Raw genomic sequence first — 226926 nt, forward strand, 5'->3', positions numbered from 1 at the left:
TGTGTGGGGTGTCTCGCTGTTCGCGCGGCTGCGCGGGTTGGGTGGGTGGTTTTGGGGGGGTGGTCGCTAGCCGGGGGGTGGTGTGGGGTTACTCACCCGCCGCCCGGGGGCGCCCGGCTCCCATCCCACCCACCCGAACCCTCACCACCAGTGTGTTCTTTTCACCCGCCCCCGTAACACCCGTGCCGTGCGCGCCTGTTGGTGTTGTCACGGCGCGCGGCGCTCCTCGCGCTCCGCGCACACCAAGGGTCCGGTACCGCGGCCTTCCCCACCGCGCTCACCGCTCCCCACGCGTGTAACGACGGACCGCGAGCGGCACGCAGAGCGCGAGCAGTACCAGTGCCCAGGCGAGCGAACCCGCCACGGGATGCGCCACCGGCCATGCGGCATCGGCCGGTACGGGCGCGTTGCCGAACAGATCCCGTACCGCCGTGGCGAACGCGCTGATCGGATTCCACTCGGCGACGGTGCGCAGCCAGCCCGGCAGCCCGTCGACGGGCAGGTAGGCGTTCGAGAGCAGCGGCAGCATGAAGGTCGCGCCGCCCAGTTGCCCCGCCGCCTCCTCGCTCTGCGAGACGAGCCCGAGCAGGATGCCGATCCAGGTGCAGGTGAACCGGAAGAGCAGCAGCAGCCCGAACGCGCCGAGCGCTTCGAGCGGGCCGCCCTCGATCCGCCAGCCCATCGCGAGTCCCACGAGCATCAGCGGCACGAGTCCCACGGCGGTCGTCAGCAGATCGGCGAGCGCCTGCCCGACCGGCACGGCGGACCGGCTGATCGGCAGGGTCCGCAGCCGGTCCATCACGCCGCGGTGGGAGTCCTGGGCGGCCGTGAACATCCCGGTCATGATGCCGTTGGCGGCGGTCGCCACGAGCATGCCGGGCACGAGGAACGAGCGGTAGTCGGAGCCGGGCATCGCCAGCGCGCTGCCGAAGACGTAGCCGAAGAAGAGCAGGAAGACGATGGACATCGTCTGGGTCATGACCGGAATCGCGGGCGCGTGCTTGAAGCGCTGCAAGTGCCGGCCGAACATGGCTCCGCTGTCGTGGAGGACGTCACTCACTGGTAAGCCTTTCGGGTGGGAGTGTTGGGCGGGAATGATTCGCCGCGAAGCGGCGCGCTGATCACGAGACGAGCCGCAGAAAAACGTCATCGAGAGTCGGGGCCCGCAGGCTGACGTCGACGAGGGGCACACCCGCCGCGTCCAGTTCCCGGACGAGCCGGGGCAACGTCACCGAGGAGTCGACCGAAAGCACCCCCACAGTCCGCTCCTCCGCACGGAGAACCGGTTCCGCGCCGGTCAGCTGATCCAGCACGACCGCGGCCGCGGGCAGCGCCGAGTCCTCCGCCACGACCACCTCCGCATAGCTCCCGATCTGCGCCTTGAGCTCCGCGGGCGTTCCCCGGTGGGCGGCCCGTCCCTCGTCGATCAGCACGATGTCGTCGGCGAGTTGATCGGCCTCCTCCAGGTACTGCGTGGTGAGCAGCACGGTCGTGCCCTCGCTCGCCAGCTTGCGCACGGCGTCCCAGATGTCGTTCCTGCTGTGCGGGTCGAGGCCGGTGGTCGGCTCGTCGAGGAAGAGCACCCGGGGCCGGACGAGGAGGCTCGCCGCGAGGTCCAGGCGGCGCCGCATGCCGCCCGAGTACGTCCGCGCGGGCCGCCCCGCGGCGTCGCCGAGGCCGAACTCCTCCAGGAGCTCGTCGGCGCGCGTGCGCGGCGCCCGCAGCAGCTTGGCGAAGAGCCGGAGGTTCTCCCGGCCCGTCAGGTCGCCGTCGACCGACGCGTACTGCCCGGTGACGCCGATGTGGCGGCGTACGGCCTCCGGTTCGCGCAGCACGTCGTAGCCCGCGACCCGCGCCGTGCCCGCGTCCGGCGTCTGGAGGGTGGTGAGCATGCGCACGGCGGTCGTCTTGCCCGCGCCGTTGGGCCCGAGGAGCCCGCAGACGGTGCCCTCGGCGATGGCGAGATCCAGGCCGCGCAGGGCCCGTACGGCGGAATCGCCGGAGCCGTAGCGCTTCTCCAGACCTTCACTAAGTACAGCGTACGTAGAAGTCATGGTGGAACCGTACCCCACTACGTACGCTGTACGTAACTAACATGGTGGGCGAGGTGATGATCCATGGCGGGCCGAGCGGCCACTCCCGAAGTGATCTGGGCGCGCCCCGAGCGCGCGGGCCGCGGCCCCAAACCCGCGTACAGCAGGGCGGACATCGCGGCGGCCGCCGTGCGCATCGCCGACGCCGACGGCATCGACGCGGTCTCCATGCGGCGCGTGGCGGGCGATCTTGGCTGCGGCACGATGTCGCTCTACAACTACGTGCCGCGCAAGGAGGATCTGTACGAGCTGATGGTCGACGCGGTGAGCGCCGACTACGAGCTGCCCGCGGGTCCCGGCGCCGCCGACTGGCGGGCGGAGATCCTCGCGCTCGCCCGGCAGACGCGCGATCTGATGCGCCGCCACCCCTGGCTGGCGCGGATCATGTCGACGCTCTACGGATGCAGCCCGAACGCCCTGCGGTTCCTCGAGCACTGCCTGGGCGTGCTCGAAGGGCTCGACGCCCCCTACGGCACCAAGATGGAACTGATCGGCATGGTCAACGGCTCGGTCATGACGTACGTGAGCGGCGAACTCGCCATGGCGGAGCGCGCCAGGTCGCTGCCCTGGTCGGCGGAGCAGGAGCAGGCCGTCCGGGTCGCCTACCTCGCGGACCAGGTCGGCGGTGGGGCGTATCCGCGGCTCGCCGCCGCGTTCGCGCAGGGCCCCGCGCCCGGCAGCGCGGACGAGATCTTCGACCGGATGATGAACCGGCTCCTCGACTCCTTCGCCCCCGCCGGGCCCGCCGCCTGAGCGGCCCGCCCCGCGGGGCTCAGGCCGCGTCCTCCCGCTCGTCGCGGAAGTCCAGCGCGGCCAGCTCGCCGCGCGAGGCCACGCCGAGCTTCGGATAGGCGTTGTACAGGTGGTAGCCGACGGTGCGCGGCGAGAGGAAGAGCCGGGCGCCGATGTCCCGGTTGGTCAGGCCCGTCGCCGCGAGCCGCACCACCTGGCGCTCCTGCGGGGTGAGCTGTTCCAGGGGCGCCCGTTCGCCGCCGCGCCGGGCCCGGCTCTCACCGGTGGCCCGCAGTTCGGCGCGGGTCCGCTCGGCCCACGGCGCGGCCGCCAGGAGCTCGAAGGTGTCCAGGGCGGCACGCAGCGGCGTACGGGCCTCGCTCCTGCGGCCCGCGCGGCGCAGCCACTCCCCGAACAGCAGCTCGGTGCGGGCTCGTTCGAAGGGCCGGCCGTCGTCGGCGTGCAGGGCGAGCGCCTCCTCGTACAGTGCGCCCGCGGCCGGCTCGGGGGCGAGCAGCGCACGGCACCGTGCGGCGAGCGCACGCGCCCAGGCCGCGCCCGTGTGCCCGGCCCACGAGTCGAACCCGGCCGCCGACTCCCGCACGGAGTCGGCTCTTCCGGTCCGCACGGCGGCCTCGACCCGGTCAGGGACGCCGTACAGGACGGCGATCGTGTGGCCCGAAGGGCTCGCCGCGACGTCCTCGTACACGCGCCGCGCCGCCTCGTACCTGCCGTGGCCCAGCTCCAGGAGGCCGACGGCCAGCGCGCCCCACACCTGGCCCGGCAGCACCTGGCGCGGGTCGCTGCCCCGGCCCGCGAGGTCGCGGCAGCGCTCCTCGTCGCCGTCGAGCGCCGCGAGATGGGCGCGCTTCATTCCGTCGGCCGGGCCGCGCGGCCTCACCAGACCCGACCGTTCGCTGGTGGGCGACGGTCTGGTGCTCGGCGGCGCGGTGACCGGGCTGCTGCTGGCCTTCGACCGGATCGAGGCCGATCAGCCGGTGGTTGCCGCGCTGTTCGCCGCGGTGGGCGTCGCGCTCGGGGCGTGGTGGGCGCGGCTGCGCTCGGCGCGCCCGGTGATCGGGCTGCTGCGGCGTGGGGCGATCGGGTTTCCGATGCTCGCGCTCCTGGTGACCGGCACCTTCGTGGGCCTGTCCTACTTCCTGCTGCCGTTCTACGTCGCCGACGTCCTGGACAGGGGCGCCGCCACGACCGGCCTCGCGATGGTCTTCTTCATCGGCGCCGTCGCCGTCTGCTCACCGGTCAGCGGCCGTCTCGCGGACCGGCTGCCCGGCAACCTCCTCGGGGCGGGCGGACTCCTCCTGGTCGTCGCGGGGCTGCTGAGCATGCTGACCCTCGGGCCTGACGCCGGGCTCCTCGACATCGGCTTGCGGCTCGCCGTGACCGGCGTGGGGCAGTCGCTGTTCGGTACGCCGGTGAACGCGTCGATCATGGCCGCGGCACCACCCGACATGCTCGGCACGAGCGGCGGGGTCGGCAACACCGCGCGCACCCTCGGCTTCACGGTCGGCCCCGCGATCGCGGCGCTCGCCCACGGCCTCGGCGGCGGGGGAGCCACGGGCTTCCGCACCGGGGTGGTGGTGCTCGTCGTGCTCCAGGTGACCGGGATCCTCGCGCTCCTGGCGGCGGGTCGCGGCAGGCGCGCGGCCGGGGCCGAAGACGTCAGGTGACGTCAGATGAGGGCGAACTGGCCGCCGGGGCCCTCCTCGTGGTGGTCGAGGACGGACGCGGGGCGGCGTGCCGCCCGGGGCACCGGCAGGATGCCCGCCGCGCTCAGCTCGTCGGCGCCGATCGGCTGTCCTTCGTCGAGGGCGTCCGCCAACTCCGCCCTGGACGGCTCCAGTTCCTCCAGGAGGGCCAGTACGGTGATCAGTTCGAGGAGTTCGGACGTCCAGCTCTGCGGCCAGGACGCGGGGCGGATCGCCTCCAGCGCGCCGTGCTCCTCGGCCCCGGCGGGCGCCGCCCGCCGCTGGAACCAGAGATCGAGCACCCGCACCCCGCTCACCTCGAACTCCCATGCCCCGCGCGGCACCGGCGAGATCCGCCCCGCGTCCAGGCACAAGGCCTCCTCGTCCGCGTCGTAGCCGAGCTCGACGGGCCGCGCGGGCAGCGGCGCCCGTACGTAGGGCCGCCGGCCGCCGGGGAGCTTCGGCCGGTCGCCGTCGCCGCGGGCCTGGAGCCGCAGCAGCCGGTGGCCGAGCTCCGTGCCGCGCGCCCACACCCGCGCGTCGCAGGTCAGCGGAACGCGGCACCCCGAGGCGGACCCCCGCGCGGCGGCCAGCGTCCAGGCGAGCAGGTCCCCGGCGTCGACCCCGTGCCCGAGCACGGTGGAGAGGTGTGCCAGCAACCCCGGTGCCACGTTCGGTTCAAGGCCGCCGGGACGCCGGAACAGGGGCCTGATCCGGCCGGGGCGCCCTGCGGGGGAGCGGCCGTCGGGCAGGACGGCGGAGGCGAGCACGGCGGGTCCCGCCGACCCCGCGACCTGGCCCTGCTCCACGAGGTACAGCTGGCCCTCGCCCGCGACCCGCCACAGCTCGGGCCGTGCCGCGTCGATGAGGCGGTGGTCGGGGATCAGCCACTGTTCGTCGAAGGGGCCGTGCAGCACGCGCACCGGCTCCGGGCAGCGGCCCGACTCGGCGGCCAGCGGGCCCGTGCCGCCGGGGTGGCCGGGCAGCTGGGCCACCGTGGTGTGCAGGGTGCGCGCGCGTGAGGGGGCGAGCAGCCGGGCCCGCTCCGGGGCGTCCGCGCGGACGAAGGCGTCCCAGCGGGCCTTCAGGGATGCGGCGTCGGGGCCCATCGGCCACCCCCGGCCCGGCCGGAGCGGTGCGACGGACCACGGCATGAGGTCACCGAGCAGCGGCGCTTCGTCGTGCGTCACGCCCGGCATCGTACGACGTACCGACGGGCGGGCGTCACGTCGCGTCGAGCGTGACGGTGAAGGAGAAGCGGTCGCCGCGGTAGTGGATGCGGGCCACGTCCAGGGCCCGCCCGTCCTCGTCGTACGTGATGCCGGTGTAGTGCAGGATCGGGCTGAGCAGCGGCACTTGGAGGAGGCGGGCGGTCTCCGGGTCGGCGAGGGTGGCCTCGACGGTGTCGGTGATCCGGCCGATCGTGACGCCCACCACGTCCCGCAGGACCTTCGTCATCGGCCAGCGCACGAGGTCGTCCGGGTCGATGCGGTCGGCCAGTTCGGGGCGGATGTAGTTGCGGGCGTGGTTGGTGGGTTCGCCGGACAGCTCGTCGCCGCGCAGCCGGTGGTACGTCGCCACCTCGGCCGAGTCGGGGAAGTGCTCGGCGAGTTCGGCGGGGACGGGCGCCGTGCCGTGGTCAAGGAGCTTGGTGCTCATGCCCGACTGCTGGGCCACGATCGCGTCGACCGAGCCGAGCAGCCGGACGGGGGAGCCGCGCTGGGCGCTGGGCTCGATGAACGTGCCGCGCCGCCGGTGCCGGGAGATGAGGCCCTCGTCCTCCAGCTCCTTGAGCGCCTGGCGCATGGTCAGCACGCTCACCCCGTAGTGCCCCGCCAGCTGCTCCTCGGTGGGCAGCCGGAGCGGGGCCTCGGGGGTGCGGCCGAGTATCGAGGCGCGCAGCGACTGCGACACCTGGTACCAGAGCGGCAGCTTCCGATTCAGCACGATCGAGTCCGGGGCGAAGGCGGTCACGGTCTCTCCGAATCAGTCGCGTGCGGGGCGCCGCCGTCCGGGCGGACAGCGCCGTCAGCTGCGGAAGTGGCGCTCCAGACCCTGCCACACGTCGTCGTATCCGCGCTGCAGATGGGACGCCTGGGCCGCCTGCCCGGTCGCCGTCACCGGCCAGCGGGTCTCGAACATGAAGGCGAGACCGTCGTCGATCTTCTGCGGCTTCAGCTCGGCGGCCGACGCCTTCTCGAAGGTCTCGCGGTCGGGTCCGTGCGCCGACATCATGTTGTGCAGCGAGCCGCCGCCCGGCACGAAGCCCTCCGCCTTGGCGTCGTAGGCGCCCTCGATCAGGCCCATGTACTCGCTCATCACGTTCCGGTGGAAGTACGGCGGCCGGAAGGTGTCCTCGCCGACCAGCCAGCGCGGCGCGAAGACGACGAAGTCGACGCCCGCGAGGCCCGGGGTGTCCGAGGGCGAGGTGAGGACCGTGAAGATCGACGGGTCCGGGTGGTCGTAGCTGATCGACCCGATCACGTTGAAGCGGTGCAGGTCGTAGACGTACGGAACGTGGTTGCCGTGCCAGGCGACGACGTCGAGCGGGGAGTGGTCGTACGTCGCGTGCCACAGGTTGCCGCAGAACTTGTTGACCACGTCGACCGGGCCCTCGACGTCCTCGTACGCGGCGACGGGCGCTCTGAAGTCCCGCGCGTTGGCCAGGCCGTTGGCGCCGATCGGGCCGAGGTCGGGGAGCTGGAAGGGCGCGCCGTAGTTCTCGCAGACGTAACCGCGCGCGCTCGCGTCGAGCAGCTCCACGCGGAAGCGGACGCCGCGCGGGATCAGCGCGACCTCGCCGGGCTCGGCGTGCAGCAGGCCGAACTCGGTGCGCAGGAGCAGTCCGCCCTGCTCGGGCACGATCAGCAGTTCGCCGTCCGCGTCGCTGAACACCCGGTCCCGCATCGAGGAGTTGGCGTGGTAGAGGTGGATTCCCATGCCGGTGCGCTGTGTCGCGTCGCCGTTGCCGCCGAGCGTCCACAGGCCCGCGAGGAAGTCCGTGCCGGGCGCGGGCTCGGGGAGCGGGTTCCAGCGCAGCCGGTTGGGGTCGGGCACCGATTCGGTGAAGGGCGCCGTGCGCAGGGCCCCGCTGTCCACGCGGGTGAACTTCGGGTGCGCCGCCGAGGGGCGGATGCGGTACAGCCACGAGCGGCGGTTGTGTGCCCGTGGCTCGGTGAACGCGGAGCCGCTCAGCTGCTCCGCGTAGAGCCCGAGGGGGGCGCGCTGGGGGGAGTTGCGGCCGTGCGGCAGTGCGCCGCGCACGGCCTCCGAGCTGTGTTCGTTGCCGAAGCCGGAGAGATAGGACAGCCCTTCGGCGGCCTTCCGGGCGTCGCTTGCGTGGTCCCCGCTCATCGTCGCTCCCTTGTCATGATTCCTATGGAACACCGTAGGATTCAGCTTTTCCTTCCGCAAGAGGGAGCCAGGAACATGAGCGGTGCTCTACTCTCCCGGAATGTCCCACCCGAACCCGCCCGAGGAGCCCCGCCCGCCGGGCACCCTGCGCCGCACCCCCGTGCAGCAGCGCAGCGCCGAACGCCTGGCCCGCATCCTCGACGCCTGCGCCGCCCTTCTCGACGAGGTCGGTTACGAGGGCCTCAGCACCCGCGCCGTGGCGCTGCGCGCCGACGTCCCGATCGGCTCCGTCTACCGCTTCTTCGGCAACAAGCGCGCCATGGCGGACGCCCTCGCCCACCGCAACCTCGACCGCTACGGGGAACGGGTGGGGGCCCGGATGGCCGACGTCACCCCCGGTGACTGGCGCGGTGCCATCGACATCGCCTTCGACGAGTACCTCGCCATGAAGCGCTCGGTCCCCGGCTTCGGCCTCGTCGACTTCGGCATCCCCTCCGCGCCCGACGCGATGCCCGACGCCAACCTGGACGTCGCCGACCGCGTCGGCCGACTCCTCGCCGCCCACCTCGACCGCCCCCTCGACGCCGCCCTGCGCCGCACCGTCGTGGTCGCCGTCGAGGCGGTCGACTCGGTGCTCCAACTCGCCTTCCGTACGGACCCGTCGGGCGATGCCGCGCTGATCGTGGAGGCGCGGGAGCTGGTGCACGCGTATCTGACGCACCGGCTGGGGGAGGCGGGGTAGGGCGGGCGGCCGCGGGGGCTCCCCTCCATACGGGGGCGCTCCTCTCCAAACGGGGGCTCCCCTCCATGCGTACCGGTCGGTATGCTCGGAGCGTTCGCACGTCTCACGTGTCCGCACACCCGACGTGTCCGCACGTCTCATGTGTGCGCACGCCCGACGTGTCCGCACGCCCACGCCCCGGGGAGGGCTCATGCCCCGTACCGCCCTGCGCATCTGCCCGCTCTGCGAAGCCACCTGCGGGCTCACGCTCACCGTCGAAGGCTCCCGGGTGACCGGTGCGCGCGGCGACCGGGACGACGTGTTCAGCCGTGGCTTCATCTGCCCCAAGGGCGCCTCCTTCGGCGAGGCCGACGCCGACCCCGACCGGCTGCGGGCGCCCCTCGTGCGCAAGGACGGGCGGCTCCAGGAGGTGGGCTGGGACGAGGCGTTCGACGTCGTCGCGGCCCGGCTGCGGCCGCTGATCGAGGAGCACGGGCCGAACGCCGTCGGCGTCGTCCTCGGCAATCCGAACGTCCACACCATGGCCGGCGCCCTCTACCCGCCGGTCCTGCTCGGCGCCCTCGGCACCCGCAACCTCTTCACCGCGAGCACCGTCGACCAGATGCCCAAGCACGTCTCCAGCGGACTGCTCTTCGGCGACGCCCTCGCCATCCCGGTGCCCGACCTGGACCGCACCGGCCATCTGCTGCTCCTCGGCGCCAACCCCCTGGAGTCCAACGGGAGCCTGTGCACGGCCCCCGACTTCCCCGGCAGGCTCAAGGCGCTGCGGGCGCGCGGCGGCAGCCTCACCGTCGTCGACCCGCGCCGCACCCGCACCGCCGCGCTCGCCGACCGGCACGTGGCGATCCGCCCCGGCACGGACGCGCTGCTGCTCGCTGCGCTGACCCAGGTGCTCTTCGAGGACAAGCTGACCGACCTCGGCGCGCTGGAAGGACAGGTGCAAGGTGTGGACGAACTCCGGGACGCCGTCGCCGAGTTCACTCCCGAGGCCGTCGCGGCCGCCTGTGACGTGCCCGCCGCCACCATCCGCGACCTCGCCCACGAACTGGCGGCGGCGCCCACCGCCGCCGTCTACGGCAGGGTCGGCGCGAGCACCGTCGCCTTCGGCACCCTCACCAGCTGGCTCGTCGACGTACTGAACGTCCTGACCGGGAACCTGGACAGGCCGGGCGGCGCGCTCTTCCCGCTCGCCGCCACCGCACAGCCGCCCCGCCCCGCGGGCCCCGGCAAGGGCTTCGCGCTCGGGCGCTGGCGCAGCAGGGTGAGCGGCCACCCGGAGGCCAAGGGCGAGCTGCCGCTCGCCGCGCTCGCCGAGGAGATCGACACACCGGGCGAAGGCGCGGTGCGCGCCCTCGTCGCCATCGCCGCCAACCCCGTCCTGTCCGCGCCCGATGGCGACCGCCTCGACCGGGCCCTGGAATCCCTCGACTTCATGGTGAGCGTCGACCCCTACCTCAACGAGACGTCACGCCACGCGGACGTGGTGCTCCCGCCGCCCCCGCCCGCGCAGAGCGCCCACCACGACTTCGCCTTCAACGGATTCGCCGTACGCAACCAGGTCCGCTACACCCGCGCCGCGATCCCCCTGGAGGAGGGGCGCATGGCGGAGACCGAGATCCTCGCCCGGCTGGTCCTCGCGATCAGCGGTATGCACGGAGCCGATCCGGCGGCGGTCGACACGATGGTCGTCGACAACACCCTCCGCAAGGCCGTCGCGCAGCCGCACTCGGCGGCGTACGGCCGGGACCCCGAGGAGCTAGCCGGGCTCCTGACCGGCGAGAACGGCCCCGAGCGGCGGCTCGACATGATGCTGCGCCTCGGGCCCTACGGCGACGGGTTCGGCGCCCGGCCGGCAGGGCTGACCCTGGAGCGGCTCCTCGCGCACCCGCACGGCATCGACCTCGGCCCGCTCGGCCCGCGCATCCCCGAGGTGCTCAGGACCCGCAGCGGCCGCGTCGAGCTGCTGCCCGCACCGCTCGCGGCCGAGCTGCCCCGCCTCGCCCGCGCGATCACCGAGGCGCCCGCCGCGCTCGTCCTGGTGGGCCGGCGCCATCTGCGCTCCAACAACAGCTGGATGCACAACGTCCGCACCCTGGTGGGCGGCTCCAACCGCTGCACCCTGCACATCCACCCCGACGACGCGGCCCGCGCCGGTCTCGCCGACGGGGGGCACGCGCGCGTGGCCGCCGCCGGAGGGGAGCTCGACGTGCCGGTGGAGGTGACGGACGTGGTGCGCCCCGGTGTGGTGAGCCTGCCGCACGGCTGGGGCCACGACCGGCCGGGCACCCGGCTCGCCGTCGCCGCCGAGGAGCCCGGCGTCAACGTCAACCAGCTCCTCGACGGCACCCTCATCGACCCGCTCTCCGGGAACGCGGTGCTCAACGGCTTCGCCGTGCAGGTCACCGCCCTGGAGCCGGCCATACCTCGTTGACCTGGAGTTTTGCGCTTATTGCTCGCGCGTCAACATCTTGTTAACGCTTCCGAGCGGGTCCTAACGTCATCCGGACCGCCAGACCTGGTGGCAGTTCGATGGTGAACGTTAGGTAGCCCCCATGCTGACAATCCTCGGATTCGTCATGATCGCCACCTTCCTGGTGCTGATCATGATGAAGAAGATGTCGCCGATCGCGGCACTGGTGCTGATCCCCGCGCTCTTCTGCGTGTTCGTCGGGAAGGGAGCCCATCTCGGGGACTACGTCCTCGAAGGCGTCGGCAATCTGGCGCCGACGGCGGCCATGCTCATGTTCGCCATCGTGTACTTCGGCGTCATGATCGACGTCGGCCTCTTCGACCCGATCGTCCGGGGCATCCTGCGCTTCTGCAAGGCGGACCCGGTGCGCATCGTGGTCGGCACCGCCGTGCTCGCCGCGATCGTCTCGCTCGACGGCGACGGCTCGACCACCTTCATGATCACGGTCTCGGCGATGTACCCGCTGTACAAGCGCCTCAAGATGAGCCTCGTCGTGATGACGGGCGTCGCCGCCACCGCCAACGGCGTCATGAACACCCTGCCCTGGGGCGGCCCGACGGCCCGTGCCGCGACCGCCCTGAAGGTCGACGCGTCCGACATCTTCGTCCCGATGATCCCGGCGCTCGCCATGGGCCTGGTCGCGGTCTTCCTCCTCTCGTACGCCCTGGGCCTGCGCGAGCGCAAGCGGCTCGGTGTCCTCTCGCTCGACGACGTCCTGACCGAGGAGACGGCGACGGCCGAGGAGACGGTCCTGGTGGGCGCGGGCGGCGACGGCGCCGACCGTACGAAGCTCACGAAGAAGCCGACCGGATCCGCCGGGGGAGCGGGCACCGACGCCGACGCCGACGCCACGGACGCCGACGCCGCGGATGCGGACGACGACGGCTTCCAAGGGCTCGACCCGAACCGCGCGACGCTGCGCCCCAAGCTCTACTGGTTCAACGCGGGCCTCACCGTCCTGCTGCTCACCGCCATGATCATGGAGTGGCTGCCGATCCCGGTGCTGTTCCTGCTCGGCGCCGCGCTCGCCCTCACGGTCAACTTCCCGCACATGCCCGACCAGAAGGCCCGGATCGCCGCCCACGCGGAGAACGTCCTCAACGTCACCGGCATGGTCTTCGCCGCCGCCGTCTTCACCGGCGTCCTCCAGGGCACCGGCATGGTCGACCACATGGCCGACTGGCTGGTCGACGCGATCCCGGAGGGCATGGGCTCGCAGATGGGCCTGGTGACGGGCCTGCTCTCCATCCCGCTCACCTACTTCATGTCCAACGACGGCTTCTACTTCGGCGTCCTGCCGGTCCTCGCCGAGGCGGGCCAGGCGCACGGCGTCGGCACCCTGGAGATCGCCCGCGCCTCCATCGCCGGGCAGGCCCTGCACATGTCGAGCCCGCTGGTGCCCGCCGTCTACGTCCTGGTCGGCATGGCCAAGGTCGAGTTCGGCGACCACACCAAGTTCACCGTCAAATGGGCGGTGCTCACCTCGCTCGTGGTGCTCGGCGCCGGAATCCTCTTCGGCATCATCTGATGCCCGACGCGACACCCAAGCCCGGTGGCAGGGGCTGGCTGCTCCGTCTCGTCATCGCCTTCAGCTTCGCGCAGGCGGCGGTGTCGATGGCGCGGCCCGCCGTCTCCTACCGGGCCCTCGCCCTTGGCGCCGACGAGCGGGCGATCGGCGTCATCGCGGGCGTGTACGCGCTGCTGCCGCTCTTCGCCGCCGTACCGCTCGGCCGCAGGACCGACCACGGGCGGTGCGCGCCCCTGCTGCCCGTCGGCGTCGTCCTGATCTCCGGCGGCTGCGCGCTGAGCGGCACCGCCGGGTCCCTCGCCGCGATGGCCGCCTGGAGCGGGGTGATGGGCCTCGGCCACCTCTGCTTCGTGATCGGCGCCCAGTCGATCGTGGCCCGGCAGTCCGCGCCCGCCGAACAGGACCGCGACTTCGGCCACTTCACCATCGGCGCCTCCCTCGGCCAGCTCGTCGGGCCGATGGCGGCGGGCGCCCTGATCGGCGCCGACATGGCCCGCACCAGCGCGCTCGCGCTGCTCGTCTCGGCCGGGGTCGCGGCGGTCTCCCTCAGCTCGCTGTGGCGCATCGAGCACGTCCGCCAGGGGCCCGCGCGCGAGCGTGCCGAGCGGGTGCCCGTGCTCGGCATCCTGCGCACCAGGGGAGTGCCCGCGGGCATCTTCATCAGCCTCGCGGTGCTCTCGGCGACGGACATCCTCACGGCGTACCTGCCCGTGGTCGGCGAGCACCGGGGCATCGCGCCCGCCACGGTCGGGCTGCTGCTCTCGCTGCGGGCGGCGGCGACCATCGCCTGCCGGCTGGTGATGACCCCGCTGATCAACCTGCTCGGCCGCGCTGTCCTGATCGTGGTGACCTGTGTGCTCGCCGCGCTCCTGTGCGCGGGCATCGCGCTGCCGGTGCCGGTCTGGGCGCTCGGCGTGATGCTGGTCCTGCTCGGCTTCTGCCTGGGCGTCGGCCAGCCGCTGTCGATGACGACGGTCGTCAGGGCCGCACCGCCCGCCGCCCGCTCCACGGCCCTCGCGCTGCGCCTGACGGGCAACCGCCTCGGCCAGGTCGCGGCTCCCGCCTCCGCGGGCCTGATCGCCGGAGTGGCGGGCGTGGCCGCGCCGTTCGTGATGCTGGGCGGACTGCTCCTGATCGCGGCCGGTCTCGGCGCGCGCAAGCCCCCCGAGGGCGTCAGCGGCCCTCGGGGGACAAGTAGTGCGAACCGTACGAGTCGTACGAGCCGTACGGGAAGGGCTACTGAACGATCTTGAGCAGCTTGTTCGGGGAGCCCGAACCGGGGCTGGTCACGACGTTCGGCGTGGCGCCGTTCACGAGTGCGGTGGAGACCTGGGCCGGGGTGGCCGAGGTGTGGCCCGCCAGGTAGACGGCGGCGGCGCCCGCGACGTGCGGAGTGGCCATCGACGTACCCGAGATGGTGTTGGTGGCGGTGTCGCTCGTGTTCCAGCCCGCCTTGATGTTCACGCCGGGCGCGAAGATGTCCAGGATCGAGCCGTAGTTGGAGAAGCTGGCCCTGGCGTCGGTGTTGCTGGTCGCGCCGACCGTGATGGCCGCGGGGACCCGGGCGGGGGAGGAGTTGCCGGCGTTGGTGTTCTCGTTGCCCGCCGCGACCGCGTAGGTGACGCCGTCGGCGATGGACTTCTTCACCGCGTTGTCGAGCGTGGTGGAGGCGCCGCCGCCGAGCGACATGTTGGCCACGGCCGGGGCGCCCGCCGCGTGGTTGTTGGTCACCCAGTCAATGCCCGCGACGACACCGGCAGTTGTCCCCGAGCCGTTGTTGTCGAGCACGCGGACCGCAACGATCTTGGCCTTCTTGGCCACGCCGTAGGTCTTGCCGGCGATGGTCGTGGCGACGTGCGTGCCGTGGCCGTTGCCGTCCTGGGCGGTGTTGTCGCCGTCCACGGCGTCGTACCCGTTGACCGCGCGGCCGCTGATCTCGGTGTGCGTGATCCGCACGCCGGTGTCGATCACGTACGCGGTGACGCCGCCGCCCGCGCTGTCCGGGTAGGTGTAGGTGCCGGAGAGCGGGAGCTTCGCCTGGTCGATGCGGTCCAGGCCCCAGGGGGCGTTGGACTGCGTCGCGGTGGCGTGGAGTCTCTGGTCCTGCTCGACGGAGGCGACCGCGGGGTCGGCGGCGAGTCTCCTCGCCTCCTTCGCGGTGAGGCCACCGGCGGCGAAGCCGTTCAGGGCGGACTTGTACGTCTTCTTCACCGAGCCGCCGTACTCGGCTATGAGGTCCTTGCCCTGGCTCGTGGCGGCCTTCAGGCCCGAGCCGTCCTTCAGCGTCACGAGATAGCTGCCCTTGACCGCGTCGGCGGAGCCTGCGGCGATCACGGTGCCTTCGGCGGGGGCGGAGGCGTGGGCGGGCAGTGCGGCGACCGAACCGATCATGGCGGCGGTGACGGTCGAGATCGCCGCGGCGATCACAGTCTTCTTGCTGCGGAGCATGGCCATTACGAGGGAGTCCTCCTCATAGGCGGCGCGCCCGGGGTCGGGCGTCGCGACTGTGGGGGGTGCGTGCGTGGATCGCACACACAGATGGGAGCGGCCACTGCCGCTCCCGTCGCGTTCAGTAGCGTGGCGGCTCCATGGAGACAGATCAAGAGAGTTGACCACTTGTCATGCGGCCGTCACACAACAAGGGTTGAATTCACACCAAATGCGGGGCGCCCCTAGGGGGGCGCGGGGAACGGGGCACTCGGCCGCGGTGCCCCGCCGGGCTGAACTCCCGCCGGGACGCAGCTGATTGCGGGTGGCGCGCGCGGGGTGGTGGGCAGGGGTCCCGAGATCAGGGGCGCGGGGAACTGCGCGAACACCACGACGGACCGGCGGCCGAACTACCGGCGGGACGCAGCTGATTGCGGGTGGCGCGCGCGGGGTGGTGGGCAGGGGTCCCGAGATCCTAGGGGCGCGGGGAACCGCGCGAGCACCACGGCGGACCGGCAGTCGAACTACTGGCGGGGCGCACGTGATTGCGGGTGGCGCGCGCCGGGCGGTGGCAGAACCCCGGGATCCTGGGGGCGCGGGGAACTGCGCGAACACCACGACGGACCGGCGGCCGAACTACCGGCGGGGCGCACGTGAATGAGGGTGGCGCGCGCGGGGCGGCGGCAGGGCCCCGGGATCAGGGGCGCGAGGCACCCCGCAAGGCACCCCGCAAGGCACCCCGCAAGGCACCCCGCAAGGCACACGCCAGACATCCGCACAGACCCACCCCACCCGAACCTCGCGGACAAGCCACCCCCAGCCCCCCGAAGGGCAAAGCCCCTGGTGCCGAAAAACTATCAACGCTAGTTTGGAGCCCGAAAGACACCCCCGCACCTGGAGGATTGCGATGAAGGCCCACGACGGGATGTACATCGACGGCACCTGGCGCCCCGCCACCGGCACCGGCACCCTCACCGTCCTGAACCCCGCCGACGAACAGCCCATCGGCGAGGTCCCCGCGGGCGACGCCCAGGACATCGACGCCGCCGTACGCGCCGCCCGCACCGCCCTCCCGTCCTGGTCCGCGACCCCGCCCGCCGAACGCGCCGCGCTGATCGGCGCCCTGCGCGACCGGCTCGTGGCCCGCAAGCGCGAGATCGCCGAGACCGTCACGGCGGAACTCGGCGCCCCGCTCGCCTTCTCCGAGGCGGTGCACGCGGGCGTGCCGATCCTCGTCTCCGGGTCGTACGCCGAGCTCGCCGCCACGTACGCCTTCGAGGAGCGCGTCGGCAACTCCACCGTCTACCTGGAGCCCGTCGGCGTGGTCGGCGCGATCACGCCCTGGAACTACCCCCTCCACCAGATCGTCAACAAGGTCGCCCCCGCGCTCGCCGCGGGCTGCACCGTGGTCCTGAAGCCCGCCGAGGACACCCCGCTCACCGCGCAGCTCTTCGCCGAGGCGACGCACGAGGCGGGCATCCCCGCGGGCGTCTTCAACCTCGTCACGGGGCTCGGCCCGGTCGCGGGCCAGGCGCTCGCCGAGCACGAGGGCGTCGACCTGGTCTCCTTCACCGGCTCGACGGCGGTCGGCAAGCAGATCGGCGCCACCGCGGGCGCGGCCGTCAAGCGCGTCGCCCTGGAGCTCGGCGGCAAGTCGGCCAACGTCATCCTGCCGAGCGCCGACCTCGCCAAGGCGGTCAACGTCGGCGTCGCGAACGTGATGTCCAACTCCGGCCAGACGTGCAGCGCCTGGACCCGCATACTGGTCCACACCGACCAGTACGACGAGGCGGTGGAGCTCGCGACGACGGCCGCCGCCAAGTACGGCCCCCGCATCGGCCCCGTGGTCAACGCCAAGCAGCAGGCGCGCGTGCGCGGTTACATCGAGAAGGGCGTCGAGGAGGGCGCGAGGATCGTCGCGGGCGGTCCCGAATCGCTCCAGGAGCGCGGCTATTACGTCCAGCCGACGGTTTTCGCCGACGTCACCCCGGAGATGACCATCGCCCAGGAGGAGATCTTCGGCCCGGTGATCTCCCTGATCCGCTACGCGGACGAGGACGACGCCCTGCGTATCGCCAACGGCACCGTGTACGGCCTCGCGGGTGCGGTGTGGGCGGCCGACGACGCGGAGGCGATCGCGTTCGCCCGCCGCATGGACACCGGCCAGGTCGACATCAACGGCGGCGGCTTCAACCCCCTGGCGCCGTTCGGCGGCTACAAGCAGTCGGGCGTCGGCCGCGAGCTCGGCGCGCACGGCCTCGCCGAGTACCTCCAGACCAAGTCCCTCCAGTTCTAGCCGAGCACCTCCAGGCCATGTCACCCCAGCCGTAAGGGAGTTCCCCGCATCATGGTTCGCGCCGCCGTCATCCCCGCCGTCGGATCCCCCCTGGAGATCGCCGAGATCGACCTGCCGGAACCGGGCCCGGGGCAGGTCAGGGTGCGCCTGGCCGCCGCCGGCGTCTGCCACTCCGACCTGTCCCTGACCAACGGCACGATGCGCGTCCCGGTGCCCGCCGTGCTCGGCCACGAGGGCGCGGGCACGGTGGTCTCCGTCGGCGAGGGCGTCACGCATGTCGCGCCGGGCGACGGCGTCGTACTGAACTGGGCGCCGTCCTGCGGCAGTTGTCACGCCTGCGGGCTCGGCGAGGTGTGGCTCTGCGCCAACGCGCTCGCGGGCGCCGCCGACGTCTACGCCAGGCGCGCGGACGGCACGGACCTCCACCCGGGCCTGAACGTCGCCGCGTTCGCCGAGGAGACGGTGGTCGCGGCGCGCTGCGTCCTGCCGGTGCCGGACGGCGTCCCGCTCGCCGACGCGGCCCTGCTCGGCTGCGCCGTCCTGACCGGGTACGGCGCCGTGCACCACGCGGCGCGGGTCCGCGCGGGCGAGACGGTCGCGGTGTACGGCGTCGGCGGAGTGGGCCTGGCCACGCTCCAGGCGGCCAGGATCGCGGGCGCGGGGCGGATCGTCGCGGTCGACGTCTCCCCGGCGAAGGAGGAGTTGGCCCGCTCGGCGGGCGCCACGGACTACGTGGTGGCCTCGGAGACGACCGCCCGCGACGTCCGGAAACTCACCGGCGGCCACGGCGTCGACGTGGCCGTGGAGTGCGTGGGCCGCGCGGCGACCATCCGCACGGCCTGGGAGTCCACCCGGCGCGGCGGCCGCACCACGGTGGTCGGCATCGGCGGCAAGGACCAGCAGGTCACCTTCAACGCCCTGGAGATCTTCCACTGGGGCAGGACCCTCGCGGGCTGTGTGTACGGCAACTGCGACCCGGCCGTGGACCTGCCGCTCCTTGCCGAACACGTCCGGGCGGGCCGCCTGGACCTCGGCGCCCTGGTGACCGACCGGATCGGCCTCGACGACATTCCCGCGGCCTTCGACAACATGATCGCGGGCAAGGGGGGCCGGGCGCTTGTGATGTTCTGAGCCGTACGGGCCCGGCGGCCGGGGCGCCCCGTACGGCCCCGGCCACCTCGGGCTCAGGCCGCGGGGACCGCCGAACCGGCAAGCCGCGGAAAGGACTTGGCCCCCGCCAGGAACACCAGCGTGGTCAGCACGAACGGCCAGGTGAAGGTGTGCCCGCCGGACGGCGCGAACAGCGCCGACATCGCCGAGCCGACCGCCGTCGCGGTGGCGGCGCCCACGAGCGCGTAGGCGAGGGTCGTCGACCGCGCGGGCAGGAAGACGCCGCACAGGGCGAGCGCCACGAGCACCGAGTTGTATCCCATCGAGCCGTCGGTGATCTGCGCGGCGGGCGCGCCGAGCGCCCAGGCCGTGCCGATGCCGACGGCGCTGCCGAGGGCCGCGACACCCGCCGCGCGCCGGCTGGCGATGAACAGCCCGGCGAACAGCAGCGCGCCCACGTACCACTGCGGCATGAAGAAGATCTGGGCGAAGTCCGCGAAGAACGCCCTGGCCAGTCCGGCCGGGCGCACCACCGTGGATCCGGTCGCCGCGCTGGTCAGGGCGGCGAGCGCCTCGCCGTGGTGCCAGACCCGTTCGAAGCCGGGTGCGGCGATCGTCATCGTGCTCGCGAGCAGGCAGTACGGGAGGGTCAGCGAGGGCAGCCCCCAGACGCCGAGGACGTTCACGACGGCCGAGGTCACCACCGTGACGACCACGCAGCCGCCGACGGCGAGCAGCGCCGTGGAGAGGTGGTCCGCGCCGAGGAACACGGCGAAACAGAGCGCCGTCAGGCAGGCGTTGAAGCCTTCGAGTCCCGTCGTGACCCTGTCCCTGTCGGCGCCGAGGAGCCGCGCGGTTGCGGTGCCCACGGCGGTGCCGACGAGGCCGTATATGCCGTAGCGCCAGCCCGCCGCGAACAGCGCGACGCAGAAGACCGCGCCCGCGGCGACGCTCGGCAGGAAGGTGACCTGTGCCTGTCCGCGCAGCACGGACGCCGTGAAGTCGCGGGCGCGGGGGAGCCCAAGCGGCGGTCCCGCGCCGGGGGTTGAGCCCTCGGTGCCCATCGAGTCCGTCGCATCCGTCGCATGCCCCACGGCCACTCCCGTGTTACGTCCCTGTTTCGTCCGGCAGGACTGGTGCAGATTACATCTACCGGCTGGAACGTTCCCCCTCCGGGGTGGCGGCAGTTCGTGCGCGCGGCCGGGAGCGGGCCACCGCGACCCCGGCGAGGCAGAGCGCCCCGCCGCCGAGCGTCACCGCGCCGGGCACCTCGTCGAGCGCCAGCCAGGACATCGCGACGACCAGCGCGGGCACCGCGTAGGTCGTCGCGCCCATCCGGCTCGCGGTCGTACGGGCGAGCGCGTACGCCCACGTCGTGAAGGCGAGCGCGGTCGGAAAGACGCCCAGGTACAGCATGTTGAGGGTCGCGGACGCGGGAGCGTGACTCATGTCCCGCACGAGTTGACCGGCGAACGGGAGGCAGCAGACCGCGCCCACCAGGCAGCCGAACGTCGTCACCTGGAGCGCGCTCGCGTGGCCGAGCGCGGGCTTCTGCGCGACGACCCCGGCCGCGTACCCCACGGCGGCGATCAGGCAGAGCGCCACGCCGAGCACGGACGCCTCGCCCTCGCCGGACATCGAGAAGCCGACGGCGATCGCGCCCGCGAAGGACACCGCCATCCCGGCCAGCAGGCGCGGCGGCAGGGGATCGCCGAGCAGGCGCGAGCCGAGCAGCGCCACCAGGATCGGGCCGATGTTCACGAGCAGCGCCGCGGTGCCCGCGTCCACCTGCTGCTCGCCCCAGTTGAGGACGACCATGTACACCCCGAACCAGAGGAGCCCGGAGACGGCGATGCCGGGCCAGGCGGCCCGCGGCGGCCAGCCCTGCCTGCGCACCGCCCAGATGACCCCGAGCGTCAGGGCCCCGGCGAGCAGCCGGCCGAGCGCGAGCGCGCCGGGCGAGTAGGCGGCCCCCGCGCTGCGGATGGAGACGAAGGCGGAGGCCCACATGACGACGGTGAAGGTGGCGGCGGCGGCCGCGAGCAGCTCGGGGCGCCGGTGTGCGGGGAGGGTGGCAGGCATGGTCCGAGGCTAGGACGGGGAGAGTTCGGCCCCCACCGAATTGTTCCGGCCCACGCGAGTCCCGGTCGGGGGTGCGGCGCTACGCCTCGTACCAGGTGATCATGACGTCGTTGGGAAACGTCTCGCGGGCGCTCACCCGGAACCGCGTCGGGTCGAACCCGCCGTCGAACAGCGGGATCCCGGACCCGGCGACGACCGGATAGCTCTTGATGATCAGCTCGTCGAGCTCCGGCAGCAGCGCCGCCGCCAGCTTGCCGCCGCCGCAGAGCCAGATGTCGCGCCCCTCGGGCCCTTCCTGGGCCTTGAGGTCGCGCACCAGCGCGAGCGGATCACCGCCGGCGACGGTCACGGCAGGGTCGGGGACGGCTCCGAGGGTGCTCGACACGACGTACTGACGCAGGTGCGCGTACGGGCTCGGCAGCCCCTGCTCCAGCGCCGGGCGGTAGGTGCCGCTGCCCATGAGCACCGTGTCGAAGCGGAGGTTGGGGGCGTCGGCGAGGCCCACGTGCGGGCGGAGCGGGGTGGGCACGGTCTCGGGGTAGCGGGCGTTGACCGACGCGGCGTACGCGGCGGACTGCTCCGCGTCGCCCACGGGGTAGAAGTCGACCTCGCCCGCGGGGCCCGCGATGTACCCGTCGACGGACGTACCGATGTAGTAGACGAGCTTGCGCATCGATTAACTCCCCCTGTAGTACTCTTTTTGTAGTGGTCGCAACGTAGTACTACATATGGAGTGGTGTCAATGGTGCGCAGGAATGACGAGCGGCGGGCGGCCCTGGTCGACGCCGCCATCGAGGTGCTGGCCAGGGAGGGCGCCAGGGGCCTGACCTTCCGCGCCGTGGACACCGGGGCCGGGGTGCCGACCGGCACCGCGTCCAACTACTTCACGAGCCGCGACGACCTGCTCACCCAGGCCGGCGCCCGCGTATACGAACGCCTCGCGCCCGACGAGGCGGAGGTCGAGCGGCAGCGCACGGCCAAGCCGGACAAGGAGACGTACGTCGGCCTCATGCGCGACGTCGTCGGCCGGGTCAGCGGCTTCCGCACCGGCTATCTCGCGCTGCTCGAACTCCGCCTCGAAGCCACCCGCCGCCCGGAGCTGCGCGCGGTCCTGACCGAGCGCGTCCAGGCCGACCTGGCCGCCAACCTGTCGTACCACGAGGCCTCCGGGCTGCCCGGTGACGCGACGGCCGTCAAGCTCCTCTATCTGGCGTTCAACTGGCTCATCGTCGAGCAGCTCACGCTCCCCGACGTCCTCTCGGAGGCCGAGCGCGACCGTCTCGTCGAGGCGGCGGTCGAGCGCGTCATCACGGAGTAGCCGCGCCGGGGGACGCCGCGGCCCAGTCGGCGCCCAGGTGTGCGGCGAACTCCCGCGAACCGGCCGCCGTGACCCGCACCGCGCGCTGCGAGCCGATCCGCTCGCACCAGCCCGCGTCCAGCGCGTGCCTGCAGAGCGCGGCGCCCGCGATCCCGGCCAGATGCGGCCTGCGCTCGGTCCAGTCGAGACAGGCCCTGGCCAGCGGGCGGCGCCCGGTGCGCACCAGCTCGATGCCCAACTCGCCGTACCAGCCGAGGCCTTGGTCGGTCAGGGCGAACCCGGTGTCCTGTCGCAGCAGCCCGCGGCGCGTCATCGCCCCGGTGATCGCGATGCCGAGCTGCCCGGCGAGGTGGTCGTAGCAGGTGCGGCCCCGTGCCAGCGCGGACCGGGTGCTCGACTCGCGCAGCGTGCGCGGCCCCGCGGCCGCGTCCGGCGCCGCGTGCGCGGTGAGGTCCTCGACGAGCTGGGCGACCCGCGCGTCGGCGAGCCGCACGTAGCGGTGTCTGCCCTGGCGCTCCTCGGTGAGCAGCCCGCCCGCGACCAGCTTGCCGAGGTGCTCGCTGGCGGTGGAGGCCGCGACGCCCGCGTGCCGGGCGAGCTCACCCGCCGTCCAGGCCCGCCCGTCGAGCAGCGCGAGCAGACAGGCCGCCCGGGTCTCGTCGGCGAACAGCGCGGCGAGCGCGGCGAGGGCCGGTGCGGTGGCGTTCTTCGTGTGGCCGGGCGTCATGCCACCAGGATGCGCCAGGGAGACTTCGGCGGGCGCCGAAGAGTGCGGCAGCGAGCGGCGCGGCCTCACGCCCCCGCCGGCTGCCCCGCCCCCACCTGCTCGTACTGGAGCGCGAGCCCGTCGAGCAGGGCCCGCAGGCCCGTGTCGAAGGCCCGCTCGTCGATCACCTGCTGGCGCTCGGCGAGCAGATGGGCCTGGCCGAGGTGGGGGTAGTCGGCGGGGTCGTACGCCGCCTCGTCGTCCACGAAGCCCCCGGCGAACGAGCCGAGCGCGGAGCCCATGATGAAGTACCGCATCAGGGCGCCGATCGAGGTGGCCTGCGCGGCGGGCCAGCCCGCGTCGACCATCGCCCCGAACACCGCGTCCGCGAGCCGCAGTCCGGCCGGGCGGCGGCCGGGGCCGCTCGCGAGCACCGGCACGATGTTCGGGTGCCGGGTGAGGGCCGCCCGGTAGGAGACCGCCCAGTCGTGCAGCGCGGTGCGCCAGTCGCGCCCGTCGCCGGTCTCGAACATCGACAGGTCGACCTGGGCGCTCACCGAGTCCGCGACCGCCTCCAGGATCTCGTCCTTGGTGCGGAAGTGGTTGTAGAGGGAAGGGCCGCTGACCCCGAGCTCGGCGGCGAGGCGGCGCGTGGAGACGGCGGCGAGGCCCTCCGCGTCGACGAGGGCGCGTGCCGTGCCGACGATGCGTTCTCGGCTGAGGAGGGGCTTGCGCGGTCGGGCCATGCGGCACATAGTAGGGCTGCCGCCGGAAACTAGCAGTGCTAATTTAAATCTCGACGCGAAGAGGTGTCCACGATGAACCTGGAGCTCAGCGAGGAGCAGACAGCGGTACGGCAGCTGGCCGAGGACTTCGTCGCGCGCGAGATCACCCCGCACGTCGTCGCATGGGACCGCGCCGAGAACGTCGACCGCGCCGTCGTGAAGAAGCTGGGCGACGTCGGCTTCCTGGGGCTGACCATCGACGAGGAGTACGGCGGCTCCGGCGGCGACCACCTCGCGTACTGCCTGGTGACCGAGGAGCTCGGCCGCGGCGACTCCGCCGTGCGCGGCATCGTCTCGGTCTCGCTCGGTCTCGTCGCCAAGACCATCGCGTCCTGGGGCAGCGAGGAGCAGAAGCGGCAGTGGCTGCCCGGTCTCACCTCCGGTGCGTACGTCGGGTGCTTCGGCCTCACCGAACCGGGCACCGGGTCCGACGCGGGCAACCTCGCCACCAAGGCCGTGCGCGACGGCGACTCGTACGTGATCAGCGGCACCAAGATGTTCATCACCAACGGCACCTGGGCCGATGTCGTCCTCCTCTTCGCCCGCACCAACGACGCCCCGGGCCACAAGGGCGTCTCCGCCTTCCTGGTGCCCACCGACACTCCTGGCCTGACCCGCCGCACCATCCACGGCAAGCTCGGCCTGCGCGGCCAGGCCACCGCGGAACTCGTCCTCGAGGACGTGCGGGTCCCCGCGTCGGCCATGCTGGCGCCCGAGGGCAAGGGCTTCTCGGTGGCGATGTCGGCCCTCGCCAAGGGGCGGATGTCGGTGGCCGCGGGCTGCGTGGGCCTGGCCAGGGCCGCCCTGGACGCCGCCGTGCGGTACGCCACCGAGCGCGAGCAGTTCGGCAAGTCCATCGCCCACCACCAGCTGGTGCAGGAGCTGATCAGCGACATCGCCGTCGACGTGGACGCCGCGCGCCTGCTGACCTGGCGGGTGGCCGACCTCGTCGACCGGGGGCTGCCCTTCGCCACCGAGTCCTCCAAGGCCAAGCTGTTCGCCTCCGAGGCCGCCGTGCGCGCCGCCAACAACGCGCTCCAGGTCTTCGGCGGCTACGGCTACATAGACGAGTACCCGGCGGGCAAACTCCTGCGCGACGCCCGGGTGATGACCCTCTACGAAGGCACCAGCCAGATCCAGAAGCTCGTCATCGGCCGCGCGCTGACGGGGGTCTCCGCGTTCTGAGTACTCCAGGTGAGTACGGGAGCGGATACGGCGCGGCCGCTCCCGGGCCAGGCTTGCGGGCATGAGCGAAACACCGGTCAAGCAGCAGAGCACCACGGCCTACTACGGCCAGGCGGTCGCGTCGTTCGCCGTGGCACTCGGCGCGACGGCGGTCGGCATCTACAGCCTGGACGTCAGCGGCTGGATCCGCGCCTTCCTCGCCATCTCCGTCCTGTACCTGACGACGTCCGCGTTCACCCTGGCCAAGGTGATCAGGGACAGGCAGGAGGCGGACCAGATCATCAGCCGCGTCGACCAGGCACGCCTGGAGAAGATCCTCGCCGACCACGACCCGTTCAACCCGGCCGCCTGACGGACGCCCTAAGCGCTTGCTCACCGTCAGGGGTATGGTGTCCCTCCCTGAAGGCTGAAGGAGTGGGCATGGGTACGGCGCAGGAGACGGCGGGCGAGGAGCAGCCGTGGGGCGAGGTGAGCCCCGACGCGGCCAGGCGGCTCCTCGTCGCCGCCGTCGAGGCCTTCGCGGAGCGCGGGTACCACGCGACGACGACCCGCGACATCGCGGGCCGCGCCGGCATGAGCCCCGCAGCGCTCTACATCCACTACAAGACGAAGGAAGAGCTGCTCCACCGCATCAGCAGGATCGGCCACGACAAGGCCCTCGCCATCCTGCGGACCGCGGCGGACGGCGCGGGCGGCCCCGCCGAGCGGCTGGCCGCCGCCGTGCGCTCCTTCGTCGGCTGGCACGCCGCGCACCACATGACCGCGCGCGTGGTGCAATACGAACTCGACGCGCTCGGCGACGAGCACCGCACGGAGATCGTGGCGCTGCGCCGCAGGTCGGACGACGCCGTGCGGGACATCATCAACGACGGGGTGCGGGCCGGGGAGTTCGACGTCCCCGACGTGCCGGGCACCACGCTCGCCGTGCTCTCGCTCTGCATCGACGTGGCCCGCTGGTTCAACGCGGACGGACGCAGGACGCCGGACGAGGTCGGCGCGCTCTACGCCGACCTCGTGCTGCGCATGGTGGGGGCCAGGAGTCAGGGCCTGCCGTTTGGATCAGGCCCTGGTCCTGGCGCCGCTCAGAAGTAGTAGCGGGACACCGACTGCGCCACGCAGGACGGCTTGTCGCCGCCCTCGCGCTCGACGGTGACGGTCGCCGTGACCTGCACGCCGCCGTCCTTGGTGTCGCTGACGTCGGTGAGTGCGGCGGTGGCGCGCAGCCGTGAGCCGACCGGTACCGGCGAGGGGAATCGGACCTTGTCGGTGCCGTAGTTGAGGCCCATCTTCATGCCCTCGACGCGCATGATCTGCGGCACCAGGCTCGGCAGCAGCGACAGCGTGAGGTAGCCGTGCGCGATGGTGGTGCCGAACGGGCCCCGCGCGGCCTTCTCCGCGTCGACGTGGATCCACTGGTGGTCGCCGGTGGCGTCGGCGAACAGGTCGATCCGCTTCTGGTCGATCTCCAGCCAGTCGCTGTACCCGAGTTGCTCACCGACTCCGGCGCGCAGTTCCCCGGCCGACGTGAAGATCCTCGGCTCCGCCATGTCCCTGGTCCTCCCAGACGTGTGCGACTACGTCATCGACGTATGCGACTAAGCGCTTGCTCAGCATGCTGGGTGCGTCGACGCGTGTCAACGGACCAGCCATTAGGGTTCCAGGGGTGCCCCAGATCCCAGAGAAGGTCCACGAGCTCACGGTCGGCCAGCTGTCCGCCCGTAGCGGCGTCGCCGTGTCCGCCCTGCACTTCTACGAGTCCAAGGGCCTCATCACCAGCCGCCGCACCTCGGGCAACCAGCGCCGCTACCACCGTGACACGCTGCGCCGCGTCGCCTTCGTCCGCGCCTCCCAGCGGGTGGGCATCCCGCTCGCCACGATCCGCGAGGCGCTGGACTCGCTGCCCGAGGAGCGCACGCCCACCCGCGAGGACTGGGCGCACCTCTCTGAGCACTGGCGCTCCGAACTGGACGAGCGCATCAAGCAGTTGGGCCGCCTGCGCGACCACCTCACGGACTGCATCGGCTGCGGCTGTCTCTCCCTGGAGACCTGTGTGCTCTCCAACCCCGACGACGTCTTCGGCGAGCGCCTCACCGGCTCCCGTCTCCTCGCGGAGCGCCGCACCGGGCAGTGACGCAACCGCCCGCCGTCCCCCGACGTGTAAGCAGCACAGGGAGGTTGAGCCTTAGCGCCGACGACGATCCGGGGGAGGGCCGATGTCACTCGCCATCTGCTCACTGAAGTGGGACTCCGCGGTCAGCGGACCGCAGAACGTGACGTACGACAACGACGGATACCACCTCGTGCGGTTCCCGTACGGGGCGGGAGAGGAGTCGTACGACCCGTGGAACATGCACGACCCGTCCAAGGGCGACACCAGCCCTTCACAGTTCCCGGACGCCAGGTCCGGGCTCATCTGGCCCAGCCACGAGGGCTGGGGCGTGCTCTGCGCGCTGGTCTTCTGGGCGGCGGACACCGACCCCACCGAGTACCGGGCGCGCTTCGTGCGTGATCCGCTGGGCCTGTCCACCGGGTACGACTCCACCGCGACGACCGACTCGGCGCCCACCAGGGGCGCCCAGTTCAGGTCCTACACCTGGCAGATGTTCGTGCACCCCGAGACGCCCGTGGGGCTGAAGATCACGGCACGCGGCGTGGGGGACGTGCGCATCGCCACGCCGCTGACGCTCGCCGAGTTCAAGCTCGCCATCCACACCGAGGTGGGCACGCCCTGACGGCGGCGCTCCTCAGGCCGACACCAAGGGCCTCAGCCGCCTCGACCGCGCCCGTACCACCGCGTCGTCCGTGAGCACGGGCGCGGGTACGACGATGCCGCAGCCCGTGCAGACCGCGCCCGACGACGGCTCGTGCGCCAGGCCCTGCTGCCAGACGAGGGACGTGTCGGCGCAGACGGGACAGGCGGTGCCTGGGTCCCGTTCGAGCGCCGTGATCAGCCGCCGCAGGACCTCCGCGAGCGGGGCGTGCGGGTGGACGCCCGGGTCGTCGCACCAGGCGACCCCGAAACCGCCCCAGGTGCAGCGGTGCCAGTCGTCCACGCTGCCGGGGCGCCTGAGCCCGTCGTGCTTCTCCTTGCGGCGGCGCGCCGCGAATCCCGCCTCGTAGGCGAGCCAGACGGCGCGCGCCGCCTCCAGTTCCTCGAGCGCGGACACGAGCCGCGCCGGGTCGGGCGACCGGTCCTCGGGGCCGAACCCCGCCCGGGAGCACAAATGGTCCCAGGTCGCCCGGTGGCCATAGGGGGCGAACCTCTCCAGGCACTTGCGCAGCGAATACCGCCGCAGTGCCAGATCGCTCTTCGGATCACGCACCTGTCTCGCGAGACTCCGGAATCCGGCCATCGCCCTGCACCTCCGTCACACGTACTGCCGTACTGGTACCCCGCGTTCCGTATCTGTCGGCGCCGCAGTCGAGTCGAAGTCGAAACGACGTCGCCGAGTAGACGTATCGACACGCGATTCGGCTCCCTTCCCGGGCGACCGATTTCCGCCTGCCCGTTTGAACAGGGGTGATGCCTCGCCGAGGGGGGCGCGTTGTGGTGATTCGGAAAAGGCGACGCATGTTCATCTTTCGGGTTCGGCGACCCGCCAGTAGCCTCCGCCGCATCGGCCTTCCGCAGGACCCGGAGGAGCACCCATGCGACGACGCATCGTCAGACTCAGAACTCTCACGGCGGGAGCGGCGCTCGCGCTCGGCGCCGCGCTCATCGCGCCCCTGCCGGGCGCGGGCGCCGCGCCCCGGGAGCCGGCCCCGAAGGCGGAGTCCTTCGACCACTGCGCGGGCCAGTGCGCGGACGTCCTGCCGCCCGGCGCCAACGGCAGCGCGACCCTCGCCGAGATCCTCGCCCACCGGGTCCTCGGCACCCAGCCGCCGCACGCCGACGACCAGTTGGGCCCCTACGACGCGCTGTCCTCCGGATACTCCTCGCTCACCGACGACCGGCTGACCGAGTTCTTCAACGACGCCTCCTTCGGGGTGGTGGACGACCAGGTCGCCTCCACCACCAAGCCGCGCGACGACGTGACGATCACCCGGGACAAGAAGTACGGCGTCCCGCACATCAAGGGCACCACCCGCTACGGCACCGAGTTCGGCGCGGGCTTCGCGGCCGGGCAGGACCGGCTCTGGCTGATCGACCTGTTCCGGCACATCGGGCGCGGCGAGCTGACCTCCTTCGCGGGCGGCGCACTCGCCAACCAGGGCCTGGAGCAGCAGTTCTGGCCGCAGGCCCCGTACACGGAACAGGACCTGGAGAAGCAGGTCGAGTACATCAGGACCACCCAGGGCGAGCGCGGCAAGCAGGCCATGGACGACGCCCAGGCCTACATCGACGGGCTCAACGCCTACCGCGTGAAGTCCAAGAACGGCCGCTACTTCCCCGGCGAGTACGTCCTGACCGGCAAGATCGACGCGATCACCAACATCGGTGAGATCGAACCCTTCAAGGTCACCGACATGATCGCCCTCGCCTCCGTGGTCGGCGGCCTCTTCGGCAACGGCGGCGGCGGCGAGGTCGAGGCGGCGCTCTCCCTCCTGAAGTCCCAGGAGAAGTACGGCGTCGAGCAGGGCACCAAGGTCTGGGAGTCCTTCCGCGCCCGCAACGACCCCGAGGCCGTCGAGACCATCCACGACGGCACCAGCTTCCCCTACGCGGGCAAGCCGGACCACGCGCGCGGCACCGCGCTGCCCGACCCGGGATCGGTCGAGCGCGAACAGCTCGTCTACGACCGCGAGGGCGGCGCCAAGTCCGGCGCCAAGGACCCGGTGCGGGCGCCGAAGAAGCTCAAGCCGCTCCAGGGCATGTACGACAAGGGCGTCCTGCCCTCGGACCTGTTCCGCGCGGACGGCCACAAGAAGGGCATGTCCAACGCGCTGCTCGTCTCCGGCGAGCACACCGCGAGCGGCAACCCCGTCGCCGTGTTCGGCCCGCAGACCGGGTACTTCGCGCCCCAGCTCCTGATGCAGCAGGAGCTCCAGGGCCCCGGCATCAGCGCGCGCGGCGTCTCCTTCGCGGGCGTCGGCATGTACATCCAGCTGGGCCGCGGCCAGGACTACGCGTGGTCGGCCACCTCCGCGGGGCAGGACATCACCGACACCTACGCCGTCCCGCTCTGTGAACCGGGCGGCGGCACCCCCACCAAGCAGTCCACCGGCTACCTCTACCGGGGCACCTGCACGCCCATGGAGAAGCTGGAGCGCAAGAACGCCTGGAAGCCGACGCTCGCCGACTCCACGGCCGCCGGCTCCTACCGCATGCAGGTCTTCCGCACCAAGTACGGCATCGTCACGCACCGCGCGAGCGTCGAGGGCAAACCCGTCGCGTACGTCTCGCTGCGCTCCACCTACCGCCACGAGGCCGACTCGATCATCGGCTTCCAGATGCTGAACGACCCGACGTACGTCAAGGACGCCTCGACGTTCGAGAAGGCCGCGCAGCACATCAGCTACGCCTTCAACTGGTTCTACGCCGACTCGCGCGACATCGCGTACTACAACAGCGGCGCCAACCCCGAGCGCGCGGACGGCGTCGACCCGGCCCTGCCGGTGACGGCCGGACAGGACTACGAATGGCGGGACTTCGACCCGGCCGACAACACCTCGGCGCAGACCCCGCCCGCCGAGCACCCGCAGTCCGTCAACCAGGACTACTACATCTCCTGGAACAACAAGCAGGCCAAGGACTTCAACACGGCGGGCTTCGGCGTCAGCGCCGTGCACCGCGGCGATCTGCTCGACGGGCGGGTCAAGAAGCTCACCGAGGAGGGCGGCGTCACCCGCGCCGCGCTGACCCGGGCCATGGCGGAGGCGGCCGTCACCGACCTGCGCGGCGAACAGGTGCTGCCCGAACTGCTCAAGGTGCTGCGCAGCAAGCCCGTCACCGATCCGCAACTCGCCAAGGCCGTGCAGCAGTTGGAGGCCTGGCGCAAGGCGGGCGCGCAGCGCAACCAGACCTCGGCGGGCTCCAAGGCGTACGCCCACCCCGACGCCGTGCGCCTCATGGACGCCTGGTGGCCCCTGCTGATCAAGGCCGAGTTCGAACCGGGCCTCGGCAAGGACCTCTACGACTCGCTGACCGGGGTGCAGCCCGTCGACGAGTCACCCTCGGCGGGCCACGGCCCCACCGGGGCGCACGCGGGCTCCGCTTTCCAATACGGCTGGTGGGGCTACGCCGACAAGGACCTGCGCAAGGTCCTCGGCCAGCCGGTGAAGGGTGAACTCGCCGACACCTACTGCGGGGACGGCGAGCTGGCCGCGTGCAGGGACGCCCTGCTCGGCACCCTCGCGCAGGCCGTCGCCAAGCCCGCCACCGAGGTCTACCCCGGTGACGACGCCTGCAAGGCCGGCGACCAGTGGTGCTCGGACGCCGTCATCCACCGGGCGCTCGGCGGCATCACGCACCGGCCGATCCAGTGGCAGAACCGCCCGACGTACCAGCAGGTCGTCGAGTTCCCCTCGCACCGCTGAGCGAACGGAGTAGCGAACGGAGTCAGGACGAGGCGATCCGCCCTGCGGCGAACACGACGCGTGCCAGCTCCTCGTGGCAGATGTCGCTGTGCGCACCGGAGGGCGGACCGCCGCGCTGCACCACCGCCGCCGCGTCCACGCTCACGCATCCCTTGGCGGGCACGGCCTGGCCGAGCGTGATGCGCTTGGTGCCGTCCACGGCCTGCACGCCGTCGTAGCCGATCGCGCCCCACCGCTCCCACAGGTTCAGGAAGCTCGTGGAGTCACCGGCCAGCTTCGAGGCCAGCGGATAGATCCGCCCCAGCGCGTCGTCGTGGCGCGAGTAGCAGGAGACCAGCGGTCCGTCGATGCGCCGCTGGACGCCGTGCAGGGCGCCGCCGCGCGACTTGTCCTGCGGCAGCCGGTCGGCGAACGCGTAGTGCGAGAAGGCCCCTTGGAGCAGCATCACCGACTTCACGGTGCGCACGTCCGCGGGCATCCCGCGCAGCGCGTACGAGACGAGCCGGGCGCCGAAGCTGTGCCCGATCAGATGCACCCGGACCGCGGGCACGTCACGGGCGAGCAGGCCGATCGCCGGGCCGAGGCCCAACTGGCCGATCGCGCCCGCCCGGCGCTTCATCGCGTAGTAGCTGCCCTGCCGCAGGAGTTCGTGCGCGCCGTTCCACAGCCGTTTGCGCAGCCGCCCGAAGAGCTCGGGCTGCCCCTCGGTGTCGAGCGCCGCGGCGAAGACCTCACAGACCTGGATCGCGTCGTCGGTGAGCATGGCGGGCTCGCCCGCGCCGGTGTCCTCGCCGAAGTGCCGGGCCGGATGGGTCTCGCGCAGCGACACCAGTTCGCGCACGAGACGCCCGAACTCGTAGAGCTGGGAGGGCACGTCGGAGTGCTCGGCGAGCAGCTCGGCGATCCGGTCGAGTTCCGCCTCGTGCTCGGGGAAGGCCCGGGACAGGGCCTGCCGGGTGACCGTGTCGAGCACGGGTTCACCGGGCACCACGGCGGCCCGTACGACGGCGGCCGACGGGTCGAAGTCGGGGATGGGTTCGTCGGCGAAGCGGATGGCGGGCCAGAGCACGCCGACATAACCGAGGCGCACCCGCGCCCCTGACATGGCCTGGCAGGGGGAGAAGAAGCGCTCGTACAGGCGCCTCGCGTCCCGCTGCTCGTTGTTCCAGCCGTGCGCGAAGACCAGCAGATCGGTGACGCGTTCACGTTCCGCGCCGGACAGCAGCTCTTCGCGCTGCGCGGTGTCGACGTCGCCGTCGGCGTCGAAGGTCAATTCCCAGTAGGGCTCCACGCCGGTATGGTCCTGCGGCCCGGCGTGCCTGGCCATACGCCGCGCACCACCGGGCCGCACGGCCCCGTGGCGCCGGAGCCGGTACCCACCCCCGCGGGACACCGGCCCCGGCGCGCGTCCCACGACATCGGGATGGTCCGCGAAGACTGGGATCGGCTCGACCATTCCACGGGTGCCGGGAACACATCCAGCATTTTCTGGAAGAAATCCCCAGATAATTTCCGCTGTACTCCGGATCAGTTTCCCGCTGTGGATATGCTGCATTGCCGTAAAAGCAGAGGGAGTCGGAGAGCGAGCACTCGCACATGGCATTATCAGGGCCCCACCAGTACCCCACGGATCTCCTCGACACCACGATGGACCAGTTGCGCACCCTGCTCGCGGTCCACGAGAGCGGCACCGCGCTGGCCGCGGCGCGCCTGCTCGGCCGCGAGCAGTCCAGCGTGCAGAAGCAACTGGACACGATGAACCGCACGTTCGGGACGCTGTGCGGCGAGGCGCTCGTCCTCAAGCGGGGCCGCGGCAAGGACGTCCATTTCACCCCCACCGGCGAGACCCTCGTCGAACTGGCGCGGCGCACCCTCGACCAGTGGGCGGAGGGCGTCCACGACGCCCGGCGCAGGCTCGGCAGGACCCTCTCCGTGGGCTCGACCCGCTACACCCTGGGGTTCCTCCTGGATGCCGTGGAGCGGGTGAGCGAGGTGTACGAACGGCGCGGCGTCGACCTGAAGGTCACCCATGTCCGCACCGGCGACCTCTTCGCCAAACTGCAGGCCAAAGAGCTCGACCTGGTCTGCGGCAGCATCGTGGTGACCGAGGGCCAGGAGGCCGAGCTCGAGCCGTACGACATCGTCGAGTGGCGCCGCAGCGGACTCTCGCTGCTGACCAACCTGCCCGCGGCGAAGCTGCCGGGGCCCGCCGTCACCGCGGCCGAGCTGACCCGGCTGCCGCTCGTGGTCTCCGCGGGCGGCCTCATCGCCCGCTTCCTCACCGCCTGGTACGGCCCGGACTACCGCCAGCACCTGTCCGTGGCCGCCGAGATAGAGGCCGCGCACTACGGCTTCGAGCTGCTGCGCTCGGGCGTGGTCAGCGGGGCGATGCTGGTGACCCGCGGCATCGGGGAGGCCGCCGAGAACGGCGGCCTGCCGGAGGCGGGCGGGCTGCGGCGGCTGGACATCGTCGGCGACGTCGGGCCCCGCACGGAGGTGCTCGTCGGGGTGTTCACGAGGCGCGGCGACCGCGCCTCGTGCGGTCCCGGGCACCCGTTGAATCTCTTGTGGGACGCCTTGTCGAAGGAGAACGAACGCTGGTGGCTCAGCCGCTGAATTCGGACACCCGAATTCAGCGGCGAGTTACCGCGCGTGAGGAGGGGGAATGAAAGGCTGATTCAGCCGAGTTCACGATCCCGCGTCTCCGGAAGGGCGAGGACGCACACCAGCGACACGACCGCCATGGCGCTCACGTACCAGCCCACCGAAGAGGAGCCGAACGCGGACTGGAGCCGGGTCGCCACCAGCGGCGAGACCGCGCCGCCGAGCACCCCGCCCAGGTTGTACGCGAGCGAGGCCCCCGAGTAGCGCACGCTCGTGCCGAACAGCTCCGGCAGATAGGCGCCCATCGGGCCGTAGACCACGCCCATGCAGAACAGCGCGCCGCCGATCGCGAGGGCGATCAGCACCGGCTGCTCGGTGTCCAGGAGCGGGAAGAGCACCAGGCCCCAGACCACCGAGAGCCCCGCGCCCGCGAGGACGAGCCTGCGCCGTCCCGCCCCGTCGGAGCGGGTCGCGGCGAGCCAAGTGCCGGCCGCGAGGAAGAGACAGGCGACGAGGGAGAGGCCGAGCATGGTGTTGCGCGAGACGCCCAGGGTGCCGGTGGCGTACGCCAGGCAGTACGTCGTGGCGGTGTAGAAGAGGCCGTACGCGACGACCATGCCGCCCGCGCCGAGCAGCAGTTCGCGCGGGTGGCGGCGCAGCACGTCGAGCGTGGGGACCTTGCTGGCCTCCTGCGCCGCCATCACCTTGGCGAAGACCGGCGTCTCGCTGATCCTCAGGCGCACGAAGAGCCCCACGCCGACGAGCAGGAACGAGAGCAGGAAGGGCACGCGCCAGCCCCACGAGCGGAACGCGTCGTCGGAGAGCACGGAGGAGAGCAGCCAGAAGACGCCGGTCGCGGCGAAGAAGCCCACGGACGGGCCGAGTTGGGGGAAGGCGGCGTAGAGTCCGCGCTTCTTCCTCGGCGCGTGCTCCACGGCGAGCAGCGCGGCGCCGCCCCACTCGCCGCCGAGCCCGATGCCCTGGAGGAAGCGGAGCAGGATCAGCAGGACGGGCGCCCAGATGCCCAACGTGCCGTAGCCGGGCAGGAGTCCCACGAGCGCGGTCGAGAGGCCCATCAGGAGCAGCGAGGCCACCAGGACCGACTTGCGGCCGACCCGGTCCCCGAAGTGGCCGAAGATCACCGAGCCGATGGGCCGGGCCGCGAACGCCACCGCGTAGGTGGAGAACGAGGCGAGGGTGGCGTTGACCGGGTCGAGGGTCGGGAAGAACGCCTGGTTGAGGACGAGGGCGGCCGCCGTGCCGTAGATGTAGAAGTCGTAGAACTCGATGGCCGTCCCGATGAAGGAGGCCACGGCCACCCGGCGCAGGCTCTCGGAGCGCGCCTCCTCCGGCTCGTTCCCGTCCTGCCCCAGCGGCTCGTTCCCACCCTGCTCCGGCGGCTCGTTCTCGCCCCGGACCTGCTGTTTCGCTGTTTCTGTCTGGTCGTTCTGCACGAGCGGCACTCTCGTGGTGGATGTAGGGGCCAGTCAATACTTGGTACGGCCGGTCTCGGTCATTGAGACTGCCGGTGGGCCGGGGTGACCTCGTGCAGATGGATGAGGATGTCGTGCGAGGAGCCGAGGCGGATCTTGTACGGGCCGTCCGGGTAGGCGGTGCCGATGCTCCGGGTCGTGCGTGCCTTGCTCAGCCACTGCCGGGCGGCCGGGGGAGCGGTCCGCAGGTCCAGGAAGTAGTCGTCGAGGCGGACCTTGTCGAGCGTGTGCTCGTTCGTGCCCCGGGCGGCCGGGCCCAGCGTGCGCGGCTTCCACACCTCGGAGTCCGCGCTCTGCGCCATCAGGCCGCCCCGGTCGAAGGTGAACCCGATGCTCGTGTACCGCTTGCCGAGCCGGTCGCGCAGGAAGGCGCCCTGCATCTTCGGATAGCGCGGGTCGTACGACTCGTACGCGACGTGCGCGTTGTGGGCCGAGAGGAACACCTTGCCGCCGGTGTGCCGCTGCCACCACGCGGTGTTCGCCGCCATGCTGCGGTCGCGGTAGAGCATGGCGTCCTTCTTGCCCTCGTCCGTGTCGAGCGGGAAGGCGTACATGTCCCCGGTCTGCGCGACGGAGCGGGCGTGGTGCAGGGCGAGGTCGAATGCCCCTCCCCCGCCGACGGGTTGACGCCCCTTCAGCAGCGCGTAGGCGGAGTGCGCCTTCTTCGCGAGGGCCTGCCGCTCGGGGCGCGGGAGGTTCATATAGGTGTCGCCGTCGGTCACGCGGCGCAGTGGCGCGTAGAGGGCGTCGATCCTGGCCAGCAGATCCGGCTCGTGGGCGCGCACGTAGTCCCGTACCCCGTCGAACAACTCGACGCCCTGCTGCGGGTAGTTGAGGTCATTGCCCATGAAGCGCAGCGGGCGCTCGGGATGGCGGACGTTGTAGGAGCGCATCCAGGTGAGCAGATGGACGTACTCCTCGGTGTCCCAGGGCGTCTTGGCCAGTTCGCGGTGGACGAGCGCGCGCACGTCGCCCTCGCCGCCGCGCACATAGGCGTCGAAGCGCAGCCCCGTCGTCCAGCTCACCTCCTGCGCGAAGGTGGTGAACCCCTTCTCCTTCACGAGATGGCGGAACACCCGCTCCTTCATGGTGAAGAACTCGTGCGAGCCGTGCGTCGCCTCGCCCAGGCCCACCACGGCCGCGTCACCCACCATCCGGCCGAGCGGACGCAGGTCGCCGGTGCCGCCGCCCGGGTCGGTCGACCGCAACGGGTGGGCCGCGCGCTCGATCGCCGCGACCGGATCGGCGGGCTGCGGCGCCGCCCCCGCGCCCTGCGGCGCGCACAGCACGCCCGCCCCGGCGGCCGCGACCAGCAGCAGGGGAACTCCCCGGCGCGTCACCCGTGTCATGCCGAACCTCCTCGTCACGCCGATCCGCCCGGACCGGCCTGAGGATCACGGTCTCCCGCCGGCCGGGCGCGGTGCCATGGAGCGGGCACCCCGACCCACGGTGGGGCCTGCCCCACCAGGCCTCAGGAGTAGCGCAGATAGCGGCGGCGCAGCGCGCGGAAGCGGGTCAGATCGCCCTGCCAGGCGCCCACCACCTCGTCCGTGTCCGCGCCCGCGTCGATCATCGTGCGCACCCGCGCGGTACCGGTCAGCTTGTCGATCCAGTGGTCGGAGCGCCAGGCGAAGCCGTCCCACGCCTTCTTCGCCGTCACCAGGAGCGCGATGCCGGTGCGCACCGGGTCGTACGACTCCCGCTCGTGGACGTGGAGTTGGACGCCGCCGACGGTCTTGCCCTGGAACTTGGAGAAGGTGGGGGAGAAGTACGCCTCCCTGAAGTGCACGCCGGGCAGCGCGAGCCGGCCGAGCGCCGCCGCCCACCTGGCGTCGATGCCCTCCGCGCCGAGCAGTTCGAACGGCCGGGTCGTGCCGCGCCCCTCGGACAGGTTGGTGCCCTCGAACAGGCAGGTCCCGCCGTAGGCCAGGGCGGTGTCGGGCGTCGGCATGTTCGGGCTGGGTGGCACCCAGGGGAGCCCCGAGGCGTCGTGGAAGTCGGTGCGCCGCCAGCCCGTCATCAGGACCGTCGCCAGGTCGGCGGGCCGCTCCAGGAACTCCCCGTTGAACAGCAGCGCGAGCTCCGCGACGGTCATGCCGTGCGTCTGCGCGATCGGCTCGCGCCCCACGAAGCTCGCGAACTCCTTGCGCAGGACGGGTCCGTACGCGTCGCGGCCCGTCACCGGATTGGGCCGGTCGAGCACCACCAGGCGCTTGCCCGCGATGCGCGCCGCCACCATGCAGTCGTAGAGCGTCCAGATGTACGTGTAGAAGCGGGCGCCCACGTCCTGGATGTCGAAGACCAGGGTGTCCGCGCGGGCGGCGGTGAAGACGTCGGCCAGGGCCCTGCCGCTCTTCTGGTACGTGTCGAACACCGGCAGTCCGGTGGCCGGGTCGTCGTACCTGCCCTGCGAGCCGCCCGCCTGCGCGGTGCCGCGGAAGCCGTGCTCGGGGCCGAACACCGCGACCAGGTCCACCCGCTCGTCGGCGTGCAGCACGTCCACGATGTGCCGCACGTCGCGGGTCACGCCGGTGGGGTTGGTGACGACGCCGACCCGCTGTCCTTCGAGGAGCCGGTAGCCGTCGGCGGCCAGCCGCTCGAATCCGGTGCGCGGACCGGGGCCCGGCCCGGGTGCGGGACCCGGGCGAGGGGTCGCGGAGGCCGGGGCCGAGGGCGCCATGGCCGTGCCCGCGGTGGCGGCGAGCAGTCCTCGTCGGGAGAGGTTCATGCGCCCGCACGCTAGTGGCCGCGGGGGCGCCGGGGAACGAACCCGGGCCGTGCGCCCCCCTTTCGCCACGACATACCGACTGGTTAGTCTGCGAGGAAAGCCGAGGCGCCGGGGGAGCCTGCCGAGCCGCAGGTCGAAGGAGAGCGATCGTGGAGTCCTTGCAGGACAAGGGAGTTGTCGTCACCGGCGCGGGAGGCGGCATCGGGGCCGCGCTCGCCCGCCGCTTCGCCGCCGAAGGGGCGCGCGTCGTGGTCAACGACATGGACGGCGCCAAGGCCAAGACCGTCGCCGACGAGGTGGGCGGCATCGCCGTGCCGGGTGACGCCTCGGTGGTCGTGCAGGAGGCGGCGGACGCCCTCGGCGGCACGGTCGACGTGTACTGCGCCAACGCGGGGCTCGGCTCGGGCGGCAGCGAGGCGGCCCCCGAGGAGGTCTGGGCCGCGGCCTGGGACGTCAACGTCATGGCGCACGTCAGGGCGGCGCACACGCTGCTGCCCGGCTGGCTGGCGCGCGGCAGCGGCCGCTTCGTCTCCACCGTCTCCGCCGCCGGACTGCTCACCATGATCGGCGCCGCGCCCTACAGCGTCACCAAGCACGGCGCGTACGCCTTCGCCGAATGGCTCTCGCTCACCTACCGGCACCGCGGCCTCAAGGTCCACGCGATCTGCCCGCAGGGCGTGCGCACCGACATGCTCGCCGCCACCGGCACCGCGGGCGACCTCGTGCTCACGCCCACCGCGATCGAGCCCGAGCAGGTCGCGGACGCGCTCTTCGAAGGCATGGCGCGGGACCGCTTCCTGATCCTGCCGCACCCCGAGGTCGCCGCGTACTACCAGGCGCGCGCCGCGACCCCCGACAAGTGGCTGACCGGCATGAACCACATCCAGCAGAAGTGGGAGGAGACCGAGCGGTGAGCGACCCCACCTCGATCTACGCGGCCAGGCCCTGGCTCGCGCGCCTCAACGACGCCCAGCGCGGCCCCGTGCGGCCCGCCGAGTCCGTCGTGCACGCCTTCCGCGCGGCCGTCGGGCGGGCGCCCGAACACACCGCGCTCGCCTACTTCGACGGACGCCTGAGCTACCGCGAGACGGACGCGCTCACCGACTCCGTGGCCGGTCACCTGGCCGCGCGCGGCATCGCACGCGGCGACCGCGTCGCGATCCTCCTCCAGAACACCCCGCACTTCGTGATCGCGCTGCTCGGCGCCTGGAAGGCCGGCGCCACGGTCGTCCCCGTCAACCCCATGTACAAGTCGGCCGAGGTCGGGCACGTCCTCGCCGACGCGGGCGTGGCCGCGCTGATCTGCGCCGACCGGGCCTGGGAGACGTATCTGCGCGCGAGCGCGGCCGACTCCCCGGTGCGCGTCGTGCTCACCGCCTGCCAGCTCGACCTCCAGACGCGCAACGACACCCGCGTCCTCGACTTCGAGCGCCTCCCGCAGGCGGCCGACGCCGACGACCTGGTGGCCGTCGCGCGCCGGGGCACCGCCGCGCCCGACGGCCGGGCGCTCGGTCCCGACGACATCGCGCTGATCAGCTACACGTCGGGCACCAGCGGCACCCCCAAGGGCGCCATGAACACCCACGGCAACATCACCTACAACGCCGAGCGCCAGCGCGTCGGCTGCGGGATGGCCGAGGGCGTCTGCTACTTCGCGATGGCGCCGCTCTTCCACATCACCGGCATGGTCGCGCAGGTCGCCGCGTGCTTCGCCAACGCGGGCACGCTCGCGCTCGCCTACCGCTTCGACGCCGGAGTCGTGCTCGACGCCTTCGCCGAGCACCGGCCCGCCTACACGGTGGGGCCCTCCACCGCCTTCATGGCACTGGCCGCCCACCCCGAGGCGACCCGCGGGCACTTCGACTCCTTCCAGATGATCTCCTCGGGCGGCGCCCCGCTGCCGCCCGCCCTGGTGGAGAAGTTCCGCGCCGCCTTCGGCCCCTATCTGCACAACGGCTACGGCCTCACCGAGTGCACCGCGCCCTGCGCCGCCGTGCCGCCGGGACAGGAGGCGCCGGTCGACCCGGTCTCGGGCACCCTGGCCGTCGGCGTCCCGGGACCCGAGACGGTCGTACGCATCGTGGACGACCTCGGCCAAGAGGTGCCGTTCGGGGAGCAGGGCGAGATCGTGGTGCGCGGACCGCAGGTGGTGCCCGGGTACTGGCAGCGGCCCGAGGCCACCGGTGAGGCCTTCCCCGACGGGGAACTGCGCACCGGCGACATCGGGTTCATGGACACCGAAGGCTGGCTCTACGTCGTCGACCGCAAGAAGGACATGATCAACGCGTCCGGCTTCAAGGTCTGGCCCCGCGAGGTCGAGGACGTGCTCTACACCCACCCCGCGGTCCGCGAGGCCGCCGTCGTCGGGGTGCCGGACAGCTACCGGGGGGAGAGCGTCAAGGCGTACGTCAGTCTGCGTCCGGGCAGCGTCACCGACGCCGGTGAGCTGACCGACTACTGCAAGGAGCGGCTGGCCGCGTACAAGTACCCCCGCGAGGTCGCGATCCTGGCGGAGCTCCCGAAGACGACAAGTGGGAAGATCCTCCGGCGGGAACTGCGTTCCCGTGCACGGAACAGTCAATGATGCGAAAGGCAGGTGGCGGCAGTGGCCAGGACGACGGACGGTGACGGCACGCCCGTCCCGCAGCGGCTGCTCGCCGCCGCCACCCGGCTCTTCGCCGACCGCGGCTACGACCGCACGTCGGTGCAGGAGATCGTGGAGGCGGCCGGTGTCACCAAGGGCGCCCTCTACCACTACTTCGGCTCCAAGGACGACCTGCTGCACGAGGTCTACGCCCGCATGCTCCGCGTCCAGCAGGAGCGGCTCGACGCCATCGCGGACGCGGACGCCCCCGTCGAGCGGCGGGTCCGCGACGCCGCGGCGGACGTCGTGGTCACCACCATCGACAACCTCGACGACGCGTCGATCTTCTTCCGCTCCATGCACCACCTGAGCCCGGAGAAGAACAAGCAGGTGCGGGCGGAGCGGCGCCGCTACCACGAGCGGTTCCGCGCGCTGATCGAGGAGGGCCAGGCCTCCGGCGTCTTCTCCACGGCGACACCGGCGGACCTGGTGGTGGACTACCACTTCGGCTCCGTCCACCACCTGTCCACGTGGTACCGCCCGGAGGGCCCGCTCACACCGCAACAGGTCGCGGACCACCTCGCCGATTTGCTGATGCGGGCGCTGCGGGCCCCTTGAGGGGCTAGACGTACTTCTTCAGCTCGCGCCGCGCGAGCGAGCGCTGATGCACCTCGTCGGGCCCGTCGGCGAGCTGCAAGGTCCGCGCTCCGGCCCACAGTTCCGCGAGCGGGAAGTCCTGGCTCACGCCCCCCGCCCCGTGCAGCTGCACCGCGCGGTCGAGGATGCCGACCACCGCGCGCGGCGTCGCGATCTTGATGGACTGGATCTCCGTGTGCGCGCCCTTGTTGCCGACGGTGTCCATCAGCCAGGCCGTCTTCAGTATGAGAAGACGTAGCTGCTCCACCGTGACGCGGGCGTCCGCGATCCACTCCTGCACCACGCCCTGCTGGGCGAGCGGCTTGCCGAACGCCGTGCGGGCCACCGCCCGTTCGCACATCAGCTGGATCGCGCGCTCGGCCATGCCGATCAGCCGCATGCAGTGGTGGATGCGGCCGGGGCCGAGCCGGGCCTGCGCGATGGCGAAGCCGCCGCCCTCCTCGCCGATCAGGTTCGAGGCGGGGACCCTGACCTGGTCGAAGACGACCTCGGCGTGGCCGCCGTGGTAGTGGTCCTCGTAGCCGTACACCTGCATGGCGCGGCGCACTTCGAGGCCGGGGGTGTCGCGCGGGACGAGGATCATCGACTGCTGGCGGCGGATGTCGGCGGTGTCCGGGTCCGTCTTGCCCATCACGATGAAGATCTTGCAGTCGGGGTTCATCGCCCCGGAGATGTACCACTTGCGGCCCGAGATGACGTACTCGGAGGCGTCGGCGGAACGCTCGATGCGCGTGGTGATGTTGGTGGCGTCGGACGAGGCCACCTCGGGTTCGGTCATCGCGAACGCCGACCGGATCTCACCGGCGAGCAGCGGCTCCAGCCACTGCTTCTGCTGCGCCTCGGAGCCGAACTGCGCCAGCACCTCCATGTTCCCCGTGTCCGGCGCCGCGCAGTTCAGGGCGGTGGGCGCCAGCTGCGGGGAGCGGCCGGTGATCTCGGCGAGCGGGGCGTACTGGAGGTTGGTGAGGCCCGCGCCGTGCTCCGCGTCGGGCAGGAAGAGGTTCCACAGGCCCTGCCTGCGGGCCTCGGCCTTCAGTTCCTCGACGACCGCGGGGGTGTCCCACGGCGACGCGAGGCCGGCCCGCTGCTCCTCGACGACCTGCTCGGCCGGGTGGACGTGCTCCTCCATGAAGGTGAGCAGCCTGGCACGGAGCTCCTCGGTGCGTGCGTCGAATGCGAAGTCCATGACTGTCTCTCAGCCTTCCTGTCGTCCCTGGAGAGTGGTGAGGCCGTGCTCGATGAAGACCGGGACCAGTTCACCGATCCGGTCGAAGCCCGCGCCGACGGTCTGGCCGAGCGTGAAGCGGTAGTGGATGCCCTCCAGGATCACGGCGAGCTTGAACCAGGCGAAGGCGGTGTACCAGGAGATGGCGCCGACGTCGCGGCCCGAACGCGTGGCGTACCGCTCGATCAGCTCGGCCGGGTCGGGGTGGCCCGGCGCGCCCGCCGTGGTGCTGACGGGGGAGTCGGGCACCTCCAGCTTGGCGCTGTACATCGCGAGGAGGCCCAGGTCGGTGAGCGGGTCGCCGAGCGTGGACATCTCCCAGTCCAGGACCGCCCTGATCCGGTCGTCCGCGTCGATCAGTACGTTGTCGAGGCGGAAGTCGCCGTGGATGACGGTCGGCGCGGGCGAGGCCGGCAGCGCGCGGCCGAGCGCGGCGTGCAGTTCGTCGATGCCGGGCAGGTCGCGGCCGCGGGAGGCGTCCAGCTGCTTGCCCCAGCGGCGCAGCTGCCGGTCGAGGAAGCCGTCCGGGCGCCCGAAGTCACCGAGACCGACCGCTCCGGGGTCCACGGCGTGCAGGTCGACGAGGGTGTCGACGAGGCCGAGCACCGCGGCGCGGGTCCGCTCGGGGCCGAGCGGCGCGAGCTGTTCGGCGGTGCGGTAGGGGGTGCCCTCGACGAACTCCATGACGTAGAAGGGCGAGCCGATGACCGACGTGTCCTCGCACAGGAGCACCGGCTCGGGCACCGGCACGTCCGTCGGGTGCAGCGCGCTGATCACCCGGTGCTCGCGCTTCATGTCGTGCGCGGTGGCGAGCACGTGGCCCAGCGGAGGGCGGCGCACCACCCAGCGGGAGGTGCCGTCGGTCACGGCGTAGGTGAGGTTGGACCGGCCGCCCTCGATGAGCCGGGCGGAGAGCGGCCCGCCGACCAGTCCCGGCCGTTCGCGGTCGAGGTGGCCGCGGAACGTCTCCAGGTCGAGGCCCGGTGGCTGCTCTGCGCTCATCTTTCACTCCTGATCGGCGAGGCGGTGGCGTGCCCCACCATGATGCCGACCAGTCGGTATGTCGTCTAGAGGCTACCGCGCCCCGTTAGGAGCGCGGGGAACTGCGCGCCCGGCCAAGACGAACCCGCAGACTCCCGACAGGCCCCGCAGCGCGACCCTCAGTGATCGTCCCAGTGCCCGTCATGGGCAGCATGCCGATGCCCGTCGTGCACGTAGTCGACATGATCACCGTGGGCGACGGCGGTGTGCCCGCAGCCCTCCCCGTGCTGATGGTCATGTCCCTGATGGGCCACGTGCCCAACGGCCTCGCACTCGTCGTAGTGGTCGGTGTGCAGCCGGTGCAGGTGCCCGTCGTGCGCGTAGTCGACGTGGTCCCCGTGCGGCACCTCGGGGTGGCCGCAGGCGGGGCCGTGGACGTGGTCGTGGACGGGGTGTTCGTGGTGGAGCGTGGTCATGGCGCACACCTTCGGCGGTGGGGGAGGGATGACCCTCTCAGGCTAGCTGCCAGTGCCCGATTAATGGCGTTATGGGACCCTGGTGCATGTTTCCCCGACCTCCGCGAACGGCGACCCCATGAAGGCGATCAGCTACCGCAGCTACGGCGGACCCGAAGTCCTGGAGTACGGCGAGTTGCGCGACCCCAAGGTCGGCCCCGACACCGTCCTGGTGAAGGTGCGGGCCGCCGCCGTGAACCCCGTGGACTGGAAGTGCCGCGAGGGCTACCTCGACGCCGCCCTCGACCCGGTCTTCCCCGTGATCCCCGGCTGGGACGTCGCGGGAGTGGTGGTCCAGCCGGGCGCGTCCGTCCCGGAGTTCGCCGTCGGCGACGAGGTCATCGGCTATGTGCGCGAGGACTTCCTCTCGCGCGGCACCTTCGCCGAGTACGTCGCGGCGCCGGTGCGCACCCTCGCCCGCAAGCCGCGCAACCTCACCTTCGAGGAGGCCGCGGGCCTGCCACTGGCCGGGCTCACCGCCTACCAGGTGATCACCAAGGCGCTCGACGTCACCGAGGGCGACGTCGTCCTCGTCCACGCGGCGGCCGGCGGGGTCGGCTCGCTCGCCGTCCAGCTCGCCCGGCACGCGGGCGCCCGTGTGATCGGCACCGCGAGCGAGCGCAACCACGACTATCTGCGCGAGCTCGGCGCGGAGCCCGTCACCTATGGGGACGGGCTCGTCGACCGGGTGCGCGCGCTCGCGCCCGAGGGCGTCGACGCGGCCTTCGACACCGTGGGCGGCGACGCGCTCAAGGCGTCGGCCGAACTCCTCGCGCAGGGCGGCAGGCTCGCCTCCATCGCGGACGCCGGGGTGATCGGTCTCGGCGGCCACTACTGCTTCGTACGTCCCGACGCGGCCGACCTCCAGCGGCTGACCGAACTCGCCGAGCAGGACGTCCTGACCGTCCACGTCGACGAGACGTTCCCGCTGGAGCGTGCCGCCGACGCGCACCGGCTGAACGCCGAGGGGCGTACCCGGGGCAAGGTCGTCGTCACGGTGGACTGGACGGACTGAGCGCCCGGGGGCCGCGCGCCTCAGAACACCATCGCCGCCGCGCACACGGCGAGCGCCAGCGTGCACAGGGCCGCGGCCCGTGCGGTGCCCGCCGTGAGCGGCCGGGGCCTGCACGTGGTCAGGGCGACCATCCTGCGGTGCGCGACGGCCAGGAAACCCAGCCACAGCAGCAGACACAGGGCGCAGGCCAGGACGCCGGGCACGGTCGGCCCGTGGTGCAGCGCGGCCCGCCCCGCGAGCACGGCGGCGACCGTGCACGACAATGTCGTACGCCGCCACGCGAGGCGGGTGCGCTCCGGCTGGAGTCCGGGATCGCGCACCTGTTCCCCGGCCGGTGTCACCCCTCCCACCCGAAGAGCACGACCACCACCATGGCCAGCGCGACCACCGCGACGGCGAGCCCCAGGATCGCGGGGAACCGGCTCGCGGGCAGGTCCTCGCCGCGCCGCATCGCCCGCTCGCAGCGCACCCAGTGGTTGACCGCGCGCAGTGAGCAGAGCACGCCCGCGGCGAGCAGCGCCAGGGCGAGCCCGATGCGCCACGCCCAGCGCAGGTCCGGCAGGAACTGGTCCACGGCGAAGCCGCCGCCGATCAGCGCGAGCGCGGTGCGCAGCCAGGCCAGGAAGGTGCGTTCGTTGGCGAGCGAGAAGCGGTAGTCGGGGGTGTCGCCCTCCTCGCGGATCCGCTCGGGCGCGAACCACAGCTTCAGGCTCTGTACGAAATTGCTCACGGGCGCACCCTAAGCCGTGCCGGTCAGCGCGCGCGGAAGGCCTTCAGGCGGTGATGGGCGGCCAGCCCGTCCGGCACCCACTCCCACTCGCCGAGCCGCCGCTCCAGCTCCTCCTCGGTGAGGAAGGCGTGCCAGGCGACCTCCTCGGCCTGCGGGTCCACCGGCAGGTCGCAGCGCACCTCGTACAGGTAGGACCACCAGGACTTCCCTGCGCCGTCGTCGTACAGGAACGTGAACAGCCGGGTGGGCCGCGGGAGTCCCCGGACGCCGAGCTCCTCCTCCGCCTCGCGCAGCGCCGCGTCGTCGGGGTCCTCGCCCGCGCCGACCACGCCGCCGACGAACATGTCGTACAGCGAGGGGAAGACCAGCTTCACCGGCGTGCGGCGGTGCACGAAGACGCGGCCCTCGGTGTCCCGCGCCTGGATGAAGACGCAGCGGTGGCGCAGCCCGCGCGCGTAGGCGTCCTCGCGCCGGGCCTCGCCGACCACCTCGTCGTGCTCGTCGACGATGGTGATGATCTCGTCGCGCGGGTCGGGTGCGGGGCCGTCGTTCGCCGTCATGCGGTCCATCCAACCGCAACGCCGGACGGGGGAGTTCACTGCCCCATGACGTACTTCACGGTGGGGCCGGCCGTCCAGCCGCCGTCGACGGCGAGCTCGGCGCCGGTCACGTAGGAGGCGGCGTCGGAGAGCAGGAAGACCATGGCGCTCGCGATCTCGTGCGGCTCGCCGACCCGGCCCATCGGGGTGTTGGGGTACTTGCCCTCGCCCTGCTCGATGCCGACCTGGGCGGTCATCGGGGTGTACGTCATGCCGGGGTGCACGGAGTTGACGCGGATGCGGGCGGTGCCCAGCTCCACCGCGCCGATCTTGGTGAGGCCGCGCACGCCCCACTTGGACGCGCCGTACCCGGCGGTGAGCGCGAGGCCCATGAGCCCGGCGGCGGAGGAGATGTTGACGATGGATCCGCCCCCGGCCTCCTTCATGGCAGGGATGACGCTCTTCATGCCGATGAAGACACCGGTGAGGTTGATGTCGAGGACCTTGCGGAAGTGCTCGACGGACTCCGACTCCAGGAACTGTCCGGTGGATATCCCCGCGTTGTTCACCAGGCCGTGGATGCCGCCGAACTCGGCGACCGCGAAGTCGGCCACCCGCTGCCAGTCGGCCTCGGACGTCACGTCGTGGTGGACGAAGCGGGCGCGGTCGCCGAGGGCCTTCGCGGTGGCCTCGCCCTCCTCGTCGAGGACGTCGGTGATGACGACGTTGGCGCCCGCGGCCACCGCCTGGCGGGCGGCGTCGGCGCCCAGGCCGCGGGCGGCGCCGGTGATGACGACGGTCTTGCCGGTGAGGTCGTGCTCGCTCATGGGGTCTCTCCAAGGTGGGGTCGCGGGGCCCGCAGCAGGGCCGCGGTGGTTTCGACGAGGTCGGCGAGGAAGAGCCGTTCGTCGGTCAGGGGGGTGGTGTCCGCCAGGTACTGGCGGGCGCGGTCGCCGAGGGCGGCGCCGACCAGGGTCAGCGCCAGGTCGAGCCGCTCCAGGCGCAGTGGCTCGGGCAGGCCCGCCGCGGTGAGGCAGTCCTCCACGCGGCCGATCAGCCGCCAGTAGACGGTGCCGTCGAGGGTGGGGTGCGGGGTCCTGGTGCGTACGCCGCTCTCGTGGCTGAGCTGGGCGGACACGCGCAGACAGCGCCGCCCGCGCTCGGTGCGCAGCTCGGTGGCCTCCGCGGCCACCAGGGCGCCGAGCAGACCGCGCAGATCCGCGCCGTCGCCGACGCGCTCCAGCTCCGCGGCGAGCACCAGCTCGGTGCGGTCCTGCCGCGCGGCCATCACGGCGTCGAGCAGCCCGCCGCGCGAACCGAAGTGGTACTGCACGGCGGAGGGATTGCTCTGCCCGGCGATCCGCACGATGTCCCGCAACTGGGCCCCGTCCACCCCCTGCCCGGCAAAGACCTCCTCCCCGGCACGGATGAGCTTCTCCCGAGTCTCGGAACCTGATGTCCTGGCCATACCCCCACTGTAATGCTGCCCATTATTAAAAGCGAGACGCCCTCACAGGGGACGCGCAGACAGGGACGGCTGGCCCAGTGGCGCGGGGAACCGCGCGCCCGGCCACGACGCTCCCGCAGGAATGCGCGAGAGCCCTAGTCGGAGAGCCCCCTGACCCGCAGACAGGGACGGCTAACCAAGGGGCGCGGGGAACTGCGCGCTCAGCCACGACGCACCCGCGGGGATACGAGAGCCCTAGCCACGACGCTCCCGCAGGAATGCACGAGACCCCAGCCAAGGCCCCCGCTCAGGCCTCAGGCCCGCTGAAGCTCCCGCTCCCCCGCCGCACCCCCAGACGGCATAGCCGGGTGCAACCCAAGCAGCACGACCCCCACCACAATCCCGAGAAGCCCGCCCGCCTCCCAGGCGAGCGCCCCCGCGTCGGTGCGCAACCGGTCCCCGAGGAACCCCACCCCGCACGCGATCCCCGCCAGCGGCTGCGCCGCCGTGAGCGCGGGCAGGGACATCCGCAGCGGCGCCGTCTCGAAGGCGCTCTGCACGAGGACGAGCCCGACGATGCCGAGCGCGACCACCCCGTACGGCTGCCAGCCGGCGAGCAGCCCCGCCCAGCCGTCCGCGGACAACCGCTGTCCGCTCACCCGCGTCAACGCGTCCTGCACCCCGTAGAGCAGTCCGGCCGCGAGCGCCAGCAGGGCGGGGCCCGCGCTGAGCCGGGACCGCTTCGCGAACGCCGTGAGCAGCAGCGCGCCGCCGGTCATCAGGCCGATGATCAGCCAGTGCCGCACCGGGTCCGTCACCGCGGCCCCGCCGTGCGGCTCGCCCGCCACGATGAACGCCGTGACGCCGCCCGCGAGCAGCACGAGGCCCGCCCAGCCCTGGCGGCCGAGCGGCTGGCCCGTCTGGTGGCGGGAGAGGGCGAGCGCGAAGAGCAGGTTCGTGGCCAGCAGCGGTTCGACGAGGGTCACCTCGCCGTGCCCGAGGGCGACCGCGCCGAGCACCATGCCGCACACCATCAGGCCGATCCCGGCGAGCCAGCGCGGCACCCGCACCAGGTCGAGCAGCAGCCGGGGCGAGAGGAAGTCGCTCAGCGGGGCGTGCCGCGCCGCGTTCTGCTGGAGTACGAAGCCGAAGCCGAGGCAGCAGGCGGCACCGACGGCGAGAAGGAGGACCGTAACCGGCACGTGAGGCACCTCGGGGCTCAAGGCGGGTCGGGGAGCGGGGACTTGGCGGGGCGTCGCGGCGGTGCGGCGTCACCGTGGTACTTGACCGACGATAGTCCCCTTCGTCCCGCTCCGCGCCCGCCCGCTTGACGAACTTCCGCCGTCTGTCGGTTGACGTCCGTCACTGCGCTATCCAGGATCTGACCCATCGGTAACTTCGCGGGACCCTGTCGAGGAGGACGACCCCTATGGCGTACGACGCAGATGTGATCGTGATCGGGGCGGGGCTCGCCGGTCTCGCGGCGACCGCGGAGCTGGTCGACGCGGGCCGCCGGGTCATCCTCGTCGACCAGGAGCCCGAGCAGTCGCTCGGCGGTCAGGCGCACTGGTCCTTCGGCGGCCTCTTCTTCGTCGACTCGCCCGAACAGCGCCGGCTGCGGATCAAGGACTCGCACGCGCTGGCCCTCCAGGACTGGCTGGGCACGGCCGCCTTCGACCGTCCGGAGGACCACTGGCCGCGCAAGTGGGCCGAGGCGTACGTCGACTTCGCGGCGGGCGAGAAGCGGTCCTGGCTGCACGGGCAGGGCGTGCGGTTCTTCCCCGTGGTCGGCTGGGCCGAGCGCGGCGGGTACGACGCGCAGGGGCACGGGAACTCGGTGCCGCGCTTCCACATCACCTGGGGCACCGGGCCCGGACTGCTCGCGCCGTTCGTGCGGCGGGTGCGCGAGGGCGTCGCGCGGGGTCTGGTCCAGCTGAAGTTCCGGCACCGCGTCAGCGGCCTCGGGCGCAGCGCGGGCACCGTCGACACGGTCACGGGGGAGGTCCTCGAAGACTCCTCCGTGGAGCGCGGCAAGGCCAGCAGCCGCGAGGTGACCGGGTCCTTCGAGTTCCGCGCGCAGGCGGTGATCGTGACCTCCGGCGGCATCGGCGGCAACCACGATCTGGTCCGCGCCAACTGGCCGCAGCGGCTCGGCAGTCCGCCCGAGAAGATGATCTCCGGCGTGCCCGCGCACGTGGACGGCAGGATGCTCGGCATCGCCGAGGGCGCGGGGGCGCGCCTGATCAACCGCGACCGCATGTGGCACTACACCGAGGGCATCCAGAACTGGCACCCCATCTGGGAGAAGCACGGCATCCGCATCCTGCCGGGCCCTTCCTCGCTCTGGCTCGACGCGCGCGGCGACCGCCTTCCGGTGCCGCTCTTCCCCGGCTTCGACACCCTCGGCACGCTCGAACACATCATGGGCACCGGGTACGACTACACGTGGTTCGTGCTCAACCAGCGCATCATCGGCAAGGAGTTCACGCTCAGCGGGTCCGAGCAGAATCCCGATCTGACCGGCAAGTCGGTGCGCGGGGTCATCGACCGGGCGCGGTCCGAAGTGCCCGGACCCGTCAAGGCGTTCATGGACCACGGCGCCGACTTCGTCGTCGAGAAGGACCTGGGCTCGCTGGTGCGCGGCATGAACGCGCTCACCAAGGAACCGCTCATCGACGAGGCCGCGCTGCGCCGCACCCTCGCCGCACGGGACCGCGAGATCGCCAACCCGTTCACCAAGGACCTCCAGATCACGGCGATCCGCGGGGCCCGCAAGTTCCTCGGCGACCGGCTCATCAGGGCCGCGGCGCCGCACCGGATCCTGGATCCCAAGGCCGGGCCGCTGGTCGCGGTGCGCCTGAACATCCTCACGCGCAAGACGCTCGGCGGCCTGGAGACCGACCTCTCCTCGCGGGTCCTGACCGAGGGCGGCGAGCCGCTCGCGGGCGTCTACGCGGCGGGCGAGGCCGCCGGTTTCGGCGGCGGCGGGGTGCACGGCTACCGCTCCCTGGAGGGCACCTTCCTCGGCGGCTGTCTCTTCTCGGGCCGTACGGCGGGCCGGGCGGCGGCCGCGGCGGTCCGGTAGGACGCCCCCGGGCGGAAAAGCCCGGAAAGGCAACCGGAAAGGCAACCGGAAAGTAAAGCGCATACATCCGCGACCGGGGGTTACCCCAGGTGAGGAGTGAACCCCCGCACATTGTGGGGCGAGTTGACGAAGGGCCAGCGTACGGGCGGGTCTTGACGCGGAGCGCCGCCTACCGGTTTGCTGTGAGTGATCATCCGTACACAGTCGCGCCGGGGAGGGCGTCCCGCGGTGTCACCACCCCCACCCCCACTGGGCCGTTACCGCAAGAAGCGTCCTGCCCATGCCTTCGACGCCGCACTCGACGACGTCGAACTCGTCAGCGCACGCGCCGCGTTGGGGCAGGGCCGCTGGACCGAGGTCCGCGCCCTGCTCGCCGCCACCGGGGACGACTGGGACCGCAGAGGGCACCGCGTCGACGTCCTGGCGCAGGAACCCACCACCGAGGCCTGGGCGCGCGACTGGCGGCTCGCCGAGCCGGAGAGCTACGACGCGGGGGTGCTGCTCGCCTTCGCCGCCGTGCACAAGGCGCTGCGCGGCAAGGCGCGTTCGGACGAGGTGCGCGCCGTCTGCCGTGAGACGGCCGCGCGGCGGCCCGCCGACCCGACGCCCTGGCTCGCGCTGCTCCTGCTCGAACGCTCCCTGGGCCGCGAGGAGGACGTCGTGCGCCTCTTCGACGAGGTCCGCCACCGCCACCCCTGGCACCACCACGCCCACCACCTGATGGTGGCCAGGCTCGCCGAGCGGCGCCCCGGCGCGGGACAGGACCCGCTGCACGAGGTCTACGACTTCGCCTCCTGGGCGGCCGAACAGGCCCTCGCGGACTCCCCGTTGGCGGTCCTCCCGGTCGTCGCGCACGCCGAGCGCTACCGGGTCCTCGCCGCCGCGGGCCTCGAATCCGCAGACCCGGCCGCGTCCGGGCACTGGACGGGGCGCCGCGCCCGCGGCGTGATGAAGGCCGCCTTCGACTGGTGGCTGGAGTGGCAGCGGCCCGGCGCCCCCGCCCACCCGCGCGCCTGCGTCGACCTCAACTTCCTCGCGCACGCCACGTCCTGCGAGGGCAGGGCGGCCGAGGCCGCCGCGCTCTTCCACCGCATCGGCAGACACGCGACCCCGGTCCCCTGGTCGTACCCGGACCGGGACCCCTACGAGGCGTTCGGCGCCGCACGGACCGCGGCGCTCGGCTCCGCGTGACACGCGCCCCCGATCAGCAACCCGATATCAGCGATCCGGCACCAGCACCCCCGCATCAGTAACCCGAAAGGACAACCGCGCCATGGCGAAGGGAAGTTCGCGCCCGAGCGGCACCGGCACCCTCGGTGATCGGACGGGCGGCACCGGCATCAGCACGTACAAGGGCCAGGAGACCGCGCTGCGGGCGGGCCGCCTCGGCACGGCGGGCCTGCTGCTGTCCGTGCTCGCCGCGACCGGACCGCTGATGGTCGTCGCGGGCGTCATGCCCACCACGTACGGCGTGATGGGTGTCGTCGGACAGCCGCTGCTCTTCCTCGTCCTCGGCGTCGTCCTCGCCCTCTTCAGCTTCGGGTACGCCGAGATGAGCCGGCACGTCCACAACGCGGGCGCGTTCTACGCCTACATATCCCGGGGCCTCGGCGGCACCGCGGGCGCCGGTGCCGCACTCGTCGCGCTCGTGGCCTACAGCGCGTTGCAGGCAGGCCTGTACGGCATGCTCGGCTTCGAGGTGTCCGGGCTGCTCCGGACGTACGCCGAGGTCGAGGTCGCCTGGTGGATACCGGCCCTCGTCGCGGTCGCCGTCGTCGCGGTCCTCGCCTGGCTCAAGATCGACCTGAACGCGCGCGTGCTCGGCGTGCTGCTGCTCGTCGAGGTGGCGCTCGTCGTCGTCTTCGACGTCGCGGCCGTCGCGGACCCGGCCAAGGAGGGCCTGTCCCTGCACGCGTTCAACCCGGACACCCTCACCGGCGCGGGCGTGGCCACCTCGCTCTGCTTCTGCATCGCGGCCTTCACCGGCTTCGAGCAGGCGCCCGTGTACGCCGAGGAGACCAGCCGCCCGCAGGTCGTCGTCGCCCGCGTGATGTTCCTCGCGGTGGGCTTCGTGGCCGTCTTCTTCGCGTTCAGCTCCTGGGCGCTCACCGTCGCCGCGGGCCCGTCGGGGATCGTCCCGGCCGCTCGGGAGCAGAGCGCGGGGCTGCTTTTCCACCTCACCGAGTCCCGGCTCGGCGGCACCTTCACCGATGTCCTCCACGTGCTCTTCGTGACCGGCATGTTCGCGGCGATCCTCAGCTTCCACAACGTGGTGGCGCGGTACGCCTTCGCGATGGGCCGCGAGCGGCTGCTGCCCGCCGCGTTCGGCCGCACCAACACCTCCACCGGCGCCCCCGGCACCGGTTCGCTGCTCCAGACCGTCGTCTCCGTCGTGGTCGTCGTGGGCTTCGCCGTCGCCGACGACGGCGCTGCGGGCGACCCGACGGCGCCCGTCCTGCACCTGTTCACCTGGGGCGGCAACATCGGCGCGCTCGGCGTGATCCTGCTGATGGCCACCGCGTCCGTCGCCGTCATCGTCTTCTTCGTACGCAGGGGAGCGGCCCGCGCCCAGGCCTGGCGGATCGCCGCGTCCGCGCTCGCCACGGCCGGGCTGCTCGTCATAGCCGGGTACACCGTCAAGGACTTCGACGTCCTGGTCGGCGCGGGCAAGGACTCGGCGCTCAGCCGGGTGCTGCCCGGCATCATCTTCCTCGCCGCCGCGATCGGCGTGGTTTACGGAGCGGTGCTGCGCGCCAGGAACCCCGCGGCGCACGCCCGCATCGGGCTCGGCAACGAGGCGTTCCAGCTGGAGAAGGCGTCCGGCGGCGCCGAGATGTGACGGAACGCTGACGGCGTCCCGCGGCCTCTGGCCCGAAGACGCCGCGAGTGCTCGAATCGAAGCGTGACCACACGAACGACCGGAGAGGACGACGGGCGGGGCGCCCCCGTCGGCCGCCGCATCGTCCTCGGCATGCTCGGCCTCGGCGCCCTCGGGGTGGCCGCCGCGCCCCCGCTCCAGCGCGGCCTGGAGTCCTTCCTCGGCGCCGCCGCCGACAAGGACCCCACGGGCCTGACCGACCTGCTGCCCAACGGCGGGGGCTTTCGCTACTACTCGGTCGCCGCGTCCGTGCCGCACCGGAGCGCGTCCTCGTACCGGCTGCGGATCGACGGGCTCGTCGAGCGGCCCGTCACCCACACCCTGGCGACCCTGCGCCGCTTCCCGCAGACGCGTCTCGTCCGCGACGTGCAGTGCGTGACGGGCTGGCGGGTGCCGAAGACGTCCTTCGAGGGTGTGCGGCTCGACCGGCTGCTGGACGCCGCGGGAGTGCGCCCGGCGGCCCGAGCCGTGCGGTTCACCTGCTTCGACGGGACGTACAGCGAGAGCCTCACCCTCGAACAGGCCCGCAGGAAGGACGTCCTGGTCGCCCTGCGCATGCAGGACACCCCGATCGGCCACACGCACGGCGGGCCCGTCCGCCTGTACGTCGCCCCGATGTACTTCTACAAGTCGGCCAAGTGGCTCTCCGGCATCACGCTGACCGACGAGGTCGTGCCGGGCTACTGGGAGCACCGCGGCTACGACGTGGACGCGTGGGTCGGCAAATCGAACGGGCGGGACGATGAGCCGACTCTCTGAACGGGCCGACGCGCCGGTACGGGTACGGCGGTTCAGTCGCGTCGAACGCGGGGTGCACCGGGCCACGGCGCTCCTGATGGTTCTGTGCGTGGCGAGCGCCGCCTGCCTCTACCTGCCCCAGTTCGCCGAACTGGTGGGCCGCCGCGCCCTGGTGGTCACGGTCCACGAGTGGTCCGGGCTGCTGCTCCCCGCCCCGTTCCTCGCGGGCCTGGTCTCCCGCGCCTTCCGCGGCGACCTGCGGCTCCTGAACCGCTTCGGGCCGCACGACGGGGCGTGGCTGCGGGCGGCGCTCCGGCGCCGTCGGCGCCCCGCGGCGGGCAAGTTCAACGCGGGCCAGAAGCTGTTCGCCGGGTGGCTGGCGGGCGCGGTCCTCGTGATGCTCGGCACGGGCCTGCTGATGTGGTTCACCCACCTCACCCCGCTGGTCTGGCGCACGAGCAGCACGTTCGTACACGACTGGCTGGCCCTGACGATCGGCGTGGTGCTCGCGGGCCACGTGGGGATGGCGCTGGCGGACCCGGAGGCGCGGCGGGGGATGAGGACGGGGTCGGTGGACCCGGAGTGGGCGGAGCGGGAGCATGGGTTGTGGCGCCGGAGGGACTGAACCGAGCCTGTTGGCGGCAAGATTCAGCCCCTCCGGCGATTGAGGAGCGGGGTCCGGGGCGGAGCCCCGAGGAGACGGCGCGCTAGATGACCAAGGACAGCAGCAGGACCAGACCGCCCGCCACCACGGAGATGATCGTCTCCATCACGGACCACGTCTTGATCGTCTGACCGACGTCCAGTCCGAAGTACTCCTTGACCAGCCAGAACCCCGCATCGTTGACATGCGAGAAGAACAGCGAACCCGCACCGATCGCGAGCACGAGCAGCGCCGTGTGCGTGGTCGACATGTCGGCCGCGAGCGGTGCCACCAGCCCCGCCGCCGAGATCGTCGCGACCGTCGCCGAACCCGTCGCGAGCCGGATGGCCACCGCGATCAGCCAGGCGAGAAGCAGCGCGGGGATCGACCAGTCCTTGGAGAAGTCCAGGATCATCTGGCCCACGCCGACGTCGATGAGCGTCTGCTTGAAGCCGCCGCCCGCGCCCACGATCATCAGCACGCCCGCGATCGGGGCGAGCGACTTCTCGACGGTCGTCGAGAGCCGGTCCTTGGTGAATCCGGCCGCACGGCCCAGCGTGAACATGCCGACGATGACCGCGGCGAGCAGCGCGATCAGCGGCGAGCCGACGACGTCGAAGACCCGCTGGACGGTGGCGTCGGGGTTGTCCACCACGATGTCCACCAGCGCCTTGGCCAGCATCAGGACGACGGGCAGCAGCACCGTGGCGACCGTCGCGCCGAAGCCGGGACGCTTCTCCAGGTCCTCCGAGGGACGCTGCGGCATCATCTTCTCGGGGGCCGGGACGTCCACCCAGCGCGCGGCGACCTTGGCGAACAGCGGCCCGGCGATGATCACGGTCGGGATGGCGACGAGGACGCCGAGCGCGAGCGTGACGCCCAGGTTGGCCTTGACCGCGTCGATCGCGACGAGCGGTCCGGGGTGCGGCGGGATGAGCCCGTGCATCACGGACAGGCCCGCGAGGGCCGGGATGCCGATCCGCATCAGCGAGTAGTTGCCGCGCTTGGCGACCATCAGGACGACCGGGATCAGCAGCACGATGCCGACCTCGAAGAAGAGCGGCAGACCGATCACCGAGGCGATGAGCACCATCGCCCAGGGCATCGAACGCCCGCCCGCCCTGGCCAGGATCGTGTCGACGATCTGGTCCGCGCCGCCGGAATCGGCGAGCAGCTTGCCGAGGATGGCGCCGAGGGCGATCAGCACACCGACGCCCGCGACGGTCGAGCCGAGGCCCTTGGTGAAGCTCTCGATGGTCTTGTCGAGCGGCGCGCCCGCGAAGGCGCCGAGTCCGAGCGACCCGACGGTCAGCGCGAGGAACGCGTGCAGCTTGAACTTGGTGATGAGCAGGACGATGACGGCGATGCCCGCGAGGACGGCGATCCCCAGCTGGGCATGGCCCGCCGAGGTGATCGGCTCGACGGGGTCCGCTGCCAGCATCTCGACGCTGAGATGAGTCACGGTGGGTTCCTTGTACGTGGGTACGAGTGCGCCCCTTCAGGGGCGCGGGGCACTGCGAGACCAGCGGCATGCGGCCCGCGGAGAAAGGGCTCAGCCGAGAGCCCGAAGGGCTTCGGAAGCCCGATCGGCGATCTGCTCGGGCCCACCCGAGACGTCGACGTCGACACCCGCCTCGTCCGCCCCGAGAGGCTGAAGCGTGGCGAACTGCGAATCCAGCAGCGCGGTCGGCATGAAATGCCCCTGCCGATGCGACATCCGCTCCTCGATGAGGGCCCTGTCACCGGTCAGGTGGACGAAGACGACGCCGGGCGCGGCGGCCCGCAGCCGGTCGCGGTAACTCCGCTTCAGCGCGGAGCTGCTGACCACTCCGCCCTTTCCGGCCCGCCCCTGGGCCCAGGCGCCGATGGCGTCGAGCCACGGCCACCTGTCGTCATCGGTGAGCGGCGTACCGGAGGACATCTTCTGGATGTTCTCCGCCGGATGGAAATCGTCGCCCTCGGCGTAGGGAACGCCGAGCCGGTCCGCGAGCAGGGGGCCGATCGTGGTCTTGCCGGTTCCTGCCACGCCCATGACTACGACGACGTGGGTGGTGCTCATCGCTGGTGCCTCGCTGTCTTCATGTCCTCATCGACATCGGCCGCGCCGGCCGGGACCGAAGGGGGGTGGTCCCGGCCAACGCGTTCACGCCACTGAAACCCATTAGGTCTGATGAATTCAAGTGCCTGTGACGTAAAAGTCTGACTTATTGCTTCCGGCCTTCTCCTCGTAGGCTTTCGTCATGACCGCACAGGCCCGAGGGCTGCACTCCCGCGTACTGGAAAGCCTCGGGCCCGCCATCACCGCGGGTGAGTACCCGCCCGGCAGCGTGCTGCGCACCGACGAGCTGGCCCAGCGCTTCGAGGTGTCCCGCTCCGTGATGCGCGAGGCGGTCCGGGTCCTGGAGTCCATGCACCTCGTCGCGTCACGGCGCCGTGTGGGCGTGACCGTACTGCCCACCGAGGAGTGGAACGTCTACGACCCGCAGGTCATCCGGTGGCGTCTGGCGGGCGCCGACCGGCCGCGCCAGCTGCGCTCGCTCACGGTGCTGCGCTCCGCCATCGAGCCCGTCGCCGCCGGACTCGCGGCCCGGCACGCCACCGCCGAGCAGTGCGCCGAGCTCACCGAGTGCGCGCTCGGTATGGTCGCCCACTCGCGGGGGCACCAGCTGGAGGGCTATCTGAAGCACGACGTGGCCTTCCACCGGGTGATCCTCAACGCCTCGGGCAACGAGATGTTCGCCCGGCTCGGGGACGTCGTCGCCGAGGTCCTCACCGGCCGTACGGCGCACCAGGTGATGTTCGAGGACCCGGACCCGCCCGCCGTCACCCTGCACGTACGGGTCGCCGAGGCCGTACGGGAGGGCGACGCGGCCCGCGCCGAGGCGCTGACGCGGGAGATCGCCGAGGGCGCCCTCCAGGAGCTGGACATCCTCGCGCCCTGACGACGGGCACCGCCGGGCGGTCGGCGACAATGGGCGCATGTCCCGACGCACCGCCCGCCCCGTCCGCACCGCACGCCCCGCGACCTGCCCCTGCGGCCGTCCCGAGCCGTACGAGAAGTGCTGCGGCCGGCTGCACAGGGGCGAGGCCGCGGCGGCCACACCCGAGGAGCTGATGCGCTCCCGCTACAGCGCGTTCGCGGTCCGCGACGAGGCCTATCTGCTGCGCTCCTGGCACCCGCGGACCCGGCCGCCACGCGTGGAGTTCGACCCCGGGACGCGCTGGACCGGCCTGGACATCGAGGACACCACCGAGGGCACCGCGTTCCACCCGAGCGGAACCGTCACGTTCCTGGCCAGGTACACCGAAGGCGGCCGCCCGGACTCCCTGCACGAACGCAGCACGTTCGAGCGCGTCGACGGCGCCTGGGTGTACGTCGACGGCACGTTCATCGACTGAGCCCCGACGCGCCCCCGGCCGGAGGCGGACGGGTGTCCGAGACCCGTCGTGACCCGGCCACCCGCGCACCCGTGCGCGTGGGACTGCTGGGAAGCGGAGGTTCACACGGGGTGTGTTCGCGGCGTACGGGACGGTTCCCACGATGGCCCGCGACGCCGCCGACGGGCCCAAATGCCCTGGCCCGCCCGCCTGTTCGAGGCCGGCGCGCGGCCGTGCACATAGGCGGGAACCGGCGCTGCGGGCGACCGGTGCCGCCAGTAGCGTCTGCCTGCTCCCTGTCCCTTCGCGGTTCCGCGTACGCATGCGCGGTCCCGCGCACGCAGTCCCGTACGCCGCGCGAAGAAAGAGGCGCCCGATGGCCGACACCGGACAGCACCCGCAGAGCCAGCAGAATCCCCGGAGCTACGAGCGCTACCTCGGCGGAAGCCCCGAAGCGGAACGCCGCCTCTTCGCGCGCCTGGCACAGGAACTGATGCGGGTTCAGGAGAAGAACCGGCGCGGCGCACGGGCCGCCGCCGTCGGGCGCGCCTTCCACGAGAAGGCCGCACTCGGCGTGGAGAACGCCAGGCTGCGCTTCCACGACGACCTGCCCGACGCGCTGCGCCAGGGCTTCGCGCGGCCCGGCGCCGAGTACCCGGCGACCGTGCGACTCTCCAACGCCAGCGGCATCCGGCAGCCCGACGGCATCGCCGACCTGCGCGGCGTCGCCGTGCGCGTGACGGTCTCCACCGAGGAGAGCCACGACCTGCTCGCCACCAACCACCCGGTGTCGCACGCCCGCGACGCCCGCGAGTTCGTCGCCTTCGCCAAGGTGATGGCGGGCGCCACGACCCCGCTGCGCAAGGCCTTCGGCCTGCTGGTCAAACTCCCGCTCGCCGTCGGCATCTCCACCGCCAACCGGATGCGCCGCAACGTGCGGGCCGCCTCCCGGCACGCCGTCGACAGCCTGGCCTCGGAGACGTACTGGAGCCGCGGCGCCGTCCTGTGGGGCGAGGCGGGCCCGGTCCGCTATCTGCTGCGCCCCACGGGCAGCGCCACCGCCGCGGCGGGCGGCGGCCACCGCGACCCGGAGTACCTGCGGCGCGAGCTGGAGACCAGGATCGCCCGCCAGGACGTCACCTTCGACCTCTGCGTCCAGCGCTACGTCGACGCCAGGCGCACCCCGGTCGAGGACGGCGCCGTGGAGTGGCTGGAGTCCGTCGCGCCCGCGCTGCCCGTGGCCACGCTCACCGTGCCGAGCCAGGACCTCGACACCGCGGAGGCCCGCGCGGCCGGCGGGCGCGTCGAGGTGCTCGGCTTCAACCCCTGGTACACCACCGACGACTTCCGCCCGCTCGGCAACCTCAACAGGGCCCGCAAGTCGGCGTACGAGGCGAGCGCCGCCCACCGGCAGGGGCTGCGCTTCGTCACCGACGAGCCGCTGCGCAACAAGGTGCTCGGAGTGCCCGTCGGCGGCGCGTTCCGCCTCCTGAACCGCTATGTGCCCTGGCACAAGCTGCCGTTGGAGGCGAGCCTGCTCAACCTCGTCTTCCTGCGCAAGGCGCTGCGCCGCCGCAACCTCATCGACACCGACCAGCACGAGGCCCCGCCGAAGGCCGCTCCCGTGCCCGCGCCCGTCGACGAGCGGCTGCGCACGGCGCGGTCCTACGACGGGACGTACAACGACCTCTCGGCGCCCGGCATGGGCGCCGTCGGCGCGCCCTTCGGACGCAACCTCCGCCCGCGCTACCGTCCCGACCTCTTCGACACCCCGAACCCGGTCACCGTCAGCCGCCAACTCCTGTACCGGGACACCTTCCTGCCCGCCACCTCGCTGAACGTCCTGGCCGCCGCCTGGATCCAGTTCCAGGTCCACGACTGGGTCAACCACCGCAGGTACAAGCCCGGCGGCAAGGCCGTCGAGGTGCCGCTGCCGCCCGGCAGCACCTGGCACAACACCCCGGGCGGGCCCGCCGAACACGTGATGCGCTTCGCCGAGAACGAGGGCATCGAACTGCCGGGCGGGCAGCCGCCGTTGCTCTTCGCCAACGCCGCCTCGCACTGGTGGGACGGCTCGGAGGTCTACGGCGAGAGCGAGCAGACCGCGACGTATCTGCGGGAGCCCGACGGCGGCGACAAGCTCCGCCTCGAAGAGGGCCATCTGCCCCTCGGTCAGAACGGCATCCCGCTGACCGGCTTCGCCGAGAGCTGGTGGCTCGGCCTGAGCTCCATGCACACCCTCTTCGCCCGCGAGCACAACGCGGTCTGCGACGCGCTGCGGCAGGCGTACCCCTCGATGAGCGCGGAGAGCCGCTACCACACGGCGCGCCTGGTCGTCTCGGCCCTCATCGCCAAGATCCACACCGTGGAGTGGACGCCCGCGATCCTCGCCACCGAGGCCATCGATCTCGGTCTGCACACCAACTGGGACGGCCCGCCGCAGAGTTGGCTCAACAAGCTCGGCCTGTGGCTCCTGGAGGCGCACTCCCTGACGGGCATCCCCAAGACGCTGCCCGACCACCACGGCGCGCCGTACTCGCTGACCGAGGACTTCGTCACGGTCTACCGCATGCACCCGCTGATCCCCGACGACTACGAGATGCGCGAACACCACTTCGGGCAGCGCCTGGAGACCCTCGCCTTCCGCGACATCCAGGGCGGCGCCGCCGAGGCCGCCATCCGCAAGACGGGCCTCACCGACACGCTGTACTCCCTCGGCATCGCCCACCCCGGCGCGATCACGCTGCACAACTTCCCGCGCGCGCTCCAGCAGTTCGAGCGCGACGGCGAGATCATCGACCTCTCCGTCGTGGACCTGGTGCGCACCCGCAGGCGCGGCGTGCCCCGCTACAACGACTTCCGCGAGGGCCTGCACAAGCAGCGGATCCGGCGCTTCGAGGACCTCAGCGAGGACCCCGTGACCGTCGCCCGCCTCAAGGACGTCTACCGCTCGGTCGACGAGATCGACACCGTCGTCGGCCTGTTCGCCGAGAATCCGCCGCACGGCTTCGGCTTCAGCGACACGGCCTTCCGCATCTTCATCCTGATGGCCACCCGGCGGTTGCAGAGCGACCGCTTCCTGACCGTGGACTTCCGCCCCGAGATCTACACCCCGCTCGGCATCGACTGGGTGCAGAAGGGCGGCATGAAGTCGGTGCTCCTGCGGCACGCCCCCGACCTCGCGGGCCTGCTGCCGCGCGGCGCCAGCGCGTTCGCGCCGTGGCGTCAGGTGCAGCCGATCGGCGGCGGACATGTCGGAGGGTGACAGCGCGGGGCGCGCCGCGGACACCGGCGACCTGGCCCACCCGGGCCTCGCCGACCTGTTCGCCAGGCCGCTCCTGGAGACCGTCTGGCGCCGCCGCACCCACCGGGTCAGCCGCGGCGCCGACGTCCCCGCGGGCTCGATGAGCCATCGCTCCACGCACGAGCCGCGCCCGCTGTCCGAGCTGGAGGAAGCGGTCCTGATCGCGCTGACCGGATGCACCGGGCTGACGATGCCCGACCGGCCCTTCGACGATCCGCGCGACGGCACGCCCATCATGGCCAAGCCGAACATGACGATGGCGGGCCGCACCGCGGGCAGCCCCGACAACGCGCAGGCCACGCACTTCTTCCTGATCAACGACTCGGGCACGTACTTCCTGCGCAGGCTGCCCCCGGCCCCGTCCGAACCCCTGGACGCGCGCCGCCTGGTCGAGCGGGCCCGGCTCGCGAAGGTCCGCGTCCTCGACCACCGCCTGGACGTCGCCGAAGGGCTGCGCGACTTCCCGGCCTACCTCGACTCGAACCGCTTCCTGTCGAACCTGCCGGGCACGACGCTCCTGTTCCCCGTCGTCGACCTCTCCCACCAGTACGTCAACGCCCTGATGTACCTGCTCACCCAGCCCGACCACGCCCGCCCCACCCTCGTCGACGACCGCAACTTCTACCGGCCCGCCGGGGTGAAGAAGTGGGTGCGCAACGGATTCCTCAACGGCGACCTGAAGCTCCCGCTCGGCGCGCTCGGCCCGCTGCGCACCCAGATCGAGGCGGACCTGCTGCTCCAGAACCTGATGCTGACCGCCGAGGCGATGGGCCTCGGCGCGTGGATCCACGCCTCCGTCAACCCGCAGATCGCCCTGGGCGACCCGAAGTTCTCCCGCGCCTACGGCAGGATGCTCGGTTTCTCCTTCGTCACCCCGCGCTGGCGCCTGCCCGACCTGTGGCGCTGGCACGTCCCGCTCCCCAAGTACGCGGCGCTGCGCTCGCACCCGGTGGGCCTGACGTCCCCCGAGGGCGAGACGCTGATCGCGGCCGCGTGCCCGCCCGCCCACCGGACGATGCGCGCGGCGGTCGACGCGGTCATCCGCGACAAGTTCGGGCCCGGCGGCGTGTACGGCGACAAGGACGTGTTCGCGCACATCTACAAGGAGGAGTACGGGCAGCGCTATCTGGCGGAGGCCAGCGCGTACGAGGAGCGGGTCGTCGACTGCGCGCGGGACATCTGCACGTACATCCACGACACGCACCGGCGCTTTCCCGCGCACACGGACGCGATCCACGTCCCCGGCGTCTGGCTCCAGGTCCACCACGTGGAGACGGAGTACTACGAGAGGTTCTTCCGGCACGGGCTCACGGACGTGCACCGTCGCCACGAGGAGCTGTGGGACGGCCACTGAGCTTCGGACCGGCCGGACCGGTCACACCAGCGGCGGCACCACGCAGTCGATCAGGAAGGGACCCGGTTCCGCGAGCCCCCGCTTCAGGAGCGCGGCGAACTCCTCGGCCGTCTCGGCCCGTTCGGCCGGGACGCCCATGCCGCGCGCCAGCGCGACGAAGTCGAGCGCCGGGGCCGACAGGTCGAGCAGCCGGCGGGCCCGCTCCCTGGCCGGGGCCGCCCCCACCGCCCCGAGCTCCAGGTTCAGGATCGCGTACGACCGGTTGGCGAAGACCACCGTCGTGACGTCCAGGCCCTCGCGCGCCTGCGTCCACAGCGCCTGCACCGTGTACATCGAGGCCCCGTCGCCGACCAGCGTCAGCACCGGCCGGTCGGGGCGGGCGACCGCCGCGCCGACGGCGAGCGGCAGGCCCTGCCCCATCGCCCCGCCGGTCAGCGTCAGCCAGTCGTGCGGCGGGGCGCCCGCCGTCGCGCCGGGCAGCCAGAGCCCCGAGGTGTTCGCCTCGTCGACGACCACGGCGTCCTCGGGCAGCAGCGCACCGATCACGGCGGCCGCCGACTCGGCGGTCAGTTCGCCCGTGGGCAGCGCGGGCCGCGCCGCCTCCTCCCGTACGGCGGACCCGGGACCCAGCACCTCCGCGAGCCCTTCGAGCGCCGCCGTCACGTCCTCCGCGCCCGTCGCGAGCGCGTGCACCTCGCACCCCTCGGGCACCAGATCGCCGTCCTGCCCCGGATAGGCGAAGAAGGCGACGGGCGCCGCGGCCCCGGCCAGCACCAGGTGCCGTACGCTCGCCAGTTGGCGCCGCGCTCCGGCGGGCGGATAGGCGAGCCGCCGCACGGCGGGGCGGCCCGCGCCGCGCTCCATGCGGGCGGGGAACGTCTCGCACAGCAGCCGCGCGCCGGTCGCGGCGGCGATCCGCGCCGCGGCCGCGAGCCCGGCCCCGCGCACGGCCTCGCCGCCGAGCAGGACGGCGGCGCTCCCGCCGGTGCGCAGCGCGGCGGCGGCGCCGGTCACCGCGTCCACCGAGACGAGCCCGCGCCGTGCGGCACGGGCGGGCCGCACGGCGGCGGGCGGCCCGTCCGCCGCTGACCAGGACACGTCCGCGGGCACCACCAGCGTGGCGATGGCGCCGGGCGGCCCGGTCGCCGCGGCCACCGCGTCCGCGACGTCACCCGCGAGTTCACCGGCGTGGTACGTACGCCGGGTCCAGCCGGAGACCGTACCGGCCAGTGCCTCGATGTCGGATTCCAGGGGCGCGTCGAGCCGCTTGTGGCGCAGCGCGTGGTCGCCGACGACGTTCACCAGCGGGGTCGCCGCGCGCCGGGCGTTGTGCAGGTTGGCGAGGCCGCCCGCGAGCCCGGGGCCCAGGTGCAGCAGCGTGCACGCGGGGCGTCCCGCCAGCCGTCCGTACCCGTCGGCCGCGCCGGTGGCCACGCCCTCGAACAGGCAGAGCACAGGGCGGAGTCCGGCGGCGTCGTCGAGCGCCGCCACGAAGTGCATCTCGGAGGTCCCCGGGTTGGCGAAGCAGGCGCGGACCCCCGCGCCCACGAGGCCGTCGATCAGGATCTGCGCTCCGTTCGGCATGGCGGTCCGCCTCTGCTCGGTGGCTCTGCTCGGTGGGCAGGGTGTGCGGGGGCGTCGGTGGCCGACGTCCGGCGCGTGGGAGGGGTGCCAGTCTTCACGGAGTCCGGGCCGGGGCGGCAGCCGGGATCCGGCCAGCCGGACCGGGCCCGCCTGGGCCGAACCTGCGCCTGTAGTCGGTCGGGCTGAGCCCCGTCTCGCGGCGCAGCCTGGCGCGCAGATTGGCGGCCGTGCCGAGGCCGCTGCGGCGCGCGACGACGTCCAGGCGCTCCTCGCCGCGCTCGATGAGTCGGCAGGCCAGGGCCACGCGCTCGCCGGTGAGCCAGGCCAGCGGGGTGGTGCCGAGCTGGGCGCGGAAGCGGCGGTGCAGGGTGGCGGGGCTGACGCCCGCGTGGGCCGCGAGGGAGGCCACGGTGAGGGGGCCCGCGGGGCCGGGACCCGGCGCCGGTGGCTCGCCGAGCCGCTCCTGTGCCCAGGCGAGGACCGGCGCGAGGGAGGCGTCCGGCACGTCGGGCACGGGGCGCTCCACGAACTGCCGCTGCCCGCCGTCCCGGTGGGCGGCGAACACGAGCCGCCTGCTCACGGAGTTGGCCACCTCCGCGCCGTGGTCGCGCCGCACGATGTGCAGACCCAGATCGAGGGCGGCCGAACTGCCCGCCGCGGTGAGGATGTCGCCGTCGTCGACGAAGAGCACGTCCGGTTCGAGCCGCACGGCCGGAAACCGCTCCCTGAAGGAGTCCGCCCACTGCCAGTGGGCGGTGGCCCTGCGTCCGTCGAGCACCCCGGCCTCGGCGAGCGTGAACGCCCCGCTGCAGAAGCCCACGAGCCGGGCGCCGCGCGCGTGCGCCCGGCGCACCGCGTCGAGCACCGCGGGCCGCCGCGGCACGTCGGTGTCGGGCCTGTTGGGCACGATCAGCGTGTCCGCGGTGTCGGCCGCCGCGAGTCCCGCGACGCCGGTGAGCGTGAAGAATCCGTCCCGCATCAGGGTGCCAGGCTCGGGCGAGCAGAGCGCGAAGTCGTAGAGCTCCCGGCCGAGTTCGGGCCTGCGCAGGCCGAACACCTCGGTCGCGCAGCCCAGTTCGAAGGGGTTGGAGTTCTCGTCGACGATCACGACGACGCGGTGCGGCCCGGCCGGTGCGGGGGCCTGAGAGGATTCTTGCGCCATATGCGATTTCTAGCACTCGCGGCGGGTGCGCGCCACGGCCGATGATCGGCCCATGAACAGGTCCACGCACGCCGAACCCCGCTCCCTCGACCAGGCTTTGGCCTCCTTCGACGCCCTCTGGAGCCCCCGCATCCTCACCCAGGTCAACGACTACGACGTACGGGTCGCCAAGGTCCAGGGCGAGCACGTGTGGCACGCGCACGACGACACCGACGAGTTCTTCCTCGTACTCGGCGGTGAACTCCACATCGACCTGCGCGAACCGGCGGGGGAGCGCAGGGTCACGCTCCCCACGGGATCGGTCTTCACCGTCCCGCGCGGCGTCGAACACAAGCCGTACGCCCCGGACGGCGCGCGGATCCTGCTCTTCGAGCCCACCGGGACCCTCACGGTGGGCGACCGGCACGAGGAGGTGCCGGACCACGTGGACGCGACGACGGGGCACGCGTTGGCGGGTGAGCTCGGCTAGGCGGGGTGCCCCGCGGTGCGGTCGGGCCGGGCGAAAACCGGGTGCGCCCGGTCGCCGCGATGGTGTGGGATGCGGGGCATGACGATCGTCTTGAACGAGCCCGGCATCGACGGACTGGCCGGGGCCGTGGACGCGCTCCGCGCATGGCAGGACGACCGCACACCCCTGCAGCTCCACCCGGGAGACCTCGGCTGGGCCTGGGCGCTGGGCGCGGAGCGGCTGGCCGCCGACGTCCGCACCTGGAGCGCGGACGGGCGGGTCGTCGCCGTCGGTTACCTGGACGGCCCCGACGTGCTGCGCCTGACGACCGCGCCGGACCTGCGCCAGGACGAGGCCCTGGCGCGCCAGCTCCACGCGGACCTCGACGACCCGGCGCGCGGGGTCCTGCCGGCCGGGGAGGTCGGCCTTGAGATCCCCAGCGGCGCCCTGCTCCGCGAGACCCTCCTGGCGGCGGGCTGGCATCTCGACGAGCCGTGGACGCCGCTGCACCGCGACCTCTCCGAGCCGGTGAAGGACTCCGGTCTGCGGATCGAGGTGGCCGATCAGGGGACGGCGGGGGTGCGGACCGCCGTGCACCGCTCGGCGTTCGGCAGCGAGAAGTTCACCGAGGAGGTCTGGCACGTCCTCGCTGCCGGGCCGGTCTACGCCGACGCCCGCTGCCTGATCGGCTACGACGGCCAGGGCAACGCGGTGGCCGCGGCGACGGTCTGGTCGGCGGGCCCCGGCAGGCCCGGTCTGCTGGAGCCGGTGGGTGTCCACGCCGACCACCGTGGTCGCGGCTACGGCACGGCGATCGGCGTCGCCGCCGCGGCGGCGCTGCGCGAGATGGGTGCGTCGAGCGCGTTCGTCTCCACGCCGAGTGCGAACACCGCCGCCGTCGCCACCTACAAGGCGGCCGGATACGAGCCGTCGCCGGAACGACTGGACGTCGGCCGAGCCGCCTGAGAGCCGCTTCTATTCAAGTTTGACTACACTGGGCGCATGCCCGAGAAGACGATCCCCCTCCTGCCGTGCCGGGAGATCCAGCCGGTGGTCGAGTTCTACACCGCGCTGGGTTTCGAGACGACCTTCCTCCAGAAGAGTCCCTACGCCTACGCCGTCGTCGAACGCGGCGTCGTCGAGCTCCAGTTCTTCGCCATGAAGGAGTACGACCCGAAGGAGTCCTACTCCGGCTGCTACGTCCTCACCGACGACGTGGCGGAACTGCACACCGCCTTCCGTGCCGGGCTCAAGGCCGCCTACGGCAGGATCCCCGCCCGGGGGCTGCCCCGGATCGGGCCGCTCAAGGACATGTCGTACGGCGTGCGGCAGTTCCTGATGACCGATCCCGGCGGCAACAGCATCCGCGTCGGGCAGCCCATCAGCGAGGACCCCTCGCACCGGCCCGCACCCAAGGAGACGTTCGCGCGCGCCCTGCACATGGCCGACCTGTTCGCCGACTCCAAGGAGGACCTGCCCGGCGCCGCGAAGATCATCGACCGGGCCCTCGGGCTCACCGACGAGCGGCCCACCCCCGAGCAGGAGGTGCGCCTCCTCGTGCTGCGCGGCGACATCGCACAGCGCCTGGGCGACGACGAGCTGGCGGAGCGGCTGCTCGGCCGGGCGGGGGACGTCCAACTCGCCGACGCCGAAAGGGAGTCGGTGCGCGACGCCCTGGCGCGCCTGGCCGAACTGAAGGCGTAGCCCCTGGACGCGGGGGACGTCAGCGCCCCGTCAAGGTCCCCGCCCGCGGCGCCAGGGCCGCGTCAAGGCCCGTGTCCCCGGCGGCCGTCGGGGGAGTGCGTGCGGCACGCTCCCCCAAGGGCGTCCGCCCGGGAGACCGCCCCGCAGGCCAAGAGGGGTGTCATGAGTGACGTACGACCCGGAGCGCTGAAGGTCTATCTGGGGTCGGCCCCCGGCGTCGGCAAGACCTGCCGCATGCTCGACGAGGCGCGCCGCAGAGCGGCCCGCGGCACCGACGTGGTCGTCGGTGCGGTCGCGTGCCACGGACGCCCGCACACCGAGTCGCTCCTCGCCGGTCTCGACGTCCTGCCGTCCGTGGCGGGCGGGCTCGACCTCGCCGGCCTGCTCGCCCGCCGCCCGGGACTCGCGGTCGTCGACGACCTCGCCCACGCCGACACCCCGGGCGGCGGCCGGCGCCCGCACCGCTGGCAGGACGTCGAGGAGCTGCTCGCGGCCGGCGTCGACGTCCTCACCGCGGTCGACATCCGGCACCTGGCGTCCCTCAACGACGTCGTCGAGAAGATCACCCGGGTGCCCGTCACCGAGACCGTCCCCGACCGGGTGGTCCGGCGCGCCCGGCAGATCGAGCTAGTCGACATGGACCCCGAGGCGCTGCGCCGCCGCATGGCGCACGGCGGCATCCGTGCGCCCGGGGACCCCGAAGGCATGGACGCGGCCCTCGCCCACCACTTCCGCCCCGCCAACCTCACCGCGTTGCGCGAACTCGCCCTGCGCTGGCTGGCCGGACACGTCGGCGAGCAGCTCAGGCGCCACCGGAGCGAGCACGGCGGCGACGGCGCGGGCGAGGCCCGCGAGCGCGTCGTCGTCGCGCTGACCGGCGGCCCCGAGGGCGAGACCCTGATCCGCCGCGCCGCCCGCATCGGCGACCTGCCCCGCACCCTGGGCGCCCCGCACTCCGGGGGCGACCTGCTCGCCGTGCACGTGGCCCGCAGCGACGGCCTGGCCGCCGGTGCCTCGCACGCCGCCCTGGTCCGCCAGCGGCGCCTGGTGGAGAGCCTCGGCGGCAGCTACCACTCGGTCGTCGGCGCCCATGTGCCCACCGCCCTGGTCGAGTTCGCCCGCGCCGAGAGCGCGACCCAGCTCGTCCTCGGCACCAGCAGACGGGGCCGTCTCGAACGCTTCCTGACCGGCAGCGGCATCGGCGAGACCGTCGTCGCGCTCTCCGACGACATCGACGTCCACATGGTCACCCACGAACGGGCGGGCGGCGGCAGGCTGCTGCCCTCGCGGCGCCGTACGCTGCCGCACTCGCGCCTCGTCGCGGGCCCGGTCGCCGGGCTCGTCCTGCCGCTGCTCCTGACCCTCGCGCTCGACGCGGCGCGCGGCACCCTGAACCTCACCAGCGAGGCGCTGCTCTTCCTGCTCACCGTGGTCGGCGTGGCCTGCATCGGCGGTGTCGCGTCCGCCGTGATCGCGTCGGTCACCGCTTCGCTGCTGCTCAACTACTGGTTCATGCCGCCGGTCGGCCACTTCACCCTCGGCGACCCCAACAGCATGGTCGCGCTCGGGGTGTTCGCCGTCGTCGCGGCCACCGTGGCCGCCGTCGTCGACCGCTCGCTGCGGCTCTCCCGGCGCTCGGCGCGCGCCACCGCCGAGGCCGAGACGATGTCCTCGCTCGCGGGCAGCATCGTCCGCGGCGACCGCGCCATCCCCGCCCTCCTGGAACGCACCAGGGAGACCTTCGGCATGGACTCCGCCGAACTGGTCGACGAACTCCCCGAGAGCGACGGGGCGTCGGTGGGCGTGCCGGTCGGCACCGGCTCCTACCTGGTGCTGCGCGGGCGCCCGCTGCCGTCGTCCGCGCGCCGCGTGCTCGCCGCCTTCGCCGCGCACGTCGGCGCCGCCGTGGAGCGCGCCAGGCTGGCCGAGGCCGCCGCCGAGGTCGAGCCGGTCAAGGCCGCCGACCGGATGCGCACCGCGCTGCTGCGGGCGGTCGGCCACGACCTGCGCACCCCGCTCGCCGCCGCCTTGGCCGCCGTCGCCTCGCTGCGCAGCCGCGACGTGCGGTTCTCCGACGAGGACAGGGAGGCGCTGCTCGCCACCGCGGACGAGTCCCTGGCCCGGCTCGACCGCCTGGTGGAGAACCTCCTCGACCTGAGCAGGCTGGAGGCGGGCGCGCTCACCCTCGACCTGCGTGCCACCGCCCTGGAGGAGGTCCTCGCGCCCGCGCTGGACTCGCTGCCCGACGGCGGCGGCACCGTCAGGACGCAGAACCTGGAGAGCATCCCCGACGTCGTCGCCGACCCGCCGCTCCTGGAACGCGTCCTCGCCAACCTGATGAGCAACGCGGCCCGTCACTCACCGCCCCACGAGCCGGTCCTCGTCTCGGCGAGCGCGCTCGCGGGCCGCGTCGAACTGCGCGTCGTCGACCGCGGCCCCGGCCTGCCGCCGACCGGCCGCGAGCGGCTCTTCGAACCCTTCCAGCGGCTCGGCGACACCGACAACGCCACCGGGCTCGGCCTCGGACTCGCGCTCTCGCGCGGCCTGACCGAGGCCATGGACGGCACGCTCACCCCGGAGGACACCCCGGGCGGCGGGCTCACCATGGTGCTCTCGCTGCCCTGCGCCGCGCCGCCCGCGGAGCCGGCCGTACGTGTCCGCGCGGACCTCAGCCGACGTGCACCCGCGGTCGCCGCTCCGGGTCCGGCTCGGCCCGGCGGAGCACCTCGCGGGTGACCGGGGCGACCTCGCCGTCGCCGAAGACGAGGAAGCGCAGCAGATGGCTGAGCGGGTCGCCCTCGGTCCAGTTGAAGTAGGCGTGCGGGACCTCGCCCGTACGGTCCCGGATCGCCATCAGGACGGCCGCGATGGTGTTGGGCACCCCTGGCCCCTTCACGCGCAGCCTGCGCGAGCCGTGCCTCTCGTCGCCGTGCACGGTCAACTCGGTGGTGAAGTCGGAGGAGTTGCGGACCAGGACCTCCAGGAAGAGCACGGGCTCGCCGCCGGGAATGTGGGTCTGCTCGCGCTGGCTGTACTCCTTCTTGCGGTACTCGGCGGTGCTGTGCTCCTGCGGTTCGTTGGCGATGATCCGCACCGGACCCGACGCGGCGACCTCGTCGACCAGCCGCGCCGCCGCGTCGTCGAGCACCACGCCCGACGACCGCAGTTCGAAGGCCCGGTGCACCCGCGAAGCGAACGACGTCAGCAGGATCCCGAGGATGAACAGCGCCGCGATCTTGATGCCGTCGGGCCGCTCGATGACGTTGGTGACCAGGGTGTACGCGAACACCAGGGTGATCACGCCGAATCCGCAGGCGGCCGCCCGGTGCCCGCGGTGGCGGGCCGCGACGGTCGACGCGAAGGCCGCGGAGAGCATCAGGACGAGGACACCGGTGGCGTACGCGCCGCTCTGCGCGTCGACGTCGGCGTTGAACCAGAGCGTGATGACCACCGCGATCACCATGAAGACGAGGACCAGCGGCCGCACCGCGCGCGTCCACTCGGGCGCCATGCCGTAGCGCGGCAGATAGCGCGGCACGATGTTGAGCAGCCCGGCCAGCGCGGAGGCCCCGGCGAACCACAGGATGGCGATCGTCGCGACGTCGTAGCAGGTACCGAACACCTCGCCCAGGTGCTCGTGCGCCAGATAGGCGAGCGCCCGCCCGTTGGCGGGGCCGCCGCGCTCGAAGGCGTGCTGCGGGATCAGGATCGTCGTCGCCAGGCTGGAGAGCAGCAGGAAGCAGCTCATGATGAGCGCCGCCGTGGTCAGCAGCTTGCGGGTGTCCCTGATCCGGCCCGTCGGCTTCGCGTACGTGTCCGATGCGTCGCCCCGCACCTGCGGCATCACCGCCACACCGGTCTCGAACCCGGACATGCCGAGCGCCAGCTTGGGAAAGACGAGCAGCGCCACACCGGCCATCGCGAACGGCGACGCGTGCTCCGCCGTCATCGCGTCCCACCAGTCGCCGATGTGCACCGGCTCGCTGAGCACCAGCCACACCGAGGTGGCGAGCACGACGAGGTTGAGGGTGAGGAAGGCGCCGACCAGGGCGACCGCGACGCCGATCGCCTCGCGGAACCCCTTGAGGAAGACCGCGCCGAGCCCCGCGATCAGGACGAGGGTGATCAGCACGTTCTCGCCGTCCAGCCAGTGCGGGGCGAACGGGTTCTCCACCACGTGCGCGGAGGCGTCGGCGGCGGACAGCGTGATGGTGATGATGAAGTCCGTGGCGGCGAAGCCGAGCAGGACGAGGACGAAGATCTTCCCCGACCACCACGGGAGCAGCCGCTCCAGCATGTGGATCGAACCCTCGCCGTGCGGCGACTCCTTGGCCACCCTGCGGTAGACCGGCAGCGCGCCGAACAGCGTCAGGGCGATCAGCACCAGGGTGGCGAGCGGCGAGAGCAGCCCGGCGGCCAGCGCCGCGATGCCCGGCTGGTAGCCGAGCGTGGAGAAGTAGTCCACACCGGTCAGGCACATCACGCGCCACCAGCGGTGGCCCTGGTGTTCGGCGGGCGGGGTGCCGTGCGGGCCCCGGTGCCGCGACGACTGCTCGGTCAGACCGTCGAGGAGCCAGGCGCGCAGCCGGTGCGGGGACTTCGCGGTCATGTCCTGCTTCCTGTCGTCGCTGCTCCCGCGCATCGTCACCCGCCGGGGGAGCGAGGTCGAACGCACGGGCGGTGGATTCGGCCACCTGGCCGTCAAGAACGCGTGAGGACGGCGGTGTTCGGCGCGAAGAACGCGCAAGGAGAACGTGTGCCCGCCGGATTCCGGGCCGAACCTGGGCGCACCGCCTCACCGGCGCCCGGCCGCGCCGCGCCACCCGCGTGAGCGGCCCCACCGGAACCCCAAGGAGTACGCATGACCGTCCTGACCAGTGAGCAGGGCACCGCCCCCCTCGACGAGGACCCCCCGGACACCGCCGAACGGCACCGGCTCACCGCCGTCACCGGGCTCGCGGCGCTGTCCCTGGACGCGATGGCCTCCGTCGCCTACGGCCCCGAGGCGATCGTGCTGGTGCTCGCCGCCGCGGGCGGCCACGGCCTCGGTTTCACCCTGCCGGTCACCCTCGCGATAGCCGCCCTGCTCGCGGTCCTCGTCGCCTCCTACCGCCAGGTGATCGCCGCCTTCCCCGACGGCGGCGGCTCCTACGCGGTGGCCAAGGCCCACCTCGGGCGCCGCACCAGCCTGGTCGCCGCCGCCTCGCTCGTACTCGACTACGTGCTGAACGTCGCCGTCGCCGTCACCGCGGGCGTCGCCGCCCTGACCTCGGCCTTTCCCGGTCTGTACGGTGACCGGCTGTGGATCTGCCTGGCCGTCCTCGTACTGATCACCGGCATCAATCTGCGCGGCATCGTCGACTCAGCGCGGGCCTTCATCGTCCCGACCGCCGTCTTCGTCCTGTCGATGCTCACCCTGATCGCCTTCGGACTCTTCCGCTCCGCCCCGGTCAGCACCGAGGCCGCGCAGGGGCACGCCTCGGTCCTCGCCGACGACGCGACCACCGTGGGCGCGCTGCTGCTGCTCAAGGCGTTCGCCTCCGGCTGCTCCGCGCTCACCGGCGTCGAGGCCATCGCCAACGCCGTGCCGTCCTTCCGCGCTCCCCGGGCCCGGCGCGCCCAGCACGCGGAGATCGCCCTGGGCGCCGTCCTCGGGGTGATGCTGATCGGCCTCGCCGTGCTGATCTCCCGCTTCCACCTCCAGCCGGTCGAGGGCGTCACCGTCCTCGCGCAGCTCGCGGACGCCTCGCTCGGCCACAACTGGGCCTTCTACGTCATCCAGTTCGCCACGATGATCCTGCTCGCCCTCTCCGCGAACACCTCCTTCGGCGGGCTGCCCGTCCTCCTGAAGCTGCTGGCCCGCGACAACTTCCTGCCGCACGTCTTCGCCCTCAAGGCCGACCGCCAGGTCCACCGGCACGGCGTCCTGACCCTCGCCGCGATCTCCGCCGCGCTGCTCGTCTTCTCCGGCGGCGACACCAACACCCTCGTGCCGCTCTTCGCCATCGGCGTCTTCGTCGGCTTCACGATCGCGCAGACCGGCATGGTCCTGCACTGGCGCCGCGAGCGCGGCCCGAAGTGGCGCGGCAAGGCCCTCCTGAACGGCCTGGGAGCGGTCCTGACCGGCGTCAGCGCGGTCGTCGTCACCGCTACCAAGTTCCACGACGGCGCGTGGCTGATCGTGGTCGCGCTGCCCCTCCTGGTCGCCGGCTTCGAGACCGTCCACCGGGCCTACGCCCGCATCGGCGAGCGCCTCGGCCTCGGCCGCGTACCGGAGTGCCCGCACCGCGACCGCTCCCTGGTGATCGTCCCCGTCTCCTCGCTGTCCCGCCTGACCAGCGAGGCCCTGACCGCCGCGGTCTCGCTGGGCGACGAGGTCCGCGCGGTGACCGTCTGCCACTCCGACCCGGAGGACCGGGCGCAGGCGGAGGCCCTGGAGCGGGACTGGGCGCTGTGGAGCCCCGGGGTGGACCTGGTCCGCGTCCCCGCCGAGCGCCGCACCATCGGGCGGCCCATCGCCGCGTACGTACGGGGGATCGAGGAGGCCCGTCCCGGCACCCGCGTCACCGTGCTGATCCCCGAGGTCGAACCGGCCCGCGCCTGGCAGCGGATCCTGCAGAACCAGCGCGGCGCGGTGGTGGCGCACGCGGTCCGCAGGGACACCGACGCGGCCATCTGCCGGCTGCGCTTCCGGCTGTCGTAAGAGAGCCGTCAAGACGCCTCATGGCGCCGTATGGAGGGCGTCAACGGCGGCCGGATCCGGCCGAAACAGAGGTTTCCTCTAACCGTCAGACCAAGTAGTTCATCCATCCACTTCGTTCCTCAGGAGCTCACGATGGCCGACGTGGCCTTCGTCGTCACCACGATCGCGGTCTTCGCGCTGGTGGCACTCGTCGCCAAGGGGGTGACCAAGCTGTGACCGCCGAGAACATCGTCGGCCTCGTCGTGGCCGTCGCCCTCCTGGGCTATCTCGTCCTCGCCCTCGTCTTCCCGGAGAGGTTCTGAGCACAGATATGAGCCCCGTTCTTGCCGGTGTGCTGCAGATGCTCGCGCTGATAGCGGCGCTGGCCCTCGCATACCGCCCGCTCGGCGACTACATGGCCCACGTCTACTCGTCGAAGAAGCATCTTCGTGCGGAGAAGTGGATCTACAAGGCCATCGGCGCCAACCCCGACACCGAGATGCGCTGGCCCGCCTACCTGCGCGGCGTCCTCGCCTTCTCCGCGGCCGGCGTCCTCTTCCTCTACCTGATGCAGCGCCTCCAGGGCTCGCTGCCGGGCTCGCTCGGCTTCAAGGCGATCGACCCGGACCAGGCGTTCAACACCGCCGCGTCCTTCGTCGCCAACACCAACTGGCAGTCGTACTCCGGCGAACAGGCCATGGGCCACGTCGTGCAGACCGGCGGCCTCGCCGTACAGAACTTCGTCTCGGCGGCCGTGGGGATCGCCGTGGCGGTGGCCCTGGTCCGCGGCTTCGCCCGTTCCCGCACCGGTGAGCTCGGCAACTTCTGGGCCGACCTGGTGCGCGGCACCGTCCGCATCCTGATCCCGATCTCCGTGGTCGGCGCGCTCGTCCTGGTCGCCTGCGGCGCCCTCCAGAACTTCTCCGGCATTCACGAGGTCGGCCAGTTCCTGGGCGGCAAGCAGGAGTGGAACGGCGGCGCCGTCGCCTCCCAGGAGGTCATCAAGGAGCTGGGCACCAACGGCGGCGGTTACTTCAACGCCAACTCCGCCCACCCCTTCGAGAACCCCAACGGCCTCTCGAACCTCTTCGAGATCTTCCTGATCCTCGTCATCCCGTTCGCCCTGACCCGCACCTTCGGCAAGATGGTCGGCTCGGTGCGGCAGGGCTACGCGATCCTCGCCACGATGGCGACGATCTGGATCGGCTTCACGGCGCTGATGATGTGGACCGAGTTCCACCACGGCGGACCCGCCTTCGACCTCGCGGGCGGCGCGATGGAGGGCAAGGAGACCCGCTTCGGCATCGGCGGCTCGGCGATCTTCTCGGTCGCCACCACGCTGACCTCCACGGGCGCGGTCAACTCCTTCCACTCCTCCAACACCGGCTTCGGCGGCGGCATCGACATGCTGGGCATGCAGCTCGGCGAGATCGCCCCCGGCGGCACCGGATCCGGCCTCTACGGCATGCTGATCATGGCGATCATCGCGGTGTTCATCGCGGGCCTGATGGTCGGCCGTACGCCGGAGTACCTGGGCAAGAAGATCGGCACCCGTGAGATCAAGCTCGCGGCCTGCTACATCCTCGTCACGCCCGCGCTCGTCCTCGGCTTCACCGCGGTGTCGATGGCACTGCCCACGCCCAAGGACTCGATGCTCAACACCGGGGCGCACGGCTTCTCCGAGATCCTGTACGCCTTCACCTCGGGCGCCAACAACAACGGCTCGGCGTTCGGCGGTCTGAGCGCGGACACCAACTGGTTCAACACCACGATCGGCCTCGCGATGCTGCTCGGCCGCTTCCTGCCCATGGTGTTCGTCCTCGCGCTCGCCGGATCGCTCGCGGAACAGAAGCCGATCCCGGCCACCGCGGGCACGCTGCGCACCGAGAAGCCGCTGTTCACCGGATTGCTGGTCGGCACCATCATGATCATCACCGGTCTCACCTACTTCCCCGCCCTGGCGCTGGGACCGCTTGCCGAGGGGCTGGCGTCATGAGCACACACACCGAGAAGTACGAGACGGACGAGCGGGAGCCGGCCGCGGCCGCCACCCCCGCCCCGCACACGGACCTGCCCACCGGCAACAAGTCCGCCGACGAGGGCAAGGTCGCCGCGGGTCTCTTCGACCCCGCCCAGCTCCTGAAGTCCCTGCCGGACGCGGTCCGCAAGCTGCACCCGCGCGTCATGGTCAAGTCGCCGGTCATGTTCGTGGTCCTGGTCGGCTCGGTGGTCACCACCGTGCTCGCCGTGAAGGACCCGACCGACTGGTTCGGCTGGGCGATCGCCGTCTGGCTCTGGCTGACCACCGTCTTCGCCAACCTCGCCGAGGCCGTCGCCGAGGGCCGCGGCAAGGCACAGGCCGACACCCTGCGCAAGGCCAAGACCGACACCGTCGCGCGCCGCCTGAGCGGTACGACGGAGGAGTCGGTGCCCGGCACCGAGCTGCGCATCGGCGACCTGGTCGTCTGCGAGGCGGGCGACATCATCCCCGGCGACGGTGACGTCGTCGAGGGCGTGGCCTCCGTCGACGAGTCCGCGATCACCGGCGAATCGGCCCCCGTCATCCGGGAGTCGGGCGGCGACCGCTCCGCCGTCACGGGCGGCACGAAGGTCCTCTCCGACCGCATCGTCATCAAGATCACGACGAAGCCCGGCGAGACGTTCATCGACCGCATGATCAACCTGGTCGAGGGCGCGGCCCGGCAGAAGACGCCCAACGAGATCGCGCTGAACATCCTCCTCGCGTCCCTCACCATCGTCTTCCTGCTCGCCGTCGTCACCCTCAAGCCCTTCGCCATCTACGCGGGGGCCGACGACCAGACCTCGATGATCGTCCTGACGGCGCTGCTCGTCTGCCTGATCCCGACGACCATCGGCGCCCTGCTCTCCGCGATCGGCATCGCGGGCATGGACCGCCTCGTCCAGCGCAACGTCCTCGCCATGTCCGGCAGGGCGGTCGAAGCGGCGGGCGACGTGTCGACGCTGCTCCTGGACAAGACCGGCACCATCACCCTCGGCAACCGCCAGGCCGCCGAGTTCCTGCCGGTGCGCGGCACCACCGAGGCCGAGGTCGCCGACGCCGCCCAGCTCTCCTCGCTGGCCGACGAGACGCCCGAGGGCCGCTCCATCGTCGTACTCGCCAAGGAGAAGTACGGCCTGCGCGAGCGCCACCAGGGCGAGCTGACCGGCGCCGAGTGGGTGCCCTTCACGGCACAGACCCGGATGTCCGGCGTGGACGTCGAAGGACGCAAGGTCCGCAAGGGCGCGACCGGTTCGGTCATCGCCTGGGTCAAGGAACGCGGTGGCGAGGTCGCCGAGGATGCACAGGAACTCAACGACCGGATTTCCCAGGCTGGTGGCACGCCGCTGCTCGTGGCTCTGGAAGACGCTGACGGCGCGCGCGTCCTCGGGGTGATCCACCTCAAGGACGTCGTCAAGCAGGGCATGCGCGAGCGGTTCGACGAACTGCGCCGCATGGGCATCAAGACCGTCATGATCACGGGTGACAACCCGCTGACCGCCAAGGCGATCGCGGACGAGGCGGGCGTGGACGACTTCCTCGCCGAGGCCACGCCCGAGGACAAGATGGCGCTGATCAAGCGCGAGCAGGCGGGCGGCAAGCTGGTCGCGATGACCGGCGACGGCACCAACGACGCGCCCGCGCTCGCCCAGGCGGACGTCGGCGTGGCCATGAACACCGGCACCTCGGCCGCCAAGGAGGCCGGGAACATGGTGGACCTGGACTCCAACCCGACCAAGCTCATCGAGATCGTCGAGATCGGCAAGCAGCTCCTCATCACCCGGGGCGCCCTGACGACCTTCTCGATCGCCAACGACGTCGCGAAGTACTTCGCGATCATCCCCGCCATGTTCGCGGTCGCCTATCCCTCGCTCGACAAGCTCAACATCATGGGCCTGTCGTCGCCGGAGTCCGCGATCCTCTCGGCGGTCATCTTCAACGCGCTGATCATCATCGCGCTCGTGCCGCTCGCCCTGAAGGGCGTGCGGTACCGGCCGATGAGCGCGGACAAGATGCTCCGGCGCAACCTCGGCATCTACGGCCTCGGCGGGCTCGTCGCCCCCTTCATCGGCATCAAGATCATCGATCTGCTGCTCTCCCTCATCCCCGGAATCGGTTGACCGTCATGAACAGCTCCGTAGGAAACTCCGCCCGGTTGCTGGGAGCGGGCCTGCGCGCCCTCCTCGTCCTCACCGTGATCTGCGGCGTCCTCTACCCCCTCGCGGTGACCGGCGTCGCCCAGGCCCTCTTCCACGACAAGGCCAACGGCTCCGAGGTCACGGCGGACGGCAAGGTCGTCGGCTCCGAACTCATAGGCCAGCGCTACGACCTGCCGCTCAAGAAGGGCCAGGAGACGGCCGCACCCGACCTCAAGTGGTTCCAGCCGCGCCCCTCCAACGGCCTCGGCTCCAACCAGGCCAACGGCGTCAACACGCGGTACAACCTGCTCGTGTCCGGCGCCACCAACCTCGCCGGTGACAACAAGGACCTGATCCAGCAGGTGAAGGACGCCAAGGCGGCCGTCATCAAGGACAACTCCACCGCGGACCACCGGGTGAAGCCCTCCGACGTGCCCGCCGAGGCGGTCACCTCCTCTGCCTCCGGCCTCGACCCGCACATCTCCCCGCGCTACGCCGACCTCCAGGTGCACCGCGTCGCGGAGAGGAACCACCTGACCGTCGCCCAGGTCCAGAAGCTGGTCGACGGGCACACCGACGGACGGATCCTCGGCTTCGTGGGCGAGCCGCGCGTCAACGTCCTCCAGCTCAACATCGCCCTCAAGGAACTGACCGAGAAGGGCTGATGGGCTTAACCGTCACGAGCGGGAGCCGCGCGGCCGGGCACACCCCCGGACCCGCCGGCTCCCGCGGTCACGACCCGCACGGCGAAGAGAACCACGAGGAAGAAGGCGGCACACCGATGACCCGGGTCCTTGTGGTGGAGGACGACGCCCAGCTCGTACGGGCGCTGGTGATCAACCTGGAAGCACGCGCGTACGCCGTGGACGCGGCCCCCGACGGAGCCACCGCGCTCCGCCTCGCGGCCGCCCGGCAGCCCGAGGTCATCGTCCTCGACCTCGGCCTGCCCGACATGGACGGCATCGACGTCCTGAAGGCCCTGCGCGGCTGGACCCGCGTGCCGGTCCTCGTGCTCACCGCGCGGCGCGCCTCCGACGAGAAGGTCGCCGCCCTCGACGCGGGCGCCGACGACTACATCACCAAGCCGTTCAGCATGGACGAACTCCTCGCCAGACTGCGCGCCGCCGTCCGGCGCACCGAGTCGGCACCGGCCGCCAGGGAGACCGTGGTGGTCACCACCGACGACTTCTCCGTCGACCTGGTCGCCAAGAAGGTCACCCGGCGCGGCCGCGACATACGCCTGACCCCGACGGAGTGGCAACTCCTCGAAATACTCATCTGCCATCCGGGACGGCTCATCACCCAGCGCCAGCTGCTGCTCGACGTGTGGGGCCCGTCCTACGGCACCAAGACCAACTACCTGCGGGTCTACATGGCCCAGTTGAGACGCAAGCTGGAAGCGGATCCCTCCCATCCCCGGTACCTGATCACGGAACCGGGCATGGGGTACCGCTTCGAGAGCTGACGACCCGGCGGACGGACCCAGACCCATGGCACGCGGCACCCTCAGGATCTACCTCGGCTCGGCACCCGGCGTCGGCAAGACGTACGCGATGCTCTCCGAGGCGCACCGCCGTGTCGAGCGCGGCACCGACTGCGTGGTCGCGTTCGTGGAGCACCACGGCAGGCCGCGCACCGAGGTGATGCTGCACGGCCTCGAAGTGGTCCCGCGCAGACGGCTGGAGTACCGCGGCTCGGCCTTCACCGAGATGGACCTCGACGCGGTCCTCGCTCGCCGCCCCGCCGTCGCCCTCGTCGACGAACTCCCGCACACCAACATCCCCGGCTCGCGCAACGCCAAGCGCTGGCAGGACGTCGAGGAACTCCTCGCCGCCGGCATCGACGTCGTCTCCACGGCCAACATCCAGCACCTGGAGTCGCTCGGCGACGTCGTGGAGTCCATCACCGGCGTACGGCAGAAGGAGACCCTGCCCGACGAGGTGGTGCGCCGCGCCGACCAGATCGAGCTGGTCGACATGTCGCCCCAGGCGCTGCGCCGCCGCATGGCACACGGCAACATCTACCAGCCCGACAAGGTCGACGCGGCGCTCTCCAAGTACTTCAGGCCGGGAAACCTCACCGCCCTGCGGGAGCTGGCGCTCCTGTGGACCGCCGACCGCGTCGACGAGTACCTCACCGAGTACCGCGCCGAGCACCGCGTCAAGAAGATCTGGGGCTCGCGCGAACGCATCGTCGTCGGCCTCACCGGCGGCCCCGAGGGCAGCACCCTGCTCCGCCGCGCGGCCCGCCTCGCCGAGAAGGGCGCGGGCGGCGAGGTGCTCGCCGTCTACATCTCCCGCAGCGACGGCCTCAGTTCGGCATCGCCCAAGGAACTCGCCGTCCAGCGCACCCTGGTCGAGGACCTCGGCGGCACCTTCCACCACGTCGTCGGCGACGACATACCGGCCGCGCTCCTCGACTTCGCGCGTGGCGTCAACGCCACCCAGATCGTCCTCGGCGTCTCACGGCGCAAGACCTGGCAGTACGTCTTCGGGCCCGGCGTCGGCGCGACCGCGGCCCGCGACTCGGGACCCGACCTCGACGTCCACCTGGTCACCCACGACGCGGTCGGCACCGGCCGCGGACTCCCGGTGGCCAGGAGCTTCCGGCTGGGCCGCGCCCGGCGCCTGGGCGGCTGGCTGATCGGCGTCGGGGGCCCGATGCTCCTCACCTGGCTGCTCACCGTGTGGGCGCCCGGCGTGGGCCTCGCCAACGACATGCTGCTCTATCTGTCGCTGACCGTCGCGGCCGCGCTGCTCGGCGGCGCCCGGCCCGCGCTCGTCTCCGCGGCCTTCGGCTCACTGCTCCTGAACTGGTACTTCACGCCACCCATCGGCAAGTTGACCATCAGCGACCCGGAGAACATCGTCGCCCTCGCCATCTTCATCGGCGTCGCCGCCTCGGTCGCTTCTGTCGTCGACCTCGCGGCCCGGCGTACCCACCAGGCGGCCCGACTCCGCGCCGAGTCGGAGATCCTCTCCTTCCTCGCGGGCAGCGTGCTGCGCGGCGAGACCAGCCTGGAGGCGCTGCTCGAACGCGTCCGCGAGACCTTCGCCATGGAATCCGTCGCCCTCCTGGAACGCGCGAGCGACGTGGAACCCTGGACCTGCGCGGGCCGGGTCGGCACGGCCCTCGCGCTCGACCGCCCCGAGGACGCCGACGTCGACATGCCGGTCGGCGACCACATGGCGCTCGCGCTCTCCGGCCGCGTCCTGCCCGCCGAGGACCGCCGCGTCCTCGCCGCGTTCGCCGCGCAGGCCGCCGTCGTCCTGGACCGCCAGCGCCTCCAAGGAGAGGCGAAGGAGGCCCGCGCGCTCGCCGAGGGCAACCGCATCCGCACCGCGCTGCTCGCCGCCGTCAGCCACGACCTGCGTACGCCGCTGGCGGGCATCAAGGCGGCGGTCACCTCGCTGCGTTCGGTGGACGTCGAGTGGTCCGAGGAGGACGAGGCGGAATTCCTCGCGGGGATCGAGGACGGCGCCGACCGCCTGGAACACCTGGTCGGCAACCTCCTGGACATGTCCCGCCTGCAGACCGGCACGGTCTCCCCCCTGATCCGCGAGATCGACCTCGACGAAGTGGTGCCGATGGCCCTGGGCGGCGTACCGGAGGACAGCGTCGACCTGGACATCCCCGAGAACCTGCCGATGGTCACCGTCGACAAGGGCCTCCTGGAACGCGCGGTCGCCAACGTCGTGGAGAACGCCGTGAAGTACAGCCCCGACGACTCCCGCGTCCTGGTCTCCGCCAGCGCCATCGGCGACCACGTCGAACTGCGCGTGGTGGACCGCGGCCCCGGCGTCCCCGACACCGCCAAGGACCGCATCTTCGAACCCTTCCAGCGCTACGGTGACGCCCCGCGCGGCGCGGGCGTGGGCCTGGGCCTCGCCGTCGCCCGAGGCTTCACGGAGTCGATGAACGGCACGCTCACGGCCGAGGACACCCCCGGCGGCGGCCTGACGATGGCCCTGACGCTACGGGCCGCCCCGGGCGACCCAAGGAGCCGGGAGGGAGAGCACCCGGCGGTGACCACGCCCTGACCACCGCCGCCCCCTCGGACCGCGGCAACGCAAAAGACCCCAGATGAACTGGGGTCTTTGACTGGTGTCCGAGGGGGGACTTGAACCCCCACGCCCGATAAAGGGCACTAGCACCTCAAGCTAGCGCGTCTGCCATTCCGCCACCCGGACAAGGTGTCTGTCTTCGCGGGGCGTTTCCCGCGGCGACAGAGAGAACATTACCAGGCTTCCGGGGGCACTCGATCACCCCTCCACCCCGCTGTGAACTGCTGATGACGACACCCGCCCGCCCTTGGGGGATGCGGTCGGGAGAGAGAGGATGAGGGGGACCACCAGGAGCCGAATGCGGGAGGAGTCAGCGTGAGCGGGTCCAGCACGGGCAAGGCCGTCACCGGCGAGGACGAGGTCGTCGACCTCTGTCGCGAACTGATCCAGATCGATACGAGCAACTACGGCGACCACTCGGGTCCGGGGGAGCGCAAGGCCGCCGAGTACGTGGCGGAGAAGCTCGCCGAGGTCGGACTCGAACCCAAGATCTTCGAGTCCCACCCCGGCCGGGCCTCCACCGTCGCGCGGATCGAGGGCGAGGACCCTTCGCGGCCCGCGCTGCTCATCCACGGCCACACGGACGTGGTGCCCGCCAACGCGGCGGACTGGACGCACCACCCCTTCTCCGGGGAGATCGCGGACGGCTGCGTGTGGGGCCGCGGCGCCGTCGACATGAAGGACATGGACGCGATGACCCTCGCGGTCGTCCGTGAGCGCATGCGCACGGGCCGCAAGCCCCCGCGCGACATCGTCCTCGCGTTCCTCGCGGACGAGGAGGCCGGCGGCACGTACGGCGCGCGGCACCTCGTCGACAACCACCCCGAGCTCTTCGAGGGGTGCACGGAGGCGATCAGCGAGGTCGGCGGCTTCTCCTTCACCGTCAACGAGAACCTGCGGCTCTACCTCGTCGAGACGGCGCAGAAGGGCATGCACTGGATGAAGCTGACCGTGGACGGTACCGCCGGTCACGGTTCGATGATCCACAAGGACAACGCGATCACCGAGCTCTCCGAGGCCGTCGGCCGGCTCGGGCGGCACAAGTTCCCGGTGCGCGTGACCAAGACGCTGCGCCACTTCCTCGACGAACTCGGCGACGCGCTCGGCACCGAGCTCGACCCGGAGAACATGGACGAGACGCTCGCCAAGCTCGGCGGCATCGCCAAGCTCATCGGCGCCTCGCTCCAGAACACCGCCAACCCGACGCAGCTCGGCGCCGGTTACAAGGTCAACGTGATCCCCGGGCAGGCCACCGCGCACGTCGACGGGCGCTATCTGCCGGGCTACGAGGAGGAGTTCCTCGCCGACCTGGACCGGCTGCTCGGCCCGAACGTGCGGCGCGAGGACGTGCACGCGGACAAGGCCCTGGAGACCACCTTCGACGGCGCCCTGGTCGACGCCATGCAGACGGCGCTGCGCGCCGAGGACCCGATCGCGCGCGCCGTGCCGTACATGCTCTCGGCCGGCACGGACGCCAAGTCCTTCGACGACCTCGGCATCCGCGGCTTCGGTTTCGCGCCGCTGAAGCTGCCGCCGGAGCTGGACTTCGCGGGCATGTTCCACGGTGTCGACGAGCGGGTGCCGGTGGACGGCCTGAAGTTCGGCGTCCGGGTGCTCGACCGCTTCATCGACGAGTCCTGACGGGCGGCGCGCCCGCATGGCAGGCGCTTTCCGACGTGAACAGTCCGCTTTGCGCGCTGAAACGACTTTCCAATAATCGCCAGCGCGTACGTACTTGACTGAAAAGAGTGAAAGGGGTCAGGGGCTCGTAGCCCCGCAACTCCCTCCTCGTTACAGGTGATGCAGTCCGCGGCTGGGACTGCATTTGCCAACAAGGAGGAATAATGATCAAGAAGGTCGTCGCTGCTGCGGCTGCTACTGGTGGTCTCGTGCTCGCTGGCGCGGGCATCGCCGCTGCCGACGCCGGTGCCCAGGGTGCCGCCGTGAAGTCCCCCGGTGTCGTCTCGGGCAACGTCATCCAGGTGCCCGTGCACGTGCCGGTGAACGCCTGTGGCAACACGGTCTCCGTGATCGGGCTGCTGAACCCCGCCTTCGGCAACACCTGCATCAACAAGTGACCTTGTTGTGCCTCACCCCTTGAGGGTCTGAGTCCGTCGGCCCCGGAGTGCGAGCCATGCACTCCGGGGCCGACGGGCATTTCGCGCCCGGGCAAGGAGGTCCGGGCGTTTTCCGGAAGGCAAAAGGCAGGGAAGAGCTATGCGACAGGTCACGCGCAAAGGCCTGATGACCGTGGCGGCCGCGACCGGCGTACTCGCCGTGACCGGCGGCTACGCGCACGCGGACTCGGGTGCCGACGGCAGCAGTTCGCAATCGCCTGGTGTGCTGTCGGGCAACTCCGTCCAGGTCCCGGTTGACGCTCCTGTCAACGCGTGCGGGAACACGGTGAACGTCATCGGAGTCCTCAATCCCGCGGCGGGCAACAACTGCGCCAACGGTTCCCAGCACGACGGCGGCTACGGGTCGCACAAGCCGCACGGCGGCGGGTCCACGGCGCACGGCCACGCCAGCGACTCACCCGGCGTCGGCTCGGGCAACACCGTGCAGGTGCCGGTCAACGCACCGGTGAACGTCTGCGGCAACAGCGTCACCGTCGGCGGCCTTGGCAACTCGGCCACCGGCAACGAATGCGCCAACGACGCGGGGCAGGCGGTGACCCCGCCCGGCTCCAAGCCGCCGGGGAAGCCCGAGCACCCCGGCAAGCCGGAACACCCGGGCGGCCCCGAGCACCCGGGCAAGCCGGAACACCCGGGCAAGCCGGCGCACCCCGGCAAGCCGGAACACCCGGGCAAGCCCCACCAGCCCGGTAAGCCGGGCACCTCGGAGGGCCCGGTCGACCGGGCCATGCCGAACCACCCGGGCACGCAGAGCGTCACGCCGCCCGAGGGGACCTCGCAGCTCGCGGAGACCGGCAGCTCCCTGCCGGTCGGCCTCGCGCTGCCGGTGGGCGCGGGCGCACTGCTCGCGGGCACCGTGCTCTACCGCAGGGCTCGGGCGAACGCCTGAGCAACCCTCGTGTCAGAGCATGCCGAACGGAGCGGGCCCCGCCGTCGCGGGGCCCGCTCCGTTTCGGTCTTTCCGGCCGGTGTCCCGGCCCCCGTCTCAGGTCACCAGGTGGCCCTCAGCTGGCGGATGATCCGCCGCTTCAGCCGCACCCGGCGGCTCCCGTCACGGTGCAGGCTCAGGCGGTCCAACTCCCAGTGCCCGTACTCCGCGTGGTCCGTCAGCAGGCGTGTGGCTTCCTTGCGGGTGACCCCGCGCGGTACATACACGTCGACAAATTCGTATTCCGGCATCGCATCTATTGTGCGGGCATGGGCCCGGTACGGATAGCGTCTGCACTATGTCTGATGCTGCGCAGCCCACCGCTGCCGAGGTACGTGCCGCCGCCGAGGCGGTCAAGACCGCGCTCGACCGACACCTGGCCGCGGTCGAACGCAGGTCGGGCGAGGACGATCCGGCCGTCTACGAGGCGTTCAACGAGCTCGCCGCCGCCGCCGAGGAGTACGACGAACTCCTCTACGACCGCTACGACGAGGTCACGCCCTTCGAGATCCCCGGCACGGAGGACGCGCTGCCGCCGTACCAGGGCCCGGCGGAGGCCAACGCCCTGAGCGTGCTGATCCGCCGCGACTACGCCGTGGTGGAGCCGCAGCGGCTGCTCGCCCAGGCCCAGCGGGTCGCCGCCCTCGACGCGGAGGGCGAGCCGGAGGGCACCGGCCCCGGCGACACCGTGCACGGCGCGCTCGGCGTCCTCTTCGGCGAGTTCGAACCGGACGAAATCGCCTCCCGGCACAAGGAGTTCGGCCTGGAGGAGGGCGACTCCACGCTCTGGGTCACGGCGGCGGACGCCCCCGCCGAGCCGGGGGAGTGGCTCGACGCCCCCTTCGACCAGGCCGACCCGCACCGGGTGGTGTGCCGCTTCGATGTCAGCGCGGTCTTCGACGACGAGCTGGACGACGACGCCCTGGACGGGGTCGACGTGGACGTGGACATCGACCCGGACCTGGCGGTGCCCCTCGACGAGGTCGAGGACCTCGACGACGCGGACGAGCCGGACGTGGCGGACCGGGGCGCCGGGCGCTGACGGCGGGCGGTCCCCAGACGCAGACGAGCGCGCCACCCCTTCGCGGAAGGGGTGGCGCGCTCGTCCGTGTCAGGGGCCGGTAGCGGCCGTTCCGCTCAGGCCGCCACCGAGGGCACCTGGGGGCGCAGCAGCGTCTGCAGACGCGTCGTACGGTCCTTCCAGAGGCGCTCCGCCACCGCGCGCGGCAGTGCCTGCTCCACGCCCTGCACCACCGAGAGGTGCTGCTCGCCGCGGCTGAAGGCGGTGTAGACCCACGGCCGGTTCAGCACCTGCCCGGCGTCGCCCGGCAGCACCACGACCGCGGCGGGCCAGCGCAGCCCCGTCGCCTGGTGCGCGGTGAGCGCCCACGCGTGCCGCACCTCCTGCTCGACCCGCTCCTTGTCCACGACGACGGCGACGCCCTCGCACTCCAGGTGCAGGCCCTCCGCGTCGGCCCTGACCACCCGCCCAAGCGTCGTACGCCCCGCCGCAGGGACATGGGCGACGCGGTCGCCGGGGTCGAAGCCGCCGAACCGGCCTGGGCCGGGGTTGAGCCGCTCCTTCAGTGCGGCGTTGAGCGCGCGGGTGCCCGCAGCGCCGCCGTGCCCGGGAGTGATGACCTGGGTCTGCTCGGCGGGCACCCCGATCGCCCGCGGCACCGAGTCCGCGACGAGCTGCACGGTGCGGTGGATGGCCTCGGCGGCGTCGCGCACCGGGACGATCACGACCTCCTTGCCGGGCGCCTCGACCTGGTTCAGCTCGCCGATGCCGATGCCGGAGACCAGCTCGCCGATGGGTCCTGGGTCCGGGGTGCGGGAGACGATCTGGGGGCAGCAGCGCGCCGCGACGAGATCGGCGAAGACCCGTCCGGGGCCCGCCGACCAGAGCACGCCCGGGTCGCCGCTGAGCACCAGGCGGGCGCCGTCCGGCAGGGACTCCGCGAGCATCGCCGCGGTCTCCACGTCCAGCTGCGGTGCGTCCAGGACGACGAGGAGGTCGAGCGCGAGCGCGCCGTCCGCGTCCCGCCCGGGGCCCTGTGCCCCGGCGAGCAGGCCCGCCACGGTCACCGCGGCCGCCTCCGGCACGCCGGGCGCCCCGGCGGCGCGGCGGCGTCCGTCGGCGCTGTGGGTGGCCACGCAGACCCGCAGGCCCAGCGTCGCCGCGGCCGCCACCAGGGCGGCGGGCTCGGCCCGTGCCGTCTCGCCGCCGGTGTGCAGCACCAGGCCGTGCCCGGCCACGGCGCGGACCAGCTCGGCCGCCGAGCCGGTGAGTCCGGTCGCGGCGGTCTCCCAGCCGTCGCCCGACGCGTCGTCCTTGGAGACGGAGTTGATCACCCGGGCGAGCCCGTCGGCGAGGCTCTCCTCCGCCAGCGCGTACCGCTCCAGTCCGATCAGGAGGCGGACCGGGCGCTCGGGCTCCTCCGCGTCGTCCTGCGCGTCCTCGTCGTCCGTGCGCTGGACGGGGACCTCGGCGCCCTCGATCGCGTCCTGGAAGACCAGGGCGTCGCCCTCGGCGACGGCGCTCTGCACCGCCGCGTCCGGATCCGGCACCGCGCGCTGGCCGAGCGCGGCGGTCAGCGCCGAGGCGTCGAGTGCCGTGTGCCCCGCGGCGGCGGCCTGCTCCAGGAGCCAGACGGTGATCGCACGGCCCCTGCGCTCGTCGGCGGGACCGCACTCGGCGCCGAGCAGCGCGCGAGCGAAACCGTCCGCCTGCTCGGTCCTGACACCGGGCACCCGCAGCAACTGCCAGGGGTCCTCGCGCAGTTGGCCGGCGGCGCCCTCGCCGAGCGCGGCGGCGGTCGGCGCCGCGAGCGTGGCGGGCGCGCCTCCCTCGGCGAGCACGGCCCGCACGGCGTCGACGGACTCCTCCGCGGGGGCGGCGGGTGCCATCGGCCGCTCCGCGCGCAGGGGTTCGGCGGCGGGCGCGGGAGCGGGCCTGCGGGGGGCGGGCTCCGGCTCGCGGAAGGCGCTGGCGACGGGCTTGTCGCCGCTCTCCACCGCGCGCACGGCGGCGAGCAGGTCGGCGGCGGTCCCGCTCAGCTTCGTCCCGGCCGCGATCGGCCCTTCCTTGGACGCCTTGCGCTGCTCGATCCGCTCCCTGAGCTCGCGCTGCGCGGCGATCTCGGCCTCGGTCTCCGACAACTCGGCGGCCGCGGCGGCCTCGGCACCGGCGCCTTCACCCTCGACAGCCTCCGCCGCGTCACCGTCCCCGGCTTCGCCTTCGGCATCTTGGTCGTCCGCGTCCGCGCCCTCCTGGGCAGGCGCGTCCGCGTCCGTCGCGTCCGCGCTCCCGTCCTCCGGGGCGGACGCATCGGCCTCCGTGGCGGCCACGCTGTCCGTCGCGTCCGGGGCGGCGTCCGGTGTGGCCGGCCCGGCTTCCTCCGCGGCAGCGGTCTCCGCTTCCTCCGCGGCAGCGGCTTCGGGCTCCGTACTCACAGCGTGCTCCAGTCTTGATCGGGATAGCGGTGCACGGGCGCCGACACGTCGTCGAGCGCCTGGCAGATCTCGTCAGGAAGACTAAGGGTCTCCACTGACAAAGCGGCCGTGAGCTGCTGCGCGTTGCGCGCGCCGACGATCGGCGCGGTCACTCCTGGACGGTCCCGCACCCAGGCGAGCGCGACCTGGAGCGGGGTCGCGGCGAGGCCGTCCGCCGCGGTGGCGACCGCGTCGACGATGCGGCTGGCCGCGTCGTCCAGATACGGCGCGACGAAGGCCGCCAACTGGTCGGAGCCGCCGCGCGAGTCGGCCGGGGTCGCGCGGCGGTACTTGCCGGTGAGCACGCCGCGGCCCAGCGGAGACGCGGGCAGCAGGCCCACCCCGAGGTCGACGGCCGCGGGCAGCACCTCCCGCTCGACGCCGCGCTGGAGCAGGGAGTACTCCATCTGCGCACTGGCCAGGCGGGTGCGCGTGCCGGGCGCGGCGAGCTGCCACGTCGCGGCCTTGGCGAGCTGCCAGCCGCAGAAGTTGGCGATGCCCGCATAGCGGGCCCGGCCGCTGCTGACCGCGATGTCCAGGGCCCCCAGGGTCTCGTCCAGGGGCGTGTCCGGGTCGAACGCGTGGACCTGCCACAGGTCGACGTGATCCGTGCCGAGGCGGGTGAGCGAGGCGTCGAGCGCGGCGAGCAGATGGCCGCGCGAGCCGTCGACGCGCCGCTCGGGGTCGGGCACGCTGCCCGCCTTGGTGGCGATGACCAGATCGTGCCGGGGTACGAGCCGCTCCATCAGGCGTCCGAGCAGATATTCGGCCTCCCCGTCCCCGTACACGTCGGCCGTGTCGACGAGGGTGCCGCCCGCCTCCCAGAACGCCTTCATCAGGTCGGCGGCGTCGGTCTCGTCGGTGTGCCCCCAGGTGAGGGTGCCGAGTCCGATGCGGGACACGCGCAGGCCGGTCCGGCCGAGATGCCTCTGCTCCATGGGCGCTGAGATTACTGGCCGAGCCACCGTGACGGGCGGGCCTGTGGACAAACCATCGATTGTGCAGAACCCGGCCACCCGATCCGGTCACGCCCGCCCCCGGTGCCCGCGGCCCACCGCTGACGGATCAGCCACCCGCGCGCTACAGTCCCGGGCACAGGGACGTTACTCACGAGTACAGCGGTAAGGGGATCGGCCATGCAGCTCGGGATCAACCTCGGCTACTGGGGCGCCGGGATGGACGCGGACAATCTCGCCGTCGCCAAGGAGGCCGACAAGCTCGGCTACGCGGTCTGCTGGGCCGCCGAAGCGTACGGCTCGGACGCCGCCACGGTGCTCTCCTGGGTCGCGGCGAGCACCGAACGCATCGACATCGGGTCCGCGATCTTCCAGATCCCGGCCCGCCAGCCCGCGATGACCGCGATGACGGCGGCCACCCTCGACTCGCTCTCCGGCGGCCGTTTCCGGCTCGGCCTCGGTGTCTCGGGCCCGCAGGTCTCCGAGGGCTGGTACGGCGTGAAGTTCGACAAGCCGCTGGCCCGCACCCGCGAGTACGTCGAGATCGTCCGCAAGGCGATGACCCGCGAGCGCCTCTCCCACGAGGGCGAGCACTGGACGCTGCCGCTGCCCGGTGGCCCCGGCAAGCCCCTCAAGCTCACCGTGCACCCGCAGCGCGAGCACATCCCGCTGTACATCGCGGCGATCGGCCCCAAGAACCTGGAGCAGACCGGTGAGATCGCCGACGGCGCCCTGCTGATCTTCCCGGCCGCCGAGCACCTGGAGGAGACCGCGGTCAAGCACCTGCGGGCCGGGCGTGCGAAGGCCGGCAAGACGATGGAGGGCTTCGACATCGTCCCCACGCTGCCGCTCGCGGTCGGCGAGGACAGCCAGGTCGACGCGCTCGCGGACATGTTCCGGCCCTACACCGCGCTGTACGTCGGCGGCATGGGCAGCCGCAAGCAGAACTTCTACAACCAGCTCGCGGGGCGCATGGGGTACGAGAAGGAGGCCGCCGAGATCCAGGACAAGTACCTGGCGGGCGACAAGGACGGCGCGGCCGCCGCGGTGCCGAAGCAGCTGATCGACTCGACGACCCTGCTGGGCTCCGTGGACCGGATCGCCGAGCGGATGCAGGCGTACGCGGCGGCCGGGGTGACCACGCTGACGCTGGCGCCCGCGGGCTTCACGCTGGAGGAGCGGCTCACCGCGCTGCGGGCGGGCACGGACGCGCTGGAACGCGCCGGGCTGGCGTAAGGGGAGAGGGAGGTTTCTGCGGCCGTGGTGGGGGCTCGGGGGGTCTTCCCCGCCACGGCCGTCACGGAGAACAACGCGTCACCGGGCCCCCGGTTACGGCCTGCGGACGCCGCCGTCGTCCTTCGTTCGGCGGAGCTGACCCTTACACCTGTTGCTCAGCGGCGAACCTCGCATTTGACTATTTCTTTGCGGAGGTTCGTGCGCAGGCATGGAGGTGCCAGTGATGTTGTCGGCCAAGAGCGTCTTCGAGGAGATCCTCGCCAACGACGAGTCGTTCCGGCTGTTCTGCTCCATCGCCGCCAGCGGCGAGGCCCAGGGCGGCTGGGAGAACGCCCGGATCGCCGCGCTCGTGCCCGCGGGCGAGCGGGCCCTCGCCCCCAAGATCACCCGGCACGGCGCCGACGAGGACAAGCACGGCCGGATCTTCAACGCCCTCCTGAAGAAGCGCGGGCTCGCCCCCGTGGAGGTCCCGCACGAGACCGACTACACGATGCTCCTGGAGAAGCACGGCATCGGCCTCGCGCACGAACAGCTGAAGGCCGACAAGCCGCTCGCGGTGCGGGACGTCGTCACCTACCTCGCGCACAGCAGGGTCACCGAACAGCGCGCCTCCGAACAGATGCGGCTGCTGCTCAGATACTTCGCCGACCACCCGGACATCGGCCGCGCGGTGCGGATGATCTCCGCCGACGAGGACAACCACCTGGCGTACTGCCACGAGGAGTTGCTGCGCTTCGCCCGCGCCGGGCACGGCCGCGCCATCCAGCGCGTCCTGCGGGAGTGCGCGCTCGCCGAGATCCGCGTCTACCGCGACGTGAGCCTCGCCGTCATGGACCACATGGGGCGCATCCTCGGCTGGCCCCCGGTCAAACGGCAGGTGCTCGCCACGGGCATCCACGGCGTGTACGCGTACGAACGGTGCGTCGGGTGGCGGCGGATGGTGTCCCTGACGATGCCGGAGCGCCGCGACGCCTTGGGCGGCCCTGCGGCGCCCGCGCCCGGGTTCGCCTAGGACGACCGCGGCCGCGCCCTACAGCCAGCCCCGGCGCTTGAACATGCGGTACAGGCCGAATTCGAGGACGACCATCAGCAGGATCACCGCCGGGTAGGTCCACACCCAGTGCAGCTCGGGCATGTGGTCGAAGTTCATGCCGTAGATCCCCGCGATCATCGTGGGGACCGCGGCCATGGCGGCCCACGCCGAGATCTTGCGCATGTCGTCGTTCTGCCGCACGCTCATCTGCGCCAGATGCGCGGACAGGATGTCCGACACCAGCCGGTCCAGGCCCTCCACCGATTCGTTGACGCGCGTCAGATGGTCGTTCACGTCACGGAAGAACGGCTGCGCGGACTCCTCCACGAAGGGCACGTTCGTACCGAAGGGGCCCGCTCCGGAGAGGCGGCCGATGGGCAGTGCGAGCGGGCCCGTCGCCCTGCGGAACTCCAGGATCTGCCGCTTGAACGTATAGATCCGCGAAGCGGTGTTGCGGGAACCGCCCACGTCGGGCGAGAAGACCTCGGCCTCCAGGAGCTCCAGGTCCGCCTGGAGCTCGTCGGCGACCTCCAGATAGTGGTCCACGGAGGCGTCGGCGATCGAGTACAGGACCGCGGTGGGGCCGTGTTTGAGGACGTCGGGGTCGGCCTCCAGACGGTGGCGCACCACGCCGAGCGGCGCGCCCTCGCCGTGCCGGACGGTCACCACGAAGGAGTCGCCCATGAACACCATGACCTCTCCGGAGGAGACGGTGTCGCTGTCCGGCTCGTACACGACCGGCTTGAGGACCATGAACAACGAGTCGTCGTAGACCTCCAGCTTGGGCCGCTGATGGGCCTTGAGGGCGTCCTCGACGGCCAGCGGATGCAGCCCGAACTCCTGGCTGACCTTGTCGAACTCGGCCTCCGTCGGCTCGTGCAGGCCGATCCAGACGAAGGCGTCCCCGGCGGCCCGCGCCTCGTCGAGGGCGTCGGAGAAGTCCTCGGGGCCCTCGGTCCGACGGCCCTCCCGGTAGATGGCGCAGTCGACAATCACACCGCGCATTCTTCCCAGCCTCCCCACGGGCCGCACCTCCGTGTGCGCTTAGGCTGAGTCGCATGCCCACGCTGATCCTCGTCCGGCACGGACGTTCCACCGCCAACACCGCGGGACTGCTCGCCGGGTGGACCCCCGGCGTGGCCCTGGACGAGCGGGGCGCCGCGCAGGCCGCCGCGCTGCCGGAGCGCCTGGCCGCCCTGCCGCTCGCCGAAGTCGTCACGAGCCCGCTGCAGCGCTGCGCGGAGACGGTGGCGCCGCTGCTCGCGGCCAGGCCCGGTCTCCCGGCGCACACCGAGGACCGCATCGGGGAGTGCGACTACGGCGAATGGTCGGGCCGCAAGCTCGCCGAACTCGCCGACGAGCCGCTGATGGAGGTCGTCCAGCGGCATCCGTCGGCCGCCGCCTTCCCCGGCGGCGAGTCCATGCGGGCCATGCAGACGCGGGCGGCCGAGGCGGTCCGCGAGTGGAACGCGCGCGTGGAGCGCGAGCACGGCGAGGACGCCGCCTATCTGATGTGCTCGCACGGCGACATCATCAAGTCCCTTGTCGCGGACGCCATCGGGCTCCACCTTGACCTCTTCCAGCGGATCTCCGTCGAGCCCTGCTCGGTGACCGTCATCCGCTACACGCGGCTGCGGCCCTTCCTCGTACGCCTGGGGGACACCGGGGACTTCGCGTCCCTGGCGCCCCGTGAGGTGCCGCCGAGCGCCGACGCGACGGTCGGGGGCGGTGCGGGCGCACCGTGATCGTCGCCCGCAGTAGGGTGAAGCGGTTGAAGCAGGCCCCGTAGTCGCCGTGTCACCGCTCGTGGCACGAGTACTTGAAGTCGATCCCAATGGAGACAGGACGTGTCCCGTCAGGTGTTCCTCTACGACCCGCCGGAGCGTTTCGTCGCCGGAACGGTCGGGCTGCCCGGACGCCGTACCTTTTTCCTGCAGGCCTCAGCGGGGATCAGGGTGACCAGCGTCGCCCTGGAGAAGACCCAGGTGGCCGCGCTCGCCGAGCGCATGGAGGAGCTCCTCGACGAGGTGGTGCGCCGCAGCGGGGGCAATGCCCCGGTGCCGGCCGTCGCGCCCGCCGAGGTGACCGACAGCGCGCCGCTCGACTCCCCCGTGGAGGAGGAGTTCCGGGTCGGCACGATGGCGCTCGCCTGGGACGGCGAGGAGGAGCGCATGATCGTCGAGGCGCAGGCGCTCGTCGAACTGGACGCCGAGTCCGAGGACGATCTCGCCGAGGCCGAGGAGAGACTCCTCCAGGACGAGGAGAACGGCCCGCCGATGCTCCGCGTCCGGCTCACCGGCGCCCAGGCCAGGGCCTTCGCCAAGCGCGCCCTCGACGTGGTGAACGCGGGCCGTCCGCCGTGCCCGCTGTGCAGCCTCCCGCTCGACCCGGAAGGACACGTATGCCCGCGCCAGAACGGGTACCGGCGGGGAGCGTGAGCACCGACCCCGTCACGCTCCTGACCCGCGGCGAGCTGACCGTGCGCGGGCGGATCCGTGAGGCGTCGAACGCGGTGCTCTACTGCACGGTCGCCCACGAGGGCGAGGAGGCCGCCTGCGTCTACAAGCCCGTCGCGGGCGAGCGGCCCCTGTGGGACTTCCCCGACGGCACGCTCGCGGGGCGCGAGGTCGCCGCGTACGAGGTGTCCCGGGCGATCACCCAGGACGGCTGGGACCTGATCCCGCCGACCGTGTGGCGCGACGGGCCCTACGGCGAGGGCATGTGCCAGCTGTGGATCGAGGGCTCCGACGGCACCGAGCTGCTCGCCCTGGTCGACGGCGACGAGCCGGGCGACGGCTGGAAGGCGGTCGGCCTCGCCCAGGTCGACGAGGACCGGACCGCGCTGCTCGTGCACGCCGACGACGTGCGGCTGCGGCGCCTCGCGGTGCTCGACGCGGTGATCAACAACGGCGACCGCAAGGGCGGCCACCTGCTCACCGAGGGCGGCCGGCTGCACGGCATCGACCACGGGGTCACCTTCAACGCCGAGGACAAGCTGCGCACGCTGCTGTGGGGCTGGGCGGGGGAGCCGCTGCCCGAGGAGGCCCTGGGGGCCCTGCGGACGCTGCGTGACGCCCTCAAGGCGGGCGCGGACCTCGCCGAGCGGCTGGCCGCCCTGATCACCCCCGCGGAGCTCGACGCCACCCGGGCCCGGGTGGCCGCGCTGCTGTCGTCGGGGAAGCATCCGGAGCCGGGCGGCGAGTGGCCCGCGATCCCCTGGCCACCGGTCTAGGCGGGGAGAATCGGCCACCCGGAAGCCCGCTCGGCCGATTCTCCTTGATCCCCCACTCGTATGCGGATGCCTCGTCCGGTTAGGCTCATGGCATGCATGCCTGGCCCGCTTCTGAGGTCCCCGCCCTTCCTGGCAAGGGCCGCGACCTCCGGATCCACGACACCGCGACCGGTGGACTCGTCACCCTCGACCCCGGTCCCGTCGCCCGTATCTACGTCTGCGGCATCACTCCGTACGACGCGACCCACATGGGTCACGCGGCGACCTACAACGCGTTCGACCTCGTGCAACGCGTGTGGCTCGACACCAAGCGGCAGGTTCACTACGTCCAGAACGTGACCGACGTGGACGACCCGCTCCTGGAACGCGCCAACCGCGACGGCAAGGACTGGGTCGAGCTCGCCGAGGGCGAGACCGCGCTGTTCCGCGAGGACATGACCGCGCTGCGGCTCCTGCCGCCCAAGCACTACATCGGAGCCGTCGAGGCGATACCCGGCATCGTGCCGCTCGTCGAACGGCTCAGGGACATGGGCGCCGCCTACGAGCTCGACGGCGACGTCTACTTCTCGGTCGAGTCCGACGCCCACTTCGGTGAGGTGTCCGGGCTCGACGTGGCCGCCATGAAGCTGCTCTCCGCCGAGCGCGGCGGCGACCCGGAGCGCCCCGGCAAGAAGGACCCGCTGGACCCGATGCTCTGGATGGCCGCCCGCGAGGGCGAGCCGAGCTGGGACGGCGGCTCGCTGGGCCGCGGCCGGCCCGGCTGGCACATCGAGTGCGTGGCCATCGCCCTCGACCACCTGGGGATGGGCTTCGACGTGCAGGGCGGCGGCTCCGACCTCGCCTTCCCGCACCACGAGATGGGCGCGTCGCACGCCCAGGTGCTCACCGGCGAGTTCCCGTTCGCCAAGGCCTACGTCCACGCGGGCATGGTCGCCCTGGACGGGGCGAAGATGTCCAAGTCCAAGGGCAACCTCGTCTTCGTCTCCCGGCTGCGCCGCGACGGCGTGGACCCGGCCGCGATCCGCCTCGCCCTGCTCGCGCACCACTACCGCGCGGACTGGGAGTGGACCGACGGCGTGCTCGAAGAGGCCGTCGAGCGGCTCGCCCGCTGGCGCGCCGCGGTCTCCCGCCCCGACGGCCCGTCCGCCGAGGCGCTCGTCGAGGAGATCCGCGAGGCACTCGCCGACGACCTGGACGCGCCCACCGCGCTCGCCGCCGTCGACCGCTGGGCCGCCCGCCAGGACACCGAGGGCGGTACGGACGAGGGCGCCCCCGGCGTCGTGTCCCGCGCCGTCGACGCGCTGCTCGGCGTCGCCCTGTAGAGCCAGCAGTTCCTGTAGGTCTCGTAGTTCCGCCTTCACCGCATGGGCCGCTCCGGAAATCCAGGAGCGGCCCATCAAAGTCCATGGCCCTGGCACCCGTTGAGGCGCTAGACCTCCGCCATGAGATCTCCCACGCGCTTCAGATCGGCGGCCGCGGCCGCCCTGCTGAGCCTGCTCGCGGTGTTCGCGGGACCCGGCGGCCCCGCACAGGCCGCCGAAGAGCCTTCGACCACCGTCGGTGACGTCACCGGGTTCGCCCACGAAGGGTCCGTCTACCGGCTGACCGCGGGCGCGGCCGAGGCCCGCGTCAGCTTCGTCTCGGCCGACACGTTCCGGCTCGAACTCGCCCCCGACGGGAAGTTCACCGACCCGGCGGGCAAGGACATCGTCCTGCCGCAGGGCAAGGCGCCGCGCACCACGTGGACGGAGAAGAGCGACCGTTACGAGCTGCGCACCTCCGAGGTGACGCTGCGCGCCTACAAGTCGCCGCTGCGCTTCGCCCTGTACCGTGCCGACGGCAGCCGGGTCTGGGCCGAGTCCAAGGGCCTGTCCTGGACGAAGGGCGCCACCACGCAGAGCCTGGCGCGCGGCGCCGACGAGCAGTTCTACGGCGCCGGGATGCAGAACGGCCGCGGCAACACCTCGCACCGGGGCAAGAAGGTCGAGGTGAGCGTCGACTACAACTGGGACGACGGCGGGCACCCCAACTCCGTGCCGTTCTACCTCTCCTCGGCCGGCTACGGCGTCTTCCGCAACACCTACGCGCCCAACACCTATGACTTCGCCGAGCCGGTGACGGCCACCGCCAAGGAACAGCGCTTCGACGCCTACTACTTCGCGGGGCGCGGCGACGACGCGGCCAAGGACGTCATCGGGCAGTACACGAAGCTCACCGGCAAGCCGTTCCTGCCGCCGGTCTACGGCATGGAGATCGGCGACGCCGACTGCTATCTGCACAACGCCAACCGCGGCGAGCGCCACACCCTCGACTCCCTGAAGGTCGCCGACGGCTACGTGGAGAACGACATGCCCAACGGCTGGATGCTCGTCAACGACGGCTACGGCTGCGGCTACGAGAACCTCGCCGAGACCTCCAAGGGCCTGGCCGACCGCAAGATGAAGATGGGCCTGTGGACCGAGGACGGCCTCGACAAGATCGCCGAGCAGGTCAAGGCGGGCCAGCGCGTCGCCAAGCTCGACGTCGCCTGGGTCGGCGACGGCTACAAGAAGGCGCTCGACGGCTGCAAGGACGCCTATCAGGGCATCGAGGACAACAGCGACGCCCGTGGCTTCACCTGGGCCCCCGAGAGCTGGTCGGGCGCGCAGCGCTGCGGCGTGCAGTGGTCGGGCGACCAGAGCGGCGGCTGGGAGTACATCCGCTGGCAGATCCCGACGTACGCCGGGTCCACGATGTCCGGGCTCGCCTATACGACCGGTGACGTGGACGGCATCTTCGGCGGCAGCCCCAAGACGTACGTACGCGATCTCCAGTGGAAGATGTTCCTGCCCGTCACGATGACCATGGACGGCTGGGCCGCCAGCGACAAGCAGCCCTTCCGCCAGGGCGAGCCCTACACCTCCATCAACCGCAAGTACCTGAAGCTGCACGAGTCGCTGCTGCCCTACCTGTACTCGTACGCCCACGAGGCGACGAAGACGGGCGTGGGCGCCGTCCGTCCGCTGGCCCTGGAGTACCCCCATGACCCCAAGGCCGCGACCGACGCCGCCAAGTACGAGTTCCTGACCGGCGAGGACTTCCTCGTCGCGCCCGTGTACAAGGACTCCGCCACACGGGACGGCATCTACCTGCCCAAGGGCACCTGGACCGACTACTGGACCGGGCGGACCTACCAGGGCCCGACCACCGTCGACGGCTACAGCGCGCCCCTCGACACGCTGCCGCTCTTCGTCAAGGGCGGCGCGAGCGTGCCGATGTGGCCGGGCGGCATCCGTTCGTACGAGGACCGGAAGGCCGACTCGCCGCTCGCCTGGGACATCTACCCGCAGGGCACGTCGTCCTTCGACCTGTACGAGGACGACGGCGTGACCCGGCAGCACCGCGAAGGGAAGTACGCCACGCAGCGCGCCGAGGTCGACGCGCCGCGCTCCGGGGCCGGTGACGTACGGGTGCGGATCGGTGCGAGCAAGGGCACGTTCGCGGGCAAGCAGAGCGCGCGGCCCTACGCGTTCACGCTGCACACCGGGGACGCGCCGAGCCGGGTGAAGCTCGACGGCCGCACGCTGCCCAAGCTCACCTCCAAGAGCGCGTACGACAAGGCCCGGCAGGGCTGGTTCTACGACAAGGACGACCGCGGCGGCGTCGTCCGGGTGAAGACGGCCGCGCAACGCACCGACCGGGCCTTCCAGTTGAGGCTCGACGACACGAGCGCCGTCGGCGGCGCCGTGCCGGGGGCGCAGGCCGCCGTGCGCGCCGCGGCCGGGCAGGAGCTCGGCGCGGGCACCGCGGGCAAGGTCGCCGTCGAGGTCACGGCGGGCACGAAGGACGCCACCGGGGTCGACGTCACCCTGGACGCGCCGAAGGGCTGGACCGTCGGAACGGCCACGGTCGACCGCGTCCCCGCGGGCGGCACGCGCCGCGTCGAGGTGGCCGTCACGCCCGCCGAGGACGCGGACACCGGCGAGCAGTCGCTCACCGCGAGGGCCCGCTACCGCTCGGCGGGACAGGAACGCACCAGCACCCAGCCGTTCGCGGTCGGGGTGATGCCCGCGGCGCCGGACAAGGACACCTGGGCGAGCGACATGGTCTGGCTCACCTCCACCAACGGCTACGGTCCCGCCGAACGCGACCGCAGCAACGGCGAGTCGGGCGCGGCCGACGGGCACCCGCTGACGCTGGCGGGGAAGACGTACGAGAAGGGCATCGGCACCCACGCCGACTCCGTCATCGAGGTCTATCCCGGCGGCCGCTGCACGAGGTTCACCGCGGACGCGGGCATCGACGACGAGATCAACGGCTACGGCGAGGTGGCCTTCTCGGTCGAGGCCGACGGCAAGGAGCTGTGGACGTCGCCGAAGGTGACGGGCGCCTCCGCGACCGTGCCGGTGGACGTCGACGTGCGTGGCGCCCGACACGTGGTGCTGAAGGTGAAGGACACCAACGGCTCCAAGAGCGGGGACCACGCGGACTGGGCGGCCGCCCGGTTCAACTGCGCCTAGGGGCGCGGGCGGTCAGGAGCGGCGCCGGGCGGGAAGGGTCTCCGCCCGGCGCCGCCGTCCTTCATCCCGTCACTTGGTGACCACGATGGCCAGCAGGTAGGACGGGTTGGTGGTGTCGTAGTACCCGATCACCTGCTGGCCGTAGGCGAAGGCCTCCTGGACCTCGTCGTGGGTCTGCGGGTTGGGGTTGATGAACGCGCGCCAGTTGCCGTCGACGTGCAGATAGAGGATCGACGCCTGGCCGGGCAGCGGCTGGACGACGTCCCAGAATGCCGTCGCCACGTTCGACGCCAGCGCCTGGGTGGAGACGTCGGGCGCCTGCGCCTGCGGGATCTGCTCCTGGCCGAACTGCTGGAGCAGCTGCTGGAACGGCTGCTGCTGACCGAGCTGCTGAAGCTGCTGGCGCAGCTGCGGCGGCACGTGCTGCATGCTCTGCTGGCCCGGGCCGCCCTGCTGGCTCTGAATGCCCTGGATCCCCTGCGGGCTCTGGATGCCTTGCGGGCTCTGAATGCTCTGCGGGCTCTGGATGCCCTGCTGACCGTACTGCTGTTGCCCGAACGGCTGCTGCTGGAACTGCTCCTGCTGCGGCGGGGCCGTGCTCGGGCCCTGCTGCCCCTGCGTCCCCTGCTGGCCGTACTGCTGCCCGTACTGCTGGCCTTGGTGCCGGCCCGACTGACTCATCTGCGGGGTGGTGCTCATGCTGGTGCCACCTTCCCTCAATGGTTGTGGTCCTTCAGCAGTGCTGGTCGTGCTTCAGCCCGTGACGACGAGGCCGACGACCTCGTCGTCCGAGAACCAGACGCGGACGTCCGGCTGCCCCCCGGCGAAGGCGGCGTGCACCGCCTGCCGCGTCTCGGGGGACGGGTTGTTGAGGTTGCGCCACTCCCCGGCCACGAACAGCCTGAGCCGGGGCGGGAGTTCCGCCGGATAGGGGAGCAGCTCGTCCCAGTACCGTTCGGCGCGGCCCGAACCCACCGCCGACGGCAGCAGATTGGTCACCGCGCCCTTGAGGTCGGGGCGGTTGCCGATGCGCTGCGATGCGGGCCTGCCGGGCGCGTCCTGCTGCGGCGATCCGGTGGTGCGCAGCATCGCGCGGGCCCGGTCCGGCGTCATCGGCTGCTGGCCGGACGCCTTGAGCATGCCCTGCAGCGCGGCCAGCGCGCCGACCACGATCGGCGAGGCCGACGACGTGCCGGAGAACGTGTCGGTGTACCAGGCGATCTCCTCGGCGCCGCCCTGAAGATCGCCCGCCCGGTCCCAGAAGCCGCCGGTCGACGTGGTCTCGCGGCCCCAGCCCTGCGCGTCGAGGCGTGCGCCGTAGTTGGAGAACGCCAGGCGCGAGCGGTCGGGCCCGTGGTCGCGGCCGTGGGTGCCGGGCGGCGGGGCGCCCGCGCCCACCAGGACCGCGCCGGAGGAGCGGTTGGTGGGGTTGAAGGGGTTGCGCCACCAGGAGGGGAAGCCGTCGGGGCGGCGCTCGTACGCCGCGTCGTCCAGGGACTCGGCGCCGTTGCCGGCGGCGCCCACGACGAGGACGCCCTTGGCGGTGGCGTAGCGCACCGCGGCGTAGTCGTCGGGCCACCACTCGATGGCGATGTACCCCTTCTGGTCGTCGCGCGGCTCGAAGTCGAACTTCGGTCCCGGGCGGTGCAGTTCGAGCAGGATGATGTCGCCGCGGTGCAGCCGGTCGGCGGCCGCGTGGATGGTGGCCGCCGTGCCGAGCGGCTGGAAGGAGGCGGTCGCGGTCACCGCCTCCGGCACGATGCCGGTGATGCCGCGGCTGTTGCGGTCGCCGCCGATGACGCCGATCACCGCGGTGCCGTGGTTGCGCCAGGCCACGTCCTGGAGGGGGGTGCCGATGACGACGCCCGCGAGTTTCGCCGACAGGTCCTCGTGGCGCAGCTGCCAGGCGCCCTCGATGTCGACGATCGTGACGCTCTCGCCGGAGCCGCCGAGCCGCTGCCAGGCCCACCGGGCGTCGATGCCCTCGGGCGCCGGGTTCAAGTAGCCCTGCCTGCTGGTGAAGTCGGGCGTGACGGGCATGCCCTCCTTGCGCATCCTGGTCGCCTCGTCCAGGTCCTGGGGCCGGGACGGCGAGGGGTCGATCGAGGCGGGGACCGCGCCCGGCTTCACGTACGCCGTGTCGATGCCCGGCAGCGCCGCCATCCGCGAGCGCAGCTCCTCGGTCCTGTCGTCGCCGCCGCGCACCCGGTAGAAGAGCGCGAGGTCGGGCAGGTCCTCCTCGCCGGTGCCGGTGGGGGCGGCGGCCCGCAGCCGTTCCTCGTTGCCGAACAGCGGTTCCAGGGTGAGCTGTTCGTCGGTGAGGAACATGTTCAGGGCCGACACGTCGGAGCCGGACGCCGAGCGGACCTCGTGCTCACCGGCGCGCAGCCGGGCCTCGGGCCGTGCGACGACGATCAGTTCCCGCTCGGCTCCTCGGTAGGTGAATCCCATTCCGTCGGGGCCCGGCCCGCCGGCTCCGGGGTCCTGTGCCGGGTGTGTCTGGTCGGTCATCGCTTCACCGCTCCCTTCGGTCCTTCGGGTGCCGTGCTGTGCGCGGGGCCGCGCCTCGGAGCACACCTTGCTACCGGCAGGCCGACTCGTCCACCCCTCTTTTCCGCAACGGAGTTTGAAGAGAAGTTGAAGAGGGAACCCCGGGCAATTCGGCCGGAAGGCGATGTCACGCCCCCAACGCGCCACATCCATGGCGAAGGGGCGGCACCCGGGTGGGTGCCGCCCCTTCGCGTGGCGGGAATGCCGTACCCCGCGGGTGGGGTACGTGCTGCTCGGCCTTGTCCGGCGGCCGGATCAGGCGGCCGGAGCGGTCGACCGGATCAGGCGGCCGTGTCAGTCGTCCGAGGAATCCGATGTGCCGGAATTGCCGGAATCGTCACTGTCGTCGCCGGTGGCGGATGCTCCGCCGCCGGGGCTCTCGGCGCTCTCCGCGCCCTCGGAGCCCGGACTCCCGGTGCTCTCCGGACTCTCGGTGCCCTGCTCCGTCGGCCGCTGCGACGGCTTCGGCTTCGGCGGGCGGGTGCGGTCGCTGGGTGCGTCGCGCAGGTAGGCCGCCCCCTCGCCGTCCGTGGCGTGACCCCCGGGCTGGCCGGGACCGGGCGGCCCGCCCCCGTCGCGGCGGCGCAGATAGCGCTCGAACTCGCGGGCGATGGCCTCGCCCGACGCCTCGGGGAGCTCGGCGGTGTCCCGGGCCTCCTCGAGCGACTGGACGTACTCGGCGACCTCGCTGTCCTCGGCGGCCAGCTGGTCCACGCCCAGCTGCCAGGCGCGGGCGTCCTCGGCCAGTTCGCCCAGCGGGATGCGCAGGTCGATCAGGTCTTCCAGACGGTTGAGGAGCGCCAGCGTCGCCTTGGGGTTCGGCGGCTGCGACACGTAGTGCGGGACGGCGGCCCAGAGGCTGACGGCGGGGACGCCCGCGTGCGTGCAGGCTTCCTGGAGGATGCCGACGATGCCCGTCGGGCCCTCGTACTTCGTCTCCTCCAGGTCCATCGTGCGGGCCAGGTCCGGATCGGAGGTGACGCCGCTGACCGGGACGGGCCGGGTGTGCGGGGTGTCGCCGAGCAGCGCACCCATGATCACGACCAGTTCGACGCCCAGTTCGTGCGCGAAGCCCAGGATCTCGTTGCAGAACGAGCGCCAGCGCATGGACGGCTCGATGCCGCGGACCAGGACGAGGTCGCGCGGCTTGTCGCCGCCGACGCGCACCACGGAGAGGCGCGTCGTGGGCCACGTGATCCTGCGCACCCCGCCGTCGAGCCAGACCGTGGGCCTGTTCACCTGGAAGTCGTAGTAGTCCTCGGCGTCGAGCGCCGCGAACACCTCGCCCTTCCACTCCTTGTCGAGATGCGCGACCGCGGTGGAGGCGGCGTCGCCGGCGTCGTTCCAGCCCTCGAACGCGGCCACCATGACCGGGTCGACCAGCTCGGGTACCCCCTCGAGCTCGATCACCCAGGCCTCCTTCCGACGTTCCCTTGCGTACGCCCCAACCTTACGGCGTCGGCGGGGGCCCTCCGCAGCCCCCTTGCGTGGGGGAGTGACCGGAACACTGCCCAGGTCATCCGCCCGTCACTCATGGCGCGACGCGCCGTGTCACGGATGGCGCACACCCCTGCGTCACCACCGGCTCACAGGGTGGAGCGCAGCCACTGCTCCACGCTCGCGATGTGCACCGTCGCCCACGATCTGGCCGCCTCGGCGTCACGGTCGCGCAGCGCGGTGAGGATCGCGCGGTGCTCGTGCAGGGTGCGGCTGACGGCGTCCTCCTGGGTCAGGCCGCGCCAGACGCGGGCCCGGGTGGTGGGGCCCGACAGGCCGTCCAGGAGGGAGCAGAGCACCGAGTTCCCCGAGGACTGCACGATGCCCCGGTGGAACTCCAGGTCGCAGGCGACCAGCTCCTCCACCGAGGGCGACGCGCCGAGGGCGTCCAACTGCTGGGTCAGCGTGTCCAGTTCGGCCTCGGTGATGTGCGCGCTGGCCATCGCCGTCGCCGCGGGCTCCAGGATGCGGCGCACCGCGAGGAACTCCAGGACCGTGTCGTCGCGGTGGAAGTCGACGACGAAACTCAGGGCCTCCAGGAGGAGTTGCGGGTCCAGGCTGGTGACGTAGGTGCCGTCGCCCTGGCGTACGTCGAGGATGCGGATCAGCGAGAGCGCGCGGACCGCCTCGCGCAGCGAGTTGCGCGAGAGGCCCAGGTCGGCGGCGAGTTCGCTCTCCTTGGGCAGCCGGTCGCCGGGGCGCAGCGCGCCCGAGACGATCATGCCCTTGATCTTCTCGATGGCCTCGTCGGTGACAGCCATGGGGACCTCGCCTCACGTGTCAAAGGTGTCGGATCAAAGGTGCCGGACCAAAGGTGCCGGAAAGAGATCCGATGTATCAGGCGATTATGGCCCGTCGCGCAGCCGTTGCGCACCAGGGTGGAGGGATTGCCCGTGATCCTTGAGGGCTAAGATTTCCGCACGGGCCCGGCGGACCACCGGCCCCGGTCGGCGGGCGGCACGGAGGGCGGGCGACAGATGGCCGGGAAGAAGGCGGCGCACCAGCCGGACGCGGTGGCGTCGATCATCGAGGACTGGGCGCGGGAGCGGCCCGACCTCGACACGGCGCCCCTGGAGGTCCTGGCCAGGCTGCACCGCACCTTCATCCGCTACAACACCCGGCTCACCTCCGCGATCGAGCGGCACGGCCTCGCGGTCGCCGGCTTCGACGTGCTGACCGCGCTGCGCAGGGCCGGTGCGCCCTACCGGCTCACGGCGGGCCAGCTCGCCGACTCGGGCCTGGTCTCGTCGGCCGGGGTGACGCTGCGCATCGACCGGCTGGAGAAGGACGGCCTGATCGTGCGCGAGCGCGACGCGGAGGACCGCCGCGTCGTCTACTCGCGGCTCACGGACACCGGGCTCGCCAAGATCGACGAGGTGTTCGCCGAGCACCTCGACAACGAGCGCCGGATGCTCGGCGGACTCTCGCCCGCCGAGTGCCGCCAGCTGGCCCGGCTCATGTCCAAGCTGGAGCGGTCCATCACGGACTCGGACGCGCCTCAGGAGGAGGACGCGGCCCCTGCGGGCTGAGCGGACCGAGCAGCCCGCGCCGGAGCCCCGGCCTCAGCTGCCGGAGCCCCAGCCTCCGCTGCCTGGGCCTCGGCCTCCGCGCGGTACATCCGGCGGAGCCGCACCACGCCCAGGTCGTGCTGGTAGAGGTTCTCCCGCTGGTCGGCGTCGGCCGGCATGGCCTCCAGCATCACCCGGTCCTGTTCGAGCACCTGCCAGTGGCGCTCCTCGATGAGGGTCTTGTAGAGGAAGCGCCAGGTGTCGCGCTGCCAGCCCGTCACGCGGCGGTAGCGCCAGAAGAAGACACCGGTGCGGTCCTCGTCGACGGGGCAGACCATGCCGACGATGCCGAAGGGTCCGCCGGGCCCGGCCGAGGGCGGGTAGGGGATGGTGAGGTCCACCCAGTCGACGCCGGTGCGGCAGAGCTCCACCCAGTCGAAGTTGACGCCCCGCTGGTCGGTCTTCTCGAAGAAGTAGCCCCGGTCCGTCTCGCGGATGCGGAACTTCGCGGTGGTGTCGCCGTCGTACATGGTGTGCGACTCGTGGTGCAGGAACGCGCCGTGCATCGGGTCGAGCAGGTTCTCCACCGCGAACCGCCAGGGGCCGTTCCACTCCGCGTAGCAGAGGATCGCGTCCACGTCGGGGTCGGTGAGCGGCTCGGGCAGGGTCAGTTCGGCCGGTTCGGGGTGCCGCTCGTCGCCGAAGTAGGCGAGGACCGCGCCGCCGATCTCGCGCACCGGCAGCGAGGTCACGAGCTTCTTGCCCTCCAGGTTGCAGCCGGGCAGGCCCGGCACGGAGGAGACCGTCCCGTCCGTCTCGACCTCGACCCCGTGATACCAGCAGGCCACCCGGTCGCCCAGGTGTTTGCCGAGCGAGAGGGGCGCGCCGCGGTGCGGGCAGCGGTCGGCGAGCATCGAGAGGGTGCCGTCGGAGCGGCGGAACAGGAGCCACTGCTCGCCGAGGGCGGTGACCTTGCGCATCGCGCCGGGTGCGACGAAGGAGGAGGGCACGACGGGGTGCCACTGGTTGCGCAGGCCGGTCGCGTAGATGTGGTCGGCGGTGCCTTTCACGGACAGCGTCATCTCAGGCTCCCAGTCGGTTCATCTCGGCACGGAAGGACTCTTCGGTCCAGGGGGCGCCGTCGGGCGCGTGGATCTGACGGGCGTTCAAGCCGCGTACGACATCGGAGAGTTCGTGCCCCTCCTTGGTGAAGACCTCTTCGAGGGTGGCGGCGAGCTTGTACTCGTAGGGGCTCGGCTCGTGCGTACGGGACTGGTGGACGTCCAGGTACGGCCAGGTGGTGGTCACTGTTGCCTCCGGTGGGGAATTACAGGTCGAGGACGAGGCGGCCGGACGCGCGGCGCGAGACGCAGATCATCATCGAGGTGTTGGCCGCGTGCTCGGCCTCGCTGAGCAGGAAGTCGCGGTGGGCGGGGGTGCCGTCGAGCACCCGGGTCTCGCAGCTGCCGCAGATGCCCTCCTGGCAGGAGCTGCTGACCGTGATCCCGGCCGCCTCCGCGGCCTGGAGGATCGAGGTGTCCTGATCGACGGAGAGGGTCACGCCGGAGCGGCGGCACTCCACCTCGAAGGCCGCGTCGTCGCCGTCCCGCGCCACGACGGGCGCGGCGAACCGCTCCACGCGCAGCCGGTCGGCGGGGCAGACGCCCTCCACGGCGGCGAGCAGCGGCTCGGGGCCGCAGCAGTAGACGAGGGTGTCGCCGGACAGCCCGTCGAGCGCGGCGGCCAGGTCGATGTGCCCGAGCTCGTCCTGCGGGACGAGCGTCAACGTGCCCTCCAGGGACGCCAGTTCATCGGTGAACGCCATCGAGGCACGGGTGCGTCCGCCGTAGACGAGGCGCCAGGGCGCCCCGCGCCGCGCCGCCTCGCGGGCCATCGCGAGGATCGGCGTGATCCCGATGCCGCCCGCGACGAACACGTACGCGGCGGCGTCCTCAAGCGCGAAGTGGTTGCGCGGCTCGGACACGGTGACGTGCTGGCCGGGCCGCAGCTTCGTGTGGACGTGGCGCGAACCGCCGCGCGACGCGGGCTCGTTGAGCACCGCGACGCGGTACACCGCCGGGTCCCGGGGGTCGCCGCACAGGCTGTACTGGCGGATCTGGCCGCCCACCTGGACGTCGAGGTGCGCGCCGGGCGCCCAGCCGGGCAGGGGCTTGCCTTCCGGGTGGGCCAGCTCGACGGAGAGGACTCCCTCGGCCTCCCACGTCATGCGGCGCACCCGCAGGTCGAGAAGGGATTCAGAGGTCATGGCTGCGGCCTGCCTACGTGGTGGGGATCTTCACGGGCGGGGTGAACGGGCTCTTCATCGGGCCGAGCGCGGCCAGGTCGACCTCGACGAGCACCGGGCCGTCGGAGGCGACCGCCTCGGCGACGACGGGCCCGGCCTGCTCGGCCGCGGCGATCCGCGCGTACGGCAACCCGCAGGCCCTGGCGAGGAGTTCGAAGTCGGGGGTGGCCAGATCGACGCCCGATCGGCGCTCGCTGTAGCGGTCCTGCATGTTGCGGAGCACGCCGTAGCCGCCGTCGTTGAAGACGATCAGGGTCAGCCGCGGCCGCTCCTGGGCGAGCGTGAGCAGCTCGCCCAGGTGTACCGCGAGCCCGCCGTCGCCCGCGAGGACCACGGTCGGTGCCCCGGGGCGGCCGAGCGCGGCGCCGATGCCCATCCCCAGGCCCTGCCCGATGCCGCCGCCGCGCGGGAAGACGTTGTCGCGCGGGTCGTACATCTCCAGGAGCCGGTTGCCCCAGCTGCTGGACGGGATGGTCACGTCGCGGGCCACGACCGCCGCGCGCGGCAGGGCCGCACGGATGGCGTCGCAGACCGCGGCCTGCGGCCCGATGGCGTCGCGCAGGTCCGCCCGTACCTCGTCGCGTACGGCGGTGATCCGGATGTCCCAGCCGGATTCCGCCGAGGCGCGCCGGGCGTACGGAAGCAGGGCCGTGAGCGCGTCCGACGCGTCACCGCACAGGGTGTGGGCCGTCGGGTAGACGCGGCCGAGCGCGGCCGGGTCGACGTCGATCTGGACGTGTGCGGCGGGCAGTTGGAGGCCGTAGTCGGCGGTCTCGTTGGACCGGAAGTGCGTGCCGACGCTGAGGAGCAGGTCGGCGTCCGCGAGCAGGGCGCGCCCGGCCGGGGTGGCGGCGAAGTTCCCGATGACGCGCGGGTCGTCCTCGGGCAGGGTGCCGCGCCCTGAGTTGGAGGTGAGCAGCCCGGCCCCGGTGGCGTCGAGCAGGTCGGACAGCGGGCCGCCCGCGCGCACGGCACCTCCGCCCGCCCAGACCAACGGGCGCTTCGCGGACGCCAACAGCTCGCCCGCGTCTGCCAGTTCGGCGCCGAAGGACGGTGTGAAGATCGGCTCGGGGAGGTCGATGGCGGCATCGGTCTGCGCCGCGTACTGCAGGTCGACCGGCCACTCCACGCTCGCAGGGCCGCCCGGCGGGGCGAGCGCGGCGCGGGCGGCCGCGCGCAGCACGCGTCCCGCGCCGGCGGCCGACGGCACGGTGGCCGCGTGCGCGGAGACGGCCTTCAGCATGCCCAGCTGGTCCTTGGTCTCGTGGATGAAGCCGCGCCCGCTGCCCAGGTACGCGCTCTCCACCTGCCCCGTGACGTGCAGCACGGACGTGCCCGCGCTGAGCGCCTCGACGAGCGAGCCCGCCGCGTTGCCCGCGCCGGTGCCGGTCGAGGTGAGGGCGCAGCCGATCGAGCCGCGGGCCCTGCCGTACGCGTCGGCGGCGTTCACCGCGCTCGCCTCGTGCCGCACGGGCACGAAGCGCAGCTCCCGGTCGACGGCCTCGACCAGCGGCAGGTTGTGCACGCTGACGATGCCGAACACCGTGTCGATGCCGAGTTCGCGCAGGACGGCGACGAGGAGATCGCCTCCGGTGTCGTAATGCATGAGGGGCTCCTCAGAGGATGCCGCGGCCGACTCCGCCGCAGACGTCGATGCTGGTACCTGTGATGTAGGAGGCGCGCGGCGAGAGCAGCGCGACGATCGCGTACGCCACCTCCTCGGCCCGCCCGAGCCGCCCGAGCGCGATGCCCCGGTCCGCGGCGAGCCCGGCCTGCCAGTCGTCGTAGCCGAGCCCGGATCCGGACGCGGCGTGCCGGCGCGTCCACTGGCCGGTGTCGACCAGGCCCAGGCAGACGGAGTTGACGCGGATGCCGTCCGGGGCCAGCTCGGCGGACAGGGACTTGGAGAGGTTGAGGATGCCCGCGCGGGCGGCACTGGTGGTGATCAGGCGGGTCTCCGGCTGCTTGGCGAGGACCGCGTTGACGTTCACCACGGAGGCGGCGGCCGAGGCGCGCAGCCAGGGCAGGCCCGCGTGCAGGGGGTGGAGGACGCCCGCGAACTTCAGCTCGAGCTCGTCGCGCCAGTCCGCGGCGGTCGACTCTGCGAAGCCCTTCATGCGGGACTGCCCCGCGTTGTTGACGAGTCCGTCGATGCCGCCGAACTCCTCGGCGGCGCGCCGCGTGAACCCGGCCACGGCGGCCGCGTCCCGTACGTCGCAGACGCCGGTCAGGAGCCGGTCACCGGCGCCCAGCGCGGCGCTCGCGGCGGCGAGCCGGTCGGCGTCGCGGCCGCAGGTCGCCACCCGCGCGCCCTCGTCGAGCAGGGCGCGGACCGTGGCCAGGCCGACGCCCGAGCTGCCGCCGGTGACCAGGACGGTCCGGTCGGCGAGGCCCAGATCCATAACAGTTGGCTCCTGTACGTCAGTTCATGGTGAAGCCGCCGTTGACGGCGATCACCTGTCCGGTGAGATAGCGGGACTCGTCGCCGAGCAGGAAGGCGACGAGGCCGATGAGGTCGTCGGCCCGCTGCGGGCGCGAGATCGCCCGGAGGCCCCGGTAGAGCGCGTGCCGCTCGGCGGGCACCGTCTCGGTGGCCTCGACCTCGGTGAGTCCTGGCGCCACCGCGTTCACGGTGATGCCCTTGTCGCCCAGCTCGCGCGCCATCGCCCGGGTCAGCGCGATGACCGCGCCCTTGGAGGCGATGTAGTGGGCAAGGCGAGGTGATCCGTGGAGGGCCGCGTCCGACGCGATGTTGACGATCCGTCCGGGGGAGCGGAAGAGCGGGTGGAGGGTCTTGGCGACCAGCCATGGGCCCCGGGCGTTGACGGCCATCAGGCGGTCCCACGTCGCGACGTCGATGTCCTGGAACTCCTTGCCGCCGACGCCGTTGGCGAGCGCGGCGTTGTTGACCAGTCCGTACAGCGGGCCCAAGTCGGCTATGGCGGAGGCCAGTTCATCGACCGACGCCGGGTCCGCCACATCGCACCGGACGAAATGCGCGTCCAGGCCCTCCGCGCGCAGCTCTGCGACGGCCGCCCCGCCCCGCGCCGCGTCCACCTCGGCGACGACGACCCGGAAGCCGTCCTCGGCCGCCCGGCGGGCCATGGCGAATCCCAGGCCACGGCCCGCCCCGGTGACGACCACCGTGCGCGGATCAGTCACGGGTGACGCCGTGCATCGGCGAGTACTCGGGGTAGGAGGGGACCTGCGGCTTCTGCGTGCCGATGACGACGCAGAACAGTGCGTCGGTGTCGCCCTCGTTCTTCAGGGAGCGGGTGACCCCGGCCGGGACGACGATCATGTCGCGGTAGCCGAGCGTGCGGTACTCGACCTCGTCGGCGCCGCGGTGCACCCCGACGCGGACCTCGCCCTCCAGGACGAAGAACGCCTCCTCCACGTCGTGGTGGGTGTGCGCGGGCCCCTCGGCGCCGGGCGGCAGCAGCATGTTGGAGAAGGTGAAGCCGCCGGACGGCAGGATGCGGCTGTCGCCCTCGTGGTTGCCGGTGGCGCCGGAGCCGACGTAGCGGATCTGGCCGCGGCGGTACTGCGGGCCCGCCTTCTCCTGGAAGGAGAGCGTGTCGAAGTCCGCGACGCGGGACTCCTTGGAGGCGATCAGGGAGTCGGTGTAGCGGGCGAGGTCGCCGCCGTTGTCGTACGCGGTGGTGGTCAGAGGCATGACGGGAACTCCTGCTCGGGAAGGCGGGCGGTGATGCGGAGGTGGGAGAGCACCCAGGCGTTGAAGCGCTCGGGCTGCTCCTGGTTGGCCAGGTGACCGGCGTCCTTGACGATCACGTAGGCGGTCTTGTGCAGGGCCCCGGCGATGACCTGCGAGGCCTCGACGCCGGTGACCCGGTCCTGGTCGCCGCAGAGGACGAGGGAGGGCGCGGAGATCGCGGGGAGTTCCGCGCGCAGATCGGTGGCGGCCATCGATTCGGCGGCGTACGCGTAGCCGGGCAGCCGGACGGAGCAGGCCATGGTGTCGACGACCCGTCGCACGAGCTCGGGCGGCGCGCCGGATGAGACGAGCCGGGGCCCGCGCCGCTCGGCGAACTCCCGCGGCCCGGCCCCGGCCAGCTCGGCGGCGCGCTGCCGCATGGCGGCGGCCTTGGCCGGATCGGTGCCGGAGCCGGGGCTGGAGTCCGCGACGATCAGCGAGTCGACCAGTTCCGGGTGGCGGGCGGCGAGCCGCAGCGCGATCACGCCGCCCCAGGAGACGCCGAGGACGTGCGCCGACGCGCCGTGGGAGCGGATCACGTCGGCCGCCGCGTCCGCGAAGCCGTCCAGGTCCAACGGGCCATCCGGGTCGGGGGACTTGCCGTATCCGGGCGCGTCCCAGGCCAGGACCCTGAGATACCCCGAGAGCGCGGCGAGCTGCGGCGCGAACGCGGCAGAGGAGGAGCCGATGCCGTGCAGGCACAGCAGCAGCGGTCCTGTCGATCCCGCCGTCTCCAGGTGGACGCTCACAGGATCTGCCCCGTCCGACCGGCGAGCGCCGCGAGCGAGCGCAGCACCGAGTACGGCACGACCTGGCTGGTCGCGGGGTTCTCCGGGTCCGGCAGATGGGCCACGTCGAAGCGGTACGACCCGTGCGCGCCGGACGCCTCGACGACGTGCCGCGTGTGGTGCGCGCCCGGATCGGCGACGACCTGGACCCGCACAGCGTCCAGGTCGCCGACGGCGAGGGCGACGGAGGCCGCGACGTTCGTCGACTTGGGGAACTTCACCGGGATGTCGCGCGCGGTCCCCGACATCACCTCGACCGGACCGGTCGCCGTCCGAAGGCGGCCGAGCAACTCCTCGTCCATCCACGGCTGTTCGAGCGTGCCGGGCAGCTTCGTGGTGGTCAGCCGCACCTCGTCGAGCGGGCCGAGCGAGCGTACGGCCTGGAGGAGATCGAGCCCGCCGACCGCGCCGCCGGTGAAGTACACCCGCCCCGGACCCGCCGCGAGCAGGCGCTCGGCCAGCTCCTCGTCGGTGAGGGCGCCCGTCGAGGCGATCAGCAGATCGGTCCCGGAGCTGAGCACGCGCTCGCCCCATTCACGTACGACGCCCTGGCCCGCCGCCTCCACGATCAGATCGCAGCGATCAAGCGCCTCGTCGAAGGTGAGCTGCGGCGCGGGCGCCGTCCCGCCGAGCGGGCGGTTGTCGACGACGCACGCCAACTCGGCGCCGGGGACGCGGTGTTCGACCAGCGCGGTGCCGACGACGCGGCCGATGGCGCCCCAGCCGACGAGACCGACCTTCCTGGTGGCGTTCACGCCCGTGCTCCTTCCGGCGAACCGGCCATGTGACAGCGGATCTCCTTGGACGGCGCCCCCGCCGTGCCCCACAGGTCGGACAGCTCGGGCACCCGCCGCCAGACCTTGGCGATCCAGCGGTCCTCGACGACCTGCGCGACCTCGGAGGTGTACTCGCACACGAGCCCGGTCGGGTCGGTGAAGTAGGAGAAGGTGTTGTTGCCGGGCCCGTGCCGCCCGGGACCCCACTGCGGGGCGATCCCGTGGTGGCGCAGCCGGCCCAGGCCCCGCATGAAGTGGTCGATCGAACTCATCTCGTACGCCACGTGGTTGAGGGAGACCCACTCGGCCTGGTTGAACGCGACGCAGTGGTGGTCGGCGTTGCAGCGCAGGAACGCCATCTGGTGCTCGGACCAGTCGGAGACCCGCAGGCCAAGCACGTCGGTGTAGAAGTCGACCGATGCGTCGATGTCGGTGGTGTTCAGGACGGCGTGGGTGACCCCGACGGGCACCGCGCCGTCCCGGCCGCGCGGGGCGACGGCCCAGGTCTGCGCGGAGAGTTCGATCAGCCGGCCCTCGTGGTCGGTGAAGCGCAGCCCGTAGCCGCCGCCGACCTGGTCGAGCGGTCCTGGCCCCGCCACGGGCGTGATGCCGCGGGCTTCGAGCCGCCGGGCGGCCTCGTCGACCTCGGCGGGGGTGCCGACGGAGAAGGTCAGGCGGCCGAGGCCCGTGCGCTCGGAGCGGGTGAGCTGGAGGGCGTGGTGCTCCTCGCCGGTGCCGCGCAGCCAGCTAGCGCTGTGCTCGGCCTCGACGACCTCCAGGCCCCAGGCGTCCTCGTAGAAGTCGGTGGCCTCGGCGAAGGAGGGGGTGAGCAGCTCGACGGAGCGCAGCGCGCGCAGCCGGGCTATCGGGGGGTGGGACATCAAGTACTCCGGTGGGGTGGTCAGTTGGCCCAGGGCAGCGGGGTCTCGGCGGTGCCCCAGTACAGGGACTTCTGGCGCTGGTAGGAGCGGATGCCGTCGCGGCCCTTCTCGCGGCCGAGGCCGCTGTCCTTCATGCCGCCGAAGGGGGTGGAGATGCTGAACTGCTTGTAGGTGTTGATCCAGACGGTGCCCGCCTCGATCCGGCGGGCGATCCGCCACGCGGCGCGGTGGTCGCGGGTCCAGATCCCGCAGGCCAGGCCGTAGACGGAGGCGTCGGCCTGGGCGACGAGGTCCGCCTCGCCGTCGAAGGGCAGCGCGACGAGGACCGGGCCGAAGATCTCCTCCTGGCAGGTGCGCGCGGAGTTCGGCAGCCCGTCGAGGACGGTCGGCAGGTAGTACGCCCCGTCGCGGTACTCCGCGCCGTCGGGCGCCGCGCCGCCGCACAGGACCCGGGCGCCCTCCTCGCGCGCCAGGTCGACGCGCGAGGCGACCGCGTCCCGGTGCTCGTGGTGCACCAGCGGCGCCACCTGGGTGTCCGGCGATGTGCCGGGGCCCACCCGCAACTTCCGGGTGCGCTCGACCAGTTCACCGACGAACTCCGCGTACAGCTCGCGCGCCACGAAGAGCCGCGAACCGGCGATGCAGGACTGCCCGCTGGAGGAGAACACCCCGAACATCACCCCGGCCAGGGCCTGTTCCACGTCGGCGTCGGCGAGGACGATCGTCGGCGACTTGCCGCCGAGCTCCAGGGAGACCGGCATCAGCTTCTCGGCGGCCGCGTGCGCGATCGTCCGGCCGGTCGCGGTGCCGCCGGTGAAGGTGACCTTGCCGACCTGCGGATCGCGCACGATCGCGTCGCCGACGACGCTCCCGCGCCCGGGGAGCACGGACAACAGGGCCGCGGGCAGGCCGAGTTCGTCGAGCGCCCGGCTGATCAGTCGGCCCAGTGCGAGCGAGACGAGGGGCGTCCACTCGGCGGGTTTGAGGAGCACCGCGTTGCCGCCCGCGAGCGCGGGGGCGAGCTTCTGCGCGTCGCTGGCGACGGGGGAGTTCCAGGGGTTGATCGCGCCGACGACGCCGATGGGCTCGTGGACGCTCATCGTGACGTAGTCGCCGCGCGCGGGCGTGAGCGCGTCCTCGGCGGTCTCCAGGGCCGCGGCGGTGTAGCGGAAGGTCCCGGCGGCGCTGGCCACCAGGGCGCGGGTCTCGGCGAGGGTCTTGCCGGTGTCGGCGGTCTGGAGCGCGGCGAGGCCCTCGGCCGCCTCGTCGATCAACCGGGCGACGCGGTGCAGGAGTTCGGCGCGGCGGTGCGGCGGCAGGTCCCGCCAGCGCGGGTCCGCCGCGGCGCGGGCCGCGGCCCGCGCCGACTCCGCGACCTCCTCGACGGTGACCGCGTGCACGGTGGCGAGCACGCGGCCGGTGGCCGGATCGACGGTCCTGACGGGGTCGCCCGCGCCGCGCCGCCACCGGCCCGCGATGAGCGCTTCGTCTGCGGGTGTTCGGGGCATGCGGGGGCCCTCCTTGCGGAGCTCGGACGTTGTTCCGGGGCGTGCTTGACTAAGCGCTAGAAATCTAAGGGCTTAAATATCTGGGACGCAAGACCCGGCCGCCTGTTCTTTCCTTGCTCAGACCCTTGACGGCCTCCGGTCGCAGGACGGTACAACTTAAGCGCTTAGAAACTTTGCGCTAACTCGCCCCCGGTCTCGGGACGTCGAGACCCCGCTCCCGTCCCCTCATCGCCGCGGAGTACCTGTATGACGCTCAACGCTTCAGACACCCCACCCGACCACGCGGTGCCGGCCGCGCGGGCCGCCATGGCCGCCCGCTTCGAGCGGCTGCCCCTGTGCCGCTGGCACGTCACCGTCCGCCTCATCGTCGGCGCGGTCACCTTCTTCGAGGCCTTCGACCAGCTCCTGATCGCCTACGCGCTGCCCGAGCTGCGCCACGAGTTCGACCTCAGCACCTCAGGAGCCACGCTCCTGCTCACCGTCGGCTCGATCGGCATGCTCGTCGGCGCCCTGCTCTCCGGGCGGCTCGCCGACCGCGTCGGCCGGGTCAAGGTCATCGCGATCTGCGTCGCCGTCTCCAGCGCCGCGAACCTCGCCCTCGCCGCGGCCCCCTCCGTCGACCTCTTCATGGGCCTGCGCTTCGTCCAGGGCCTGGCCATCGGCGGCGAGGTGCCGGTGGCCGCCACCTTCATCGCCGAGATCACCCGCAGCCACCGGCGCGGCCGCTTCGTGCTCCTGTACGAGCTGGTCTTTCCCGCCGGACTCACCGTCGGCGCCCTCGTCGCCGCCTGGGTGGTGCCGATCCTCGGCTGGCGCTGGATGTACGCCATCGCCGCGCTGCCCGGCCTGCTCTGCATCCTCGTCCAGCGCAGGGTCCCCGAGTCGCCGCGCTGGCTCGCCGACCACGGCAGGACCGCCGAGGCCGCCGAGGTGATGGACGGCATCGAGCGCGAGGTCGAACGCATCACGGGCAAGCCGCTGCCGCCCGTACCGGAGGCGGCGCCCGAGGCCGTGCCGACCGCTGCCGTGCCGACCGCTGCCGTGCCGACCGCTCAAGAAAGGGCGGCCACCAGCGGCCTTCGCGGCCTGTTCACCGGCCGCTACCGCCGCCGCACCCTCGTCATCGGCGTCCTCTGGTTCACCGGCTACTTCGTCAACTACGGCATCACGTCCTGGCTCCCGACGATCTACCAGAACCGCTACGACCTGTCCCTGTCGGACGCGCTGCTCTACTCCACCGTCACCTCCTGCGCCGGGCTGCTCGGCTGTCTGATCGCCGCGCTCACCGTGGACAGGGCCGGGCGCAGGCGCGTCATCACCGGCTGTCTCGGCGGGGCCGCCGCGATGCTGCTCGTCCTCGCGTTCCTCGGCGCCCGCACCCCCGTCGAGGTGCTGATCTGGACCTCGCTCGCGGCGGTCTTCTTCTTCGGCTCCAACATCTGCCTGTACCTGTACACGCCCGAGCTGTTCCCCACCCGCATGCGGGCGCTCGGCTCCAGCGTGGGCGGCGCGATGAACCGGCTCGGCGTGATCCTCGGCCCGATCGTGGTGGGCGCGGTCTACGCGGACGGCAGCGTCTCGACCGTGTTCGTGATGCTGGGCGCGGTGGCCGTCGTGGGCGCCGTCGTCGCGGCGCTCGGCGCGGAGGAGACGGCCGGGCGGCGCCTGGAAGAGGTGTCGCCGTAGCCACGGCGACGCCCCTCCCGGCGGTCAGCCGAAGCGTTCGATCCTGATCCGGTCGACCGGCTGGCCGCCCGCCACCAGGAGCCGCGAGGCGTGCTCCGCGAAGCCGTTGGAGCCGCAGATGTACGCCTCCCAGCCGCCGTCGCCGTCCGGCCGCCCCGCGGCGTCGAGGAAGGGCGCCAGGTGCCCGGCGGCGAGCCGCCCCTCCGTGCGGGTCAGGACGACCGTGGTCTCCTCGGCGTACTCGGCCGCGTAGATCAGGTCGTCGCGGGTGCGCGCGGAGACGACCAGGCGCAGCGGCAGGTCGAGCCCGGCGGCCCGGTGGTGGCGGACCATCGACATCAGCGGGACCACGCCCGAGCCCGCGCCGAGCAGCAGCGCGGGCCGGTCGCCCGGCCAGGCGAAGAAGCCGGACAGCGGGCCGCGCACCTCGACCGTGTCGCCGACGCGGGCGACGGTGTGCAGATGCCCGGAGACCTCGCCGCCCGGCACGTGGTCCAGGGTCAGCTCGATCTCGCCGCCGCCGTCGGGCGCGGACGCGATCGAGTAGTGCCGCTGGGCGACGTAGCCGTCCTCGGCGGTGAGCCGCAGCATCAGGTGCTGGCCCGGCAGATGTCCCTGCCACTCGGGCACCTTGAGGCGGAACGTCGAGGCGGCCGGGGTCTCCCCGCGGATCTCCAGGACGGTCGCGCGCTGCCAGGTGGCGGCGGCACGGTTGCTGACCGCGATGCGCCCCGGCACCGCGAACCGGCTCGGCGGCACGAAGCCCTGCGGGGTACGGGGGGTGTCAGTCACCGGAGTAGCGCTCCTCCGCCCACGGGTCGCCCCGGTGGTGGTAGCCGTTCTGTTCCCAGAAGCCGGGCTCGTCGTGGTCGAGGAGGCGCAGCCCCGCGACCCACTTGGCGCTCTTCCAGAAGTAGAGGTGCGGGACGATCAGCCGGGCGGGACCGCCGTGCTCGGCGGGCAGCGGCCCGTCCCCGTACTCCCAGACGATCCACGCCCTGCCGCCCGTCACGTCGGCGAGCGGCAGGTTCGTGGTGTAGCCGGTGTGGGAGTACGCGACGACGTGCGTGGCGCCGGGCAGCGGGCCCGCGGCGGCCAGGAACGAGTCCAGGCTCACCCCGCCGAACCGCACCCCGAACTTGGACCAGCTGGTCACGCAGTGGATGTCGCCCCGGTACTCGGACGCGGGCAGCGCGTGCGCCTCGTCCCAGCTCCAGGTGCGCGGCCGCGCGACCAGGCCGTCGACGCGGAACGTCCAGTCGGCGGCGGCCAGTTCGGGCGTCACCTCGGCGGACAGGACGGGCCAGCCCTCGCGCGCGTCGTACTGTCCCGGCGGCAGCCGCGGATCACGGTCGGCGGCGCGGGCGCGCCCGGTGAAGCCGCGGGTCGGTTCGACGGCGGTGTCCGGGGTCATGCCGTGCTCCTCTCGGGCTCGGCGGCCGCCGCGGCCAGGGCGCGCAGGACCGCGGGCTCGTCGAGCGTGCGCAGGGCGCGGTCGCGCATCAGGACGCGCCCCTCGACGACGGTGTCGCGCACGTCCGACGCCGCCGCCGCGTACGCGAGCGTCGACCACGGGTCGTGCCGGGGCAGCAGATGCGGCCGGTCCAGGTCGAGGACGATCAGGTCGGCGCGCTTGCCGGCCTCCAGGGAGCCGAGAACGTCGCCGAGGCCCAGCGCCCGCGCCGACTCGACGGTCGCCATCCGCACGGCCTGCTCGGCGTTGACGGCCGTGGGGTCGCCGCCCGCCTTGTGCACCAGGGCGGCGATCTTCACCGCGCCCAGCAGGTCCAGGGTGTTGGAGGACACCGCGCCGTCCGTGCCGAGGCCCACCGTGACGCCCGCGTCAAGCAGCTCGGGCACGCGTGCGATGCCGCAGCCCAGCTTGAGGTTGGAGACCGGGCAGTGCGCGACGGGCGTGCCGGTGCGGGCGAGCGTCGCGATCTCGGCGTCCGTGAGGTCCACGGCGTGCGCGAGCAGCGTGTCGGGGCCGAGCACGCCGAGCGAGTCGAGCAGCTCGACGGGGCGCATGCCGTGCTGCGCGACGACGGTCTCCACCTCGGCCGCGTTCTCGGACGCGTGGACGTGCAGCAGCGCGCCGTGCTCGCGGGCGAGCGCGGCGATCTCGGTGAGCTGCGCCGGGTTCAGGGTGTACGCGGAGTGCGCGCAGACGACCGGGCGGGTGCCCGGCGCCGGGACGTAGGCCTTGAGGTGCCCGGTCGCCCAGGCGAGCCGCTCGGCGTACGGCCTGCCGTCCGGCGGGCCCGGCACGTCCATGAAGGTGGGTCCGGTCAGCAGCCGCCAGCCGGCCTCGCGGGCCGCGGCCTCGGCGGCCTCGTGGAACCAGAACATGTCGAGCGCGGTGGTGACGCCGCCGCGCACCGACTCGGCGATCGCGGCGCGCATCGCGGCCGCCACCGCGCCCGGCGAGAGGATCGCGGCCTCGCGCGGCACGACCCGCTCCAGGAAGCCCTGGAGCGTGACGTCGTCGGCGATGCCGCGCATCAGGTTCATCGCGAGGTGCGTATGCGTGTTGATCAGGCCGGGCAGCACGAGGCAGCCGCGCGCGTCGATCTCCTCGGCCGCCTCGTACGCCGGGCGCAGCCGGTCGGCAGGACCCACCTCGACGATGCGGCCCGCGCGGACGGCCACGGCGCCGTCCGGCACGACGGTCCCCGCCTCGTCGACGGTCAGGACGTCCCCGCCGTGCACGAGCAGGTCGATGGGGCCGCCGCGGTCCTGGGCAGGGAGGTCAGTGGATTGCATGGTTCCGTTCTCCGTGGTCGGTCGCGGCGTGCGCTGCGGTCGTCCGGGTCCTCGGCGTCCCGGGCCCAGGCTCAGCTCTCGGCCGAGGCCAGCAGGCGCAGCGCGTCCAAGGTTATCCGGGCGCCCCGGTCGACCCCGTCGGCGACCACGTCGCGGTGCGGGTCGTAGCCCCCGGTGGCTTCCGCGTCGACCAGCTCGTCGGCGTTCGCGCCGTCCACGACCAGGGCGCCGCCCGCGGTCAGGCCGTGCGTCGAGGCGAAGACGTACAGCGCCGAGAGCTCCATCTCGATCGCGGCGATCCCGGCGGCCGTGTACGCCTCGCCGGGCAGCGGCAGGAAGCCCGGCTGGAACGCGGCCCGCGTCCAGACCACGCCGCGGTGGTACGGCGCACCGGCCGCCCGCGCCGCGCGCTGCAGCGCGAGGACCGCCTCGGGCGCCGAGAACGCCGGGTACTCGGCGGGGATCAGCTGCTGCGTCACCCCGTCGTCGCGCACCGCCGCGTCCGCGATGACCAGGTCGCCGTCGCGGATGCCGGGGCGGATCGCGCCCGCGGTGCCGAGCCGGATCAGCGTGCGCACGCCCGCCTCCGCGAGCTCCTGGAAGAGGAGGATCGCACCGGGGGCGCCCACGCCGTGCGAGGCGACGACCACGTCGGTGCCCTGCCAGCTGCCGGTGAAGACGCGGTACTCGCGGTGGTAGGACACCTCCTTGGCGTCGGAGAGCAGCTCCGCGACGGCGGCCGCGCGGCCCGGGTCGCCGACCACGACGGCCCGCGCGGGCAGTCCGGTGCGGGGCACCCGGGTGATGGGCAGGGTGTCGGACGGCGTCGTCATGAGGAGGCTCCTGCCAGGGGTTCGGGACGCTTGCGGCGCTTGCGGCGCGCCGTGGTGAGGAAGAGGGCGACCAAGGTCACCACATAGGGGGCCGCGTCGGTCGCCTGCTGCGGCAGACCGTTGCCCTGCAACCGGAAGCCGACCGCCTCCGCGATGCCGAAGAGCAGCGCGGCGAGCAGCACCCCCACCGGCAGGGCGCGGCCCAGCATGACCGCGACCACGGCGATCCAGCCGCGGCCCGCCGTCATGTTCTCCGAGAACAACGTGACGTTGCCGAGGGCGAGTTGGGCGCCCGCGAGCCCGCATAGCAGACCGCTGGCGAGCACGGCGGCGTACTGGTACTTCGCCGGGCTCACCCCCAGGGTCGCGGCCGCGTCGGGCGCCTCGCCGACCCCGCGCAGCCGCAGCCCCCAGGGGTGGCGCGCGAGGAACACGGCGGCGACGGCGACGGCCGCCCACGAGAGGTACACGAGGGCGGAGTGCCCGGACAGGACGGGACCCAGGAAGCCCAGGCCGAGGTTGCCGAGGCCCGCGAGATCAGGGTCGGAGAAGGTGCCCTGCACGCCGAAGACCGTACGCAGCAGGAACCCGGTCAGGCCGACCGCGAGGAGGTTGAGCGCGACGCCGAGGACGACGGCGTCACCGCGCAGGCTGATGGTTCCCACGGCGAGGATCATCGCGTACGCCGCCGAGGCGAGGGCCGCCAGGGCCACCCCCAGCCAGGCGCTGCCGGTGAACCAGCTGCCCGCGACCGCGCTGAAGCAGCCGATCAGCATCATGCCTTCGAGGCCGATGTTGAACACGCCCGCGCGCTCGCAGATCGCGCCGCCGAGCGCGGCGAGCAGGATCGGCGTGAGGGCGAGGAGCGCCGAGTGGAAGAGCGCGGAGTCGACGGACATCAGAGGTCCCCCTCGGTACGGACGGACTTCACGGGCTCCTCGGGCTTCTCTGGCTTCTCGGTGGATGCCACCGCCTTCGTGGCCGCCGGCTTCCGGGCGCGCCGCCAGGTCAGCCTGAGCCGCGCGGCGAGGAAGACGATGACGACGGCCTGGAGCACCTGCGTCAGCTCCCGCGGCACCTCGGTGGCCCGCTCCATGGCGAGCCCGCCGACTTCGAGCGCGGCGAAGAACAGCGCGGCGAGCGCCGTGCCCAGGGGCGCGGCGGAGGCGAGCAGCGCGGCGGTCAGGCCCGTCCAGGTGTGCCCGGCCGCGGTCAGCGAACCGTCGATGAAGCGGTACGGGAAGCTGAGCACGCCGATCGCCCCGACCAGTCCGGCGACCGCCCCGGAGAGTCCCATCAGGCGCAGCGTGAGCCGGGGCCTGTCGATCCCCGCGTACGCCGCGAAGCGCGGGTTGAGCCCCGTCATGCGGATCTCGTATCCGGCGGCGGTGCGGGCGTCGGCGAACATGAACACGGCCGCGGCGAGCACGACGAGCACCAGGCCCACCGTGACCGTCGAGGAACCGAAGGCGGGCAGCTCGACGCCGTCCGGCAGCCGCCGGGTCTGCGGCAGGCTCGACCCCTCCTCCTTCAGCGGGAAGCGCGCCAGATAGGAGGCGAACGACATCGCCGGATAGCCGAGCAGCAGGCTGCTCACCAGGAGCGGTACGCCGAACCTGTTCTGGCAGACCGCGGCGAGCGCGGCGTAGGCGGCGCCCGCCAGCATCCCGGCGAGCAGCGCGGCGAGCACCGCGAGCGGGGCGGGCAGCGGGACGTAGAGGCCGGTGGCCGCGGCGGCGATGCCGCCGAGCACCAGCTGGCCGTCGCCGCCGAGGTTGAGCAGCCCCGCCCGCATCGGGATGGCGAGCGCGACGGCGAGCCCGATGATGCTGGTGCCCGTCGTCAGGGTGGACCCGATGCCGTCGGGCCCGAGGGCACCGCTGAGCACGGAGCCGTACGCGCCGAGGGGGTCGGCGCCCGTACCGACGAGGAACAGCGCGCCGACGAGCACGGCGGCGACGACGGAGTGCAGCGCGGGGGAGCGCAGGGCGCGTCCCGCGAGCGAGCGCCCCCGGGGCAGGGACTCGACGGCCATGTCAGGGGGCCTCCTTGGCGGGTGCGGCGGTGGCGGGGGCAGTGGCGGCGGCAGCGGCGGCAGGGTCGGTGTCGGTGTCCGCCGAGGACCCCGCGCCCGCCATCGCCAGACCGAGCCGTCGTTCGTCCGCCTCCTCGCGGGTGAACTCGGCGGCGATCCGGCCCTCGTACATCACGAGGACCCGGTCCGAGAGGCCCCGGATCTCGCTGAGTTCGGCCGAGACGAGGAGGATCGCGTGGCCCGCGTCGCGGTGGGCGATCAGCTGGTCGTGGATCGTCTGGATGGCGCCGATGTCCACCCCGCGGGTGGGCTGCTCGACGATCAACAGGGGTGACTCATGGGCCAGTTCACGGCCGATGACGAGCTTCTGGAGGTTGCCGCCGGAGAGCGAGCCCGCCGGATGCCGGGTCGACGCCGCCTTGATGCCGAAGCGTTCGATCAGCACGCGCGCGTGCTCGCGCAGCCGTCCCGGCCTGAGTAGGCCGCGCCCCCGGTGGTGGCCCATGGCGAGGTTCTCCGCGATGGTCGCGGCGGGCGCGGTGCCGACCGCCGTGCGGTCCTCGGGGACGTACGCGAGGCCCGCCGCACGCCGCCGCGCCGCCGACGCGTCCGTGACGTCCAGGCCGCTGAGCGTGACCCGGCCCGCGCGCACGGGGCGCAACCCCGCGACCGCCTCGACCAGTTCGGACTGCCCGTTGCCCGCGACGCCCGCGATGCCGACGATTTCACCGGCGCGCACGTCGAACGACACGTCCCGCACCGCGTCCGTGGCGAGCCCGCCGACCGAGAGGACCGCGCCGCCCGGCGAGCCCGCGGGGTGCACCCGGTCCAGCTCGACGGCGCGCCCGGTCATCGCCTGCGCGATGCCGTCCGCGCTGGTGCCGGCGGTACGCATCCGCGCGGCGACCCGCCCGTCGCGCAGCACGGTCACGGTGTCGCTGCCCTCCATGACCTCGCGCAGCTTGTGCGTGACCAGCAGGACGGTGCGGCCCTCGTCGGCGAGGGAGCGCAGCACACGGAAGAGCGCGTCGGCCTCCGCGGGCGTGAGCACCGCCGTCGGCTCGTCGAGGATGAGCGTACGGGCGCCCCGGTAGAGGAGCTTGAGGATCTCCACACGCTGGCGCACCCCCACCGGCAGGTCCCCGACCTTCGCCGTGGGATCCACGGCGAGCCCGTGCTCCTCGGCGAGCGCGGCCACCCTGCGGACGGCCTCGGCCCGGTCGGTGAGACCGAACCGGCGCGGCTCGGCCGCGTACACGACGTTCTCGGCGACCGTGAACGAGGGGAACAGCTTGAAGCTCTGGTGCACCATCCCGAGCCCCGCGGCGATCGCCTCGCTCGGGCTCGCGAACGACACCTCGCGCCCGTCCAGCAGGATCTGCCCGGCGTCCGGGCGGTGCAGCCCGTACAGGACGGACATCAGGGTGGACTTGCCCGCGCCGTTCTCGCCCATCAGGGCGTGGATCTCGCCGCGCCGCACGGTCAGGTCCACCCGGTCGTTGGCGAGCGTGCCGGGGAACTCCTTGGTGATGCCCCGCAGTTCGACGGCGGGCGCCCCGCCGTCGTGCTCAGGCGGCGGGGTCATCGACGGTCAGCTTCCCGGCGACGATGGCGTCGCGCAGCTTCTCGACGCGCGCGAGCACGTCCTTGTTGGCGGACTTGGCGATCAGGCACCCGGAGTCCGCGCCCCCCGGCTCCAGGCCGGTCAGCGACATGCCGCCCTCCTTCAGGCCGTACGACACGGTCGTGCCGCCCTTGCCGGCCAGGATCTGTGCGATGCCCTTCTCCACGGCGACGTCGGTCTTCTTCAGGACGTTGTCGACGACGACACCGGGGTTGCCCGCGCACTGGTTGGCGTCGACGCCGTAGGCCTGGAACCCCTTGCGGTTCTTGGCGGCCTGGAACACGCCCGTGTTGCCGCCCGCCGCGGCCGCCATCACCTGGTCGGCGCCGCCCGAAGCGAGCGTCGCCGCCTGGTCCTTGGCGCGCGCCGCGTCGTTGAACGGCGACTGGCCGCCGACGAACAGCGTCCGGGAGGTGACACCGGGCCGCACCTTCTTCGCGCCCGCCGCGAACGGCTCGCTGTAGCGCCGGAACTGCGGGGTGTCGAGCACGTCGACCGCGCCGACCTTCTTCCCCTTGGTGAGCAGGCCCGCCTCGGCGCCCGCGAGATAGACCGCCTCGTGCTCGCGGAAGACGGCACACGTGACGTTCTCGTAGCTCTTCTTGGTGCACGCGTCGACGAGCAGGAACTGCTGCTCGGGATGCGCCTCGGCCTGCTGCGCGACGATGTCCGCGAACTCGAAGCCGACGAGCGCGATGACGTCGGGCGCCGAGTCGACCGCCGAGGCCACGTTCTGCTGCCGCGAGTCGTTGTCGCTGCTCTGGAACACCTTCTGCGAGCCGCCCTGCGCCTTCGCCGCCGCCTTCACCCCGCTCACGGCCAGCTTGAGGAACTCGTTCTGGGCGACGGGGTCGGGCGTGACGAGCGTGAACGCCTTCCCCTTCCCCTCGTCGTCCGCGTCGCCGTTCTTGGCGGCGGCGTTGCAGCCGGTGGCGAGGAGGACGGCGCCGACGGTCGCGGCGGTGAGCCGCAGGGACGTACGCGTACGCAGGGACATGGGATCGCCTTCGTGGAGGTGCCCGGGTACGCCCCGGGCGGTGACAGGAGATTCGTACGTGCAGGAAGTAGCGTCGCTCAGCGACAACAGCGGCGACAGCGGCACATTCGGCTGCCGCGGGACACGGCGGGGCAGCGCGTCGCGTCCGCTTTCGCGGTCATGTCCGCGCGCATCGCTGTCCTCCTCGCACCGTGGATCGGATCGATCTGTCCTGGGTGGCGGTGAGGGTAACACCGGATTTCGGACAGCCGCACGAACGTCTCGAAATGTGGTTCGAGCACGTCAGGTACGGTGACGGCACCCCTCCTCCCGTGGCCGAATCGCCCCCTTTCCTTCGGAGTTGAGCCCATGAACAGCCAGGAACTGCGCGCCGTGACGTGGACGGCGGCCGCGGAGGACGGCCGTCCCGCGCTGTCCCTCATCGACCAGACCGCGCTCCCGCACGCCCTGGAGCGCCTCGCCGTCACCACGGTCGACGGCCTCATCGACGCGATCGTGCGCCTCGTCGTGCGCGGCGCCCCCGCGATCGGCGCGGCCGGTGCCTACGGAGTGGCGCTCGCCATGGCGCAGGCCGGGCGCGAGGGCTGGGACCGGGCGCGCCTGGACGCCGAGATCGCGCGCGTGCGCGAGGCGCGGCCCACCGCGGTGAACCTGATGGTCTGCGTCGACCGCGTCGCGCCGCTCGTCGGCGACGGCATCGCCGCGGTGCTCGCCGAGGCCGACGCGATCGTCCGCGAGGACCTCGCGGCCAACCACGCGATGGGCGCGTACGGGGCGGACTGGCTCCTCAAGCGGGTGCCTGCCGCCCAGGAGCGGCCGCTGCGCATCCTCACCCACTGCAACACCGGCGCCCTCGCCACGGCGGGCTGGGGCACGGCGCTCGGCGTCATCCGCGAACTGCATGCCAGGGGCCGGATCGAGTCGGTCTACGCCGACGAGACCCGCCCGCTCCTCCAGGGCGCCCGCCTCACGGCCTGGGAGCTCGCCCAGGAGGGCATACCGCACTACGTCCAGGCGGACGGCGCGGCGGCGGGCACGATCCTGCGCGGCGAGGTCGACGCGGCGATCGTCGGCGCGGACCGCATCGCCGCGAACGGCGACACCGCCAACAAGGTCGGCACGGTCGGCATAGCCCTCGCGTGCGCGTACGCGGGCATCCCCTTCATGGTGGCGGCGCCCACCACGACGGTGGACCTGGCCACGGAGTCCGGCGACGCGATCCACATCGAACTCCGCGGCGAGGACGAGGTGTTGCGGTGGTCTGGCCTCCGCACGGCCCCGGCCGCCTCCCGCGGCCACAACCCGGCGTTCGACGTGACGCCGGGGTCCCTCGTGACGGCGCTCGTCACCGAGCGGGGAGTGCTTGAGGTCTCGGCGGGGGAGCTACCGGGGGGTGGGCCGGCGTAGACCGCGTGCTCCTGGGCTTCGCCACGGGGCCGATGCCATCACCGGCTCCGCCGAGTTCGTCCTCAAGCGCCGGACGGGCTGGTACTTACCGGCCCGTCCCGGAAAGGTTCAGCTCCGCGCCAGTTCCAACTCAAGGAGCCACTCCACCACTTCCGCCCGATGCCGCGCCTCCCGCGCATCCGCACCCCAGACGTAGATCCCGTGCCCGGCCACCACGACCCCCGGCATCCCGGGGGTCAACGCCGCCTCCAGGCGGTCCCCGAGCACCGTCATGTCCTGGCTGTTGGCGATCACCGGGAGCGTCACCGACACCTCGTGCGTCGGGTGCCCGAGGCCCTTCAGCATCTCCAGGCCCTCGAACACGATCCCCTCGGGGGACCGCTGCCCGAGCACCACGGACGCCACCGTGTGGACGTGGACCACGGCGCCCGCCCCGGTCAGCCGTGCCACGCGCGCGTGCAGCGCGGCCTCGGCGGACGGCCGCCCGGGGCCGACCGCGGCGCCCGCCCCATCCGTCAACACCACGTCGGACGAGGTCAGTTCGCCCTTGTCGCGGCCGCTCGCCGTGACGGCGAGCCGCAGCGGGTCCCGGGAGAGCACGAGGGACAGGTTGCCCGAGGTGCCCCGCATCCAGCCGAACGAGGCGAACCGCGCGGCCTCCGCGGCGAGCACGGCCCCCGCCTCCTCCAGATCCAGTGCGGTGACGGCGGTGTTCTCGGTCATGAACTGCTCCTGGGGACAGGGGTTTTCGAGGCAGGCGATATCGGGGCGAGGGAAATCTGGGAGAAGGACGTGACCCGCGGATGATCGCCGAAGTCCGCATCGGCGTACGGCTCGCCCGCCCGCCGCACCCCGACCGCCCGCCAGCCCGCGGCCCGCGCCGCGTCCAGCTCACCGGGCCGGTCGGAGAGGAAGAGCAGCCGCTCGGGGGCGACACCCGCGGACGAGGCGATCACCCGGTAGGAGTCCGCATCCTGCTTGGGCCCCGCGTTCACCGTGTCGTACAGGCCGCCGACGAGCCCGAGCAGATCGCCCTCGGGGGAGTGCGCGAACCAGGCGCGCTGCGCGGCCACCGAGCCGGACGAGTAGACGTGCAGCCGCACGCCCTCCGCGTGCCAGCGCCGCAGCACCTCGATCACGTCCGGGTAGAAGTGCGAGACGAGCTCGCCCCGGGCGAAGCCCTCCGCCCACAGGATGCCCTGGAGCGTCTTCAGCGGCGTCGCCTTGCGGTCCTCGTCGACCCAGCGGCCGAGGATCTCCTCGACGCGCGCGGCATCCGCGCCCGGCTCACCGGCCTCGGCCCGCACCTGCGCGACGGCCCGCGCCACCTCGGGCTCGGCGCCCCGCGAGGCGAGCAGCGCGCCGAACCGCTCGCGCGCGTACGGGTAGAGCACCTCCACCACGAAACCGGTGGCGCTCGTGGTGCCCTCGATGTCGAGCACCACGGCGTCCACGTCGAACACGTCGGGCACGTCGAGCACGTCCGGATCCGTCACGCGGCGTACCCCGCGTGGATCTCGTCGAAGTCGGGGAAGCGGTCCGCGATCGGGCTGCCCGTGAAGTTCCCGATCCAGCCGTCCTCCTCGTGGAAGAAGCGGATCGCGGTGAACGCGGGGGACGTGCCCATGTCGAACCAGTGCGTCGTGCCGCGCGGCACCCCGAGCAGGTCGCCCTTCTCGCAGTACACGGCGTGCACCTCGCCCGCCACGTGCAGATAGAAGATCCCGGCGCCCGCGACGAAGAAGCGCACCTCGTCATCGTCGTCGTGGGTGTGCTCGGCGAGGAACTTCTGCCGGGCCGCCGCGGCCTTCGCGGGCCACTCGGGGTCCTCGCTCGGATGCAGCGCCACGACGTCCACGGTCTGGAAGCCTTCTTCGGCGTTGAGCTTGTCGATCTCCGCGCGGTAGGCGGCGAAGACCGTGTCGCTGTCGGCATCGGCGGGCACGTCGTCGCGCACCGGCCACTGCTCGTAGCGCACGCCCATGGGGGCCAGCGCGGCGGCGATCTCCGCCGGGTTGGAGGTGCGCCGCACCACGATGTCGTGGCCGGCCTCCGGCCAGGTCGTCAGGAGGGTCATCGATCACTCCAGGGCAGGTCAGGGCTGTTCTTCGGATCGTAGCTCCCGGTGCGGGGACGTCACGGGGTGTCCCACAGCGTGGACGGCGCCGCCGCGCGCACCACCGGCGCGATCTCCGCCGCGAACCGCTCCAGGGTCTCGATCTGCTCGGCGGGCCCGAGCCCGAAGGAGTCCACCGAGATCGACTGCAGATCGTGCCCGTACACCTCGTGGTATCCGAGGATCTTGTCGATGATCTGCTGCGGGGAGCCGATGAGTTGGGGCCCGTCGGCGATCGCGTCCTCGATCGTGCGGAACGGCGTGTTGTACCCCGGCCTGCCCGCCAGATCGGGCCGGAAGGTCTGCGCCACCTTCGCCTCGTACAGCTCCTTGTAGCGGGCGACGGCCTGCTCCGCCGTGTCCGCGATGAGCAGCCCGCCCGAGCCCGCCGCGACGTGCGCGCGGGCCGGATCGTGGCCGTACGCCTCGAAGCGCTCACGGTAGTGGGCGATGAGTGAGGCGTACGCCGAGCGCGGCTGGATGGCGTTGGCCGTGAACAGCGGGTCCCCGTGCCTGGCCGCCAGTTCGGGGGAGTTGAGGGAGGTCGCCGAGCCGTGCCAGACGCGCGGCGCGCCGTCGTACGGCCGCGGGACCGTCGTCACGTTCTTCAGCGCGGGCCTGAACTCGCCCTGCCAGTCGACGTTCTCCTCGGTCCACAGGCGGCGGAGCAGCTCGTACTTCTCGCGCTGGAGGTCCCACTGGCGTTCCTCGTCGAGCCCGAACAGGTCGAAGTGCCCGGCCTCCGCGCCCTTGCCGACGACGAGTTCGACGCGGCCGCGCGAGAGCTGATCGAGCGTCGCGTAGTCCTCGGCGACCCGCACCGGATCGAGGATCGCGACGACGGTGACGCCGGTCAGCAACCGGATGCGGGAGGTGCGCGCGGCCAGCGCGCCGAGCACGACCGTGGGACTCGACGACAGGAACGCGCCCGCGTGCCGCTCGCCCACGGCGTACGCGTCGTAGCCGAGCCGCTCCGCCGCGACCCCGACCTCGACGACCTCCGCGAACCGGTCGGCGGCGGAGGGGAGTCGGCCGGTCAGCGGGTGCGGGGCGTGGGAGATGAGGGAAAGCACCTGAAACTTCATGCTTCAAATGTGCGCGCGCAACATTGCGGCGCTGTGGCGGCGGCATGGCACCCGGTCCGGCCGCCCGCACGCGCGTGAAGGGGTCGCCCGCGCACGCGTGAGGGGCGGCCCCCGAACGGGAGCCGCCCCTCAGAAACCGCCGGGCGTCAGGCCTTCTTGCCCAGCAGGTCCTCGACCTTGCCGCGCACCTCGTCCGTGGCCAGGCCGCGGATCGTCAGCGTGGTGCGGCGGCGCAGCACGTCGTCCGCCGTCTCGGCCCACTCGCTGTCACGCGCGTAGACGACCTGCGCCCAGATCTCCGGGGCGTCGGGGTGGACGCGCTCGGCGAGCTCCGGGTTCTCGTTCGCCAGGCGGGCGATGTCGAAGGAGAGCGAGCCGTAGTGCGTCGCCAGGTGCTTGGCGGTGTCGGCGGCCATGCGCGGACCGGGGGCCGGGCCGTCCACCAGGAGGCGGTGGGCGACGGCGCGCGGGTTGGCGATGCCGGGCAGCGGCAGCTTCTTCGGCAGCGAGGAGACCGGCTCGTAGTCGTCGCCGAGCGGGTGACCCGGCAGGGCCTCCAGCTTCTTCATGATCGTCCGGCCGATGTGGCGGAAGGTCGTCCACTTGCCGCCCGCGACCGACAGCATGCCGCCCTGGCCCTCGGTGACGACCGTCTCGCGCTTGGCCTTGGAGGTGTCGCCGGGACCGCCGGGCAGCACCCGCAGACCCGCGAAGGAGTACGTGATCAGATCGCGCGACAGCTGCTGGTCGCGGATGGAGAACGCGGCCTCGTCCAGGATCTGGGCGGTGTCGGACTCGGTGACGCGCACGTCCGCCGGGTCACCCTCGAACTCCTCGTCCGTCGTACCGAGCAGGAGCATGTCCTCCCACGGCAGCGCGAACGTGATGCGGTACTTGTCGATCGGGGTCGCCAGCGCGGCCTTCCACGGGGCGGTGCGCTTGAGGACCAGGTGCGCGCCCTTGGACAGGCGGATGGAGGGCGCCGCGTCCGGGTTCTCCATCTTGCGCAGGTGGTCGACCCACGGTCCGGTCGCGTTCAGGACCAGGCGGGCGTTGACGCCGAACTCGTCGCCGCTCATGCGGTCCTTGAGCTCCGCGCCGGTGACCCGGCCCTTGGTGAAGCGCAGGCCGGTGACCTCGGCGTGGTTGAGGACGGCGGCACCGGACTCGACGGCCGCGCGGACCGTCATCAGGGCCATGCGGGAGTCGTTCATCTGGTCGTCGCCGTAGACCGCGACGGCCTTCAGGTTGTCCGTGCGCAGCTCCGGCACGTCCTGCGCGGCCTTGGCGGGGGAGAGCAGGTGGCCGACGCCGTCGCCGAACGCGGACAGCGCCGAGTACGCGAAGACGCCCGCGCCCAGCTTGGCCGCGCCGTGCGGACCGCCCTTGTAGACGGGCAGGTAGAAGGTGAGCGGGTTCGCCAGGTGGGGGGCCACCTGACGGGACACCGCGCGACGCTCGAAGTGGTTCTCCGCCACCAGCTTCACCGCGCCGGTCTGCAGGTAGCGCAGACCGCCGTGGAGGAGCTTGGAGGAGGCGGAGGAGGTGGCGCCGGCGAAGTCACCGGCGTCCACCAGAGCCACCCGCAGTCCCGACTGCGCGGCATGCCAGGCGGTGGAGATGCCCAGGATTCCGCCGCCGATCACCAGGAGGTCGTACGTCGCCTTGGAAAGCTGCTCCCGGGTCTCGGCGCGGCTCGCCACTCCAAAAGCGGCACGTGAACCGGCAGCCGGATGCGTCCCGAGGGCAGGGACGCTCTGCAGGGTGGTCATTGTTCTTACTCCTCGCCACTCTCATCGAGCCAACCCATGGACCGCTCGACGGCCTTGAGCCAGCTCTTGTACTCACGGTCGCGGGTGTCCGCGTCCATGTGGGGGGTCCACTCCGCGGCCCGCCGCCAGTTGGCGCGCAGCTCGTCGGTCGAGGACCAGAAGCCGACGGCGAGACCGGCGGCGTAGGCGGCACCGAGGCAGGTCGTCTCGGCCACCATCGGGCGCACCACGGGCGCGTCGAGGAAGTCCGAGAGGGTCTGCATCAGCAGGTTGTTGGAGGTCATGCCGCCGTCGACCTTGAGGGCAGCGAGCTCGACGCCGGAGTCCTTCGTCATGGCGTCGGTGATCTCGCGGGTCTGCCAGGCCGTGGCCTCCAGGACGGCGCGCGCGATGTGCGCCTTGGTGACGTACCGGGTCAGACCGGTGATCACGCCGCGGGCGTCGGAGCGCCAGTACGGGGCGAACAGGCCGGAGAAGGCCGGTACGAAGTAGGCGCCGCCGTTGTCCTCGACCGACGACGCGAGCGTCTCGATCTCCGCGGCGGAGTTGATCAGGCCCATCTGGTCGCGCATCCACTGCACCAGCGAACCGGTGACGGCGATGGAACCCTCGAGGGCGTAGACCGGCTTCTGGTCGCCGATCTGGTAGCCGACCGTGGTCAGCAGGCCCGAGTACGAGTTGATGGCCTTGTCACCGGTGTTCATCAGCATGAAGGTGCCGGTGCCGTAGGTGGACTTGGCCTCGCCCTCGTCGAAGCAGGTCTGGCCGAACAGGGCCGCCTGCTGGTCGCCGAGCGCGGAGGCGACGGGGATGCCGCCGAGCAGGTCGCCGAGGGGACCGCCGGTGACCTCGCCGTAGACCTCGGCGGAGGAGCGGATCTCGGGGAGCATCTGCGTGGGGACGCCGATGGACTCGGCGATGCGCTCGTCCCACTCCATCTTGTGGAGGTTCATGAGCATCGTGCGCGAGGCGTTGGTGACGTCGGTGACGTGCTTGCCGCCGTCGACCCCGCCGGTCAGGTTCCAGATGACCCAGGAGTCCATGGTGCCGAAGAGGATGTCGCCCGCCTCGGCGCGCTCGCGCAGGCCCTCGACGTTGTCGAGCAGCCAGCGGGCCTTGGGCCCGGCGAAGTAGGACGCCAGCGGCAGGCCGGTCTCGCGGCGGAAGCGGTCCTGGCCGACGTTGCGCCCGAGCTCCTTGCAGAGCGCGTCGGTGCGGGTGTCCTGCCAGACGATGGCGTTGTACACCGGCTCGCCGGTGTTCTTGTCCCAGAGCAGCGTGGTCTCACGCTGGTTGGTGATGCCGATCGCCTTGATGTCGTCGCGGGTGATCCCGGCCTTGGAGACGGCGGAGGCGACGACCTCCTGGACGTTGGTCCAGATCTCGGTGGCGTCGTGCTCCACCCATCCCGGCTTCGGGAAGATCTGCTCGTGCTCCTTCTGGTCGACGGAGACGATCCGTCCGTCCTTGTCGAAGACGATGCAGCGGCTCGACGTGGTGCCCTGGTCGATGGCCGCGATGAAGGGGCCTGCGGTGTGTGCGTCGGTCACGGTGTGCTCCAGAAGTTCTTGCTGTGGCTCTCGGGCTCTGAGGCGGTCATCGGTCGCTGTCGGGGTCCTACTTGAACGCGACGTTGTAGAGACCGCCGGCGATCGCGCCGCCGATCAGCGGACCGACGATCGGCACCCAGGCGTACGTCCAGTCCGAGCTGCCCTTGTTCGGCAGCGGGAGCAGCGAGTGGACGATGCGCGGGCCGAGGTCACGGACGGGGTTGATCGCGTAGCCCGTGGGGCCACCGAGCGAGAGGCCGATGCTGACCACGACGAGCGCGGTGATCAGGGCGCCGAGCGTGCCCAGGCCGTTGCCGCCGTCGTTCAGACCCTGGGTCAGGATGGCGAGGACCAGCACGACCGTGGCGATGACCTCGGTCAGCACGTTCTGGACGTAGTTCCGGATCTCCGGACCCGTCGAGAAGATGCCGAGCACCGGGCCCGCCGAAGGCGCGGCCTTCTGGTCGACCATGCCCTCTGCCACCGGCTGCGCCGCGAGGATCTCGGGGTCGGTCAGGTGGGCCTTGAACTGGCCCATGTAGGTGACCCACACCAGGAAGGCACCGATCATCGCGCCGAGCAGCTGGGAGCCCAGGTAGATCGGAACGTCACTCCACTTGGTGCCGCCCTCGATCGCGAGACCGAGCGTGACCGCCGGGTTGAGGTGGGCGCCGGAGACGCCCCCCGCGAGATAGGCGCCGGTCAGCACGGCGAAGCCCCACCCGAAGGTGATGGCCAGCCAGCCGGCGTCCTTGGCCTTTGAGCGCTTGAGCGTGACGGCGGCACACACGCCACCGCCCAGCAGGATGAGCACGGCGGTACCGATGGTCTCGCCGATGAAGATGTCGGAGCTGGACACCCGCGACTCCTTTGTCCTTCGTCCAGGGGAAGGCGAACCCCGGGTCCCTCCGGTGGTCCGCGACCTCAGGTGAGGTCGTTGCCGGCCCTTGGCCTTGTCACACTCTAGCGCGTAATGCCGGTAGGTGTTCGACAATGCCGACCGATGGACGCGAGTCTCGCTCCGGGGTTACTCGCTCGTCAAGAGTTCTGTTATTGAAAACACGATCGTTATTGATCGTTCCGCGTTATCGGTGATCCCGCAGTCCGAGCGGGCGCGGCCGCAGCTCAGAAGCGCCCGGCGCCCAGGTCACGGGAGACGGCGCGCGCGCAGTCGCGCACGGCGGCGATCAGCTCGGGCCGCAGCTCCCCGTCCCTGCACACGCGCTCCACCGCGCCGGTGACGCCGACCGCGCCGACCGGCATCCGCCGCCGGTCGTGGATGGGGGCGGCGACGGAGGCGATGCCCTCCCAGGTCTCCTCGACGTCCGCCGCGTACCCGCGCGCGCGGGTCAGGTCCAGGACGCCCTCGAAGCCGTCGGGGTCGGTGACGGTGTGCGCCGTGAACGTCTTGCGCTCGGCCTCGACGGCCTCGTTGTGCGCGACCGGGTCGTACGCCGAGAGGACCTTGCCCAGGGCCGTGGAGTGCAGCGGCTGCATGGCCCCCACCTCCAGGACCTGGCGGCTGTCGTCGGGCCGGAAGACGTGGTGGACGATCAGTACGCCCTGCTGGTGCAGTACGCCCAGGTGGACGCTCTCGCCGCTGGAGCGGGCCAGGTCGTCGGTCCACACCAGGGCGCGGGCCCGCAGCTCGTGGACGTCCAGATAGCTGTTGCCCAGGCGCAGCAGCTCGGCGCCGAGCTGATAGCGGCCCGACGCGGAGTCCTGCTCCACGAAGCCCTCGGCCTGGAGGGTGCGCAGGATGCCGTGGGCCGTGCCTTTGGCCAGGTCGAGCGAGGAGGCGATCTCCGAGAGACCGAGCCGCCGCTCACCGCCCGCGAGCAGCCGCAGCATCGCCGCGGCCCGTTCGAGCGACTGGATGTTGCGTGCCATCGCAGCCCCGACCTCCGTCCCCTCGCCACACATTCCACGTTCGACAATGCTGAACACTATCGGTCGTTGTCGACCTCCCGCCAATGTGCGGACGGCCCGTGTCGCACCCGGATCACCTGTCAAGCACCCGTTCCGGTCAGCCTCGGCGCACAGGTCCGCCCCCTGGACGCCTTCCCTTCCGGACCAAGGTCCCGGCTACCCTGGCCGTGTGCGCCGTGGGACAGCGGCGCAAAGCCGACAGCCGTCGCACTCCAGGGAGCTCTTTCATGGCCTCGTCGCCAACCCCGTCGTCGCAGTCCGCGCAGTCCGCGCCCTCGGCGCAGCCCGCGCAGTCCACGGCCTTCCCGCCCGAGAGCAGGGCCCGAGTCGAGGCCTTCCGCGAAGCCCTCGCCACCCGCGTCGTGGTGGCCGACGGCGCGATGGGCACGATGCTCCAGGCGCAGGACCCCACCCTCGAGGACTTCCAGAACCTCGAAGGCTGCAACGAGGTCCTCAACATCACCCGGCCCGACATCGTGCGCTCCGTGCACGAGGAGTACTTCGCGGTCGGCGTCGACTGCGTGGAGACCAACACGTTCGGCGCGAACTACGCCGCCCTGAACGAGTACGACATCCCCGAGCGGAACTTCGAGCTCTCCGAGGCCGGCGCCCGCATCGCCCGCGAGGTCGCCGACGAGTTCACCGGGCGCACCGGACAGCAGCGCTGGGTCCTCGGCTCGATGGGCCCCGGCACCAAGCTGCCGACGCTCGGCCACGCCCCGTACACGGTGCTGCGCGACGCCTACCAGATCAACGCCGAGGGCATGATCGCCGGCGGCGCCGACGCGCTCCTGGTGGAGACCACCCAGGACCTGTTGCAGACCAAGGCCGCGATCCTCGGCGCCCGCCGCGCCCTGGACGTCACCGGGGCGAACCTCCCCGTCATCTGCTCCGTCACCGTCGAGACCACCGGCACGATGCTCCTCGGCTCCGAGATCGGCGCCGCGCTGACCGCGCTTGAACCGCTCGGCATCGACATGATCGGCCTGAACTGCGCCACCGGCCCGGCCGAGATGAGCGAGCACCTGCGCTACCTCGCCCGCCACTCGCGCGTCCCGATCTCCTGCATGCCCAACGCCGGCCTGCCGGTCCTCGGCAAGAACGGCGCGCACTACCCGCTGACCGCGCCCGAGCTCGCCGACGCCCAGGAGAACTTCGTACGCGAGTACGGCCTCTCCCTGGTCGGCGGCTGCTGCGGCACCACCCCCGAGCACCTGCGCCAGGTCGTGGAGCGGGTGCGCGGCACGGCGACGAGCGTGCGCGAGCCGCGCCCCGAGCCCGGCGCCGCCTCGCTCTACCAGACCGTCCCGTTCCGCCAGGACACGTCGTACATGGCGATCGGCGAGCGCACGAACGCCAACGGCTCCAAGAAGTTCCGCGAGGCCATGCTGGAGGGCCGCTGGGACGACTGCGTGGAGATGGCCCGCGACCAGATCCGCGAGGGCGCGCACATGCTCGACCTCTGCGTCGACTACGTGGGCCGCGACGGCGTCAAGGACATGGAGGAGCTGGCGGGACGCTTCGCCACCGCCTCCACCCTGCCCATCGTCCTCGACTCCACCGAGCTCCCGGTGCTCCAGGCCGGCCTGGAGAAGCTCGGCGGCCGCGCCGTCATCAACTCCGTCAACTACGAGGACGGCGACGGACCCGAGTCGCGCTTCACCAAGGTCACCGCGCTGGCCAAGGAGCACGGCGCCGCGCTGATCGCGCTGACCATCGACGAGGAGGGCCAGGCCCGCACCGCCGAGCACAAGGTCGCCATCGCCGAACGCCTCATCGAGGACCTCACCGGCAACTGGGGCATCCACGAGTCGGACATCCTCATCGACACTCTGACCTTCACCATCTGCACCGGGCAGGAGGAGTCCAGGGGCGACGGCATCGCCACCATCGAGGCGATCCGCGAGCTCAAGCGCCGCCGCCCCGACGTGCAGACCACGCTCGGCCTCTCCAACATCTCCTTCGGCCTCAACCCGGCCGCCCGCGTGCTCCTCAACTCCGTCTTCCTGGACGAGTGCGTCAAGGCCGGGCTCGACTCGGCGATCGTGCACGCCTCCAAGATCCTGCCGATCGCGCGCTTCGACGACGAGCAGGTGAGCGTCGCCAGCGACCTCATCTACGACCGTCGCTCCGAGGGCTACGACCCGCTCCAGAGGCTCATGGAGCTCTTCGAGGGCGTCTCCACCAAGTCGATGAAGGCGGGCAAGGCCGAGGAGCTTCTTGCCCTGCCGCTCGACGAGCGGCTGCAGCGCCGCATCATCGACGGCGAGAAGAACGGCCTGGAGGCCGACCTCGACGAGGCCCTGACGCACACGCCCGCCCTCGACATCGTCAACAACACCCTCCTGGAGGGCATGAAGGTCGTCGGCGAGCTCTTCGGCTCGGGACAGATGCAGCTGCCGTTCGTGCTCCAGTCCGCCGAGGTCATGAAGACCGCGGTCGCCCACCTCGAACCGCACATGGAGAAGTCCGACTCCGAGGGCAAGGGCACCATCGTCCTCGCCACGGTCCGCGGCGACGTCCACGACATCGGCAAGAACCTCGTCGACATCATCCTGTCCAACAACGGCTACAACGTGGTCAACCTGGGCATCAAGCAGCCCGTCGCCGCGATCCTGGACGCCGCCGCGGAGCACCGGGCCGACGTCATCGGCATGTCGGGCCTCCTGGTCAAGTCCACCGTGATCATGAAGGAGAACCTGGAGGAGCTCAATCAGCGCGGCATGTCCGCCGACTTCCCGGTGATCCTCGGCGGCGCCGCCCTGACCCGCGCCTACGTCGAGCAGGACCTGCACGAGATCTACGAGGGCGAAGTGCGCTACGCCCGCGACGCGTTCGAGGGCCTGCGCCTGATGGACGCCCTCATCGCGGTCAAGCGCGGCGTGCCCGGCGCGACCCTGCCCGAGCTCAAGCAGCGCCGCGTCCAGAGCAAGGCGTCCGCCGCCGTCCTGGAGGCCGACGAGGACGAGGGGCCCGCCCGCTCGGACGTCTCCATCGACAACCCCGTCCCCACGCCGCCGTTCTGGGGCACCCGCGTCGTCAAGGGCATCCAGCTCAAGGAGTACGCCTCCTGGCTCGACGAGGGCGCCCTCTTCAAGGGCCAGTGGGGCCTCAAGCAGGCCCGGACCGGCGACGGACCCACGTACGAGGAGCTCGTCGAGACCGAGGGCCGCCCGCGCCTGCGCGGCTGGCTGGACGAGCTGCACACCAAGAACCTGCTCGAAGCGGCCGTCGTGCACGGCTACTTCCCCTGCGTGTCCAAGGGAGACGACCTGATCGTCCTCAACGACGACGGCTCGGAGCGGACCCGCTTCTCCTTCCCGCGCCAGCGCCGCGGCCGCCGCCTGTGCCTCGCGGACTTCTTCCGCCCCGAGGAGTCCGGCGAGACCGACGTCGTCGGCTTCCAGGTCGTCACCGTCGGTTCGAGGATCGGCGAGGCCACCGCCGAGCTCTTCGCCGCCGACTCCTACCGCGACTACCTCGAACTGCACGGCCTGTCCGTGCAGTTGGCCGAGGCGCTCGCCGAGTACTGGCACGCGCGCGTGCGCGCCGAGCTCGGCTTCGGCGGCGAGGACCCCTCCGACGTCGAGGACATGTTCGCCCTGAAGTACCGCGGCGCCCGCTTCTCGCTCGGCTACGGCGCCTGCCCCGACCTGGAGGACCGCGCCAAGATCGCCGAGCTGCTCCAGCCGGAGCGGATCGGCGTGCAGCTCTCCGAGGAGTTCCAGCTGCACCCGGAGCAGTCCACCGACGCGATCGTCATCCACCACCCGGAGGCGAAGTACTTCAACGCGCGCTGACGTCCCCTCCGGACGTCGCCCCGCGCCCCGCCCGGTAACCGGAGCGCGCGTTTCGCGGACGAGTCGTACACTGGTCGGTCCAGTTCAGGCCGGTTCCCCTCGGGGAACCGGCCTTCTCGTCCCTCATGGAAGGTGTGGTCGCATGACCAGTACGGTTCCCGCGCTCGGCACCCGAACGGCCGAAGGCTCCGCCCTGCAGGGCGTCCTGCTCGACATGGACGGCACGCTCGTGGACACCGAGGGCTTCTGGTGGGACGCCGAGGTCGAGGTCTTCGCGTCCCTCGGCCACGCCCTCGACGAGTCATGGCGCGACGTGGTCGTCGGCGGGCCCATGACGCGCAGCGCGGGCTTCCTCATCGAGTCCACCGGCGCCGACATCACCCTGCCCGAGCTCACCGTGCTGCTCAACGACGGCTTCGAGAACCGCATCAGCCGCTCCCTGCCGCTGATGCCGGGCGCCGCCCGGCTGCTCGCCGAACTCGCCCAGCAGCGCGTGCCGATGGCCCTCGTCTCCGCCTCCCACCGGCGCATCATCGACCGCGTGCTCGACTCGATCGGCGCCCACCACTTCGAACTGACCGTCGCGGGCGACGAGGTGACCCGCACCAAGCCGCACCCCGACCCCTATCTGCTCGCGGCCGCGGGCATCGGCGCGGACCCCGCGCGATGCGCCGTGATCGAGGACACCGCCACCGGTGTGGCCGCCGCGGAGGCCGCGGGCTGCCGCGTGGTGGCCGTTCCGTCGGTCGCGCCCATCGCACCGGCTGCGGGCCGCACCGTCGTGCCCTCGCTGGAACAGGTCAACCTGCCTTTCCTGCAAGGGCTGATGACGTTCTGAGGGCCCGCCAGTTCCGTCCACGGCACGGTTGAAGGTGTGACGTTTCCCACTCGGATCGGGGTCGACAGTGGGGCCCTTGTGTGCCGGGACCCCTTCTGGGGCATGCGGGGGCGTGACGTTGTGTCCCGATTGGTGGGAGCCTGCACGAAACCTTCCACTGTCGGGTTATCGGTGCGTCCACGCCCGGTTTCGCAGCGTGATTGGCCGCATCCCTCCCACCCTCTCCGGCGCTCGCCTGGTGCGGACTAATCTCATCGCGAGAACATCGCCCCACCCCCCGTGCCCCACCAACCCACACCCCGCGTTGCGGGATTCACGGGATCCAAGAGCTCTGGAGAACGTCGAGCATGAACCGCAAGACTTTGGTGCTGCCGGCCGTGATAGGTCTGCTCGCTCCCGCGCTCGCCGCGTGTGGCGGTTCCGGCAGCGGAGATGGCGACGACGCGATCGCGGTCGGCACCACGGACGCGTTCGCCATCTCGAAGGAGGTCCCGGCACCCTTCGACCCGGCCTACGCCTACGACGCCGGTTCCTGGAACATCCTGCGCCAGACCGTGCAGACGCTGATGGCGCTGCCGCGCGGCGACGGTGAACCGCAGCCCGAGGCCGCCGAGCAGTGCGGCTTCACCGACACGGGCAACGAGCGCTACGCCTGCACCCTGCGCAAGGGACTGAAGTTCTCCGACGGCAAGGCGCTGACGGCCGCCGATGTGAAGTTCTCCATCGAGCGGGTCCGCGACATGAAGATCAAGGACCCCAGCGGTTCGGACGGTCTGGTGTCCAACGTCGAGGAGATCGAGACCGAGGGCGACCGCGAGGTGGTCTTCCACCTCAAGACGCCGGACGCCACGTTCCCCTACAAGCTGGCCACGCCGACCGCAGGCATCGTCAGCAAGGACCACTACAGCAAGAGCAAGCTGCGCGACGGCTTCGAGGTCTCGGGCTCCGGCCCCTACACCGCGAAGCAGGAGGTCAAGGACGACCGCCTGGTCAAGACGGTCTTCACCAAGAACCCCGAGTACAAGGGGCAGTTCAAGCCCCAGAGCGACAAGGTCGAGCTCCGCAACTTCGCGGACACCGACGCGATGGGCAAGGCGCTCAAGGACGGCGACATCGACCTGATGACGCGCACCATGTCGCCCGAGCAGGTCAAGCAGCTCGACGCGTCCCCGGACAAGAACATCGACCTGGTCGAGATGCAGGGTCTGGAGATCCGCTACCTGGCCTTCAACACCGACGCCCCCGCGGTCAAGACCAAGGCCGTCCGGCAGGCCATGGCGCAGATCGTCGACCGCGGCGCGCTCGCCTCGCAGGTATACGGCTCGACCGCCGACCCGCTGTTCTCGCTGGTGCCGACCACCATCACCGGCCACGCCAACTCGTTCTTCAACAAGTACGGCAACCCGAGCCCGGCCAAGGCCCGCCAGGTCCTGGAGAAGGCCAACATCTCCACGCCGGTGAAGCTGACGCTGCACTACACGACCGACCACTACGGTCCCGGCACCAAGAAGGAGTTCGAGATCCTGCAGAAGCAGCTCAACGACTCCGGCCTGTTCGAGGTGTCGGTCAAGGGCGTGCCGTGGAGCACCTTCCGCGCGGCCGAGCGCGACGGCAAGTACGCGGTGTACGGCATGGGCTGGTTCCCCGACTTCCCCGACGCCGACAACTTCCTCGCGCCCTTCCTCGACAAGGACAACTTCCTCGGCTCGCCGTACGTCAACGGGACCATCAACGACCAGTTGATCCCCACCTCGCGCCGCGAGGCCGACCGGCTCGCCGCGTCCAAGAGCATCCGCAAGATCCAGGACATCGTCGCCGAGGACGTCCCGGTGCTTCCGCTCTGGCAGGGCAAGCAGTACATCGCCGCGCGCGACGACATCACGGGTGTCGAGTGGGCCCTCAACTCGGCGTCGAACCTCCAGCTGTGGGAGCTGGGCCGCGGCGTCAGCGGCTGACGATCCCCTGAGGGGGCGGCCGACCATCCGCCCCCTCCGCTCCACCGAACGACCACAACACCAAAGGCACGTAAGTGAAATGTCGTAACCAGTGGCTGGCCCTCCCGCTCACCGGAGGACTGGCCGCCGCCCTGCTGACCGGCTGCGGCACGGAGACGGGCGGTGCGGGGGACACGGGCGACGCGGTCGTGATGGGGATGTCCGACGACGTCCTGGCCACCGACCCGGCCGCGGGCTACGACCCCGGGTCGTGGCTCCTGTTCAACAACGTCTTCCAGTCCCTGCTGAGCTTCCCCAAGGGCGCCACGGAGCCGGCGCCCGAGGCGGCCAAGTCGTGCGGGTTCACGGACACGGACGCGAAGGTCTTCAAGTGCGAGCTGCGTGACGGGCTGAAGTTCAGCAACGGCAACGCGCTCACCTCGAAGGACGTCAAGTTCTCCTTCGACCGCATGCGCACCATCAAGGACGACGCCGGACCGGCGATCATGTTCCCGATGCTCGACCGCGTGCAGGCCCCGGACGCCAAGACCGTCGTCTTCAAGCTGAAGTACCCCGACGCGACCTTCCCCAGCAAGATCGCCTCGGGCGCCGGTTCGATCGTGGACCACCGCGAGTACGCCATCGACAAGCTGCGTACGGACGGCAAGGCCGTCGGCTCCGGTCCCTACGAGCTCGACTCGTTCGGCGAGGACCGGGCGACCTTCTCGGTCAACTCCGACTACCGGGGCACCGCGAAGGTCAAGAACGAGGGCGTGGCGATCAAGTTCTTCCACGGTGACCAGAAGGGCCTGAAGCAGGCCCTCATGGACAACGAGGTCGACGTCGCCTACCGAGGCCTCGCCGCCGCCGACATCGCCGACATCGAGCGCGACACCTCCGAGGCCGGGCGCGACGTCGACATCGTCGAGGGCACCAGCGCCGAGGTGCAGCACCTGGTCTTCAACATGAAGGACCCGGTCGCGGGCAAGCTCGGCGTGCGCCAGGCCATCGCCTACCTGATCGACAGGGACGCGCTGGTCAAGGAGGTCTACCAGGACACCGCGACCCCGCTCTACTCGATCGTCCCCGCGGGCATCGGCGGCCACAACACCGCGTTCTTCGACACCTACGGCGCCCGTCCGCAGCGCGCCAAGGCGGCCGCCGCCCTGCGCGGCGACGGCATCGAGGGCAAGGTCAAGCTCACGCTCTGGTCGACCCCCTCGCGCTACGGCCCGGCCACCGACCACGAGCTGCGCGCCGTCGCCAAGCAGCTCAACGCCTCCGGCCTCTTCACGGCCGACGTGCGGTCGGTGGGCTTCGAGCAGTACGAGAAGGACATCGAGGCCGGCAAGTACGGCGTGTACGTGAAGGGCTGGGTGCCGGACTACCCGGACCCGGACAACTTCACCCAGCCGTTCTTCGGCAAGGGCAACGTCCTCGGCAACCACTTCGAGAACCGCGACATCACCGGGAAGATCATCCCCGGCACCGCGAAGCAGAGCGACCGCGGCAGGACCGACAAGCAGTACGCCGAGCTCCAGGACGTCGTCGCCGACCAGGTGCCGATCCTGCCGGTCTGGCAGGCCAAGCAGTACGCGGTCGTGCGCGACAGCGTCTACGGCGTCGAATCCTGCCTGGACGCCTCGACCGTGTTCCGCTTCTGGGAGATCAGCAAGGGCTGAGCCCGTAAGGGCCCGGGGCGACACCGGGCCGGGACCGCACGACGAAGGCGGCCACCCCCTCGGGGGTGGCCGCCTTCGTCGCGTATCAGAACCCGCTACTGCGCGCCGGGCCGCACCAGACCGCTCTCGTACGCGTAGACCGCCGCCTGCACGCGGTCGCGCAGGCCCAACTTGGTCAGCACGTGGCCGACATGGGTCTTCACGGTCGTCTCGCTCACGAAGAGGTCCGCCGCGATCTCCGCGTTCGACAGGCCGCGGGCCACCAGCTTCAGGACCTCGACCTCGCGGTCGGTCAGCGTGTGCAGGGTGTCCGGCACCGGCTCGTCCCCGGAGGGCAGGTGCGCGGAGTACTTGTCGAGCAGCCGGCGCGTGATGCTCGGCGCGAGCATCGCCTCGCCCGCGGCGACCACGCGGATCGCCTGCACCAGCTCGTTGGCCGGGGCGTCCTTGAGGAGGAAGCCGCTGGCACCGGCGCGCAGCGCCTCCACCACGTACTCGTCGAGGTCGAAGGTGGTCAGGACCAGGACCTTCGCCGGGCCGTCCCGGCCGGGCCCGGTGATCTGCCGGGTCGCCTCGACACCGTCCATCCGGGGCATGCGGATGTCCATCAGGACCACATCGGGCTGCAGGGCCCGCACCTGATCCAGAGCCTGCAGGCCGTCTCCGGCCTCGCCGACGACCGCGATGTCCTGCTCGGCCTCCAGAATCATCCGGAACCCGGTGCGCAACAGCGGCTGGTCGTCGACCAGTAGGACGCGGATGGCCACGTAAATCTCCTTCGCTAGGCCGGGCCCATTCTGCCCTGCTCGGCCTCGGCGGACTCGGGCACCCTCACCGGAAGGGGATACGGCGGGGGAGTCCCCCCGAATTCCGGACAGACCGCCTGATGGTCACACCAACCGCACAATTTCGTGGGCCGCGGCCGCCAGTTCCCCGTCTCCGTGGCGAGCTCGATCGCCTCCCAGAGCGCGAGCAGCTTGCGCTCGACCCGCTCCAGATCGGCCACCACCGGGTCGTACGTGATCACGTCGCCGCTGCCCAGGTAGACCAGCTGGAGACGGCGCGGCACGACACCCTTCAGGCGCCACACCACCAGTGCGTAGAACTTCATCTGGAAGAGGGCGCCCTCCGCGTACTCCGGACGCGGGGCCTTGCCCGTCTTGTAGTCGACGATGCGGACCTCACCCGAAGGGGCCACGTCCACCCGGTCGATGATGCCGCGCAGCTTCAGGCCCGACTCCAGCTCGGCCTGCACGAACAGCTCGCGCTCGGCGGGCTCCAGGCGGGTGGGGTCCTCCAGGGTGAACCAGCGCTCGACGAGCTTCTCCGCGTCGGCGAGCCAGCGCGCCATGCGCTCGCCCTCCGGATCGTCCGCGAACAGCTCGGTCAGCTCCGGCTTCGCCTCGCGCAGCCGGTCCCACTGACCGGGGATGAGCGACTTGGCGCGCGGCGCGGTGCGCTCACCGGCCGGCGCGTCGAAGAGCCGCTCAAGCACCGCGTGCACCAGGGTGCCCCGGGTCGCCGCCTCGCTCGGCTTCTCGGGCAGCTTGTCGATCACCCGGAACCGGTAGAGCAGCGGGCACTGCATGAAGTCACCCGCCCGCGAGGGAGACAAGGACGCCGGGCGCACGGCCGCCGCGGCACCGTCGGTGCTGGTTTCCATGAGGACAGACCCTACGACCCGCCACTGACAACAGCCGCATACCATCGACGGCAGACCCTCTCGCCCTGCATGATCGTGCGGGTAACCGCGCCGTACCGGGGCGAGGGACGCTTCGAACGAGGGGACATCGTGGACGAAAGCGGCGGGAGCGGCAGGCCGCAGTCCGACGGCGCCGAGGACCGGCGGCCGGGCGGAACGAACGGCTCCGCGGAGCCGGCGCACCCGGTCGACACGGCGCGGCCCCGGCACGACGAGGCGGTAGGACCCGCGCCGGTACCCAGAGACGAGACCCCGGAGACCGGCCACGCGACCAGGACGCCGAACGAGACCCAGGACACGCCTGAGACTCGGGAGCCCCGCGAGACCCATGAGGTCCAGGAGGTTCACGAGACCCCTGAGGTCCAGGAGGACCACGAGATCCGCGAGGTCCGCGAGGGCCACGAGACTCACGAGGTCCGGGAGGGTCACGAGACCCGTGAAGCCGGTGACGCCCGCGAGGTCCGGGAAGCCCCGGTGCGCGACCGCCTGACCAAGGCGCCGCCCGAGCCCGCCAAGGCCGCCCCCGACGACTCCGGCCCCGAGCGCGCCCACGCCACCCACGGCCCGGCCGCGGGCAAGGGGACACCGCCCACCAAGGCGCGGCGCGGCCCCGGCGGCGGACTGCTCATGGGCAGGCCCTTCGGCGTCCCCGTCTACGTCGCGCCCAGCTGGTTCCTCGTCGCCGCCCTGATCACCTGGGTCTTCGGCGGCCAGCTCGACCGCGTCCTGCCCGAGCTCGGCGGCGCCCGCTACCTCGTCTCCCTCTTCTTCGCCGTCGCCTTCTACGCCTCCGTACTCGTCCACGAACTGGCCCACACCGTCGCGGCCCTGCGCTTCAAGCTGCCCGTGCGCCGCATCCAGCTCCAGTTCTTCGGCGGCGTCTCGGAGATCGAGAAGGAGTCCGAGACCCCCGGCCGCGAGTTCGTCCTCGCCTTCGTGGGCCCGCTCCTGTCCCTGGTGCTCGCCGGCGTCTTCTACGCGGGCATGCGCGCCGTCGAACCGGGCACCGTCCCCGGCGTCCTCCTCGCCGGCCTGATGATCTCCAACCTCATCGTGGCCGCCTTCAACCTGCTGCCGGGCCTCCCCCTGGACGGCGGCCGCATGCTGCGCGCCGTCGTCTGGAAGATCACCGGCAAGCCGATGAGCGGCACCGTCGCCGCCGCCTGGGTCGGCCGCGCCCTCGCCGTCTCCGTACTGATCGGCCTGCCCCTGCTCAACCAGTCCGGTGCGCTCGGCGGCGAGCCCCAGGACATCGGCGGCATGGACACCGTCACCGACGCGCTGCTCGCCGCGATCCTCGCCGCGATCATCTGGACCGGCGCGGGGAACAGCCTGCGCATGGCCCGGCTGCGCGAACACCTGCCCGAGCTGCGGGCCCGCACCCTGACCCGCCGCGCCGTGCCGGTCGAGGGCGACACCCCGCTCTCCGAAGCGCTGCGCAGGGCCAACGACGCCGGGGCCCGCGCCCTCGTCGTGGTCGACCCCGACGGCGACCCGCTGTCCGTCGTCCGCGAGGCCGCCATCGTCTCCGTGCCCGAACACCGCCGCCCCTGGGTCACCGTCAGCGGCCTCGCCCAGGACATCACCGAGGGCATGCGGGTCTCCGCCGAGCTGGCGGGGGAGGAACTCCTGGACACCCTGCGGGCCACCCCCGCCACCGAGTACCTGGTCGTCGAGGACTCCGGCGAGATCTTCGGAGTGCTGTCCGCCGCGGACGTGGAGCGCGCCTTCGTCAAGGCGATGGCACGGCCCAGCTGACCGCCCGCCCCACGCGCCCGTGGTCCGCGGGCCGCGCCGCGGCCGGTAGGCTGGTCACATGTCCGAACCGACCGGTGCCGCCCGCCGTCGCGGGCCCTTCAAGGTCGGGGACCAGGTCCAGCTCACCGACCCCAAGGGACGCCACTACACGTTCACGCTCGAGGCCGGGAAGAATTTCCACACCCACAAGGGTTCCTTCCCCCACGACGAGCTGATCGGCGCTCCCGAGGGCAGTGTTGTCCGTACCACGGGAAACGTCGCCTACCTGGCGCTGCGACCCCTGCTCCCCGACTACGTCCTGTCCATGCCCCGCGGCGCCGCCGTGGTCTACCCCAAGGACGCGGGGCAGATCCTGGCCTTCGCCGACATCTTCCCCGGCGCGCGCGTCGTCGAGGCGGGCGTGGGCTCCGGCTCGCTCAGCAGCTTCCTGCTGCGCGCCATCGGCGACGAGGGCATGCTGCACTCGTACGAGCGCCGCGAGGACTTCGCCGAGATCGCCAAGGGCAACGTGGAGCGCTACTTCGGTGGCCCGCACCCGGCCTGGCAGCTGACCGTTGGCGACCTCCAGGACAACCTGACCGACGGTGACGTCGACCGCGTCATCCTCGACATGCTGGCCCCCTGGGAGTGCCTGGACGTCGTCAAGAAGGCGCTCGTCCCCGGCGGCATCCTGTGCTGCTACGTGGCCACGACCACCCAGCTCGCCCGCACCGTCGAGTCCATCCGCGAGATCGGCTGCTTCAACGAGCCCACCTCGTGGGAGTCGATGATCCGCAACTGGCACGTGGAGGGCCTCGCCGTCCGCCCCGACCACCGGATGATCGGCCACACCGGCTTCCTGCTGACCGCCCGCAGGCTCGCGGACGGCGTCGAGCCGCCCATGCGCCGCCGCCGCCCCGCCAAGGGCGCGTACGGCGAGGACTACGACGGCCCGAACGCCGACGGCGGCTCGCCGCGCTGACCGCGCGGGCCGACCCCCAAAAAGCAGGCGCCGCCGCCGAGTTCCCTGACCGACCAGGGAACTCGGCGGCGGCGCCGTTTCGTTGACAGGACACCAGCGGCGTATCAGAGGAATCGTCCGACCCACCGGACCCCGGTGTTCCACCTCACTGTGAGGTATGGCACGATGCTGGCCACCTCCCCCACCGGCACAGCCCTCACAGGAGACACTTCCTCGTGCAGCACCCCGCCGTCCCGGAACTGGCACACACCTCCGCGCGCCCCATCCACTGGCTGGCCACCGCGGCCGCCCTGGCCGCCGTCATCGCCGGCTCGGCGGTCCTCCAGCCTGACCCGGCGAACGCCGCACCGACCGGTCCGAAGCCGCACAGCAGAGCCGCCGCGGCCCCCGCACCCGCGCCCGACGCGGGCGCCGTGGACTTCCCCCTGGAGTGCGGCACCGTCGAACCCGTCGTCAAGAAGAAGGCATCGGGGGACCTCGACGGGGACGGCAGGCCGGAAACCGTCGCGGTCGTGCACTGCCAAGCAGGCTCGGGCACCCCGCCCGACGGGGTCTACGTGATCACCAGGGCCGGGGCGGGCAAGCCCCGCGTGGTCGCCACGCTCGTCGACCCGAAGGACCGGCTCAACGTCATGGACTTCGCCGTCCGCGGCGGCGCGGTCACCGCCACCCTGCTCGGCTACTCCTCGCCGGACGTCCCCCGCTGCTGCCCCGACCGCGAGGACAAGGCCAAGTGGCGATGGAACGACGGCACGTTCGAGCGAACAGATCCCGCCGAGGCGCGCAGCGTCTGACGCCCCGGCGGGCGGCGGGTCACTCCGCGTCGGGCCCGTAGACCTCGACGCTGTCCGAAACGCGGCGCACGTGAATGCAGTCCCCGGGACACTCCTTCGCCGAGTCCACGACGTCCCGCAGGAGCGGCAGCGGCACGGGCGTTGTGGCCCCCGGGGCCTGCAACAGCTCGTCGTCGCCGCTCTTTACATAGGCCAGCCCGTCGATGTCCAGCTCGAAGACCTCGGGCGCGTACTGCGCACAGATGCCGTCTCCGGTGCAGAGGTCCTGGTCGATCCAGACCTCCAGCAGATCGTGGCCCTCACTGCCGGTCTCGGCGTCGTGCCGCACGGTCATCTCTCCTGCCGTTTGCTGCGCCGGGCGGGCCCACGCATGCGCAAGTCGGGCCAGCCCTGACGGGTGTTGAACACTTCGACGATACAACCGCCCGCTTTCCGATGTTGTTGGGTGGGTATTCCCCTGACGTGAGGGAGAGCGCAAGGGTGAAGATCGGACACACCCCCATCGTCTTTGTGATCTAGGGGTTTCAATCGACACCCACCCAGGTAGGGTCTGGAAGCGTCCAGCTCCCCTTGGAGGAGGTGAGGACCGTGGCAGCCCACGACGACGACATCAACCGCGGCATCCGGCCCGGGCGAGGGTCTGAGGACCCCGCCGGACAGGTTGCCTATCTCGAGCAGGAAATCGCCGTCCTGCGACGCAAGCTCGCCGACTCTCCGCGTCATACGAGGATTCTCGAAGAGCGGATCGTCGAGCTGCAGACCAACCTGGCCGGCGTGTCCGCGCAGAACGAGCGGCTCGCCAACACGCTCCGTGAGGCCCGCGACCAGATCGTGGCCCTCAAGGAGGAAGTCGACCGGCTCGCACAGCCACCGGCCGGCTTCGGTGTCTTCCTCGAGGCGAACGAGGACGGCACGGCGGACATCTTCACCGGGGGCCGCAAGCTCCGGGTGAACGTCAGCCCCAGCGTGGAGCTCGAAGAGCTCAGGCGCGGCCAGGAAGTAATGCTCAACGAAGCGCTCAACGTGGTCGAGGCCATGGAGTACGAGAGCGTCGGCGACATCGTCACCCTCAAGGAGATCCTCGAGGACGGCGATCGAGCCCTGGTGGTCGGACACACCGACGAAGAACGGGTGGTGCGGCTCGCCGAACCCCTCCTCGACGTCACCATCCGCCCCGGCGACGCCCTCCTGCTCGAACCGCGCTCCGGCTATGTCTACGAGGTCGTTCCCAAGAGCGAGGTCGAGGAGCTCGTCCTCGAAGAGGTCCCCGACATCAGCTACGAGAAGATCGGCGGCCTCGGCGGTCAGATCGAGATGATCAGGGACGCGGTGGAGCTTCCTTACCTCTACCCCGACCTCTTCAAGGAGCACGAACTGCGGCCGCCCAAGGGCGTGCTGCTGTACGGGCCCCCCGGCTGCGGCAAGACGCTCATCGCGAAGGCCGTCGCCAACTCCCTTGCCAAGAAGGTCGCCGAGGTGACCGGGCAACCCGCGGGGAAGAGCTACTTCCTCAACATCAAGGGCCCCGAGCTCCTCAACAAGTACGTCGGTGAGACCGAGCGCCACATCCGCCTGGTCTTCCAGCGTGCCCGGGAGAAGGCGAGCGAGGGCACCCCCGTCATCGTCTTCTTCGACGAGATGGAATCCCTCTTCCGCACCCGCGGATCCGGTGTCAGCTCGGACGTGGAGAACACCATCGTCCCGCAGCTGCTCGCCGAGATCGACGGCGTGGAAGGCCTGGAGAACGTCATCGTCATCGGCGCCTCCAACCGCGAGGACATGATCGACCCCGCGATCCTGCGGCCCGGACGACTCGACGTGAAGATCAAGATCGAGCGCCCGGACGCCGAGGCGGCGAAGGACATCTTCGCCAAGTACCTCACCGAGCGGCTCCCGCTGCACGCGGACGATCTCGCCGAGCACAGCGCCGACCGGCGCGCCACGGTGCACGGCATGATCCAGTCCGTCGTCGAGCAGATGTACGCGGAGTCCGAGGAGAACCGCTTCCTCGAGGTCACGTACGCCAACGGCGACAAGGAAGTCCTGTACTTCAAGGACTTCAACTCCGGCGCCATGATCGAGAACATCGTGGGCCGCGCCAAGAAGATGGCCATCAAGGCCTTCCTCGAGGCGAACCAGAAGGGCCTCAGGGTCGCTCACCTCCTCCAGGCTTGCATCGACGAGTTCAAGGAGAACGAGGACCTGCCCAACACCACCAACCCCGACGACTGGGCCAGGATCTCCGGAAAGAAGGGCGAGCGGATCGTGTACATCCGCACCCTTGTCACCGGAAAGCAGGGCGCGGACACCGGACGCTCCATCGACACGGTGGCCAACACCGGTCAGTACCTGTAGAACCCAGGGCGGCTGCGGGTGTCCTTCACGGGTACCCGCAGCCGTCTGTTTTTCAATGACAGCAATGATCTCCCCACCAGCGCAAAGGCGTTCTAGGCTCTTCGGTACCGCCGAGTCGCGCAGTGCGGGGACGGGCACCGCACACGCACCGGAGAACCAGCGGTACTTGAGCGCCGTTCCCGAAGGGGAGCGCCGCCGGGCAAGGAGGGCCGCATGACCGTACGGCGAGTAATGGGCATCGAGACGGAGTACGGCATCTCCGTCCCCGGCCACCCCAACGCCAATGCCATGCTCACCTCGTCCCAGATCGTCAACGCCTATGCCGCGGCGATGCACCGGGCGCGACGCGCCCGCTGGGACTTCGAGGAGGAGAACCCGCTCCGGGACGCGCGGGGTTTCGACCTCGCCCGCGAGGCCGCCGACGCCAGCCAGCTGACCGACGAGGACATCGGCCTCGCCAACGTCATCCTGACCAATGGCGCACGCCTGTACGTCGACCACGCACACCCCGAGTACAGCTCGCCGGAGATCACCAACCCCTGGGACGCCGTCCTGTGGGACAAGGCCGGCGAACGCATCATGGCCGAGGCGGCCGAGCGCGCGGCACAGCTCCCCGGCGCCCAGCCGATCCACCTCTACAAGAACAACACCGACAACAAGGGCGCCTCCTACGGCACGCACGAGAACTACCTGATGAAGCGGGAGACCCCCTTCTCGGACATCGTGCGGCACCTGACGCCGTTCTTCGTCTCCCGGCAGGTCGTCACCGGCGCGGGCCGCGTGGGCATCGGCCAGGACGGCCACGAACACGGCTTCCAGCTGAGCCAGCGCGCGGACTACTTCGAGGTCGAGGTCGGGCTCGAGACGACACTCAAGCGGCCCATCATCAACACCCGCGACGAACCGCACTCGGACGCCGAGAAGTACCGCAGGCTGCACGTGATCATCGGGGACGCCAACCTCTCCGAGATCTCGACGTACCTCAAGCTGGGCACCACCTCGCTCGTCCTCGCGATGATCGAGGACGGCTTCATCGCGGTGGATCTCGCGGTCGACCAGCCGGTGCGCACCCTGCACCAGGTCTCGCACGACCCCACGCTCAAGCACCTGGTCACGCTCCGCAGCGGCCGCTCACTGACCGCGGTCCAGCTCCAGATGGAGTACTTCGAGCTGGCCCGCAAGTACGTCGAGGAGCGCTACGGGGCCGACGCGGACGAGCAGACCAAGGACGTGCTCGCCCGCTGGGAGGACGTCCTCGGGCGCCTGGAGAGCGATCCGATGAGCCTCTCCGGAGAGCTGGACTGGGTCGCCAAGCGGGAGCTCATGGAGGGCTACCGCCGCCGTGACGGCCTCGACTGGGACGCCGCGCGGCTCCACCTGGTCGACCTCCAGTACGCCGACGTACGGGCCGAGAAGGGCCTGTACAACCGCCTGGTGGCCCGGGGCAAGATGAAGCGGCTCCTGGACGAGGTGGACGTCGAGCGGGCCAGGAGCAAGCCGCCGGAGGACACGCGCGCGTACTTCCGCGGGCGCTGCCTGGAGCAGTACGCGGACGACGTGGCCGCGGCCTCCTGGGACTCGGTCATCTTCGACCTGCCGGGCCGTGACTCGCTGCAACGGGTACCCACGCTGGAGCCCCTGCGCGGCACGAGGAACCACGTCAAGGAACTCCTGGACCGCTGCCGTACGGCGGAGGACCTGGTACGGGTGCTGTCCGGGGGCTGAAAGGTCCGGAGCGTGGGAATCATCCAGGTGGTCCCCGGACGTTGTGGAAGTAAGGGGCCAATGTCAGACCGCGCTTGTAGGGTCTGATCAAGAACGTCTAACCGAGCGGGGTGAGGTAGATGGCGACCAAGGACACCGGCGGCGGGCAGCAGAAGGCGACGCGCTCCACCGAGGAGACCGAGGAGCAGACGCAGGACGCACAGGGCTCCGAGGACCTCAAGGAGCGCCAGGAGAAGCTGAGCGACGACGTGGACTCCGTCCTGGACGAGATCGACGATGTCCTCGAGGAGAATGCCGAGGACTTCGTGCGGAGTTTCGTGCAAAAAGGTGGGCAATAGGCGATATGTCCGATTCAGAGGTCGGGAAGTACTGCGCAGGCTGTGAGCGGACGCTGGCGACGGCTTGCTTTGCTGCCGACCGGAATCGGCGTGACGGCCTTCAGCCGCGCTGCCGGGAGTGCGTGGCGGCGTACAGCGCCGCGCACTACCGCCGCCGTAGGGCGGCGATGGGCGAGACCGTGCGTGAGGCGGTCGAGGTGCCGGAGGGGCACAAGCTCTGCCGCGTCTGTGGCGAGATCAAGCCCCACGGCGAGTGGCACCGCAACGCGACCGCCTCCGACGGCCTCTCGACGCGCTGCAAGGCGTGTCGGGCTGTCCAAGGCCGTGCGGGCCACCTCAAGCGTCAGTACGGCATGACCGAAGCCCAGCGCGACGAGCTGATCGCCTCTCAGAAGGGGCTCTGCGTGATCTGTCTCAGTGCCCCCGCAGTCCATGTGGATCATTGCCACGAGACGGGTAAGGTCCGTGGCGTACTGTGCTTCAACTGCAATTCAGGGATCGGCAAGTTGGGGGACGACCCTGACAAGACCCGCCGAGCCACCGCTTACCTGGAAGGAAACTCGTGGAAGCCAATCCTCGTAGCACCGGGCGTCTACCAGCTGCCTTCCTGACGCCTGGTTCGTCGTCCTTCATGGACTTCCTGTCCGAGCATCAGCCTGAGATTCTGCCCGGCAACCGCCAACTGCCGCCCACCCAGGGCGTCATCGAGGCGCCGCACGGCACGACCATCGTGGCCGTCACCTTCCCCGGCGGAGTCGTCCTCGCCGGTGACCGGCGGGCGACCATGGGCAACGTCATCGCGCAGCGCGACATCGAGAAGGTGTTCCCTGCCGACGAGTACTCGGCGGTGGGCATCGCGGGCACGGCGGGTCTCGCCGTGGAGATGGTCAAGCTCTTCCAGTTGGAGCTGGAGCACTTCGAGAAGGTGGAGGGTGCCACGCTCTCCCTGGAGGGCAAGGCGAATCGCCTCTCGACGATGATCCGGAGCAATCTCGGCATGGCCATGCAGGGCCTCGCCGTGGTGCCGCTCTTCGCGGGGTACGACGTGGACCGCGAGAAGGGGCGCATCTTCTCGTACGACGTCACGGGCGGGCGTTCGGAGGAGCACGGCTTCGCGGCGACCGGTTCGGGTTCGGTCTTCGCGCGCGGTGCGATGAAGAAGCTCTACCACGACGCTCTGACGGAGGAGCAGGCGACGACCCTGGTCATCCAGGCGTTGTACGACGCGGCCGACGACGACTCGGCGACCGGTGGTCCCGACATGGCCCGCCGGATCTTCCCCATCGTCACCGTGATCTCCGACGAGGGTTTCCGGCGGCTGACGGAGGAGGAGTCCTCGGCGATCGCGCGCTCGATCCTGGAGAAGCGGATGGAACAGCCCGACGGCCCGCGTGCCGCGCTGCTCTGATCGCTCCGAATTCGCCACTGACTGAAGTTTTTTGACAGAAAGGGACGGATCCGGTGTCGACGCCGTTCTATGTCTCACCCCAGCAGGCCATGGCCGACCGGGCGGAATACGCCCGCAAGGGCATCGCCCGCGGCCGAAGCCTTGTCGTGATGCAGTATGCCGACGGCATCGTGTTCGTCGGCGAGAACCCGTCCCGTGCGCTGCACAAGTTCAGCGAGATCTATGACCGGATCGGCTTCGCGGCCGCCGGCAAGTACAACGAGTACGAGAATCTGCGGATCGGCGGCGTGCGCTATGCCGACCTCCGTGGATATACCTACGACCGTGACGATGTGACGGCCCGTGGGCTCGCCAACGTCTATGCCCAGACGCTCGGCACGATCTTCTCCAGCAACGCGGAGAAGCCGTACGAGGTCGAGCTGGTGGTCGCCGAGGTCGGCGCCACGCCGGACGGCGATCAGATCTACCGCCTGCCGCACGACGGTTCGATCGTGGACGAGCACGGCTCGGTCGCGGTCGGTGGCAACGCCGAGCAGATCAGCACCTACCTCGACCAGCGTCACCAGGACGGGATGACGCTCGCCGAGGCGCTCAAGCTCGCGGTGCAGTCGCTGTCCCGCGACACCAACGGAAGCGAGCGGGAGATCCCCGCGGAGCGCCTTGAGGTGGCCGTTCTGGACCGGACGCGTCCGCAGCAGCGGAAGTTCAAGCGGATCGTGGGCCGTCAGCTCTCCCGCCTCCTGGAGGAGGGCGGCTCGACGGACGCTCCCACGGATACCGAGCCCGAGGCGGACGCCGAGGACGAGTAGGGCGCGGTCTTTCGTAAGCCCCGTCGCCCCGTGTGCCGGCCTTCGGGCCGGGGCGCGGGGCGTACGCGTGTGTGCGGGGCCCCGGCGGATTGCGGACGTGCTCAGCGGGGTGCGGGGCCGGTCGAGCCGCGGACCACCAGGTGGACGGGGAGCGGGGCCGGTTCGGGGGCGCGCCCTTCGAGCACGTCGAGCAGGGAGCGCATGGCGCGCTCCCCGAACAGTTCGGCGGGCAGATGGACGGTGGTCAGCTCGGGTTCGACCGCGGTCGCCAGGGTCAGATCGTCGAAGCCGGTGACGGAGAGGTCTTCGGGGACGCGCAGGCCGAGTCGGCGCGCGGCCTTGCAGAGGCCGGCGGCGAGGATGTCGTCGTCGCAGATGACCGCGGTGGGGCGGGGGCCCGGGGCGGACAGGGCGGCTTCGGCGGCGGTGCGGGCGGCCTCGATGGTCAGGGGTGCGGCGGCCTTGCGTACGGCGGTGTCCGTGCCGTGCAGGGTCTTGGCGAGGGCGTCGGCGCGCACGTCGAAGGTCCAGGAGTCGACGTCGGCGGCGAAGTGCAGGATGTCGCGGTGGCCGAGGGCCAGCAGATGTTCGGTGGCCAGGCGCATGCCGTCGGCGATGTCGAGGTTGACGGTGGCGGCGCCGAGGCTGTCGGCGGGGTCGCTGTCGAGCATGACCAGGGGCAGGCCGTCGCCGCGGATGCCGTCGAGGACGTCGGAGGCCATGGACGAGGCGAGGATGCCGTCCAGGGAGGCGCGGGCCGATGCGAAGGGGTCGCGGGCCGGGCCGATGCCGTCGGGGGAGGGGTAGAGCAGTACGCCGAAGCCGTGTTCGGCGGCGACGCGGGCGGTGCCGGTGTAGAGCCGGGCGAAGAACTCGTTGGTCAGCGCGGGCACGACGAGCAGGGCCGTCCTCGTCCTGCCGAGGCGGAGGTTGCGGGCGGCGAGGTTGGGGCGGTAGCCGAGGGTGCGGGCGGCGGCTCTGACGCGGTCGGCGGTGGGTTCGGCGACCCGGCCGCGCCATTTGTCGCCGAGCACCAGCGAGACGGTGGCCTGGGACACTCCCGCGGCGCGTGCGACGTCGCGGCTCGTGGGGCGCGGTGCCCCGGTTTCCTGCTGTGGCCCGGCCACGGACACCTCCCAGGTCGTGCCCGCGAGGCGGAATCGGGTGGACCCACGGACTGCGCTCATGGTACGTATGACGCTCGAAGTTATACGTAAAACCTCGGCCGTGGCGGCGCGGGGGAGGGGCAGGAGAGCATGGCGGCGGGATACGCGGAGATCCTCAGGACCAGACACGCGACACGGCTGCTCGCCGGCACACTGGTGGGCAGGCTGCCCAACGCCACGGCCGCGATCGCGATCGTCCTCTTCATCCGGGCCGAGGGCGGCACCTACAGCCTGGCCGGCGCGCTCGCCGCGGTGTACGGCGTGGCCAACGCCATCGGGCAGCCGCTGCTCGGGCGCCTCGTCGACCTGCACGGCCAGCCGCGGGTGCAGCTGCCCGCCGCGCTCGTCTCGGCCCTCGGCATGGCGGCCTTCGCCTTCACCGGGCCCGACCGGCTGGCCCTCGCCTATGTCTCGGTGGCCGTCGCCGGTCTCTTCACGCCACCGCTGGAGGGCGGCCTGCGGGCGCTGTGGCCGAGCGTGCTGGGCAAGGAGGAGCAGGTCCACACGGCGTACGCGATGGACGCCATCGCCCAGGAAGTCATGTTCACCGTCGGACCGTTGCTGGTGACCGGCTGTGTGGCGCTCTGGTCGGAGCAGGCCGCACTGCTCGTCGTCAACGCCATCGGTGTGCTCGGCGCCCTCTCCGTAGTGGTGTCGGCGCCCTCGCGCGCGTGGCGTTCGGCGCCCCGCGAGGCGCACTGGCTCGGCGCGCTCCGCTCGCCCGGACTGCTCGCGATCCTCGGCGCGTTCCTCTTCGTCGGGATGGCCCTCGGCTCCATCACCGTGGCCGGCGTGTCGTACGCGGACGCGCACGGCGGCGACGGGGTGTACGGCTGGCTGATGGCGGCCCTCGGTCTCGGCGCCCTGATCGGCGGCTCGGTGTACGGGGCGCGCCAGTGGGCGGGGGTCCCGGAGAGGCGGCTGAACGCCCTCGTCGCGCTGCTGGCCCTCTGCTACTGGCCGTTGACGCTGACGCCGGGCCCGGTCGCCATGACGGCGCTCGCCGCGCTGGCGGGGGTGTTCCTGGCGCCCGCGCTCGCGTGCTCCTTCATCATCGTCGACCGGCACGCGCCCCGGGGCACCGTCACCGAGGCGTTCTCCTGGCTCGTGACCACGTTCACGGTCGGCGCCTCGCTGGGAACGGCCGCCGCGGGGCCGGTCGTCGAGTGGGGCGGGACGGTGTGGGGATTCGCCGTGCCGGGGCTCGCGGGCGCGGCCGCTCTGCTCGTGCTGCTGGCCACGGCGCGGGCGCTCGTCGTGCCCGTGGAATCGGCGGTCGTTGCGGGTTCATCGGAAAATGATCGAAACGGCGCCGTCGAACCCGGTTTCAGCGCCGGGCATCAGGCGTAATGTTCAGTCATGGACCGCCGCATTTTCGGGCTGGAGAACGAGTACGGCGTCACGTGCACGTTCAGGGGACAGCGCCGCCTGTCGCCTGACGAGGTGGCGCGCTACCTCTTCCGCCGTGTTGTGTCATGGGGCCGCAGCAGCAACGTCTTTCTGCGGAACGGCGCCCGCCTCTATCTTGACGTGGGATCACATCCGGAATACGCAACACCCGAATGTGACAACGTGACCGAGCTGGTCACCCACGACAAAGCAGGCGAGCGCATTCTGGAAGGCCTGCTCGTCGACGCCGAACGCCGCCTGCACGAGGAGGGAATCGCGGGCGACGTCTATCTCTTCAAGAACAACACCGACTCGGCGGGAAACTCCTACGGTTGCCACGAGAACTATCTGGTGGCCCGTCACGGAGAGTTCTCCCGGCTCGCGGACATCCTCATTCCGTTCCTCGTCACGCGGCAGCTGCTCTGCGGCGCGGGCAAGGTGCTGCAGACTCCGCGCGGCGCCGTGTACTGCGTGAGCCAGCGAGCCGAGCACATCTGGGAGGGCGTGTCGTCCGCGACGACCCGCTCCCGGCCGATCATCAACACCCGCGACGAACCGCACGCCGACGCCGAGCGCTACCGCAGGCTGCACGTCATCGTCGGCGACTCGAACATGTCCGAGACGACCATGCTCCTGAAGGTCGGCGCCACCGACCTCGTGCTGCGCATGATCGAGGCGGGCACCGTCATGCGTGACCTCACCCTGGAGAACCCGATCAGGGCGATCCGCGAGGTCAGCCACGACATCACGGGCCGCCGCAAGGTGCGCCTGGCCAGCGGCCGCGAGGCCTCGGCACTCGAAGTGCAGCGCGAGTACTACGAGAAGGCCGTGGACTTCGTCGACCGCAGGGGCATCCGCACCGGCACCGTCGAACAGGTCCTCGAACTCTGGGGCCGCACGCTCGACGCGATCGAGGCCGAGGACCTCGACCGGATCGGCACCGAGATCGACTGGGTCATGAAGTACAAGCTCATCGAGCGGTACCGGGCGAAGAACAACATGACCATGTCGCACCCGAGGGTCGCGCAGATAGACCTCGCCTACCACGACATCCACCGTCGCCGAGGGCTGTACTACCTCCTGGAGAGGAAGGGCCAAGCCGCCCGCATCTGCAACGACTTGAAGATCTTCGAGGGCAAGTCGGTGCCGCCGCAGACGACACGCGCGAGGCTGCGCGGCGACTTCATCCGGCGCGCCCAGGAACAGCGCCGTGACTTCACGGTCGACTGGGTGCACCTCAAGCTCAACGACCAGGCGCAGCGCACCGTGTTGTGCAAGGACCCCTTCCGGTCGGTCGACGACCGGGTGGAGAAGCTCATCGCCGGCATGTGAGCCGGTGGGGCCCCTGTGAGGGCAGTTGCGTGCTGGGAACGCAACACGGGCGCCGTACGTTCCTCGTACGGCGCCCTTCTCACGCCGTAGAGTTGCGCGCACGCCAACCCACAAGATCGACCGATACGAGGCCCCCACCGTGCGCCGACGCTCACTTCTTCTTGCCGTCCCGGCCGGCCTGCTCACGCTGGCAGGCTGTGGCGACGACAAGGCCGACAAGGCCAAGTCCAAGACCAGCGACAGCCCGACCAACTCCCCGTCGGCCGCGCCGACGGCGAAGATCGTCGACGGGCCGGTGCCCGAGATCACGAAGGGCGACAAGTTCGGCGAGAAGCCGACCGTCGCCAAGGGTTCCGGCAAGCCGTCGTCCGACCTCGCCGTGAAGACCCTGATCGAGGGCAAGGGCAAGGAGGTCGCCAAGGGCGACTACTTGCAGGCCCACTACCTCGGTCAGATCTGGGCCACGGCCAAGGTCTTCGACAACTCCTACGACCGCGGCAACCCGACGGTCTTCCCGATCGGCACCGGCCAGGTCATCCCCGGCTGGGACCAGGCCCTGGTCGGCAAGAAGCTGGACAGCCGCGTGGAGCTCGCCATCCCGCCGAAGATGGGTTACGGCGAGCAGGGCAACCAGCAGGCGGGCATCAAGGGCTCGGACACCCTGGTGTTCGTCGTCGACCTCGTCGGCACCTTCAACGGCAAGAGCTCGGCGAAGGGCAAGGAGGTCGCGCAGTCGAACAAGGACCTGCCCAAGGTCGGCACCAACACCGACGGCAAGGCCCCTTCGATCGACATCCCGAAGACCGACGCCCCGACGAAGCTCGTCTCCTCTTACATCCTCGAGGGCGACGGTGACGTGATCAAGGAGACCGACAGTCTCCTGTGCCAGTACGAGGGCGTGCTCTGGGCGGACGGCAAGGAGTTCGACTCCTCGTACAAGAGGGGCCAGCTCGCGCAGTTCCAGCTGGCGCAGGTCGTCAAGGGCTGGGCGCAGGGCCTGACCGGCAAGAAGATCGGCAGCCGCGTCCTGATCGTCATCCCCCCGAAGCTGGGCTACGGCGACAAGCCCCCGCAGGGCAGCCCCATCAAGAAGGACTCCACGCTGGTCTTCACCGTGGACATCCTCGCGAAGTCCTGACCCGCCGGGGATGTAAGACTGTCCGCGCTGACCTTTCGTATCAAGCAGGAGCATTTTCGTGAGCATTGACAAGCCCGAGGTCGACTTCCCCGTCGGCGAGCCGCCGGCCGAGCTGCAGGTCAAGGACATCTGGGAGGGTGACGGGGCGGTCGCGAAGGCGGGCGACTTCGTCAAGGTCCACTACGTGGGCGTGGCCTTCAGCACCGGCGAGGAGTTCGACGCGAGCTGGAATCGCGGCAACCCGCTGGAGTTCCAGCTGGGCGCCGGCCAGGTCATCTCCGGCTGGGACCAGGGCGTGCAGGGCATGAAGGTCGGTGGCCGGCGCGAGCTGACCATCCCGGCCCACCTCGCGTACGGCGACCGCGGCGCCGGTGGCGGCCGCATCGCCCCGGGCGAGACGCTGATCTTCGTCTGCGACCTGGTCTCCGTCTGAGGACGTCTGTGACCTGATCTGTCCGTCAAGGGTCCATGCCTGTCTGGCATGGACCCTTGGCTTTTGCCACGACACCCCGGGGCGGTACGGTCATCGGTTGGAAGCACTGTCTGTTGTAAGGCCGAGAAAGGGCGTCGATGGCCATTGCCAAGGCCGAGCGGCTGATGAATCTGGCGCTGTGTCTGCTCGGGACCCGGCGACCGCTCAGCAAGCGCGAGCTGCGCGATTCCATCGAGGCGTACGTCGAGGCCTTCGGGCCGGGCTCGGAGGACTCCTTCAACCGGATGTTCGAGCGGGACAAGGACGACCTCCGCGAGCTCGGCCTGGTCATCGAGACAGTGGAGAACCTCGACGGTGAGGTCGGTTATCTGGCCCGCAGGGACAGCAACCGGCTGCCGCCCATCACCATCGACGCCGAGGAGGCCGCCGCCCTCGGCCTGGCCGCCAAGGTCTGGCAGCAGGCCAGGCTCGCCGGAGCGGCCAGCGGCGCCCTGCAGAAGCTGCGTGCCGCGGGACTGCCCGAGGACGTCGACCCCTACGAGGCGCACGGCGCCCTGGAGCCGCGCATCCCCGCGCACGACGCGTCCTTCGAGCCGCTGATGCTGGCCTGCCGCGACCGCCGCCCGGTCGTCTTCGACTACCGCAAGGCCACCGCGGCCCGCCCCGAGCAGCGCCACGTCGAGCCCTGGGCCCTCGAATGCTGGCGCGGCCACTGGTACCTCGCGGGCTGGGACAGGGACCGGGGTGCCGAGCGCGTCTTCCGGCTCTCCCGGATCACCGGCAAGGTCCGCGCCCGTGCCGGGAAGTACACCGCCGACGTCCCCGACGTCGTCACGGTCCGCGAGACCGTCGCGAGCTGGGCGGGGGAGACTGCCGACCGCACCGCCCTGATCCGGCTGCGCAAGGGCGCGGGCTACCCGCTGCGCGCCAAGGCGGTCGCGGTGCGGGAACGCGGCGAGGGGTGGGACGAGTTGGAGATTCCGTACGGCCATGGGCTCGATGCCTGGCTGGTGGAGTTCGGGCCCGACGTGGTGGTCCTTGAGCCCGCCGAGCTGCGGGCCGACGTCATGGACCGGCTGCGCGCCGTGGCCAAGGGCTGAGGGGGGAACGGAAAGACCATGGCCTCGAACGCCATCGACCAGACCCGGCGGATGCTGTCGCTCGTGACCTATCTGCGCGAGCGCCCCGGCGCCCACGTGGGGGACGTCGCCCGCGCCTTCGGCATCACCCCGGACGAACTGATCTCCGACCTCGACGTACTGCCGCTGTGCGGCACCAGCTTCCGCGGCGGCGACCTGCTCGACATCGACACCGACGGCGACCGCATCTGGTGGCACAACCCGGACGACGTCGCGGCGCCGCTGCGGCTCGCCGCCGACGAGGCGACCGCGCTGCTCGTGGCCGCCCGCGCGGTGGCGACGCTGCCCGGACTGCGCGAGAGCGACCGGCTCGCGCTGCTGCGCGCCACCGCCAAGCTGGAGACAGCGGCCGGTGAGGCGGCCGGTGCCAGCTCCCGGCTCTCGGTGACCTTCGAGTCCGAGGGCGGTGTCTTCGCCGACGTCGACCGGGCGATCTCCGAGCGGCGCAGGCTCTGGATCCGCTACTACTCACCCGCCCGCGACGAGCTGACCGAGCGCGAGATCGACCCGATCCGGCTGGTGAGCGTCGGCCACACGTACGTGGAGGCGTGGTGCCGCCGCTCCGAGGCGCGCCGCACCTTCCGGCTCGACCGGGTCGCCGAGATCAAGATCCTCGACGAGCCCTCGGCGCCGCCCGAGGTGGAGCTGCGCGATCTCTCCGAGGGCCTGGTGCAGCCCGCCGCCGAAGACCCCGAGGTGGTCGTCGAGGTCGGCCCCGGCGGGCGCTGGGTCGCCGAGTACTACCCGCACGACAGCGCCGACGAGCTGCCCGACGGCGGTCTGCGGATCACGCTGCGCACCCCCGATCCCACCTCGCTGCGCAGGCTCGCGCTGCGGCTCGGCGGCGACGGACGGATCGTGTCGCCCGCGCAGCTCGCCGACAGCGCGCGACAGGCGGCGCGCGAGGCCCTTGAGGCGTACGAGCAGGACTTCACCCGGCACGACGAGCACAGCGAGCGCGACGAGCGCGACGGGCAGGAGCAAGGGCGTTGAGCACACCGACCATGTCCGGACTGCCGGGAGTGCCGGCGCAGCCGAAGCCCTCCCCGGTCCTCTTCACCGCCGCGTGCCCCGACTGCCGCGCCCGCTTCGAGCTCTCCGCGGGGGCGCTGCGCCTGGCGATCGGCGGCAGCCGCCGCACCACCTTCTACTCCTTCACCTGCCCCGAGTGCGGGGCCGCGGTCCGCAAGCCCGCGGGCGAGCGGATCGTCGAGCTCCTCACCGGCGGCGGGGTGCGGACACTGCGTCTGCACTCGACCGTCTAGGCTCGGCGCATGTTCTGGGCGATGCTCGCGATCGGGGCGGGCTTCTTGGGTCTCGCCGTCCTCGGCGTACTGGCGGTCAAGGTGTTCGTGGAGGCACAGCGCCTCGGACGTCAGGTGAGTGAGACCACACAGAAGATCAACAGAGCCGCCGAGGACCTGGAGCGGGCGGCGGCCGGTGTGGCCCGTGCGGGCGGAGAGGCCCTTTAGCCTCCGCGACCTGTCAACTCCCCAGGGAGGGCGGGTACGCTGCGAAGGCGGCCCGGGATCGAGGCGGGGGCCGTACTCGGAGTATGCGCGGGGATTGCCGAGCGTTTACCCCGGGGGGTTACGATCGCTGCCAGTGCGGAGGTCGGATGAATGTCCGGTCTGCGCGCAAACCAGACTCCTGTCGCCTCGGTGAAGAAGGTATACAGCTATGGGTAGGCTCGGCCCCACCGAGATCATTCTCATCCTCGTCGTCATCGTCCTGCTGTTCGGAGCCAAGAAGCTGCCCGACATGGCGCGCTCCCTCGGCAAGTCGGCCCGCATCCTCAAGAGCGAGGCCAAGGCCATGAAGTCCGAAGGCAAGAAGGACGAGGCCGCGCCGGCCGACCCGCCGAGCGACCCCGCCGTCCAGCAGCGCACCATCCAGGCGGCCCCCGGTGACGTGAGCAGCTCGCGCCCGGTCACCGAGCCGACCGACCGTACGACGCAGCGCTGATCCAAGGTCGGTGACGACCGGCCTGCCGCACGAGATGAGGACGTGGGTTGCTCAAGTCTGCCCGCAAGAAGGAGAAGGACCCCGAGGGGCGGATGCCCCTCGCGGAGCACCTGCGCGAGCTCCGCAACCGGCTCGCCAAGGGCATGCTGGCGATCGCGATCGTGTCGATCGCCGCCGCGTACTACAGCGAAGAACTGATGAAGTTCCTCGCTTCCCCGGTGCCGCGCTGTCCTGACGGCGGCCTGGAGAGCAAGGGCGGCGAGTGCGCCGTCGTCGCCTACACCGACCTGCTCTCGCCGTTCACCACCACGGTGAAGGTCAGCGTCATGGCGGGCATCATCATCGCCAGCCCGATCTGGCTGTACCAGCTGTGGGCGTTCATCGCGCCCGGACTGCACAAGAGCGAGCGCAAGTACACGTACGCCTTCGTGTCCGCCGCCGTCCCGCTGTTCGCGGGTGGCGCGCTGCTCGCCTACACGATCCTGCCCATCAGCGTGCGCGTGCTGCTCGGGATCACGCCCGACGGCTCGGCGAACATCCTGCCGATGGACAAGATCCTCGACTTCACGGTCCGGATGATCCTGATCTTCGGCGCGGCCTTCGAGCTGCCACTGATCCTGATCATGATGAACCTGACGGGCATGGTGACCGGTCGGCGGATGGCGGGCTGGTGGCGCGGTGTCGTCATGGGCGTGTTCATCTTCGGCGCGGTCGCGACGCCGACCACCGACCCGTTCGGCATGATGGCCCTCGCGGGACCGATCGTCGTCCTGTACTTCATCGCCGTCGCCTTCTCGCTCGTGAACGACAAACGACGGGCGCGCAAGAACCCCGACGCCGAGCTCGACGACGACGAGGCGTCCGATCTGGACCTGACGCCCGAGCCGATCGACCAGGTCGAATCGGTGCGGCCGCCCAGGGCGCTGCCCGAGCAGGCGGGCTCCGGACGGTCCGATCAGCGCGTGAACGGCTTCGACGACGTGACGTAAACGGTTCCTGCGAAGCGACCCGACCTTGTAGTGTCCGCCCGTGACCAGCGAGATCACCCTCTTCGTCAATCCCACCGCGGGCCGCGGCCGGGGCGCTCACGCAGCGCAGCCGGCCGCTTCCGCGTTGCGGGCCCGCGGCTTCTCCGTACGCACGGTCATCGGGGAGGACGCCCCCGACGCGCTGCGCAGGGCCCGAGAGGCCGTCGACGGCGGTACCGGGGCGCTGATAGCCGTCGGCGGGGACGGCATGGCGAGCCTCGCCCTGCAAGCCGTCGCAGGGACGCGCACCCCGCTCGGCGTGATCGCCGTGGGCACCGGGAACGACTTCGCCAGGGCGCTCGGCCTGCCGGTGCGCGAGCCCGCCGCCGCGGGGGAGGTGGTGGCCGAGGCGCTCAAGGGGGCACGCACCCGCGACGTCGACCTGGGGCGGGTCGGCGGGACCTGGTTCGGGACCGTGCTCGCCTCCGGCTTCGACTCGCGGGTCAACGACCGCGGCAACCGGATGCGGTGGCCCACCGGGCGCTTCAAGTACGACCTCGCGATGATCGCCGAACTCGCCGCGTTCACGACCGTCCCGTACCGCATCACCCTGGACGACGGGGAGGTCCACGAGGTCGAGGCCACGCTGGTCGCGGTCGGCAACGGGTCGTCGTACGGCGGCGGCATGCGGATCTGCGCCGGGGCCGACATGAGCGACGGGCTCTTCGACATCACGGTGGTGGGGGACTGCAGCCGCACGACGCTCCTGAAGGTCTTCCCGCGCGTCTACAAGGGCACCCACCTCGACCATCCCAAGGTCACCGTGTACCGGGCCGCGAAGGTCGAGCTCGCCGCGCCCGACATCACCGGATACGCGGACGGGGAGCCGCTCGGCGCGCTGCCGCTGACCGCCGAGTGCGTACCGGGGGCGGTGCGGATCCTGGCGCCCTGAGGCGGCGGACAACCACTGTGCACGGAGAGCCCGCCGTGCCGGCGGGGGCACGGTGGGCCGTGGCCGGATGATGCCGTCCGGCGCGTCCCGCGCGCCGCGCTCCACCCCGCCGCGCACGCCGTGAGCTGCCGTTTCCCGCTCCCTTCGAATAATGATCGTCCGTTGTCAGTGCTGGCCGGTAGTCTCGAAAGCACGATGACAGAGGACCTCTCACCGGCCGAGCGGTACGCGGCGGCGCGCAAGCGCGCTGTCGAGCAGGCCACCGCACTCGCGTCCTTCCGCGAGATGTACGAATTCGGCCTCGACCCCTTCCAGATCGAGGCCTGCCAGGCGCTCGAGGCGGGCAAGGGCGTGCTCGTCGCCGCCCCCACGGGCTCGGGCAAGACGATCGTCGGCGAATTCGCCGTGCACCTCGCCCTTCTGCAGGGCAAGAAGTGCTTCTACACCACGCCCATCAAGGCGCTCTCCAACCAGAAGTACGCCGACCTCGCCAAGCGGTACGGCTCGGACAAGGTGGGCCTGCTCACCGGGGACAACAGCGTCAACTCCGATGCGCCGGTGGTCGTCATGACCACCGAGGTCCTGCGGAACATGCTGTATTCGGGCTCGCAGTCGCTGCTCAACCTCGGGTACGTGGTCATGGACGAGGTGCACTACCTCTCCGACCGCTTCCGGGGCGCCGTCTGGGAGGAAGTGATCATCCACCTCCAGGAGTCGGTCACGCTCGTCTCCCTGTCGGCCACGGTGTCCAACGCCGAGGAGTTCGGCGACTGGCTGGACACCGTGCGCGGCGACACCGAGGTGATCGTCTCCGAGCACCGGCCCGTGCCGCTCTTCCAGCACGTGCTGGCGGGCCGTCGGATGTACGACCTCTTCGAGGAGGGCGAGGGCCACAAGAAGGCGGTCAACCCCGACCTCACGCGCATGGCGCGGATGGAGGCCAGCCGTTCGTACAACCCGCGCGACCGCCGCAAGGGCAAGATGGTCCGCGAGGCCGACCGCGAGCGCGAGCGCCGACAGCGCTCACGGATCTGGACGCCGGGCCGCCCCGAGGTCATCGAACGGCTCGACTCCGAGGGCCTGTTGCCCGCCATCACGTTCATCTTCAGCCGCGCCGCCTGCGAGGCCGCCGTCCAGCAGTGTCTGTACGCGGGCCTCAGGCTGAACGACGACGAGGCGCGGATGAAGGTCCGCGAGATCGTCGAGGAGCGCACCGCCTCGATCCCGAACGAGGACCTCCACGTCCTCGGGTACTACGAATGGCTCGAGGGCCTGGAGCGCGGCATCGCGGCGCACCACGCGGGCATGCTGCCCTCCTTCAAGGAGGTCGTCGAGGAGCTCTTCGTGCACGGCCTGGTCAAGGCCGTCTTCGCCACCGAGACGCTCGCGCTCGGCATCAACATGCCCGCGCGCAGCGTGGTCCTGGAGAAGCTCGTCAAGTGGAACGGCGAGCAGCACGCCGACATCACCCCCGGTGAGTACACCCAGTTGACGGGCCGTGCGGGCCGCCGGGGCATCGACGTCGAGGGCCATGCGGTGGTCCTGTGGCAGCGCGCCATGAGCCCCGAGCACCTGGCCGGGCTCGCCGGCACGCGCACGTACCCGCTGCGCTCCAGCTTCAAGCCGTCGTACAACATGGCGGTGAACCTGGTCGAGCAGTTCGGGCGGCACCGCTCGCGCGAGCTCCTGGAGACGTCCTTCGCGCAGTTCCAGGCCGACAAGTCGGTCGTCGGGATCTCCCGCCAGGTGCAGAAGAACGAGGAGGGCCTGGAGGGCTACAAGGCCTCCATGACCTGCCACTTGGGCGACTTCGACGAGTACGCGCGACTGCGCCGCGACCTCAAGGACCGCGAGACCGAGCTGGCCAAGCAGGGCGCCGCGCAGCGCAGGGTGGCGGCCGCCGCCGCCCTGGAGAAGCTCAAGCCGGGCGACGTCATCCACGTCCCCACGGGGAAGTACGCGGGCCTCGCGCTCGTGCTCGACCCGGGCCTGCCCGCCGGGCGGACCAACGGCCACCGGGGCTTCGACCACGTGGACGGGCCCCGGCCGCTGGTGCTCACCGCCGAGCGGCAGGTCAAGCGGCTCGCCGCGATGGACTTCCCGGTGCCCGTCGAGGCCCTGGAGCGGATGCGCATCCCGAAGTCCTTCAACGCCCGCTCGCCGCAGTCCCGTCGGGACCTGGCGTCCGCGCTGCGCACCAAGGCCGGGCACATCGTCCCCGACCGGCACCGCAAGGGACGCGCGGCGGCCGCGGACGACCAGGAGATCGCCCGGCTGCGCACGGAGCTGCGCGCACACCCCTGCCACGGGTGCGACGAGCGCGAGGACCACGCGCGCTGGGCGGAGCGTTACCACCGCCTCAAGCGCGACACCTCGCAGCTGGAGCGGCGCATCGAGGGGCGGACGAACACCATCGCCCGCACCTTCGACCGCATCGTCGCCCTGCTCACCGAGCTCGACTACCTGCGGGGCAACGAGGTCACCGAGCACGGCAAGCGGCTCGCCCGGCTCTACGGAGAGCTGGACCTGCTCGCCAGCGAGTGCCTGCGCGCCGGGGTCTGGGAGGGGCTCAGCCCCGCCGAACTGGCCGCGTGCGTCTCGGCGTTGGTGTACGAGGCGCGCGTCGGTGACGACGCGCTCGCGCCCAAGCTGCCGTCCGGTGCGGCGAAGGCGGCGCTCGGCGAGATGGTGCGGATCTGGGGCCGCCTCGACGGTCTCGAGGAAGACTTCAAGATCAGCCAGACCGAGGGCGTCGGGCAGCGCGAGCCGGACCTGGGCTTCGCCTGGGCGGCGTACATGTGGGCCAACGACAAGGGCCTCGACGAGGTCCTGCGCGAGGCGGAGATGCCGGCCGGTGACTTCGTGCGATGGTGCAAGCAGGTCATCGACGTCCTCGGCCAGATCGCCGCGGCGGCGCCGCGCGAGGACAGCACGGTCGCGAAGAACGCGCGCAAGGCGGTCGATCTGCTGCTGCGGGGAGTCGTGGCGTACAGCTCCGTGGGCTGATCGGGGCGCCCCGTCAGGGGCGCGGGGAACCGCGCGCCCAGCCACATCCGGCCTGCGGATGCGGCTGGGCGTCCAGTTGAGGACTCAAGCGCTCTGCGGGGCGGGCTCCGTCGTGTTGGCCGGCGGCTGCGGGTTCGTCGTGGCCGGGCGCGCGGTTCCCCGCGCCTCTCCGCGGCGCTCCCGCCTCGCCACCTCCTCGCGCACGAGCGGGATCACCTGGCGGCCGAAGTCGATCGCGTCGTCCAGGAGGTCGTAGCCGCGGGCGGAGAGGATGTCCACGCCCAGGTCGTAGTAGTCGAGCAGGGCCTGCGCGACCGTCTCCGGAGTGCCCACCAGGGCCGTCGAGTTGCCCGCGCCGCCGGTCTCCGCGGCGGTCGGCGTCCAGAGCGCGCGGTCGTACCGCTCGCCGGCCGCGGCCGCCGCGAGGAGCCGCCGCGAGCCCGCGTTCTGCGGCTCGCCCGACGGGTGGCGCCGGGAGAGCGGGGCGCCCGCCTTGCGGGCCTTGATCCGGTCGAGGGTCGCGTACGCCTTCTCCCAGGCCAGTTCCTCGGTCGGCGCGATGATCGGGCGGAACGCCACCTGGATCCTCGGCACGTCGGTGCGCCCCGCGGCCTTCGCCGCCGCCTTCACCGACTCGATCTGCTCGGCGGTCTGCGCGAGGGGCTCGCCCCACAGGCAGTAGATGTCCGCCTCGGCGCCGCCCGCGGCGTACGCGGCGGGCGAGGAGCCACCGAACGAGACGGGTGGGTGCGGCTGTTGGACCGGGAAGGTGTCGCTGACGAAGTCGCGGAAGCGGTAGTGCGCGCCCTCGTGGTCGAAGGGGTCGTGCGACGTCCAGGCCTTCTTGATGATCTGGATGGCCTCACGGGTGCGGGCGTACCGCTCGTCCTTGGTGAGGAAGTCGCCCTCGCGCTGCTGCTCGTGGTCGTTGCCGCCGGTGATGAAGTGCACCGCGAGGCGCCCCTCGCTGATCCGGTCGAGGGTCGCGAAGGTCTTCGCGGCGAACGTCGGGTACGAGACGTTGGGCCGGTGCGCGACCAGGATCTGGAGCCGGTCGGTGCGGGCCGCGATGTAGGCGGCGGCGGGGGAGGGGTCGGGGGAGCCGGACCCGTAGGCGAACAGGACCCGGTCCCAGCCGTGGTCCTCGTGGGCCCTGGCGAGCCTGAGGGTGTACTCCTTGTCGAAGGACGCGCCGGAACGCGCGGTCACTTCGGATCCTTCGTTGGTGGCGGCGATGCCGAGGAACTCGACGGGCATGGCGAAGCCTCATCTCCTGCTGCTCCGGCTGCGATGAACCGGACTGTGGCGTCTGGTCGTTGAGGTCGAGGCGGAACCGTCAACAACACGCCGCGGACCACACGCGACCGAAGTCGATGTGGTCGCGGGTCACCAGCCGCGGCTGACGGCGCAGGCGCGCGGCGGAGCAGTCGTCCATACGGAGCGTCAACCGCCGTGCGACGCGGTCCATTCCCGCTCCGGCCACCGGTTCTCCGCTGCTTCTCCGCCACGTCTCCGCCGCGTTCGAACCGGTTACTCCAGGTGTTCGAGTGATCGCCGGGAGTGCAAATGGGGGAGTGTATGCCCTTGGGCGAGGCGGATGCAGGGGGTTGCCGAATATGACTCGGCGATGATTCCGGCGGACTAAGCTCGCCCGGAGCGCGGCGAGTTGAAACGAGTTGCGATGAATTCGCGCGCTTGTTCAGAGATCTTTCGAAAGTTCGTTTTGTTCCACAGCTCCATCGCGCCATCCCCCAGCGTCACCCCAGCTCCACCAACCCCAGCACCACCCCCAGCACCACACCCCTTCCCGCAGAGTCCCCCCGATTTCCCCCAAGACGAGTGTTCAGAGGGCATACATGGTGAGTGTTCAATCGCCTCCCGGTGGCCGAGAAATCCCTTACGCGCGTGTGCTGTTGCTGCCTGCCATGCTGATGGCCGCGGCGACCGGCGCGGCCGTCGCCACGGTGACGGAGACGGCCCGCCCCGCCGTGGGCTGGTGCGGCGCCGTCGCGACCCTCATGGTCGTCGTGGTCGGCACCGAAGCCGTACGGCGCGGCCGGACCATCCGGGGGCTGCGCGCGCACTACGCACAGCGGCTCGCCTTCCTCGAACGGCGCATCGCATCCCATGACGACGAGACCGTCCGCCTGGGCAGGGAGATCCTGCCCGAAGCGCTCTGGCGACTGCGCCAGGGCGAATCCCCGGTGGAAGTGGTCCGCAACGTCGTAGACAACGACGAGGCCTACCGCGATCTCCCGGACTCGCAGCGCGAGTTGCTGCGTTCCGTGCTCGACACCCTGGACCGCGAAGAGGCCATGCGCGAGTCCGCGCAGCGCGCCTTCGTGAACATCGCGCGGCGCGTGCAGTCCATCGTCCACCAGCAGGCCGCGGAACTGCGCGACATGGAGGAGTTCCACGGACGCAACCCCGAGGTCTTCGACGACCTGCTCCGCATCGACCACGGCACCGCGCTGATCGGCCGTCTCGCCGACTCCATCGCGGTACTCGGCGGTGCCCGCCCCGGCCGCCAATGGCCCAAGCCCGTACCGCTGTTCAGCGTGCTGCGCGGCGCGATGTCCCGGATCCTCGACTACCCGCGCGTCGAGCTCCACTCGATCGCGAACGTCGCCATCCACGGCACCTCCGTCGAACCGCTCATCCACGCCTGCGCGGAACTCCTGGACAACGCCACCCGCTACTCGCCGCCGCAGACCAAGGTGCACGTCACCGCCGTCGAGGTGCAGACCGGCATCGCCGTCGAGATCGAGGACGGCGGCGTCAGCCTCAGCGAGGAGGCGCGGGCCAGGGCCGAGCGCATGCTGGAGCAGGCGCAGGCCGGCATCGACCTGAACGACCTCGGGGAGACCCCGCGCCTGGGCATGGCCGTGGTCGGCAGGCTCTCGCAGATGTACAACCTCCAGGTCTCGCTGCGGCAGTCCGCCTACGGCGGTGTGCGCGCGGTGCTCATCGTGCCGCGCGAGATGATCACCACGGGTCCCGCGCCCGGCCTCGCGCACGGCATCGGCGCCTCCGCCGTACCCCGCGTGGACAACGGCGGACGGCCCATCGAGGAGCCCGCACGCAACATCCGGCGCAAGAAGCCCCGCGTCGTCACCGCGGGCCCGCCGTTGCGCTCCCCGCTCACCGCGACCATGGAGGACGACGTCCCCGAGGTCACCGAGTGGACGCCCAACGGCCTTCCGCAGCGCCGCAGTCGCGTCAAGATGTCGCTCAGCGAGCGGTACGCGCAGGAGGCCGAGTCCCAGCGGATCGCCGACGCGCACGCCGCCGCGACCGCGCCGCCGCCGGCCCCCGCGCCGAAGCGCGAGGAGCCCGAACCCGGATTGTGGATCGAGGCGTTCATGAAGGGCGTCAAGGGCGAGGAGCCCCACGATCCCGATCCGTCCGCCCCGCAGGGAAACACCCCTCAGCAGGGAACCAGCCAGAACGACCACGGCATCGCCGACGAGGGGGGCTGGAAGTGATCCAGCAACGCGCCAATTTCGACTGGATGCTCAAGGAGCTCGCCGACGGGGTGCCGCAGACGCGGCAGATCGTGGTGCTCTCCGCCGACGGCCTGCGCATCGCGCGCTACGGCGGCGACCCGGACGCGGCCGACCGCATCGCCGCCGCCTGCGCGGGACTCCAGAGCCTGGCCGCCGCCGTGGCCACGGAGATCCCGCACAGCGACGGCAACATGAAGATGGTGATCATCGAGATCAACGGCGGCTACTTCTACCTGATGGCCGCCGGGGCAGGGGCCTATCTCGCGGTGCTCGCCGACGAGACGGTCGACGCCGGGCTCATCGGCACCCGCATGCGGGACCTCGTCGTACGTATCGGTGCCCATCTGACGAGCCCGCCGCGGCGTGACGGGCAGGCCGTATGACTCCTCCGCAAGGCCCCCCGCACGGCGATGTCCCCGCCCGGGACGGCGCGGCGGGCCGCGAGGCCCCTCCGCAGCGCGAACGCCGCAGCCCGGAGAATCCCGAGCGGCTGTACATCCTCACGGGTGAGGACACCGAGCGCGCGCCGCTCGACCTCGTCACCCTGATCGTGGCCGCGGGCGAGGCGTCCCCCATGGCACAGCCGGAGCACTCCGCGATCCTGCGCCTGTGCACGACGCCGCTCTCCGTCGCCGAGCTCTCGGCCTACATGGCGCTGCCGTTCAGCGTCGTGACCGTCGTCCTGACGGAGTTACTGGCGACCGAGCTCGTGCAGGCGCGTGCCCCCATCGTCCGCTCCGCGCTCCCCGACCGGTCCCTTCTCGAAGCGGTGATGCATGGACTTCAGAAACTCTAAGAACACCGACACGATCACCGGCCCGCGCAGCGAGGACGTCCTGCCGCACACGGCCACCGCCGCCGTGAAGGTCGTGGTCGTGGGCGGGTTCGGGGTCGGCAAGACGACCATGGTCGGCTCGGTCAGCGAGATCCGGCCGCTGACGACCGAAGAGACCATGACCCAGGCGGGCATCGGCGTCGACGACAACTACGGCTCCGACTCCAAGACGGCCACCACGGTCGCCATGGACTTCGGGCGGATCAGCATCTCCGAGGAGCTGGTGCTCTACCTCTTCGGTACCCCGGGCCAGGAGCGCTTCTGGTTCCTGTGGAACGGCCTGTTCGAAGGCGCGCTCGGCGCGGTCGTCCTCATCGACACCCGCAGGCTGGAGGTCAGCTTCGACGTGATCGGACGTCTGGAGGAGCGCGGTGTGCCCTTCGTGGTCGCCGTCAACTCCTTCCCCGACGCGCCCGACCACCCGATCGAGACCCTGCGCAGGGCCCTCGACCTGGAGGCCGCCGTGCCGATCCTCAGCTGCGACGCCCGCCGCAGGGAGTCCAGCAGGGACGTCCTGATGACGCTGATGCGCTATCTCCACTCCCTGACCGTGGCCCGCGTCTGACCGCGGCACGGCTCCCTCACCGAACCCGGAATCCCTTCCGCAACCCCGGATTCCTTCCGCAACCCCGGATCCCCTTCCGCGAACCCGGAGCGACGAACGTGACGACTCCTCCCTCCCCCTCCTGGCCCGGCACCGACGACGCGGCCGCGCCGCCGCCCGGCTGTCCCGCCCACGGCCTCGGCCCCGGCGGCCTGCGCCGGCTGTACGGACCCGAGGCCGACACCGATCTCGCGGGCCTCTACGAGAAGCTGCGCGCCGAGCACGGCCCGGTCGCGCCCGTCCTGATCCACAACGACGTGCCGATCTGGGCGGTCCTCGGCCACAGCGAGAACCTCCACATGGTCCGCACCCCCTCGCAGTACACCCGCGACTCGCGCCAGTGGCGGGCCGTGCGGGACGGCAGCGCGGGCCTGGACCACCCGCTCGCGCCGGTCTTCACCTGGCAGCCGATGGCCAGTTTCGTGGAGGGCGACGAGCACCAGCGGCTGCGCGGCGCGGTCACCGGCGCCATGGCGGGCATCGACCACCGGGGCATCCGCCGCTACATCAACCGCTATACGAACCACCTGCTCAACGACATCTGCCAGGACGGCCACGCCGATCTGGTCAGCCAGTTCGCCGAGCACCTGCCGATGATGGTGATGTGTCACGTCCTCGGCATGCCCGAGGAGTACAACGAGCGCATGGTGCAGTCGGCCCGCGACATGATCAAGGGCACCGAGACCGCCATCGCCAGCAACGCGTACGTGATGGACGTGCTGATGCGGCTCGTGGCGCGCCGCCGCGCCCACCCCGAGGAGGACTTCACCAGCAGCCTCCTCGCGCACCCCGCGCAGCTCACCGACGACGAGGTCGGCGCCCATCTGCGCCTGGTCCTCATCGCCGCGTACGAGGCCACCGCCAACCTCATCGCGAACGTGCTGCGGATGGTCCTCACCGACCCGCGCTTCCGCGCCCAGCTCAGCGGCGGGCAGATGACCGTCCCCGAGGCGGTCGAGCAGTCCCTGTGGGACGAGCCGCCGTTCAGCGCGATGGTCGGCTACTTCGCCAAGCAGGACACCCAGCTCGGCGGCCAGCGGATCAGGGCGGGCGACGGACTGATCCTGGGCATCGCGCCCGGCAACGTCGACCCGGTGGTCAGGCCCGACCTCGCCGCCAACATGCAGGGCAACCGCTCGCACCTCGCCTTCAGCGGCGGACCGCACGAGTGCCCGGGGCAGGACATCGGGCGCGCCATCGCCGACACCGGCGTCGACGCGCTCCTGATGCGGCTGCCGGACGTCGAACTCGACGTGGACGAGAGCGAGTTGCGCTGGACGTCGTCGATCCTGTCGCGGCACCTGGTGCAGCTGCCCGTGCGGTTCGCGCCGCGCCCGCCGCAGGACGTGATGGCCCGGCCTTCGGCCCAGGTGCCCGCGCCGCGCAGGGACTGGCAGGTGTCGTCCCCGCCGCCGCGCAGGCCGGAGCCCGTGGCCCCCGCGCCACAGCCCGTGCCCGCGCCGGTCGCGGACGCGGAGCGGCCCAAGGGGGCCTGGCGTCGCTTCCTGACCTGGTGGCGGGGGTACTGAGCGGTCGGTGGCCGGCTACCGGGCCACCCAGGTCTACCGTGCCCCCAGGTCTACCGGTCCGCCCAGGTCTCGTACGCCGACCAGGCGCCCAGCGTCCGGCCGCTGACGAAGCGGTGCGCGGCGCCGGTCACCGGGTCCGTGAACTCCAGGACGCGGGCGAGGAGTTGCAAGGGCCGCCGGAAGTCGTCCGGCGGCACCGGGTCCGCCACCACCGGGTAGACCGGATCGCCGAGGATCGGCAGGCCCAACGCGTTCATGTGGACGCGGAGTTGATGGGTGCGTCCGGTGTGCGGGGTCAGCCGGTAGCGGCCGAGTCCCGCGCGCTGCTCGACCAGCTCGACGTGGCTCTCGCTGTTCGGCTCCGCGTCCGCCACCTCGTACGCCGCGATGATCCCGCGCACCTTCTCGATGTGGCTGCGCACGGTACGCGGCAGGTCCACGGCCGGATCGTACGCGGCCACCGCCTCGTACTCCTTGTGGATGCGGCGGTGGCTGAACAGCGTCTGGTACGCGCCGCGTTCCTCCGGGCGCACGGTGAACAGGAGCAGTCCCGCGGTCAGCCGGTCCAGGCGGTGCGCGGCGCCGAGCGTCGGGATGCCCAGCTCGGCGCGGAGCCGGGCGAGGGCGGTCTGGGTGACGTGGGAGCCGCGCGGCATCGTCGCCAGGAAGTGCGGCTTGTCGACGACGACGATGTGCTCGTCCTGGTGGACGACGTCGAGCGTGAAGGGGACCGGCACCTCCTCGGGCAGGTCCCGGTGGAACCAGACGAAGGCCCCGGGTGCGTACGGCGCGTCCGGGGTCACCGCTTTCCCGTCGACGCCGACGATCCTGCCGTCGCGCAGCAGGGCGTCGACGACCCCGGGCCCGGCGGAGAGCCGCTCCACGAGGTGGTCCCGCACGGTGTGCCACGTGCCGTCGGGCGGCAGCTTGACCCGGACGGGGTCGACGCCGTCGCGCTGGGGGAGGGGCGCGGGCGGAATGCGGGGCTTTCGTGTCATCAGGAGGTCAGGGTACGGGGCGGTGCCGGTCGGGGTGCGGGGAAAATCGGTGCCCCCCCGGCACGGCCCGCTGACACGATGAGGCCATGCCCTTCAAGATCGCAGAGATAGTCGAGTCCGGTACGCTCGCCCGCCGCGAACAGCCCGTCATCCCCGTCCCCGGCGGTCTCGCCATCCGTCCCTGGGCCGCCACCGACGCCCCCGCCGTGTACGAGGCCTTCCAGGACCCCCTGATCCAGCGCTGGCACGCGCGCGTGGCGGAGTCCGAGTCCGAGGCGCTCGGCTGGATCGAGGAGTGGCGCGCGAGCTGGGCCGGGGAGCGCGACGCGTACTGGGCGGTCGCCGACGCCGGTACGGACGAGGTGGTGGGCCGGATCGCCCTGAAGTGCATGCTGCTCGCCGACGGCCAGGCGGAGATCGCCTACTGGACGATGCCGACGGCGCGCGGCCGGGGCGTGGCTTCCCGCTCCGTCACCGCGCTCACGCACTGGGCCTTCACCGAAGTGGGCCTGCACCGCCTGGAGTTGACCCACTCGACGGCCAACGAGGCGTCGTGCGGGGTCGCACTGAAGACGGGCTTCGCGCTGGAGGGAACGAAGCGGGGCGCGGGGCTGCATGAGGATGGGTGGCATGACATGCATGTGCATGCGCGGGTCGCGGGGGACGGGGGCGCCGCGTCGGTGTGAGGTCGGGCTCGGTGCCCCCTGCTTCATGAACCGACGTTCTGGGGGCTGGCTTCACCGGGGCGGGGGCCCGGGGGCGTCCGCGTGGGTGGCTGCGCGGGGCTGGGCTTTCCCGGGGCCGGTGGCCGGGGAACTGGCTTGCCCGGGTCCGGCTGCCGGTGAACCGGCTTACCTGCGGGGCGGCTGCCCGGGGGAAGGTTTCCCTGTGAGCGGTTGCCTCGGGGTGGCCTCCCCAGGTCCGGCGTCCAAGGAACCGGTGTTGCCGCAGTCGGCGGCCGGGGAACGGTTCTCCTGCGGGCCGCGACCCGGGAACGGCTTGTCCGGGTCGCGGCCCAGGAACCGGCCCTCCCCAGGCCCGGCTTACCCGGAAATCGCCGCGCCGCTTACGCCGCCCGCTCCTGCTCCGCCTCCACCTGCGCGTTCCACTCACGCTTCGACGCCTGCCAGCCGTCCTCGTTGTGGCCCACGCGCCAGTAGCCGGAGATGGAGAGGCGCTCGCGGGGGACCTCGCGGTCCATCCGCAGGTAGCGGCGCAGTTCCTTCACGAAGCCCGCCTCGCCGTGGACGAAGGCCTGGACGTCGGGGGAGGGGAACTCCAGGGCGCGTACCGCCTCGACGAGGAGTTCGCCGACCGGGCGGTCGCCGCGGTGGAGCCAGACGACCTCGGCGTCCGTCGCGATCTTCTGCTCCTCCTCGGGGCCCTCGACCTCGATGAAGACATGGGCGACCGCGCCCTGCGGAAGCGCCTCGGCCGCGGCGGCGATCGCCGGCAGGGCGCTCTCGTCGCCGGCCAGCAGGTGCCAGCCCGCGGCCGCGTCCGGGGCGTAGCCGCCGCCGGGGCCGAGGAAACGGATGGTGTCGCCGAGGCGGGCGTCCCGTGCCCACGGTCCGGCGAGGCCCTGGTCGCCGTGGATCACGAAGTCCACGGCGAGCTCGCGGGCCTCGGGGTCCCACCAGCGCACGGTGTAGGTCCGCGTCACCGGCCACTGCTCGCGCGGGAACTCCTCGCGGATGCGCTGTATGTCGAAGGGCTCGGGATAGGTGACGCCCTCGGCGTCGAAGAGCAGCTTCACGTAATGATCGGTGCACTCGCCCGCGGCGAACTCGGCGAGCCCCTCGCCGCCGAGGACCACACGCTGCATGTGTGGGGTGAGCCGCTCCGTCCGCACGACGTGTGCGACATGAGCCTGCGGTGCTTTGCGTGCCGGACGTTCTGCCATGGCGACGGCCTCCCCTGATCCACTATTACTTAGGCAAGCCTAAGTTAACACCTCAGGCGTGCAGAGTGGAGAGCAGCCGCTGCAGGGAGCCGCCCAGATTCCACCGCGCCGCCAGTTCGTCCAGCGTCGCGGGGTCGCGCGGCTCGTGCGGCAGGGCGAGATCGACCTCGGGCAGCGGGACGTCGTCGGCGACCCTGACGACCTTCGGCGCGACCGCCACGTACGCCCGCGCCTCGTCGAGCCGCTTGCGCTGCGACGGCGTGAGCTTCGCCTTCGGGTCTTCCACCGCCGCCATGATCCCGGCCAGGTCGCCGAACGCGTCCAGGAGCTTGGCCGCCGTCTTCTCGCCGATGCCGGGGACGCCGGGCAGGCCGTCGCTCGGGTCGCCGCGCAGCAGGGCCAGGTCCACATAGCCGGGGCCGTCCACGCCGTACTTCTCGCGCAGCCAGCTCTCGTCCGTGATCTGGAGGGAGCCGACGCCCTTGAGGGGGTAGAGGACGCGGATGCCGCGCTCGTCGTCCACCAGCTGGTAGAGGTCGCGGTCGCCGGTGACGATGTCCACGGGGCTCGTGGCGTGCGCGGCGAAGGTGCCGATCACGTCGTCCGCCTCGTAATCCCGTACGCCCACGCGCGCGATGCCGACCGCGTCGAGCACGGCCTCGATGATCGGGACCTGCGGGGCGAGCGTGTCCGGGGTCTCCTCGGCGTCCGGGCCCTCGGGGACCTCCTCCGCGACACGGTGCGCCTTGTAGGAGGGGATGAGCTCGACCCGCCAGTGCGGGCGCCAGTCCGCGTCCATGCACGCGACCAGGTCGTCGGGGCGGTGGTCCTGGACGAGGCGCGTGATGAAGTCGAGGAGTCCGCGCACGGCGTTCACCGGGGTGCCGTCCGGGGCCTTCATCGACTCCGGTACCCCGAAGTAGGCCCGGTAGTAGAGGGAGGCCGTGTCGAGCAGCATGAGGCGTCGAGTTCGCTGAGTCACGTTGCGCATCATGCCGCACGGCACCGACAGTGGGGCCGTGCGGCACCACGGGCGAAGGGCACTCCGTGCCGCCGCGGGGACCTCGTTGCGCATTGCGCGGAAGCCTTGCCGAGAGTGCAACAAATGTGAGCTGGAACACTCCTCGGTTTGATTCGTGTAAGCCCGGGAAGGCGCGCAGCCGGAGCGAACCCGGTCGAGGATTCAACATTTCGATCGGGCAAGTGGGCAGAAGCCACTGCGTTCCACGGCCCGCCGGCGGGGGAGGCGGGCCGTCTTGGTTCGACCCGAGAGGTGTATGTGTCCAGGCTGCAGGCCGAGCACTTGTACAAAGTGTTCGGCAGACGACCCGATGACGCGGTGGAGCGACTCCGCCACGGAGCCGACCGAGAGGAGCTGCGCGCCGACGGCACCACAGCCGCCGTGATCGACGCTTCCTTCGAGGTCGAGCCGGGCCAGATCTTCGTCGTCATGGGTCTCTCCGGATCCGGCAAGTCCACGTTGCTGCGCATGCTCAACGGACTGTCGGAGCCGACGGCCGGTCACGTCCGCTTCGACGGTCAGGACCTCACCGAGCTGAGCGCCCGTGAGATGCGCGAGGTGCGTTCCAAGAAGATCAGCATGGTCTTCCAGCACTTCGCGCTCTTCCCGCACAGGAGCGTCCTGGAGAACGCCGGTTACGGCCTCGAGGTGCAGGGCGTGCCGCGCGCCGAGCGCGAGAAGCGGGCCACCGAGGCGCTGGAGCTGGCCGGCCTGAAGGGCTGGGAGAAGTCCTGGCCCGACGAGCTGTCCGGCGGCATGCAGCAGCGCGTGGGCCTGGCCCGCGCGCTCGCCACCGACGCCGACCTGCTCCTCATGGACGAGTCGTTCAGCGCGCTCGACCCGCTGATCCGCCGTGACATGCAGGACCAACTCCTGGTGCTCCAGAAGCGGCTGAAGAAGACCATCGTCTTCATCACCCACGATCTGAACGAGGCCATGCGCCTGGGCGACCAGATCGCCGTCATGCGCGACGGCGAGATCGTCCAGATCGGCAACGCCGAGGACATCCTCGTCACCCCGGCCAACGACTACGTCGCCGCGTTCACGCAGGACGTCGACCGCTCCCGGGTCCTGACCGCGGGCGCGATCATGGCCGACCCCGACGAGAACTTCGTGCGGTCCGACGCCCCGGCGACGGTCACCGAGGACACCCCGATCATCGAGCTGTTCACGCCCTGCTCCACCAGTGGGGTGGCCGTCGCCGTGACCGACGACAAGGGCGAGCTCGTCGGCGTGGTGCCGCGGGCCAGGCTGCTCGCGGTGCTCGGCGAGCCGATGCAGTCGGAGACGGAGCCGCACGACGCGGCCGTCCCCGCACGGCAGGACGCCGATGACGACGCGCAGGACAACGGCGGCAAGAGCGCGGGCAAGGTGAGCAGCGGTGCCTAGGATTCCCTTCGGCGACTGGGTCAACGACTCGGTCGAATGGCTCAGAACCCATATGGACTGGCTGTTCGACTTCATCAAGACGATCTTCCAGAACATGTGGGACGGCGTCTACGACGTCCTCTCCGGGCCCGAGCCGCTCCTGATGGCGGGCATCCTCGCCGTCATCGCGTTCTGGCTGCGCGGACTGCTCGGCGGTGTGCTCTCCTTCGTGGGCTTCGCCTTCATCGTGTCCCTGGAGTTGTGGGACAACGCGATGATGACGCTGTCCCTGGTGCTCGTCTCCACCTTCGTGGCGCTGGTCATAGCCGTGCCCGTGGGCATCTGGGCGGCGCGCTCCAAGACGGTCAGCGGCATCGTCAGGCCCGTCCTGGACTTCATGCAGACGCTGCCCGCGATGATCTACCTCATCCCGGCGCTGCTGTTCTTCCGCATGGGCGCCCCCGCGGGCATCGTCGCCACGATCGTCTTCGCGCTCGCCCCCGGTGTGCGCATGACCGAGCTCGGCATCCGCCAGGTCGACAAGGAGCTGGTCGAGGCCGCCGACGCGTTCGGCACCACGCCCCGCAACACCCTGTTCCGGGTGCAGCTGCCGCTGGCGCTGCCGACGATCATGGCCGGTGTCAACCAGGTCATCATGCTCGGCCTCTCCATGGCGGCCCTGACCGGCATGGTCGGTACGCCGGGTCTGGGTGCCGACGTCAACGCGGCCATCGGCCAGCTCGACGTCGGTCTCGGCGCCGAGGCGGGCGTCTCCATCGTGGTCCTCGCCATCTACCTGGACCGCGTCACCAGCGGTCTGGGCGGCCAGGTCTCGCCGCTGGGCCGTCGCGCGCTCGCCAAGCTGCGGGCCGCGCAGGGTCTGAACGTCTGGAACTACCGCCCCCGTCCGGTCGTCGCCATGGTCGGCGTCGTCGTCCTCGCGCTCGTCGCGGGCGGCATGGGCATCTTCGGCGGCAGCAAGTCCGAGTCCGTGGCCGACGCCAAGAACGTCGGCCAGGGCAAGGAGCTCAAGGTCGGCTACATCCCCTGGGACGAGGGCGTCGCCTCCACCTTCCTCTGGAAGGAGATCCTGGAGCAGCGCGGTTTCAAGGTGACCGCCAGCCAGCTGGAGGCCGGTCCGCTCTACACCTCGCTGGCGCAGGGCGACATCGACTTCCAGACGGACTCGTGGCTGCCCACGACGCACGCCTCGTACTGGAAGAAGTACGGCAAGGACCTCGAGGACCTGGGCTCCTGGTTCGGGCCCACCTCGCTGGAGCTGACCGTTCCCGCGTACATGAAGGACGTCAACTCCCTCGAGGACCTCAAGGGCAAGGGCGACACCTTCAAGGGCAAGATCACCGGCATCGAGTCGAGCGCCGGAATGATGGGTCTGCTCAAGGACAAGGTCCTCGACGCGTACGGCCTGAAGAAGGAGTACAAGGTCGTCGACGGCTCGACCCCGGCGATGCTGGCCGAGCTGAAGGCCGCGTACGCCAAGAAGGAGCCGATCGTCACCACCCTGTGGTCGCCGCACTGGGCCTACAGCGACTTCAAGCTGAAGAAGCTCAAGGACCCGAAGGGCGCCTGGGGCAAGGGCGACGGCGTGCACACGCTGGCGCGCAAGGGCTTCTCGAAGGAGAACCCCGAGGTCGGCAAGTGGCTCAAGGACTTCAAGATGAGCGAGAAGCAGCTCACCGATCTTGAGGCGGAGATCAACAAGGCCGGCAAGGGCCAGCAGCAGGACGCCGTGCGCGCCTGGCTGAAGAAGAACCCGGGCGTCGTGGACAAGCTCGCCCCGCTGCCGAAGAACTCCGGCAGCGACGAGAACAAGCGTCCGCTGAAGGCCGCGTACTTCGCGTGGGACGAGAACATCGCCGTCACCAACCTGTGGAAGCGCGTCCTGGAGAAGCGCGGCTACAAGATGGACCTGACGCCGGCCGACGTGGGTCCCGCCTACACCGGCCTCGCGCAGGGCGACCTCGACCTCAACCTGGACGCGTGGCTGCCCACCGCCCAGAAGACGTACTGGGACAAGAACAAGGCGAACCTCAACGACCTGGGCTCCTGGTACAGCCCGACCTCCCTGGAGGTCGCCGTCCCGTCCTACGTCAAGGGCGTGAAGTCCCTGGAGGACCTCAAGGGCAAGGGCGACAAGTTCAAGGGCAAGATCATCGGCATCGAGCCGGGCACCGGCGTGATGCAGGCACTCAAGGACAAGGTCCTGCCCGGCTACGGCCTGGAGGACGAGTACGAGATCGCCGCGGGCTCGACCCCCGCGATGCTCTCCGAGCTCAAGGCCGCCTACGCCAAGAAGGAGCCGGTCGCCGTGCTCCTCTGGTCGCCGCACTGGGCGTACAACGAGTACGACCTGACCAAGCTGAAGGACCCCAAGGGCGGCTTCGGCAAGGGCGACACGATCCGCACGCTCTCCAGCAAGGACTTCCCCGACCAGTACCCGCAGCTCACGAAGTGGCTCAAGAACTTCAAGATGAGCGAGCAGGAGCTGGCCAGCCTGGAGAACGAGATCAACAAGGCGGGCAAGAACAACGAGCCCAAGGCCGTCGACGCCTGGCTCAAGAAGAACCCGGGCTTCGAGGAGAAGATGACCTCCGCGAAGTAGCCGCACCGACGGCCGCGCGGTAGTCGTACGCGGCCGGTGACGACAGGGGTGGGCCTCGCCTTGTGGCGAGGCCCACCCCTTCCGGCGTTCCGGCGGGGCCTCCCGGTCCCTAACCTCGACTGGGCCCGGATCGAACATCTGAACGTGAGACCCCACCCGTGACCGCAAGGCAGCCCAGGACGGCGCTCTTCACCGTCGCCGCCGTGCTCGCCCTCGCCGCGGCCCTGCTGGTCTCGCAGCTGGCGCGGGCCGACGCCACCCCCGCGTCGCCCGCCACCGCGCGCCTGGCCGCGCTCGCCGACGACGTGCCCTCCTCCCAAGGCCACCGCTACGACGCGCGGGACCACACCGGGCGCACCATGGACGCGGCCCAGATCCAGCAGGCCCAGGACGGCAGCTACCTCGCCGTCTACCACTCGCTCCGGCCCGACGGCCGCTTCCACGCCGCCGTCGCCACCTCCACGGACCTGCGCCACTGGCAGCGCCGCCACGACTTCGGGCCCGGCACCCACCAGGCATCCCTCGCGCACGACGGACGCGGCGGCTACGTCCTCGCCTACGAGAAGGACCCGCGCAACCACATCGCGGTGCGGGCGTACGAGGATCTGGCCGCGCTGCTCGCCGGGCGGGCCGACCGGGCGTTCGACGCGCCGCTCACCCTCTCGCGCTGCGCCGAGGGCACGCCCAGCATCACCTCCGTACGCGGCGCGACCATCCGGCTCACCGGGCACTACCGCGCGGGCTGCGACACCGACCGCCAGCTGCGCGCCACGCTCACCGGCTTCCGGCACTGGCACGCCGAGCCCGACCGGCGCCTCGACCGCGCCCTCGGCCGGTGGGGCAACGGCGGCAACATCGGCGACCGGGCGCCCGTCGAGCTCGGCGGGCGGCGCGTGGTGCTCGTCGAGGGCCAGCGCAGGCGCGGCGACTTCGGCAGCTGGGGCACCTACGCGTACGACCCCTCGAGCGGGCGTGCGGACCGGCTCGACATCCGTACGCACGGCGGCAGCCGCGCCTTCGCCAACCCCTCGGCGACCCTGCTCACCGACCCCGAGGGGCAACCCGCCCTGCTCGTCAGCCTGTTCGTGCCGGCCGAGGGTTCGGCCCCCGGGGAGGCCGGACAGCTGCTCTACTGGCACAAGCTGTGACCCCCGGTCGGGGCAACGGGGCAAAACCGTTTGGCGAACATGCGTAGGGTGCAGAGAACCCCTCAGGGTTGAGAGTGGACCGATGCGCTGAAGGGAGCCGAGGCGATGGACGAGCACAAGGAGACCCTCCGGGTGGGCTCGGCCGTGCGGCGCCGCCGCCGGCAGCTGGAGCTCACCCTCGCCGTCGTCGCCGAGCGCAGCGGCCTCTCGGTGCCGTTCCTCAGCCAGATCGAGAACGAGCGCGCCCGCCCCAGCATGCGCTCCCTCCAGCGCGTCGCCGACGCGCTGTGCACGACCGACGTGGAGCTGCTCGCCGCGGCCGACCCGGCCCGCACGGTCGAGGTGGTGCGCGCCGGCGACGACACGGATCTGGACACCTCCACGCCGGACGCCCGGGTCCGCGAGCTGACCCGCGGGCACCATCAGCTGCACGCCCTGGAATTCATCGGGGACCACGACGAGGGCCGCGAATTCCAGCACCGCAACGACGAGTTGATGTACGTCGTCGAGGGCGCCGTGGAGATGGAGGCGGAGGGCCGCGCCTACCGCCTCGGGCGCGGCGACACCCTGTTCCTCACCGGCGGGGTCCGGCACCGCTGGCGGGCCACCGTGCCGGACACCCGGGTCCTGGTGGTCGCGGTGGGTGATCACATCGAAGCGGTGGACGACGGGGGGCGCTGACGGTGTCCGCCGCCCCGCCGCGCGTCGTCTCGCTGGTGCCCTCGCTGACCGAGGCGGTCGCCGTGACCGTGCCGGGAGCGCTGGTCGGGGCGACCGACTGGTGCAGCCACCCGGCCGGCCTCGACGTCACCCGGGTGGGCGGCACCAAGAACCCCGACGTGCCCCGGATCCTCGCGCTCGCGCCCGATCTGGTGATCGCCAACGAGGAGGAGAACCGCGCCCCCGACCTGGCCGCCCTGCGCGCGGCAGGACTCCCGGTGCTCGTCACCGAGGTGCGCGACCTGGACCAGGCGTTCCGTGAGCTGACCCGGGTCCTGGCGGCCTGCGGCGCGCGGCGGCCCAGGTGGCTGGAGGAGGCCGAGGCCGCCTGGTGGGACCCGCACCGCCCCGACATCCGGCCGCGCGCCGCGATACCGATCTGGCGGCGCCCGTGGATGGTTCTCGGCCGTGCCACCTTCGCGGGCGACCTGCTGGCCCGCATGGGCGTCGACAACGCGTACGCCGGTCATGCCGAGCGCTATCCGCGGGTCCCGCTGGAGGAGCTGCGGGCCGCGGACCTCGACCTGGTGGTGCTGCCCGACGAGCCGTACCGCTTCACCCGCGACGACGGCCCCGAGGCGTTCCCCGCGCGCACGGCGGTCGCGCTGGTCAGCGGCCGCCATCTCACCTGGTACGGGCCCTCGTTGGCGGAGGCGCCCGCCGTGCTCGGGGCGGCGCTGCGCGCGGCGGCACCGCCGGGCCTGTGACTACGCCTTCGCCGGCTGCGGCACGGTCCGCTGGGGCGCCGCGAGCAGCCTGCCGCTGACCAGGCCGCGCAGGGTGTGCGCGAGGGCGATCGCCCAGGCGGTCACGAGCAGCAGGTACAGGGCGGTGGCGAGCCAGTCGAAGGCCGCGAGGCCGGTGTGCTTGCCCAGGCCCTCGGCGCCGGTCACACAGGTGCCGACGGGGAAGGTGAAGGCCCACCAGGTCATCGCGAAGCCCATGCCGCGGCGCCGGGCGCGGGCCACCATCGCGACCGCGAGCGCCAGCCACATCAGGGCGAAGCCCATCACGGGGACGCCGTAGAGCACGGCGAAGGCGAGGAAGCCGCGGTCGAGCGGGGCGGGGACGACTCCGGGCGCGAAGTCGGCGAACTTGTTGGCGGCGGTCGTCGACTGGCCCAGCGGGCCGAGCACCAGGAAGAGGGTGGGGGTCAGCGCCAGCGGCAGCGGCCCCGCGGTCACCAGCCGGGCGAAGATCACCGGCAGCATCACCAGGGTGGCGAGCAGGCTCAGGCCGAACATCGCGAAACAGGCGTACAGCAGGGTCTCCTCGGCCTGTCCGGCCGGCAGGTGGGGGATGAACAGGGGGCCGATGGCGGCCGACACCATCGGGGCCACCACGGGCAGCAGCCACACGGGGGACGCCTGGTCGGCGGCGATCTTGTGGCGGACCACCATCAGGTAGGGGATGGCGACGGCGGCCGCGAGGCCGATGGCCGTGCCGGTGGTGAACAGGACGGTGGCCAGCGGCACCGCCACGCCCGCGCCGAGCCAGTCCACGCCCACCAGCAGGGTGCCGCCGCCGACCGCGAGCAGCGCCATCGAGAGGCAGCCGTAGAACGGCGCCATGGTCGGGTCGAGAAGGTGGGTGCGGGCCTGGTCGCGGTGGTGGACCCAGTGGGCGGTGCGGGCGGTGAGCAGCGCGGCGAGCATCACGAAGGAGAGCGCCCAGACGACGGTGCAGGCCGTGCGCAGCCCCGTGAACTGGTACGGCAGGGTGGCACCCGCGTTGGCGACGATGGCGGTGCCCATGACGGAGGCGTACCAGTTCGGTCCGAGGTGCCGGACGGCGGCGGCGCGGCTGACGGTGGCCGCGGGCGCGGTGTGCGCGGGGTGGGCGGTGGTGACCATGCGTCCACGGTCCCGCGTCCGGGGGCCGGCCACCAGAGAGCATTCCACTATGGGGTCATAAGCTGTCTTTATGAGCACTTCTCCGCGATCCGCCGCCTCCGCAGCCGCCACCGGGTCCTTCGCCCCCGACCGGCCCCCGGAGGCCACCCTCGCGCACCGGGTGCCGGACCTCGGGGCCTTGCAGCTGCTGCTCGCGGTGGCCCGGCTCGGCAGCCTCGGCCGGGCCGCGCGGGAGCTCGGCATCACCCAGCCCGCCGCGAGCAGCCGGGTACGCGCCATGGAACGGCAGCTGGGCGTCGCGCTCGTGGACCGTTCCCCGCGCGGCTCGCGGTTGACGCGCGCGGGCGCGCTGGTCACCGACTGGGCGGGGCGGATCGTGGAGGCGGCGGAGGCCTTCGACGCGGGGGCGCAGGCGCTGCGCGACCGGCGCGACTCGCGGCTGCGGGTCGCGGCGAGCATGACCATCGCCGAGTACCTGCTGCCCGGCTGGCTGATCGCGCTGCGCACCCAGCGGCCCGACACGGCCGTGTCCCTGCTCGCGGGCAACTCGGCGACGGTCGCCGAACGGCTGCTCGCGGGCGACGCGGACCTCGGCTTCGTCGAGGGCCTCACCGTCCCGGAGGCCCTGGACGGCGTCGTCATCGCGCACGACCGGCTCGTGGTGGTGACGTCGCCGGCCCACGCGTGGGCGCGGCGGCGCAAGCCGCTGGCCGCCGCGGAGCTGGCGGCGACGCCGCTGATCCTGCGCGAGGAGGGCTCGGGCACCCGGCAGGTGCTCGACGCGGCGCTCGGCGGCCTGGCCCGGCCGCTGATCGAGCTCTCCTCCACGACGGCGGTGAAGGCCGCGGCGGTGAGCGGCGCGGGCCCCTCGGTCCTCAGCGAGCTGGCCGTCGGCGAGGAACTCGCGGCCCGGCGCCTGGTCGAGATCCCCCTGGCGGACGTACGCCTCGCCAGGGAACTGCGGGCCGTCTGGCCGACGGGACACCGGCCCGCGGGGCCGGGCAGGGACCTGCTCACGCTGACGCGGGGCGGGGCGGGGACCGGACGGGAGTAGAGCCCCTACGGCGGCTCCCGGTCCCGGCCCCGCCCCGCGCTCACTCCTCGCGCAGGCTCAGCACGAGGTCGCGGGGCAGGCCGTGGGTGTCGTGGAGGTAGTGCAGGGTCTCCTCGTCCAGCGGGCCGCGGAACCGGGGCCGGGCGAGGATCTGCCTGCCGCGCTCCAGGAGCTGCCGGAACCGGCGCTCCTCCTCGCACAGCACGCGGCGCACGTCGTCCGTGTCCATCTCCTGGCGGAAGTGGTCGCGGGTGTGCAGGAACAGCTCGTCCGGCAGGTCGCCGACGCCGCGCGTGGAGTCGTCGCGCCACAGGGCCGTGAGCAGGCGCCGGACCAGGCGGCGCAGGACGTAGCCGCGGCCGGTGTTGGCGGGGCGCACCCCGTCGCCGATCACCACCATGGCCGAGCGCAGATGGTCGCAGACGAGGCGCAGCGAGCCCTCGTCCAGCGGCCACAGGGCCGGTACGAGACGGCGCCAGGGCGTGAACACGTCGCAGTCGAACACCGACGTGCCGCCCTGGAGGAGCGAGGCGAGGCGTTCCAGGCCGAGGCCGGTGTCGACGTTGCGCTGGGGGAGCGGCACGAGGGAGCCGTCGGGGAGCCTGCGGTGACGCATCATCACGTGGTTCCAGATCTCCACCCAGCGGTCGTCGCCGGTGGGCGTCGAGCGCGGCGGGGTGTCGCCGGTCCACAGGAAGATCTCGGAGTCGGGGCCGCACGGGCCCGTCTGCCCGTTGGGCCACCAGTTGTCCTCCACGGTGAGCTCGACGGGGACGCCGCGCTCCTGCCACACCTCCAGCGAGGCGGTGTCGGGTCCCACCTGGTCGTCGCCGCCGAAGACCGTGGCGTGCAGCAGTCCGGGGTCGATGCCGAGGCCCTCGGTCAGCAGGTCGTAGCCCCAGGTCAGGCTCTGCGGACCCTCGTAGTCCCCGAGCGACCAGGTGCCGAGCATCTCGAAGACGGTCAGATGCGTGGGATCGCCGACCTCCTCCAGGTCCGTGGTGCGCAGACAGCGCTGCACGTTGACCAGCCGGTCGCCGAGGGGGTGCGGGCGGCCCTCCAGATACGGGATGAGGGGGTGCATGCCCGAGGTGGTGAACAGGACCGGGTCGCCGGGCGGTGGCAGCAGCGTGGAGCCGGTGATCCTGTGGTGTCCGCGCTCCTCGAAGTACTCGACGAACGTACGGGTGATGCCTTCGGTGCTGAGGTCGGTGTTCATGGGGAGGGCTCCTTCGCGTGGACGCGGGAGGCGCCGGACAACGGGTCCGCACGATCACCGGAGTCAGGGCGGGAGCCATGCACCATCGGCGGGCCGTTTCCGGTCGCCGAGGGGAAGAGGGAAGGTCAGGCGGCGGCAACCGGCGAGCTGGTCGCTCGCGCGGTCGCGGTGGTGCGTGGGCCGGTGACGTTCATGGGCCGAGGGTAACTCCGTCCGTGTACGCACGGCACGCGGTTTACGGGCGGGGGTGATGGGTCCTTTGTGGTGGGTCCCTTGCGGTGGGCCCTTTGTGGTGGGCCCTTTGTGGTGAGCACCGCATGGCAGTGCAAACAAAGTGTTCACAACGAACTGTTGACTTCTCGTCGTGCCCCACCCGATGCTGGACGCATGTCACCGAGCCCAGAGCAGCCCCAGGCCACCGCCGACCCGTTCACGCCCCCGCATCCCGAACAGGCCCGCGCCCACCGGGTCTACGCGTCCCTGACGCGCGTAGCCGAGCGGCACGCGGCCGACGAGGGCCAGCGCGCGCGCCAGGTCCACCCCACCGTGCTCGGTCCGCACGAGGCGGTCAGGCTGGTGGCGTTCCTGCTCAGCGGCGCGGCGAAGCCCGTCGACGGGGAGCCGGAGGTGGACCACGCGGACATCACCGCGGCGCTCACCCTGATCCCGCTGGCCCGTGGCGAGATGGACGAGCTGGAGACCGGCCTGCTCCAGATGGCCAGGGGGCGCGGCATGACCTGGCCCGAGATCGCCTTCGGCCTCGGACTCGGCACCCCGCAGGCCGCGCGGCAGCGGTACGAGCGGCTGGCCTCGCGTACGGCGAGCGAGACGTAAGGAGTCGAGGCGTCGCGATGAACGGGGGCGGGGCTCCCCGGGAAAAGGCCTGGCGCCCGCCCCGAAGCGCTGCCCATCATGGGGCATGAATCCCACCGCGCCCCCGGCCACCGGCGTCCGTACTCCCTGGGAGGTGCTTCCCGCGCAGGTGAAGACCGCGCTGGAGGCCGAGCTCGGTGGGGCCGTGGTGGCCGCGGTGACGCAGAGCGGTGGCTTCTCGCCGGGTGTCGCGGCCCGGGTGCGGCTCGGTGACGGGCGGCGCGCCTTCGTCAAGGCCGTCAGCGCCGAGGCGAACCCCGGCAGCCCCCGGCTGCACCGCGCCGAGGCCAGGCACTCCGCGGCCCTGCCCGACTCCGTGCCCGCGCCCCGGCTCCTCGCGTCCTACGACGACGGGGTCTGGGTCGCCCTGGCCTTCGAGGACATCGAGGGGCGCCAGCCCCAAGTACCGTGGCGATCCGACGAGTTGGCTCTCGTGCTCGATGCCGTGGCGGACCTCTCGTACGCCCTGACACCCGCGCCCGTCGCGGCACGCTCCGTCGTGGACACCGAGGGGGAGAGCTTCCGGGGGTGGGCGCAGCTGGTCGAGGCCGACGGCACGGTGGTGGACCGGCTCGACCCGTGGGCGCGCCGCAACCTGCGCGCGCTCGCCGAACTCGCCGCGCCCTGGGCCGGTTTCGCGGCCGGGGACACCCTCGCCCACGCCGACCTGCGCGCCGACAACATGCTGATCACCGCCGAGGGGCGGGTCGTCTTCGTCGACTGGCCGCATGTCGTGCGCGCCGCCCCTTGGTTCGACCTGCTCGTCATGCTGCCGTGCGTGCGGGCCCAGGGCGGGCCGGACCCGGAGGACGTCTTCACCGCCCACCCGCTGGGCAGGGACGCGGACCCGGCGGGCGTCACCGCGACGCTCGCCGCGCTCGCCGGCTATTTCGTACGGGGATCGCTCAAGCCCGATCCGCCGGGCCTGCCGACCCTGCGCGCCTTCCAGGCCGCCCAGGGCGCGGCCGCCCTCGACTGGCTCAGGAAGCGGCTCGGACCAGCGCTGCCATGACGCGCGTGTCCTCGCCCATCTCCGGGTGCCACTGCACGCCCAACGCCCAGGTGGGGCCGGGGAGTTCGATGGCCTCGACGGTGCCGTCCGCCGCGTGCGCGGACACCACGAGGTCCTTGCCGAGCCGGTCCACCGCCTGGTGGTGGTAGGTCGGCACGACCGTCTCCTCCGGCGCCACGCTCGCGTACAGCGTGCCGGGCACCGGAGTGACCGCGTGCGTGCCGAAGACGCCGGTCCCCGCGGTGTGCCCCTCCATGTGCTGCACCAGCGTGCCGCCGAGCGCCACGTTCAGGAGCTGCATGCCGCGGCAGATGCCGAGCAGCGGCTTGCCCGACGCCAACGCGGCCTCGATGAGCGCCAGTTCCCAGGCGTCCCGCTCCCGCGCGGGCGGCCCGGTGCGCTCCTCGCGCTCGGCGCCGTAGCGCACGGGCTCGACGTCGGGCCCGCCCGCGACGACCACGCCGTCGAGGCGGGCGACCACCTCGGCGGCGTACGAGGGATCGTCCGGCGGCACCATCGAGGCGAGGCCGCCCGCCGCCTGCACCAGGCGGGGATACCCGGCGGGCAGCAGGGCCGCGGGCAGCTCCCACACGCCCCAGCCCACCTTGGACTCCAGATAGGTGCTGACTCCGATCAGCGGCCTGCCGCTCACTGTGTTCTCCTTCGCCGTGCCGGTCCCGTGGTCGTCGTGCTCAGTCGCGTGCCAACTCTGCCTCGGCCGCGGCGAGCGCCGCGAACTCCTCCTCCGGCGCGCGGGCCACCAGGTGCTTGCGGCTGTACATCCCGAAGTAGCCGATGGCGACCACGTACACCGCGAGGGCGATGAGCGCCGCCGTCACGTCCACCAGGAACGTGGCGATCAGCGCCGCGCAGGCGAGGACCAGGGCCACCGACGAGGTCAGGATGCCGCCGGGCGTGCGGTAGGGGCGTTCGAGGTCCGGCTCGCGGCGGCGCAGGACGATGTGCGAGAGGGACATCAGGGCGTACGAGATGGTCGCGCCGAACACCGCGACGTTCAGCATGCGGGCGCCGTCGCCGGTCGCCGCGGCCAGGCCGAAGCCGATCGCGCCGGGGACGAGGAGTCCCAGGTAGGGGGCCTTGCGGCTGCTGGTGAGGGAGAGGAAGCGGGGCAGGTAGCCCGCGCGGGAGAGCGCGAAGAGCTGGCGCGAGCCCGCGTAGATGAGGGAGAAGAAGGACGCCACCAGTCCCGCGAGGCCCGCGTAGTTGACGATGCGGCTCAGCGTCGTCGCCTCGCCGCCCGGCTGGAGGGCCGCCACCAGCGGGTTGCCCGCGTCCTGGATCGCGTTCGCGCCGCGCGCCCCGGCGGACGCGAAGAAGGTGAGGAGCGCCAGCACCACGAGGATGGCCATCGACCAGCGGATCGCGCGGGGCAGCGTGCGGGCGGGGTCCTTGGTCTCCTCGGCGGCCAGCGGCACGCCCTCGACGCCGAGGAAGAACCACATGCCGAACGGGAACGCGGCCCAGATGCCCAACAGGCCCATCGGCAGCCAGGAGTTGGCGCCGAACGCGGAGGACTCGACCGGGATGTCGTTGAGCTTGGACGCGTCGAAGTCCATGAAGGCGCCGACGGCGAAGACGAGCAGCGCGGTCACCGCGATGCCGGTGACGACGAAGCTGAAGCGCAGCGCCTCGCCGACGCCCCACAGGTGGATGCCGATGAAGACGACGAAGCAGGCGAGGTAGACCGGCCAGCCCGAGGTCAGGCCGAACAGGCCGAGCGACTCGACGTAGTCGCCGATGAAGATGGAGATGGCGGCGGGCGCCAGGACGTACTCGATGAGGATCGCCGTGCCGGTCAGGAAGCCGCCCCACGGGCCGAGCGCCCGGCGCGCGAAGCCGTAGCCGCCGCCCGCGGTGGGCAGCACGGACGACAGCTCGGCGAGCGAGAAGACCATGCACGCGTACATCACGCCCATGAGGCCCATCGCGATGGCGAGACCGCCGAAGCCGCCCTCGGCGAGGCCGAAGTTCCAGCCGGAGTAGTCGCCGGAGACGACATAGGCGACGCCGAGCCCGGTGAGAAGCAGCCAGCCCGCGCTGCCACGGCGCAGGGTTCTGCGTTCCAGATAGTCGTCCGCCGGTTCGGCGGTACTCGGCTTGGTGGACTCCACGGTCATGGCACGGCTCCTATGCGGCGGCAGGCGGCAGGCATATGGATCAGCTCAGGGCACTCAATGGAACGGATCCATACCTTTGCCGTGTGGCACGGGAGAAATCAAGCCCCCTGCGTTACCCCGTGGTTAATCCCGCCTCACGTACTCGCGTACTCACGCCCTCGTGCAGTCACGCCCTCACGCCCTCACGCGCTCACGTCAGAAAACCTCGCAGCAGCGCCGCCGTCCCCCCGCAGTGCTCCCGCATCATCTCCCGCGCGCCGTCCGCGTCCCCGTCGAGCACGGCCTCGACCAGCGCGGTGTGCTGGCGCTGCGAATGCTCCAAGTTCCTTACGAGCAGCGGGATGCAGTCCAGGAGGTCGTTGACCGTGGCGCGGACCGCCGCGTACTGCGCGGTGAGCGTCGGGGAGCCGCACAGCTCGGCGAGCGTGAGGTGCAGCAGGGTGTCCAGGCGGCGGTACTCCGACAGGGGCGCGTCATGCGTCTGGGCGAGCGCCGTGCGCAGCCGGTCCGCCTGCTCGCCGGTCAGCCCGTGCGCCGCGCACAGCCCCGCCGCGCCCACTTCGAGGACCTCGCGGAAGCGCAGCGCGTCCTCCACGTCGACGTCCTTGATGCGGCGGCGCAGCTCGTCCTCGCCGGGCGCCTCGGGACGCGGGCGCACGAACGTGCCGCCGTAACGGCCGCGCCGCGACTCCACCAGACCCTGGTCCTGGAGGACCTTCAGGACCTCGCGCAGCGTGACCCTGCTGATGCCGAGCCGGTCAGCCAACTCCCGCTCCGACGGCAGGCGTTCACCGCCGGGCACCAGGCCGAGCCGGACCACCTGGAGGATCTGCTCCAGGGCTTCCTCGAAGCCGTTGCCCGCCCGTACCGGGCGCAGGACCGGTGTCAGCCGGTCGTCGTCCGCCGCCGTGCCCTCTTCCGTGTGCGACATGCCCGTACCCCCTTCCCAAGCAATGGTTCTCCGCAATACCTTATGGCTCCCGGCTGACCCAAGGAGGCTTTTCCCGTGGCAGACCGCACACCCCCGCTCGCCGTCGAGGAGCTGAAGGCCCTCGTCGCGAGCGGCGAGATCGACACTGTCGTCCTGGCCTTCCCCGATATGCAAGGGCGGCTCCAGGGCAAGCGGTTCGCCGCCCGCTTCTTCCTCGACGAGGTCCTCGACCACGGCACGGAGGGCTGCAACTACCTCCTCGCCGTCGACACCGAGATGAACACCGTCGACGGCTACGCGATGTCCTCCTGGGACCGCGGCTACGGCGACTTCGCCATGCACGCCGACGTCTCCACCCTGCGCCGCGTCCCCTGGAACGAGGGCACCGCGATGCTGATCGCGGACCTCGCCTGGAACGACGCCTCGCCCGTGGTGGCCGCGCCCCGGCAGATCCTGCGCCGCCAGCTGGAGCGCCTGGCCGAGCTCGGCCTCACCGCCCACGTCGGCACCGAGCTGGAGTTCATCGTCTTCAAGGACACCTACGAGCAGGCCTGGGACGCCGGATACAAGGACCTCACCCCGGCCAACCAGTACAACATCGACTACTCGGTGCTCGGCACGGGCCGTATCGAGCCGCTGCTCCGCCGCATCCGCAACGACATGGCGGCCGCCGGGCTGACCGTCGAGTCGGCCAAGGGCGAGTGCAACCCGGGCCAGCACGAGATCGTGTTCAAGTACGACGAGGCCCTGGTCACCTGCGACCAGCACGCCATCTACAAGACCGGCGCCAAGGAGATCGCGTCCCAGGAAGGTGTCTCGCTCACCTTCATGGCCAAGTTCAACGAGCGCGAGGGCAACTCCTGCCACATCCACCTCTCGCTCCAGGACGCCGAGGGCGACAACGTCATGGCGGGCTCCGCCGACGACCCCGGCGGCATGTCGCCCGTCATGCGGCACTTCCTGGCGGGCCAGCTCGCCGCGCTGCGCGACTTCTCCCTGCTCTACGCGCCCAACATCAACTCCTACAAGCGGTTCCAGCCGGGCTCCTTCGCGCCGACCGCCGCCGCCTGGGGCTACGACAACCGCACCTGCGCGCTGCGCGTCGTCGGCCACGGCCGCTCGCTGCGCTTCGAGAACCGCCTCCCCGGCGGCGACGTCAACCCGCACCTGGCGGTCGCGGGCCTGGTCGCCGCGGGCCTGTACGGCATGGAGCAGAAGCTCGAACTGCCCGACGAGTGCACGGGCAACGCCTACACCGGCGGCTACGAACACGTTCCCACCAGCCTGCGCGAGGCGGCCGAGCTCTGGGAGAACAGCCCCATCGCCAAGGCCGCATTCGGTGACGAGGTGGTCGCGCACTACCGCAACATGGCGCGGGTCGAACTGGACGCCTTCGACTCCGCGGTGACCGACTGGGAGCTCCGCCGCTCCTTCGAACGCATGTGAGGCACCCTTGCTTGAGGTACTGAACCCGGCGACGGAAGAGGTCGTCGCCACCGTCCCCGCCGCCACCGCGCGGGACGTCGACGCCGCCGTCGCCCGTGCCGCGCGGGCCCAGGAGCAGTGGGCCGCGGCCGCCCCCGCCGACCGGGCCAGGCTGCTGCGCCGCTTCGCCGACCAGGTGGACGAACACCTGGAAGAACTGGCCCAGTCGGAAGTGCGCGAAGCCGGGCACGTCATCGGCAACGCGCGCTGGGAGGCGGGCAACGTCCGCGACCTCCTCGACTTCTCGGCCGGGGGCGTGGAGCGACTGAATGGCCGTCAGATTCCGGTCCCCGGCGGCCTGAACGTCACCGTCCTTGAGCCCCTCGGGGTCGTGGGCGTCATCGCCCCGTGGAACTTCCCGATGCCGATCGCCGCCTGGGGTACGGCCCCCGCCCTCGCGGCGGGCAACGCGGTGATCCTCAAGCCCGCCGAGACGACCCCGCTCACCGCGCTCCGCCTCGCCGAACTCGCCTTGGCGGCAGGCCTGCCCGAGGGCCTCTTCCAGGTTCTGCCCGGCGAGGGCGGCGTCGCGGGCAACGCGCTGGTCGAGCACCCCGGCGTCGCCAAGATCGTGTTCACCGGCTCCACCCGCGTCGGCAAGCAGATCATGGCCAGGTGCGCCGACCGGGTGAAACGTCTGACCCTCGAACTCGGCGGCAAGAGCCCGAACATCGTCTTCGCCGACGCCGACGTGGAGGCCGCCGCACTGGCCACCCCCATGTCGTATCTCGACAACTCGGGACAGGACTGCTGCGCCCGCACCCGCGTGCTCGTCCAGCGCTCGGTGTACGACCGCTTCCTGGAGGTCGTGGCGCCCGCGATCGAGTCCGTGGTCGTGGGCGACCCCTCGGACGAGAAGACCCAGATGGGCCCGCTGATCTCCAGGACCCAGCTGGACCGGGTCCGCGCCCACGTCACCCCCGGGGACGGCATCCACGGGACGGTGCCCGAGGGCCCCGGCTTCTGGTTCCCGCCGACGCTGCTCACCGACGTGGACCCGGCCGCCCCGGTGGCCACGGAGGAGGTCTTCGGGCCCGTCGCCGTCGTCATCCCCTTCGAGGACGAGGCCGACGCGATCCGGCTCGCCAACGCCACCGACTACGGCCTGTCCGGATCCATCTGGACGCGTGACGTCGGCCGGGCGCTGCGGGTGTCCGGGGGAGTCCGGGCAGGCAACCTCTCCGTCAACTCGCACTCCAGCGTCCGCTATTGGACCCCGTTCGGGGGTTACGAGCAGTCCGGACTCGGCCGTGAGCTCGGTCCGGACGCGCTCACCGCTTTCACGGAAACCAAGAACGTCTTCATCAGCACGGAGGCCTGAACCCATGTCAGAAAACATCTGCCGCCGCCTCGTGGGCCGTACCGCCGTCATCACCGGCGCCGGCAGCGGCATCGGCCTCGCCACCGCGCGCCGCCTCGCCTCCGAGGGCGCGAACGTCGTCTGCGGCGACATCGACGAGAGCGCGGGCAAGGCCGTCGCCGACGAGGTCGGCGGGACCTTCGTGAAGGTCGACGTGACCGACGCCGAGCAGGTCGAGGCGCTCTTCAAGACGGCGTTCGACACCTACGGCTCCGTCGACATCGCCTTCAACAACGCGGGCATCTCGCCGCCCGACGACGACTCGATCCTGGACACCGGCCTCGAAGCCTGGAAGCGCGTCCAGGACGTCAACCTCACCTCCGTGTACCTGTGCTGCAAGGCCGCCATCCCCTACATGCGGCGCCAGGGCAAGGGCTCCATCATCAACACCGCCTCGTTCGTGGCCAGGATGGGCGCGGCGACCTCGCAGATCTCCTACACGGCCTCCAAGGGCGGCGTGCTCGCCATGTCCCGCGAGCTCGGCGTGCAGTTCGCCCGCGAGGGCATCCGCGTCAACGCGCTCTGCCCGGGGCCCGTCAACACCCCGCTCCTCCAGGAGCTGTTCGCCAAGGATCCCGAGCGGGCCGCGCGCCGCCTCGTGCACATCCCCGTGGGCCGCTTCGCCGAGGCCGAGGAGATGGCGTCCGCCGTGGCGTTCCTCGCCAGCGACGACTCCTCGTTCGTGAACGCCACCGACTTCCTCGTCGACGGCGGTCTCACCGGGGCGTACGTCACCCCGCTCTAGGGCCCGTCCGCCGGACCGGCCCAGGCCCCACCGGCAGTTCACCCCGCAGCCACCCACCCGTCAGCCGGGCGTCGCGCGACGCCCGGCTGACCTGCGTAAACCTGGAGCGTGTTCGTGAACTTCAAGCGCCGCGCCGCAGCGGCCACCGCAGTCCTCGCCGTCGCCGGAGCCGGTCTCGTCACCGTCCAGGCCACCGCGGAAGCCACCCAGCCCACCGCTCACCAGCGGCCCAGGACCTGTCCCGACCTCACCGTCTCCCAGGGCTGGTACGGCGCGAACAAGGCGCGGCTCGAGGAGATGATCGACCGGTACGGCCACTGCGGTCCGCAGCGCCACAAGGGCGGTGCCAAGCCGGTCGCCACCTTCGACTGGGACAACACAGTCATCAAGAACGACATCGGTGACGCCACCATGTTCTGGCTGCTGCGCAACGGCAAGATCCGTACGCCCGAGCGCGGCGACTGGCGCACCACCAGCCGCTATCTGACCGGCACCGCCGCCAAGGCCCTGGCGAAGGCCTGCCCGGCCACCGGCACCACCCTGCCCACGCACCGGAACACCGCCTGCGCCGACGAGGTGCTCTCCGTCTACAGCGAGGGCACCACCACCGCGGGCAAGGCGGCCTTCGACGGCTTCGACCACCGCCGCATGGAGCCGCAGTACGCCTGGCTCGCCCAGCTCACCCGCGGCTGGTCCACCCGCCAGGTCAAGGAGTTCGCGGCCGCCGCCCGCAAGGAGAACCTCAAGGCGCCCATCGGCACCGAACAGCGGGTCGGCACCGGCAAGGTCACCGGCTGGGTCCGCTACTACGACCAGCAGCGCGACCTGATCCGTACGCTCAAGAAGGCCGGGTTCGATGTGTACGTCGTCTCCGCTTCGCCCGAGCCGATCGCCGAGGTGTGGGGCAAGGGCGTGGGCGTCGACGCCCGGCACACCATCGGCATCCGCAACGTCACCGCGCACGGCAAGCACACCGCCCACCTGAAGGGCTGCGGCACCGTCAGGGACGGCGACGACTCGATGATCACGTACATCGACGGCAAGCGCTGCTGGATCAACAAGGAGATCTTCGGGGTGCGCGGCGCGGCGGCCGAGAAGGTCCAGCCGGCCGCGCGGCGCCAGGTGTTCGCGGCGGGCGACTCCGACACGGACATCTCGTTCCTGCGCGACGCCACCGCCCTGCGGCTCGTCCTGAACCGCAACAAGAACGAACTGATGTGCCGCGCCTACGAGAACGGCGACGGCCGCTGGCTGGTCAACCCCATGTTCATCGAGCCCAAGGGCAAGAAGACCGACCCCTACCCCTGCGCCACCACCGGCTACACCGCGCGGGACGGCTCCGCGGGCCCGGTGCGCCGCGCGGACGGCTCGGTGATCCCCGACCAGAAGGACACGGTGTACGGGGCGTCGGCACCGTCGTCAGCGCGGTAGGACTGATGTACGGTCCACTCACATGCGTAACAGAAACATTTTGGCGCTGACCCTGGCCTCGGCCGCCGCCCTCGCGGCGGCCGCGTCCACGGCTCTTCCCGCGGCCGCCGCCACGGCCGCGCACCCCGCGAACTCCCGCACCGTGCACGGGGATTGCCCGCAGCTCTCGAAGAAGCTGGAGTGGTACGGCGCCAACCGCGCCAAGCTCCAGCGGACCATCGACGAGCGCGGCACCTGTGCCAACCCCGACCTGGGGCACGGCAGGAGCAAGCGCCCGGTCGCCGCGTTCGACTGGGACAACACCGTCACCAAGAACGACGTGACCGACGCGACCATCGCCTGGTCGCTGCGGCACGACAAGATCCTGCGCCCCAAGACCTGGAAGTCCACCAGCAAGTGGATGACCGACGACGCCGACCGCGCGCTCACCAAGGCGTGCGGCACCAAGGTGCCCGTCGGCAAACCGCTGCCCACCTCCACCAACACCGCCTGCGCCGACGAGATCTTCGAGGTGCGCGAGGACGGCAAGACGATGAGCGGCGCCGCCGCCTTCGCGGGGAAGTGGGACCACCGGCACACGGTCCCGCAGTACGCCTGGGTGCCGCAGCTCTTCGCCGGGCACACCGTCCCCGAGCTGGAGTCCTACGCGGCCAAGGCCCGCAAGGAGGCGCTCGCCGCCCCTGTCGGCGCCACCCAGACCGTCGGCACCCACGAGATCCCCGGCTACGTCCGCTACTACGACCAGCAGCGCGACCTCATCCGTACGCTCAAGAAGGCCGGGTTCGACGTCTACATCGTCTCGGCGGGCTCGGAACCGGTCACCGAGGTCTGGGCCGCGGGCAAGGGGGGTGTGGGCATCGACCGCGAGCACACGGTCGCCATCCGCTCCGTCCTGGACCGCAAGGGCCGCATCACCACCTGGAACCAGGGCTGCGGAGGCGTCCCCGTCAACAAGGGCGAGGCCATCCCGTACATCGACGGCAAGCGCTGCTGGATCAACCAGGAGATCTTCAAGATCAAGGGCAAGAAGGCCTGGGACAAGCAGGACTTCAGGCACCGCATCGCGCTCGGCGGCGGCGACGCCGACACGGACGTGACGTTCGTCGGCGACGCGACGGGCTCGCACCTCGTCCTGAACCGCAACAAGAGCGAGTTCATGTGCCGCGCGTACGACAACGCGGACGGACGCTGGGTCGTGAACCCCATGTTCATCGAGCCGCTGCCGCAGAAGAGCGGCACCTACCCCTGCGCGAGCGCCGCGTACAACGAGCACGACGGGAGCAAGGGCCCGGTGCTGCGCGACGACGGCTCGGTGGTGCCCGACCAGCGGGACTCGGTCTACTGACGATCCGCGCCCCGCAAGGGGCGCGGGGAACCGCGCGACCAGCCACGTCCGGCCCGCGGATTTCGCTCCGGCCTTCCTCTGCCGCCCAGCGAAGCGCCTAGAGTGCCGGGATGAGCATGTCGCCGTCGCCCGGCTGGTACCCGGACCCCCACCAGCCCTCCGTCGAGCGCTGGTGGGACGGGACCGCGTGGACCGAGCACCGGCGTGGTCCCGGGGCCGCCCAACAGGCCCCGGGACAGCAGGGGTTCGGCCCCGCCGACCCCGCGGCGACCGCGGTGATGGCCCCCGTGGGGAGCGGCGGCGGCGCCCGCACGAAGGTCGTCGCGCTGACCGTCGCCGCCGTCGTCCTGGTGGCCGCGATCGTCACCGGCGCCGTCTTCCTCACCGAGGACGACGGGGACCCCCGGGGCGGCACGCCCGCGCCGACCGGGCCCGTGTCGGAGGAGCCCGAGCCGACGGCGACGAAGTCGTCGGCGACCTCGACGGCCGACCCCGACCCGGACACGCTCGTCGACGACCTCAACGGCGTCACGCTCCCCGTCCCCGACGGCTGGGAGAAGGACGCCGACACCTTCGGCGGCGGCGCCACCATGCAGACCCCGGACATCGTCGACTGCCCCGGCGACGCCGGCCTCTGCCGCGAGGGCGTCGTCACGTCGAGCACCGTGACGGACTCCGACGAGACCGACCCCGAGAAGATCGCCCGCGGCGACATCGAGGACGCCGCGAACGCCGCCTACGACGAGGACAAGCTGGACAAGCAGCCCTACGGCGGCATCACGCGCCACGAGAAGCTCAAGGAGGGCCAGATCGCGGTCGCGGGCCGCACCGGCTACTACGTGCGCTGGCGCGTGCACACCGCCAAGGGGGACGGCGGTTACGTCCAGTCCCTGGCGTTCGCGTCGAGCGTCGGCTCGGAGTCGATGGTCATCGTCCGCTTCTCCGTCGGCGCGGGGAAGGGGGCGCCGCCGGTCTCCGTCATGGACGACATCACCCGGGGGATCAGGTCGGTCGACGACAGCGCGACCGGCGGCGGCGTGGGCAACAGCCTCGGCCCCGCCACGCCCACGCCCTAGTGCCCTTCTGGCGGCGGCTCCCGCTACAGGAACGTGCGGCCCTCGCCGCGGTACGTCGGCACGCTCGCCGTCACCTCGTCACCCGTCACCAGGTGCAGCGTGTCGAACCGCTCGCACAGCTCACCGGCCTTCGCGTGCCGGAACCACACCTTGTCGCCGATCAGCAGATCGTCGGCGGGCGGGCCGTGCAGCGGCGTCTGCACCTCGCCCGCGCCCTCCTGCGGGTCGTAGCGCAGCCCTTCGGGCAGGTACGGCACCGGCGAGCGGTCCGCGCCCGCGACGCCCGACGCCGGATAGCCGCCGCCGAGCACCGTCACGACCCCCACGCCCGGCCTGCGCACCACCGGCTGCGCGAAGAGCGCGGCCGGGCGCCCGCTGAACGACGTGTAGTTGTCGAAGAGCCGCGGCACGAAGAGCCCGGACCCCGCGGCGATCTCCGTCACCGCGCGCTCGGCCGCGGTGTGCTGCACGCTGCCGGTCCCGCCGCCGTTCACGAACTCCAGGTCCGGCGCCACCCGCCGCACCGCGGCGATGGTCTCGCCGCGGCGCGCGGCGAGCTCCTTGCGGGCCGCGGCCTGCATCATCCGGATCGCCCTCGACCGCGCCGGATGCCCCTCGACCGCGTCGCCGACCCCGGCCACATGACCCTCGTACGCCATCACGCCCACCAGCCGGAACCCCGGCCGCCTGGCGATGGCGCGGGCCAGCGCCGCGACCTGGACCGGCGAGTGCAGCGGGGAGCGCAGCGCGCCGATCCGCACCTTGCCGCCGAGCGTCTTGAAGGAGGTGTCCAACTCCAGGCACACCCGGACCTCTTCGGTGCCGCCGCCCCGCGCCTCGTCGATCAGCCGCAGCTGGGCCGGGTCGTCGACCATCACGGTCACGGCTGCCGCGAGCTTCGGGTCGGCGGTCAGCTCCGCGAAGCCGGAGCGGTCCGCCGACGGATAGGCGAGCAGCACGTCGTCGAAGCCGGAGCGGGCCAGCCAGAGCGACTCGGCGAGCGTGAACGACATGACTCCGGCGAACCCCTCGCGGGCCAGGACCCGTTCGAGCAGGGCACGGCAGCGCACGGACTTGCTCGCCACCCGGATCGGTTTGCCGCCCGCCCGGCGCACCAGGTCGTCGGCGTTGGCGTCGAACGCTTCCAGGTCGACGATGGCGACGGGGGCGTCGAGGTGTGCGGTGGCCCGGTCGTAGCGGGCCCGGTCTGCGGTGTTCCGCGGCGCGCAGCGCCTCGATGAGGGGCGGTGGCCGGGAGACGGGCGGGCTGTCATGGCCGAAGCCTGCCAGACGCGATTACCCGAGGGTAGGGGGATGATCCGGGCAGATCGCCCGGGGGTGCGGACTGGGTTCCCTGGTGGCCTGGGTCTGCCCGTAGAGTGACGCGCACGGAGCCTCGCCGGGCCGAGCGTTCCGGCCGGGCCGAGCGCGAGGAGACGGGGGAGCATGAGCACGGAGGCGCCTCGCAGCCCCATTCCGCCGCGCCCCGGCACGCCGCCGCCCCGCCCCGGCACCCCGGCGGACGCCGCCGACCAGGACCGCGACCCGGAACCGCCGCCCGCGCCTTCGGCCCGCTTCCCCGACGTCCCGCCCCCGGTCGACCGCGACTGGGTCCTCGGCAGCCCGCGCCCGCGCGCCGCGTCCGACGACGAGTCCGGCACGGCGGCCCGCATAGAGGACCTGCTGGCCCCCTTCGAACAGGCCCGCGCGGAACGCGAGGCCGCCGGCGCCCTCCCCGAAACCCCGCCCCCACCCCCGGCATCGGCCCGCCTGCCCGACACCCCACCTAGGGCCACGCCCCCGACGCCCACCCCGGACGCCCCCGCCACCCCGACCGGACCCCACCCGACCCCACCCCACCCTCGCGCCGCCTCCGACATACGCGAATCCCCCACCGCGAACCCCGAACACCCGCCGCGCCCTGAGACGCCACCGCGCGATGCTTCCGTCGTACGTGATGTGCCCGGTGGGACGGGCGGGGCCCGGGTCGACGGCGTCGCTCCGCCGCGCCCTGCGTCTCCTCCGCGCGGTGGGGGTGGGGTGTCTGTCATACGTGAAGTGCCCTGTGAGACCGGCGAGTTCCGGTCCGACGGCGTCACTCCGCCGCGCCCTGCCGTGCCTCCGCGCGGCGCGGGTGACGCTGCCGCTCCGCCTCGGCCCGCCGCACCTCCGCGCGGCACGCGCGAAGCGTCCGTCGCAGGCGAAGTGTCCGGTCGGACCGGCGAGGTTCGGGCTGGCGCCGCCGCTCCGTCGGTCCCCGCCACGCCTCCGCGTGCCGCTTCCGTCGCAGGCGAAGTGCCCGGTCGGACCGGCGAGGTTCGGGCTGGCGCCGCCGCTCCGTCGGTCCCCGCCACGCCGCCGCGTGCCGCTTCCGTCGCAGGTGAAGTGCCCGGTCGGACCGGCGAGGTTCGGGCTGGCGCCGCCGCTCCGTCGGTCCCCGCCACGCCGCCGCGTGCCGCTTCCGTCGCAGGCGAAGTGCCCGGTCGGACCGGCGAGGTTCGGGTCGGCGCCGCCGCTCCCTCGGTCCCCGCCACGCCGCCGCGTACCGCCTCCGTCGTACGCGAAGTCGCCGGTGTCGACAGGGCGGGATCCGGTGACGGCGACGCCATGTCGTCGCGGGCGTCCGTCGCCCCCGTGCTGCCCGCCGCGCCCAGACGTTCCGGCACCGGGCTGCCGCCCGCGCCCGGTGTGCCGCCCGAGGAGGCCACGGCCCGACTCCGGCCCGTCACCGAGGAGTTGGCGGATCCCGTGCCCGCTCCCCGTACGGGCGGGGAGCGGGCACGCGCCTCGGCCGCGCGCCGCGCCGTCGGCGCCGTCGACCTGACGCCGGGGCCTGACGCCGGACGGCCCTTCGTGTCGTTCGCGCGGCCCGCGCTGTACGACGACAGCACCACGCGGCTGCGGCCCGTGGGCGCCCGCCCCCGCGCCGCCGCGGCCGCGGCCTGTTTCGTCATCGGGCTCGGCCTCATCGGCGGTGCGGTGACCGGGAGTTGGCTGACCGACGACTCCGGCTCCACGGGCGGCACCCGCAGCGCGTACGCGGTCACCGGCGAGCTCTGGCACAGCGCGCCCGTCGACAAGCTCTTCCCGCCCACCCTCAAGGGCGAGGGCGCGGGCCCCGGCGGCGCCGACCGCGCCTGGACCCGGATCGCCGTCGCCCCGGACAGCAGATGCAAGGGCGCCTTCGACCCGCTCCTGAAGAAGGCGCTCGACCCCGTCGGCTGTCTGCGGCTGCTGCGCGCCACGTACACCGATGCCACCCGCAGCCATGTCACCACCGTGGGACTGCTGTTCACCATGGCCAACGCCGACGGCATGCGGTCCCTGCGGACCCGGTTCACCGAGGAGGGCCTGGACCGGCGCACCGATCTGATGCCCCGTCCGTACGCCGCCGAGGGCACCCCCGCCGAGGGCTTCGGCGACCGGCAGCGTGCCTCCTGGACCGTGTCCGTGCTCCCGGACGCCCCCGTCGTCGCGTACGCCGTCTCCGGATTCGCCGACGGCCGCGCCGTCACCGAACCGCAGGCCGCCACCGAGGCGATGGGCGCGGACACCACGTCGGCGCCCGCACAGGCCGGGCTCGGCTACGAGGCCAAGGGCATCGCCGACCGCGTCGAGCGGGGCCTGCGCAAGACCATCGCGGCAGCGGAGAAGAGCTCATGAGGACCCGTCGGCCGTTCCTCGTCGCGGCGGTCGCCGCCGCCCTGACCCTGGCGCCCGCCACCACCGCGTACGCCGACGACGGCATCCGCGCCCAGCAGTGGGGCCTGGCGGCCATGCACACGACGCAGGCGTGGCAGACCACCAAGGGCAAGGGCATCACCGTCGCGGTCCTGGACACCGGCATCGACTCCCGCCACCCCGACCTCGCGGGCAACGTCATCGAGGGCAAGGACATGGTCGGCTTCGGCGCGGGCCGCGGCGACCGCCCCTGGGCCAGGCACGGCACCGCGATGGCCGGGATCATCGCGGGCCACGGACACGGTCCCGGCCGCGCCGACGGCGTGCTCGGCATCGCCCCCGAGGCCAAGATCCTGCCGGTCCGGGTGATCCTGGAGGACGGCGACCCCGCCCGCAAGAAGGCCCGCAGCACCCGGGGCAACGCCCTCGCCGAAGGCATCCGCTGGGCCGCCGACCACGGCGCCGACGTCATCAACCTCTCCCTCGGCGACGACTCCAAGTCCGCCCACCCCGAACCGGCCGAGGACGCGGCCGTGCAGTACGCCCTGAAGAAGGGCGTCGCCGTCGTCGCCTCCGCGGGCAACGGCGGCAAGCTCGGCGACCACGTCTCCTACCCGGCCGCCTACCCGGGCGTGATCGCCGCCACCGCCGTCGACGCGAACGGCGAGCGCGCCGCCTTCTCCACCCGCCGCTGGTACGCCACCGTCGCCGCGCCCGGCGACGACATCGTCATCGCCGACCCCGACGGCGAGTACTACGAGGGCTGGGGCACCAGCGCCGCGTCCGCCTTCGTCTCGGGCGCCGTCGCCCTGATCCGCGCCGCGCACCCGGACCTGGCCCCCGCGCAGATCAAACAGCTCCTGGAGGACACCGCGAGGGACGCCCCCGCGGGCGGCCGCGACGACTCCCGCGGCTACGGCCTCATCGACCCCGCGGCCGCCCTCGCCAGGGCGGGCAAGATCAAGCCGGCGGGGCTGCACGCGGCGGCGTACGGGGAGAAGTACTTCGGCGCGGGGCCCGACCCGGCCGGTTTCGAGGACGGGCCCGCGGGCTGGGTGAGCCCGGTCGCGGGCGGCACGGGCCTCGCCCTGCTGGCCGCCGCCGTCTATCTGTGGCGGGGCAGGCGCGGCCCGGCCCGAAAGCGCCCCGGCCTGCCTCTGTAGGGTCGGAGCGTGGCGAACAAGAACATTCCCGACCCCGGTTTCTCCGACGACGACGGGACGGCGGACCCCCGGCTCGCTGCGGCGCTCGCCGCCTGGTCGCAGGACCGCACGGCCCACGGCCCGGTCCTCGAAGCGCTCGCAGGAGCCCGGCTCCTGGTCCCCGTCGTCGCCGTGCTCGGCGAGGTCGAGGAGGACGAGAACGGCCTGCGCCGCGAGAAGACCAGTGACATGGCGGTGCCCACCCTCAAGGCGGGCGAGCGCACCGCGCTGCCGGCCTTCACCTCGACCGAGGCCCTGGCCCTGTGGGACCCCGCGGCGCGCCCCGTCGCCGTCCCCCTGCACCAGGCGCTCCAGGCCGCCGCCCACGAGCGGGCCGACACGATCGTGCTCGACCTCGCGGGACCCGTGCCCTACGAGCTCGGCAGGTCCGCGCTGCTCGCGCTCGCCGAGGGCCGCGCGAGCGCCGATCCGCTCGCCGATCCGGCCGTCAGCGCCGCCGTGCGCGCCGCCGTCGCCGCCGAGCCCGCCGTGCTCCGCGCCCACCTGGGCCCCGGCGACTCCGACGGCACCCTCGCCCTGGTCCTCGACCCCGCGGCCGACCCGGCCGAGGCGGCCCAGCGGGTGGCTCGGCGCATCGCCGCCGACGAAACACTGAGGGCCCGCCTGGTGCGCGGCCTCGACCTGGCACTGCTGCCTGTCGAGGCGACGCCGCCGGGCGAGCCCCTCTACGTGCGGACGGTGTGACGGGCCGGACGTCCGGCCCGCAGGATCAGCCGAAGACCGGTCCCGTGTACTTCTCGCCGGGGCCCTGACCCGGCTCGTCCGCCACCAGCGACGCCTCGCGGAACGCCAGCTGCAGCGACTTCAGGCCGTCCCGCAGCGGGGCCGCGTGGAAGGAGCTGATCTCCGTGGCGGACGCGTCGAGCAGCCCGGCCAGGGAGTGGATCAGCTTGCGGGCCTCGTCCAGGTCCTTGTGGCCCTCGCCGCCCTCGGCGAGGCCCAGATTCACGGCGGCGGCGCTCATCAGGTGGACCGCGACCGTGGTGATCACCTCGACCGCGGGGACGTCCGCGATGTCACGGGTCAAGGTGTCGAAGTCGGGAGAATCAGAGACCGAGCCGGTGGGGGACTCGGGGGAAGGGGTCGCGTCGCTCATGTCCCACACGATAAGCCGAGCCCCCGGCGGACCCGGTCCACGGGCCAGTGGTTAGCGGCACGGCCGGGGTGCTGCTAACCTTGTGTAACGACCGGCCGGAGACCCGCGTGCCAACGCAAGGATCCGGCCCACAAGTGGAGGCTCCGATCTCCCACCTGGCCGCTCCTAGGAGCGGCGGGTCACCGGTCAGGCGGTCGAAGCCTTCGAGGCTTCGGGCCGCCCGATGTGCGCCCCGCGATCACCGCGGAGGTGCTCCGGTAGTACGTGGAGCCCCTTCAGTGATCGGTCGGGGCATTTTTTATGGCCTCGCTCGGTTGGTCCAGATAACAGACGTAACGCGGCTGTCCGCCAGACGGTCGCGTGGTGCTACCGAGGAGGATCCATCAGCGCCGAGCCCCGCATCAACGACCGGATTCGCGTTCCCGAGGTGCGACTTGTCGGTCCCAGCGGCGAGCAGGTCGGGATTGTTCCGCTTGCCAAGGCCCTGGAGCTTGCGCAGGAGTACGACCTTGACCTGGTCGAGGTCGCGGCGAACGCCCGTCCGCCCGTGTGCAAGCTCATGGACTACGGGAAGTTCAAGTACGAGTCGGCCATGAAGGCCCGTGAGGCGCGCAAGAACCAGGCGCACACGGTCATCAAGGAGATGAAGCTCCGGCCGAAGATCGACCCGCACGACTATGACACCAAGAAGGGTCACGTCGTCCGGTTCCTCAAGCAGGGCGACAAGGTCAAGATCACGATCATGTTCCGTGGTCGCGAGCAGTCCCGCCCCGAGCTGGGCTTCCGACTGCTGCAGCGTCTCGCTTCGGACGTCGAGGACCTCGGGTTCATCGAGTCGAACCCGAAGCAGGACGGCCGAAACATGATCATGGTTCTCGGTCCGCACAAGAAGAAGACCGAGGCGATGGCCGAGGCCCGTGAGGCCCAGGCGGCTCGCAAGGCGGACGCGAAGGCCAACCCGGGCCGCTCGCAGAACTCCGCCGAGGACGAGGAGCTTTCCGAGGCTCCCGCCGAGGCCCCGGCCGAGGCTCCCGCCGAGGCCTGATCCCCCCCGGACGCAAGTCCAGGGAGATCGCCAACTGACACATCTGGTGCTCCCGGATGCCCGGTTTCACGACCGGGCATCGGAGTGCCACTGACGAGGAGAGAACGGCGCTATGCCGAAGAACAAGTCGCACAGCGGTGCCAGCAAGCGCTTCAAGATCACCGGCTCCGGCAAGGTGCTCCGTGAGCGCGCCGGCAAGCGCCACCTGCTCGAGCACAAGTCGTCCCGTCTGACGCGTCGCCTCACCGGCAACGCCGAGATGGCCCCGGGCGACGCCAAGAAGATCAAGAAGCTTCTCGGCAAGTGAGCTCGGGTGCCGGACACGGCACCTGACCTCTGACCGGGACCCAATCGATACCGGGTCGTGTGAGTCCAACCACGGCCCCGCTGCAAGGAGTTAAAAAGTGGCACGCGTCAAGCGGGCAGTAAACGCCCACAAGAAGCGTCGGGCGATCCTCGAGGCGGCCAGCGGTTACCGCGGCCAGCGGTCGCGCCTGTACCGCAAGGCCAAGGAGCAGGTCACCCACTCCCTGGTCTACAACTACAACGACCGCAAGAAGCGCAAGGGCGACTTCCGTCAGCTGTGGATCCAGCGCATCAACGCCGCTGCCCGCCAGAACGGCATGACGTACAACCGCCTCATCCAGGGTCTGAAGGCCGCCAACATCGAGGTGGACCGCAAGATCCTCGCCGAGCTGGCCGTCAACGACCAGAACGCGTTCGCCGCGCTGGTCGAGGTCGCGCAGAAGGCGCTGCCCTCGGACGTCAACGCGCCCAAGGCCGCTGCCTGAGCCGTGCGTTTCTGAGCGCCCCCCGGACCCGTAGGCCATCCGTGGCTTGCGGGTCCGAGTGCGTCCGCCGTCCTTTCTCCGCGGGCCGGCGGGGGCTGGTCGCGCAGTTCCCCGCGCCCCTGAAGGGGCGCCCCCGTTATCCACGAAGGTGAGTTCATGGTCGACGCTCCTGAGTTGATCTCTCCCAAGTCCCCCCGCGTCAGTGCCGCCCGGCGGCTCGCCAAGCGGAATTTCCGGGGGAAGGAGCGGCTGTTCCTCGCCGAGGGGCCGCAGGCCGTGCGGGAGGCCGCCGCGCACGAGGAGACGCTCGTCGAGCTGTTCGCCACCGTCGACGCCGCCGAGCGCTACGCCGACATCGTGGGCGAGGCCCGTGCCGCGGGCGCCCGGGTGCACCTCGCCGACGAGGACGTGATCGCCGACATCTCGACGACCGTGACGCCGCAGGGACTCGTCGGTGTCTGCCGGTTCCTGGACACGCCCTTCGAGGAGATCCTCGCGGCCAAGCCCAAGCTCGTCGCCGTCCTCGCGCACGTCCGCGACCCCGGCAACGCGGGCACCGTGCTGCGCTGCGCCGACGCGGCGGGCGCCGAGGCCGTCGTCCTGACCGACGCCTCCGTGGACCTCTACAACCCCAAGTCCGTGCGGGCGTCCGTCGGTTCACTGTTCCATCTGCCGGTGGCCGTCGGCGTACCCGTCGAGAAGGCCGTACAGGGTCTCAAGGACGCGGGCGTACGCATCCTGGCCGCCGACGGCGCGGGCGACGACGACCTCGACACGGAACTCGACAAGGGCACCATGGGCACCCCCACCGCCTGGGTCTTCGGCAACGAGGCCTGGGGACTGCCGGAGGAGACCCGCGCACTCGCCGACGCCGTGGTGCGTGTTCCGATCCACGGCAGAGCCGAAAGCCTCAACCTCGCGACCGCCGCCGCCGTGTGCCTCTATGCCTCCGCCCGTGCACAGCGCGCCGCCGGAGGGTGCCGCTCCGTCACATCGAGCTAGTAGTGTGACGTGCTCGGGGCCCACTGCACGGTCCAAGAGGTGGGGTAAGGGGAATGAGCGTCGGCACCAGCAGAGCACCGGGAGTACCGGACTTCGTCCGTACCCGCGCGGAGCGCGGCGGTCCCGGTGACCTCGGCGGCCTCGGCCTCGACCCCGACGAGCTGCCCGACGGGCTCGTCGTCGCGGACGAGACGGGCCACGTCATCTGCTTCAACGCGGCGGCGGTCCGGATCACCGCGGTCCGCGCGGCCGACGCCCTCGGCGCCCCCCTGGAGCGCGCCCTCCCTTTAGAGGACCTGGAAGGCCGCCGCTGGTGGCAGCTGACCGATCCCTACGGCGGCCTCGCCATCCGCGTCGGCCAGCCCGAGCGCAACCTCCTGCTGCCCGGCGGTCGTGAGGTCCTCGTCTCCGCCCGCTACGTGCGCACCGCCCGCACCGGGCCCGTCCGCCGCGTCGTCGTCTCCCTCAGGGACACCGAGGCCCGCCGCCGCACCGAGCGCAGCCACGCCGAGCTGATCGCCACGGTCGCCCATGAGCTCCGCTCGCCGCTGACCTCCGTCAAGGGCTTCACGGCGACCCTCCTCGCCAAGTGGGAACGGTTCACCGACGACCAGAAGAAGCTGATGCTGGAGACGGTGGACGCGGACGCCAACCGCGTCACGCGGTTGATCGCCGAGCTCCTCGACATCTCCCGTATCGACTCCGGACGCCTGGAGCTGCGCCGCCAGCCCGTCGACATAGGCGCGGCGGTCGGCAGGCACATCCAGGCGTACGTCGCCGCGGGACAGGACGCGGACCGCTTCCTGCTGCGGGTCCAGCAGCCGCTGCCCGATCTGTGGGCGGACCCCGACAAGGTCGACCAGGTGCTCAGCAACCTGATCGAAAATGCGGTGCGGCACGGCGAGGGAACCGTCACCATCGACGTGGCGCCCTTCTCGTCACCGCGCGAGCGGGGCGGCGCAGAGACCGCCGTGACCGTGAGCGACGAGGGTCCCGGCATTCCGGAGGAATCCATGGGCCGCGTCTTCACCCGCTTCTGGCGGGGCAGCAAGCGCGGCGGGACAGGACTGGGGCTGTACATCGTGAAGGGCATCGTGGAAGCGCACGGCGGGTCGATCACCGTCGGCCGTGCCCCCGGCGGCGGTGCCCAGTTCCGATTTACGTTGCCCGTGAGCACTCCGGCGTATCTCCTCTGATCCGCCCGAGCACCGCCCGCGGGCTCTTTCACCTGCGTCACCCCCGTTAGACTCGATCCTTGGCACGTTTGCGTCCCTGATCTGTGGACGATTCGTCTCCGAGTCGTTGACGGGGACCATCAGCCAAGCCAACCGGAAGCACGGGAAGAGATGTCCGCACCGAACAAGTCGTACGACCCTGTCGAGGTCGAGGCACTGAAACCTGAAGAGATCGAGCGCATGCGGGACGAGGCGCTCGCCGCCCTCGCCGCCGCCGACTCCCTCGACGCGCTCCAGGAGGCCAAGGTCGCGCACACCGGCGGCACCTCGCCGCTGGCCCTCGCCAACCGCGAGATCGGCGCGCTGCCCCCGCAGGCCAAGGCCGAGGCGGGCAAGCGCGTCGGCATGGCGCGCGGCGCCGTGAGCAAGGCGCTGGCCGCCCGCCAGACCGAGCTCGAGGCCGAGCGCGACGCCCGCGTCCTGGTCGAGGAGGCGGTCGACGTCACGCTGCCGTACGACCGCACGCCCGCCGGTGCCCGGCACCCGTTGACCACGATGATGGAGCGCGTCGCCGACGTCTTCGTCTCGATGGGCTACGAGATCGCCGAGGGTCCCGAGGTCGAGGCGGAGTGGTTCAACTTCGACGCCCTCAACTTCACGCCGGACCACCCGGCCCGGCAGATGCAGGACACCTTCTTCGTCCAGGGGCCCGAGGGCGCCGAGGGCGACGAGTCCGGTGTCGTGCTGCGCACGCACACCTCGCCCGTGCAGGCGCGCGCGCTCATCGAGCGCCGTGAGCCGCCGGTCTACATCGTCTGCCCCGGCCGCGTGTACCGCACGGACGAGCTGGACGCGACGCACACCCCGGTCTTCCACCAGATCGAGCTGCTCGCCGTCGACGAGGGCCTGACCATGGCCGACCTCAAGGGCACCCTGGACCACATGGTCCAGTCGCTGTTCGGCCCGGACATGAAGACCCGGCTGCGGCCGAACTACTTCCCGTTCACCGAGCCGTCCGCCGAGATGGACATGGTCTGCTACGTGTGCCGCGGCGAGTCCGTCGGCAACCCCGACCGCCCCTGCCGCACCTGCGGCAGCGAGGGCTGGATCGAGCTCGGCGGCTGCGGCATGGTCAACCCCAAGGTGCTGACCGCCTGCGGCGTCGACCCCCAGAAGTACAGCGGATTCGCCTTCGGGTTCGGCATCGAGCGCATGCTGATGTTCCGCCACAACGTCGAAGACATGCGAGACATGGTCGAGGGTGACGTCCGTTTCACCAGGCCGTTCGGGATGGAGATCTGATGCGGGTCCCGCTTTCCTGGCTGCGGGAGTACGTCGATCTCCCCGCCACCGAGACCGGCCGTGACGTGCAGGCCAAGCTCATCGAGGTCGGCCTCGAGGTCGAGACCGTCGAGCAGCTCGGCACCGGCCTCAAGGGCCCGCTCGTCGTGGGCAAGGTCCTCACCATCGAGGAGCTGGAGGGCTTCAAGAAGCCCATCCGCTTCTGCACCGTCGACGTCGGCACGGCCAACGGCACCGGTGAGCCGCAGGAGATCGTCTGCGGCGCCCGGAACTTCGCCGTCGGCGACAAGGTCGTCGTGGTCCTGCCCGGCGCCGTGCTGCCCGGCGACTTCGCCATCGCGGCCCGCAAGACGTACGGCAAGACCTCGCACGGCATGATCTGCTCCGGCGACGAGCTCGGCATGGGCGACGACGGCAGCGGCGGCATCATCGTCCTGCCGCCCGAGCACGAGGCCGGCACCGACGCCATCGAGCTCCTCGAACTCGTCGACGAGGTCCTGGACATCGCCGTCACGCCCGACCGCGGCTACGCGCTCTCGATGCGCGGCGTCGCCCGCGAGACCGCCATCGCCTACGGCCTGCCGCTGCGCGACCCGGCGCTGCTCGACGTGCCCGCGCCGAACTCCTACGGTTACCCGGTCAAGATCAGCGACCCGATCGGCTGCGACCGCTTCACCGCGCGCACCGTCACCGGGCTGCAGCCCGAGGCCCGCTCGCCGATCTGGCTCAAGCGCCGCCTGCAGAAGGCGGGCATGCGCCCGATCTCGCTGGCCGTCGACATCACCAACTACGTGATGCTGGAGCTCGGCCAGCCCCTGCACGCCTACGACCGCTCCCGTGTGCAGGGCACGATCGGCGTGCGCAGGGCCGAGCAGGGCGAGAAGTTCACGACGCTCGACGGCGCCAAGCGCGTCCTGGACGCCGAGGACCTGGTGATCACCGACGACCGCGGGCCGATCGGCATCGCCGGCGTCATGGGCGGCGCGAACACCGAGATCGCGGACCACGGGGACGAGGCCGGTGTGACCACCGACGTCGTCATCGAGGCCGCGCACTTCGACGCGCTCTCCATCGCCCGTACCGCGCGCCGCCACAAGCTGGGCTCGGAGGCCGCCAAGCGCTTCGAGCGCGGCGTGGACCCGCAGGCCGCGTCCGCCGCCGCGCAGCGGACCGTCGACCTGCTCGTGCTGCTCGCGGGCGGTACCGCGGAGGCCGGTGTCACCGAGGTCATCGCCCCGACCGCGCCGCGCACGATCACGATGCCCGCCGCCCACCCGGACCGGGTGGCCGGGGTGGACTACGGCCGCGAGACCGTGGTGCGCCGCCTCCAGCAGGTCGGCTGTGACGTGTACGGCCAGGACGACCTGACCGTGACGGTGCCGTCCTGGCGCCCGGACCTCGCCGAGCCGAACGACCTCGCCGAAGAGGTCATCCGGCTCGAGGGGTACGAGAACCTGCCCTCGACCCTGCCCAAGCCCCCCGCGGGCCGCGGCCTGACCGAGCGGCAGCGGCTGCACCGCCGCGTCGGCCGCGCCCTTGCCGGGTCCGGCTACGTGGAGGCGCCGAGCTACCCGTTCATCGGCGAGGGCGTCTTCGACCAGCTGGGACTCGACGAGGACGACGCGAACCGCCGCGTGGTCAAGCTCGTCAACCCGCTCTCGGACGAGGAGCCCGCGCTCCGTACGACGCTGCTGCCCGGCCTGCTCCAGGCCCTGCGGCGCAACGACGGCCGTGGCAGCCACGACCTGGCGCTCTTCGAGACGGGCCTGGTCTTCCACCCGCGCGAGGAGCGCAAGGTCGCGGTGCGGCTGCCCGTCGACCGGCGTCCCACCGACGAGGAGATCGCCTCCCTCACCGAGGCGCTGCCCGTCCAGCCCCGGCACGCCGCCGTCGTCCTCGCGGGCGCCCGCGAGCAGGCCGGCTGGTGGGGCAAGGGTCGCCCGGCCGACTGGGCCGACGCCGTCGAGTCCGCGCGGGCCATCGCCCGTGAGGCCGGTGTCGAACTCATCACGGACCAGGGGCAGTACGGCCCCTGGCACCCGGGCCGCTGCGCCGAGCTGAAGGTCGTCGTCGACGGCGAGATCGTCTCCGTCGGTCACGCCGGTGAGCTGCACCCGCGCGTCGTCAAGGCGTTCGGCGTGCCCGCGCGCACCTGCGCGATGGAGCTCGACCTGGACCTCCTGGAGCAGGCCGTCGACGGGGTGCTGCGCGCGCCGCGGATCTCCGGCTTCCCGGTGGCCACCCAGGACGTCGCGCTCGTCGTCGACCAGGAGGTGCCGGCCGCCGTGGTCGAGTACTACCTGAAGGGCGGCGCCGGTGAACTCCTGGAGTCCATCAGGCTGTTCGACGTCTTCGAGGGCGAGCAGATCGGCGAGGGCAAGAAGTCCCTGGCGTACGCGCTGCGCTTCCGCGCGGCCGACCGCACGCTGACGGTCGAGGAGGCGACGGCGGCCAGGGACGCGGCCGTCGCCCGCGCGGCCGAGGCCACGGGCGCGGTGCTGCGCGGAGCGTAGTCACCGCTCGTAGTCGAGAACAGGCGCACAAGGGGCGCATAGAGGGGCTTATCCGGACCACCGGATGAGCCCCTCACTCGTTTGAGTGACAAGCCCTTTCACTCTGGCCCGATCGGTCCATACGGTCGACAGAATCAATCCGGCCGTAGGCACCGGCCTGCTCGCTGAACAGGGCCTTAGGGGGGCCGTCGGCATGATCCGTAGCAAGGCTGGGGCTCCCTCCCGGACGAGGCTCCGGGCGAGGGTGGGGGCAAGGGCGCGCGGCAGGTCGCGCCGACGTATTGCCCGGTTCCCGCGCCGAGTCGAGGGGCGGCGGGCCGGGCGCGCGCTCTCACTGGGGCTGCCGACCGTGTGGGGCGCCTTCGCCATCACCTACAAACTGGCCTGCCCGCTCGCGCAGCAGGACGGCATGGAGGCGCGCATCGTCAGCAGCGCGGTCTTCTTCGCCGTCGGGACCGGGCTGATATTGCACGTACGCCGGGCGCTGCTCAGGGAGTTGCGGCAGATCCGCGAGGTCGCGGGCGCCGCACAGAACGTACTGCTCAGGCCGCTGCCACCGCGGATCGAGGGGCTCGCCCTGGCCGCCGGGCGGCTCTCCGCCTCGCGCGGTGCCTCCGTCGGGGGCGATCTGTACGAGGTGGCCGCCACCGACCACGGCGTCCGCGTGATCATGGGCGATGTGCGCGGGCACGGCCTCGGCGCCCTGGCCACCGTCGCCGCCGTCCTCGGCAGTTTCCGCGAGGCCGCCCACGAGGAGCCCGAACTGCCGCTGGTGCTGCGGCGGTTGGAGCGGGCCCACGGACGTCACTTGCGGGAGCGCTCCCGCGCGGAGCATCCGGCGTGCGGCGGGGCGGCGCCGGACAGCCCGCTCGCCGAGGAGTTCGTCACCGTACTGCTCCTGGAGATCGGCAAGGACGGCGAGATCTCGGCGCTCAACTGCGGCCATCCCTGGCCCCATCTGCTGAGCGGCCAGGCGCGGCCCCTGACGGACCACGAACCGCTGCCGCCGCTCGGCCCGTTCCCGCTCCCCGCGGAGCTGCCGGTGCTGCGGTGCGGACGGCTGCTTCCTGGGCAGGCGCTCGTCCTGCACACGGACGGCATGGAGGACGCGCGGAACGCGGCGGGGACGTTCTTCCCGCTGCGGGACGAGCTGACCGAGGCCGCGCGCGTCCCGCCGGTCTCTCCGCAGTCCCTGATCCGCTCGGTCTACGCCGAACTCCTGCGCCACACGGGGAAGTTGCCGTCCGACGACGCGGCGCTCCTCGTCCTGCGCAACGACCGGAAAAGAGTCCCCGTCCAGCAGCCGGGGTCCGGGTGCACCGCCGGCACCATGAGCTGACCGGGTGCGCGGGGGCGCGGCCGGAGAGCGGCGTGCGCCATCCGCCCCGCCATGGAGTTGTCGGGCAGACGGCGGGACGGACGGCGCCTGGTGAGGGCCGCCGCACTGTACGAGGGGGGAGCCGGCGGCCCGGCCGGCCTCCTTAACTGATGAGGCATCTCAGTCAAGCGATCCCACCCCGTGCGCGGCAGAGCGCACACCCCCCGGATCCGGGCACTCCGTTCACACCCCGTGTGAAGCCGCCTCCACTAATCTGAACAGCACCGAGCCACCGGAGGGCATTCATGCAGCCCAACACCCTGCTCGACGCGATCCTCGACGAAGCAGGCGTCTCTCACGCGGGACTTGCCGCACATGTGAACCAGGCAGGCAAGTCAAGAGGTCTCGCACTGCGGTACGAACACACCGCGGTGGCACGCTGGTTGAAGGGCCAGCGGCCGCGCGGACAGGTGCCCGATCTCATCTGCGAGGTGCTCGCCGCCCGGCTGCACCGGCCCGTCACCCTCGACGACATCGGGCTCGGCGTGCCCGGACTGCCCGCCGCCCGGCTCGGCTCGGCGGCCTCCACGCTCTCCGGCTTCGTCGAGCGCGCCACGGCCCTGTGGCGCTCCGACGAACAGCAGCGCCCGCACCTGCTCGGGGCGCCCGCCGTCACCGGCACCCCCGCCGTGATGCCCGTCTGGGAGTGGGAGAACCCGCCCGAGGACGTCGACGTGTCCCGCGGCGGCAGGCATCCCGTCAGCACGGCCGACGTCGAGATGATGCGGGCGGCCCGCGCCCACTACGAGCAGATGTACCGCAAGACCGGTGGCATCGCGACGCGCACCCGCATCGTCGGCTTCCTCAACGCCGAGGCCGCGCCCCTGCTGCGCGGCAGCTACACCGACGCCATGGGGCGTCAACTGCACCGTTCCACGGGCGGGTTGGTGGCCATTGCCGGCATCTGCGCGTACGACTCCGACGCGCACGGCCTCGCCCAGCGCTACTTCCACCAGGCGCTGCGCCTCGCGAAGGCCAGTGGGGACCAGGGGCTGGGGGCGTACGTCATCGCGCTCCTGGTCAACCAGTCGCTGTTCATGCGCGAGTTCCGCCAGGCCGTCGCGTTCGCCGAGGCGGCGCTGCGGGCCGCCGGCCGCGACCTCACCCCCGCGCTCGCCTCCGACCTGTACGCGATGCAGGCCAAGGCGTACGCGCACCTGGGCGACGGCAGGAGCGCGCTGTCCTGCATCCGGCGTGCGGAGGCGGCGGCCGACCGGATCCTGCGCGGCCGCGAGCCGGACGAGACGGGCTATGTCCAGCCGGGTCTCGTCAACGTGCAAGTGGCGGAGGCGTTGCTCAGCCTCGGCGATCTGACCAGCGCCCGTGAGCACGCCGCGGCGGCGGTGGACACTCCGGCGCACGACCGGGGCCGCGTCCACCGGCTCGCCATGCTCAGCCAGATCGAACTGCGCCAGGGCAACACCGAGGAGGCGGTGGCCACGGCGGTGAAAATGGCTGAACAGGCCCGGGGAATGGAGTCGCAGCGGCTGCGTGACCGGCTGCGCGCGGTGCGCGAGTATCTGGTGCGCAGCGACTGCGCGGGGACGGCCGAGGCGGCCGAACTCATCGACGGGGCCCTGCGCGTCCCGCTGTAGTGCGCGCCTGACGCGCGTCGTACGCCGCTCCGACGGCGTTGTGCACACTCTGCTCTGACAATCCTCCTGCTGCGATATTGCCATCTATTCGGCGGAAGGTGGCAGAACCGTGCAGTGGACGAAGCAGAGCGAACAAACTGTGTATGGAAACCGATGGTTCACGGTCAATCTCGCAGATGTCGAGCTGCCGGACGGCCGGCATCTCGACCACTTCCTCATACGGTTGCGGCCCGTCGCCGTGGCCACCGTCGTCAACGACGCCAATGAAGTGCTGCTGCTCTGGCGGCACCGCTTCATCACCGACAGCTGGGGCTGGGAGCTCGCGGCAGGCGTCGTCGAGGACGGCGAGGAGATCGCGTACGCGGCGGCACGCGAAATGGAGGAGGAGACCGGCTGGCGGCCGGGCCCGCTGCGGCACCTGATGAGCGTCGAGCCCTCGAACGGGCTCACCGACGCCCGGCACCACATCTACTGGTCCGACGAAGGGACCTACATCGGCCATCCCGAGGACGACTTCGAGTCGGACCGCCGCGAGTGGGTCCCGCTCAAGCTCGTCCCCGACATGGTGGCCCGCGGGGAGGTCCCGGCCGCCAATATGGCCGCGGCGCTCCTCCTCCTGCACCATCTGCGTCTCGGCCAGGACGCGCGCTAATGGCCGAGTGCCTGCCAGACCGCCACGGCGAGTGCCGCGACCGACGCGAGAGCGATGATCGTGGGCAGTGGCCAGCGCGTGTGTTCCAGGGCGGCGACCCGGGTCTCCAGGGCCTCCACGTTCTTGGCGGTCTGTTCGTCGTGCTGAGTGAGCAACGCCAGCCGTCCGTCGACGCGGGTCAGTCCCACGTCCTGGCTACGGCGTAACTCGGCGAGTTCTTCCGGGACCACGGCTATCTCGCCGTCGGTGGTCACGAGTCCACTCCTCTCTGTAGTGGCGCGTCCCCCCTTCATCCGTACAGAAAGTCAACTCGTCTGGTGGGTAAGGCGGGAGAGTGTGCGAAGGGCATATGCGAGCCCATTGCGCACACGGTGTGTGAACGCAGCGGGCCCGGCACTCGCAGGAGTGCCGGGCCCGTGTGTGACGGAGGGTGAGATCCGTCAGGCGTACGTGTAGAAGCCGGAGCCGGTCTTGCGGCCCAGGCGGCCCGCGTCCACCATGCGCTGGAGCAGCGGGGGAGCGGCGTACAGCGGCTCCTTGTACTCGGCGTACATGGAGTCGGCGACCGAGGCGACCGTGTCGAGGCCGATCAGGTCGGCGAGCTTGAGCGGGCCCATCGGGTGGGCGCAGCCCATCTCCATGCCGTTGTCGATGTCCTCGCGCGAGGCGATGCCCGACTCGAACATCCGGATCGCGGAGAGCAGGTACGGGATCAGCAGCGCGTTCACCACGAAGCCCGAGCGGTCCTGGGCGCGGATGGCGTGCTTGCCGAGGATCTTCTCCACCATGGCCTGGGCGCGGCTGATGGTGCCCTCGGACGTGGTGAGGGCCGGGATAAGCTCGACGAGCTGCTGCACCGGCGCCGGGTTGAAGAAGTGGATGCCGATGACCTGGTCGGGACGGGACGTCGCGACGGCCAGCTTCACCAGCGGGATGGAGGAGGTGTTGGAGGCGAGGATCGCGTCCTGCCGGGTCACCACCTGGTCGAGCACCTGGAAGATCTCGGTCTTGACCTGCTCGTTCTCCACCACGGCCTCGATGACCAGGTCACGGTCGGAGAACTCGCCGAGGTCGGTGGTGTAGCTGAGGCGGGCCAGCGTCTCGTCGCGCTCCTCCTCGGAGATCTTGCCGCGCTCGGCCGCCTTGGAGAGCGAGTTGTACAGCCGCGTACGGCCGATCTCCAGGGCCTCGCCGGTGGTCTCCGCGACCTTCACATCCAGTCCGGAGCGGGCGCAGACCTCTGCGATTCCGGCGCCCATCTGGCCACAGCCCACCACTCCGACGCGTGCGATATCGGTCATGGAGTCGGTCACCTCGTGCCTTTCGCTGATCAACGGGGCCGGCAGGACCCCCGTACTGATGCGGTGCCTGCCCTGGGGGGAGACTTACGGATCCGGAAGTCTCCCCCCAGGCCGTGAACGTTACTCCGCAACGACGGGTGCATGACGGGCCGGGTCGGGCATGCTGTGCGGGGTGCCAAGGGGTGCCGGTGCACAGCGAGCTCTGGGGGTGGACTGATGAGGCGTATGTCACGTCGGGGATTCTCCGCGGTGGCCGTCGCGACGGTGGCGGGTCTGGCGATGGCCGGGGACGCGGCGGCGGTCGGCGGGCGGGGGCACAGGAAGGGCCGTGAGCTGCGGGGCATGTGGCTGGCGAGCGTGGCCAACCGCGACTGGCCCTCCAAGCCGGGGCTGCCCGCGGCGCAGCAGCGCGCGGAGTTGCTCGCCTTCCTGGACTCCGCGGTGAACCGGAGGCTCAACGCGGTGGTCTTCCAGGTGAGACCCACCGCCGACGCGCTCTGGGCCTCGCCGTACGAGCCGTGGTCGGAGTACCTCACCGGCGTGCAGGGCAAGGACCCGGGCTGGGACCCACTGGGCACCGCGGTGAAGGAGGCGCACCGCAGGGGCCTGGAGCTGCACGCCTGGTTCAACCCCTTCCGGGTGGCGAATCACACCGATCCGTCCCGGCTCGTCCCCACACACCCCGCGCGCGTGCACCCGGACTGGGTTATTCCGTACGGCGGGAAGCTCTACTACAACCCGGGCCTGCCCGAGGTGCGCCGGTTCGTGCAGGACGCGATGCTCGACGCGGTGCGCAAGTACCCGATCGACGCGGTGCACTGGGACGACTACTTCTACCCGTACCCGGTCGCGGGTCAGGTCTTCGACGACGACGACGCCTTCGCGCGCTACGGCGGCGGCTTCCCCGACCGGGCCTCCTGGCGGCGCGACAACATCGACCGGCTGGTGCGCGAGATGGTGCGGCGGGTGAAGAAGGCCAGGGCGCGCACCCAGTTCGGGATAAGCCCGTTCGCGGTCTGGCGCAACATCGCGACCGACCCGACGGGTTCGGACACCAGGGCGGGCGTGCAGACCTACGACGACCTGTACGCGGACACCCGGGGCTGGGTGGAGAAGGGCTGGATCGACTACATCGTTCCGCAGGTCTACTGGAACATCGGCTTCGCCGCCGCGGACTACGCGAAGCTGGTCCCGTGGTGGAACGACGTCGTGCGCGGCACGGGCGTGCGCCTCTACATCGGCGAGGCCCTCTACAAGGCGGGCGACCCCGCGCAGCCCGCCGCCTGGCAGGACCCGGCGGAGCTGTCCCGCCACCTCACGTACGCCGAGGGGTTCCGCGAGGTGCGCGGGCACGTCTTCTTCTCGGCGAAGGAGGTGGGCGTCGACAAGATCGGCGCGATGGCGCGGGTGGTCGCCGACCACTACCAGGAGCCGGCCAAGCCGCCGCGCTGAGCCGTCGCCGCGCAGGGCCGCCGCTACTGCGGCCGCGCCGCCGGTCCCTGATGCCGTACGACGGTGTCGGGGCCCGGCGACATCAGGGTCTCGTGACCGTCCTCGAAGCGGACGCGGTACGGCGGTCCGCCGTCCGCGCCGAGCACCTCGACGATGGTCGCGAGGCGGTCGTGCTGCCCGACGATCCTGCCGTGCACCACCAGCTCGTCGCCTACGGTTGCACGCATCTGGAGTGCCCCCTCGTCCCGCTCTGTCGGCCGTGCCAGGTCGCGATCCGTGGCCGCAAGTGTACGACGGGCAGCGGGAGTTGGGGCCTGTCGGGCCGTTCCCTGTCAGCTCCGGGCCCGTTGGGTGACGGCGATGCAGACGAGCACGGCCGCCGCGGTGAGCGGGGCGGCGACGGTGAGGTGCTCGCCGAGCAGGAACACCGACCAGACCAGGGTGAGCAGCGGCTGGGCGAGCTGGAGCTGGCTGGCCTTGGGTACGCCGATGGCGGCCATGCCCCGGTACCAGACGACGAGTCCGAGGAACTGCGAGCCGATCGCGGAGTACAGCAGGCCCGCCGTGCTGTGGCCGGTGAGCTGGAACGCCTCGTGCCGGAGCGCGAAGCTCACGCCGACGGCGTTGAGCGGCAGGCAGAGGATCAGGCCCCAGCCGATGACCTGCCAGCCGGGCATCTCGCGGGCCAGCCGGCCGCCCTCGGTGTATCCGGCCGCACAGATCAGCAGCGCGCCGAAGAGATAGAGGTCGGCGGTGGTGAGGGCGCCGCCGCTCTGCTGCACGGTGAACGCGATGACCGCGGCGGCCCCGGCGAGCGCCGCCGCCCAGAACGCGCGGGACGGCCGCGCCCCGGTGCGCAGCGCGGAGAAGACGGCGGTCGTCAGGGGGAGGAGACCCACGACGACGGCCGCGTGCGCGGTGGTGGAGGTCTGCAGGGCGAGCGTGGTCAGGAGCGGGAAGCCGACGACGACTCCGGCGCCGACCACCACGAGCCCCGCCCAGTGGCGGCGGGCGGGGACCGGGACGCGCAGGGCGAGCAGGCAGCCGCCCGCGATGAGCGCGCTCAGCACGCCGCGCAGGGTCACCAGGGTCCAGGGGCCCATGCCCTCCAGGCCCCAGGCGGTGGCGGGGAAGGTGAGCGAGAAGGCGGTGACGCCGAGGGCGGCGAGCACGGTGCCGGTGCGGCGGGAGCCGTGCGGGGCGGCCGGGGAGGCCCCACGGTCGGCGGGGCGGGGCGCCACGGAGGTGCCGGGCGACTCCGTGGTCTCGACCGCTATCCCGGTCGGACGAGTAGCGCTATCCTGTGCTGTCATGCATGACGGTAGCAGTGTGGGCGAACTGGCGAAACGGCTACGAGACGAGCTCGACCGCTACTCTCCAGGTGGAAAGCTGCCGTCGAGCCGGGCGCTGGTCGAGCGGTTCAGGGTCAGCCCGGTGACCGTGTCGCGGGCACTCGGGCAGCTCGCCGCCGAAGGTCTCGTCGTCACCCGGCCCGGCGCCGGGGTCTTCCGCGCGCAGCCGCAGGCCGCCGCGGCCCCGGCCGGTGACACCTCCTGGCAGGAGGTGACGCTGAGCGCCGACGCCGCCGCGGAGCCCGTGCCCCGCGCCGTCGACGCCTCCGGGGTCCTTGTCACCCTGGCCGCGCCCGCCCCCGGCGTCATCGAGTTCAACGGAGGCTATCTGGACGCCTCCCTCCAGCCCGAGCGCGCCATGGCCGCCGCCCTCGCCCGCGCCGGACGGCGTCCCGGGGCGTGGGGGCGGCCGCCGGTCGACGGTCTGACGGAGCTGCGGGAGTGGTTCGCGCGGGGGATCGGCGGGGCGATCACGGCCGCCGAGGTGCTCATCACCGCGGGCGGGCAGAGCGCGCTGACGACGGCGTTGCGGGCGCTCGCCCCGCCCGGCGCCCCGGTCCTCGTCGAGTCGCCCACCTATCCGGGGATGCTGGCCATCGCCCGTGCCGCGGGGCTGCGTCCGGTGCCCGTCCCGGTGGACACCGACGGGGTGCGCCCCGAGCTTCTCGAAGCGGCGTTCCGGGCGACCGGGGCGCGGGTCTTCGTGTGCCAGCCGCTGTTCCAGAACCCGACCGGGGCCGTGCTGTCCGCCGCGCGACGGCCCGAGGTGCTGCGGATCGCGCACGCGGCCGGCGCGTTCGTCGTCGAGGACGACTTCGTGCGCCGGCTCGTGCACGAGGACGCGGGGCCGCTGCCGCGCCCGCTCGCCTCCGACGACCTCGACGGCGTCGTCGTCCACGTCTGCTCGCTCACCAAGGCCACGTCGCCGAGCTTCCGGGTGAGCGCTCTGGTGGCGCGCGGGCCGGTCCTTGAGCGGCTGCGCGCCATCCAGGTCGTCGACCACTTCTTCGTGCCCAGGCCCCTCCAGGAGGCGGCGCTCGAACTGGTCGGCTCGCCCGCCTGGCCACGCCACCTGCGGGCGGTGGCGGGCGAGTTGAAGGACCGCAGGGACGCGATGGCGGCGGCGCTGCGACTGACCTTCCCGGACATCGCGCCGCCGCACATCCCGGCGGGCGGCTACCACCTGTGGCTGCGCATGCCCGACGGCACGGACGAGGCGGCGCTGGTCTCGGCGGCGCTGCGCGCGGGCGTCGCCGTCGCGCCCGGCCGCCCGTACTTCGCGGCCGAACCCCCCGCAGCGTACATCAGGCTGAGCTTCGCGGGGGTCGCGGGCCGGGGGGAGATCGCGGAGGGTGTCCGCAGGCTCCGGGCGGCCTGCGACGAGGTGCTGGGCTGACCGCGCCCCGCACGAAGACCTGCCACCGCCCGTCCCGCCGGGCGAAACACGCTGGACGGCGCCTCGGTCGAACTGCCAGGGTCGGGGCATGAGCGACAGCGCAGACCTCTCCGGCGACCGGATGCCCGACGGCTACGAGATATCCGCCGACCCCGCCCGCATCGACGCCGCGCGCGTCCACCGGTGGCTCTCCACGGACGCGTACTGGGCGCTCGGCCGCGCCCGCGAGAAGCAGGACGCGGCGATCGCGGGATCGCTCAACTTCGGTGTGTACGACGAGGCTTCGGGGGAGCAGGTCGCCTACGCCCGCGTGGTGACCGACCGGGCCACCTTCGCCTGGCTCTGCGACGTGTACGTGGCGCCCGCCGCCCGCGGCAAGGGCCTCGGCACCACCCTCGTCGCCGAGATACGCGCGCATCTGGAGCCGTTCGGTCTGCGCCGCATCCTGCTCGCCACGGCCGACGCGCACGGCGTCTACGCGAAGCTCGGTTTCGCGCCGCTGGACAACCCGGAGAAGTGGATGGCGCTCGACCTTCAGTGAGGCCGTCCGGGCCCGGCGGCGGACGAGCCGTCGGCCCGGCCCTCACCGCAAGCCCTTGACCTGCGCTCCCGTGCGCCTCAACATCACCGCATGCACGCTCGCGTCACACTCATCGCCGCCGCACGGAGCGCCTCGCTGCTCGCCGAGCGCTTCGAGGACGACCGGCCGCTCGATCGGGCCGGCTGGCACGACGTACAGGCCGCCGCGCCCGCGCTCCTGCCGCTCGGCGTGGCCGAGTCGCGCTACTGCTCGCCCACCCCGCGCAGCCGCGCCACCGGCGACGCGCTGGGCTTCGGCCCGCTCGCCCAGCCCGCGCTGCGGGACTGCGACATGGGGCGGTGGCGGGGCCACACCCTCGCCGAGGTCACCGCGCGCGAACCGGCCGCCGTCGACGCCTGGCTGAGCGACCCGCGCTCGGCGCCGCACGGCGGTGAGTCGCTGCACGCCTTCATCTCGCGGATCGGCGGCTGGCTCGACACCCGCCCCGTCGGCGACGGCGCGCGGATCCTCGCGGTCGCCGAGTCCACGGTGGTGCGCGCGGCGCTCGTCTACGGCCTGAAGGCGCCGCCGTCGACGTACTGGAACATCGACATCCGTCCGCTCTCCACCGTCACGCTGACCGGCCACGGCGGGCGCTGGAATCTGCGGCTCGACGCGCCGGGACCCGTACATAGTCCGTGACGAGCAGCAGGTCCTTGGCGGGTCCGCCGACCCGCCACCTGGTCCGCCAGTGGTCCTCGTCGGCGACCTCGAAATCGCCGCGGTAGAGGTCGGCGGCGCAGGGATGGTCCGTGGTGTGGCGGCCGGTGCGCAGATCCAGGTCGTGGAAGTAGCGGCCGTCGGCGAACTCGACGCGGGCGGTGCCGGGCACCTCGCCCGACAGGAAGCGCAGGGTGCGCTCGGCGGGCCGCGCGACGCCGCGCCAGACGAAGGTGCCCGACTCGTGGTGGAGCAGCCCTCCGTCGGCCGCGCCGGACAGGGGAGTGAAGCGCGTCGTCCCCGTGAAGTGTCCCGCCGAGCCGTCCGCTAGATCGCGCACGGAGCGCTCCACCTGCCACTCGCCCACGAGATACGCCACGACGTCCGGCACCCGGTGGTGCCCGTGCACGGCGCTCACCTGGGGGTCCGGCCGGTCCGCGCCGCCCGGTGTTCCGCCCCCGCCAGCAGCGCGTAGCGGGCGTTCGGGCGGCCGTGCACCCGCAGGTGGACGTTGCAGCGGCGGGCGCCGACCGGCGGCGCGAAGACCAGCTTGCTGTCGCGGTGGCCGAGGGAGAGCTCCGAGCGGTTCCACGGCTCCGGGCGGCACCGGAAGCCGGTCGCCGCGAGCAGTGGCACGTCCCGCGCCTCGTCCAGGGAGCTCATCCGCACCTGTACGTCGACGCAGTCCTTCGCCGCGAGCCCCGGCACGGCCGTCGAGCCCACGTGGTCGACGGCGACCGCGAGACCCGCGAGCGAGGTCCTCAGCTGCTCCGCGACGCGCTCGAAGTCCCGCGGCCACTCGTCCTGGTAGTC

205 protein-coding genes and 1 tRNA gene (1 of these 206 only partly in view) are annotated in these 226926 nt (G+C 71.9%); 117 read left to right on the forward strand and 89 right to left on the reverse strand.

Annotation, left to right across the window (positions count from 1 at the left end; genetic code table 11):
* Positions 1–277 precede the first annotated feature (277 nt).
* The gene (locus ACIO9J_RS30820) at positions 278–1030 is read right to left on the reverse strand and encodes an ABC transporter permease (RefSeq protein WP_402007676.1); all 753 of its coding nucleotides are present in this window, start codon (positions 1028–1030) and stop codon (positions 278–280) included.
* A gap of 91 nt (positions 1031–1121) precedes the next feature.
* A complete protein-coding gene (locus ACIO9J_RS30825) occupies positions 1122–2054 on the reverse strand; it encodes an ATP-binding cassette domain-containing protein (RefSeq protein ID WP_402006847.1) in 933 nt (310 codons plus the stop codon).
* A 63-nt stretch (positions 2055–2117) separates the two neighbouring features.
* Here ACIO9J_RS30825 and ACIO9J_RS30830 point away from each other — a divergent pair, with 63 nt between their 5' ends.
* Positions 2118–2846, forward strand: coding sequence for a TetR/AcrR family transcriptional regulator (locus tag ACIO9J_RS30830; protein ID WP_402006850.1), 729 nt, complete (start codon positions 2118–2120; stop codon positions 2844–2846).
* A 19-nt stretch (positions 2847–2865) separates the two neighbouring features.
* Here ACIO9J_RS30830 and ACIO9J_RS30835 read toward each other — a convergent pair whose 3' ends face one another.
* Positions 2866–3699, reverse strand: a complete 834-nt coding sequence (locus tag ACIO9J_RS30835) for a LuxR C-terminal-related transcriptional regulator (RefSeq protein WP_402006852.1) — start codon at positions 3697–3699, stop codon at positions 2866–2868.
* Positions 3700–3745: 46 nt separating this feature from the next.
* Between ACIO9J_RS30835 and ACIO9J_RS30840 the strand changes: the two genes are divergently transcribed.
* Positions 3746–4513, forward strand: coding sequence for an MFS transporter (locus ACIO9J_RS30840; RefSeq protein WP_402006855.1), 768 nt, complete (start codon positions 3746–3748; stop codon positions 4511–4513).
* Positions 4514–4515: 2 nt separating this feature from the next.
* Here the strand turns inward: ACIO9J_RS30840 and ACIO9J_RS30845 are convergent, their stop codons facing one another.
* From ACIO9J_RS30845 to hmgA, 3 genes are read right to left on the reverse strand one after another with little or no spacing between them, the layout of a single operon-like run.
* Positions 4516–5730, reverse strand: a complete 1215-nt coding sequence (locus tag ACIO9J_RS30845) for a type ISP restriction/modification enzyme (protein WP_402006858.1) — start codon at positions 5728–5730, stop codon at positions 4516–4518.
* 25 nt (positions 5731–5755) lie between these two features.
* Positions 5756–6505, reverse strand: coding sequence for a GntR family transcriptional regulator (locus ACIO9J_RS30850; RefSeq protein WP_402006861.1), 750 nt, complete (start codon positions 6503–6505; stop codon positions 5756–5758).
* A gap of 54 nt (positions 6506–6559) precedes the next feature.
* Positions 6560–7885: a homogentisate 1,2-dioxygenase gene (gene hmgA, locus ACIO9J_RS30855; protein ID WP_402006864.1), complete on the reverse strand. Its 1326-nt coding sequence runs from the start codon at positions 7883–7885 to the stop codon at positions 6560–6562.
* Between the two features lie 100 nt (positions 7886–7985).
* Between hmgA and ACIO9J_RS30860 the strand changes: the two genes are divergently transcribed.
* The 4 genes from ACIO9J_RS30860 to ACIO9J_RS30875 all read left to right on the forward strand — a co-directional run bounded on the left by ACIO9J_RS30860 (position 7986) and on the right by ACIO9J_RS30875 (position 13878).
* Positions 7986–8627 (forward strand): TetR/AcrR family transcriptional regulator, encoded by a 642-nt coding sequence (locus tag ACIO9J_RS30860; RefSeq protein WP_402006867.1) that lies wholly within the window; start codon positions 7986–7988, stop codon positions 8625–8627.
* A 190-nt stretch (positions 8628–8817) separates the two neighbouring features.
* Complete coding sequence (locus tag ACIO9J_RS30865) at positions 8818–11058, forward strand: molybdopterin-dependent oxidoreductase (protein WP_402006870.1); 2241 nt, start codon at positions 8818–8820, stop codon at positions 11056–11058.
* Positions 11059–11179: 121 nt separating this feature from the next.
* A complete protein-coding gene (locus ACIO9J_RS30870; protein ID WP_402006873.1) occupies positions 11180–12625 on the forward strand; it encodes a CitMHS family transporter in 1446 nt (481 codons plus the stop codon).
* Positions 12625–13878, forward strand: coding sequence for an MFS transporter (locus tag ACIO9J_RS30875; RefSeq protein ID WP_402006876.1), 1254 nt, complete (start codon positions 12625–12627; stop codon positions 13876–13878). Before ACIO9J_RS30870 ends, ACIO9J_RS30875 begins: the two co-directional genes overlap by 1 nt.
* Here the strand turns inward: ACIO9J_RS30875 and ACIO9J_RS30880 are convergent.
* Positions 13862–15079: a S8 family peptidase gene (locus ACIO9J_RS30880; protein ID WP_402006879.1), complete on the reverse strand. Its 1218-nt coding sequence runs from the start codon at positions 15077–15079 to the stop codon at positions 13862–13864. The genes ACIO9J_RS30875 and ACIO9J_RS30880 overlap by 17 nt on opposite strands.
* Before the next feature lie 880 nt (positions 15080–15959).
* Between ACIO9J_RS30880 and ACIO9J_RS30885 the strand changes: the two genes are divergently transcribed.
* Both ACIO9J_RS30885 and ACIO9J_RS30890 read left to right on the forward strand, forming a co-directional pair.
* On the forward strand, positions 15960–17348 hold the full coding sequence (locus tag ACIO9J_RS30885; RefSeq protein WP_402006882.1) for an aldehyde dehydrogenase family protein: 1389 nt from the start codon (positions 15960–15962) through the stop codon (positions 17346–17348).
* 51 nt (positions 17349–17399) lie between these two features.
* Positions 17400–18479, forward strand: coding sequence for a Zn-dependent alcohol dehydrogenase (locus ACIO9J_RS30890; RefSeq protein ID WP_402006885.1), 1080 nt, complete (start codon positions 17400–17402; stop codon positions 18477–18479).
* Between the two features lie 53 nt (positions 18480–18532).
* Here the strand turns inward: ACIO9J_RS30890 and ACIO9J_RS30895 are convergent, their stop codons facing one another.
* From ACIO9J_RS30895 to ACIO9J_RS30905, 3 genes are all read right to left on the reverse strand, one after another.
* A complete protein-coding gene (locus tag ACIO9J_RS30895; protein ID WP_402006888.1) occupies positions 18533–19552 on the reverse strand; it encodes an urea transporter in 1020 nt (339 codons plus the stop codon).
* A 55-nt stretch (positions 19553–19607) separates the two neighbouring features.
* Entirely contained in the window at positions 19608–20540 is a 933-nt protein-coding gene (locus ACIO9J_RS30900) for a DMT family transporter (RefSeq protein WP_402006891.1), read from the reverse strand.
* Between the two features lie 79 nt (positions 20541–20619).
* Positions 20620–21213, reverse strand: a complete 594-nt coding sequence (locus tag ACIO9J_RS30905; RefSeq protein ID WP_402006894.1) for a dihydrofolate reductase family protein — start codon at positions 21211–21213, stop codon at positions 20620–20622.
* Positions 21214–21282: 69 nt separating this feature from the next.
* Here ACIO9J_RS30905 and ACIO9J_RS30910 point away from each other — a divergent pair, with 69 nt between their 5' ends.
* Complete coding sequence (locus ACIO9J_RS30910) at positions 21283–21858, forward strand: TetR/AcrR family transcriptional regulator (RefSeq protein WP_402006897.1); 576 nt, start codon at positions 21283–21285, stop codon at positions 21856–21858.
* On the opposite strand, the gene ACIO9J_RS30915 is transcribed toward ACIO9J_RS30910, so the two are convergent.
* On the reverse strand, positions 21848–22585 hold the full coding sequence (locus ACIO9J_RS30915; RefSeq protein WP_402006899.1) for an ArsR/SmtB family transcription factor: 738 nt from the start codon (positions 22583–22585) through the stop codon (positions 21848–21850). The two genes, ACIO9J_RS30910 and ACIO9J_RS30915, sit on opposite strands and share 11 nt — an antisense overlap.
* Before the next feature lie 65 nt (positions 22586–22650).
* The gene (locus ACIO9J_RS30920; protein WP_402006902.1) at positions 22651–23310 is read right to left on the reverse strand and encodes a TetR/AcrR family transcriptional regulator; all 660 of its coding nucleotides are present in this window, start codon (positions 23308–23310) and stop codon (positions 22651–22653) included.
* A gap of 72 nt (positions 23311–23382) precedes the next feature.
* Between ACIO9J_RS30920 and ACIO9J_RS30925 the strand changes: the two genes are divergently transcribed.
* The 3 genes from ACIO9J_RS30925 (at position 23383) to ACIO9J_RS30935 (ending at position 25626) form a co-directional block, all read left to right on the forward strand.
* Entirely contained in the window at positions 23383–24534 is a 1152-nt protein-coding gene (locus ACIO9J_RS30925; RefSeq protein WP_402006905.1) for an acyl-CoA dehydrogenase family protein, read from the forward strand.
* 61 nt (positions 24535–24595) lie between these two features.
* The gene (locus ACIO9J_RS30930; RefSeq protein WP_402006908.1) at positions 24596–24886 is read left to right on the forward strand and encodes a YiaA/YiaB family inner membrane protein; all 291 of its coding nucleotides are present in this window, start codon (positions 24596–24598) and stop codon (positions 24884–24886) included.
* A 68-nt stretch (positions 24887–24954) separates the two neighbouring features.
* On the forward strand, positions 24955–25626 hold the full coding sequence (locus ACIO9J_RS30935; protein ID WP_402006911.1) for a TetR/AcrR family transcriptional regulator: 672 nt from the start codon (positions 24955–24957) through the stop codon (positions 25624–25626).
* On the opposite strand, the gene ACIO9J_RS30940 is transcribed toward ACIO9J_RS30935, so the two are convergent.
* Positions 25617–26081: a MaoC family dehydratase gene (locus ACIO9J_RS30940; protein WP_402006914.1), complete on the reverse strand. Its 465-nt coding sequence runs from the start codon at positions 26079–26081 to the stop codon at positions 25617–25619. The two genes, ACIO9J_RS30935 and ACIO9J_RS30940, sit on opposite strands and share 10 nt — an antisense overlap.
* Before the next feature lie 116 nt (positions 26082–26197).
* Here ACIO9J_RS30940 and soxR point away from each other — a divergent pair, with 116 nt between their 5' ends.
* Together soxR and ACIO9J_RS30950 are read left to right on the forward strand one after the other, a co-directional pair.
* Positions 26198–26665 (forward strand): redox-sensitive transcriptional activator SoxR, encoded by a 468-nt coding sequence (gene soxR / locus ACIO9J_RS30945; protein WP_402006917.1) that lies wholly within the window; start codon positions 26198–26200, stop codon positions 26663–26665.
* Positions 26666–26747: 82 nt separating this feature from the next.
* Positions 26748–27266 carry a hypothetical protein gene (locus ACIO9J_RS30950; RefSeq protein ID WP_402006920.1) on the forward strand — a complete coding sequence of 173 codons (519 nt, stop codon included), beginning with the start codon at positions 26748–26750 and terminating at the stop codon, positions 27264–27266.
* Between the two features lie 12 nt (positions 27267–27278).
* Here the strand turns inward: ACIO9J_RS30950 and ACIO9J_RS30955 are convergent, their stop codons facing one another.
* A complete protein-coding gene (locus ACIO9J_RS30955; protein ID WP_402006923.1) occupies positions 27279–27887 on the reverse strand; it encodes a hypothetical protein in 609 nt (202 codons plus the stop codon).
* Positions 27888–28182: 295 nt separating this feature from the next.
* On the opposite strand from ACIO9J_RS30955, the gene ACIO9J_RS30960 reads away from it, so the two are divergent.
* Positions 28183–31011 (forward strand): penicillin acylase family protein, encoded by a 2829-nt coding sequence (locus tag ACIO9J_RS30960; protein ID WP_402006926.1) that lies wholly within the window; start codon positions 28183–28185, stop codon positions 31009–31011.
* Between the two features lie 22 nt (positions 31012–31033).
* Here ACIO9J_RS30960 and ACIO9J_RS30965 read toward each other — a convergent pair whose 3' ends face one another.
* The gene (locus ACIO9J_RS30965; RefSeq protein WP_402006929.1) at positions 31034–32338 is read right to left on the reverse strand and encodes a serine-threonine protein kinase; all 1305 of its coding nucleotides are present in this window, start codon (positions 32336–32338) and stop codon (positions 31034–31036) included.
* Positions 32339–32607: 269 nt separating this feature from the next.
* Between ACIO9J_RS30965 and ACIO9J_RS30970 the strand changes: the two genes are divergently transcribed.
* A complete protein-coding gene (locus ACIO9J_RS30970; RefSeq protein WP_402006932.1) occupies positions 32608–33627 on the forward strand; it encodes a LysR family transcriptional regulator in 1020 nt (339 codons plus the stop codon).
* 62 nt (positions 33628–33689) lie between these two features.
* On the opposite strand, the gene ACIO9J_RS30975 is transcribed toward ACIO9J_RS30970, so the two are convergent.
* From ACIO9J_RS30975 to ACIO9J_RS30985, 3 genes are all read right to left on the reverse strand, one after another.
* Positions 33690–34988, reverse strand: coding sequence for an MFS transporter (locus ACIO9J_RS30975; protein ID WP_402007678.1), 1299 nt, complete (start codon positions 34986–34988; stop codon positions 33690–33692).
* Between the two features lie 140 nt (positions 34989–35128).
* On the reverse strand, positions 35129–36457 hold the full coding sequence (locus ACIO9J_RS30980) for an erythromycin esterase family protein (protein ID WP_402006935.1): 1329 nt from the start codon (positions 36455–36457) through the stop codon (positions 35129–35131).
* Positions 36458–36579: 122 nt separating this feature from the next.
* A complete protein-coding gene (locus tag ACIO9J_RS30985) occupies positions 36580–37836 on the reverse strand; it encodes an exo-beta-N-acetylmuramidase NamZ domain-containing protein (RefSeq protein WP_402006937.1) in 1257 nt (418 codons plus the stop codon).
* A 146-nt stretch (positions 37837–37982) separates the two neighbouring features.
* Between ACIO9J_RS30985 and ACIO9J_RS30990 the strand changes: the two genes are divergently transcribed.
* From ACIO9J_RS30990 to ACIO9J_RS31000, 3 genes are read left to right on the forward strand one after another with little or no spacing between them, the layout of a single operon-like run.
* Positions 37983–38750: an SDR family oxidoreductase gene (locus tag ACIO9J_RS30990; RefSeq protein WP_402007680.1), complete on the forward strand. Its 768-nt coding sequence runs from the start codon at positions 37983–37985 to the stop codon at positions 38748–38750.
* Positions 38747–40420, forward strand: coding sequence for a class I adenylate-forming enzyme family protein (locus tag ACIO9J_RS30995; protein WP_402006939.1), 1674 nt, complete (start codon positions 38747–38749; stop codon positions 40418–40420). The genes ACIO9J_RS30990 and ACIO9J_RS30995 overlap by 4 nt, the downstream gene beginning before the upstream one ends.
* 21 nt (positions 40421–40441) lie before the next feature.
* Complete coding sequence (locus ACIO9J_RS31000) at positions 40442–41038, forward strand: TetR/AcrR family transcriptional regulator (protein ID WP_402006941.1); 597 nt, start codon at positions 40442–40444, stop codon at positions 41036–41038.
* Between the two features lie 4 nt (positions 41039–41042).
* On the opposite strand, the gene ACIO9J_RS31005 is transcribed toward ACIO9J_RS31000, so the two are convergent.
* From ACIO9J_RS31005 to ACIO9J_RS31015, 3 genes are all read right to left on the reverse strand, one after another.
* The gene (locus tag ACIO9J_RS31005) at positions 41043–42263 is read right to left on the reverse strand and encodes an acyl-CoA dehydrogenase family protein (RefSeq protein WP_402006942.1); all 1221 of its coding nucleotides are present in this window, start codon (positions 42261–42263) and stop codon (positions 41043–41045) included.
* Positions 42264–42272: 9 nt separating this feature from the next.
* Positions 42273–43304, reverse strand: a complete 1032-nt coding sequence (locus tag ACIO9J_RS31010) for a phosphotransferase family protein (RefSeq protein ID WP_402006944.1) — start codon at positions 43302–43304, stop codon at positions 42273–42275.
* Between the two features lie 158 nt (positions 43305–43462).
* Positions 43463–43759, reverse strand: coding sequence for a hypothetical protein (locus ACIO9J_RS31015; RefSeq protein WP_402006946.1), 297 nt, complete (start codon positions 43757–43759; stop codon positions 43463–43465).
* 118 nt (positions 43760–43877) lie between these two features.
* Between ACIO9J_RS31015 and ACIO9J_RS31020 the strand changes: the two genes are divergently transcribed.
* Positions 43878–44813 carry an NADP-dependent oxidoreductase gene (locus tag ACIO9J_RS31020; RefSeq protein ID WP_402007682.1) on the forward strand — a complete coding sequence of 312 codons (936 nt, stop codon included), beginning with the start codon at positions 43878–43880 and terminating at the stop codon, positions 44811–44813.
* A gap of 20 nt (positions 44814–44833) precedes the next feature.
* On the opposite strand, the gene ACIO9J_RS31025 is transcribed toward ACIO9J_RS31020, so the two are convergent.
* From ACIO9J_RS31025 to ACIO9J_RS31050, 6 genes are all read right to left on the reverse strand, one after another.
* Positions 44834–45163 (reverse strand): DUF202 domain-containing protein, encoded by a 330-nt coding sequence (locus ACIO9J_RS31025; RefSeq protein ID WP_402006948.1) that lies wholly within the window; start codon positions 45161–45163, stop codon positions 44834–44836.
* On the reverse strand, positions 45151–45543 hold the full coding sequence (locus ACIO9J_RS31030; protein ID WP_402006950.1) for a YidH family protein: 393 nt from the start codon (positions 45541–45543) through the stop codon (positions 45151–45153). The genes ACIO9J_RS31025 and ACIO9J_RS31030 overlap by 13 nt, the downstream gene beginning before the upstream one ends.
* 23 nt (positions 45544–45566) lie before the next feature.
* Positions 45567–46103 carry an NUDIX hydrolase gene (locus ACIO9J_RS31035; RefSeq protein ID WP_402006952.1) on the reverse strand — a complete coding sequence of 179 codons (537 nt, stop codon included), beginning with the start codon at positions 46101–46103 and terminating at the stop codon, positions 45567–45569.
* Positions 46104–46138: 35 nt separating this feature from the next.
* A complete protein-coding gene (locus ACIO9J_RS31040; RefSeq protein ID WP_402006954.1) occupies positions 46139–46909 on the reverse strand; it encodes a glucose 1-dehydrogenase in 771 nt (256 codons plus the stop codon).
* Positions 46906–47550, reverse strand: coding sequence for a TetR/AcrR family transcriptional regulator (locus tag ACIO9J_RS31045; protein ID WP_402006956.1), 645 nt, complete (start codon positions 47548–47550; stop codon positions 46906–46908). The genes ACIO9J_RS31040 and ACIO9J_RS31045 overlap by 4 nt, the downstream gene beginning before the upstream one ends.
* Positions 47551–47843: 293 nt before the next feature.
* Positions 47844–48731 carry a DMT family transporter gene (locus ACIO9J_RS31050; RefSeq protein ID WP_402006958.1) on the reverse strand — a complete coding sequence of 296 codons (888 nt, stop codon included), beginning with the start codon at positions 48729–48731 and terminating at the stop codon, positions 47844–47846.
* A 227-nt stretch (positions 48732–48958) separates the two neighbouring features.
* Here ACIO9J_RS31050 and ACIO9J_RS31055 point away from each other — a divergent pair, with 227 nt between their 5' ends.
* The 5 genes from ACIO9J_RS31055 (at position 48959) to ACIO9J_RS31075 (ending at position 54855) form a co-directional block, all read left to right on the forward strand.
* Positions 48959–50614: an FAD-binding dehydrogenase gene (locus ACIO9J_RS31055; RefSeq protein ID WP_402006960.1), complete on the forward strand. Its 1656-nt coding sequence runs from the start codon at positions 48959–48961 to the stop codon at positions 50612–50614.
* A gap of 228 nt (positions 50615–50842) precedes the next feature.
* Positions 50843–51805, forward strand: a complete 963-nt coding sequence (locus ACIO9J_RS31060; RefSeq protein ID WP_402006962.1) for a hypothetical protein — start codon at positions 50843–50845, stop codon at positions 51803–51805.
* A gap of 82 nt (positions 51806–51887) precedes the next feature.
* The gene (locus ACIO9J_RS31065) at positions 51888–53453 is read left to right on the forward strand and encodes an APC family permease (protein WP_402006964.1); all 1566 of its coding nucleotides are present in this window, start codon (positions 51888–51890) and stop codon (positions 53451–53453) included.
* A gap of 132 nt (positions 53454–53585) precedes the next feature.
* Entirely contained in the window at positions 53586–54251 is a 666-nt protein-coding gene (locus ACIO9J_RS31070) for a molybdopterin-dependent oxidoreductase (RefSeq protein ID WP_402007684.1), read from the forward strand.
* Positions 54235–54855 carry a cytochrome b/b6 domain-containing protein gene (locus ACIO9J_RS31075; protein ID WP_402006966.1) on the forward strand — a complete coding sequence of 207 codons (621 nt, stop codon included), beginning with the start codon at positions 54235–54237 and terminating at the stop codon, positions 54853–54855. Before ACIO9J_RS31070 ends, ACIO9J_RS31075 begins: the two co-directional genes overlap by 17 nt.
* A gap of 82 nt (positions 54856–54937) precedes the next feature.
* Here ACIO9J_RS31075 and ACIO9J_RS31080 read toward each other — a convergent pair whose 3' ends face one another.
* Together ACIO9J_RS31080 and ACIO9J_RS31085 are read right to left on the reverse strand one after the other, a co-directional pair.
* On the reverse strand, positions 54938–56335 hold the full coding sequence (locus tag ACIO9J_RS31080) for a GntP family permease (RefSeq protein ID WP_402006968.1): 1398 nt from the start codon (positions 56333–56335) through the stop codon (positions 54938–54940).
* A 90-nt stretch (positions 56336–56425) separates the two neighbouring features.
* Entirely contained in the window at positions 56426–56932 is a 507-nt protein-coding gene (locus ACIO9J_RS31085; RefSeq protein WP_402006970.1) for a gluconokinase, read from the reverse strand.
* 181 nt (positions 56933–57113) lie between these two features.
* Here ACIO9J_RS31085 and ACIO9J_RS31090 point away from each other — a divergent pair, with 181 nt between their 5' ends.
* From ACIO9J_RS31090 to ACIO9J_RS31105, 4 genes are all read left to right on the forward strand, one after another.
* Entirely contained in the window at positions 57114–57815 is a 702-nt protein-coding gene (locus ACIO9J_RS31090) for a FadR/GntR family transcriptional regulator (RefSeq protein WP_402006972.1), read from the forward strand.
* 37 nt (positions 57816–57852) lie between these two features.
* Positions 57853–58272, forward strand: coding sequence for a YchJ family protein (locus ACIO9J_RS31095; RefSeq protein WP_402006974.1), 420 nt, complete (start codon positions 57853–57855; stop codon positions 58270–58272).
* Between the two features lie 355 nt (positions 58273–58627).
* Positions 58628–61516: a peroxidase family protein gene (locus ACIO9J_RS31100; RefSeq protein WP_402006976.1), complete on the forward strand. Its 2889-nt coding sequence runs from the start codon at positions 58628–58630 to the stop codon at positions 61514–61516.
* Positions 61503–62909: a hypothetical protein gene (locus tag ACIO9J_RS31105; RefSeq protein ID WP_402006978.1), complete on the forward strand. Its 1407-nt coding sequence runs from the start codon at positions 61503–61505 to the stop codon at positions 62907–62909. The genes ACIO9J_RS31100 and ACIO9J_RS31105 overlap by 14 nt, the downstream gene beginning before the upstream one ends.
* Positions 62910–62930: 21 nt before the next feature.
* Here the strand turns inward: ACIO9J_RS31105 and ACIO9J_RS31110 are convergent, their stop codons facing one another.
* Together ACIO9J_RS31110 and ACIO9J_RS31115 are read right to left on the reverse strand one after the other, a co-directional pair.
* Positions 62931–64493 carry an acetolactate synthase large subunit gene (locus ACIO9J_RS31110; protein ID WP_402006980.1) on the reverse strand — a complete coding sequence of 521 codons (1563 nt, stop codon included), beginning with the start codon at positions 64491–64493 and terminating at the stop codon, positions 62931–62933.
* Positions 64494–64587: 94 nt separating this feature from the next.
* The gene (locus ACIO9J_RS31115) at positions 64588–65655 is read right to left on the reverse strand and encodes a helix-turn-helix domain-containing protein (protein WP_402006982.1); all 1068 of its coding nucleotides are present in this window, start codon (positions 65653–65655) and stop codon (positions 64588–64590) included.
* 52 nt (positions 65656–65707) lie between these two features.
* Between ACIO9J_RS31115 and ACIO9J_RS31120 the strand changes: the two genes are divergently transcribed.
* The 4 genes from ACIO9J_RS31120 to ACIO9J_RS31135 all read left to right on the forward strand — a co-directional run bounded on the left by ACIO9J_RS31120 (position 65708) and on the right by ACIO9J_RS31135 (position 70543).
* A complete protein-coding gene (locus tag ACIO9J_RS31120) occupies positions 65708–66124 on the forward strand; it encodes a cupin domain-containing protein (protein ID WP_402006984.1) in 417 nt (138 codons plus the stop codon).
* A 78-nt stretch (positions 66125–66202) separates the two neighbouring features.
* Complete coding sequence (locus ACIO9J_RS31125; protein ID WP_402006986.1) at positions 66203–67069, forward strand: GNAT family N-acetyltransferase; 867 nt, start codon at positions 66203–66205, stop codon at positions 67067–67069.
* A gap of 36 nt (positions 67070–67105) precedes the next feature.
* Complete coding sequence (locus tag ACIO9J_RS31130; RefSeq protein ID WP_402006988.1) at positions 67106–67807, forward strand: bleomycin resistance protein; 702 nt, start codon at positions 67106–67108, stop codon at positions 67805–67807.
* A 162-nt stretch (positions 67808–67969) separates the two neighbouring features.
* Entirely contained in the window at positions 67970–70543 is a 2574-nt protein-coding gene (locus ACIO9J_RS31135) for an ATP-binding protein (RefSeq protein WP_402006990.1), read from the forward strand.
* Here the strand turns inward: ACIO9J_RS31135 and ACIO9J_RS31140 are convergent.
* Positions 70476–72416 (reverse strand): amino acid transporter, encoded by a 1941-nt coding sequence (locus ACIO9J_RS31140; protein ID WP_402006992.1) that lies wholly within the window; start codon positions 72414–72416, stop codon positions 70476–70478. The genes ACIO9J_RS31135 and ACIO9J_RS31140 overlap by 68 nt on opposite strands.
* Before the next feature lie 252 nt (positions 72417–72668).
* Between ACIO9J_RS31140 and ACIO9J_RS31145 the strand changes: the two genes are divergently transcribed.
* From ACIO9J_RS31145 to ACIO9J_RS31180, 8 genes are all read left to right on the forward strand, one after another.
* Positions 72669–74510: an APC family permease gene (locus ACIO9J_RS31145; RefSeq protein ID WP_402006994.1), complete on the forward strand. Its 1842-nt coding sequence runs from the start codon at positions 72669–72671 to the stop codon at positions 74508–74510.
* A 30-nt stretch (positions 74511–74540) separates the two neighbouring features.
* A complete protein-coding gene (locus ACIO9J_RS31150) occupies positions 74541–74726 on the forward strand; it encodes a hypothetical protein (RefSeq protein ID WP_402006996.1) in 186 nt (61 codons plus the stop codon).
* A complete protein-coding gene (kdpF, locus tag ACIO9J_RS31155) occupies positions 74723–74812 on the forward strand; it encodes a K(+)-transporting ATPase subunit F (protein ID WP_033264828.1) in 90 nt (29 codons plus the stop codon). Before ACIO9J_RS31150 ends, kdpF begins: the two co-directional genes overlap by 4 nt.
* An 8-nt stretch (positions 74813–74820) precedes the next feature.
* On the forward strand, positions 74821–76485 hold the full coding sequence (kdpA, locus tag ACIO9J_RS31160) for a potassium-transporting ATPase subunit KdpA (protein ID WP_402006998.1): 1665 nt from the start codon (positions 74821–74823) through the stop codon (positions 76483–76485).
* Positions 76482–78629 carry a potassium-transporting ATPase subunit KdpB gene (kdpB, locus tag ACIO9J_RS31165; protein ID WP_402007000.1) on the forward strand — a complete coding sequence of 716 codons (2148 nt, stop codon included), beginning with the start codon at positions 76482–76484 and terminating at the stop codon, positions 78627–78629. Before kdpA ends, kdpB begins: the two co-directional genes overlap by 4 nt.
* 5 nt (positions 78630–78634) lie before the next feature.
* Complete coding sequence (locus ACIO9J_RS31170; RefSeq protein ID WP_402007002.1) at positions 78635–79312, forward strand: potassium-transporting ATPase subunit C; 678 nt, start codon at positions 78635–78637, stop codon at positions 79310–79312.
* A gap of 116 nt (positions 79313–79428) precedes the next feature.
* Positions 79429–80112, forward strand: a complete 684-nt coding sequence (locus tag ACIO9J_RS31175; RefSeq protein ID WP_402007004.1) for a response regulator — start codon at positions 79429–79431, stop codon at positions 80110–80112.
* A 25-nt stretch (positions 80113–80137) separates the two neighbouring features.
* Positions 80138–82687, forward strand: a complete 2550-nt coding sequence (locus tag ACIO9J_RS31180; protein WP_402007006.1) for an ATP-binding protein — start codon at positions 80138–80140, stop codon at positions 82685–82687.
* A gap of 62 nt (positions 82688–82749) precedes the next feature.
* Here the strand turns inward: ACIO9J_RS31180 and ACIO9J_RS31185 are convergent.
* A tRNA-Leu gene (locus ACIO9J_RS31185) sits at positions 82750–82837 on the reverse strand.
* 189 nt (positions 82838–83026) lie between these two features.
* On the opposite strand from ACIO9J_RS31185, the gene ACIO9J_RS31190 reads away from it, so the two are divergent.
* The 3 genes from ACIO9J_RS31190 to ACIO9J_RS31200 all read left to right on the forward strand — a co-directional run bounded on the left by ACIO9J_RS31190 (position 83027) and on the right by ACIO9J_RS31200 (position 85735).
* Complete coding sequence (locus ACIO9J_RS31190) at positions 83027–84352, forward strand: M20/M25/M40 family metallo-hydrolase (RefSeq protein ID WP_402007008.1); 1326 nt, start codon at positions 83027–83029, stop codon at positions 84350–84352.
* A 203-nt stretch (positions 84353–84555) separates the two neighbouring features.
* Complete coding sequence (gene chpH / locus ACIO9J_RS31195; protein WP_055544536.1) at positions 84556–84789, forward strand: chaplin ChpH; 234 nt, start codon at positions 84556–84558, stop codon at positions 84787–84789.
* A gap of 139 nt (positions 84790–84928) precedes the next feature.
* Positions 84929–85735 carry a chaplin family protein gene (locus ACIO9J_RS31200; RefSeq protein WP_402007011.1) on the forward strand — a complete coding sequence of 269 codons (807 nt, stop codon included), beginning with the start codon at positions 84929–84931 and terminating at the stop codon, positions 85733–85735.
* Positions 85736–85836: 101 nt separating this feature from the next.
* On the opposite strand, the gene ACIO9J_RS31205 is transcribed toward ACIO9J_RS31200, so the two are convergent.
* Positions 85837–86025 carry a DUF5703 family protein gene (locus tag ACIO9J_RS31205; protein WP_402007013.1) on the reverse strand — a complete coding sequence of 63 codons (189 nt, stop codon included), beginning with the start codon at positions 86023–86025 and terminating at the stop codon, positions 85837–85839.
* Between the two features lie 47 nt (positions 86026–86072).
* Here ACIO9J_RS31205 and ACIO9J_RS31210 point away from each other — a divergent pair, with 47 nt between their 5' ends.
* Positions 86073–86816 (forward strand): hypothetical protein, encoded by a 744-nt coding sequence (locus ACIO9J_RS31210; protein WP_402007015.1) that lies wholly within the window; start codon positions 86073–86075, stop codon positions 86814–86816.
* A gap of 95 nt (positions 86817–86911) precedes the next feature.
* Here ACIO9J_RS31210 and ACIO9J_RS31215 read toward each other — a convergent pair whose 3' ends face one another.
* Together ACIO9J_RS31215 and ACIO9J_RS31220 are read right to left on the reverse strand one after the other, a co-directional pair.
* Entirely contained in the window at positions 86912–89230 is a 2319-nt protein-coding gene (locus ACIO9J_RS31215; RefSeq protein WP_402007017.1) for a helix-hairpin-helix domain-containing protein, read from the reverse strand.
* Positions 89227–90207, reverse strand: coding sequence for an aldo/keto reductase (locus ACIO9J_RS31220; protein WP_402007019.1), 981 nt, complete (start codon positions 90205–90207; stop codon positions 89227–89229). Before ACIO9J_RS31220 ends, ACIO9J_RS31215 begins: the two co-directional genes overlap by 4 nt.
* 198 nt (positions 90208–90405) lie before the next feature.
* Here ACIO9J_RS31220 and ACIO9J_RS31225 point away from each other — a divergent pair, with 198 nt between their 5' ends.
* Positions 90406–91461 carry an LLM class F420-dependent oxidoreductase gene (locus ACIO9J_RS31225; RefSeq protein WP_402007021.1) on the forward strand — a complete coding sequence of 352 codons (1056 nt, stop codon included), beginning with the start codon at positions 90406–90408 and terminating at the stop codon, positions 91459–91461.
* 223 nt (positions 91462–91684) lie between these two features.
* Complete coding sequence (locus ACIO9J_RS31230; protein ID WP_402007023.1) at positions 91685–92473, forward strand: ferritin-like domain-containing protein; 789 nt, start codon at positions 91685–91687, stop codon at positions 92471–92473.
* A gap of 18 nt (positions 92474–92491) precedes the next feature.
* Here ACIO9J_RS31230 and corA read toward each other — a convergent pair whose 3' ends face one another.
* Positions 92492–93490 (reverse strand): magnesium/cobalt transporter CorA, encoded by a 999-nt coding sequence (gene corA / locus ACIO9J_RS31235; RefSeq protein ID WP_402007686.1) that lies wholly within the window; start codon positions 93488–93490, stop codon positions 92492–92494.
* Positions 93491–93552: 62 nt separating this feature from the next.
* On the opposite strand from corA, the gene ACIO9J_RS31240 reads away from it, so the two are divergent.
* The 5 genes from ACIO9J_RS31240 (at position 93553) to ACIO9J_RS31260 (ending at position 100225) form a co-directional block, all read left to right on the forward strand.
* Positions 93553–94239 carry a histidine phosphatase family protein gene (locus ACIO9J_RS31240; RefSeq protein WP_402007025.1) on the forward strand — a complete coding sequence of 229 codons (687 nt, stop codon included), beginning with the start codon at positions 93553–93555 and terminating at the stop codon, positions 94237–94239.
* 102 nt (positions 94240–94341) lie between these two features.
* Positions 94342–94932, forward strand: a complete 591-nt coding sequence (locus tag ACIO9J_RS31245; RefSeq protein WP_402007027.1) for a DUF3090 domain-containing protein — start codon at positions 94342–94344, stop codon at positions 94930–94932.
* Positions 94896–95726, forward strand: coding sequence for an SCO1664 family protein (locus ACIO9J_RS31250; RefSeq protein ID WP_402007029.1), 831 nt, complete (start codon positions 94896–94898; stop codon positions 95724–95726). Before ACIO9J_RS31245 ends, ACIO9J_RS31250 begins: the two co-directional genes overlap by 37 nt.
* 92 nt (positions 95727–95818) lie before the next feature.
* Complete coding sequence (gene mshC / locus ACIO9J_RS31255; protein WP_402007031.1) at positions 95819–97048, forward strand: cysteine--1-D-myo-inosityl 2-amino-2-deoxy-alpha-D-glucopyranoside ligase; 1230 nt, start codon at positions 95819–95821, stop codon at positions 97046–97048.
* Positions 97049–97168: 120 nt separating this feature from the next.
* Positions 97169–100225 (forward strand): NPCBM/NEW2 domain-containing protein, encoded by a 3057-nt coding sequence (locus ACIO9J_RS31260; protein ID WP_402007033.1) that lies wholly within the window; start codon positions 97169–97171, stop codon positions 100223–100225.
* A gap of 69 nt (positions 100226–100294) precedes the next feature.
* Here ACIO9J_RS31260 and ACIO9J_RS31265 read toward each other — a convergent pair whose 3' ends face one another.
* From ACIO9J_RS31265 to ACIO9J_RS31280, 4 genes are all read right to left on the reverse strand, one after another.
* Positions 100295–100924, reverse strand: coding sequence for a hypothetical protein (locus ACIO9J_RS31265; protein WP_402007035.1), 630 nt, complete (start codon positions 100922–100924; stop codon positions 100295–100297).
* A gap of 54 nt (positions 100925–100978) precedes the next feature.
* On the reverse strand, positions 100979–102736 hold the full coding sequence (locus tag ACIO9J_RS31270) for a S8 family peptidase (protein ID WP_402007037.1): 1758 nt from the start codon (positions 102734–102736) through the stop codon (positions 100979–100981).
* A 333-nt stretch (positions 102737–103069) separates the two neighbouring features.
* Positions 103070–104185 carry a PAC2 family protein gene (locus tag ACIO9J_RS31275; protein WP_402007039.1) on the reverse strand — a complete coding sequence of 372 codons (1116 nt, stop codon included), beginning with the start codon at positions 104183–104185 and terminating at the stop codon, positions 103070–103072.
* A gap of 176 nt (positions 104186–104361) precedes the next feature.
* Entirely contained in the window at positions 104362–105033 is a 672-nt protein-coding gene (locus ACIO9J_RS31280; protein ID WP_402007041.1) for a FadR/GntR family transcriptional regulator, read from the reverse strand.
* A 216-nt stretch (positions 105034–105249) separates the two neighbouring features.
* On the opposite strand from ACIO9J_RS31280, the gene ACIO9J_RS31285 reads away from it, so the two are divergent.
* The gene (locus ACIO9J_RS31285) at positions 105250–105801 is read left to right on the forward strand and encodes a MarR family winged helix-turn-helix transcriptional regulator (protein ID WP_402007043.1); all 552 of its coding nucleotides are present in this window, start codon (positions 105250–105252) and stop codon (positions 105799–105801) included.
* Here the strand turns inward: ACIO9J_RS31285 and ACIO9J_RS31290 are convergent.
* The 11 genes from ACIO9J_RS31290 to ACIO9J_RS31340 are packed head-to-tail and all read right to left on the reverse strand — an operon-like array spanning position 105771 to position 115753.
* Positions 105771–106862, reverse strand: a complete 1092-nt coding sequence (locus ACIO9J_RS31290) for a Rieske 2Fe-2S domain-containing protein (RefSeq protein WP_402007045.1) — start codon at positions 106860–106862, stop codon at positions 105771–105773. The two genes, ACIO9J_RS31285 and ACIO9J_RS31290, sit on opposite strands and share 31 nt — an antisense overlap.
* A 1-nt stretch (position 106863) precedes the next feature.
* Complete coding sequence (locus tag ACIO9J_RS31295) at positions 106864–107088, reverse strand: recombinase-like helix-turn-helix domain-containing protein (RefSeq protein WP_402007047.1); 225 nt, start codon at positions 107086–107088, stop codon at positions 106864–106866.
* Positions 107089–107107: 19 nt separating this feature from the next.
* Positions 107108–108046, reverse strand: coding sequence for a PDR/VanB family oxidoreductase (locus ACIO9J_RS31300; protein ID WP_402007049.1), 939 nt, complete (start codon positions 108044–108046; stop codon positions 107108–107110).
* Positions 108047–108059: 13 nt separating this feature from the next.
* Positions 108060–109691: a thiamine pyrophosphate-binding protein gene (locus tag ACIO9J_RS31305; RefSeq protein WP_402007051.1), complete on the reverse strand. Its 1632-nt coding sequence runs from the start codon at positions 109689–109691 to the stop codon at positions 108060–108062.
* A 10-nt stretch (positions 109692–109701) separates the two neighbouring features.
* A complete protein-coding gene (locus ACIO9J_RS31310; RefSeq protein ID WP_402007053.1) occupies positions 109702–110487 on the reverse strand; it encodes an SDR family oxidoreductase in 786 nt (261 codons plus the stop codon).
* Positions 110488–110506: 19 nt separating this feature from the next.
* Positions 110507–111247 carry an SDR family oxidoreductase gene (locus tag ACIO9J_RS31315; protein ID WP_402007055.1) on the reverse strand — a complete coding sequence of 247 codons (741 nt, stop codon included), beginning with the start codon at positions 111245–111247 and terminating at the stop codon, positions 110507–110509.
* Positions 111240–111761, reverse strand: a complete 522-nt coding sequence (locus ACIO9J_RS31320) for a cupin domain-containing protein (protein WP_402007057.1) — start codon at positions 111759–111761, stop codon at positions 111240–111242. Before ACIO9J_RS31320 ends, ACIO9J_RS31315 begins: the two co-directional genes overlap by 8 nt.
* Positions 111752–112549 (reverse strand): alpha/beta fold hydrolase, encoded by a 798-nt coding sequence (locus ACIO9J_RS31325; RefSeq protein WP_402007059.1) that lies wholly within the window; start codon positions 112547–112549, stop codon positions 111752–111754. Before ACIO9J_RS31325 ends, ACIO9J_RS31320 begins: the two co-directional genes overlap by 10 nt.
* Positions 112546–113343, reverse strand: a complete 798-nt coding sequence (locus ACIO9J_RS31330) for an aspartate dehydrogenase domain-containing protein (protein ID WP_402007061.1) — start codon at positions 113341–113343, stop codon at positions 112546–112548. Before ACIO9J_RS31330 ends, ACIO9J_RS31325 begins: the two co-directional genes overlap by 4 nt.
* On the reverse strand, positions 113340–114245 hold the full coding sequence (locus tag ACIO9J_RS31335; protein WP_402007063.1) for a VOC family protein: 906 nt from the start codon (positions 114243–114245) through the stop codon (positions 113340–113342). The genes ACIO9J_RS31330 and ACIO9J_RS31335 overlap by 4 nt, the downstream gene beginning before the upstream one ends.
* A gap of 20 nt (positions 114246–114265) precedes the next feature.
* A complete protein-coding gene (locus ACIO9J_RS31340; protein WP_402007065.1) occupies positions 114266–115753 on the reverse strand; it encodes an aldehyde dehydrogenase in 1488 nt (495 codons plus the stop codon).
* A gap of 246 nt (positions 115754–115999) precedes the next feature.
* On the opposite strand from ACIO9J_RS31340, the gene ACIO9J_RS31345 reads away from it, so the two are divergent.
* Positions 116000–117439 carry an MFS transporter gene (locus ACIO9J_RS31345; RefSeq protein WP_402007067.1) on the forward strand — a complete coding sequence of 480 codons (1440 nt, stop codon included), beginning with the start codon at positions 116000–116002 and terminating at the stop codon, positions 117437–117439.
* A 24-nt stretch (positions 117440–117463) separates the two neighbouring features.
* On the opposite strand, the gene ACIO9J_RS31350 is transcribed toward ACIO9J_RS31345, so the two are convergent.
* The 8 genes from ACIO9J_RS31350 to ACIO9J_RS31385 all read right to left on the reverse strand — a co-directional run bounded on the left by ACIO9J_RS31350 (position 117464) and on the right by ACIO9J_RS31385 (position 125691).
* Positions 117464–118231 carry a ferredoxin reductase gene (locus tag ACIO9J_RS31350; protein WP_402007069.1) on the reverse strand — a complete coding sequence of 256 codons (768 nt, stop codon included), beginning with the start codon at positions 118229–118231 and terminating at the stop codon, positions 117464–117466.
* Complete coding sequence (locus ACIO9J_RS31355; protein WP_402007071.1) at positions 118224–118853, reverse strand: sulfite oxidase-like oxidoreductase; 630 nt, start codon at positions 118851–118853, stop codon at positions 118224–118226. Before ACIO9J_RS31355 ends, ACIO9J_RS31350 begins: the two co-directional genes overlap by 8 nt.
* Positions 118850–120202, reverse strand: coding sequence for an amidohydrolase (locus tag ACIO9J_RS31360; RefSeq protein ID WP_402007073.1), 1353 nt, complete (start codon positions 120200–120202; stop codon positions 118850–118852). The genes ACIO9J_RS31355 and ACIO9J_RS31360 overlap by 4 nt, the downstream gene beginning before the upstream one ends.
* Before the next feature lie 71 nt (positions 120203–120273).
* The gene (locus ACIO9J_RS31365; RefSeq protein WP_402007075.1) at positions 120274–121035 is read right to left on the reverse strand and encodes a purine-nucleoside phosphorylase; all 762 of its coding nucleotides are present in this window, start codon (positions 121033–121035) and stop codon (positions 120274–120276) included.
* On the reverse strand, positions 121032–121934 hold the full coding sequence (locus ACIO9J_RS31370; RefSeq protein WP_402007077.1) for an ABC transporter permease: 903 nt from the start codon (positions 121932–121934) through the stop codon (positions 121032–121034). Before ACIO9J_RS31370 ends, ACIO9J_RS31365 begins: the two co-directional genes overlap by 4 nt.
* Positions 121934–123070: an ABC transporter permease gene (locus ACIO9J_RS31375; RefSeq protein ID WP_402007079.1), complete on the reverse strand. Its 1137-nt coding sequence runs from the start codon at positions 123068–123070 to the stop codon at positions 121934–121936. Before ACIO9J_RS31375 ends, ACIO9J_RS31370 begins: the two co-directional genes overlap by 1 nt.
* Position 123071: 1 nt before the next feature.
* A complete protein-coding gene (locus ACIO9J_RS31380; RefSeq protein WP_402007081.1) occupies positions 123072–124655 on the reverse strand; it encodes an ABC transporter ATP-binding protein in 1584 nt (527 codons plus the stop codon).
* Complete coding sequence (locus tag ACIO9J_RS31385; RefSeq protein WP_402007083.1) at positions 124639–125691, reverse strand: BMP family ABC transporter substrate-binding protein; 1053 nt, start codon at positions 125689–125691, stop codon at positions 124639–124641. Before ACIO9J_RS31385 ends, ACIO9J_RS31380 begins: the two co-directional genes overlap by 17 nt.
* 348 nt (positions 125692–126039) lie before the next feature.
* On the opposite strand from ACIO9J_RS31385, the gene mtnA reads away from it, so the two are divergent.
* Positions 126040–127098 carry an S-methyl-5-thioribose-1-phosphate isomerase gene (gene mtnA / locus ACIO9J_RS31390; RefSeq protein WP_402007085.1) on the forward strand — a complete coding sequence of 353 codons (1059 nt, stop codon included), beginning with the start codon at positions 126040–126042 and terminating at the stop codon, positions 127096–127098.
* Positions 127099–127206: 108 nt separating this feature from the next.
* Here mtnA and mtnB read toward each other — a convergent pair whose 3' ends face one another.
* From mtnB to ACIO9J_RS31430, 8 genes are all read right to left on the reverse strand, one after another.
* Positions 127207–127821, reverse strand: a complete 615-nt coding sequence (mtnB, locus tag ACIO9J_RS31395; RefSeq protein ID WP_402007087.1) for a methylthioribulose 1-phosphate dehydratase — start codon at positions 127819–127821, stop codon at positions 127207–127209.
* Positions 127818–128594, reverse strand: coding sequence for an acireductone synthase (gene mtnC / locus ACIO9J_RS31400; protein WP_402007089.1), 777 nt, complete (start codon positions 128592–128594; stop codon positions 127818–127820). The genes mtnB and mtnC overlap by 4 nt, the downstream gene beginning before the upstream one ends.
* A complete protein-coding gene (locus ACIO9J_RS31405) occupies positions 128591–129175 on the reverse strand; it encodes a 1,2-dihydroxy-3-keto-5-methylthiopentene dioxygenase (RefSeq protein WP_402007091.1) in 585 nt (194 codons plus the stop codon). The genes mtnC and ACIO9J_RS31405 overlap by 4 nt, the downstream gene beginning before the upstream one ends.
* A 59-nt stretch (positions 129176–129234) precedes the next feature.
* On the reverse strand, positions 129235–130299 hold the full coding sequence (locus ACIO9J_RS31410; RefSeq protein WP_402007093.1) for an LLM class flavin-dependent oxidoreductase: 1065 nt from the start codon (positions 130297–130299) through the stop codon (positions 129235–129237).
* A 146-nt stretch (positions 130300–130445) separates the two neighbouring features.
* Entirely contained in the window at positions 130446–132071 is a 1626-nt protein-coding gene (locus ACIO9J_RS31415; protein ID WP_402007095.1) for an FAD-dependent oxidoreductase, read from the reverse strand.
* A gap of 5 nt (positions 132072–132076) precedes the next feature.
* A complete protein-coding gene (gene glpK, locus ACIO9J_RS31420; RefSeq protein ID WP_402007097.1) occupies positions 132077–133621 on the reverse strand; it encodes a glycerol kinase GlpK in 1545 nt (514 codons plus the stop codon).
* Between the two features lie 67 nt (positions 133622–133688).
* On the reverse strand, positions 133689–134480 hold the full coding sequence (locus ACIO9J_RS31425; protein WP_402007099.1) for an MIP/aquaporin family protein: 792 nt from the start codon (positions 134478–134480) through the stop codon (positions 133689–133691).
* Positions 134481–134746: 266 nt separating this feature from the next.
* Positions 134747–135511, reverse strand: coding sequence for an IclR family transcriptional regulator (locus ACIO9J_RS31430; protein WP_402007101.1), 765 nt, complete (start codon positions 135509–135511; stop codon positions 134747–134749).
* Positions 135512–135777: 266 nt separating this feature from the next.
* On the opposite strand from ACIO9J_RS31430, the gene metH reads away from it, so the two are divergent.
* The 4 genes from metH (at position 135778) to ACIO9J_RS31450 (ending at position 143804) form a co-directional block, all read left to right on the forward strand.
* Entirely contained in the window at positions 135778–139350 is a 3573-nt protein-coding gene (gene metH, locus ACIO9J_RS31435; protein WP_402007103.1) for a methionine synthase, read from the forward strand.
* Between the two features lie 142 nt (positions 139351–139492).
* The gene (locus ACIO9J_RS31440; protein ID WP_402007105.1) at positions 139493–140188 is read left to right on the forward strand and encodes an HAD family hydrolase; all 696 of its coding nucleotides are present in this window, start codon (positions 139493–139495) and stop codon (positions 140186–140188) included.
* 347 nt (positions 140189–140535) lie between these two features.
* On the forward strand, positions 140536–142143 hold the full coding sequence (locus tag ACIO9J_RS31445; RefSeq protein ID WP_402007107.1) for an ABC transporter substrate-binding protein: 1608 nt from the start codon (positions 140536–140538) through the stop codon (positions 142141–142143).
* A 74-nt stretch (positions 142144–142217) separates the two neighbouring features.
* Positions 142218–143804 carry an ABC transporter substrate-binding protein gene (locus ACIO9J_RS31450; protein WP_402007109.1) on the forward strand — a complete coding sequence of 529 codons (1587 nt, stop codon included), beginning with the start codon at positions 142218–142220 and terminating at the stop codon, positions 143802–143804.
* A gap of 95 nt (positions 143805–143899) precedes the next feature.
* Here the strand turns inward: ACIO9J_RS31450 and ACIO9J_RS31455 are convergent, their stop codons facing one another.
* Together ACIO9J_RS31455 and ACIO9J_RS31460 are read right to left on the reverse strand one after the other, a co-directional pair.
* Positions 143900–144571 (reverse strand): response regulator transcription factor, encoded by a 672-nt coding sequence (locus tag ACIO9J_RS31455; RefSeq protein ID WP_030782872.1) that lies wholly within the window; start codon positions 144569–144571, stop codon positions 143900–143902.
* A gap of 14 nt (positions 144572–144585) precedes the next feature.
* Entirely contained in the window at positions 144586–145467 is an 882-nt protein-coding gene (locus ACIO9J_RS31460; RefSeq protein WP_402007111.1) for a RecB family exonuclease, read from the reverse strand.
* A 129-nt stretch (positions 145468–145596) separates the two neighbouring features.
* Between ACIO9J_RS31460 and ACIO9J_RS31465 the strand changes: the two genes are divergently transcribed.
* From ACIO9J_RS31465 to ACIO9J_RS31475, 3 genes are all read left to right on the forward strand, one after another.
* Positions 145597–147264 (forward strand): site-2 protease family protein, encoded by a 1668-nt coding sequence (locus ACIO9J_RS31465; RefSeq protein WP_402007113.1) that lies wholly within the window; start codon positions 145597–145599, stop codon positions 147262–147264.
* Between the two features lie 58 nt (positions 147265–147322).
* Positions 147323–148225, forward strand: coding sequence for a tRNA (adenine-N1)-methyltransferase (locus tag ACIO9J_RS31470; RefSeq protein WP_402007115.1), 903 nt, complete (start codon positions 147323–147325; stop codon positions 148223–148225).
* 215 nt (positions 148226–148440) lie between these two features.
* Positions 148441–149019, forward strand: a complete 579-nt coding sequence (locus tag ACIO9J_RS31475) for a hypothetical protein (RefSeq protein ID WP_402007117.1) — start codon at positions 148441–148443, stop codon at positions 149017–149019.
* 19 nt (positions 149020–149038) lie between these two features.
* Here ACIO9J_RS31475 and ACIO9J_RS31480 read toward each other — a convergent pair whose 3' ends face one another.
* Positions 149039–149353 (reverse strand): ferredoxin, encoded by a 315-nt coding sequence (locus ACIO9J_RS31480; protein WP_055555581.1) that lies wholly within the window; start codon positions 149351–149353, stop codon positions 149039–149041.
* A gap of 254 nt (positions 149354–149607) precedes the next feature.
* Between ACIO9J_RS31480 and arc the strand changes: the two genes are divergently transcribed.
* The 6 genes from arc (at position 149608) to prcA (ending at position 155654) form a co-directional block, all read left to right on the forward strand.
* Positions 149608–151374, forward strand: a complete 1767-nt coding sequence (gene arc / locus ACIO9J_RS31485) for a proteasome ATPase (RefSeq protein WP_402007120.1) — start codon at positions 149608–149610, stop codon at positions 151372–151374.
* 213 nt (positions 151375–151587) lie between these two features.
* The gene (gene dop, locus ACIO9J_RS31490; RefSeq protein ID WP_402007122.1) at positions 151588–153099 is read left to right on the forward strand and encodes a depupylase/deamidase Dop; all 1512 of its coding nucleotides are present in this window, start codon (positions 151588–151590) and stop codon (positions 153097–153099) included.
* 119 nt (positions 153100–153218) lie between these two features.
* Positions 153219–153437: a ubiquitin-like protein Pup gene (locus ACIO9J_RS31495; RefSeq protein WP_098241441.1), complete on the forward strand. Its 219-nt coding sequence runs from the start codon at positions 153219–153221 to the stop codon at positions 153435–153437.
* A gap of 5 nt (positions 153438–153442) precedes the next feature.
* Positions 153443–154048: an endonuclease VII domain-containing protein gene (locus ACIO9J_RS31500; protein ID WP_402007125.1), complete on the forward strand. Its 606-nt coding sequence runs from the start codon at positions 153443–153445 to the stop codon at positions 154046–154048.
* Positions 154000–154845: a proteasome subunit beta gene (gene prcB, locus ACIO9J_RS31505; RefSeq protein ID WP_402007127.1), complete on the forward strand. Its 846-nt coding sequence runs from the start codon at positions 154000–154002 to the stop codon at positions 154843–154845. Before ACIO9J_RS31500 ends, prcB begins: the two co-directional genes overlap by 49 nt.
* 53 nt (positions 154846–154898) lie before the next feature.
* Positions 154899–155654: a proteasome subunit alpha gene (gene prcA, locus ACIO9J_RS31510; RefSeq protein WP_402007129.1), complete on the forward strand. Its 756-nt coding sequence runs from the start codon at positions 154899–154901 to the stop codon at positions 155652–155654.
* Between the two features lie 101 nt (positions 155655–155755).
* Here prcA and ACIO9J_RS31515 read toward each other — a convergent pair whose 3' ends face one another.
* Entirely contained in the window at positions 155756–156841 is a 1086-nt protein-coding gene (locus ACIO9J_RS31515) for a LacI family DNA-binding transcriptional regulator (RefSeq protein WP_402007131.1), read from the reverse strand.
* A gap of 69 nt (positions 156842–156910) precedes the next feature.
* Between ACIO9J_RS31515 and ACIO9J_RS31520 the strand changes: the two genes are divergently transcribed.
* From ACIO9J_RS31520 to ACIO9J_RS31575, 12 genes are all read left to right on the forward strand, one after another.
* A complete protein-coding gene (locus ACIO9J_RS31520; RefSeq protein WP_402007133.1) occupies positions 156911–158170 on the forward strand; it encodes an MFS transporter in 1260 nt (419 codons plus the stop codon).
* 9 nt (positions 158171–158179) lie between these two features.
* Entirely contained in the window at positions 158180–159541 is a 1362-nt protein-coding gene (pafA, locus tag ACIO9J_RS31525; RefSeq protein ID WP_055550703.1) for a Pup--protein ligase, read from the forward strand.
* A 139-nt stretch (positions 159542–159680) separates the two neighbouring features.
* On the forward strand, positions 159681–160679 hold the full coding sequence (locus ACIO9J_RS31530; RefSeq protein WP_402007136.1) for an FKBP-type peptidyl-prolyl cis-trans isomerase: 999 nt from the start codon (positions 159681–159683) through the stop codon (positions 160677–160679).
* 58 nt (positions 160680–160737) lie between these two features.
* The gene (locus ACIO9J_RS31535; RefSeq protein ID WP_402007138.1) at positions 160738–161112 is read left to right on the forward strand and encodes an FKBP-type peptidyl-prolyl cis-trans isomerase; all 375 of its coding nucleotides are present in this window, start codon (positions 160738–160740) and stop codon (positions 161110–161112) included.
* A gap of 137 nt (positions 161113–161249) precedes the next feature.
* A complete protein-coding gene (locus ACIO9J_RS31540) occupies positions 161250–162212 on the forward strand; it encodes a helix-turn-helix transcriptional regulator (protein ID WP_402007140.1) in 963 nt (320 codons plus the stop codon).
* 18 nt (positions 162213–162230) lie between these two features.
* On the forward strand, positions 162231–163244 hold the full coding sequence (locus tag ACIO9J_RS31545) for a helix-turn-helix transcriptional regulator (protein ID WP_402007142.1): 1014 nt from the start codon (positions 162231–162233) through the stop codon (positions 163242–163244).
* A gap of 11 nt (positions 163245–163255) precedes the next feature.
* Positions 163256–163516: a hypothetical protein gene (locus ACIO9J_RS31550; protein WP_402007688.1), complete on the forward strand. Its 261-nt coding sequence runs from the start codon at positions 163256–163258 to the stop codon at positions 163514–163516.
* Between the two features lie 9 nt (positions 163517–163525).
* Positions 163526–163723: a hypothetical protein gene (locus ACIO9J_RS31555; RefSeq protein ID WP_402007144.1), complete on the forward strand. Its 198-nt coding sequence runs from the start codon at positions 163526–163528 to the stop codon at positions 163721–163723.
* 208 nt (positions 163724–163931) lie between these two features.
* A complete protein-coding gene (tatA, locus tag ACIO9J_RS31560) occupies positions 163932–164216 on the forward strand; it encodes a Sec-independent protein translocase subunit TatA (RefSeq protein ID WP_402007146.1) in 285 nt (94 codons plus the stop codon).
* A 92-nt stretch (positions 164217–164308) separates the two neighbouring features.
* Positions 164309–165205, forward strand: a complete 897-nt coding sequence (tatC, locus tag ACIO9J_RS31565) for a twin-arginine translocase subunit TatC (RefSeq protein WP_402007690.1) — start codon at positions 164309–164311, stop codon at positions 165203–165205.
* A gap of 40 nt (positions 165206–165245) precedes the next feature.
* Positions 165246–166136, forward strand: a complete 891-nt coding sequence (locus tag ACIO9J_RS31570; RefSeq protein ID WP_402007148.1) for a diacylglycerol kinase — start codon at positions 165246–165248, stop codon at positions 166134–166136.
* Positions 166137–166331: 195 nt separating this feature from the next.
* Positions 166332–169142 (forward strand): DEAD/DEAH box helicase, encoded by a 2811-nt coding sequence (locus ACIO9J_RS31575; RefSeq protein WP_402007150.1) that lies wholly within the window; start codon positions 166332–166334, stop codon positions 169140–169142.
* Positions 169143–169226: 84 nt separating this feature from the next.
* Here the strand turns inward: ACIO9J_RS31575 and ACIO9J_RS31580 are convergent, their stop codons facing one another.
* Positions 169227–170399, reverse strand: a complete 1173-nt coding sequence (locus tag ACIO9J_RS31580) for an LLM class flavin-dependent oxidoreductase (RefSeq protein WP_402007152.1) — start codon at positions 170397–170399, stop codon at positions 169227–169229.
* A gap of 599 nt (positions 170400–170998) precedes the next feature.
* Between ACIO9J_RS31580 and ACIO9J_RS31585 the strand changes: the two genes are divergently transcribed.
* The 5 genes from ACIO9J_RS31585 (at position 170999) to ACIO9J_RS31605 (ending at position 175616) form a co-directional block, all read left to right on the forward strand.
* Entirely contained in the window at positions 170999–172627 is a 1629-nt protein-coding gene (locus tag ACIO9J_RS31585; RefSeq protein WP_402007154.1) for an ATP-binding protein, read from the forward strand.
* Positions 172624–173031: a roadblock/LC7 domain-containing protein gene (locus tag ACIO9J_RS31590; protein ID WP_098241423.1), complete on the forward strand. Its 408-nt coding sequence runs from the start codon at positions 172624–172626 to the stop codon at positions 173029–173031. The genes ACIO9J_RS31585 and ACIO9J_RS31590 overlap by 4 nt, the downstream gene beginning before the upstream one ends.
* The gene (locus ACIO9J_RS31595) at positions 173028–173444 is read left to right on the forward strand and encodes a DUF742 domain-containing protein (RefSeq protein ID WP_402007157.1); all 417 of its coding nucleotides are present in this window, start codon (positions 173028–173030) and stop codon (positions 173442–173444) included. Before ACIO9J_RS31590 ends, ACIO9J_RS31595 begins: the two co-directional genes overlap by 4 nt.
* Positions 173425–174048: a GTP-binding protein gene (locus ACIO9J_RS31600; RefSeq protein ID WP_402007159.1), complete on the forward strand. Its 624-nt coding sequence runs from the start codon at positions 173425–173427 to the stop codon at positions 174046–174048. The genes ACIO9J_RS31595 and ACIO9J_RS31600 overlap by 20 nt, the downstream gene beginning before the upstream one ends.
* Positions 174049–174146: 98 nt before the next feature.
* Positions 174147–175616: a cytochrome P450 gene (locus ACIO9J_RS31605; RefSeq protein ID WP_402007161.1), complete on the forward strand. Its 1470-nt coding sequence runs from the start codon at positions 174147–174149 to the stop codon at positions 175614–175616.
* Positions 175617–175666: 50 nt separating this feature from the next.
* Here the strand turns inward: ACIO9J_RS31605 and ACIO9J_RS31610 are convergent, their stop codons facing one another.
* Positions 175667–176614 (reverse strand): pseudouridine synthase, encoded by a 948-nt coding sequence (locus ACIO9J_RS31610; protein WP_402007163.1) that lies wholly within the window; start codon positions 176612–176614, stop codon positions 175667–175669.
* 86 nt (positions 176615–176700) lie between these two features.
* On the opposite strand from ACIO9J_RS31610, the gene ACIO9J_RS31615 reads away from it, so the two are divergent.
* Positions 176701–177300 (forward strand): GNAT family N-acetyltransferase, encoded by a 600-nt coding sequence (locus ACIO9J_RS31615; RefSeq protein ID WP_402007165.1) that lies wholly within the window; start codon positions 176701–176703, stop codon positions 177298–177300.
* Between the two features lie 380 nt (positions 177301–177680).
* Here ACIO9J_RS31615 and ACIO9J_RS31620 read toward each other — a convergent pair whose 3' ends face one another.
* Positions 177681–178517 carry a siderophore-interacting protein gene (locus tag ACIO9J_RS31620; RefSeq protein ID WP_402007167.1) on the reverse strand — a complete coding sequence of 279 codons (837 nt, stop codon included), beginning with the start codon at positions 178515–178517 and terminating at the stop codon, positions 177681–177683.
* 52 nt (positions 178518–178569) lie between these two features.
* Positions 178570–179508, reverse strand: a complete 939-nt coding sequence (locus tag ACIO9J_RS31625; RefSeq protein WP_402007169.1) for a 5'-3' exonuclease H3TH domain-containing protein — start codon at positions 179506–179508, stop codon at positions 178570–178572.
* 288 nt (positions 179509–179796) lie between these two features.
* On the opposite strand from ACIO9J_RS31625, the gene ACIO9J_RS31630 reads away from it, so the two are divergent.
* The 5 genes from ACIO9J_RS31630 (at position 179797) to ACIO9J_RS31650 (ending at position 186104) form a co-directional block, all read left to right on the forward strand.
* Complete coding sequence (locus ACIO9J_RS31630) at positions 179797–180927, forward strand: glycine betaine/L-proline ABC transporter ATP-binding protein (RefSeq protein WP_402007171.1); 1131 nt, start codon at positions 179797–179799, stop codon at positions 180925–180927.
* Positions 180920–183529 carry an ABC transporter permease/substrate binding protein gene (locus ACIO9J_RS31635; RefSeq protein WP_402007173.1) on the forward strand — a complete coding sequence of 870 codons (2610 nt, stop codon included), beginning with the start codon at positions 180920–180922 and terminating at the stop codon, positions 183527–183529. The genes ACIO9J_RS31630 and ACIO9J_RS31635 overlap by 8 nt, the downstream gene beginning before the upstream one ends.
* Before the next feature lie 158 nt (positions 183530–183687).
* Positions 183688–184677 (forward strand): hypothetical protein, encoded by a 990-nt coding sequence (locus ACIO9J_RS31640; protein WP_402007175.1) that lies wholly within the window; start codon positions 183688–183690, stop codon positions 184675–184677.
* A gap of 105 nt (positions 184678–184782) precedes the next feature.
* Positions 184783–185358 (forward strand): helix-turn-helix domain-containing protein, encoded by a 576-nt coding sequence (locus ACIO9J_RS31645; protein ID WP_402007177.1) that lies wholly within the window; start codon positions 184783–184785, stop codon positions 185356–185358.
* 2 nt (positions 185359–185360) lie between these two features.
* Positions 185361–186104: a helical backbone metal receptor gene (locus tag ACIO9J_RS31650; protein WP_402007179.1), complete on the forward strand. Its 744-nt coding sequence runs from the start codon at positions 185361–185363 to the stop codon at positions 186102–186104.
* On the opposite strand, the gene ACIO9J_RS31655 is transcribed toward ACIO9J_RS31650, so the two are convergent.
* The gene (locus ACIO9J_RS31655) at positions 186105–187250 is read right to left on the reverse strand and encodes a TDT family transporter (RefSeq protein WP_402007181.1); all 1146 of its coding nucleotides are present in this window, start codon (positions 187248–187250) and stop codon (positions 186105–186107) included.
* 70 nt (positions 187251–187320) lie between these two features.
* Between ACIO9J_RS31655 and ACIO9J_RS31660 the strand changes: the two genes are divergently transcribed.
* Positions 187321–188304, forward strand: coding sequence for a LysR family transcriptional regulator (locus ACIO9J_RS31660; RefSeq protein WP_402007183.1), 984 nt, complete (start codon positions 187321–187323; stop codon positions 188302–188304).
* A gap of 40 nt (positions 188305–188344) precedes the next feature.
* Here ACIO9J_RS31660 and ACIO9J_RS31665 read toward each other — a convergent pair whose 3' ends face one another.
* On the reverse strand, positions 188345–189523 hold the full coding sequence (locus ACIO9J_RS31665) for an alanine--tRNA ligase-related protein (RefSeq protein ID WP_402007185.1): 1179 nt from the start codon (positions 189521–189523) through the stop codon (positions 188345–188347).
* 387 nt (positions 189524–189910) lie between these two features.
* Between ACIO9J_RS31665 and ACIO9J_RS31670 the strand changes: the two genes are divergently transcribed.
* On the forward strand, positions 189911–190357 hold the full coding sequence (locus tag ACIO9J_RS31670; protein ID WP_402007187.1) for a DNA-binding protein: 447 nt from the start codon (positions 189911–189913) through the stop codon (positions 190355–190357).
* Between the two features lie 85 nt (positions 190358–190442).
* The gene (locus tag ACIO9J_RS31675; RefSeq protein ID WP_402007189.1) at positions 190443–191408 is read left to right on the forward strand and encodes an aminoglycoside phosphotransferase family protein; all 966 of its coding nucleotides are present in this window, start codon (positions 190443–190445) and stop codon (positions 191406–191408) included.
* On the opposite strand, the gene ACIO9J_RS31680 is transcribed toward ACIO9J_RS31675, so the two are convergent.
* The 3 genes from ACIO9J_RS31680 to ACIO9J_RS31690 form a co-directional block, all read right to left on the reverse strand.
* Positions 191377–192060, reverse strand: a complete 684-nt coding sequence (locus tag ACIO9J_RS31680) for a gamma-glutamyl-gamma-aminobutyrate hydrolase family protein (RefSeq protein ID WP_402007191.1) — start codon at positions 192058–192060, stop codon at positions 191377–191379. The genes ACIO9J_RS31675 and ACIO9J_RS31680 overlap by 32 nt on opposite strands.
* A gap of 40 nt (positions 192061–192100) precedes the next feature.
* Positions 192101–193546 (reverse strand): ethanolamine permease, encoded by a 1446-nt coding sequence (eat, locus tag ACIO9J_RS31685; RefSeq protein WP_402007193.1) that lies wholly within the window; start codon positions 193544–193546, stop codon positions 192101–192103.
* A gap of 190 nt (positions 193547–193736) precedes the next feature.
* Entirely contained in the window at positions 193737–194477 is a 741-nt protein-coding gene (locus ACIO9J_RS31690) for a FadR/GntR family transcriptional regulator (RefSeq protein ID WP_402007195.1), read from the reverse strand.
* A gap of 75 nt (positions 194478–194552) precedes the next feature.
* Between ACIO9J_RS31690 and ACIO9J_RS31695 the strand changes: the two genes are divergently transcribed.
* From ACIO9J_RS31695 to ACIO9J_RS31720, 6 genes are all read left to right on the forward strand, one after another.
* Positions 194553–195923 (forward strand): glutamine synthetase family protein, encoded by a 1371-nt coding sequence (locus ACIO9J_RS31695; RefSeq protein ID WP_402007198.1) that lies wholly within the window; start codon positions 194553–194555, stop codon positions 195921–195923.
* Between the two features lie 7 nt (positions 195924–195930).
* Positions 195931–197283, forward strand: coding sequence for an aldehyde dehydrogenase family protein (locus tag ACIO9J_RS31700; RefSeq protein ID WP_402007200.1), 1353 nt, complete (start codon positions 195931–195933; stop codon positions 197281–197283).
* A gap of 4 nt (positions 197284–197287) precedes the next feature.
* A complete protein-coding gene (locus ACIO9J_RS31705; protein ID WP_359355132.1) occupies positions 197288–198067 on the forward strand; it encodes a 3-oxoacyl-ACP reductase in 780 nt (259 codons plus the stop codon).
* Positions 198068–198181: 114 nt separating this feature from the next.
* The gene (locus ACIO9J_RS31710; RefSeq protein ID WP_402007202.1) at positions 198182–199498 is read left to right on the forward strand and encodes a haloacid dehalogenase-like hydrolase; all 1317 of its coding nucleotides are present in this window, start codon (positions 198182–198184) and stop codon (positions 199496–199498) included.
* 22 nt (positions 199499–199520) lie between these two features.
* The gene (locus ACIO9J_RS31715; protein ID WP_402007204.1) at positions 199521–200843 is read left to right on the forward strand and encodes a haloacid dehalogenase-like hydrolase; all 1323 of its coding nucleotides are present in this window, start codon (positions 199521–199523) and stop codon (positions 200841–200843) included.
* Positions 200844–200953: 110 nt separating this feature from the next.
* Positions 200954–201919, forward strand: coding sequence for a DUF2510 domain-containing protein (locus ACIO9J_RS31720; RefSeq protein WP_402007206.1), 966 nt, complete (start codon positions 200954–200956; stop codon positions 201917–201919).
* Positions 201920–201942: 23 nt separating this feature from the next.
* Here ACIO9J_RS31720 and ACIO9J_RS31725 read toward each other — a convergent pair whose 3' ends face one another.
* Positions 201943–203193: an amino acid deaminase/aldolase gene (locus ACIO9J_RS31725; RefSeq protein WP_402007208.1), complete on the reverse strand. Its 1251-nt coding sequence runs from the start codon at positions 203191–203193 to the stop codon at positions 201943–201945.
* A 1201-nt stretch (positions 203194–204394) separates the two neighbouring features.
* Between ACIO9J_RS31725 and ACIO9J_RS31730 the strand changes: the two genes are divergently transcribed.
* Genes ACIO9J_RS31730 through ACIO9J_RS31740 form a run of 3 tightly spaced genes read left to right on the forward strand, consistent with a single transcriptional unit; the run spans position 204395 to position 207507 of the window.
* Positions 204395–205582 (forward strand): hypothetical protein, encoded by a 1188-nt coding sequence (locus tag ACIO9J_RS31730; protein WP_402007210.1) that lies wholly within the window; start codon positions 204395–204397, stop codon positions 205580–205582.
* A complete protein-coding gene (mycP, locus tag ACIO9J_RS31735) occupies positions 205579–206763 on the forward strand; it encodes a type VII secretion-associated serine protease mycosin (RefSeq protein ID WP_402007212.1) in 1185 nt (394 codons plus the stop codon). Before ACIO9J_RS31730 ends, mycP begins: the two co-directional genes overlap by 4 nt.
* 9 nt (positions 206764–206772) lie before the next feature.
* A complete protein-coding gene (locus ACIO9J_RS31740; protein WP_402007215.1) occupies positions 206773–207507 on the forward strand; it encodes an SseB family protein in 735 nt (244 codons plus the stop codon).
* A gap of 25 nt (positions 207508–207532) precedes the next feature.
* Here the strand turns inward: ACIO9J_RS31740 and ACIO9J_RS31745 are convergent, their stop codons facing one another.
* On the reverse strand, positions 207533–207919 hold the full coding sequence (locus ACIO9J_RS31745) for a DUF1844 domain-containing protein (RefSeq protein ID WP_402007216.1): 387 nt from the start codon (positions 207917–207919) through the stop codon (positions 207533–207535).
* 382 nt (positions 207920–208301) lie between these two features.
* Between ACIO9J_RS31745 and infC the strand changes: the two genes are divergently transcribed.
* The 10 genes from infC (at position 208302) to ACIO9J_RS31795 (ending at position 219372) form a co-directional block, all read left to right on the forward strand.
* Entirely contained in the window at positions 208302–208964 is a 663-nt protein-coding gene (infC, locus tag ACIO9J_RS31750) for a translation initiation factor IF-3 (protein WP_199843524.1), read from the forward strand.
* Positions 208965–209076: 112 nt separating this feature from the next.
* Positions 209077–209271, forward strand: a complete 195-nt coding sequence (gene rpmI, locus ACIO9J_RS31755; protein WP_003947156.1) for a 50S ribosomal protein L35 — start codon at positions 209077–209079, stop codon at positions 209269–209271.
* Positions 209272–209368: 97 nt separating this feature from the next.
* The gene (rplT, locus tag ACIO9J_RS31760) at positions 209369–209755 is read left to right on the forward strand and encodes a 50S ribosomal protein L20 (protein ID WP_055546593.1); all 387 of its coding nucleotides are present in this window, start codon (positions 209369–209371) and stop codon (positions 209753–209755) included.
* A 156-nt stretch (positions 209756–209911) separates the two neighbouring features.
* Positions 209912–210757 carry a TrmH family RNA methyltransferase gene (locus tag ACIO9J_RS31765; protein ID WP_402007219.1) on the forward strand — a complete coding sequence of 282 codons (846 nt, stop codon included), beginning with the start codon at positions 209912–209914 and terminating at the stop codon, positions 210755–210757.
* Between the two features lie 53 nt (positions 210758–210810).
* The gene (locus tag ACIO9J_RS31770) at positions 210811–211953 is read left to right on the forward strand and encodes an ATP-binding protein (protein WP_402007221.1); all 1143 of its coding nucleotides are present in this window, start codon (positions 210811–210813) and stop codon (positions 211951–211953) included.
* Positions 211954–212103: 150 nt separating this feature from the next.
* Positions 212104–213234: a phenylalanine--tRNA ligase subunit alpha gene (gene pheS / locus ACIO9J_RS31775; protein ID WP_402007223.1), complete on the forward strand. Its 1131-nt coding sequence runs from the start codon at positions 212104–212106 to the stop codon at positions 213232–213234.
* Positions 213234–215747, forward strand: coding sequence for a phenylalanine--tRNA ligase subunit beta (gene pheT, locus ACIO9J_RS31780; RefSeq protein WP_402007225.1), 2514 nt, complete (start codon positions 213234–213236; stop codon positions 215745–215747). Before pheS ends, pheT begins: the two co-directional genes overlap by 1 nt.
* 349 nt (positions 215748–216096) lie before the next feature.
* Positions 216097–217086 (forward strand): PP2C family protein-serine/threonine phosphatase, encoded by a 990-nt coding sequence (locus ACIO9J_RS31785; RefSeq protein ID WP_402007227.1) that lies wholly within the window; start codon positions 216097–216099, stop codon positions 217084–217086.
* A 284-nt stretch (positions 217087–217370) separates the two neighbouring features.
* Positions 217371–218720 carry a transcriptional regulator gene (locus ACIO9J_RS31790; RefSeq protein ID WP_402007229.1) on the forward strand — a complete coding sequence of 450 codons (1350 nt, stop codon included), beginning with the start codon at positions 217371–217373 and terminating at the stop codon, positions 218718–218720.
* A 109-nt stretch (positions 218721–218829) separates the two neighbouring features.
* On the forward strand, positions 218830–219372 hold the full coding sequence (locus tag ACIO9J_RS31795) for an NUDIX hydrolase (RefSeq protein WP_402007231.1): 543 nt from the start codon (positions 218830–218832) through the stop codon (positions 219370–219372).
* On the opposite strand, the gene ACIO9J_RS31800 is transcribed toward ACIO9J_RS31795, so the two are convergent.
* Together ACIO9J_RS31800 and ACIO9J_RS31805 are read right to left on the reverse strand one after the other, a co-directional pair.
* Positions 219369–219626 (reverse strand): hypothetical protein, encoded by a 258-nt coding sequence (locus tag ACIO9J_RS31800; RefSeq protein WP_402007233.1) that lies wholly within the window; start codon positions 219624–219626, stop codon positions 219369–219371. The genes ACIO9J_RS31795 and ACIO9J_RS31800 overlap by 4 nt on opposite strands.
* Before the next feature lie 186 nt (positions 219627–219812).
* Positions 219813–220673: a 3-hydroxybutyryl-CoA dehydrogenase gene (locus ACIO9J_RS31805; protein ID WP_402007235.1), complete on the reverse strand. Its 861-nt coding sequence runs from the start codon at positions 220671–220673 to the stop codon at positions 219813–219815.
* A gap of 216 nt (positions 220674–220889) precedes the next feature.
* On the opposite strand from ACIO9J_RS31805, the gene ACIO9J_RS31810 reads away from it, so the two are divergent.
* The gene (locus ACIO9J_RS31810; RefSeq protein ID WP_402007237.1) at positions 220890–222125 is read left to right on the forward strand and encodes a glycoside hydrolase family 10 protein; all 1236 of its coding nucleotides are present in this window, start codon (positions 220890–220892) and stop codon (positions 222123–222125) included.
* A gap of 23 nt (positions 222126–222148) precedes the next feature.
* Here ACIO9J_RS31810 and ACIO9J_RS31815 read toward each other — a convergent pair whose 3' ends face one another.
* The gene (locus tag ACIO9J_RS31815) at positions 222149–222352 is read right to left on the reverse strand and encodes a DUF1918 domain-containing protein (protein WP_402007239.1); all 204 of its coding nucleotides are present in this window, start codon (positions 222350–222352) and stop codon (positions 222149–222151) included.
* A 105-nt stretch (positions 222353–222457) separates the two neighbouring features.
* Positions 222458–223438, reverse strand: a complete 981-nt coding sequence (locus tag ACIO9J_RS31820; RefSeq protein ID WP_402007241.1) for a DMT family transporter — start codon at positions 223436–223438, stop codon at positions 222458–222460.
* Between ACIO9J_RS31820 and ACIO9J_RS31825 the strand changes: the two genes are divergently transcribed.
* The 3 genes from ACIO9J_RS31825 to ACIO9J_RS31835 all read left to right on the forward strand — a co-directional run bounded on the left by ACIO9J_RS31825 (position 223437) and on the right by ACIO9J_RS31835 (position 226095).
* Positions 223437–224873, forward strand: coding sequence for a PLP-dependent aminotransferase family protein (locus ACIO9J_RS31825; protein WP_402007243.1), 1437 nt, complete (start codon positions 223437–223439; stop codon positions 224871–224873). The two genes, ACIO9J_RS31820 and ACIO9J_RS31825, sit on opposite strands and share 2 nt — an antisense overlap.
* A gap of 88 nt (positions 224874–224961) precedes the next feature.
* A complete protein-coding gene (locus ACIO9J_RS31830) occupies positions 224962–225414 on the forward strand; it encodes a GNAT family N-acetyltransferase (RefSeq protein WP_402007245.1) in 453 nt (150 codons plus the stop codon).
* 90 nt (positions 225415–225504) lie between these two features.
* Positions 225505–226095, forward strand: a complete 591-nt coding sequence (locus ACIO9J_RS31835) for a histidine phosphatase family protein (RefSeq protein ID WP_402007247.1) — start codon at positions 225505–225507, stop codon at positions 226093–226095.
* On the opposite strand, the gene ACIO9J_RS31840 is transcribed toward ACIO9J_RS31835, so the two are convergent.
* On the reverse strand, positions 226025–226531 hold the full coding sequence (locus ACIO9J_RS31840; protein ID WP_402007249.1) for a DUF6314 family protein: 507 nt from the start codon (positions 226529–226531) through the stop codon (positions 226025–226027). The two genes, ACIO9J_RS31835 and ACIO9J_RS31840, sit on opposite strands and share 71 nt — an antisense overlap.
* Positions 226528–226926: the 3' portion of a GrpB family protein gene (locus ACIO9J_RS31845; RefSeq protein ID WP_402007251.1), read on the reverse strand. The gene runs 42 nt beyond the window's last position; 399 of the gene's 441 nt are visible here — the last part of the coding sequence; its start codon lies off the right edge, out of view — the gene reads right to left on this strand; its stop codon occupies positions 226528–226530. Before ACIO9J_RS31845 ends, ACIO9J_RS31840 begins: the two co-directional genes overlap by 4 nt.

Source organism: Streptomyces sp. NPDC087300 (assembly GCF_044744425.1).
GTDB lineage: Bacteria > Actinomycetota > Actinomycetes > Streptomycetales > Streptomycetaceae > Streptomyces.

Coding starts and splice junctions, on each gene's coding strand:
- ACIO9J_RS30820 (WP_402007676.1), bottom strand. CDS start 1,030: ATGTTCGGCCGGCACTTGCAGCGCTTCAAGCACGCGCCCGCGATTCCG.
- ACIO9J_RS30825 (WP_402006847.1), bottom strand. CDS start 2,054: ATGACTTCTACGTACGCTGTACTTAGTGAAGGTCTGGAGAAGCGCTAC.
- ACIO9J_RS30830 (WP_402006850.1), top strand. CDS start 2,118: ATGGCGGGCCGAGCGGCCACTCCCGAAGTGATCTGGGCGCGCCCCGAG.
- ACIO9J_RS30835 (WP_402006852.1), bottom strand. CDS start 3,699: ATGAAGCGCGCCCATCTCGCGGCGCTCGACGGCGACGAGGAGCGCTGC.
- ACIO9J_RS30845 (WP_402006858.1), bottom strand. CDS start 5,730: ATGCCGGGCGTGACGCACGACGAAGCGCCGCTGCTCGGTGACCTCATG.
- hmgA (WP_402006864.1), bottom strand. CDS start 7,885: ATGAGCGGGGACCACGCAAGCGACGCCCGGAAGGCCGCCGAAGGGCTG.
- ACIO9J_RS30860 (WP_402006867.1), top strand. CDS start 7,986: ATGTCCCACCCGAACCCGCCCGAGGAGCCCCGCCCGCCGGGCACCCTG.
- ACIO9J_RS30865 (WP_402006870.1), top strand. CDS start 8,818: ATGCCCCGTACCGCCCTGCGCATCTGCCCGCTCTGCGAAGCCACCTGC.
- ACIO9J_RS30870 (WP_402006873.1), top strand. CDS start 11,180: ATGCTGACAATCCTCGGATTCGTCATGATCGCCACCTTCCTGGTGCTG.
- ACIO9J_RS30875 (WP_402006876.1), top strand. CDS start 12,625: ATGCCCGACGCGACACCCAAGCCCGGTGGCAGGGGCTGGCTGCTCCGT.
- ACIO9J_RS30880 (WP_402006879.1), bottom strand. CDS start 15,079: ATGGCCATGCTCCGCAGCAAGAAGACTGTGATCGCCGCGGCGATCTCG.
- ACIO9J_RS30885 (WP_402006882.1), top strand. CDS start 15,960: ATGAAGGCCCACGACGGGATGTACATCGACGGCACCTGGCGCCCCGCC.
- ACIO9J_RS30890 (WP_402006885.1), top strand. CDS start 17,400: ATGGTTCGCGCCGCCGTCATCCCCGCCGTCGGATCCCCCCTGGAGATC.
- ACIO9J_RS30900 (WP_402006891.1), bottom strand. CDS start 20,540: ATGCCTGCCACCCTCCCCGCACACCGGCGCCCCGAGCTGCTCGCGGCC.
- ACIO9J_RS30905 (WP_402006894.1), bottom strand. CDS start 21,213: ATGCGCAAGCTCGTCTACTACATCGGTACGTCCGTCGACGGGTACATC.
- ACIO9J_RS30910 (WP_402006897.1), top strand. CDS start 21,283: ATGGTGCGCAGGAATGACGAGCGGCGGGCGGCCCTGGTCGACGCCGCC.
- ACIO9J_RS30915 (WP_402006899.1), bottom strand. CDS start 22,585: ATGACGCCCGGCCACACGAAGAACGCCACCGCACCGGCCCTCGCCGCG.
- ACIO9J_RS30920 (WP_402006902.1), bottom strand. CDS start 23,310: ATGGCCCGACCGCGCAAGCCCCTCCTCAGCCGAGAACGCATCGTCGGC.
- ACIO9J_RS30925 (WP_402006905.1), top strand. CDS start 23,383: ATGAACCTGGAGCTCAGCGAGGAGCAGACAGCGGTACGGCAGCTGGCC.
- ACIO9J_RS30930 (WP_402006908.1), top strand. CDS start 24,596: ATGAGCGAAACACCGGTCAAGCAGCAGAGCACCACGGCCTACTACGGC.
- ACIO9J_RS30935 (WP_402006911.1), top strand. CDS start 24,955: ATGGGTACGGCGCAGGAGACGGCGGGCGAGGAGCAGCCGTGGGGCGAG.
- ACIO9J_RS30940 (WP_402006914.1), bottom strand. CDS start 26,081: ATGGCGGAGCCGAGGATCTTCACGTCGGCCGGGGAACTGCGCGCCGGA.
- ACIO9J_RS30950 (WP_402006920.1), top strand. CDS start 26,748: ATGTCACTCGCCATCTGCTCACTGAAGTGGGACTCCGCGGTCAGCGGA.
- ACIO9J_RS30955 (WP_402006923.1), bottom strand. CDS start 27,887: ATGGCCGGATTCCGGAGTCTCGCGAGACAGGTGCGTGATCCGAAGAGC.
- ACIO9J_RS30960 (WP_402006926.1), top strand. CDS start 28,183: ATGCGACGACGCATCGTCAGACTCAGAACTCTCACGGCGGGAGCGGCG.
- ACIO9J_RS30965 (WP_402006929.1), bottom strand. CDS start 32,338: ATGGCCAGGCACGCCGGGCCGCAGGACCATACCGGCGTGGAGCCCTAC.
- ACIO9J_RS30970 (WP_402006932.1), top strand. CDS start 32,608: ATGGCATTATCAGGGCCCCACCAGTACCCCACGGATCTCCTCGACACC.
- ACIO9J_RS30980 (WP_402006935.1), bottom strand. CDS start 36,457: ATGACACGGGTGACGCGCCGGGGAGTTCCCCTGCTGCTGGTCGCGGCC.
- ACIO9J_RS30985 (WP_402006937.1), bottom strand. CDS start 37,836: ATGAACCTCTCCCGACGAGGACTGCTCGCCGCCACCGCGGGCACGGCC.
- ACIO9J_RS31005 (WP_402006942.1), bottom strand. CDS start 42,263: ATGGACTTCGCATTCGACGCACGCACCGAGGAGCTCCGTGCCAGGCTG.
- ACIO9J_RS31010 (WP_402006944.1), bottom strand. CDS start 43,304: ATGAGCGCAGAGCAGCCACCGGGCCTCGACCTGGAGACGTTCCGCGGC.
- ACIO9J_RS31015 (WP_402006946.1), bottom strand. CDS start 43,759: ATGACCACGCTCCACCACGAACACCCCGTCCACGACCACGTCCACGGC.
- ACIO9J_RS31020 (WP_402007682.1), top strand. CDS start 43,878: ATGAAGGCGATCAGCTACCGCAGCTACGGCGGACCCGAAGTCCTGGAG.
- ACIO9J_RS31035 (WP_402006952.1), bottom strand. CDS start 46,103: ATGACGGCGAACGACGGCCCCGCACCCGACCCGCGCGACGAGATCATC.
- ACIO9J_RS31040 (WP_402006954.1), bottom strand. CDS start 46,909: ATGAGCGAGCACGACCTCACCGGCAAGACCGTCGTCATCACCGGCGCC.
- ACIO9J_RS31045 (WP_402006956.1), bottom strand. CDS start 47,550: ATGGCCAGGACATCAGGTTCCGAGACTCGGGAGAAGCTCATCCGTGCC.
- ACIO9J_RS31055 (WP_402006960.1), top strand. CDS start 48,959: ATGGCGTACGACGCAGATGTGATCGTGATCGGGGCGGGGCTCGCCGGT.
- ACIO9J_RS31065 (WP_402006964.1), top strand. CDS start 51,888: ATGGCGAAGGGAAGTTCGCGCCCGAGCGGCACCGGCACCCTCGGTGAT.
- ACIO9J_RS31070 (WP_402007684.1), top strand. CDS start 53,586: ATGCTCGGCCTCGGCGCCCTCGGGGTGGCCGCCGCGCCCCCGCTCCAG.
- ACIO9J_RS31075 (WP_402006966.1), top strand. CDS start 54,235: ATGAGCCGACTCTCTGAACGGGCCGACGCGCCGGTACGGGTACGGCGG.
- ACIO9J_RS31085 (WP_402006970.1), bottom strand. CDS start 56,932: ATGAGCACCACCCACGTCGTCGTAGTCATGGGCGTGGCAGGAACCGGC.
- ACIO9J_RS31090 (WP_402006972.1), top strand. CDS start 57,114: ATGACCGCACAGGCCCGAGGGCTGCACTCCCGCGTACTGGAAAGCCTC.
- ACIO9J_RS31095 (WP_402006974.1), top strand. CDS start 57,853: ATGTCCCGACGCACCGCCCGCCCCGTCCGCACCGCACGCCCCGCGACC.
- ACIO9J_RS31100 (WP_402006976.1), top strand. CDS start 58,628: ATGGCCGACACCGGACAGCACCCGCAGAGCCAGCAGAATCCCCGGAGC.
- ACIO9J_RS31105 (WP_402006978.1), top strand. CDS start 61,503: ATGTCGGAGGGTGACAGCGCGGGGCGCGCCGCGGACACCGGCGACCTG.
- ACIO9J_RS31110 (WP_402006980.1), bottom strand. CDS start 64,493: ATGCCGAACGGAGCGCAGATCCTGATCGACGGCCTCGTGGGCGCGGGG.
- ACIO9J_RS31115 (WP_402006982.1), bottom strand. CDS start 65,655: ATGGCGCAAGAATCCTCTCAGGCCCCCGCACCGGCCGGGCCGCACCGC.
- ACIO9J_RS31120 (WP_402006984.1), top strand. CDS start 65,708: ATGAACAGGTCCACGCACGCCGAACCCCGCTCCCTCGACCAGGCTTTG.
- ACIO9J_RS31125 (WP_402006986.1), top strand. CDS start 66,203: ATGACGATCGTCTTGAACGAGCCCGGCATCGACGGACTGGCCGGGGCC.
- ACIO9J_RS31130 (WP_402006988.1), top strand. CDS start 67,106: ATGCCCGAGAAGACGATCCCCCTCCTGCCGTGCCGGGAGATCCAGCCG.
- ACIO9J_RS31135 (WP_402006990.1), top strand. CDS start 67,970: ATGAGTGACGTACGACCCGGAGCGCTGAAGGTCTATCTGGGGTCGGCC.
- ACIO9J_RS31140 (WP_402006992.1), bottom strand. CDS start 72,416: ATGACCGCGAAGTCCCCGCACCGGCTGCGCGCCTGGCTCCTCGACGGT.
- ACIO9J_RS31145 (WP_402006994.1), top strand. CDS start 72,669: ATGACCGTCCTGACCAGTGAGCAGGGCACCGCCCCCCTCGACGAGGAC.
- ACIO9J_RS31150 (WP_402006996.1), top strand. CDS start 74,541: ATGGAGGGCGTCAACGGCGGCCGGATCCGGCCGAAACAGAGGTTTCCT.
- kdpA (WP_402006998.1), top strand. CDS start 74,821: ATGAGCCCCGTTCTTGCCGGTGTGCTGCAGATGCTCGCGCTGATAGCG.
- kdpB (WP_402007000.1), top strand. CDS start 76,482: ATGAGCACACACACCGAGAAGTACGAGACGGACGAGCGGGAGCCGGCC.
- ACIO9J_RS31170 (WP_402007002.1), top strand. CDS start 78,635: ATGAACAGCTCCGTAGGAAACTCCGCCCGGTTGCTGGGAGCGGGCCTG.
- ACIO9J_RS31175 (WP_402007004.1), top strand. CDS start 79,429: ATGACCCGGGTCCTTGTGGTGGAGGACGACGCCCAGCTCGTACGGGCG.
- ACIO9J_RS31180 (WP_402007006.1), top strand. CDS start 80,138: ATGGCACGCGGCACCCTCAGGATCTACCTCGGCTCGGCACCCGGCGTC.
- chpH (WP_055544536.1), top strand. CDS start 84,556: ATGATCAAGAAGGTCGTCGCTGCTGCGGCTGCTACTGGTGGTCTCGTG.
- ACIO9J_RS31200 (WP_402007011.1), top strand. CDS start 84,929: ATGCGACAGGTCACGCGCAAAGGCCTGATGACCGTGGCGGCCGCGACC.
- ACIO9J_RS31205 (WP_402007013.1), bottom strand. CDS start 86,025: ATGCCGGAATACGAATTTGTCGACGTGTATGTACCGCGCGGGGTCACC.
- ACIO9J_RS31210 (WP_402007015.1), top strand. CDS start 86,073: ATGTCTGATGCTGCGCAGCCCACCGCTGCCGAGGTACGTGCCGCCGCC.
- ACIO9J_RS31220 (WP_402007019.1), bottom strand. CDS start 90,207: ATGGAGCAGAGGCATCTCGGCCGGACCGGCCTGCGCGTGTCCCGCATC.
- ACIO9J_RS31225 (WP_402007021.1), top strand. CDS start 90,406: ATGCAGCTCGGGATCAACCTCGGCTACTGGGGCGCCGGGATGGACGCG.
- ACIO9J_RS31230 (WP_402007023.1), top strand. CDS start 91,685: ATGTTGTCGGCCAAGAGCGTCTTCGAGGAGATCCTCGCCAACGACGAG.
- ACIO9J_RS31240 (WP_402007025.1), top strand. CDS start 93,553: ATGCCCACGCTGATCCTCGTCCGGCACGGACGTTCCACCGCCAACACC.
- ACIO9J_RS31250 (WP_402007029.1), top strand. CDS start 94,896: ATGCCCGCGCCAGAACGGGTACCGGCGGGGAGCGTGAGCACCGACCCC.
- mshC (WP_402007031.1), top strand. CDS start 95,819: ATGCATGCCTGGCCCGCTTCTGAGGTCCCCGCCCTTCCTGGCAAGGGC.
- ACIO9J_RS31260 (WP_402007033.1), top strand. CDS start 97,169: ATGAGATCTCCCACGCGCTTCAGATCGGCGGCCGCGGCCGCCCTGCTG.
- ACIO9J_RS31265 (WP_402007035.1), bottom strand. CDS start 100,924: ATGAGCACCACCCCGCAGATGAGTCAGTCGGGCCGGCACCAAGGCCAG.
- ACIO9J_RS31270 (WP_402007037.1), bottom strand. CDS start 102,736: ATGACCGACCAGACACACCCGGCACAGGACCCCGGAGCCGGCGGGCCG.
- ACIO9J_RS31280 (WP_402007041.1), bottom strand. CDS start 105,033: ATGGCTGTCACCGACGAGGCCATCGAGAAGATCAAGGGCATGATCGTC.
- ACIO9J_RS31285 (WP_402007043.1), top strand. CDS start 105,250: ATGGCCGGGAAGAAGGCGGCGCACCAGCCGGACGCGGTGGCGTCGATC.
- ACIO9J_RS31290 (WP_402007045.1), bottom strand. CDS start 106,862: ATGACGCTGTCCGTGAAAGGCACCGCCGACCACATCTACGCGACCGGC.
- ACIO9J_RS31300 (WP_402007049.1), bottom strand. CDS start 108,046: ATGACCTCTGAATCCCTTCTCGACCTGCGGGTGCGCCGCATGACGTGG.
- ACIO9J_RS31305 (WP_402007051.1), bottom strand. CDS start 109,691: ATGCATTACGACACCGGAGGCGATCTCCTCGTCGCCGTCCTGCGCGAA.
- ACIO9J_RS31310 (WP_402007053.1), bottom strand. CDS start 110,487: ATGGATCTGGGCCTCGCCGACCGGACCGTCCTGGTCACCGGCGGCAGC.
- ACIO9J_RS31320 (WP_402007057.1), bottom strand. CDS start 111,761: ATGCCTCTGACCACCACCGCGTACGACAACGGCGGCGACCTCGCCCGC.
- ACIO9J_RS31335 (WP_402007063.1), bottom strand. CDS start 114,245: ATGTCCCACCCCCCGATAGCCCGGCTGCGCGCGCTGCGCTCCGTCGAG.
- ACIO9J_RS31340 (WP_402007065.1), bottom strand. CDS start 115,753: ATGCCCCGAACACCCGCAGACGAAGCGCTCATCGCGGGCCGGTGGCGG.
- ACIO9J_RS31345 (WP_402007067.1), top strand. CDS start 116,000: ATGACGCTCAACGCTTCAGACACCCCACCCGACCACGCGGTGCCGGCC.
- ACIO9J_RS31355 (WP_402007071.1), bottom strand. CDS start 118,853: ATGACCCCGGACACCGCCGTCGAACCGACCCGCGGCTTCACCGGGCGC.
- ACIO9J_RS31360 (WP_402007073.1), bottom strand. CDS start 120,202: ATGCAATCCACTGACCTCCCTGCCCAGGACCGCGGCGGCCCCATCGAC.
- ACIO9J_RS31365 (WP_402007075.1), bottom strand. CDS start 121,035: ATGACGACGCCGTCCGACACCCTGCCCATCACCCGGGTGCCCCGCACC.
- ACIO9J_RS31370 (WP_402007077.1), bottom strand. CDS start 121,934: ATGTCCGTCGACTCCGCGCTCTTCCACTCGGCGCTCCTCGCCCTCACG.
- ACIO9J_RS31375 (WP_402007079.1), bottom strand. CDS start 123,070: ATGGCCGTCGAGTCCCTGCCCCGGGGGCGCTCGCTCGCGGGACGCGCC.
- ACIO9J_RS31380 (WP_402007081.1), bottom strand. CDS start 124,655: ATGACCCCGCCGCCTGAGCACGACGGCGGGGCGCCCGCCGTCGAACTG.
- ACIO9J_RS31385 (WP_402007083.1), bottom strand. CDS start 125,691: ATGTCCCTGCGTACGCGTACGTCCCTGCGGCTCACCGCCGCGACCGTC.
- mtnA (WP_402007085.1), top strand. CDS start 126,040: ATGAACAGCCAGGAACTGCGCGCCGTGACGTGGACGGCGGCCGCGGAG.
- mtnB (WP_402007087.1), bottom strand. CDS start 127,821: ATGACCGAGAACACCGCCGTCACCGCACTGGATCTGGAGGAGGCGGGG.
- ACIO9J_RS31405 (WP_402007091.1), bottom strand. CDS start 129,175: ATGACCCTCCTGACGACCTGGCCGGAGGCCGGCCACGACATCGTGGTG.
- ACIO9J_RS31410 (WP_402007093.1), bottom strand. CDS start 130,299: ATGAAGTTTCAGGTGCTTTCCCTCATCTCCCACGCCCCGCACCCGCTG.
- ACIO9J_RS31415 (WP_402007095.1), bottom strand. CDS start 132,071: ATGACCACCCTGCAGAGCGTCCCTGCCCTCGGGACGCATCCGGCTGCC.
- ACIO9J_RS31430 (WP_402007101.1), bottom strand. CDS start 135,511: ATGGCACGCAACATCCAGTCGCTCGAACGGGCCGCGGCGATGCTGCGG.
- metH (WP_402007103.1), top strand. CDS start 135,778: ATGGCCTCGTCGCCAACCCCGTCGTCGCAGTCCGCGCAGTCCGCGCCC.
- ACIO9J_RS31440 (WP_402007105.1), top strand. CDS start 139,493: ATGACCAGTACGGTTCCCGCGCTCGGCACCCGAACGGCCGAAGGCTCC.
- ACIO9J_RS31445 (WP_402007107.1), top strand. CDS start 140,536: ATGAACCGCAAGACTTTGGTGCTGCCGGCCGTGATAGGTCTGCTCGCT.
- ACIO9J_RS31460 (WP_402007111.1), bottom strand. CDS start 145,467: ATGGAAACCAGCACCGACGGTGCCGCGGCGGCCGTGCGCCCGGCGTCC.
- ACIO9J_RS31470 (WP_402007115.1), top strand. CDS start 147,323: ATGTCCGAACCGACCGGTGCCGCCCGCCGTCGCGGGCCCTTCAAGGTC.
- ACIO9J_RS31480 (WP_055555581.1), bottom strand. CDS start 149,353: ATGACCGTGCGGCACGACGCCGAGACCGGCAGTGAGGGCCACGATCTG.
- dop (WP_402007122.1), top strand. CDS start 151,588: ATGACCGTACGGCGAGTAATGGGCATCGAGACGGAGTACGGCATCTCC.
- ACIO9J_RS31495 (WP_098241441.1), top strand. CDS start 153,219: ATGGCGACCAAGGACACCGGCGGCGGGCAGCAGAAGGCGACGCGCTCC.
- ACIO9J_RS31500 (WP_402007125.1), top strand. CDS start 153,443: ATGTCCGATTCAGAGGTCGGGAAGTACTGCGCAGGCTGTGAGCGGACG.
- ACIO9J_RS31515 (WP_402007131.1), bottom strand. CDS start 156,841: ATGAGCGCAGTCCGTGGGTCCACCCGATTCCGCCTCGCGGGCACGACC.
- ACIO9J_RS31520 (WP_402007133.1), top strand. CDS start 156,911: ATGGCGGCGGGATACGCGGAGATCCTCAGGACCAGACACGCGACACGG.
- pafA (WP_055550703.1), top strand. CDS start 158,180: ATGGACCGCCGCATTTTCGGGCTGGAGAACGAGTACGGCGTCACGTGC.
- ACIO9J_RS31540 (WP_402007140.1), top strand. CDS start 161,250: ATGGCCATTGCCAAGGCCGAGCGGCTGATGAATCTGGCGCTGTGTCTG.
- ACIO9J_RS31545 (WP_402007142.1), top strand. CDS start 162,231: ATGGCCTCGAACGCCATCGACCAGACCCGGCGGATGCTGTCGCTCGTG.
- ACIO9J_RS31550 (WP_402007688.1), top strand. CDS start 163,256: ATGTCCGGACTGCCGGGAGTGCCGGCGCAGCCGAAGCCCTCCCCGGTC.
- ACIO9J_RS31555 (WP_402007144.1), top strand. CDS start 163,526: ATGTTCTGGGCGATGCTCGCGATCGGGGCGGGCTTCTTGGGTCTCGCC.
- tatA (WP_402007146.1), top strand. CDS start 163,932: ATGGGTAGGCTCGGCCCCACCGAGATCATTCTCATCCTCGTCGTCATC.
- tatC (WP_402007690.1), top strand. CDS start 164,309: ATGCCCCTCGCGGAGCACCTGCGCGAGCTCCGCAACCGGCTCGCCAAG.
- ACIO9J_RS31575 (WP_402007150.1), top strand. CDS start 166,332: ATGACAGAGGACCTCTCACCGGCCGAGCGGTACGCGGCGGCGCGCAAG.
- ACIO9J_RS31580 (WP_402007152.1), bottom strand. CDS start 170,399: ATGCCCGTCGAGTTCCTCGGCATCGCCGCCACCAACGAAGGATCCGAA.
- ACIO9J_RS31585 (WP_402007154.1), top strand. CDS start 170,999: ATGGTGAGTGTTCAATCGCCTCCCGGTGGCCGAGAAATCCCTTACGCG.
- ACIO9J_RS31595 (WP_402007157.1), top strand. CDS start 173,028: ATGACTCCTCCGCAAGGCCCCCCGCACGGCGATGTCCCCGCCCGGGAC.
- ACIO9J_RS31600 (WP_402007159.1), top strand. CDS start 173,425: ATGGACTTCAGAAACTCTAAGAACACCGACACGATCACCGGCCCGCGC.
- ACIO9J_RS31610 (WP_402007163.1), bottom strand. CDS start 176,614: ATGACACGAAAGCCCCGCATTCCGCCCGCGCCCCTCCCCCAGCGCGAC.
- ACIO9J_RS31615 (WP_402007165.1), top strand. CDS start 176,701: ATGCCCTTCAAGATCGCAGAGATAGTCGAGTCCGGTACGCTCGCCCGC.
- ACIO9J_RS31620 (WP_402007167.1), bottom strand. CDS start 178,517: ATGGCAGAACGTCCGGCACGCAAAGCACCGCAGGCTCATGTCGCACAC.
- ACIO9J_RS31625 (WP_402007169.1), bottom strand. CDS start 179,508: ATGCGCAACGTGACTCAGCGAACTCGACGCCTCATGCTGCTCGACACG.
- ACIO9J_RS31645 (WP_402007177.1), top strand. CDS start 184,783: ATGGACGAGCACAAGGAGACCCTCCGGGTGGGCTCGGCCGTGCGGCGC.
- ACIO9J_RS31655 (WP_402007181.1), bottom strand. CDS start 187,250: ATGGTCACCACCGCCCACCCCGCGCACACCGCGCCCGCGGCCACCGTC.
- ACIO9J_RS31660 (WP_402007183.1), top strand. CDS start 187,321: ATGAGCACTTCTCCGCGATCCGCCGCCTCCGCAGCCGCCACCGGGTCC.
- ACIO9J_RS31665 (WP_402007185.1), bottom strand. CDS start 189,523: ATGAACACCGACCTCAGCACCGAAGGCATCACCCGTACGTTCGTCGAG.
- ACIO9J_RS31670 (WP_402007187.1), top strand. CDS start 189,911: ATGTCACCGAGCCCAGAGCAGCCCCAGGCCACCGCCGACCCGTTCACG.
- ACIO9J_RS31675 (WP_402007189.1), top strand. CDS start 190,443: ATGAATCCCACCGCGCCCCCGGCCACCGGCGTCCGTACTCCCTGGGAG.
- eat (WP_402007193.1), bottom strand. CDS start 193,546: ATGACCGTGGAGTCCACCAAGCCGAGTACCGCCGAACCGGCGGACGAC.
- ACIO9J_RS31690 (WP_402007195.1), bottom strand. CDS start 194,477: ATGTCGCACACGGAAGAGGGCACGGCGGCGGACGACGACCGGCTGACA.
- ACIO9J_RS31705 (WP_359355132.1), top strand. CDS start 197,288: ATGTCAGAAAACATCTGCCGCCGCCTCGTGGGCCGTACCGCCGTCATC.
- ACIO9J_RS31715 (WP_402007204.1), top strand. CDS start 199,521: ATGCGTAACAGAAACATTTTGGCGCTGACCCTGGCCTCGGCCGCCGCC.
- ACIO9J_RS31720 (WP_402007206.1), top strand. CDS start 200,954: ATGAGCATGTCGCCGTCGCCCGGCTGGTACCCGGACCCCCACCAGCCC.
- ACIO9J_RS31725 (WP_402007208.1), bottom strand. CDS start 203,193: ATGACAGCCCGCCCGTCTCCCGGCCACCGCCCCTCATCGAGGCGCTGC.
- mycP (WP_402007212.1), top strand. CDS start 205,579: ATGAGGACCCGTCGGCCGTTCCTCGTCGCGGCGGTCGCCGCCGCCCTG.
- ACIO9J_RS31745 (WP_402007216.1), bottom strand. CDS start 207,919: ATGAGCGACGCGACCCCTTCCCCCGAGTCCCCCACCGGCTCGGTCTCT.
- rpmI (WP_003947156.1), top strand. CDS start 209,077: ATGCCGAAGAACAAGTCGCACAGCGGTGCCAGCAAGCGCTTCAAGATC.
- ACIO9J_RS31765 (WP_402007219.1), top strand. CDS start 209,912: ATGGTCGACGCTCCTGAGTTGATCTCTCCCAAGTCCCCCCGCGTCAGT.
- ACIO9J_RS31770 (WP_402007221.1), top strand. CDS start 210,811: ATGAGCGTCGGCACCAGCAGAGCACCGGGAGTACCGGACTTCGTCCGT.
- pheS (WP_402007223.1), top strand. CDS start 212,104: ATGTCCGCACCGAACAAGTCGTACGACCCTGTCGAGGTCGAGGCACTG.
- pheT (WP_402007225.1), top strand. CDS start 213,234: ATGCGGGTCCCGCTTTCCTGGCTGCGGGAGTACGTCGATCTCCCCGCC.
- ACIO9J_RS31790 (WP_402007229.1), top strand. CDS start 217,371: ATGCAGCCCAACACCCTGCTCGACGCGATCCTCGACGAAGCAGGCGTC.
- ACIO9J_RS31805 (WP_402007235.1), bottom strand. CDS start 220,673: ATGACCGATATCGCACGCGTCGGAGTGGTGGGCTGTGGCCAGATGGGC.
- ACIO9J_RS31810 (WP_402007237.1), top strand. CDS start 220,890: ATGAGGCGTATGTCACGTCGGGGATTCTCCGCGGTGGCCGTCGCGACG.
- ACIO9J_RS31815 (WP_402007239.1), bottom strand. CDS start 222,352: ATGCGTGCAACCGTAGGCGACGAGCTGGTGGTGCACGGCAGGATCGTC.
- ACIO9J_RS31825 (WP_402007243.1), top strand. CDS start 223,437: ATGCATGACGGTAGCAGTGTGGGCGAACTGGCGAAACGGCTACGAGAC.
- ACIO9J_RS31820 (WP_402007241.1), bottom strand. CDS start 223,438: ATGACAGCACAGGATAGCGCTACTCGTCCGACCGGGATAGCGGTCGAG.
- ACIO9J_RS31830 (WP_402007245.1), top strand. CDS start 224,962: ATGAGCGACAGCGCAGACCTCTCCGGCGACCGGATGCCCGACGGCTAC.
- ACIO9J_RS31835 (WP_402007247.1), top strand. CDS start 225,505: ATGCACGCTCGCGTCACACTCATCGCCGCCGCACGGAGCGCCTCGCTG.